This window comes from Rhizorhabdus sp. GW822-FHT03C02, from assembly GCF_058801765.1.
Genome location: NZ_JBXANN010000001.1, coordinates 1 through 226,072, shown reverse-complemented (window position 1 = coordinate 226,072; position 226,072 = coordinate 1). Strand labels below are relative to the sequence as shown.

Annotated in this window: 209 protein-coding genes and 2 tRNA genes (1 of these 211 cut by a window edge); 113 read left to right on the top strand and 98 right to left on the bottom strand. The window is 67.4% G+C overall.

All coding sequences use genetic code 11. The features are described from left to right. Positions 1 to 808, bottom strand: the 5' portion of a protein-coding gene (ubiA, locus tag AC1RM6_RS01055) for a 4-hydroxybenzoate octaprenyltransferase (protein ID WP_493097732.1). It extends 110 nt beyond the left edge of the window; 808 of the gene's 918 nt are visible here — the first part of the coding sequence; it begins with the start codon at positions 806 to 808; its stop codon lies off the left edge, out of view. 76 nt (positions 809 to 884) lie between these two features. Here ubiA and AC1RM6_RS01050 point away from each other — a divergent pair, with 76 nt between their 5' ends. The 3 genes from AC1RM6_RS01050 (at position 885) to AC1RM6_RS01040 (ending at position 4,183) form a co-directional block, all read left to right on the top strand. Beyond that, entirely contained in the window at positions 885 to 1,622 is a 738-nt protein-coding gene (locus AC1RM6_RS01050) for a 16S rRNA (uracil(1498)-N(3))-methyltransferase (RefSeq protein ID WP_493097731.1), read from the top strand. Between the two features lie 64 nt (positions 1,623 to 1,686). Beyond that, positions 1,687 to 3,057, top strand: a complete 1,371-nt coding sequence (locus AC1RM6_RS01045) for a glutamate--cysteine ligase (RefSeq protein ID WP_493097730.1) — start codon at positions 1,687 to 1,689, stop codon at positions 3,055 to 3,057. Between the two features lie 583 nt (positions 3,058 to 3,640). Continuing rightward, entirely contained in the window at positions 3,641 to 4,183 is a 543-nt protein-coding gene (locus AC1RM6_RS01040) for a CAP domain-containing protein (RefSeq protein ID WP_493097729.1), read from the top strand. 179 nt (positions 4,184 to 4,362) lie between these two features. Here the strand turns inward: AC1RM6_RS01040 and AC1RM6_RS01035 are convergent, their stop codons facing one another. Continuing rightward, the gene (locus AC1RM6_RS01035) at positions 4,363 to 4,881 is read right to left on the bottom strand and encodes a PEP-CTERM sorting domain-containing protein (protein ID WP_493097728.1); all 519 of its coding nucleotides are present in this window, start codon (positions 4,879 to 4,881) and stop codon (positions 4,363 to 4,365) included. Between the two features lie 292 nt (positions 4,882 to 5,173). Between AC1RM6_RS01035 and xrtV the strand changes: the two genes are divergently transcribed. Both xrtV and epsI read left to right on the top strand, forming a co-directional pair. Next, positions 5,174 to 6,022 carry an exosortase V gene (gene xrtV, locus AC1RM6_RS01030; protein WP_493097727.1) on the top strand — a complete coding sequence of 283 codons (849 nt, stop codon included), beginning with the start codon at positions 5,174 to 5,176 and terminating at the stop codon, positions 6,020 to 6,022. After that, entirely contained in the window at positions 6,019 to 6,765 is a 747-nt protein-coding gene (epsI, locus tag AC1RM6_RS01025; protein ID WP_493097726.1) for an exosortase-associated protein EpsI, V-type, read from the top strand. The genes xrtV and epsI overlap by 4 nt, the downstream gene beginning before the upstream one ends. A gap of 27 nt (positions 6,766 to 6,792) precedes the next feature. Here epsI and AC1RM6_RS01020 read toward each other — a convergent pair whose 3' ends face one another. Then, on the bottom strand, positions 6,793 to 7,179 hold the full coding sequence (locus AC1RM6_RS01020) for a VOC family protein (RefSeq protein ID WP_493097725.1): 387 nt from the start codon (positions 7,177 to 7,179) through the stop codon (positions 6,793 to 6,795). Positions 7,180 to 7,314: 135 nt separating this feature from the next. On the opposite strand from AC1RM6_RS01020, the gene AC1RM6_RS01015 reads away from it, so the two are divergent. Beyond that, positions 7,315 to 8,079 (top strand): AraC family transcriptional regulator, encoded by a 765-nt coding sequence (locus AC1RM6_RS01015; protein WP_493099490.1) that lies wholly within the window; start codon positions 7,315 to 7,317, stop codon positions 8,077 to 8,079. Here AC1RM6_RS01015 and AC1RM6_RS01010 read toward each other — a convergent pair. After that, positions 8,036 to 8,302, bottom strand: coding sequence for an XrtV sorting system accessory protein (locus tag AC1RM6_RS01010; RefSeq protein WP_493097724.1), 267 nt, complete (start codon positions 8,300 to 8,302; stop codon positions 8,036 to 8,038). The two genes, AC1RM6_RS01015 and AC1RM6_RS01010, sit on opposite strands and share 44 nt — an antisense overlap. Before the next feature lie 121 nt (positions 8,303 to 8,423). On the opposite strand from AC1RM6_RS01010, the gene AC1RM6_RS01005 reads away from it, so the two are divergent. Further along, positions 8,424 to 9,350 (top strand): SurA N-terminal domain-containing protein, encoded by a 927-nt coding sequence (locus AC1RM6_RS01005; RefSeq protein ID WP_493097723.1) that lies wholly within the window; start codon positions 8,424 to 8,426, stop codon positions 9,348 to 9,350. A 33-nt stretch (positions 9,351 to 9,383) separates the two neighbouring features. On the opposite strand, the gene AC1RM6_RS01000 is transcribed toward AC1RM6_RS01005, so the two are convergent. Beyond that, a complete protein-coding gene (locus AC1RM6_RS01000) occupies positions 9,384 to 10,850 on the bottom strand; it encodes an undecaprenyl-phosphate glucose phosphotransferase (RefSeq protein ID WP_493097722.1) in 1,467 nt (488 codons plus the stop codon). Between the two features lie 24 nt (positions 10,851 to 10,874). Beyond that, positions 10,875 to 12,503 (bottom strand): tetratricopeptide repeat protein, encoded by a 1,629-nt coding sequence (locus tag AC1RM6_RS00995; protein WP_493097721.1) that lies wholly within the window; start codon positions 12,501 to 12,503, stop codon positions 10,875 to 10,877. Positions 12,504 to 12,639: 136 nt separating this feature from the next. On the opposite strand from AC1RM6_RS00995, the gene AC1RM6_RS00990 reads away from it, so the two are divergent. Together AC1RM6_RS00990 and AC1RM6_RS00985 are read left to right on the top strand one after the other, a co-directional pair. Then, the gene (locus tag AC1RM6_RS00990; protein WP_493097720.1) at positions 12,640 to 13,659 is read left to right on the top strand and encodes a glycosyltransferase family 2 protein; all 1,020 of its coding nucleotides are present in this window, start codon (positions 12,640 to 12,642) and stop codon (positions 13,657 to 13,659) included. After that, the gene (locus AC1RM6_RS00985; protein WP_493097719.1) at positions 13,656 to 14,774 is read left to right on the top strand and encodes a glycosyltransferase family 2 protein; all 1,119 of its coding nucleotides are present in this window, start codon (positions 13,656 to 13,658) and stop codon (positions 14,772 to 14,774) included. Before AC1RM6_RS00990 ends, AC1RM6_RS00985 begins: the two co-directional genes overlap by 4 nt. 4 nt (positions 14,775 to 14,778) lie before the next feature. Here the strand turns inward: AC1RM6_RS00985 and AC1RM6_RS00980 are convergent, their stop codons facing one another. Next, positions 14,779 to 16,161: an oligosaccharide flippase family protein gene (locus AC1RM6_RS00980; protein ID WP_493097718.1), complete on the bottom strand. Its 1,383-nt coding sequence runs from the start codon at positions 16,159 to 16,161 to the stop codon at positions 14,779 to 14,781. Then, positions 16,158 to 17,666: a hypothetical protein gene (locus AC1RM6_RS00975; protein WP_493097717.1), complete on the bottom strand. Its 1,509-nt coding sequence runs from the start codon at positions 17,664 to 17,666 to the stop codon at positions 16,158 to 16,160. The genes AC1RM6_RS00980 and AC1RM6_RS00975 overlap by 4 nt, the downstream gene beginning before the upstream one ends. A 176-nt stretch (positions 17,667 to 17,842) precedes the next feature. On the opposite strand from AC1RM6_RS00975, the gene AC1RM6_RS00970 reads away from it, so the two are divergent. The 15 genes from AC1RM6_RS00970 (at position 17,843) to AC1RM6_RS00900 (ending at position 30,675) form a co-directional block, all read left to right on the top strand. Continuing rightward, positions 17,843 to 18,418 (top strand): NifU family protein, encoded by a 576-nt coding sequence (locus AC1RM6_RS00970; RefSeq protein WP_493099488.1) that lies wholly within the window; start codon positions 17,843 to 17,845, stop codon positions 18,416 to 18,418. Between the two features lie 14 nt (positions 18,419 to 18,432). After that, complete coding sequence (tsaB, locus tag AC1RM6_RS00965; protein WP_493097716.1) at positions 18,433 to 19,062, top strand: tRNA (adenosine(37)-N6)-threonylcarbamoyltransferase complex dimerization subunit type 1 TsaB; 630 nt, start codon at positions 18,433 to 18,435, stop codon at positions 19,060 to 19,062. Further along, positions 19,059 to 19,547 carry a GNAT family N-acetyltransferase gene (locus AC1RM6_RS00960; protein WP_493097715.1) on the top strand — a complete coding sequence of 163 codons (489 nt, stop codon included), beginning with the start codon at positions 19,059 to 19,061 and terminating at the stop codon, positions 19,545 to 19,547. Before tsaB ends, AC1RM6_RS00960 begins: the two co-directional genes overlap by 4 nt. A 123-nt stretch (positions 19,548 to 19,670) precedes the next feature. Continuing rightward, complete coding sequence (locus AC1RM6_RS00955; protein WP_493097714.1) at positions 19,671 to 20,084, top strand: Ros/MucR family transcriptional regulator; 414 nt, start codon at positions 19,671 to 19,673, stop codon at positions 20,082 to 20,084. 175 nt (positions 20,085 to 20,259) lie between these two features. Next, positions 20,260 to 20,679: a Fur family transcriptional regulator gene (locus tag AC1RM6_RS00950; protein WP_493097713.1), complete on the top strand. Its 420-nt coding sequence runs from the start codon at positions 20,260 to 20,262 to the stop codon at positions 20,677 to 20,679. 10 nt (positions 20,680 to 20,689) lie between these two features. Next, entirely contained in the window at positions 20,690 to 21,421 is a 732-nt protein-coding gene (locus tag AC1RM6_RS00945) for a lysophospholipid acyltransferase family protein (protein WP_493097712.1), read from the top strand. Between the two features lie 26 nt (positions 21,422 to 21,447). Then, positions 21,448 to 22,788, top strand: coding sequence for a tRNA (N6-isopentenyl adenosine(37)-C2)-methylthiotransferase MiaB (miaB, locus tag AC1RM6_RS00940; RefSeq protein ID WP_493097711.1), 1,341 nt, complete (start codon positions 21,448 to 21,450; stop codon positions 22,786 to 22,788). A gap of 76 nt (positions 22,789 to 22,864) precedes the next feature. Continuing rightward, positions 22,865 to 23,341, top strand: coding sequence for a VOC family protein (locus AC1RM6_RS00935; RefSeq protein WP_493097710.1), 477 nt, complete (start codon positions 22,865 to 22,867; stop codon positions 23,339 to 23,341). A gap of 161 nt (positions 23,342 to 23,502) precedes the next feature. After that, complete coding sequence (locus tag AC1RM6_RS00930; protein WP_493097709.1) at positions 23,503 to 24,501, top strand: PhoH family protein; 999 nt, start codon at positions 23,503 to 23,505, stop codon at positions 24,499 to 24,501. Between the two features lie 8 nt (positions 24,502 to 24,509). Beyond that, complete coding sequence (gene ybeY, locus AC1RM6_RS00925; protein ID WP_493097708.1) at positions 24,510 to 25,019, top strand: rRNA maturation RNase YbeY; 510 nt, start codon at positions 24,510 to 24,512, stop codon at positions 25,017 to 25,019. A 119-nt stretch (positions 25,020 to 25,138) separates the two neighbouring features. Further along, entirely contained in the window at positions 25,139 to 26,680 is a 1,542-nt protein-coding gene (locus tag AC1RM6_RS00920) for a PQQ-dependent sugar dehydrogenase (RefSeq protein WP_493097707.1), read from the top strand. Positions 26,681 to 26,751: 71 nt separating this feature from the next. After that, positions 26,752 to 27,648, top strand: a complete 897-nt coding sequence (locus AC1RM6_RS00915) for a hemolysin family protein (protein ID WP_493097706.1) — start codon at positions 26,752 to 26,754, stop codon at positions 27,646 to 27,648. Positions 27,649 to 27,720: 72 nt separating this feature from the next. Further along, positions 27,721 to 29,058 (top strand): PQQ-dependent sugar dehydrogenase, encoded by a 1,338-nt coding sequence (locus tag AC1RM6_RS00910; protein ID WP_493097705.1) that lies wholly within the window; start codon positions 27,721 to 27,723, stop codon positions 29,056 to 29,058. A gap of 172 nt (positions 29,059 to 29,230) precedes the next feature. Beyond that, the gene (locus tag AC1RM6_RS00905; protein WP_493097704.1) at positions 29,231 to 30,253 is read left to right on the top strand and encodes a glycine zipper 2TM domain-containing protein; all 1,023 of its coding nucleotides are present in this window, start codon (positions 29,231 to 29,233) and stop codon (positions 30,251 to 30,253) included. 86 nt (positions 30,254 to 30,339) lie between these two features. Further along, positions 30,340 to 30,675 (top strand): MoaF-related domain-containing protein, encoded by a 336-nt coding sequence (locus AC1RM6_RS00900; protein WP_493097703.1) that lies wholly within the window; start codon positions 30,340 to 30,342, stop codon positions 30,673 to 30,675. Between the two features lie 3 nt (positions 30,676 to 30,678). Here the strand turns inward: AC1RM6_RS00900 and AC1RM6_RS00895 are convergent, their stop codons facing one another. From AC1RM6_RS00895 to AC1RM6_RS00880, 4 genes are all read right to left on the bottom strand, one after another. Then, a complete protein-coding gene (locus AC1RM6_RS00895) occupies positions 30,679 to 31,599 on the bottom strand; it encodes a kinase (protein ID WP_493097702.1) in 921 nt (306 codons plus the stop codon). Positions 31,600 to 31,608: 9 nt separating this feature from the next. Then, on the bottom strand, positions 31,609 to 32,658 hold the full coding sequence (locus AC1RM6_RS00890; RefSeq protein WP_493097701.1) for a ribonucleotide-diphosphate reductase subunit beta: 1,050 nt from the start codon (positions 32,656 to 32,658) through the stop codon (positions 31,609 to 31,611). 20 nt (positions 32,659 to 32,678) lie between these two features. Continuing rightward, the gene (locus tag AC1RM6_RS00885) at positions 32,679 to 32,924 is read right to left on the bottom strand and encodes a hypothetical protein (protein ID WP_493097700.1); all 246 of its coding nucleotides are present in this window, start codon (positions 32,922 to 32,924) and stop codon (positions 32,679 to 32,681) included. Positions 32,925 to 33,156: 232 nt separating this feature from the next. After that, positions 33,157 to 34,047 carry an aminoglycoside phosphotransferase family protein gene (locus AC1RM6_RS00880; RefSeq protein ID WP_493097699.1) on the bottom strand — a complete coding sequence of 297 codons (891 nt, stop codon included), beginning with the start codon at positions 34,045 to 34,047 and terminating at the stop codon, positions 33,157 to 33,159. Positions 34,048 to 34,147: 100 nt separating this feature from the next. On the opposite strand from AC1RM6_RS00880, the gene AC1RM6_RS00875 reads away from it, so the two are divergent. Next, positions 34,148 to 35,113, top strand: coding sequence for a class I SAM-dependent methyltransferase (locus AC1RM6_RS00875; RefSeq protein WP_493097698.1), 966 nt, complete (start codon positions 34,148 to 34,150; stop codon positions 35,111 to 35,113). A 75-nt stretch (positions 35,114 to 35,188) separates the two neighbouring features. Here AC1RM6_RS00875 and AC1RM6_RS00870 read toward each other — a convergent pair whose 3' ends face one another. Then, a complete protein-coding gene (locus tag AC1RM6_RS00870; protein ID WP_493097697.1) occupies positions 35,189 to 37,084 on the bottom strand; it encodes a ribonucleoside-diphosphate reductase subunit alpha in 1,896 nt (631 codons plus the stop codon). A gap of 416 nt (positions 37,085 to 37,500) precedes the next feature. Between AC1RM6_RS00870 and AC1RM6_RS00865 the strand changes: the two genes are divergently transcribed. Next, complete coding sequence (locus AC1RM6_RS00865) at positions 37,501 to 37,986, top strand: glycine zipper 2TM domain-containing protein (RefSeq protein ID WP_493097696.1); 486 nt, start codon at positions 37,501 to 37,503, stop codon at positions 37,984 to 37,986. Between the two features lie 100 nt (positions 37,987 to 38,086). Here the strand turns inward: AC1RM6_RS00865 and AC1RM6_RS00860 are convergent, their stop codons facing one another. After that, a complete protein-coding gene (locus AC1RM6_RS00860; RefSeq protein ID WP_493097695.1) occupies positions 38,087 to 39,556 on the bottom strand; it encodes a DEAD/DEAH box helicase in 1,470 nt (489 codons plus the stop codon). 131 nt (positions 39,557 to 39,687) lie between these two features. Then, positions 39,688 to 40,152: a hypothetical protein gene (locus AC1RM6_RS00855; RefSeq protein ID WP_493097694.1), complete on the bottom strand. Its 465-nt coding sequence runs from the start codon at positions 40,150 to 40,152 to the stop codon at positions 39,688 to 39,690. 124 nt (positions 40,153 to 40,276) lie between these two features. Here AC1RM6_RS00855 and AC1RM6_RS00850 point away from each other — a divergent pair, with 124 nt between their 5' ends. Further along, entirely contained in the window at positions 40,277 to 41,734 is a 1,458-nt protein-coding gene (locus tag AC1RM6_RS00850; RefSeq protein WP_493097693.1) for an FAD-binding oxidoreductase, read from the top strand. Between the two features lie 105 nt (positions 41,735 to 41,839). Continuing rightward, on the top strand, positions 41,840 to 42,616 hold the full coding sequence (locus tag AC1RM6_RS00845) for a SapC family protein (protein ID WP_493097692.1): 777 nt from the start codon (positions 41,840 to 41,842) through the stop codon (positions 42,614 to 42,616). Positions 42,617 to 42,933: 317 nt separating this feature from the next. Here the strand turns inward: AC1RM6_RS00845 and AC1RM6_RS00840 are convergent, their stop codons facing one another. After that, entirely contained in the window at positions 42,934 to 43,818 is an 885-nt protein-coding gene (locus AC1RM6_RS00840) for an N-formylglutamate amidohydrolase (RefSeq protein ID WP_493097691.1), read from the bottom strand. 149 nt (positions 43,819 to 43,967) lie between these two features. Between AC1RM6_RS00840 and cpdR the strand changes: the two genes are divergently transcribed. The 6 genes from cpdR to AC1RM6_RS00810 all read left to right on the top strand — a co-directional run bounded on the left by cpdR (position 43,968) and on the right by AC1RM6_RS00810 (position 50,307). Continuing rightward, entirely contained in the window at positions 43,968 to 44,345 is a 378-nt protein-coding gene (gene cpdR, locus AC1RM6_RS00835; protein ID WP_493097690.1) for a cell cycle two-component system response regulator CpdR, read from the top strand. A gap of 58 nt (positions 44,346 to 44,403) precedes the next feature. Continuing rightward, positions 44,404 to 44,478 (top strand) — tRNA-Val (locus tag AC1RM6_RS00830). Between the two features lie 295 nt (positions 44,479 to 44,773). Beyond that, complete coding sequence (locus AC1RM6_RS00825; RefSeq protein WP_493097689.1) at positions 44,774 to 46,102, top strand: amidohydrolase family protein; 1,329 nt, start codon at positions 44,774 to 44,776, stop codon at positions 46,100 to 46,102. A gap of 140 nt (positions 46,103 to 46,242) precedes the next feature. Further along, on the top strand, positions 46,243 to 47,088 hold the full coding sequence (locus AC1RM6_RS00820) for an LLM class flavin-dependent oxidoreductase (RefSeq protein ID WP_493097688.1): 846 nt from the start codon (positions 46,243 to 46,245) through the stop codon (positions 47,086 to 47,088). A gap of 59 nt (positions 47,089 to 47,147) precedes the next feature. Continuing rightward, complete coding sequence (locus AC1RM6_RS00815; RefSeq protein ID WP_493097687.1) at positions 47,148 to 48,008, top strand: Cof-type HAD-IIB family hydrolase; 861 nt, start codon at positions 47,148 to 47,150, stop codon at positions 48,006 to 48,008. Positions 48,009 to 48,060: 52 nt separating this feature from the next. Next, a complete protein-coding gene (locus AC1RM6_RS00810; protein WP_493097686.1) occupies positions 48,061 to 50,307 on the top strand; it encodes a beta-N-acetylhexosaminidase in 2,247 nt (748 codons plus the stop codon). A 25-nt stretch (positions 50,308 to 50,332) separates the two neighbouring features. On the opposite strand, the gene AC1RM6_RS00805 is transcribed toward AC1RM6_RS00810, so the two are convergent. Continuing rightward, positions 50,333 to 51,457: an NAD(P)/FAD-dependent oxidoreductase gene (locus AC1RM6_RS00805; RefSeq protein WP_493097685.1), complete on the bottom strand. Its 1,125-nt coding sequence runs from the start codon at positions 51,455 to 51,457 to the stop codon at positions 50,333 to 50,335. Between the two features lie 50 nt (positions 51,458 to 51,507). On the opposite strand from AC1RM6_RS00805, the gene AC1RM6_RS00800 reads away from it, so the two are divergent. The 8 genes from AC1RM6_RS00800 to AC1RM6_RS00765 all read left to right on the top strand — a co-directional run bounded on the left by AC1RM6_RS00800 (position 51,508) and on the right by AC1RM6_RS00765 (position 59,187). Beyond that, on the top strand, positions 51,508 to 52,005 hold the full coding sequence (locus AC1RM6_RS00800) for an A24 family peptidase (protein WP_493097684.1): 498 nt from the start codon (positions 51,508 to 51,510) through the stop codon (positions 52,003 to 52,005). Positions 52,006 to 52,047: 42 nt separating this feature from the next. Continuing rightward, positions 52,048 to 53,049: a Flp pilus assembly protein CpaB gene (cpaB, locus tag AC1RM6_RS00795; RefSeq protein ID WP_493097683.1), complete on the top strand. Its 1,002-nt coding sequence runs from the start codon at positions 52,048 to 52,050 to the stop codon at positions 53,047 to 53,049. Between the two features lie 2 nt (positions 53,050 to 53,051). Continuing rightward, on the top strand, positions 53,052 to 54,605 hold the full coding sequence (locus AC1RM6_RS00790; RefSeq protein ID WP_493097682.1) for a type II and III secretion system protein family protein: 1,554 nt from the start codon (positions 53,052 to 53,054) through the stop codon (positions 54,603 to 54,605). Between the two features lie 10 nt (positions 54,606 to 54,615). Further along, on the top strand, positions 54,616 to 55,260 hold the full coding sequence (locus AC1RM6_RS00785; protein WP_493097681.1) for a CpaD family pilus assembly protein: 645 nt from the start codon (positions 54,616 to 54,618) through the stop codon (positions 55,258 to 55,260). Continuing rightward, a complete protein-coding gene (locus AC1RM6_RS00780; protein WP_493097680.1) occupies positions 55,260 to 56,522 on the top strand; it encodes a CpaE/TadZ family protein in 1,263 nt (420 codons plus the stop codon). The genes AC1RM6_RS00785 and AC1RM6_RS00780 overlap by 1 nt, the downstream gene beginning before the upstream one ends. A 19-nt stretch (positions 56,523 to 56,541) precedes the next feature. Continuing rightward, positions 56,542 to 57,510: a type II secretion system F family protein gene (locus tag AC1RM6_RS00775; RefSeq protein ID WP_493099486.1), complete on the top strand. Its 969-nt coding sequence runs from the start codon at positions 56,542 to 56,544 to the stop codon at positions 57,508 to 57,510. 1 nt (position 57,511) lies between these two features. Beyond that, positions 57,512 to 58,507: a type II secretion system F family protein gene (locus AC1RM6_RS00770; protein WP_493097679.1), complete on the top strand. Its 996-nt coding sequence runs from the start codon at positions 57,512 to 57,514 to the stop codon at positions 58,505 to 58,507. A 101-nt stretch (positions 58,508 to 58,608) separates the two neighbouring features. Further along, positions 58,609 to 59,187: a helix-hairpin-helix domain-containing protein gene (locus tag AC1RM6_RS00765; protein ID WP_493097678.1), complete on the top strand. Its 579-nt coding sequence runs from the start codon at positions 58,609 to 58,611 to the stop codon at positions 59,185 to 59,187. Positions 59,188 to 59,192: 5 nt separating this feature from the next. Here the strand turns inward: AC1RM6_RS00765 and AC1RM6_RS00760 are convergent, their stop codons facing one another. The 4 genes from AC1RM6_RS00760 to AC1RM6_RS00745 all read right to left on the bottom strand — a co-directional run bounded on the left by AC1RM6_RS00760 (position 59,193) and on the right by AC1RM6_RS00745 (position 66,295). Next, entirely contained in the window at positions 59,193 to 60,386 is a 1,194-nt protein-coding gene (locus AC1RM6_RS00760) for a DUF418 domain-containing protein (RefSeq protein ID WP_493097677.1), read from the bottom strand. A gap of 37 nt (positions 60,387 to 60,423) precedes the next feature. Further along, the gene (gene ppdK, locus AC1RM6_RS00755) at positions 60,424 to 63,102 is read right to left on the bottom strand and encodes a pyruvate, phosphate dikinase (RefSeq protein WP_493097676.1); all 2,679 of its coding nucleotides are present in this window, start codon (positions 63,100 to 63,102) and stop codon (positions 60,424 to 60,426) included. 57 nt (positions 63,103 to 63,159) lie between these two features. Beyond that, positions 63,160 to 65,214, bottom strand: coding sequence for a glycine--tRNA ligase subunit beta (gene glyS, locus AC1RM6_RS00750; RefSeq protein ID WP_493097675.1), 2,055 nt, complete (start codon positions 65,212 to 65,214; stop codon positions 63,160 to 63,162). 187 nt (positions 65,215 to 65,401) lie between these two features. Next, the gene (locus tag AC1RM6_RS00745) at positions 65,402 to 66,295 is read right to left on the bottom strand and encodes a glycine--tRNA ligase subunit alpha (protein WP_493097674.1); all 894 of its coding nucleotides are present in this window, start codon (positions 66,293 to 66,295) and stop codon (positions 65,402 to 65,404) included. 135 nt (positions 66,296 to 66,430) lie between these two features. On the opposite strand from AC1RM6_RS00745, the gene AC1RM6_RS00740 reads away from it, so the two are divergent. From AC1RM6_RS00740 to AC1RM6_RS00725, 4 genes are all read left to right on the top strand, one after another. Then, the gene (locus AC1RM6_RS00740) at positions 66,431 to 67,327 is read left to right on the top strand and encodes a TraB/GumN family protein (RefSeq protein ID WP_493097673.1); all 897 of its coding nucleotides are present in this window, start codon (positions 66,431 to 66,433) and stop codon (positions 67,325 to 67,327) included. A 95-nt stretch (positions 67,328 to 67,422) separates the two neighbouring features. Beyond that, the gene (locus AC1RM6_RS00735) at positions 67,423 to 68,376 is read left to right on the top strand and encodes a DUF481 domain-containing protein (protein WP_493097672.1); all 954 of its coding nucleotides are present in this window, start codon (positions 67,423 to 67,425) and stop codon (positions 68,374 to 68,376) included. Positions 68,377 to 68,402: 26 nt separating this feature from the next. Continuing rightward, positions 68,403 to 68,639: a hypothetical protein gene (locus tag AC1RM6_RS00730; protein ID WP_493097671.1), complete on the top strand. Its 237-nt coding sequence runs from the start codon at positions 68,403 to 68,405 to the stop codon at positions 68,637 to 68,639. A 111-nt stretch (positions 68,640 to 68,750) separates the two neighbouring features. Then, on the top strand, positions 68,751 to 69,416 hold the full coding sequence (locus AC1RM6_RS00725) for a 50S ribosomal protein L25/general stress protein Ctc (protein ID WP_493097670.1): 666 nt from the start codon (positions 68,751 to 68,753) through the stop codon (positions 69,414 to 69,416). A gap of 190 nt (positions 69,417 to 69,606) precedes the next feature. Here the strand turns inward: AC1RM6_RS00725 and AC1RM6_RS00720 are convergent, their stop codons facing one another. After that, the gene (locus tag AC1RM6_RS00720; protein ID WP_493097669.1) at positions 69,607 to 71,058 is read right to left on the bottom strand and encodes a S41 family peptidase; all 1,452 of its coding nucleotides are present in this window, start codon (positions 71,056 to 71,058) and stop codon (positions 69,607 to 69,609) included. A 131-nt stretch (positions 71,059 to 71,189) separates the two neighbouring features. On the opposite strand from AC1RM6_RS00720, the gene pth reads away from it, so the two are divergent. Next, on the top strand, positions 71,190 to 71,756 hold the full coding sequence (gene pth / locus AC1RM6_RS00715; RefSeq protein WP_493097668.1) for an aminoacyl-tRNA hydrolase: 567 nt from the start codon (positions 71,190 to 71,192) through the stop codon (positions 71,754 to 71,756). A gap of 3 nt (positions 71,757 to 71,759) precedes the next feature. On the opposite strand, the gene AC1RM6_RS00710 is transcribed toward pth, so the two are convergent. Both AC1RM6_RS00710 and AC1RM6_RS00705 read right to left on the bottom strand, forming a co-directional pair. After that, complete coding sequence (locus tag AC1RM6_RS00710; protein ID WP_493097667.1) at positions 71,760 to 72,398, bottom strand: TMEM175 family protein; 639 nt, start codon at positions 72,396 to 72,398, stop codon at positions 71,760 to 71,762. A gap of 79 nt (positions 72,399 to 72,477) precedes the next feature. Continuing rightward, entirely contained in the window at positions 72,478 to 73,038 is a 561-nt protein-coding gene (locus AC1RM6_RS00705) for an alpha-ketoglutarate-dependent dioxygenase AlkB (protein ID WP_493097666.1), read from the bottom strand. A 66-nt stretch (positions 73,039 to 73,104) separates the two neighbouring features. Between AC1RM6_RS00705 and xth the strand changes: the two genes are divergently transcribed. The 10 genes from xth to AC1RM6_RS00655 all read left to right on the top strand — a co-directional run bounded on the left by xth (position 73,105) and on the right by AC1RM6_RS00655 (position 86,097). Next, the gene (xth, locus tag AC1RM6_RS00700; RefSeq protein ID WP_493097665.1) at positions 73,105 to 73,878 is read left to right on the top strand and encodes an exodeoxyribonuclease III; all 774 of its coding nucleotides are present in this window, start codon (positions 73,105 to 73,107) and stop codon (positions 73,876 to 73,878) included. Positions 73,879 to 73,983: 105 nt separating this feature from the next. Further along, a complete protein-coding gene (locus AC1RM6_RS00695; protein ID WP_493097664.1) occupies positions 73,984 to 75,942 on the top strand; it encodes an ATP-binding protein in 1,959 nt (652 codons plus the stop codon). 49 nt (positions 75,943 to 75,991) lie between these two features. Beyond that, positions 75,992 to 76,762, top strand: coding sequence for a TetR/AcrR family transcriptional regulator (locus AC1RM6_RS00690; RefSeq protein WP_493097663.1), 771 nt, complete (start codon positions 75,992 to 75,994; stop codon positions 76,760 to 76,762). A gap of 168 nt (positions 76,763 to 76,930) precedes the next feature. Next, a complete protein-coding gene (locus AC1RM6_RS00685) occupies positions 76,931 to 77,770 on the top strand; it encodes a TauD/TfdA dioxygenase family protein (RefSeq protein WP_493097662.1) in 840 nt (279 codons plus the stop codon). A 45-nt stretch (positions 77,771 to 77,815) separates the two neighbouring features. Continuing rightward, entirely contained in the window at positions 77,816 to 78,874 is a 1,059-nt protein-coding gene (locus AC1RM6_RS00680) for an LLM class flavin-dependent oxidoreductase (protein WP_493097661.1), read from the top strand. Between the two features lie 121 nt (positions 78,875 to 78,995). Beyond that, complete coding sequence (locus tag AC1RM6_RS00675) at positions 78,996 to 81,092, top strand: oxidoreductase (protein WP_493097660.1); 2,097 nt, start codon at positions 78,996 to 78,998, stop codon at positions 81,090 to 81,092. A gap of 89 nt (positions 81,093 to 81,181) precedes the next feature. After that, entirely contained in the window at positions 81,182 to 81,499 is a 318-nt protein-coding gene (locus AC1RM6_RS00670) for an EthD domain-containing protein (RefSeq protein WP_493097659.1), read from the top strand. 14 nt (positions 81,500 to 81,513) lie between these two features. Further along, complete coding sequence (locus tag AC1RM6_RS00665) at positions 81,514 to 82,764, top strand: MFS transporter (RefSeq protein WP_493097658.1); 1,251 nt, start codon at positions 81,514 to 81,516, stop codon at positions 82,762 to 82,764. Between the two features lie 549 nt (positions 82,765 to 83,313). Further along, positions 83,314 to 84,468: a glycosyltransferase gene (locus AC1RM6_RS00660; protein ID WP_493097657.1), complete on the top strand. Its 1,155-nt coding sequence runs from the start codon at positions 83,314 to 83,316 to the stop codon at positions 84,466 to 84,468. A 108-nt stretch (positions 84,469 to 84,576) separates the two neighbouring features. Beyond that, positions 84,577 to 86,097, top strand: a complete 1,521-nt coding sequence (locus AC1RM6_RS00655) for a hypothetical protein (RefSeq protein WP_493097656.1) — start codon at positions 84,577 to 84,579, stop codon at positions 86,095 to 86,097. A 37-nt stretch (positions 86,098 to 86,134) separates the two neighbouring features. On the opposite strand, the gene AC1RM6_RS00650 is transcribed toward AC1RM6_RS00655, so the two are convergent. Further along, a complete protein-coding gene (locus AC1RM6_RS00650; protein ID WP_493097655.1) occupies positions 86,135 to 87,010 on the bottom strand; it encodes an AraC family transcriptional regulator in 876 nt (291 codons plus the stop codon). Between AC1RM6_RS00650 and AC1RM6_RS00645 the strand changes: the two genes are divergently transcribed. Genes AC1RM6_RS00645 through AC1RM6_RS00635 form a run of 3 tightly spaced genes read left to right on the top strand, consistent with a single transcriptional unit; the run spans position 87,009 to position 89,291 of the window. After that, positions 87,009 to 87,890 carry an SDR family NAD(P)-dependent oxidoreductase gene (locus tag AC1RM6_RS00645; protein WP_493097654.1) on the top strand — a complete coding sequence of 294 codons (882 nt, stop codon included), beginning with the start codon at positions 87,009 to 87,011 and terminating at the stop codon, positions 87,888 to 87,890. The two genes, AC1RM6_RS00650 and AC1RM6_RS00645, sit on opposite strands and share 2 nt — an antisense overlap. A 14-nt stretch (positions 87,891 to 87,904) precedes the next feature. Then, positions 87,905 to 88,300, top strand: coding sequence for a VOC family protein (locus AC1RM6_RS00640; RefSeq protein WP_493097653.1), 396 nt, complete (start codon positions 87,905 to 87,907; stop codon positions 88,298 to 88,300). A 1-nt stretch (position 88,301) separates the two neighbouring features. Beyond that, positions 88,302 to 89,291, top strand: a complete 990-nt coding sequence (locus AC1RM6_RS00635) for a saccharopine dehydrogenase family protein (protein ID WP_493097652.1) — start codon at positions 88,302 to 88,304, stop codon at positions 89,289 to 89,291. A gap of 159 nt (positions 89,292 to 89,450) precedes the next feature. On the opposite strand, the gene AC1RM6_RS00630 is transcribed toward AC1RM6_RS00635, so the two are convergent. The 4 genes from AC1RM6_RS00630 to AC1RM6_RS00615 all read right to left on the bottom strand — a co-directional run bounded on the left by AC1RM6_RS00630 (position 89,451) and on the right by AC1RM6_RS00615 (position 95,125). Further along, entirely contained in the window at positions 89,451 to 91,778 is a 2,328-nt protein-coding gene (locus tag AC1RM6_RS00630; protein WP_493097651.1) for a TonB-dependent receptor, read from the bottom strand. 283 nt (positions 91,779 to 92,061) lie between these two features. After that, positions 92,062 to 92,334: an HNH endonuclease gene (locus AC1RM6_RS00625; protein ID WP_493097650.1), complete on the bottom strand. Its 273-nt coding sequence runs from the start codon at positions 92,332 to 92,334 to the stop codon at positions 92,062 to 92,064. A gap of 509 nt (positions 92,335 to 92,843) precedes the next feature. Next, the gene (locus AC1RM6_RS00620; protein ID WP_493097649.1) at positions 92,844 to 93,878 is read right to left on the bottom strand and encodes a LacI family DNA-binding transcriptional regulator; all 1,035 of its coding nucleotides are present in this window, start codon (positions 93,876 to 93,878) and stop codon (positions 92,844 to 92,846) included. Next, a complete protein-coding gene (locus tag AC1RM6_RS00615; protein WP_493097648.1) occupies positions 93,875 to 95,125 on the bottom strand; it encodes an MFS transporter in 1,251 nt (416 codons plus the stop codon). The genes AC1RM6_RS00620 and AC1RM6_RS00615 overlap by 4 nt, the downstream gene beginning before the upstream one ends. A gap of 141 nt (positions 95,126 to 95,266) precedes the next feature. On the opposite strand from AC1RM6_RS00615, the gene AC1RM6_RS00610 reads away from it, so the two are divergent. The 6 genes from AC1RM6_RS00610 (at position 95,267) to AC1RM6_RS00585 (ending at position 104,694) form a co-directional block, all read left to right on the top strand. Next, complete coding sequence (locus AC1RM6_RS00610) at positions 95,267 to 97,702, top strand: TonB-dependent receptor (protein WP_493097647.1); 2,436 nt, start codon at positions 95,267 to 95,269, stop codon at positions 97,700 to 97,702. 229 nt (positions 97,703 to 97,931) lie between these two features. Continuing rightward, positions 97,932 to 100,031, top strand: a complete 2,100-nt coding sequence (locus AC1RM6_RS00605) for a glycoside hydrolase family 3 protein (RefSeq protein WP_493099484.1) — start codon at positions 97,932 to 97,934, stop codon at positions 100,029 to 100,031. Between the two features lie 205 nt (positions 100,032 to 100,236). Beyond that, positions 100,237 to 101,529 carry a sugar MFS transporter gene (locus AC1RM6_RS00600; RefSeq protein WP_493097646.1) on the top strand — a complete coding sequence of 431 codons (1,293 nt, stop codon included), beginning with the start codon at positions 100,237 to 100,239 and terminating at the stop codon, positions 101,527 to 101,529. A 26-nt stretch (positions 101,530 to 101,555) separates the two neighbouring features. Then, entirely contained in the window at positions 101,556 to 104,027 is a 2,472-nt protein-coding gene (locus AC1RM6_RS00595; protein ID WP_493097645.1) for a glycoside hydrolase family 3 protein, read from the top strand. 194 nt (positions 104,028 to 104,221) lie between these two features. Continuing rightward, positions 104,222 to 104,440, top strand: a complete 219-nt coding sequence (locus AC1RM6_RS00590) for a hypothetical protein (protein ID WP_493097644.1) — start codon at positions 104,222 to 104,224, stop codon at positions 104,438 to 104,440. An 11-nt stretch (positions 104,441 to 104,451) separates the two neighbouring features. Next, positions 104,452 to 104,694, top strand: coding sequence for a helix-turn-helix domain-containing protein (locus AC1RM6_RS00585; RefSeq protein WP_493097643.1), 243 nt, complete (start codon positions 104,452 to 104,454; stop codon positions 104,692 to 104,694). Positions 104,695 to 104,762: 68 nt separating this feature from the next. Here AC1RM6_RS00585 and AC1RM6_RS00580 read toward each other — a convergent pair whose 3' ends face one another. Genes AC1RM6_RS00580 through AC1RM6_RS00570 form a run of 3 tightly spaced genes read right to left on the bottom strand, consistent with a single transcriptional unit; the run spans position 104,763 to position 110,241 of the window. Next, a complete protein-coding gene (locus tag AC1RM6_RS00580; RefSeq protein ID WP_493097642.1) occupies positions 104,763 to 106,025 on the bottom strand; it encodes a DUF2264 domain-containing protein in 1,263 nt (420 codons plus the stop codon). A 29-nt stretch (positions 106,026 to 106,054) separates the two neighbouring features. Next, positions 106,055 to 107,002, bottom strand: a complete 948-nt coding sequence (locus tag AC1RM6_RS00575) for a DUF4861 family protein (protein ID WP_493097641.1) — start codon at positions 107,000 to 107,002, stop codon at positions 106,055 to 106,057. Beyond that, positions 106,999 to 110,241: a glycoside hydrolase family 2 TIM barrel-domain containing protein gene (locus AC1RM6_RS00570; RefSeq protein ID WP_493097640.1), complete on the bottom strand. Its 3,243-nt coding sequence runs from the start codon at positions 110,239 to 110,241 to the stop codon at positions 106,999 to 107,001. The genes AC1RM6_RS00575 and AC1RM6_RS00570 overlap by 4 nt, the downstream gene beginning before the upstream one ends. Positions 110,242 to 110,446: 205 nt before the next feature. On the opposite strand from AC1RM6_RS00570, the gene AC1RM6_RS00565 reads away from it, so the two are divergent. From AC1RM6_RS00565 to kduI, 4 genes are all read left to right on the top strand, one after another. Next, positions 110,447 to 111,190, top strand: a complete 744-nt coding sequence (locus tag AC1RM6_RS00565) for a FadR/GntR family transcriptional regulator (protein ID WP_493097639.1) — start codon at positions 110,447 to 110,449, stop codon at positions 111,188 to 111,190. A 139-nt stretch (positions 111,191 to 111,329) separates the two neighbouring features. Continuing rightward, positions 111,330 to 112,646, top strand: coding sequence for an MFS transporter (locus AC1RM6_RS00560; RefSeq protein ID WP_493097638.1), 1,317 nt, complete (start codon positions 111,330 to 111,332; stop codon positions 112,644 to 112,646). Further along, complete coding sequence (locus AC1RM6_RS00555; protein ID WP_493097637.1) at positions 112,643 to 113,794, top strand: glycoside hydrolase family 88/105 protein; 1,152 nt, start codon at positions 112,643 to 112,645, stop codon at positions 113,792 to 113,794. Before AC1RM6_RS00560 ends, AC1RM6_RS00555 begins: the two co-directional genes overlap by 4 nt. Positions 113,795 to 113,856: 62 nt before the next feature. Further along, complete coding sequence (kduI, locus tag AC1RM6_RS00550; RefSeq protein ID WP_493097636.1) at positions 113,857 to 114,693, top strand: 5-dehydro-4-deoxy-D-glucuronate isomerase; 837 nt, start codon at positions 113,857 to 113,859, stop codon at positions 114,691 to 114,693. A 194-nt stretch (positions 114,694 to 114,887) separates the two neighbouring features. Here the strand turns inward: kduI and AC1RM6_RS00545 are convergent, their stop codons facing one another. Then, a complete protein-coding gene (locus AC1RM6_RS00545; RefSeq protein ID WP_493097635.1) occupies positions 114,888 to 117,158 on the bottom strand; it encodes a TonB-dependent receptor in 2,271 nt (756 codons plus the stop codon). Positions 117,159 to 117,493: 335 nt separating this feature from the next. Then, complete coding sequence (locus AC1RM6_RS00540) at positions 117,494 to 118,099, bottom strand: TetR/AcrR family transcriptional regulator (RefSeq protein ID WP_493097634.1); 606 nt, start codon at positions 118,097 to 118,099, stop codon at positions 117,494 to 117,496. A gap of 113 nt (positions 118,100 to 118,212) precedes the next feature. Here AC1RM6_RS00540 and AC1RM6_RS00535 point away from each other — a divergent pair, with 113 nt between their 5' ends. Genes AC1RM6_RS00535 through AC1RM6_RS00525 form a run of 3 tightly spaced genes read left to right on the top strand, consistent with a single transcriptional unit; the run spans position 118,213 to position 123,964 of the window. Then, positions 118,213 to 119,361, top strand: coding sequence for an efflux RND transporter periplasmic adaptor subunit (locus tag AC1RM6_RS00535; RefSeq protein WP_493097633.1), 1,149 nt, complete (start codon positions 118,213 to 118,215; stop codon positions 119,359 to 119,361). Positions 119,362 to 119,367: 6 nt separating this feature from the next. Next, on the top strand, positions 119,368 to 122,520 hold the full coding sequence (locus AC1RM6_RS00530) for an efflux RND transporter permease subunit (protein ID WP_493097632.1): 3,153 nt from the start codon (positions 119,368 to 119,370) through the stop codon (positions 122,518 to 122,520). A 4-nt stretch (positions 122,521 to 122,524) separates the two neighbouring features. Then, complete coding sequence (locus AC1RM6_RS00525) at positions 122,525 to 123,964, top strand: efflux transporter outer membrane subunit (protein WP_493097631.1); 1,440 nt, start codon at positions 122,525 to 122,527, stop codon at positions 123,962 to 123,964. Between the two features lie 187 nt (positions 123,965 to 124,151). Here the strand turns inward: AC1RM6_RS00525 and AC1RM6_RS00520 are convergent, their stop codons facing one another. The 3 genes from AC1RM6_RS00520 to AC1RM6_RS00510 are packed head-to-tail and all read right to left on the bottom strand — an operon-like array spanning position 124,152 to position 126,421. Next, the gene (locus AC1RM6_RS00520) at positions 124,152 to 125,102 is read right to left on the bottom strand and encodes a glutathione S-transferase family protein (RefSeq protein ID WP_493097630.1); all 951 of its coding nucleotides are present in this window, start codon (positions 125,100 to 125,102) and stop codon (positions 124,152 to 124,154) included. Positions 125,103 to 125,134: 32 nt separating this feature from the next. Next, a complete protein-coding gene (locus tag AC1RM6_RS00515) occupies positions 125,135 to 125,470 on the bottom strand; it encodes a hypothetical protein (protein WP_493097629.1) in 336 nt (111 codons plus the stop codon). A gap of 45 nt (positions 125,471 to 125,515) precedes the next feature. Continuing rightward, positions 125,516 to 126,421 (bottom strand): helix-turn-helix transcriptional regulator, encoded by a 906-nt coding sequence (locus AC1RM6_RS00510; protein ID WP_493097628.1) that lies wholly within the window; start codon positions 126,419 to 126,421, stop codon positions 125,516 to 125,518. Between the two features lie 140 nt (positions 126,422 to 126,561). Here AC1RM6_RS00510 and AC1RM6_RS00505 point away from each other — a divergent pair, with 140 nt between their 5' ends. The 5 genes from AC1RM6_RS00505 (at position 126,562) to AC1RM6_RS00485 (ending at position 129,594) form a co-directional block, all read left to right on the top strand. Then, complete coding sequence (locus AC1RM6_RS00505; protein ID WP_493097627.1) at positions 126,562 to 127,200, top strand: response regulator; 639 nt, start codon at positions 126,562 to 126,564, stop codon at positions 127,198 to 127,200. Between the two features lie 420 nt (positions 127,201 to 127,620). After that, positions 127,621 to 128,040, top strand: a complete 420-nt coding sequence (locus AC1RM6_RS00500; RefSeq protein WP_493097626.1) for a cupin domain-containing protein — start codon at positions 127,621 to 127,623, stop codon at positions 128,038 to 128,040. 130 nt (positions 128,041 to 128,170) lie between these two features. Then, positions 128,171 to 128,620: a carboxymuconolactone decarboxylase family protein gene (locus tag AC1RM6_RS00495; RefSeq protein ID WP_493097625.1), complete on the top strand. Its 450-nt coding sequence runs from the start codon at positions 128,171 to 128,173 to the stop codon at positions 128,618 to 128,620. Between the two features lie 54 nt (positions 128,621 to 128,674). Further along, complete coding sequence (locus AC1RM6_RS00490) at positions 128,675 to 129,103, top strand: Ohr family peroxiredoxin (protein WP_493097624.1); 429 nt, start codon at positions 128,675 to 128,677, stop codon at positions 129,101 to 129,103. 53 nt (positions 129,104 to 129,156) lie between these two features. Beyond that, a complete protein-coding gene (locus AC1RM6_RS00485) occupies positions 129,157 to 129,594 on the top strand; it encodes a hypothetical protein (protein WP_493097623.1) in 438 nt (145 codons plus the stop codon). 59 nt (positions 129,595 to 129,653) lie between these two features. Here AC1RM6_RS00485 and AC1RM6_RS00480 read toward each other — a convergent pair whose 3' ends face one another. From AC1RM6_RS00480 to AC1RM6_RS00465, 4 genes are all read right to left on the bottom strand, one after another. Beyond that, positions 129,654 to 130,577, bottom strand: a complete 924-nt coding sequence (locus tag AC1RM6_RS00480) for a LysR family transcriptional regulator (protein ID WP_493097622.1) — start codon at positions 130,575 to 130,577, stop codon at positions 129,654 to 129,656. 208 nt (positions 130,578 to 130,785) lie between these two features. Continuing rightward, entirely contained in the window at positions 130,786 to 133,137 is a 2,352-nt protein-coding gene (locus AC1RM6_RS00475) for a nitric-oxide reductase large subunit (protein WP_493097621.1), read from the bottom strand. Between the two features lie 120 nt (positions 133,138 to 133,257). After that, a complete protein-coding gene (locus AC1RM6_RS00470) occupies positions 133,258 to 133,734 on the bottom strand; it encodes a hypothetical protein (protein ID WP_493097620.1) in 477 nt (158 codons plus the stop codon). 28 nt (positions 133,735 to 133,762) lie between these two features. Beyond that, positions 133,763 to 135,904, bottom strand: coding sequence for a PQQ-dependent dehydrogenase, methanol/ethanol family (locus AC1RM6_RS00465; RefSeq protein ID WP_493097619.1), 2,142 nt, complete (start codon positions 135,902 to 135,904; stop codon positions 133,763 to 133,765). Between the two features lie 248 nt (positions 135,905 to 136,152). Between AC1RM6_RS00465 and AC1RM6_RS00460 the strand changes: the two genes are divergently transcribed. The 8 genes from AC1RM6_RS00460 (at position 136,153) to AC1RM6_RS00425 (ending at position 144,273) form a co-directional block, all read left to right on the top strand. Continuing rightward, a complete protein-coding gene (locus tag AC1RM6_RS00460) occupies positions 136,153 to 137,115 on the top strand; it encodes a LysR substrate-binding domain-containing protein (RefSeq protein WP_493097618.1) in 963 nt (320 codons plus the stop codon). 370 nt (positions 137,116 to 137,485) lie between these two features. After that, positions 137,486 to 138,766 carry a 4-aminobutyrate--2-oxoglutarate transaminase gene (gene gabT / locus AC1RM6_RS00455; RefSeq protein WP_493097617.1) on the top strand — a complete coding sequence of 427 codons (1,281 nt, stop codon included), beginning with the start codon at positions 137,486 to 137,488 and terminating at the stop codon, positions 138,764 to 138,766. Beyond that, positions 138,763 to 140,238 (top strand): NAD-dependent succinate-semialdehyde dehydrogenase, encoded by a 1,476-nt coding sequence (locus tag AC1RM6_RS00450; protein ID WP_493097616.1) that lies wholly within the window; start codon positions 138,763 to 138,765, stop codon positions 140,236 to 140,238. Before gabT ends, AC1RM6_RS00450 begins: the two co-directional genes overlap by 4 nt. Continuing rightward, a complete protein-coding gene (locus AC1RM6_RS00445) occupies positions 140,235 to 140,999 on the top strand; it encodes an ABC transporter substrate-binding protein (protein WP_493097615.1) in 765 nt (254 codons plus the stop codon). Before AC1RM6_RS00450 ends, AC1RM6_RS00445 begins: the two co-directional genes overlap by 4 nt. Further along, positions 140,996 to 141,658 (top strand): amino acid ABC transporter permease, encoded by a 663-nt coding sequence (locus AC1RM6_RS00440; RefSeq protein ID WP_493097614.1) that lies wholly within the window; start codon positions 140,996 to 140,998, stop codon positions 141,656 to 141,658. Before AC1RM6_RS00445 ends, AC1RM6_RS00440 begins: the two co-directional genes overlap by 4 nt. Next, a complete protein-coding gene (locus AC1RM6_RS00435) occupies positions 141,655 to 142,380 on the top strand; it encodes an amino acid ABC transporter ATP-binding protein (protein ID WP_493097613.1) in 726 nt (241 codons plus the stop codon). The genes AC1RM6_RS00440 and AC1RM6_RS00435 overlap by 4 nt, the downstream gene beginning before the upstream one ends. Positions 142,381 to 142,495: 115 nt before the next feature. Next, complete coding sequence (locus tag AC1RM6_RS00430) at positions 142,496 to 142,867, top strand: cupin domain-containing protein (protein WP_493097612.1); 372 nt, start codon at positions 142,496 to 142,498, stop codon at positions 142,865 to 142,867. Then, a complete protein-coding gene (locus AC1RM6_RS00425) occupies positions 142,864 to 144,273 on the top strand; it encodes an NAD(P)/FAD-dependent oxidoreductase (RefSeq protein WP_493097611.1) in 1,410 nt (469 codons plus the stop codon). The genes AC1RM6_RS00430 and AC1RM6_RS00425 overlap by 4 nt, the downstream gene beginning before the upstream one ends. Positions 144,274 to 145,204: 931 nt before the next feature. On the opposite strand, the gene AC1RM6_RS00420 is transcribed toward AC1RM6_RS00425, so the two are convergent. Continuing rightward, positions 145,205 to 147,634 carry a TonB-dependent receptor gene (locus tag AC1RM6_RS00420; protein ID WP_493097610.1) on the bottom strand — a complete coding sequence of 810 codons (2,430 nt, stop codon included), beginning with the start codon at positions 147,632 to 147,634 and terminating at the stop codon, positions 145,205 to 145,207. 181 nt (positions 147,635 to 147,815) lie between these two features. Here AC1RM6_RS00420 and AC1RM6_RS00415 point away from each other — a divergent pair, with 181 nt between their 5' ends. After that, complete coding sequence (locus AC1RM6_RS00415; RefSeq protein WP_493097609.1) at positions 147,816 to 148,778, top strand: 2-hydroxyacid dehydrogenase; 963 nt, start codon at positions 147,816 to 147,818, stop codon at positions 148,776 to 148,778. A 3-nt stretch (positions 148,779 to 148,781) separates the two neighbouring features. Here the strand turns inward: AC1RM6_RS00415 and AC1RM6_RS00410 are convergent, their stop codons facing one another. Then, entirely contained in the window at positions 148,782 to 150,281 is a 1,500-nt protein-coding gene (locus tag AC1RM6_RS00410) for a CoA-acylating methylmalonate-semialdehyde dehydrogenase (protein ID WP_493097608.1), read from the bottom strand. Positions 150,282 to 150,376: 95 nt separating this feature from the next. Between AC1RM6_RS00410 and AC1RM6_RS00405 the strand changes: the two genes are divergently transcribed. Continuing rightward, positions 150,377 to 151,261 carry a LysR family transcriptional regulator gene (locus AC1RM6_RS00405; RefSeq protein WP_493097607.1) on the top strand — a complete coding sequence of 295 codons (885 nt, stop codon included), beginning with the start codon at positions 150,377 to 150,379 and terminating at the stop codon, positions 151,259 to 151,261. 136 nt (positions 151,262 to 151,397) lie between these two features. After that, entirely contained in the window at positions 151,398 to 153,110 is a 1,713-nt protein-coding gene (locus AC1RM6_RS00400) for an amidohydrolase (protein WP_493097606.1), read from the top strand. 28 nt (positions 153,111 to 153,138) lie between these two features. Here the strand turns inward: AC1RM6_RS00400 and AC1RM6_RS00395 are convergent, their stop codons facing one another. The 16 genes from AC1RM6_RS00395 to AC1RM6_RS00320 all read right to left on the bottom strand — a co-directional run bounded on the left by AC1RM6_RS00395 (position 153,139) and on the right by AC1RM6_RS00320 (position 169,082). After that, entirely contained in the window at positions 153,139 to 153,369 is a 231-nt protein-coding gene (locus AC1RM6_RS00395; RefSeq protein ID WP_493097605.1) for a hypothetical protein, read from the bottom strand. 12 nt (positions 153,370 to 153,381) lie between these two features. After that, positions 153,382 to 155,160, bottom strand: coding sequence for an amidohydrolase (locus AC1RM6_RS00390; RefSeq protein ID WP_493097604.1), 1,779 nt, complete (start codon positions 155,158 to 155,160; stop codon positions 153,382 to 153,384). A 102-nt stretch (positions 155,161 to 155,262) separates the two neighbouring features. Then, positions 155,263 to 155,637 carry a c-type cytochrome gene (locus AC1RM6_RS00385; RefSeq protein ID WP_493097603.1) on the bottom strand — a complete coding sequence of 125 codons (375 nt, stop codon included), beginning with the start codon at positions 155,635 to 155,637 and terminating at the stop codon, positions 155,263 to 155,265. Positions 155,638 to 155,673: 36 nt separating this feature from the next. Further along, positions 155,674 to 156,138 carry a cytochrome C gene (locus AC1RM6_RS00380; protein ID WP_493097602.1) on the bottom strand — a complete coding sequence of 155 codons (465 nt, stop codon included), beginning with the start codon at positions 156,136 to 156,138 and terminating at the stop codon, positions 155,674 to 155,676. 4 nt (positions 156,139 to 156,142) lie between these two features. Continuing rightward, the gene (locus AC1RM6_RS00375; protein ID WP_493097601.1) at positions 156,143 to 156,679 is read right to left on the bottom strand and encodes a methylamine dehydrogenase light chain; all 537 of its coding nucleotides are present in this window, start codon (positions 156,677 to 156,679) and stop codon (positions 156,143 to 156,145) included. Next, complete coding sequence (locus tag AC1RM6_RS00370) at positions 156,672 to 157,298, bottom strand: thioredoxin fold domain-containing protein (RefSeq protein ID WP_493097600.1); 627 nt, start codon at positions 157,296 to 157,298, stop codon at positions 156,672 to 156,674. Before AC1RM6_RS00370 ends, AC1RM6_RS00375 begins: the two co-directional genes overlap by 8 nt. Continuing rightward, complete coding sequence (locus AC1RM6_RS00365; RefSeq protein ID WP_493097599.1) at positions 157,295 to 157,849, bottom strand: MauE/DoxX family redox-associated membrane protein; 555 nt, start codon at positions 157,847 to 157,849, stop codon at positions 157,295 to 157,297. Before AC1RM6_RS00365 ends, AC1RM6_RS00370 begins: the two co-directional genes overlap by 4 nt. Further along, the gene (locus tag AC1RM6_RS00360; RefSeq protein WP_493097598.1) at positions 157,846 to 159,015 is read right to left on the bottom strand and encodes an amine dehydrogenase large subunit; all 1,170 of its coding nucleotides are present in this window, start codon (positions 159,013 to 159,015) and stop codon (positions 157,846 to 157,848) included. The genes AC1RM6_RS00365 and AC1RM6_RS00360 overlap by 4 nt, the downstream gene beginning before the upstream one ends. Further along, entirely contained in the window at positions 159,015 to 161,210 is a 2,196-nt protein-coding gene (locus AC1RM6_RS00355; RefSeq protein WP_493097597.1) for a TonB-dependent receptor, read from the bottom strand. The genes AC1RM6_RS00360 and AC1RM6_RS00355 overlap by 1 nt, the downstream gene beginning before the upstream one ends. A gap of 44 nt (positions 161,211 to 161,254) precedes the next feature. After that, complete coding sequence (locus AC1RM6_RS00350; protein ID WP_493097596.1) at positions 161,255 to 162,496, bottom strand: serine hydrolase domain-containing protein; 1,242 nt, start codon at positions 162,494 to 162,496, stop codon at positions 161,255 to 161,257. Between the two features lie 130 nt (positions 162,497 to 162,626). Continuing rightward, positions 162,627 to 163,784, bottom strand: a complete 1,158-nt coding sequence (locus AC1RM6_RS00345) for a helix-turn-helix transcriptional regulator (protein WP_493097595.1) — start codon at positions 163,782 to 163,784, stop codon at positions 162,627 to 162,629. 98 nt (positions 163,785 to 163,882) lie between these two features. Next, positions 163,883 to 164,485, bottom strand: coding sequence for a DUF3237 domain-containing protein (locus tag AC1RM6_RS00340; protein WP_493097594.1), 603 nt, complete (start codon positions 164,483 to 164,485; stop codon positions 163,883 to 163,885). 235 nt (positions 164,486 to 164,720) lie between these two features. After that, positions 164,721 to 164,796: transfer RNA gene (locus AC1RM6_RS00335), tRNA-Glu, on the bottom strand. A 68-nt stretch (positions 164,797 to 164,864) separates the two neighbouring features. Continuing rightward, a complete protein-coding gene (gene recJ, locus AC1RM6_RS00330; protein WP_493097593.1) occupies positions 164,865 to 166,631 on the bottom strand; it encodes a single-stranded-DNA-specific exonuclease RecJ in 1,767 nt (588 codons plus the stop codon). Between the two features lie 102 nt (positions 166,632 to 166,733). Beyond that, positions 166,734 to 167,702, bottom strand: a complete 969-nt coding sequence (glpX, locus tag AC1RM6_RS00325; protein ID WP_493097592.1) for a class II fructose-bisphosphatase — start codon at positions 167,700 to 167,702, stop codon at positions 166,734 to 166,736. 87 nt (positions 167,703 to 167,789) lie between these two features. Continuing rightward, positions 167,790 to 169,082, bottom strand: coding sequence for a homoserine dehydrogenase (locus tag AC1RM6_RS00320; RefSeq protein ID WP_493097591.1), 1,293 nt, complete (start codon positions 169,080 to 169,082; stop codon positions 167,790 to 167,792). 385 nt (positions 169,083 to 169,467) lie between these two features. Here AC1RM6_RS00320 and AC1RM6_RS00315 point away from each other — a divergent pair, with 385 nt between their 5' ends. Then, complete coding sequence (locus AC1RM6_RS00315) at positions 169,468 to 170,340, top strand: alpha/beta hydrolase (RefSeq protein WP_493097590.1); 873 nt, start codon at positions 169,468 to 169,470, stop codon at positions 170,338 to 170,340. Between the two features lie 64 nt (positions 170,341 to 170,404). On the opposite strand, the gene AC1RM6_RS00310 is transcribed toward AC1RM6_RS00315, so the two are convergent. Both AC1RM6_RS00310 and purT read right to left on the bottom strand, forming a co-directional pair. Further along, a complete protein-coding gene (locus AC1RM6_RS00310; protein WP_493097589.1) occupies positions 170,405 to 170,788 on the bottom strand; it encodes a RidA family protein in 384 nt (127 codons plus the stop codon). Between the two features lies 1 nt (position 170,789). Beyond that, positions 170,790 to 171,968 (bottom strand): formate-dependent phosphoribosylglycinamide formyltransferase, encoded by a 1,179-nt coding sequence (gene purT / locus AC1RM6_RS00305; protein ID WP_493097588.1) that lies wholly within the window; start codon positions 171,966 to 171,968, stop codon positions 170,790 to 170,792. 107 nt (positions 171,969 to 172,075) lie between these two features. On the opposite strand from purT, the gene AC1RM6_RS00300 reads away from it, so the two are divergent. Continuing rightward, positions 172,076 to 173,296 carry a GGDEF domain-containing protein gene (locus AC1RM6_RS00300; RefSeq protein ID WP_493097587.1) on the top strand — a complete coding sequence of 407 codons (1,221 nt, stop codon included), beginning with the start codon at positions 172,076 to 172,078 and terminating at the stop codon, positions 173,294 to 173,296. On the opposite strand, the gene AC1RM6_RS00295 is transcribed toward AC1RM6_RS00300, so the two are convergent. The 6 genes from AC1RM6_RS00295 to AC1RM6_RS00270 are packed head-to-tail and all read right to left on the bottom strand — an operon-like array spanning position 173,269 to position 177,831. Continuing rightward, a complete protein-coding gene (locus tag AC1RM6_RS00295) occupies positions 173,269 to 173,622 on the bottom strand; it encodes an ArsC family reductase (protein WP_493097586.1) in 354 nt (117 codons plus the stop codon). The genes AC1RM6_RS00300 and AC1RM6_RS00295 overlap by 28 nt on opposite strands. 36 nt (positions 173,623 to 173,658) lie before the next feature. Next, positions 173,659 to 174,045 carry a VOC family protein gene (locus AC1RM6_RS00290; protein WP_493097585.1) on the bottom strand — a complete coding sequence of 129 codons (387 nt, stop codon included), beginning with the start codon at positions 174,043 to 174,045 and terminating at the stop codon, positions 173,659 to 173,661. Beyond that, entirely contained in the window at positions 174,042 to 174,464 is a 423-nt protein-coding gene (locus tag AC1RM6_RS00285) for a GNAT family acetyltransferase (RefSeq protein ID WP_493097584.1), read from the bottom strand. Before AC1RM6_RS00285 ends, AC1RM6_RS00290 begins: the two co-directional genes overlap by 4 nt. Next, positions 174,464 to 175,138, bottom strand: coding sequence for a DNA alkylation repair protein (locus tag AC1RM6_RS00280; protein WP_493097583.1), 675 nt, complete (start codon positions 175,136 to 175,138; stop codon positions 174,464 to 174,466). The genes AC1RM6_RS00285 and AC1RM6_RS00280 overlap by 1 nt, the downstream gene beginning before the upstream one ends. After that, the gene (locus AC1RM6_RS00275; RefSeq protein WP_493097582.1) at positions 175,138 to 175,518 is read right to left on the bottom strand and encodes a VOC family protein; all 381 of its coding nucleotides are present in this window, start codon (positions 175,516 to 175,518) and stop codon (positions 175,138 to 175,140) included. The genes AC1RM6_RS00280 and AC1RM6_RS00275 overlap by 1 nt, the downstream gene beginning before the upstream one ends. 54 nt (positions 175,519 to 175,572) lie before the next feature. Further along, positions 175,573 to 177,831: a PKD domain-containing protein gene (locus AC1RM6_RS00270; RefSeq protein WP_493097581.1), complete on the bottom strand. Its 2,259-nt coding sequence runs from the start codon at positions 177,829 to 177,831 to the stop codon at positions 175,573 to 175,575. Between the two features lie 103 nt (positions 177,832 to 177,934). Between AC1RM6_RS00270 and AC1RM6_RS00265 the strand changes: the two genes are divergently transcribed. Further along, a complete protein-coding gene (locus AC1RM6_RS00265; protein ID WP_493097580.1) occupies positions 177,935 to 178,501 on the top strand; it encodes a TetR/AcrR family transcriptional regulator in 567 nt (188 codons plus the stop codon). Between the two features lie 12 nt (positions 178,502 to 178,513). Here the strand turns inward: AC1RM6_RS00265 and AC1RM6_RS00260 are convergent, their stop codons facing one another. Further along, positions 178,514 to 179,296, bottom strand: coding sequence for an AraC family transcriptional regulator (locus AC1RM6_RS00260; RefSeq protein WP_493097579.1), 783 nt, complete (start codon positions 179,294 to 179,296; stop codon positions 178,514 to 178,516). Positions 179,297 to 179,393: 97 nt separating this feature from the next. Between AC1RM6_RS00260 and AC1RM6_RS00255 the strand changes: the two genes are divergently transcribed. After that, on the top strand, positions 179,394 to 180,176 hold the full coding sequence (locus AC1RM6_RS00255) for a class I SAM-dependent methyltransferase (protein ID WP_493097578.1): 783 nt from the start codon (positions 179,394 to 179,396) through the stop codon (positions 180,174 to 180,176). A gap of 4 nt (positions 180,177 to 180,180) precedes the next feature. Here AC1RM6_RS00255 and AC1RM6_RS00250 read toward each other — a convergent pair whose 3' ends face one another. Together AC1RM6_RS00250 and AC1RM6_RS00245 are read right to left on the bottom strand one after the other, a co-directional pair. Continuing rightward, the gene (locus AC1RM6_RS00250) at positions 180,181 to 183,501 is read right to left on the bottom strand and encodes a DEAD/DEAH box helicase (RefSeq protein ID WP_493097577.1); all 3,321 of its coding nucleotides are present in this window, start codon (positions 183,499 to 183,501) and stop codon (positions 180,181 to 180,183) included. A gap of 14 nt (positions 183,502 to 183,515) precedes the next feature. After that, a complete protein-coding gene (locus tag AC1RM6_RS00245) occupies positions 183,516 to 183,929 on the bottom strand; it encodes an EVE domain-containing protein (protein WP_493097576.1) in 414 nt (137 codons plus the stop codon). Positions 183,930 to 184,169: 240 nt separating this feature from the next. Here AC1RM6_RS00245 and AC1RM6_RS00240 point away from each other — a divergent pair, with 240 nt between their 5' ends. From AC1RM6_RS00240 to AC1RM6_RS00230, 3 genes are read left to right on the top strand one after another with little or no spacing between them, the layout of a single operon-like run. Further along, positions 184,170 to 184,412: a type II toxin-antitoxin system Phd/YefM family antitoxin gene (locus AC1RM6_RS00240; protein ID WP_493097575.1), complete on the top strand. Its 243-nt coding sequence runs from the start codon at positions 184,170 to 184,172 to the stop codon at positions 184,410 to 184,412. Next, positions 184,412 to 184,837, top strand: coding sequence for a type II toxin-antitoxin system VapC family toxin (locus AC1RM6_RS00235; protein ID WP_493097574.1), 426 nt, complete (start codon positions 184,412 to 184,414; stop codon positions 184,835 to 184,837). Before AC1RM6_RS00240 ends, AC1RM6_RS00235 begins: the two co-directional genes overlap by 1 nt. A 45-nt stretch (positions 184,838 to 184,882) precedes the next feature. After that, positions 184,883 to 185,722: a protein NO VEIN domain-containing protein gene (locus AC1RM6_RS00230; protein ID WP_493097573.1), complete on the top strand. Its 840-nt coding sequence runs from the start codon at positions 184,883 to 184,885 to the stop codon at positions 185,720 to 185,722. A gap of 119 nt (positions 185,723 to 185,841) precedes the next feature. Here the strand turns inward: AC1RM6_RS00230 and guaA are convergent, their stop codons facing one another. From guaA to AC1RM6_RS00175, 11 genes are all read right to left on the bottom strand, one after another. Further along, entirely contained in the window at positions 185,842 to 187,431 is a 1,590-nt protein-coding gene (gene guaA / locus AC1RM6_RS00225; protein ID WP_493097572.1) for a glutamine-hydrolyzing GMP synthase, read from the bottom strand. 113 nt (positions 187,432 to 187,544) lie between these two features. Then, positions 187,545 to 188,012, bottom strand: a complete 468-nt coding sequence (locus tag AC1RM6_RS00220) for a hypothetical protein (RefSeq protein WP_493097571.1) — start codon at positions 188,010 to 188,012, stop codon at positions 187,545 to 187,547. Positions 188,013 to 188,105: 93 nt separating this feature from the next. Further along, entirely contained in the window at positions 188,106 to 190,217 is a 2,112-nt protein-coding gene (locus AC1RM6_RS00215) for a prolyl oligopeptidase family serine peptidase (RefSeq protein ID WP_493097570.1), read from the bottom strand. A gap of 149 nt (positions 190,218 to 190,366) precedes the next feature. Continuing rightward, the gene (gene rplQ / locus AC1RM6_RS00210; RefSeq protein ID WP_493097569.1) at positions 190,367 to 190,786 is read right to left on the bottom strand and encodes a 50S ribosomal protein L17; all 420 of its coding nucleotides are present in this window, start codon (positions 190,784 to 190,786) and stop codon (positions 190,367 to 190,369) included. A 189-nt stretch (positions 190,787 to 190,975) separates the two neighbouring features. Continuing rightward, on the bottom strand, positions 190,976 to 192,037 hold the full coding sequence (locus tag AC1RM6_RS00205) for a DNA-directed RNA polymerase subunit alpha (protein ID WP_493097568.1): 1,062 nt from the start codon (positions 192,035 to 192,037) through the stop codon (positions 190,976 to 190,978). An 82-nt stretch (positions 192,038 to 192,119) separates the two neighbouring features. Continuing rightward, entirely contained in the window at positions 192,120 to 192,509 is a 390-nt protein-coding gene (rpsK, locus tag AC1RM6_RS00200) for a 30S ribosomal protein S11 (RefSeq protein ID WP_493097567.1), read from the bottom strand. Positions 192,510 to 192,565: 56 nt separating this feature from the next. Continuing rightward, a complete protein-coding gene (gene rpsM / locus AC1RM6_RS00195) occupies positions 192,566 to 192,934 on the bottom strand; it encodes a 30S ribosomal protein S13 (RefSeq protein ID WP_493097566.1) in 369 nt (122 codons plus the stop codon). A 261-nt stretch (positions 192,935 to 193,195) separates the two neighbouring features. Then, positions 193,196 to 194,452, bottom strand: a complete 1,257-nt coding sequence (locus AC1RM6_RS00190) for a serine hydrolase domain-containing protein (protein ID WP_493097565.1) — start codon at positions 194,450 to 194,452, stop codon at positions 193,196 to 193,198. A 200-nt stretch (positions 194,453 to 194,652) separates the two neighbouring features. Beyond that, positions 194,653 to 195,303, bottom strand: coding sequence for a 3-oxoacid CoA-transferase subunit B (locus tag AC1RM6_RS00185; RefSeq protein WP_493097563.1), 651 nt, complete (start codon positions 195,301 to 195,303; stop codon positions 194,653 to 194,655). After that, complete coding sequence (locus AC1RM6_RS00180) at positions 195,303 to 196,307, bottom strand: HAD family acid phosphatase (RefSeq protein ID WP_493097561.1); 1,005 nt, start codon at positions 196,305 to 196,307, stop codon at positions 195,303 to 195,305. Before AC1RM6_RS00180 ends, AC1RM6_RS00185 begins: the two co-directional genes overlap by 1 nt. Further along, positions 196,304 to 197,011, bottom strand: a complete 708-nt coding sequence (locus AC1RM6_RS00175) for a CoA transferase subunit A (protein WP_493097559.1) — start codon at positions 197,009 to 197,011, stop codon at positions 196,304 to 196,306. The genes AC1RM6_RS00180 and AC1RM6_RS00175 overlap by 4 nt, the downstream gene beginning before the upstream one ends. Before the next feature lie 268 nt (positions 197,012 to 197,279). Here AC1RM6_RS00175 and AC1RM6_RS00170 point away from each other — a divergent pair, with 268 nt between their 5' ends. The 7 genes from AC1RM6_RS00170 (at position 197,280) to AC1RM6_RS00140 (ending at position 202,333) form a co-directional block, all read left to right on the top strand. Next, positions 197,280 to 197,621 (top strand): antibiotic biosynthesis monooxygenase family protein, encoded by a 342-nt coding sequence (locus AC1RM6_RS00170; protein ID WP_493097557.1) that lies wholly within the window; start codon positions 197,280 to 197,282, stop codon positions 197,619 to 197,621. A gap of 4 nt (positions 197,622 to 197,625) precedes the next feature. Continuing rightward, on the top strand, positions 197,626 to 198,264 hold the full coding sequence (locus tag AC1RM6_RS00165) for a PaaI family thioesterase (RefSeq protein ID WP_493097555.1): 639 nt from the start codon (positions 197,626 to 197,628) through the stop codon (positions 198,262 to 198,264). A gap of 258 nt (positions 198,265 to 198,522) precedes the next feature. Beyond that, the gene (locus tag AC1RM6_RS00160) at positions 198,523 to 199,653 is read left to right on the top strand and encodes a Re/Si-specific NAD(P)(+) transhydrogenase subunit alpha (RefSeq protein WP_493097553.1); all 1,131 of its coding nucleotides are present in this window, start codon (positions 198,523 to 198,525) and stop codon (positions 199,651 to 199,653) included. Positions 199,654 to 199,696: 43 nt separating this feature from the next. Continuing rightward, a complete protein-coding gene (locus tag AC1RM6_RS00155) occupies positions 199,697 to 199,993 on the top strand; it encodes an NAD(P) transhydrogenase subunit alpha part 2 (RefSeq protein ID WP_493097551.1) in 297 nt (98 codons plus the stop codon). A 4-nt stretch (positions 199,994 to 199,997) separates the two neighbouring features. After that, the gene (locus tag AC1RM6_RS00150) at positions 199,998 to 201,389 is read left to right on the top strand and encodes an NAD(P)(+) transhydrogenase (Re/Si-specific) subunit beta (RefSeq protein WP_493097550.1); all 1,392 of its coding nucleotides are present in this window, start codon (positions 199,998 to 200,000) and stop codon (positions 201,387 to 201,389) included. A gap of 180 nt (positions 201,390 to 201,569) precedes the next feature. After that, positions 201,570 to 201,830, top strand: coding sequence for a helix-turn-helix transcriptional regulator (locus tag AC1RM6_RS00145; RefSeq protein WP_493097548.1), 261 nt, complete (start codon positions 201,570 to 201,572; stop codon positions 201,828 to 201,830). Further along, complete coding sequence (locus AC1RM6_RS00140; RefSeq protein ID WP_493097546.1) at positions 201,827 to 202,333, top strand: hypothetical protein; 507 nt, start codon at positions 201,827 to 201,829, stop codon at positions 202,331 to 202,333. Before AC1RM6_RS00145 ends, AC1RM6_RS00140 begins: the two co-directional genes overlap by 4 nt. A 73-nt stretch (positions 202,334 to 202,406) precedes the next feature. On the opposite strand, the gene AC1RM6_RS00135 is transcribed toward AC1RM6_RS00140, so the two are convergent. Both AC1RM6_RS00135 and thiS read right to left on the bottom strand, forming a co-directional pair. After that, entirely contained in the window at positions 202,407 to 203,291 is an 885-nt protein-coding gene (locus AC1RM6_RS00135; protein WP_493097544.1) for an OmpA family protein, read from the bottom strand. A 477-nt stretch (positions 203,292 to 203,768) separates the two neighbouring features. Next, on the bottom strand, positions 203,769 to 204,773 hold the full coding sequence (gene thiS / locus AC1RM6_RS00130; RefSeq protein WP_493097543.1) for a sulfur carrier protein ThiS: 1,005 nt from the start codon (positions 204,771 to 204,773) through the stop codon (positions 203,769 to 203,771). Between the two features lie 133 nt (positions 204,774 to 204,906). Between thiS and aroQ the strand changes: the two genes are divergently transcribed. The 6 genes from aroQ to AC1RM6_RS00100 all read left to right on the top strand — a co-directional run bounded on the left by aroQ (position 204,907) and on the right by AC1RM6_RS00100 (position 209,193). After that, positions 204,907 to 205,347, top strand: a complete 441-nt coding sequence (aroQ, locus tag AC1RM6_RS00125) for a type II 3-dehydroquinate dehydratase (RefSeq protein WP_493097542.1) — start codon at positions 204,907 to 204,909, stop codon at positions 205,345 to 205,347. An 83-nt stretch (positions 205,348 to 205,430) separates the two neighbouring features. Continuing rightward, positions 205,431 to 205,880 carry an acetyl-CoA carboxylase biotin carboxyl carrier protein gene (gene accB / locus AC1RM6_RS00120; protein ID WP_493097540.1) on the top strand — a complete coding sequence of 150 codons (450 nt, stop codon included), beginning with the start codon at positions 205,431 to 205,433 and terminating at the stop codon, positions 205,878 to 205,880. 6 nt (positions 205,881 to 205,886) lie between these two features. Further along, positions 205,887 to 207,248: an acetyl-CoA carboxylase biotin carboxylase subunit gene (gene accC, locus AC1RM6_RS00115; protein ID WP_493097538.1), complete on the top strand. Its 1,362-nt coding sequence runs from the start codon at positions 205,887 to 205,889 to the stop codon at positions 207,246 to 207,248. Continuing rightward, positions 207,245 to 207,652 carry an ACT domain-containing protein gene (locus tag AC1RM6_RS00110; RefSeq protein ID WP_493099482.1) on the top strand — a complete coding sequence of 136 codons (408 nt, stop codon included), beginning with the start codon at positions 207,245 to 207,247 and terminating at the stop codon, positions 207,650 to 207,652. The genes accC and AC1RM6_RS00110 overlap by 4 nt, the downstream gene beginning before the upstream one ends. A 10-nt stretch (positions 207,653 to 207,662) precedes the next feature. Continuing rightward, positions 207,663 to 208,001, top strand: a complete 339-nt coding sequence (arsC, locus tag AC1RM6_RS00105; RefSeq protein ID WP_493097536.1) for an arsenate reductase (glutaredoxin) — start codon at positions 207,663 to 207,665, stop codon at positions 207,999 to 208,001. Positions 208,002 to 208,250: 249 nt separating this feature from the next. Next, positions 208,251 to 209,193 (top strand): IS630 family transposase gene (locus tag AC1RM6_RS00100; protein WP_493097534.1). Its coding sequence is split into 2 segments (ribosomal slippage): positions 208,251 to 208,597 and positions 208,596 to 209,193, totalling 945 coding nucleotides; the frame shifts between segments, so codons are not numbered across the junction. 80 nt (positions 209,194 to 209,273) lie between these two features. Here AC1RM6_RS00100 and AC1RM6_RS00095 read toward each other — a convergent pair. From AC1RM6_RS00095 to AC1RM6_RS00070, 6 genes are all read right to left on the bottom strand, one after another. Continuing rightward, positions 209,274 to 209,729: a hypothetical protein gene (locus AC1RM6_RS00095; RefSeq protein WP_493097532.1), complete on the bottom strand. Its 456-nt coding sequence runs from the start codon at positions 209,727 to 209,729 to the stop codon at positions 209,274 to 209,276. Between the two features lie 16 nt (positions 209,730 to 209,745). Continuing rightward, entirely contained in the window at positions 209,746 to 210,426 is a 681-nt protein-coding gene (locus tag AC1RM6_RS00090; protein WP_493097530.1) for a site-2 protease family protein, read from the bottom strand. Next, positions 210,423 to 211,379 carry a DUF2167 domain-containing protein gene (locus tag AC1RM6_RS00085; RefSeq protein ID WP_493097528.1) on the bottom strand — a complete coding sequence of 319 codons (957 nt, stop codon included), beginning with the start codon at positions 211,377 to 211,379 and terminating at the stop codon, positions 210,423 to 210,425. Before AC1RM6_RS00085 ends, AC1RM6_RS00090 begins: the two co-directional genes overlap by 4 nt. Positions 211,380 to 211,514: 135 nt before the next feature. Next, complete coding sequence (locus AC1RM6_RS00080) at positions 211,515 to 211,946, bottom strand: hypothetical protein (protein WP_493097526.1); 432 nt, start codon at positions 211,944 to 211,946, stop codon at positions 211,515 to 211,517. 58 nt (positions 211,947 to 212,004) lie between these two features. Continuing rightward, positions 212,005 to 212,361: a hypothetical protein gene (locus AC1RM6_RS00075; protein ID WP_493097524.1), complete on the bottom strand. Its 357-nt coding sequence runs from the start codon at positions 212,359 to 212,361 to the stop codon at positions 212,005 to 212,007. Positions 212,362 to 212,415: 54 nt separating this feature from the next. Continuing rightward, positions 212,416 to 213,012, bottom strand: a complete 597-nt coding sequence (locus AC1RM6_RS00070) for a helix-turn-helix domain-containing protein (protein WP_493097522.1) — start codon at positions 213,010 to 213,012, stop codon at positions 212,416 to 212,418. Positions 213,013 to 213,112: 100 nt separating this feature from the next. Here AC1RM6_RS00070 and AC1RM6_RS00065 point away from each other — a divergent pair, with 100 nt between their 5' ends. Continuing rightward, entirely contained in the window at positions 213,113 to 213,880 is a 768-nt protein-coding gene (locus AC1RM6_RS00065; RefSeq protein ID WP_493097519.1) for a class I SAM-dependent methyltransferase, read from the top strand. Here the strand turns inward: AC1RM6_RS00065 and AC1RM6_RS00060 are convergent. From AC1RM6_RS00060 to AC1RM6_RS00040, 5 genes are all read right to left on the bottom strand, one after another. After that, positions 213,859 to 214,491 (bottom strand): class I SAM-dependent methyltransferase, encoded by a 633-nt coding sequence (locus tag AC1RM6_RS00060; protein ID WP_493097517.1) that lies wholly within the window; start codon positions 214,489 to 214,491, stop codon positions 213,859 to 213,861. The two genes, AC1RM6_RS00065 and AC1RM6_RS00060, sit on opposite strands and share 22 nt — an antisense overlap. Before the next feature lie 2 nt (positions 214,492 to 214,493). Then, a complete protein-coding gene (locus AC1RM6_RS00055) occupies positions 214,494 to 217,916 on the bottom strand; it encodes a chromosome segregation SMC family protein (RefSeq protein ID WP_493097515.1) in 3,423 nt (1,140 codons plus the stop codon). A 91-nt stretch (positions 217,917 to 218,007) separates the two neighbouring features. Beyond that, positions 218,008 to 218,769, bottom strand: coding sequence for a thioredoxin domain-containing protein (locus AC1RM6_RS00050; RefSeq protein WP_493097513.1), 762 nt, complete (start codon positions 218,767 to 218,769; stop codon positions 218,008 to 218,010). A gap of 179 nt (positions 218,770 to 218,948) precedes the next feature. After that, entirely contained in the window at positions 218,949 to 219,674 is a 726-nt protein-coding gene (locus AC1RM6_RS00045) for a thioredoxin domain-containing protein (protein ID WP_493097511.1), read from the bottom strand. Then, complete coding sequence (locus AC1RM6_RS00040; RefSeq protein WP_493097509.1) at positions 219,671 to 220,240, bottom strand: DUF721 domain-containing protein; 570 nt, start codon at positions 220,238 to 220,240, stop codon at positions 219,671 to 219,673. The genes AC1RM6_RS00045 and AC1RM6_RS00040 overlap by 4 nt, the downstream gene beginning before the upstream one ends. 25 nt (positions 220,241 to 220,265) lie before the next feature. On the opposite strand from AC1RM6_RS00040, the gene AC1RM6_RS00035 reads away from it, so the two are divergent. Further along, complete coding sequence (locus AC1RM6_RS00035; RefSeq protein WP_493097507.1) at positions 220,266 to 221,330, top strand: A/G-specific adenine glycosylase; 1,065 nt, start codon at positions 220,266 to 220,268, stop codon at positions 221,328 to 221,330. After that, complete coding sequence (gene nudC, locus AC1RM6_RS00030; RefSeq protein ID WP_493097505.1) at positions 221,330 to 222,229, top strand: NAD(+) diphosphatase; 900 nt, start codon at positions 221,330 to 221,332, stop codon at positions 222,227 to 222,229. The genes AC1RM6_RS00035 and nudC overlap by 1 nt, the downstream gene beginning before the upstream one ends. A 6-nt stretch (positions 222,230 to 222,235) precedes the next feature. Here nudC and AC1RM6_RS00025 read toward each other — a convergent pair whose 3' ends face one another. From AC1RM6_RS00025 to AC1RM6_RS00015, 3 genes are all read right to left on the bottom strand, one after another. Then, on the bottom strand, positions 222,236 to 222,682 hold the full coding sequence (locus AC1RM6_RS00025; RefSeq protein WP_493097503.1) for an NfeD family protein: 447 nt from the start codon (positions 222,680 to 222,682) through the stop codon (positions 222,236 to 222,238). Next, positions 222,679 to 223,692: an SPFH domain-containing protein gene (locus tag AC1RM6_RS00020; RefSeq protein WP_493097501.1), complete on the bottom strand. Its 1,014-nt coding sequence runs from the start codon at positions 223,690 to 223,692 to the stop codon at positions 222,679 to 222,681. Before AC1RM6_RS00020 ends, AC1RM6_RS00025 begins: the two co-directional genes overlap by 4 nt. Positions 223,693 to 223,763: 71 nt before the next feature. Then, positions 223,764 to 224,660, bottom strand: a complete 897-nt coding sequence (locus tag AC1RM6_RS00015; RefSeq protein ID WP_493097499.1) for a prephenate dehydratase — start codon at positions 224,658 to 224,660, stop codon at positions 223,764 to 223,766. A gap of 156 nt (positions 224,661 to 224,816) precedes the next feature. On the opposite strand from AC1RM6_RS00015, the gene AC1RM6_RS00010 reads away from it, so the two are divergent. Beyond that, positions 224,817 to 225,449, top strand: coding sequence for a c-type cytochrome (locus AC1RM6_RS00010; RefSeq protein WP_493097495.1), 633 nt, complete (start codon positions 224,817 to 224,819; stop codon positions 225,447 to 225,449). A 198-nt stretch (positions 225,450 to 225,647) separates the two neighbouring features. Here the strand turns inward: AC1RM6_RS00010 and AC1RM6_RS00005 are convergent, their stop codons facing one another. Further along, the gene (locus AC1RM6_RS00005; RefSeq protein ID WP_493099480.1) at positions 225,648 to 225,935 is read right to left on the bottom strand and encodes a GIY-YIG nuclease family protein; all 288 of its coding nucleotides are present in this window, start codon (positions 225,933 to 225,935) and stop codon (positions 225,648 to 225,650) included. Between the last annotated feature and the right edge of the window lie 137 nt (positions 225,936 to 226,072).

The following is a 226,072-nucleotide window of genomic DNA, read 5'->3' as shown; positions in this document are numbered from 1 at the left end:
CGACCTGCCAGGCGAGATGCAGGCCGACCGGCAACAGCGCGGTTATCGCGAGCAGTTGCGGCCGCATTTGCCAGATCGCCGACGCCCAGCAGCCGAAGGCGATCACATAGCACAGCGCGATCCCGCGCCGGGCGTGGCGACCGAGCGCGCGCGCCGAGGATTTGACCCCGGCGAGCGCATCGTCCTCGATATCCTGCAGCGCGTAGATCGTGTCGTAGCCGATCACCCAGAAGATCGCCCCGGCATAGAGGACCCACATCACCGGCGAGAAGCCGCCGGTCACCGCGGGCCAGCCGACGATCAGCGCCCAGGAGAAAACGATGCCCAGCCAGGCCTGCGGCCACCAGGTGATCCGCTTCATGAACGGATAGGCCGCGACCGCGCCGAGGCTGGCGAGCGCGGTGAGCGCCGCGAACAGGTTGAGCTGGAGCAGCACGACGAGGCCGATCAGACAGAGCGCTAACAGCCAGGCCCACGCCGCCTTGAGCGCGACCCGGCCACTGGCGAGCGGACGGCTCGCGGTGCGGGCGACCTTGCGGTCGAGGTCGCGGTCGACGATGTCGTTATAGACGCAGCCCGCGCCGCGCATCGCGATCGCGCCGATCCCGAACCACAGCAGCAGATCCCAGCGCCGCACCGCGCCTCCGGCCAGCGCGATCGCCCAGGCGCCGGGCCAGAACAGCAGCCAGCTGCCGATCGGCCGATCGAAGCGCGCAAGCAGCCAGAAGGGCCGCCAGGATGGCGGCAGGTAAGCCCCGAGACCGCGCAGCTCGCTGTCGGGAACGGTCATGTCGGCGTCGGCGCTCATGATCGGCGGCTAGCGCGATCGCGGCACGGGAGCAATGGCGGCTGACGTGATCGCGCGGAGATGCTAGGCACCCGGCATGCCCGCCACACCCGCCTGGCCGCCGGCAAGCCTGCCGCGCCTCTTCATCGACCAGCCCTTGTCCGCCGCGCAGATCCTGACGATCGACGGCAACCAGGCGCATTATCTGTCCGGGGTCATGCGCCAGAAGCCGGGCGACCGCATCATGGTCTTCGACGATGTCAGCGGCGAATGGCTCGCCGAGATCGAAAGCGTCGGCAAGCGCGCGCTGACGGTGCGGCTGGCCGAGCGGATTCGCGAGCGCGAGGCGGTGCCCGATCTGTGGCTGCTCGCCGCGCCGATCAAGAAGGGCCGGATCGACTGGGTGGCGGAGAAAGCGTCCGAACTGGGAGTCGCGCGCTGGCGTCCGGTGATCACCCGGCGGACGATCGTCGACCGGCTCAACCTCGACCGGCTGCGCGCGCATATGATCGAGGCGGCCGAGCAATGCGAGCGGACCGCGCTTCCGATCCTCGACGAACCGGTCAAGCTCGAGGCCCTGCTCAGGGACTGGCCCGCCGACCGCGCGCTGATCTTCGCCGACGAGGAAGGCGGGGTGCCGATGGCCGAAGCCGTCGGGCCTGGCCCCGCCGCGATCCTGATCGGCCCCGAAGGCGGCTTCACCGTCGAGGAGCGGGCGATGATCCGCGCGGTGCCGCAGGCGATGGGGGTATCGCTGGGTCCCCGCATCCTGCGCGCCGATACCGCGATGGCGGCGGCGGTTTCGGTCTGGATGAGCATCGCCGGCGACTGGTGACGCGTGCGGCGATCGCGCGAAAAGCCGCTAGCCCCGTACCGATCTGTACGCTAAGGGCGCGACCATGAGCACGCGAACGGCCGCCGAGGGCGCGGACCCCCAGATCGAAACCCGCGCCGACCTGATCTCGGTCTTCGCCGACGGCGAAAAGCCCCGCGAGCGCTGGCGGATCGGCACCGAGCACGAGAAATTCGTGTTCTTCGAGGATTCGCACCGTGCCCCCTCCTATGAGGAACGCGGCGGCATCCATGCGCTGCTGATCGGGCTCACCAAATATGGCTGGGAGCCGATCTACGAGGGCGAGAACATCATCGCGCTCAAGGGCGCCGACGGCAATGTCAGCCTCGAGCCCGCCGGCCAGTTCGAGCTGTCGGGCGCGCCGCTCGACAATCTCCACCAGACCTGTTCGGAAACGGCGCGCCATCTCGAGCAGATCAAGGCGATCGGCGAACGGCTGGGGATCGGCTTTCTGAGCCTCGGCATGTGGCCCGACAAGACCCGCGACGAACTGCCGATCATGCCCAAGGGCCGCTACGACATCATGCTGCGGCATATGCCACGGGTGGGCAGCATGGGCCTCGACATGATGCTGCGGACCTGCACCATCCAGACCAACCTCGATTATTCGAGCGAGGCCGACATGGTGAAGAAGTTCCGGGTCAGCCTGGCGCTGCAGCCGCTGGCGACGGCGCTGTTCGCCAATTCGCCCTTTCTCGAGGGCAAGCCCAACGGTTTCCTGAGCTATCGCAGCCATATCTGGACCGACACCGACCCGCACCGCACCGGCATGCTGCCGTTCGTGTTCGAGGACGGCTTCGGTTATGAGCGCTACGCCGACTATATGCTCGACGTGCCGATGTATTTCGTGTTCCGCGACGGCTATATCGACGCGGCGGGGCTGAACTTCCGCGACTTCATCGACGGCAAATTGCCGGTGCTCCCGGGCGAGAAGCCGACGATCGGCGACTGGAACGATCATCTCTCGACCGCCTTTCCCGAAGTCCGCCTGAAAAGCTTCCTCGAGATGCGCGGCGCCGATGGCGGCCCGCATGGCCGGATCTGCGCATTGCCGGCCTTCTGGGTCGGGCTGCTTTACGACCAGGGCGCGCTCGACGCGGCGTGGGACGTCATCAAGCACTGGACGATCGAGGATCATCAGCGCATCCGCGACGAAGTGCCGCGGCTGGGCCTGAAGGCCAGGGGGCCGCGCGGCCGGTCGTTCCAGGAATTGGGCTCGGTCATTCTCGACATCGCCCATGACGGCCTCAAGGCGCGCGCCCGGCTCAACGGCGCCGGCGAAGACGAAACCGGCTTCCTCGCGCCATTGCGCGAGATCGTCGCATCGGGCAAGACACCCGCCGAAGATCTGCTCGACCTCTATCATGGCGAGTGGGCCGGCGATCTTTCGCGAATCTACGACGCCGCCCGATTCTGATCGTACCGGCGGGCAGCTATGGCAAAATGGCCACACCCGCTTAGTCTAGCGCTGCGCTTATAATTAAGTATCGCGATTTTTCCGCAGAATTGCGGGAAATTTCATACAAGTTGTAACCGTCATTATTATGTGGCGGAAAAGTCGGCGCTACCGTATTTACCGCGCACCACGTCGAGCGACAGAACTCCAAAGGAGTCGGCGCAGGAGAGGGATGCACCCGGTGTAAGTCCGGGAGACGCGGCAGGACGTGGCGCTGCGGTAAAATCGGGAACCGACCAATCGGGCCCGAGCCGAATATTCGGCCCGCAGCTGCCTTTTCGGGGCGTCCCCGATGATCCGCGATCGGTTGCATAGCCAGACCATTGGTAAATCCGTTGTAAACTGACGGACTTTTGCTGCCGCCCCGCATCGCGGCATCGACGCCGGTTTCCCGCGAAATCCCGATTTTACAGGCGCGTTGCGATCGGCGCGCGGCGTCGCACACCTCTAAACAATTGCTGAATATCCGGGTCACCAATGTCCCAAACTCCGCCGCAAGGCGCCGCGCCTAATTTCGTCTCATCCGATCGAATGAGGCGAGACCATGCGATTTCAGGCGAAGAAGGCGAATGTTGCGAAGCTGGCGGCGGTGGCCGCGCTCGCGCTGCTGTCCCCGCTGACGCAGGGGGCGACCGACCTCCACGCCAATCTCGACGATCGGCTGCTCGCCGGGCACAATCGCGAGCGCGACGCGCTCGGCATCGCCCCGCTCAAATGGGACAAGAACCTCGCCCGCGACGCGCAGGTCTGGGCTCAGCATCTGATCGACGTCGGTCGGCTCGTCCATTCGCCCGACGAACCCGAGGATCCCAATCCCGAAGGCGAGAATCTGTGGGCGGGGACCAAAGGCTATTATGGTCCCGAGGACATGGTCGGGCTGTGGGTCGCCGAGAAGAAGAATTTCAAGCAGGGGATTTTCCCGGCCAATGCGATCAACGGCAATCTCGACGATGTCGGGCATTACACCCAGCTGACATGGCGCTCGACCAAGGCGGTGGGCTGCGCGGTGGTCCGCGGCCAGCGCGACGATTTCCTGGTCTGCCGCTACAATGAAGGCGGCAATGTGATCGGCGAACGGCCCTTCTGAGAATGTGTTAGTTCAGCCCTGAAATGCCGGGCGGAGCGCGTTAGAGCGATGCCCCGCCATTCCGGCCGACATGCCTGCAACGCCAAGACCCGCAGCCTCCCATCAGAACGACGGTCTGATGGGAGGCTGCGGGTCTTGGCGTAGAAGAAGCTCGGCAGCCGCAGGGGCTGCGAATGATATCAGAAGGAGAGCGGTTCGCCCTGGCGGCGCGGATTGCCCTGGCGGCGATAGCCGACGCGGGCGACGCCGCCGATCAGGCCGAAGCCGAGCACCAGTTGGACCCAGGTCTCGGGTTCGGGCACGCCGCCGCCATTGCCCGTCTGCGATCCGCCGCTGGGCGGCACGAAAATGCGCGGGGTCAGCGGGATCGGGTTGGTGACGTCGGGCGGCGGTGCCTCGGCCAACTGGGTCGGCGGGGTCGCGATCGGGGTGTCGCTGGTGATCGGCAGGTTCGACAGCGCGAACGGGGTCACCGTCGGGCAAGGCGTATCCGCCGACGCGACTTCGGTGCCTTCATCGGCCGCCGGGGTCGCACGGACCCGCGTCTTGGGCTTGGCATATTGCCGAGGCTGGGTCGCCTTGTGGACCGCATCGCGGACCTGCGGAACCCCGAGACTGAGTGCGGTCGTCCCCGCCACGGGGCATACGCAGGTCATCAGCAGCTTGGCCGCCTTCGATGCTACAGCTTCCTTCAACATTTAAGGCTGACCCCGATCCCCACGCAAAACGCCGCGTCGATAGCGAATATATATCACGAATTCGCCATTCCGCAAATTCGACTGGTTAATCGCTGTTCCACATCGGATCGATCGGCTATGTCGGCCCGGGGACCATGATCCAGCCAATAAACACGCTATGGATACGCATCATGATATCCATCATATCGGGGTTAAGGTTGCGTAACCGGTGATGAAAATTCCCGCCGAAAATGTAAACAATGATCAAGCCGCCACGGCGCCCGGACGCTATGGGTTAACCGATCTGGCAAAGGTGGCGCGTGGTCTGAACGGCTATTGGCCGATGATCGTCGGCGCCCTGCTGCTCGCGCTGCCGACGATGTTCGACGTCGCCCGCGAAAACTGGTCGACCGAACAGGGCGCGCACGGTCCGATCGTGCTCGCCACCGCGCTCTGGCTGTTCTGGCGCCGCTGGCCCGAAATCCGCGACCGCCGCAAGCCCGGATCGCCGGGAATCGCCCTGCTCGGCGCACTGATCTTCGCGCCCATCTACATCGTCGCACGGATCATCGCGATCATCGAGATCGAGGGCTTCGCGATGTACGCGCTGATCGTCATCGGCCTCTATTTTCTGTTCGGATTCCAGGTGCTGAGGGCGATGTGGTTTCCGCTGGTCTACACATTGTTCATCTTCCCGCCGCCCGACACGGTGGTGGCGATGATCACCCAGCCGCTCAAGATCGGCATCTCGCAGGCGGCGATCTCGCTGCTCTATGCGCTGGGCTATCCGATCGCGGGGTCGGGGGTGACGATCAACATCGGCCAGTATCAGCTGCTGATCGCCGCCGCCTGCGCCGGCCTCAACTCGCTGATCAGTCTGTCGGCGATCGGCCTGTTCTACATCTATATCCGCCACAATGCGAACTGGCGCTATGCGGTGCTGCTGATGTTCGCGATCGTGCCGGTGGCGGTGCTCGCCAATTTCATCCGGGTGATCGTGCTGATCCTGATCACCTATCATATCGGCGACGGCGCGGCGCAGGGCTTCCTCCACAATTTCTCGGGGATCACCATGTTCCTGTTTTCGGTGCTCGGCATCTTCGCGGTCGATGCGCTGGCATCGCCGCTGCGCCGGCGCCTCGCCCGGAGCGGCCAGCGATGAGCGACGACGCCCTGCCCGCCACCGGCCCCGACGATGCCGCCACCGCGGAGCACCGGCTGATCAGCCGCCGCGCGCTGATCGCCGGCGGGACCTTCGCCACCGCCAGCCTGCTCGCCAATCTGCGCAGGCCCGACAAGCCGCTGCGCATGCTCGACAAGAGCGCGAAGCTCGAGGACATGATCCCGCGCAAGATCGCCGGCTGGGAATTCGAGGGCAAGGGCGGGCTGGTGCTGCCGCCCGAGGATTCGCTGCGCGACCGCATCTACAACCATCTGCTGACGCGCTATTATGCGTCGGCGTTCGACGTTCCGGTGATGCTGCTGATCGCCTATAGCGGGCAGCAGGACGGCATGCTGCAGGTCCACCGCCCCGAAGTCTGCTATCCGGCCGGCGGCTATAATCTGCTCGAAAACCATATCGAGCCGCTCGATGCCGGCGGCGGGCTGATCGTCCCCACCCATTATATCTCGGCGCGCAGCACCAGCCGCTACGAGCAGCTGATCTACTGGACCCGGATCGGCAATGCCTTCCCCGAGCGCTGGTGGCAGCAGCATGTCGCGGTCGCCGAGGAGAATCTGAAAGGCCGGGTGCCCGATGGCGTGCTCGTGCGGATGTCGACCGCGGCGCCGTCGGACAGGGATGCGATCGCGGTGCTGACCCGTTTCGCGCATGCGCTGTTCGCGCAGCTCTCGCCGCAGGCGCGCCGGGTATTGTTCGGCGATGCCGGGGTGCGCCACGGCTGATCCCCACCCCGCCCCTGATACCAGCGATCAGGTGTGCGGCGGCGTCTCATATTGCATCGCACCGATGTCGTTGCCCTCGGTATCGAGGAAACGGATCAGCGTGCCGACGGTCGGGATCGTCGATTTCGGATAGACGATCGTACCGCCATGCGCCTCGACCAGCGCGGCGATCGCATCGACATCGTCGACCGAGAAGCTGGGCTCGACCCCATTGAGACCCGTGCCGGTGCGCGGCTCGTGCCGTTTGTGCATCAGCCCCTGGATTCCCGGCGAAGCCTCGTCGCCGGTGTGGATCAGATAGAAGCCCGGCGGCCCCCACGGTTCGAACACCCAGCCGAACACCGCCTCGTAAAAGGTGCGGGCGCGATCGACATCGTCGACATGGATCGCGAAGGAGGCGAGATTATTGGGCATGATGGGGCTCCCGGTTCGGTGATCGGTCGGCGATGAGCTAATCCGGCTGGACGCACTGTCGCAATCCCTCCATTCTGCCAGACTATGTCGCAAAAGCGTCGCAGCGTCGCGGATGAAGCATATTTCCTCGTGCGGATGGGGGCATCGGACCATCGGCCGGGCACGCTGCTGGGCGAGCATAGCCACGACTGGCACCAGCTCGCGCTCGTCACCCATGGCCTGATGACGGTGTCGACCGAAGCCGGATCCTGGGTCGCGCCGCCGAGCGTGGCGATCTGGATTCCGGGGGGCATCCGCCACGATATCCGCTTCATCGGCGCCAGCCGGCTGCGCACGGCATGGTTCCCGCCCGACCGGCCCGCCACCCGGCCGCTCCAGTGCAGCGCGGTGACGGTCTCGCCGCTGCTCGCCGAACTGATGCAGCGTGCGTCCGAACTGGGCATGCTCGATGAGCGCGTGCCGGTCGAGCATGCGATCGCGACGCTGATCGACGCCGAGTTCGCCCGGTCGGACATTCCGCCCTTCACCCTGCCCCAGCCGCGCGACCGTGCGACGAGCGAGGCCGCCCGGCTCATCGCCGACGGCGTCGCCGCGGCGTGGAGCATCGATCGGCTGGCCAAGGCGGTCGGACTGAGCGGCCGCAGCCTCGAACGGCGCTTTCGCGAGGAGACCGGGATGAGCCCGGGCCGGTGGCGCCGGCAATATGCGATGCTCACCGCGATCGAGCAGTTGGCCGCGGGCGAACCGATCAAGGCGGTCGCGGCGCTGGCCGGCTATGCCGGGCCGAGCGCCTTCGTCGCAGCGTTCCGAAACCAATTCGGGGTCACCCCCGGCCGCTATTTCGGCGGCGGTGCCCCTATTCGGTCGGGCGATCGAGCGGACGAAGCACGATCCAGATGAAGCCGAGGGTCGCGGCGATCACGACGACCCCACCGGCCTGGAGCAGCATGCTTCCTTCGCCCAGGCCGGTATTGCCGAGCCAGTTCGCGACCGCGCAGCCGACCGCCGCGACCAGATATTGCCAGAGCGAGTCGCGCTGAATCCGCTGGGTGGAGCGTTGCATGAACAGCACCACCAGCCCCGCGAAGATCGCAATCGAAACCCAATCGTAAACTGTTTCCAAATGACGGCTCCGGGGCGCGGATGGTTCCTTTATGGTTCCTTATAGGCTTGTCGCGTCACCCGGCAATCATGTAGCACAGCGCACAGTTCGCCGCATGACGCGGCACGACAAGGGGACGATTGTGCGCTTCAAGGCCATATTGCTCGGAACCGCGATCGGCGCCTCGCTGCTGCTGTCGGCGTGCGAAAAAGCCCCCAAGGGCCAGGTCGTCGCCGTGGTCAACGGCGAGGAGATCTCGCTGCAGGAGCTCAACGCCGAACTCGCCGGCATGCGGGTTCCCGACAGCGCCGACCGCAACAAGCTGCGGCGCGAGATCCTCGACCGGCTGGTCGAACGCAAGCTGATCGTCCAGAAGGCGCGCGAGCAGGGGATCGACAAGACCCCCGAATATATCAGCCAGCAGCGCCGGCTCGACGAAAACCTCCTCGTCTCGATGCTGGGCCAGAAGGTCGCGCAGACGGTGCCGATGCCCGACGATCGCGACGTGTCGCAATATATCGCCGACAATCCCACCTTGTTCGCGCAGCGCCAGCGGCTGCTGCTCGACCAGATCCAGTTCGAGGCGCCGAAGGACCTCAACCGGCTGATGGACCTGCGCGACGCGCATAGCCTCGATGCCATGGTCGTCGGCCTGCAGAAGCTCGGCGTCGGCTTCACCCGCGGCAAGGGGGTGATCGACACCGGCCGGCTCGACCCCGAGCTGATGAAGAAGATCAACGAGCTGCCGCCCGGCGAGCCGTTCGTGCTGCCGTCGAACGGCCAGTTCGTCGCCAGCGTCATCGTCGGCCGCGAAACGATCAGCGTCCCGACCCAGGTCGAGAAGCAGACCGCGACCGAACTCGTCCGGCGCAAGGCGCTGGTCCAGGAAAGCCGTGCGCAGATCACCCGCGCCCGCCAGGCCGCCGACATCAAATATCAGCCGGGCTTCGAACCGCTGCCCAAGAAGGCCCCCGCCGCCCCGGCGCCGGCCCCGGCGAAGCCCGCCCCGCCCGCTCCGCCGGCACCGGTCTATGTCCCGGCCGCCAACGGCGTCGCGCCCGCGCAATGACCCATATCGACCAGCTCCCATGGCGGGGGCTGGTCAATAGGCCCGCTTGTCCCAGGGCAGCTTGAAGATCGTCTCGAGGATGATCCGGACGTCGAGCATCAGCGACCAGTTCTCGATATAATAGAGATCGAGTTCGACCCGGCGCTTGGCGCGCTCGATGCTGTCGATCTCGCCCCGTAACCCGCGCACCTGCGCCAGGCCGGTGATGCCGGGCTTGACCCGGTGACGCGCCGCATAGTTGCGGACCGCATCGAAATAATAGCCGTCGCCGACCTTCATCATCGTCGCGTGCGGGCGCGGACCGACGATCGACATCTCGCCGACCAGGACATTGTAGAGCTGCGGCAATTCGTCGATCGAGGTCCGCCGGATGAACCGGCCGACCAGCGTGACCCGCGCATCGCGGGGCACCGTGCGCTGGGCGCCGCTCACATCCTGGCGATCGACATGCATCGACCGGAACTTGATCACCTCGATCTTGACGTTGTTGAAGCCGAAGCGCTGCTGGCGGAACAGCACCGGGCCCTTGCTGGTCAGCTTGATCGCGATCGCGGTCAGCAGGAAGACCGGCGACAGCAGCAGCAGCCCGACCGCCGCCAGCGCGCGGTCCTCGAGCGCCTTCACGATATGGTTCCAGTCGCGGATCGGCCGCTGCCACAGCGCGAACAGCGGCAGCGATCCGATGAAGCGCATGCTGTACTGGGTCGACAGGTCCATCGCCTCGCGCGGCATCAGACAGATGTCGACCGAGATGCGCTGGAGCCGCTCGGTGATCTCGTCGAGCCGCGCCTGGCTGATCATCGGCAGCGCGATGATCACCATGTCGACATCGCCGCGGCTCACCCGTTCGAGCAGCGCGTCCATCCCGCCGATGAAGGGGATGTTCCAGCCCGCAGGCGTCCCCACCCGGCTGCTGCGGCCGTCGGCGATGCCGACGATCGACAGATAGGGCAGCCGTTCGAGATCGAGCAGCCGCATCACCCGTTCGGAGGTCTGCTCCTCGGCGCCGTAGATGATGATGCGCTGGCCAATATAGCCGCCCTGGACGAGATGCCAGACGAGCTGGCGAACGACATAGCGGCTGACGAACAGCAGGGTGATGCAGATCAACGTGTAGAACAGCGCCAGCGGCACCGAGAAGCTCGGCGCCAGCCCCAATTGCCAGACGGTCGCGAACATCAGCAGCGCGGCGATCGTGAATTCGAACACGACCCCCTGGTCGCTGTCCTGGCCGCGTCCCATCGGGTTCGAATAGCTGTCGCGCGACAGCCGGATCAGCAGGAAATTGACCGTGATGATCACCGCGATGGTGACGTGCATCCCCATCAGATAGGCCTTGCCGCCCAGCGCCCGGTAGAGCAGCCCCGCGGCGATCGGTCCGATGCCGAGACAGGCGAGGTCGGCTGCGACCACGATCGAGGCGATCACATTGGCGGTGAAGCGATATTTGCGCGATCGCCGTTCGGCGTCGAGGCCATGGCCGTCGGAGCGTTTCAGCATCGGCGGCTCCCGCGGTCGCGGTGGTCAGGCATCGGCCATCGCCTCCTGCCGCGCGGCGACCGGCCGCGACGGCGGCGCCTTCGGGATCTTGTTCGGGGCCTTGTCGCGCTCGGGGCGGCGCATGGCGATCGCCGCGGTCAGCGCGGCCTTCGCCTTCGCGCCCGAACGCAGCTGCGGCAGCACCGCCAGCACCGTGTCGAGACAGCCCTGGTCCATCGCCTGCAGGCACAGATTGCCGCGCAGGACCCAGCCACCCAGCATCTTCTCGTTGCGGCTGGTGAAGGTGGCCGCGGCATCGATCGCCTGGCGCAGCCGTCCCGATCCCACCAGATAATCGCTATAGGCCCTGAGCAGCACCAGATCGTCCGACAGGTCGGTGGCGGCGCGGGCAAAGGCCGCGTCGGCGAGGATCCGTTCGCCGCGCAACGTGTAGATGCGCGCGATCACGATCGGCGCCTCGGCCATCTCGGGATTGTCGCGCGCGAGCAGTTGCGCGTCGGTCAACGCCTCGGCCAGCTTGCCCTGGTCGATGCCGATATTCACCCGCAGCAACAGCGCCTGCGGGTTGGTCTTGTCGAACGCCAGCAACTTTTCGACCAGTGCGCGCGCCTCGGCCTTGCGGCCCAGCGCGGATATCGCCGCGGCATAGACCACCCTGGCCTGGATATTGTCGGGGCCGATCGTCTCCTTGCCCAGATAGGGGCGCAGCATCGCCATCGCCTCGGCCGGGCGCCGCTGATCGACCGCCAGCTTGGCCAGCGCGATCCGGGTCCGGTCGGTTCCCGCCGCCGCGACATGGCGGATCTGGTCCATCCCGACGACATCGGGACCGAGCGCGGTCCACAGGTCGATCACCTGCTGCTGGGCAGCGTCGTCGCCCGGATGCGACCGCAGGATCGCATCGACCACCTGCAGCGCCCGTTCGGGCCGTTCGAATTCGTACATTTCGCGGGCATGCTCGATGCCGAGTTCGACGCTCTGCGGGTCGTGGATCGCCAGCCGGCCATAGGTCCGGTCGACCCCGTCGGCATCGTTGAGCCCGCGATAGAAGTCGAGCAGCACCACCAGCTTGGGCACGCTCTCGCCCTGTTCGGCGATCGCCTTGCCGATCTGGTCGATCGCCGGCGCGGTCTCGCCCTGCGCGAACCGGGCGCGCGACATCAGGATCGAGCCGCCCTCGTTGCGCCGATCGACCCCGAGCATCGACGCCGCGATCTGCCGGGCCGCGTCATAGTCGCCATGATCGTAATCGACCGACCCCTTGACGAACAGCATCCGCAGGTTGCGCGGTTCGCGCGCCAGCATCTTGTCGGCATATTTGGCGGCATCGTCGGGCTTGCCCCCCGAATAGGACAGCTCGGCGACCGCCTGCAGCGCCTCGGCATTTTCGGGCTCGAGTTCGAGTGCGCGGGTATAGGCCGAATAGGCGGGCAGATAATGCGACGATCCGAGTTCGACCCGGCCGAGCTTGTTCCAATATTCGGCGATATCGTCGCGGATCGCGAGCGCCCGCTTGATCTCGACCCGCGCTCCGTAGAGATCGCGCTGGGCATAGCGGATTTCGAAGCGCGCGACCGCCTTGGCGGCCTTTTCGTCGGGGGAACCACAGGCGGCAAGCGCGACAAGGACGGCAAACCCCGAGGTTCGCGCCACGCCCGGCCATCGTCTTAACAAGCGGTTACTCATCCGAACCAAGCTTAACCAATATTCGGGCGGCATCCAGCGCCAGTTTGTCAAATCGGCGCCCGGCACTCGTCATCATCGGCGCGATCGGCTAGCTGATCGCCCTATGACAGACGAGATCGGACAGCAACGGATCGAGCGGCTGGCGGCGATCGTGATCGGCCGCAACGAAGGCGAGCGCCTCGACCGTGCGCTGCGATCGATCGATGTGCGCCCGCTGATCTACGTCGATTCCGGATCGACCGACGGCAGTGCCGAGCGCGCGGCGGCGCTCGGGGCGATCGTGGTCGCGCTCGACCCCGCCGAAGGCTTCACCGCCGCCCGCGCGCGCAATGCCGGCCTCGCCAGGCTCGCCGAACTGGGCGAACCGCCGCTGTTCGTGCAGTTGATCGACGGCGATTGCGAATTGCAGCCCGGCTGGATCGACGCCGCCTTGGCGGCGATGGCGGCCGATGACGGGCTGGCGGTCGTGTTCGGCCGCCGGCGCGAGCGCTTTCCCGACGCCAGCGCCTATAATTGGATGTGCGATGTCGAATGGGCGGTCCCGCCCGGCCCCGCCGATGCGTTCGGCGGCGACGCGCTGATCCGCCATGCGGCGATCGCCCAGGTTCAGGGCTATCGCGCGACGATGATCGCCGGCGAGGAGCCCGAACTGGCGATAAGGCTGCGCGCGGCCGGCTGGCGGCTCGCGTGCATCGATGCCGAGATGACCCTCCACGACGCGGCGATCACCGGCTTCGGCCAATGGTGGCGCCGCACCGCGCGCGGCGGCCATGCCTTTGCCGAACTGGCATCGCTGCATCCGCGCAGCCGCTATCGGCGCAATGTGCTGCGCGCTTTGTTCTGGGGTGGGTTGCTGCCGCTGGTCTTCGTCGGCGGCCATCTGAGCGGCACCAAGGCGGGCGCGCAGGTCGCCGGGCTGGCGGTGCTGCTGACCATCGCCCAGTTGATCCGGCTGGTCGCGCGCGAGGGGCTGCGCTTCCCGATCGGCCAGGCGATCAACGCCGCGACCTTCCTGCTGATCGGCAAATATGCCGAGACGCTCGGGATCGCCCGCTTCCACTGGCAGCGGCTGACCGGCCGGCGGGCGCGCCTCATCGAATATAAGCGGCCCGATCCGGCATGATCGTCGCCTGGATCGGACTGACCTGCGTCGCGGTTCCGACGCTCGTCTTCGCGATCGAGACGGTGGCCGGACTGCGCCCGCTGCCCGCACCCGACCTTTCCGGCGATCCGGGCGAGGTCGTGGTCGTTGTTCCCGCGCATGACGAGGAAGCGGGCATCGCCGCGACCCTCGCCGGCCTCGCTGGCACGCGCCTGCTCGTCGTCGCCGACAATTGCCGCGATGCCACCGCCGATGTCGCCCGCCTGGCCGGCGCCGAGACGATCGAGCGGATCGACCCGGCCGCCCGCGGCAAGGGCCATGCGCTCGCCTTCGCCCGCGACCATCTCAAGGCCGCGCCGCCGCGAACGGTGATCGTCGTCGATGCCGACTGCAGCGCCACGCGCGACGATATCGGCCGGCTGGCGCGCGCGGCCGCCGCTGCCGGCAAGCCGGTCCAGGCGAGCTATCTGCTGCGCCCGCGCGCCGACGCCGGGGCGATCGCCGAGGTTTCTGGCTTCGCCTTCCTCGTCAAGAATCTGGTCCGGCAGCGCGGTCTCGCGCGGATCGGGGCGCCGGCGATCCTGACCGGATCGGGCATGGCCTTTCCCTGGCCGGTCTTCGCCGCGGCCCCGCTTGCGACCGGCGATACCGTCGAGGATCTGGTGATCGGGATCGCACTCAGCCGGATGGGGCACGCCCCGCGCTTTATCGACCGGGTGACGATCTGGTCGGATCCCAGCAGCAGCGGCGGCACCTTCGAGCAGCGCCGCCGCTGGGAACAGGGATTTCTCGCCACCGCCCGCCGCCAGGCACCGGCGCTGATCGCCGGCGGCCGGCCCGCACAGATCTGGCTCGGGCTGCATCTGCTGGTCCCGCCGCTGGCGTTGCTGGTGCTGATCCAATTGCTAACGATACCGATACTGGCGGTGCTTTCGAAAGCGGCGGCGCTCGCCGCGATCGCACTGACGGGACTGACCGCGGCGGTGGTGCTCGCGGCGTGGCTGGCCGAGGGGCGCGAACAGATGCGGATGCGGACGCTGATCCGCCTGCCCTTCTACATCGCCTGGAAGCTGCCGATCTATATCGGCGCGCTGCTCGGCCGCGAACGGCGCTGGACCCGGACCCGGCGCGATTGAACGATCAATATATCTCGAAGGCGCGGGCGATCACCTGCGGCACCGTCAGGACGCTGACCGCAGCCCCCGCCGCGAAGGTCGCGGCCAGCACCGCATAATAGACCGCCAGCGGCCGGAAGCGCAGCAGATGCGCGCGCTGCAGCAGCACCGCAAAATAGAGCAGGGTGCCGAGTTCGGCGGCGACCAGCGCCACCGGCACCGACAGCACCCCGAGCCGCGCATAGAGTGCGAGCACCAGCCCCGCGAACAGCACCGCGCGCAGGATGTTCGAGTGGAGCATCGTCGCGGTCCGCCCGATCGCGAACAGCGCCTGCGAACTCGCGAAACTGTCGAGATCGAGCGCGTTGCGGACCAGCAGGATCGACAACAGCAGCCAGCCATGTTCGTAACGATGGTCGAACAGCAGCGCGAAGATCAGCGGCGCGAGCCCCGCCGCGAAGCCGAAGGTGGCGAACATCAGCGGATAGATGCGCCGGCGCGCGCCATAATAGACGGCGACGAGCGCGGCAGGGTCTTCGCGCCATGTCCGGGACACCAGCGGGAAGAGATAGCGCTGCACATAGTTGCGACCGAACGGCAGCGTCGCCAGCGCGAAATTGGTCGCGAGCATGTAGATGCCGAACTCGCCGAGCGAAAACAGCCGCGCAAAGACGACCTTGTCCGACTGGGTGATCAGCAGGGTGACGATCGTCGACGCGAGGATCACCCGCGAATAGCCGAAAAATTCGCGCGCGATCGCGCGGTCGAAGCGGATGCGCGAGGGGGTGCGCAGCAATATCATGGTGAGCAGCACCCGCGCGGCGTTGCCGGCATAGAGGCCGATGACGAGCGCCATATAGTCGCGGATGACGAAGGCGAAGCCGATATTGACCGCGATCTGGACGATCAGCGAACCAAGTTCGATCGCGCAACCGATCCGCACCTTGCCCTCGCGCTGCGCCAGCAGCGCCGACATCGGGGTGAGCGCATAGGCCAGGAACAAGGGCGCGCAGACCGCGATCGGCCACGCCATCTCCGGCTTGCCGAGAAAGGCGGCGACCGGCACCGCCGCGGCGAGCATCACCAGCCCCTGCGCGGTCGCCTGCCCCAGACGGATCGTCCAGGCGACGTCGAGGACGCGCGGGTCGCCGCCATCGGGGTGGCCGACGACGAAATTTCCGAATCCCAGGTCGGACAGCATGTTGAGGATCGTCGTCACCGACGCGATCACCGCCATCACCCCGAAGATGCGCGGATCGAGCATATGGGTGAGCACGACATTGCTGCCGAGCCGCAGCACGATCGTCGCGGCGGTGAACGCCATCAGCATCGCTCCGGCCTCGTTGCGCAGCACGCCGCGCAAAAGGCCGCGCGCCCGCGCCGCCGCCGTCGCCGCCGGTCCGGTCATCGAATCGCGGGAAGCGGAAAGGGATCGGCCGGATCGACCGCTGCCGCGACCGGCGCCGCGAACGCCGCGGCGCGGCGATGGCGACGGGCCGCCTGCTCGATCTCGGCCCGGATCGCCACCAGCACCGCCACGCAGATCAGCGACAGCAGCATCGGCATACCCCAGGCGCCGGCGCCGAAACCCTCGACCAGATAGGCGAACTGCATGCAGACGCAGGTCTGGGCGACGATGAGCTGCTCGCGCGACGGCTTCATCCGCACGAGCTTGCGGTAGATGAAGAAGCTGCTGCCGAGAAAAATCAGAAAGGGCACCAGCGAAACCAGTCCGCCGAGCACCGCGATTCCCAGATAGATATTGACCAGGTCGACGATGCCCTGCCCCTGCAGGAACTCGTCGAGTATGCCGAGACTGATCGCCTCGCGATAACCCAGGATGATATGATAGCCGAGCTTGGCCGGCAGTCCGGCCATCAGCGTGAGCCGGTAGGCGGTGGTCGACGATCCGTCGGCGCCCGAGAAATCGCTGAGCGCGACCACCGCCACCACCCCGACCGCGAGCATGCCGAACATCACCGCATAGCGGCCGCGCAGCAACTGCATCAGCACCAGGCCTGCCGCCAGACCGGCGAGCCCGGTGCGCGAAACGGTCGCGATCGTCCCGCCCAGGCAGAGCAGGCCGACGAGGATCACGCTGGTGCGCAGGCCGTAGATCAGCGTCAGCGCATAGGCTGCGATCGAGATCATCCCGAGCATCATGCTCGCCACCAGCGGATGGACATAAGGACCCGATGCACGGACCAGGCCGCTGCGCTGGAGCATCGTGCCGCCATAGTCGACCATCATGAACAGCCCCTTGAGCGGGCCGATACCCGCATAGAGCGGCCAGCCGCGGATCGTCTCGAAGATGCACACCGCGCCGGTCGCCGCACCCGCGAAGACCAGCAGCTTGAGCCAGAGTTCGGGCCGCTCGATCCGGCTGCGCGACACCACGAAATAGGTGAGCGCATAGGCGATGACATAGTTGACGAGATTACGCGCCGATCCGGTGATCGAATCGCGCAGCGACACGCAGATCCAGAAGGCCAGGAAGAACAGGATCAGATAGACGTCGCTGCGGTTCAGCCGGCGCGCCAGCCGGATGTCGGGGTTGAGCAGCCAGCCGGCCAGCATCGCGATCGCCATCGTCAGCGTCGGTCGGACCGGCGCGAAATAGGCGCCGCCGATCGCCAGATGCGGCGCCGCCGCCAGCGTCCAGCAACCGAGGAAGCAATAGGTGCCGACGATCGGCATCCGGCGGTCGACGCACATCAGCAGCAACAGCCCGAACAGCAGCTGCGACAGCATCAGCGACACGAAGCTGAGCGAGATGCAGGTGATCAGTGCCGCCACCATGGCCAGCTTGGCGATCGCCGCACGCTCCCAGTTCGACCGTGCGGTTTCGAGCATGATGACGGTCGTGAACGCCAGCAGGCCCAGCAGGACTATCGCACTCTTCCAGTAGAACATCCGCCGCCGATCGCCCGCCCTCTTCGTCGCATCATGCCAATATCGGCGACGCATTGCCACATAAGTCGCGCCGCACGATCCGGGTCGCGATCGAGCCTCCATGCTCCAAGCCCGGCTTAGGGACGATGAATGAGGATTTCCTTGATAGTGGACGCGCCAGACGCCACATGTCGGCCATGCTGATCGAAACCGAACCCACGCCCAATCCCGCGACCCTGAAATTCGCGCCCGGCCGCATCGTCATGGATACGGGCACGCGCGACTTCGCGGACTATGAAGAGGCCGCCGCCTCGCCGCTCGCCGAGGCGCTGTTCGCGCTCGGCGACGTCGAGGGCGTGTTCTTCGGCCGCGATTTCGTGTCGGTCACCGCGGCGCCCGGCGTCGAGTGGCGCGACCTGAAGCCGCAGGTGCTCGGGGTGCTGCTCGATCATTTCGCCGCGGACGCGCCGCTGTTCAGGGTCGGCAGCGCCGCCGGCATCGCCATCGACGACAGCGACGGCGACTTCGCCGACAATCCCGAGGATGCCGACATCATCGAGCAGATCAAGGATCTGATCGAAACGCGGGTGCGCCCGGCGGTGGCCAAGGATGGCGGCGACATCGTCTATCGCGGCTTCGACAAGGGCACGGTCTATCTGGGCATGCAGGGCGCCTGCTCGGGCTGCCCGTCCTCGTCGGCGACGCTCAAGCAGGGTATCGAGACGCTGCTCAAACATTATGTTCCCGAAGTGACAGAGGTCCGCGCCGCCTGAGCACCGAAGCGCCCATGCCCGTCCGACTGGTGATCGACACCGCGACCGCGGCCTGCTCGGTCGCCCTGATCGACGGCGATCGCATCATCGCCCAGACCCATGAGGTGGTCGGGCGCGGTCATGCCGAACGCCTGATGCCGATGATCGCAGCACTCCCCGACGGCGGCCGCGCCGACGCGATCCTCGTCGATTGCGGGCCGGGCAGCTTCACCGGAGTCAGGGTCGGGATCGCCACCGCCCGCGCGCTCGGCCTCGGCTGGGGGGTTCCGGTGCACGGCTATTCGTCGATGACGCTGATCGCCGCGGATGCCGCACAGCATATCCGGACCGGAGCAGGCGAACCGACGATCGCGGTCGCGCTGACCGGCGGACATGGCGAACTGTTCGTCCAGCGCTTCCGCGGCCGCCCGCTCGAGCCGATCGGCGCGGTGATATCGCTGCCGCCGGACGCCGCAGCGGCGGCGGTCGCCGAGACCGACGTCCACGGATCGGGCGCGGCGGTGCTGGTCGGGGCCCGCGGCCATGGCGAGGCGCACGATGTCCTGCCCCGTGCGGCATCGGCCGGACGCTTGCCGCCCGCCCTCGCCGCCCTGCCCGCCTCGCCGATCTACGGCCGCGACGCCGATGCGAAGCCCGCCGCATGACCTGCCCCGCCGCCCCTGGCCCGATCACGATATGCGAGGCCGGCCCCGAGGCCATCGACGAGATGATGGCGACGATGCGTACGGCGTTCGATCCCGGCTATGGCGAGGCGTGGACCGCGGCCCAGTCGCTGTCGATGATGACCATGCCGGGGGCCTGGCTGTCGCTGGCGAGGGTCGACGGACACCCCGCCGGCTTCGCGCTCAACCGCATGATCGTCGACGAAGCCGAGCTGCTGCTGCTTGCGGTCGACGCCACCTATCGCAGACAAGGCGTCGCAAGACTGTTAATCGACCGTACACGAGAGCTTGCGATCGCCCGTCATGCGACTCGCATTCACTTGGAAGTTCGCCATAACAACCCTGCTTATCATCTTTACGCAAATTGCGGATTCGCGCTGGTCGGCAGAAGAAAGAATTACTACCATGGCGCCGACGGCAGCAGCTATGACGCACTGACCTTGTCTTGTAGCCTGCAACCAGACTGATCTTCGCACGACTTCCCGCAAAGCCGTTGCATTCTGTTTCCAAAAGGAGCAGGGGGCGGACGTCGACACCCCTTGTCGAAGATATTTCATATTATTGCTTATTTGAAATAAAAGGGTTCGCATATGAATGACAATGTTGGCCTGTCGGAGACGCTGATCGCGCTTACGGCAGATATCGTGTCCGCGCATGTCAGCAACAACAGTGTCGCGGTGTCGGATCTTCCACTGCTGATCCAGAATGTTCACAATGCGCTGACGACGCTGGGCGACGAACTGGTCGAACCCGAAGTCAAGCCGGAGCCTGCTGTTTCGGTCCGTGCGTCGATCCGCCCCGATTACATCGTCTGCCTTGAAGACGGCAAGAAGCTGAAGATGCTCAAGCGGCATCTGATGACCCATTATCAGCTGACCCCGGAGCAGTATCGCGCCAAGTGGAACCTGCCCGCCGACTATCCGATGGTCGCACCCAACTATGCCGAGCAGCGGCGCTCGCTCGCCAAGAAGATCGGCCTCGGCACCAAGCGCCGCACGCGCTGACCGGACAAGGTCGATCGGGCATCGATCGGACAATGGGGCGCCGTCCACGCGGACGGCGCCTTTTCTCGCGCAAACCGGCCCCGGCGATTTTTCCGCCGCACTGCGGCTTCCTTTGGCGGCCGAAACCCTCTAGCCTTGGCACGCGCTGAACCATCCACCGCACGACAAGGCTGACATGAACCGCAAGATCGATATCGAGGCGCTGTGCGCCGAGAAAGGCCTCCGCATAACCGAACAGCGCCGCGTCATCGCGCGGGTGCTGTCGGATGCCGAGGATCATCCCGACGTCGAGGTCCTGCACCAGCGGTCCGCCGCGATCGATCCGGGCATCTCGATCGCCACCGTCTATCGCACGGTCCGGCTGTTCGAGGATGCCGGCATCCTCGAACGCCATGATTTCGGCGACGGCCGCGCCCGCTACGAGGCCGCCGCGGAGGCCCATCACGACCATCTGATCAACGTCGAGACCGGCGAAGTGATCGAGTTCGTCGATCCCGAGCTCGAAGAGTTGCAGCGCAAGATTTCCGAGCGGCTGGGTTACCGGCTGGTCGATCACCGCCTCGAACTCTACGGCGTCACCCTCGCCCGCAAGTAACAAGCGGGCGATGCGGATCCGGATGATCGGCCGGGCCGGCTATGGCATCACGGTACTGCTGCTGTGCCTGGCCGGCTATGGCCTGACCTGGCCGCTGCGGCATCGGATCGGCTGGGTCCGCTTCTTCCTGCAATGGTTCGGCGAGGCGATGGGGCTCGACGTCCGCGTCGAAGGCATGCCGGTGCGCGACCATGTCCTCTATGTCGCCAATCATCTGAGCTGGCTCGACATCCTCGCGCTCGGCGGGCTGACCGCGCCGCACTTCGTCTCGAAGGACGATGTCGGCGGCTGGCCGCTGGTCGGCATGCTCGCGCGGATCGGCGGGACGATCTTCATCGATCGCGAGAGCCGGCGCGCCGCGCGCGGCCAGGCGGACCAGCTCGGCGAAGCGCTGCGCAGCGGCCGGCCGGTGACGCTGTTTCCGGAAGGCACCACCAATGACGGGCACGGGCTGTTCCCGTTCCGCGCGGCGCTGTTCGCATCGGTGGCCCCTGCCCCGCCGGGGGTCGTCGTCCAGCCGGTGGCGATCGACTATGGCGACGCCGCCGCCGACATCGCCTGGACCGGCGACGAACCGCTGGGGCCGAACGCCGCACGCGTGCTCGGTCGCCGGCACGGCCTGCCGGTGACCATTCGTTTTCTGGCGCCGCTCGCCCCCTCGTCCGATCGCAAGGCGATCGCGGCGCAGGCGCAGGCGGCGATCGCCGCGGCCATCGCACCGGTGGTGACGCCTTCCGCTTGAGGCCGGTTTCGGCTATGCGCGCGCCGATGAGCAACACCGCGCCCAAGAGCTTCCACGTCAAGTCGTTCGGCTGTCAGATGAACGTCTATGACGGCGACCGCATGGCCGAACTGCTCGAGGCCGACGGGCTGACCGCGGCCGCGAGCGCCGAAGAGGCCGACCTGATCGTCCTCAACACCTGCCATATCCGCGAGAAGGCCGCCGAGAAGGTCTATTCGGACATCGGCCGGATCGAGAAGAGGGCGCGCGGCAAGGCGCGGCCGATGATCGCGGTCGCCGGCTGCGTCGCCCAGGCCGAGGGCGAGGAAATCCCCCGTCGCGCGCCGTCGGTCGACATCGTCGTCGGCCCGCAGGCCTATCACAACCTGCCCGCGCTGGTCGCACAGGCGGTATCGGGCAAGCGCGCGCTCGACACCGACATGCCGGCGGCGTCGAAATTCGACGCACTGCCCAAGCGCCGCCGCCAGGGGCCGATGGCGTTCCTGACGGTCCAGGAAGGCTGCGACAAATTCTGCACCTATTGCGTCGTGCCCTATACGCGCGGCGCCGAGGTCTCGCGCCCGTGGGGCAAGATCCTCGACGAGGCCAAGGCACTGGTCGATGCCGGCGCGAAGGAGATCACCCTGCTCGGCCAGAACGTCAACGCCTGGGAGGGCGAAGACGACACCGGCAGGCTGCAGGGGCTCGACGGGCTGATCCGCGCGCTCGACCGGCTGCCCGAGCTGGCCCGGATTCGCTATATGACCAGCCATCCCAACGATATGCGCGACGGCCTGATCGCCGCGCATGGCGATGTCGAGAAACTGATGCCCTTCCTCCACCTGCCGGTGCAGGCCGGATCGGATCGGATCCTCAAGGCGATGAACCGCAGCCATGACGTGGCGAGCTATCTGAAGCTGATCGAGCGGGTGCGCGCGGTGCGCCCCGACATCGCGATCTCGGGCGATTTCATCGTCGGTTTCCCCGGCGAGACCGACGCCGATTTCATGGGCACGCTCGATACCGTTCGCGCGATCGACCATGCCCAGGCGTTCAGCTTCAAATATTCGCCGCGGCCGGGCACCCCCGCCGCGACGATGGGTGACCAGGTCGCCGCCGCGGTGATGGACGAGCGTCTCCAGGCGCTACAGGCGCTGCTCAACGAACAGCAGCATCGCTTCAACCTGGCGACGGTCGGCCGGCGCTGCGAGGTGCTGATCGAGCGCAACGGCAAGTTCGCCGGCCAGCGGATCGGCAAGTCGCCCTGGCTCCAGTCGGTGATCGTCGAAAATGGTCCGGCGATCGGCGAACTCGTCACCGTCGACATCGTCGCCGCCGGCCCGAACAGCATGACCGGGATGGTGGTCGCGGAGCGCGCCGCCGCCTGACCCGGAAATTTTCCGCGCGGCTGTCGGAACCCACATGTCGGATTCGTCCTTGGAGCAACCACCAAGGAGAGACGCCATGCCGAAGCTCAAGACCTGCCTGTGGTTCGCCAGCGAGGCCGAGGACGCTGCGAATCACTATGCCGCGATCCTGCCCGACACACATGTCGACCGCGTCGTCCGCAATCCGGTCGACGCCCCCGGCGGCAAGGCCGGATCGGTGCTGCTCGTCGAATTCACCCTGCTCGGCACGCCGATGGTCGCGCTCAACGGCGGGGCGGCGTTCGCCTATAATGAATGCATGTCGCTGGTCGTCGACTGCGCCGACCAGGCCGAGGTCGACCTATATTGGGACGCGCTGATCGCGGGCGGCCATGCCGAACAATGCGGCTGGCTGCGCGACCGCTTCGACGTCCCCTGGCAGATCGTGCCGCGTTCGCTTCAGCAGATATTAAGCGAGCCCGATCCCGATCGCGCCGGCCGTGCGATGGCGGCGATGCTGACGATGGTGAAGATCGACATCGCCGCGATCGAGGCGGCGGCCGACGGCGCATAGAGCGGCAAGCCGACTGTGGCCTTTGCGCCACCATAGCGCCCGCCGCGAGACGTCCGCGCTTTTCTCCTTCGCTTGTCATCAAATGCGATTAGACTTGGCTCTGCCCACCGAGTCTCCGCCTCCCGGCGGGGCGGGCTGGAAAAAGGATGTTGCCGCACCTTATGTCGCGCAAACCAGTCCCAGCGCAGGCCGGAGATCGCGCCCGGCTCGAAATCGTCTTCGACAAACCCCAGCTTCTTGGCCGCCTGTTCGGCGAGTTCGACCAGAATCTGGTGGCGATCGAAAACCGGCTCGGGGTCTATATCGCGGCACGCGGTAACAAATTGCAGATCGAGGGCGAGGCCGAGGCCGCCGGCCGCGCGCGCGAGGTGCTCACCGGCCTCTACAACCGGATCGTCCAGGGCCAGGATCTCGACAAGGGTGCGGTCGAGGCGGTGATCGCGATGTCGGCCGAACCGACCCTCGACGGCATCATCCGCAGCGACGTGTCCGATCCGCCCAAGGTGATGATCCGCACCCGCAAGAAGACGATCGTCCCGCGTTCGGCGACCCAGATTCGCTATATGGAAGCGCTCAACCGCTCCGACATCATCTTCGCGCTCGGGCCGGCGGGCACCGGCAAGACCTATGTCGCGGTCGCGCAGGCGGTCCAGCAGCTGATCCAGGGCACGGTCGACCGGCTGATCCTGTCGCGCCCCGCGGTCGAGGCCGGCGAGCGGCTGGGCTTCCTGCCCGGCGACATGAAGGAAAAGGTCGATCCCTATCTGCGCCCGCTCTACGACGCGCTCTACGACATGCTGCCGACCGAGCAGGTCGAGCGGCGGATCGCCAGCGGCGAGATCGAGATCGCGCCGATCGCCTTCATGCGCGGCCGCACCCTGTCCGACGCGTTCGTGATCCTCGACGAGGCACAGAACACCACCCCGGCGCAGATGAAGATGTTCCTCACCCGCTTCGGCCAGAACAGCCGGATGGTGATCTGCGGCGATCCGCGCCAGATCGATTTGCCCGACATCGGCAAGTCGGGTCTCGCCGATGCGGTCAACAAGCTCGAAGGGATCGAAGGGATCGCGACGGTTCGCTTCGGCGCCGCCGACGTCGTCCGCCATCCGGTTGTCGGCCGGATCGTCGAGGCCTATGAGGGCCCCGACAATGGTTGAGATTGCGAATGCTTGAAGTTGCGGTCCAGCGCGAACCCGGCTGGCCTGAGGATATCGACTGGGACGATCTCGGACTGCAGGCGGTCGATGCCGCGCTGAAGGTGACCCCGCATGCCGAGATCTTGGCGGCGGCCTATGTCGCCGAAGTCTCGGTGCGGCTGACCGACGACGACGAGGTCCAGGCGCTCAACCGCCAATATCGGCAGAAGGACAAGCCGACCAACGTGCTGTCCTTTCCGATGGTCCAGGACGATCTGTTCGACGGCCTCGCCAACAGCGACGATGGCGAGGTGCTGCTCGGCGACATCATCCTGGCGCTCGGCGTGTGCGAGCGCGAGGCCGCCGAGAAAGGCGTCACCACCGCCGAACATGCCACCCATCTGATCGTCCACGGCACGCTCCACCTGATGGGCTATGACCATCTCGAAGACGACGAGGCGGAGGCGATGGAGGATCTCGAGCGCGCCGCGCTCAAGACGCTGGGGATCGCCGATCCCTATGTCGTTGCCGAAGACTGACCGCGAGGGGGCCGATTCGGCTGTTCGACCTGGGTATTATTACCTAGTTTGAGGCTGGCCGCTCCACGGCCTAGCCTCTTTGCCAAGGGGGCCCTCCTTCGGGGAATGAGGAGAGCCTGATGTCGGAGAGGTTGCTTAGCTATATCGTCGCCCTGGCTGGCGCCGCCCTGCTCGCGTCGTGTGGCGGAAGCGGGAGCGGCGGCCAGGCGGTTACCCCGGCCCCGGTCGCCAACCGTGCGCCGGTCTTCACCTCCGCCACCAGCACGACCGTTCCGGAAAACAGCAGCGGCGTGATCTACACCGCAGTTGCCACCGATGCCGACGGCAACGCGCTGACCTATTCGCTGAGCGGCGGCACCGATCGCGCCGCCTTCCAGATCAGCCCGTCTGGCGGGCTCTCGTTCGTCGCCAGCCCCGATTTCGAGGCGCCGGCGGACGCCAATGCCGACAATGTCTACCAGGTCGAGATCAGCGTCAGCGACGGCACCACCAGCACGCCGTTGTCACTGGCGGTGACGGTCACCAATGCGGGCCCCGACGCGTTCCGTGTCCGCCGGGTCGCCACCGGCCTGTCGCAGGCGCTGTTCGTCGCGCCGGTGCCCGATTCGTCGGGGCGCATCTTCGTGGTCCTGAAAAGCGGCCAGATCCGGATCGTGACGCCGTCGAGCGGATCGATCGCGACCGCCCCCTTCCTCGACGTGTCGGCACAGCTCAACGCCAGCGGCGAGCGCGGCCTGCTCGGCTTCGCGACCGCACCCGACTTCGCGACCAGCGGCACCTTCTACATCTATATGACCAACAGCAGCGGCACCAACGAGGTTCGCCGCTACAGGACCCAGGCCGGCAATCGCGACCTCGCCGATCCCGCGACCGCCGACGTCATCCTGGCGATCGCACATCCGACCTTCGACAATCATAATGGCGGATGGATCGGCTTCGGTCCTGACGGCCTGCTCTATATCGGGGTCGGCGATGGCGGCGGTGGCGGCGATCCGTCGGGCAACGCCCAGAATCGCAACGTCCTGCTCGGCAAGCTGCTGCGGATCGACGTGCGTGGGGACGACTTCCCGAGCGATTCACAGCGCGATTATGCGATTCCCGCGGGCAATCCGTTCGCCACGTCGGGCGGCGCGCCCGAGATCTGGGCACTCGGCCTGCGCAACCCCTTCCGCAACAGTTTCGATCCGGCGACCGGCAATCTGCTGATCGGCGATGTCGGCCAGGACGCGATCGAGGAGGTCGACCTGATGCGCCCGACCGACGGCGGCGCCAATTTCGGCTGGAACCGCCGCGAAGGTACCCAGCCCTATAATGGCGGGACCGACGACCCCGCCTTCGTGCTGCCGGTCGCCGAATATGGCCATGGCACCAGCCCGACCCAGGGCAATTCGATCACCGGCGGCTATGTCTATCGCGGCCCGGTCGAAAGCCTGCGCGGCCAATATTTCTTTGCCGATTTCGTCAGGCCGAACATCTGGTCGATCCCGGTCGCGAAGCTGGTCCTCGGCCAGACGGTCCCGAGCAGCCAGTTCGCGATACGCAGTCTCACCCCCGATGCCGGCACGATCGGCAATATTTCGAGCTTCGGCGTAGACCAGTCGAGCAATCTCTATATCGTCACGTTCGGAGGCGACATCTTCGTGATCGAGCCCGCACCTTGATCCCAGCTTGATCAAAGTGCGGTATTTCGGATAGCGCATGCCTGTCTCCAGAGGGGTTTCGGAAAACTTGCATGCCCGACGACAGTAGTAGCAGCGCCGCCGATAGCGGCGGACGATTTTGGCGCAGGCTGCGCTCGCTCTTCCTACCGGAGCATGAGCCCAGCCTGCGCGACCAGATCGAAGAAGCGATCGAGGAACATGCGGGCGATACCGCCGAGCAGGAGGATGATCTCTCGCACGCCGAACGCGAGATGCTCCGCAACATCCTCCATTTCGGCGAACGCACCGTCGGCGACATCGGCGTTCCCCGCCGCGACATCGTCGCGGTGCCCGAAACGATCGGCTTCGCCGATCTGGTGGCGCGCTTCGTCGAGGCCGAACATAGCCGGCTGCCGGTCTATCATGAGGATCTCGACCATGTCGTCGGCATGATCCACGTCAAGGACGTGTTCCGGATCATCGCCACCGACACCCCGACCCCGGCGAGCGTCGAGGGACTGATCCGCCAGCCGCGCTACGTGCCGTCATCGATGCGGATCATCGACCTGCTTGCCGAGATGCGCGAGACCCGGACCCATCTGGCGATCGTGCTCAACGAATATAGCGGCACCGACGGCCTCGTGACGATCGAGGATCTGGTCGAGGAGATCGTCGGCAAGATCGAGGACGAGCATGACGAGGCCGAGGAGGAACTGCTGGTCGCGCTCGGCGATTCGATCTGGGCGGCCGATGCCCGCGCCGAACTGCACGACGTCGCCAAGCTGATCGATCCGCGCCTCGCCGAAATCGACGACGATGTCGAGACGCTGGGCGGCCTCGCCTCGGCGCTCGCCGGCCATGTCCCGCAGGCGGGCGAGATCGTCGAACATCCCAGCGGCTGGCGGCTCGAAATCTCCGAGGCCGACGAACGCCGGGTGCGCAGGATATTGCTGCATCCGCCGGTGAGGGAGCCCGAACCCCAGGATTGAACGATCGGCTTTCTGGCAACCGAAGCGCATGCTAACCCACGATAAAAGCCCTGAACGAGAGCGACCGACGCCATGACCACCACCAAGCGGATCATCCTGATCGTCGTCGTGCTGCTGATCGCGGCGGCCGGCGTCTTCTGGTATCTGGCGAGCCATGAGAAGGCGACGATCGATTTCGCCAAGGTCACCGGCGCCGCGCCCGAACTGGTCGAACCCGACAAGACGCTGATCCCCACCGTCCACGTCGCCAAGGCGGTCGGCTGGAAGGCCGGCGAGACGCCGGCGGTGGCCGCGGGCCTGAAGGTCACGCCATTTGCGACCGGGCTCGAGCATCCGCGCTGGCTCTATGTCCTGCCCAATGGCGACATACTGGTCGCCGAAAGCAATTCGCCGCCGCGCGACGAGAAGAATGGCGGCGACGGCTTCATGGGCTGGGCGATGAAGACGGTGATGGGCCGCGCCGGCGCGGGCGTCCCCTCGGCCAACCGCATCACCCTGCTGCGCGACGCCGACGGCGACGGCAAGCCCGAGCTGCGCACGGTGCTGATCGCCGGGCTCAATTCGCCCAGCGGCATGGCCTATGTCGACGGGCAGCTCTATATCGGCAACACCGATGCGCTGGTGAAGGTGCCCTTCACCCCCGGACAGACGAAGATCGATGCGAAACCGACCGTCGTCGTCAAGCTGCCGGGCGGGCAGAATCACTGGGCCCGCAACGTCATCGCTTCGCCCGACGGCAAGCTGCTCTATGTCGCGGTCGGATCGGCGACCAACATCGCCGAGAAGGGCCTGCCGCTCGAGGCACGCCGCGCCGCGATCCTCGAGGTCAACCTCGCCACGGGCAAGGACCGCATCTACGCATCGGGCCTGCGCAACGCCAACGGCATGGCCTATGAGCCCGAGAGCGGCAATTTGTGGACCGTCGTCAACGAGCGCGACATGATCGGATCGGACCTCGTTCCCGATTACCTGACCCATGTCGAATTTGGCGGTTTCTATGGCTGGCCCTGGTATTATTGGGGCGGCATCGTCGACAAGCGCGTGCCCGAACCCGAGGACGATATGTCGGGCTATGTGGTGCGCCCCGATTATGCGCTGGGGCCGCATGTCGCGGCACTCGGCCTGGCCTTCTCGCGCGGAGCGATGCTCGGGACGCGGTATGAATCGGGGGCGTTCATCGCCGAACATGGTTCGTGGAACCGCCGCCCCTTCTCCGGCTACAAGCTCGTCTATGTCCCCTTCGCCAAGGGCCAGCCCAGCGGACGCGCGGTCGATATCCTGACCGGCTTCCTGTCGTCCGACGAGCAGGCGCGCGGGCGGCCGGTGAGCGTGGTCGTCGGCCCCAAGGGCGGCCTGTTGGTCAGCGACGATGTCGGCAACAGCATATGGCGGATCACCGCTGCCAAATAGCCGTCCGCCGAATCGCGTATGCTGGTGGCAATAGGAAGAAACCCCGAACGCTCCTGAAACCAGGCCCCTTCCCTGCCGAGCCGGTGCCGGCACGAGATGAAGGGAACCCTTGGCGGGCTTCGATCGTCTGTGCGGCAACGGAACAGACATCGAATGACTCAGGAGAGTGACCATGCGTAGCTATATTCTCGCGGCCGGCCTTGCCGCCGCCGCCCTCACGACGACCGCGCCCGCCAATGCCCAGCAGCGCGTGGTCTGCAAGACCGACAATAATGGCCGCCTCGCCGCGACCGTGGTCGGCGCCGGCATCGGCGCGATCCTTGGCCGCGTGATCACCGGCCGCCATGGCGGCACCACCGGCGCGATCGTCGGCGGCGTCGGCGGCGGCATCGCCGGCAACCAGCTCGCCAAGCCCGACGCCGACAATTGCCGCCAGGCCTATGGCTATTATGACGACCAGAATCGCTGGCACGCCAACGCCATCGCCGCCAACGAGGCGCGCGGCTTCTACGATCGCGAGGGCAATTGGGTCGATGGTGCGCCCAACGGCTATTATGACAGCAACAACCGCTGGGTCGCGCTGCAGGGTGACAGCAACTATGCGGGCTATCGCGACAAGAATGGTCGCTATGTGCCGGTCACCGCCCGCGGCTATTATGCCAATGACGGCCAGTGGGTCGATGCCGCGGCGCCCGGCTATTATGACCGGAACGGCCGCTGGATCGCAGGTCCCGCCAACGGCTATTATGACGCCAATGGCCGCTGGACGACCGGAACCTCGGTTGCCTATCGCGAGACCCAGCCCGGCTATTGGGACAATGGCCGCTGGGTACGCGGCGATGTCCGCGGCTATTATGACGCCCGCGGCCGCTGGGTTTCGACCGGCGGCACGGTGACGACGGCCAATTACGGCAATGGCAATGGCAGCTACGACAATGGCCGCAACCGCCCGGTTGCCGAGCGCATCGACCGCATGCAGGATCGCATCCAGCGCAACGCCGATCGCGGTACGATCTCGCGCAGCGAGGCGATGGCGGCCCGTGACGAGCTTCGCCAGATCAGCAGGGAAAACAACCGCCTGCGCGCCAATGGCCGGCTGTCGGCGCGCGACGAGGCCTATCTTCAGCAGCGCCTCGACCGGCTGAGCGATTCGGTCCGCGCCGAACGCAATGATGACGATCGTCGTCCGGGCTAACCTCTCTCCCGGATTGACCGATGCGGGGCGGGACGATCACATCGTCCTGCCCCGTTTCCATGTCTTTCATACCCAGGAGGGAAGGAATGCGCATCGATACCCCGATCGACCTGATCGGACGCCATTTCGAAATCGTCTTTCCCGACTTCACCTCGCGCATCCATGTCCTGTCGCGCACCCGGCTGGTCTATGAGATCGTCGTCGGCACCGATGCCGGACGGCGCGAACCCGTCAACTATCAAGGCGCCGAACTGCGGCCAGGGCTGTTCACGATCGGCTGGCAGGAGGCGATCCTGACCAGCGTCCACCATGTCTGGGATGCCGAACGCGGCATCGCCCATAGCGCGATCACCACCCCCGACCATCGTTTCCTGCGACTGACCGGCGACATCCGCGAGGTTTATCCGCCCGCCGCCAACTGACGGTCAATCCCGCAGCGGGCCGCCATCCGCCAGCCTCCGTGTCGTCACCGGCCGCCGCTGCTCGTCGAGCGCAATCACGACATCGGCACGCGCCGGCATCTCATCGGCGATATGCCGGGTCAGCCGCTCATAATGCTGCATGAAGCGCACCAGCGCCGCATCGTCCATCACCGCTCCGCCCGCCCCGCGACGCGCACGCAACTTGTCCTCCTGCTCGGCCCGCCAGCGGGCGACGGTCGCGAAATCGGGTGCGGTCAGCAGGACGAGCAGATCGATCCGGGCGAACAGCGCCTGATAGGGTCCGGCAAGCTGGTCGTTGACGTAGCGCCGCCACCGGCCGTCGGCATCCTCTTCGGCCTCGAGCCGGTTGACCGGCGCGATCAAAGCCGCAGGCGCCTGCGGCCGGGCGCCGACGCACCAGCCCTCGAACAGAACGATGTCGACCGGCGCGTCGATCGTCGGCCAGCGATCCTCGGGAAGCCGGTCGTCGATCGCCTTGTCGAAGGCCGGCAGCGCGACGCGGCCGCTCCGGCCGAGCGCGACGATCGTCGTCGTACCGAGATCGACGTCATGGGTACCCGGCACGCCCCGCGTCGCCAGAAGCGGATGGACATTGTCCGCCAGCGCCCGACGCTCGGCGCGGGTCAGATAAAGATCGTCGATCGACAGGCTTGCGACGCGCAGGCCCTGCCGCCCGAGCAGATGCGCGAGCAGCGCGACCGCCGTCGTCTTGCCCGATCCCTGCGGCCCGCACAGGCCGATCACATGGGGTTTGCGGCCTGTCGCTCGCGAAACCTTGGCGACATGCGCCGCCAACGGCGCATGCACGCTATCGAGACCTGCGGAAAAATCGGCTCCCAGCGCCTGGTCGGCGACGAACTGCGCCAGCCAGGCGGGATCGGGCGCGACCGGATCGCGCCCCATCAGCGCGCCTTACTCCGCCGCGACGCCGTCGCCGAACAGCCCGCGCTCGATCGCGTCCTCGTTCGCGGCCGGCACCGTCTGGGCGGTCTTGCGGCGATCGAACGCGTCCCACACATCGCTCCACTGGCCGCGGGTCGCCGCCTTCGAATATTCGGTGGCGCGGGTCTCGAAGAAATTGGCGTGCTCGACGCCGTTGAGCATTGGCGCGAGCCAGGGCAGCGGATGATCCTCGACCATGTAGATCGGCTTGAGGCCGAGCTGGCCGAGCCGCCAGTCGGCGACATAGCGGACATAGCGCTTGATGTCCTTGGGGGTCATGCCGTTGACCGGCCCCATCTCGAACACCAGGTCGATGAACGCGTCCTCGATCCGCACCGTCTTCTGGCACATGTCGAGAATGTCGTCGCGGACCGTCGGGGTCATGCAGTCGCGTTCCTTCACGAAGGTATGGAACAGCTTGATGATGCCCTCGCAGTGCAGGGTCTCGTCACGGATCGACCAGGTGACGATCTGCCCCATGCCCTTCATCTTGTTGAAGCGCGGGAAGTTCATCAGCATCGCGAACGACGCGAACAGCTGCAGCCCCTCGGTGAAGCCGCCGAACATCGCGAGCGTCTTGGCGATGTCCTCGTCGCTGTCGACCCCGAACTGCGACAGATAGTCGTGTTTGTCCTTCATCTCCTTATACTGCATGAAGGCGCTATATTCGGTCTCGGGCATGCCGATCGTGTCGAGCAGATGGCTGTAGGCGGCGATGTGCACCGTCTCCATATTGCTGAACGCGGTCAGCATCATCTTGATCTCGGTCGGCTTGAACACCCGGCCATATTTGTCGTGGTAGCAATCCTGCACCTCGACATCGGCCTGGGTGAAGAAGCGGAAGATCTGGGTCAGCAGGTTGCGCTCGTGATCGCTGAGCTTCTGCGCCCAGTCGCGGCAATCCTCGCCCAGCGGCACTTCCTCGGGCAGCCAGTGGAGCTGCTGCTGGCGCTTCCAATATTCGAACGCCCACGGATATTCGAAGGGCTTGTAGGTGCGGCTGGCCTGGAGGAGCGACATCGGGCGATCCCTTCCTTGTTTTAGCTGTAGATGAAGATGACGACGGCGAGCGCGAGCATCACCGCCGCCGAAAACATTTGCTTGGCGGCGAAGCTCTGCAGCTCCGCCGGAGTCTCGACCGGCTTGCCCTCGGCGACCACCGCGCCGGCAGGCGCCTTGCCGGCCCTGCGCGCGCGCAGCAGCGCGGTGATCGCGAGGCCGAGGCAAAGCAGTCCGACCAGCGCCGAGGCAGCGGCGATCAGCAGGGTGAGCGGGAGATTCTCCATCACCTCAGACCTGCCGCGTCGCGCGCGGGCAACGCAGGCCGGCACATCCGGGCATGATGAGATGCGAACACCGCACCAAAATTAACATTTCTCTATCCCTAGCGGGGACCCTGCCCCAACGACCACTCGATCTTGTGGCCGAGACTATGCGCTATGGCGCGTCTTGCCTACCCCAAACTATGTCCGGGGTCGGCTTTTTCGGTGGATAATTTGGTGATCGCGACCGCGTGATTCAAGCTGCGGCCAGCGCCCGGCGGTGCAGCGCCAGGCAGTTCCGCGCCATCGCATCAAACCCCGAAACCGGCATTTCGCCGAGATGGCGGGCGTAATGGCCGAGCGCCGCGAGCAGATGCACCTCGGTCCTATCGGCGGCGCAGCCGAGCGCCGCGGCGTGGCGCCGCAACTCGGCCCCCAGCCGCCGCGGCCGGATATGCAGCGAGTCCGCGAGCCGGACCAGATCATAGACCGGATAGCCGTCGACCCGCGATCCGCGCCAGTCGATCAGCGCGAACGGCCAGGCGCTGCCGTCGGCGGCCTTCAATATATTGCCGCGCCACAGGTCGCCGTGCATCGGCACATGCACCGCGATCGCATCGTCCGCCGCCAGCCGCGTCGTGGCGGCGACCGCCGCCTCCTGCAGTTCGTCGCCGATCCCCGGCATCGCGGCCAGCGCGGCGAGATTGGCGGCATAGTCCTCACCCGCGCCGCTATGGCCGAGGCCCGCGAGCATCGCCAGCCAGTCGAGCAGCGCCGGGCCGATCCGCCCACGCTGCCACAGCCACACCAGCCGGCTGTCGCTCAGCGCCTGGTGGAACGGCAGCACCGCATAGCTGCGCTGCTCGACGATCCCCTGCTCGATCGGACGCACCATCGCATGGGCGAGCGCAGGGCCGACCGAATGGGCGAAGGCCGCGGTCCGATCGCAGGCCTCTGCGACGACATCGGGGAAGGCCGGCGGCGACAATTGCACCACCCGGCGCGCGGCACCTTCGGCGGCGAGCAGGATGGCGGCACCGTCGGCCAAGGGCGGCGCGGCGCGCAGCAGCGTGACCTCGGCACCCTCGCCCGCCACCGCCTGCACGATGTCGCAATCCGATCGGTCGTGCGCTTGCGTCTGCGCCATGCTCGTCCGCCTCCAGCGTGACGCTTTTATGACAAATCCGCGACGGACGCCACCGATGCCGCTTGCCCTGCCCCCGCCGCCATGCTCGAAGCTGGAGGCGATGACCGCCTTCCCCCCCTTTCTTGCCGCCCGCACGCCGATCGAGGCCGATGGCGTGCTGCTGCTGCCGAGCGTCTCGACCGCCGAGGACCAGGACTATCGCGCGCGGTTCGACCGCCTCGTCCGGACCGCGCGCGAGATCGGCTGGCGTCCGGCGATCGAACGGGTCTTCGATGCCGATTGGGACATCGACTATATCACCAGCCAGCAAAGGCTCGGCTTTCTGCCGGTGCTGCCGCTCGCCGCCGGCCAGGCGGTGCTCGAGATCGGTGCGAGCCTTGGCCAGATCGCGCTGCCGATCGCGCGGCAGGTCGCGACGCTCGATGCGATGGAGGTGGTCGAAGGCCAGGCGCGCTTCTGCGCCGAACGGCTGCGGCAGGAAGGGCTCGACAATGTTCGGGTCGTCGCCGGCGGCGGCGACTGCCGGCTTCCTTATGCCGATGCGGGCTTCGACGGGGTGGTGCTCAACCTCGTCCTCGAATGGTGCGCCGATCGCGATTCGGGCGATCATGCCAGCGGCCAGCAGCGGCTGCTCGACGAGATAGCGCGGGTACTGAAGCCGGGCGGCTTCTTCTTCGTCCAGACCAAGAATCGTTACGGGCTGCGGCTGCTGCTCGGCGGCCGCGACGAGCATATGTTCAACCGGCGCTTCGGCAGCGCGCTGCCGCGCTGGCTCGGCCGCCTCGTCGCCGGCGCGCGGCCACCCGGCATGCTCCACAGTTTCTCACGGCTGCGATCGATGCTCGCCGCGGCGGGCTTTCGCCGGATCGACGGCTATTGGGCCGCACCCGAGATGCGCCGCCCCGAGGCAATGGTGCCGGTCGACGCCGCCGCGATCCGCGCCTTCCGCCGCGCGGGCAAGGTGCCGCAGGGCGCGTCGCGCAAGACCCGGCTGATCATGGCGCTGCTGCCCGCCTGGGCGGTCAGGCATGTCACCCAGGGGCTGACTTTTCTGGCTTATAAATAGCAACGGCCCCTCCCGGTGGGGAGAGGCCGCGCTGTAGCATCTTTCACGCTCCCCAATGGGGAGCGAGCGATCAACCTACTGGCAGGCGAGGCACTCGTCATAGTCCTTCACTTCGACCTCGATCTGGCGAAGGTCGATCGTGTTGTCGGCCTCGACGCCGCCGGCGAAGCCCGCGCGCTGGACCGACTTGGACCGCAGATAATAAAGCGACTTGATGCCGAGCTCCCAGGCGCGGAAGTGGAGCATCAGCAGGTCCCACTTCTCGACATCGGCCGGGATGAACAGGTTCAGCGACTGGGCCTGGTCGATATAGGGCGTGCGATCGGCGGCAAGCTCGATCAACCAGCGCTGATCGATCTCGAAGCTGGTCTTGTACACGTCCTTCTCTTCCTGGCTCAGGAAGTCGAGATGCTGGACCGAGCCGCCCTTTTCGAGGATCGAGTTCCACACCGCATCGCTGTCCTTCGACTTCTCGCCGAGCAGCTTCTGCAGATAGGGATTCTTGATCGAGAAGCTGCCCGACAGCGTCTTGTGGGTGTAGATGTTCGCCGGGATCGGCTCGATGCAGGCCGAGGTGCCGCCGCAGATGATGCTGATCGACGCGGTCGGCGCGATCGCCATCTTGCAGCTGAATCGCTCCATTGCACCCTGGTCGGCGGCGTCGGGGCACGGGCCCCGTTCGGTCGCCAGCATCATCGACGCTTCCTGCGCGGCGGTCGAGATATGCTTGAACATCTTCAGGTTCCACGACTTCGCCATCGCGCCCTCGAACGGCACGCCCCGCGCCTGGAGGAAGCTGTGGAAGCCCATGACGCCGAGGCCGACCGAGCGCTCGCGGCTCGCCGAATAGCGCGCGCGCGCCATCTCGTCGGGAGCGCGGTCGATATATTCCTGCAGGACATTGTCGAGGAAGCGCATCACATCCTCGATGAAGCGCTTGTCGCCGTTCCACTCGTCCCAGGTCTCGAGGTTGAGCGAGCTCAGGCAGCAGACCGCGGTGCGGTCGTTGCCGAGATGATCGCGACCGGTCGGCAGGGTGATTTCCGAGCAGAGGTTCGAGGTCGACACCTTGAGCCCCAGGTCGCGATGATGCTTGGGCATCGCCCGATTCACCGTGTCGGAGAAGATGATATAGGGTTCGCCGGTCGCCAGCCGGGTCTCGACCAGCTTCTGGAACAGCGCACGGGCGTCGACCGTCGCCCGCTTCGACTGATCCTTGGGGCTCAGCAGCTCCCATTCCTTGCCCGCGCGCACCGCTTCCATGAAGGCATCGGTGAGCAGCACGCCATGGTGGAGGTTGAGCGCCTTGCGGTTGAAGTCGCCCGACGGCTTGCGGATCTCGAGGAACTCTTCGATCTCGGGATGCGAGACGTCGAGATAGACCGCAGCCGAACCACGGCGCAGCGAACCCTGGCTGATCGCCAGCGTCAGCGAATCCATCACCCGGACGAACGGGATGATTCCCGAGGTCTTGCCGTTGAGGCCGACCGGCTCGCCGATGCCGCGCACCGAGCCCCAATAGGTGCCGATGCCGCCGCCGCGCGCCGCGAGCCAGACATTCTCGTTCCAGGTGTTGACGATGCCCTCGAGGCTGTCGTCGACCGAATTGAGATAGCAGCTGATCGGCAGGCCACGACCGGTGCCGCCGTTCGACAGCACCGGGGTCGCCGGCATGAACCAGAGCTTCGAGATATAATCGTAGAGGCGCTGGGCGTGCGCCTGATCGTCGGCATAGGCCGACGCGACCCGCACGAACAGGTCCTGATAGCTTTCACCGGGCAGCAGATAGCGGTCGTTGAGCGTGTCCTTGCCGAAATCGGTGAGGAGCGCGTCACGACTATGGTCGACCTCGACCGGATAGGGCTGTGGCATGATGTCGGTCGAGCCGGGAATGGTCCGGGTCTTCACCTCGGGGGAATCGATAATCGTCGCCACGTCGTTCACGCTTTCGCTGCTGCCAGAAAGATCCACCGGGCCGCCTCCGTTCCGTCCAGGCCGGTTCGAACCGGCTCCGTTCCTGTTACGTTCGACTCAGGGCCACGGAGTCAAAGATAGTGGTTCGATGCCCGCTTACCAGCGACCATTTCACCTTATCCCCAATTTTCCGGCAATCGCAGACGATTCGGCAGAGGCCCCCGCCTCCCCAATCGAACCCCTACAATTTGCGTCAGCCCTGGTTCGCCAACACCACCTATTGTGCCCGATCTGAGTCCCGACGCAAGGGAAAAAATACATTTTGATGAAACGGCCCGTCGCAGAAGGCCCGATTGCGAAGCGGCATAAGGAGTGGCTGACATCCCCCTGAACAGCCTGTAGTTTTGGGTTAACGCAACTTCGCACCGAGCGGGCAGTTGTGCACGTCGGACATCATCTCAGGAGAATTCCCGATGCGTAAATTGATCCTCGCGGCCGCCCTCGCGGCGACCGTGATACCCACGATCGCCATGGTCGAACCTGCCGCCGCCCAGAACTATCGCGACCGCGACGACCATCGTGATGGGCGCCATGACGGCCGGCACGACGACCGCCGCGACGATCGTCGCGATTGGCGCCAGGGTCGCAGCTACGACTGGAATCGTCCCGATCCGCGCTACGGCAACCGCTACGACGCCGCGCGCTATTATCGCGACGACCGCAGCTATCGCGAGCGCCGGCTCGGCCGCAACGACCGCATCTATCGCGGCAATGACGGGCGCTATTATTGCCGCCGCGACGACGGTACCACCGGCCTGATCGTCGGCGCGCTCGCCGGCGGCCTGCTCGGCAACACCATCGCCAACGGCAACAGCTCGACGCTGGGAACGCTGCTCGGCGCGGGTGGCGGCGCGCTGATCGGCCGCTCGATCGATCGCGGCGACGCACGCTGCCGCTGATCCGACCGGCGCATAAAAGCGTCGGCCAATGAAAAGGGCCGGAGATTCGTCCAGCGAATCTCCGGCCCTTTTCCTGTCGGTCACCGATCCGGCAGCGCGGTCAGCTTCCGAACCCGAACTCCAGGAAGCTCGGCACCGGGCCGTTCCAGCCATCGTCGGGACCATCGTCCTGATCGTCGCGGCGTCGCGGCCGGCGGTCGTCGCGGGGTGGGCGGCTGTCGCGTTCTTCGCGCGGAGGCCGGCTGTCGCGCGCCTCGCGGGGTGGACGGCTGTCGCGCTCGGGCCGCGGCTCGCGCGGCGGACGTGCCTCGCGCGCGGCGGGTGCTTCGACCGGCGCCGCCTCGATGGCCTCGACCATGGGCGCCTCGGCCGGCGTTTCGCTGCGCGCCCTGCCCCGCCCGCGGCGCGGCTTGGCCTCGACGGTGGCTTCCTCGGCAACCGGCGCGGCGGCCGGTTTGCGCCCGCCGATCCGCTCGATCGCCCCGCCGGTCAGCTTCTCGATCGCGGCGATCGCTTCGGCATCCTCGGGGGTGACCAGGGTTATCGCCTTGCCGGTCGCGCCGCCGCGGCCGGTACGGCCGATGCGATGGACATAATCGTCGGGGTGCCAGGGCACGTCGAAATTGAAGACATGGCTGACGCCCTTGATGTCGAGCCCGCGGGCGGCGACGTCGGAGGCGACCAGGATGTTGATGTCGCCGCCCTTGAAGCGGTCGAGCTCGCGAAGCCGCTCGGGCTGTTCCATGTCGCCATGGATCTGCCCGACCGCGAAACCCGACCGCGCGAGGTTCTGCGCAAGGTCGCGCACCATCGTCTTGCGGTTCGAGAAGATGATCGCGGTCTTGACGTCCTCGGCCTGGAGCAGTTCGCGCAGCGTATCCTTCTTGTTGCGGCTCGACGTCTCGACCAGCTTCTGGTCGATCGCGAGATTCTTGCTGGCGGGACGCGACACCTCGATCTGCTTCGGATTGGTCAGGAAGCGATCGGCGAGCTTCTTGATCGGGGCCGGCATCGTCGCGGAGAACAAAAGCGTCTGCCGCTGCGCCGGCAGCTTGGTGCAGATCTCCTCGATATCGGGGATGAAGCCCATGTCGAGCATGCGATCGGCCTCGTCGATGACGAGCATCGAGCAGCCGGTCAGCAGGATCTTGCCGCGCTGGAACAGGTCCATCAGCCGGCCCGGCGTCGCGATCAGCACGTCGACGCCCTTTTCGAGCGCCGCGACCTGATCGCCCATGTTCACCCCGCCGATCAGCAGGGCCATCTTGAGCTTGTGATATTTGCCGTATTTCTCGAAATTCTCGGCGACCTGCGCCGCGAGTTCGCGGGTGGGCTCGAGGATCAGCGATCGCGGCATCCGCGCACGGGTGCGGCCATGCGCCAGGATATCGATCATCGGCAGCACGAAACTGGCCGTCTTGCCCGTTCCCGTCTGGGCGATGCCGATCAGATCCTTCATCATCAGGACGGGCGGGATCGCCTGCGCCTGAATCGCGGTCGGCTCGCTATAGCCAGACTCGCTGACTGCGCGCAGGAGTTCGTCGGAAAGGCCGAGGTCGGCAAAGTTCATGCTGTGTCCGGAAAAAGCACGGCCGCAGCGGCCGTTTCAACTGGGCCGCGCTTGGGCTTGGAGCCGAGATTTGTCAAGGCGAATGGGCATTTCGGCCCGTCCGTACGCCGCAAATCGGCCCAACCGCCGCCTCAGGGTGCGACCGGAGTGAGCTTTCGGAAGCGTTCGATCTCGCATTGGGTGCCCGAACGGGTGCGGATCACGTCGCGATCGGCGCAGACCCGGCCGTCTTCGGTCGGCCGCATATAGAAGCCCGAATAATAATCGAGCGCGGGGCAATCGGACGAGAATTCGGCGCGCAGCCGCTGGCCGCCGCGGATCACCAGGTCGATCGCATCGGGGGCGACCACCGCCGCGCCGACGATGCTGTCCATCGCGACGCATTTCGGCCCCTTCTTGCTTTTCCATTTGAGCGGCGCGGGGGCCGGAGCCGTGGCACGGCGCGGCATGCGGATGATGATCGACTGCTGGATGGTCAGTTGCGCCACCGATTCCCCGACCGGCGCCGACGGCACGCCGCTGCCCGCCGCAAGCGCGGCGAGGCCCGCGCCGGGGGCGGCGCACAGCATGAAGATCGGCAACCGTCCCCAATTCACGATTCGCAGCCCATTTCGCCCCTAGCTATCGATCGCCTGCTATGATGCAACGTCTTGAACGGCGGATTAACTGGATAACCGCCCGAGCGCTGGATTAAGTTCCCGCGCCGATTATGTTCGGGCGATGGATCGATCTTCTCCCCCTCCCCCCGGCCTGCTCGCCCGACTGGCCGATCTGCTGGGTCCCAAGGGCTTCGTCACCGAACGCGCCGCGATCGAGCCCTGGCTCACCGACTGGCGCGGCCGCTATCATGGCGAGAGCGCCGCTCTGCTCGCCCCCGCCGACACGAGCGAGGTCCAGGCGATCGTGCGGCTCGCCGCCGAGGCGCGGGTCGCGATCGTGCCGCAGGGGGGCAATACCGGCACCGTCGCCGGCGCGACCCCACCGGCCGACGGTTCGGCGCTGCTGCTGTCGACCCGCCGCATGGACCGGGTCCGGTCGATCTCGGCGACCGACAATGCGGTGATCGCCGAGGCCGGGGTGATCCTGTCCAACCTGCACGACGCCGCCGCCGCGATCGGCCGGCGTTTTCCGCTGTCGCTGGCCGCCAAAGGATCGGCGACGGTCGGCGGGCTGGTGTCGACCAATGCCGGCGGCACCCAGGTGCTGCGGTTCGGGCCGATGCGCGCGCTGCTGCTGGGGATCGAGGCGGTGCTGCCCGACGGATCGCTGTTCGCGGGGCTCGCCACGCTGCGCAAGGACAATCGCGGCTACGACCTGCGGCAATTGCTCGCGGGGGCCGAAGGCACGCTCGGCATCGTCACCGCCGCCAGCCTGCGGCTGGTGCCCGCCGCCGCCGCCCGCGCGGTCGCCTGGATCGGCCTGGCGTCCCCGCAGGATGCGCTGGCCCTGCTGCGGCTGCTCGAGGACGCGACCGGCGAGGCGGTCGAAAGCTTCGAACTGGTGCCCGCCGACGCGCTGGCGCTGGTGCTTTCCAATATCCCCGGCACCCGCGCGCCGCTCGCCGGCGCCCATCGCTGGAACGTCCTGGTCGAGGCGGTCGGCAGCCAGGGCGGCCCCGATCCGATGGGCATGATCGAGGCCGCGCTCGCCAGGGCGATCGACGACGGGCTGGTCGAGGATGCGACGATCGCCGCGAACGAGGCCCAGGCCGAGGCGCTGTGGGCGCTGCGCGAATCGATCTCCGAGGCCGAACGGATCGACGGCCCCTCGCTCAAGCATGATATCTCGGTGCCGGTGCCGGCGATGCCCGACTATCTGGTCGACGAACGCCGGGCGGTCGAGGCGCGGTTCCCGGGGGTGCGGATCATCGCCTTCGGCCATCTCGGCGACGGCAATATCCATTTCAACCTGATGCCCCCGGCCGGCGCCGATCGCGAGGCGTGGATGGCCGAAAATGGCGATAAAGCCAGCGCATTCGTCCACGACCTGGTGGTCGCGCGCGGAGGATCGCTGTCGGCCGAACATGGCATCGGCCAGGCCAAGCTCGCCGAGTTCGCGCGGCTCGCCGATCCGGTGCGGCTGGCGGCGATCCGTGCGATCAAGGATGCGCTCGATCCGCTGGGGATCATGAATCCCGGCAAGCTGGTGCCTCTTGCGCCAAACCGGCGCGCGCCATAGACGGCTGCTTCGCTTCATTGCTTCATTGCTTCACGGCAGATGGTTCATCGAGCGACCATTTCGCTCTTTTCGTTCACTTGTTCGCGTTTTCAGGAGAATTTCGCCATGGCAAGCGCCCCGGCCAACGACCTTCCGCTGTTTTACAAGGAGCTGCAGCCGCTCTCCAGCCAGTTGCACAGGAACTGGAAGGCCCGCAACAGCGCGTCCGCCGCGTTCTTCGCGCAGAGCCATGTCGTGCCGCTGACGGTCGACGAGTTCGCCAACGCCCAGCGCCATTATCCGATCGTGTTCTCGGTCGGCCCCAATCCGGTGCCGCTGGCGCTGCTCGGCCTCAACGAGGGCGTCAACGTCTTCACCGACGACGAGGGCGTGCCGCGCGGCAACATGTATGTGCCGGCCTATGTGCGCCGCTACCCCTTCATGCTCGCCAAGCTGAACCCGCAGGCGCAGGAATTGTCGCTCTGCTTCGATCCGACCGCCGACGTGATCGGCGAATATGAGGATGGCGAGCCGCTGTTCGACGGCGACCAGCCGGGCCCCGCGGTCAAGGCGACCCTCGATTTCTGCGAAAAGTTCGAGGAAGCCGGCGCCCGCACCGGATTCTTCGTCAACGAACTCGTCCAGAACAAGCTGCTGATCGACGGCGAATTCACGATCCAGCCCAATGATGGCGGCCAGCCCTTCATCTATCGCGGTTTCCAGATCATCGCCGAGGAGCGGCTGCACGAGCTGCGCGGCGACGTGCTGCGCAAGTTCATGCAGAACGGCGTGCTGCCGCTGGCCTTCGCGCACATCTTCTCGCTGCAGGCGATCACCGAGATTTTCTCGATGCAGATGCAGCAGGGCAAGGTGCCGATGCCCAATCTCGTCCTGCCTGCCTGAGGGGGTTCGTGAGGAACAAGTGACGGTGAGATAGGGAATTTACCGGGGTCCTCGACAGCATGTCTTGAAACCCGAAAGCAATCCCCCTATCTTGCTGCTGTGCGGTGGTCGTGCCCCCCTTTCGCGACCGCCCACTGCGCATCCTTCGGGATGCGTTCCTCCCTGAACCTTGGCCACCTCGTGCGAAAGCACGGGGTGGTTTTTTCTTGGAGGCGCCTTTTTTTCCGCGGCATTGCCGCTTTTCGCCCACCCGCCTCTCATCCGACCGCCCATCTTCGGTCCGCCCGGCGCAGCCCGGACAGCCCCGATCGACTGAGTCACTCGGCGGCGATCGGCAGACCCGAATCGTCGCCCGCCCGCCCGGCCAACGCGCTGGCCAGTGTCGCCGCAAGATCGGCCAGCAGGGCCCGGCAGCGGCCGATCCCGTCATGGACTTCGCCCGGGCTGCCCGCGAGATAGAGGCCGCGGTCATATTCGACCTGCAGCGCATGGATGCCGCGACGCGGTGCGCCGTGCCGGTCGAGCGTGTAGCCGCCCGCATAAGGCGCGTTGCGCGCGACTCGCAGCCCGCTCGCGGCGACGATTCGTCCCGCCAGATCGGTGAGCCCCGGATCCGCGGAGGCGCCGAACCGGTCGCCCAGCACGATCTGCGCCGGCGCGCGGCCGCGATCGGCGCCGAGCGGCGGCATCGAATGACAATCGATCAGCAGCGCATGGCCGAACGCCGCCCTGGCCCGGCGCAGGCGATCGGCGATCGCGGCATGATAGGGTTCGTGCAGGTCCGACAGCCGCTCGGCGACATCGTCGGGGCTCAACCGGCGGGTCCACAGCTCGCCGATCGAGCCGAGCCGGCGCGGCAGCAGGCCGAGCCCGGCGCGCAACTTGGCGCTCTGCACCAGCCGCGCCTGATCGGGCGGCGGCGATATCATCGCCGGATCGATCTCGCGGGGATCGCGGTTGAGGTCGATCCAGGCGCGTGCCCGGTGCGCGACGACGATCGTGGCGCCGTCGCGCGCCGCATCGCTGCACAGCATGTCGGCGAAGCGATCCTCGAGCGCGGCGAGGCGCTCGACGCCGACTCTGGCGATCGCACGCAGGGCCGGCGGATAGTCGCGGCCGGCATGGGGCACGGCGACGACGACCGGGCTCGCCGGGTGGCGCGGCCCGATCACCGAAAACAGCCCCTCCTGCGCGGACGTCACCTCGTCCGATCCTCCGATGTCCGATGCCCGCCCATGAAGCCGTGGTAGCTTTTTTTGCGGGCTGCTGGAAATTGTTAAACTCTTGCCGCATAAATAGTCGCCCAGCGCGGCGTCCGGAAGACACGCGCGATGGATAGCGGACAAGAACGATGATCCGGATACTTCTGGCCGAAGACGATGATTCGATGCGCGATTATCTCGCGCGCGCGCTCGAACGCACCGGCTATGCCGTTACCGCGGTCGATCGCGGGACCGAGGCGCTGCCGCTGCTCGAACGCGAAAGCTTCGATCTGCTGCTGACCGACATCGTCATGCCCGAGATGGACGGCATCGAGCTCGCCCAGCGCGCCAGCGTGATCGCGCCCGGCATGCGGGTGATGTTCATCACCGGATTCGCCGCGGTGACGCTCAAGAGCGGGGCGACCCCGCCCGACGCCAAGGTGCTGTCGAAGCCGTTCCACCTGCGCGATCTGGTGCTCGAGGTCGATCGGATGTTCCAGGTCGGCAGCGCCTCGGGCGGCCTGTAACAAAAATACCATGGCGGGGTTGCGCGGGGGCACACCCTCCGCTAGTGAGCCCGGCGTTGGGCGCGTAGCTCAGTGGTAGAGCACTGTGTTGACATCGCAGGGGTCGCAAGTTCAATCCTTGCCGCGCCCACCATATAAAGCCCGCCAGGTCATTGATCTGGCGGGCTTTTTATTTGCCCGCCCACCTCCCACGCGCTCGATTTTCCAACGGAATTCAGCTCGGATTCGCCGCCGCGGGCGATAGCGGATGGCTGCGACGTCATCGCCGCCTCCCCTGCCCATGCCGGGATCGAAGGCAGCGTATCGCGCCGCTATTCGCGCGGCCGGGCAGGCGGATCGGTTGCCGCCATCGGCACATTGCAATAGGGGCCGACGGCATGACCCCCCCGGCGGATGACTCCATCGCGAGGCGGCGTGACGCCGGCCCCATGCTGGTGCGCAACGCCGAGGTCGATGGCCTGCGCAGGGATATCCTCCTCCGCGACGGCCTGATCGAGGCGATCGCGCCGTCGCTGGCGCCGGCCGAATCGATGACGATATTCGACGCGCGCGGCCATGCGCTGCTGCCGGGGCTGCACGACCATCATATCCATCTCAACGCCACCGCGGCGGCGCTGGGTTCGCTGTCCTGCGGCCCGCCTGCGGTCGACGATGCGGCGGAACTGGCTTCGGCGCTCCACGGCGCCGTCGGCGAAGGCTGGCTGCGGGGTATCGGCTATCACGACTCGGTCGCGGGTCCGCTCGATCGCGCCTGGCTCGACCGCCATGGCCCGGCGCGGCCGATCCGCATCCAGCATCGGTCCGGCCGGCTCTGGATCCTGAATGGCCGGGCGCTGGCCGAGATCGGCGTCGATCCGGGGCATGATGGTCGCTTCCTCGATCGAGACGCCTGGCTGCGGAGCCGGCTTCCGGCGGTCGCCCCCGATCTGGCGCCGGTGGGCCGCGATCTGGCGGCTTATGGGGTGACCGGACTGACCGAGGTCACGCCGCGCAACGGCCTCGCCGACTATCGCCGCTACGCGCTCGCCGGGCTGCCCCAGCGGCTGCTGGTGCTGGGAGGCGCCGAACTGGATGATGCGCCGCCGGTGGCGATGGCGCGGCGCGGTGCAGTGAAGCTCCATTATCACGACCATGATCTGCCGGCGCTCGACCGCCTCGTCGCTGAGGTCGCCCGCGCTCATGACGCCGGACGCCCGGTCGCATCGCATTGCGTGACGACCGCCGAGCTGATCCTGACCCTCGCCGCGATCGAGGAAGCCGGGCCGATCGCGGGCGACCGGATCGAACATGGCGCGATCGTCGGCCCCGACATGCTCGACTGGATGGCCCGGCTCGGCGTCTGCGTCGTGTCGCAGCCGCATTTTCTCGCCGAACGCGCGACCGCCTACCGCCGCGACGTCGATCGCGACGACCGGCCCCATCTCTATCGCCTCGCGGGCCTGCGCCGCGCCGGCATCCCGCTGGCGGCCGGCAGCGACGCACCGTTCGGCGGCCTCGATCCCTGGGCGTCGATGGCCGCGGCGGTCGATCGGCCGGAGGGTTTCGGCGCGGACGAGGCCCTCAGTCCCGAGGAGGCGCTCGCCCTCTATATCGGCGCTGCCGACGCCCCGGGCACCGTGATGCGCCGGGTCGCGGTGGGGGAGCCCGCCGACCTGTGCCTGCTCGATCGCGACTGGGCATCGGCCCGCGCCGCGCTGGCGGCCGTCCGGGTGCGGCTGACGCTGGTCGACGGAAAGATCGTCCACCATAGCGAATGAAGGCGGGGCCGGGGCGATCGGAAAACGGTTGACCGCATCGCCCGCATGATCGATCTCAAAGATAGTTTGCACATATGAATGCAATATATTCTGCGCGATCATGAGGGGATTTGCACATGCGCTTTCACTATGCGGAATCCATGACCGCACCGGCTCACTATATCCCGCTGGCGCGGGCGGCCGAGGAGGCCGGCTATTTCGGCTTCGTGATCCCCGACAGCCTGATCTACCCCAAGGGCTCTTCGACCGCTTATGCCTATACCGACGATGGCGGGCGCGAATTTCTCGAGAACAAGCCGTTCGTCGAATCCTTCATCCTCGCAATGGCGATGGGGGCGGCGACCGAAACCCTGCACTTCACCACCAACGTCCTCAAGCTCCCGGTCAGGCCGCCGCTCTACACCGCCAAGCTCGCCGCCTCGGTCGCGGCGATGACGAACAACCGCTTCACGCTGGGCGCCGGCCTCAGCGTATGGCCCGAGGATTATGCCGTGATGGGCGTGCCCTGGGCGAATCGGGGCAAGCGCTTCGACGAGTGCATCGACATCGTCCGCGGGCTGATCGCCGGCGGCTATTTCGAATATCATGGCGAATATTTCGACATCGAACCGGTCAAGCTCAACCCGGTCCCGACCGAACCGGTCGACATATTGATCGGCGGCCATTCGGATGCGGCGCTCGCGCGCGCCGCGCGCAACGACGGCTGGATGTATGCCGGCGGCGGCATCGAGATGCTCGCGCCGATGCTCGACAAGCTCGCCGAACAGCGCCGTTCGCAGCCGCCGCGCGACCGGCCGTTCAGGATCTTCGCGACCGACATGGGCCAGATCGATCGCGACACGATCTGCCGCTATCGCGACCTCGGCGTCACCGACCTCCCGGTCGCCTTCCGCAACCTCTACGCGGTCGAGGAAGACACCCAGCCGCTCCAGGACAAGCTCGATGCGCTGCGGCGTTTCGCCGACGAGGTGATTTCGCGCTTCTGACGCGGACCGGCTCGACCATCGGCGGGCAACTGCGGTAGAGGCCGGGGGAAGGCCGGCAAATGCCCTTGGGGCATGATCCGGCCGATTCCACATCGAGGATTCCCGCTCTGCTCCCCCAGCCCATCCGCCTGCTCGTCAGCGACGTCGACGGCACCCTCGTGCGCCGCGACAAGAGCCTCGCCGAGGCGACGATCGCCGCCGCCCGCAAACTCGCCGATCATGGGATCGCGATGAGCCTGATCAGCGCCCGGCCGATGTCGGGGATCATCGGCCTCGCCGAAAAGCTCGACCTTGCCGGGCCGTTCGGCGCGTTCAACGGCGGCACCCGGTTCGACCGCAACGGGGTGATCGGCACTCCGGTGCGGCTCGCCCCCGATGTCGCCCGCCGGCTGCTCGGCCTGCTCGATCGTCCCGGGGTCGACATCTGGCTGTTCGCCGAGGGGCATTGGTATGCGCGCGCCGCCGACAATCCCCGTGTCCCGCGCGAGATCCTGTCGGCCGCGGTCGATCCCACCCTGTGCGCCGATCTCGCCGCTTATTGCGGCGCCGCCGACAAGATCGTCGGGGTCAGCGAGGACGCCGCCCTGCTCGCCGAGATCGAGACGGCGGCGAAGGCCGCCACCGCCGGCGAGGCGACCGTCGCCCGCTCGCAACCTTATTTCCTCGATGCGACCGCGCCAGCCGCCAACAAGGGCGACGGCGTCGCCGCGCTCGCCGCCGCTTATGGCGTGCCGCTCGATCAGGTTGCGGTGATCGGCGACATGGCGAACGACCTGCCGATGTTCGCGCGCGCCGGCCTGGCGATCGCGATGGGTCAGGCCCCCGAACAGGTGCGCGCCGCGGCGCACTGGGTCACCGCGTCGAACGAGGAAGACGGCGTCGCCCGGGCGATCGACCGGATCCTGGCGGAGCGGCGCTGAGCCGCACCGGCCAGCTGGGATTGAAGTCGAGCGGCGTCCGGAAAGGAAGCGCGTGACCGGACGATATTGTCTCCTGCCGCTGATCGCCCTTGCCGCCGGCGCCGCGGCCGCGGCGCCGCCCCTGCTGCTGCCTCAGCCCAACGTCGTCCGCGAACAGCCGGGCACGATGGCGCTCGATGCGACCACGCCGATCGTCGTGCCCGCCGGCGACAGGGGCGCGCGCAACGCCGCCGAGAGGCTTGCCGAGCTGATCCATGGCGCGCGCGGCTTCCGCCCGGCGATCGTCGTCGCCGACCGCCTGGGCGCGATCCGCTTCGTCCGCGTGCCCGGCTTGCCCGCCGAGGCCTATCGGCTCGACATCGCCTCGGATGGCGCGACCATCCGCGCCACCGACGATGCCGGGCTGCTCTATGGCGCTGTCACCCTGTGGCAGCTCGCGACCCAGCCCGGCGCCACCAGCCTGCCCGCACTGTCGATCGAGGACGCGCCGCGCTTCGGCTGGCGCGGGCTGATGCTCGACAGCGCCCGCCATTTCCAGTCGCCGGCCTATGTCCGGTCGCTGATCGACTGGATGGCGGTCAACAAGCTCAACCGGCTCCACTGGCATCTGGTCGACGACCAGGGCTGGCGGATCCAGATCCGCAAATATCCAAAGCTGACCGCCACATCGGCCTGGCGCATCCCCGCCGGCGCGCCCGGTGCCCCGCCGCTGCCGAAGACCGGCGGCTTCTACACTCAGCGCGAGATCCACGCGATCGTCGCCTACGCCGCTGCGCGCGGGATCGAGATCGTCCCCGAGATCGAGATGCCGGGCCATGCCGTCTCGGCGATCCGTGCCTATCCCAGGCTCGGCATGGGCGTGAAGCTGCCCGACCGGGTCTGGTCCGAATGGGGGATATTCCCCTGGCTCTACAATGCCGACGAGCCGACCTTCGCCTTTCTCGAGGATGTGCTCGACGAGGTGATGGCGCTGTTCCCGTCGCGCTTCGTCCATATCGGCGGCGACGAGGCGGTGAAGGACCAGTGGAAGGCCTCCCCGGCGATCCAGGCGAAGATCCGCGCGCTCGGCCTGCAGGACGAGACCGCGCTGCAGGGCTGGTTCATGGCGCGGCTCGGCCGCTATCTCGACGCGCATGGCCGGCGGATGATCGGCTGGGACGAGATATTGGAAGGCGGCGTCCCCGGCGACGCGGTGGTGATGTCGTGGCGCGGGATCGACGGCGCGATCGCCGCCGCCCAGGCGGGCCACGACACCGTGCTGAGCCCGGCGCCCGATCTCTATCTCGACCATCGCCAGGGCGGTGGTCCCGACGAGCCGCCCGGCCGCGGCGCGATCGAAAGCCTCCGGCGGGTCTATGCGTTCGATCCGGCGCCGGCGCGGCTGACCGACGCCCAGCAGCACCATGTCCTCGGCCTCCAGGGCAATATGTGGACCGAACATATCCGCACCGAGGCGCGCGCCGCCTGGATGAGCTTTCCGCGGGCGATCGCGATCGCCGAGATCGGCTGGAGCGGACACCGCCAGGCGGCGAACAGCGACCGCGACTATCGCGACTTCCTCACCCGGCTGGTGCCCCAGCTCGACCGCATGAAACCGCTCGGCCTGGTCGCCGCCGACAGCGCCTTCGCGGTCCGGCTCGGCGCGCGCGGCGGCCGGTTGCGGCTCGACAATCAGAGCGAGCTGCCGATCCGCTACACGCTCGACGACAGCGCGCCGACCGCCGCCGCACCGCTCTACCAGGATCCGATCGGCTATGACCGGCCGGTCCGGCTGCGCGCCGCCGCCTTTCTCGGCGATCGCGCGCTGCCCGGCGCGCTCGACCGGGCCGTCGATGCCACGACGTTCCGGATCCGCACCAGCCAGCAGCTCGGCGCCTGCAACGACGCCGGGGTCGCGCTCGATCTCGAGGATGATTATCCGGCGACGGGACCGCGCCCGCATTTCCTCGTCAACATCCTCCAGCCCTGCTGGATCTGGCGCGGCGCGCCGCTCGACGGGATCGCGACGATCGCGGTGTCGGTCGGGCAATTGCCGTTCAATTTCCAGCTCGGCAAGGACCGCGATGCCATCCGCTTCCGCCCGCCGGCGACCCCGGTCGGCGAGGTCGAGATCCGCGCCGGCTGCGACGGCCCACTCCTCGCGACCCTCGCGCTCGCCCCCGCTTCCGCCAACCCCGGCATCACCCGGCTGGCCGCGCCGATCGCCGCGGCGGGCGCCACCGACCTGTGCATCACCTATACTGCGACCGGCCCCGATCCGCTCTGGGCGATCGACAAGGTCGAACTGCTCACCGAATGACGGCGCTCGTCCGGGGCGTCGCTGCCTATTCGGGCAGGTCGAACCGCCGCGGATCGTAACGGTCGACGTCGATCCCGCGCACCGCCGCGGGCAGGTCGCGGCCGAGCAGCAGCGCCGCCCCGATCATCGCCGCGGCGGGCGCGGTCTGGATGCCGAAGCCCCCCTGCCCCGCAAACCAGAAGAAGCCCGGCACCCGGCTATCATAACCATAGACCGGCGCGCGGTCGGGGGCGAAGCTGCGCAGCCCTGCCCAGGCATGTTCGCGCCGGACGATCCGCCAGTCGACGACCTTCTCGAGCCGGTCGATCGCGATCGCGACGTCGATCTCCTCGGGCGCGGCGTCGCATGGATCGACCCGGGTCTCGTCATGCGGCGACAGCCAGATCCGGCCGCCCGCCTCGGGCTTGAAATAATAGGTCTCGGCGATGTCCATCACCAGCGGCAGATCGGCCGGTGCCGGCGGATCGACGATCAGCTGGACCACTGTGCGCCGATAGGGGGTGATCGCGATCGGCGCCGCCCCCGCCATGGCCGCGACCGGGCTCGCCCAGGCGCCGGCGGCATCGACGATCCGCGCGGCATGGATCGCCCCCTGCCGGGTGGCCACCCGCCAGCAGTCGCCGTCGCGCGCGATCGCCTCGACCTGGGCGTCGCACAGCAGCTCGGCCCCGGCCTTGCGCGCCCGGCTCAGATAATGGGCGTGCAGCCCGGCGACGTCGATATCCGTACAGCTCGGCTCGATGAGTCCGACATCGAGCCCCGCGCGAATCCCCGGGACGATCGCCTCGATCCGGTCGCGACCGACGGGTTCGAGCACGACGTCGCTGCCGGCGAACTCGGCGATGAGCGCATCGAGCGCGCCGCGGGTTTCGGCATCGGCGAGGTGGAGCCCGCCGCGCGGCGACAGGAAACCGCCATCCTGCAGATAGGCCTCGGATGCGGTGGTCAGCGGCTGGATCGCCGGCCCGCCATAGGTTTCGGACCAGAAGGCCGCCGAACGCCCGGTGCTGTGATAGCCGGGCCGTTCCTCGCCCTCGACGATCAGCACCCGCGCATCGCTACCGATCTCGGCCGCCAGGCTCGCGCCCGCCATGCCCGCCCCGATGATCAGGATATCGACATGACGGAGGGGCGCGGGGGCGGAGGACATCGCGGACCGTTTAAGTTTTGGTAAGCCCGTTCGTCTAGGGCTGCTTTACCATGCCAGGCCTACTTCCTCACTTTTCGGCCCAACTTCCCGATATTTTCGGCATATTGCTCGCGGTGCTGCTGCTGATCGCAGCCTGGGGCGACTTCAAGAGCCGGACCATCGCCAATGAGATCAACGCCGCGATCGCGCTGCTCGCGATCGGCTGGTGGTGGGTGAGCGGCGAGACCCTCTATCCGGACATCGCGCTCAGGGTCGGGGTCGCGCTCGGCCTGTTCGCGATCTTCGCCGGGCTGTTCATGCTGGGAATGATGGGCGGCGGCGACGTCAAGATGATCGCCGCGCTCGCGCTGTGGCTGCCCTTTCCCGCGCTGCTGACGATGCTGGCGGTGATGGCGATCGCCGGCGGCGCGATCACCCTGTTCCTGATGATCCGCCGCCGTTTCCGCCCGAACGAGGAGGGGCCGATCGAGGTGCCGTACGGCATCGCGATCGCGACCGGCGGGCTGTGGATCATCGCAAACGGCTTGTTAACCACAACCAGCGCATAAGCGCAGTCCGGTCGCGAGGCCGGTCGCAGGGAAGGCATCCGAATGGACGCGAGAAAGTTGCTGTTGCTCATCGTCGCGCTGGTGATGGCCGGAATATCGGCCTTCATGGCGCGCGGCCTGTTCGGCGGCGAACCCGAAGCGCAGGCGATGCCGGCGATGATCGCCGCCGCCCCCGCCCCGTCCGGTCCCGAGATCCTCGTCGCGGTCCGCCCGCTGCCGGTCGGTGCGATCGTCGGCCCGGAAAGCTTCCGCTATCAGCGCTGGCCCGCCGAATTGATCAACAATAGCTATTATCAGAAGGGCAGCAGCGAGGCCGCCGCGCTCAACGGCACCGTCGTGCGCGTGCCGCTCACCGCCGGCCAGCCGCTCACCCAGGGTTCGGTGGTCAAGCCCGGCGACCGCGGCTTCCTCGCCGCGGCGCTCGGCCCCGGCATGCGCGCGGTCACCGTCGCGATCTCGATGAATTCGGGCGTCGCGGGCTTCGTCTTCCCCGGCGACCGCATCGACCTCGTGCTCACCCAGGAGGTCGCCGGCGGCGGCGAAGGCGCCCCGCTCAAGGCGGCCGAGACCATCGTCCGCAACCTGCGCGTGCTCGCCACCGACCAGCGCACCGACAAGAATGTCGACGACGAGGGCAAGACCGTCGTCGCCACCTATTCGAACGTCACCCTCGAGGCGACGCCGAAGATCGCCGAGAAGATCGCGGTCGCACAGACGATCGGCAATCTCTCGCTGTCGCTGCGCTCGATCGCCGACAACAAGGCCGAGCTCGAGGACGCGATCGCCAGCGGCGAGGTCAAGCTGCCCGCCGCCGCCGATCCGCGCGCCGAACGGCAGATGCTGCTCGATATCGCCTCGCGCCCGACCGACGCCAACCCGACCTACACCGTCGGTGCCGACGTCTCGCGCTTCCAGCGCGGGTCGGTGCCCGCCAAGCCATTCGTTCCAGCCAATAACGGCGTCGCCGTCGCCCAGGCAGGCGGCCCGACGATCCGCGTCGCCCGCGGCAACGCCATCACCGACACGCCGGTCGGAGGGAAATGAGTATGCGTAACCGCCACAGCGGCCGGAGCATCGGGGTCAGCGGCATGGCGCTCGCCGCCGCGATCCTGTTCGGCCTGACGATCAATCCGTCTAACGGGGCAATAGCCGCGACGCCCGGGCCGGTTCCCAACCGCACCGCGGCGCTCAGCAAACCCGACAACACCACGACATTGTCGACCGGATCGGGCCAGCTCGTCCGCCTCGGCGCACCGATGAGCGATCTGTTCGTCGCCAATCCCGATATCGCCGACGTCCAGGTCCGCTCGCAGCAGCAGCTCTATATCTTCGGCAAGGGTGCGGGCGAGACCGCGGTCTATGCCACCGACAAGGCCGGCAAGGTGCTGTGGTCGTCGATCGTCCGGGTCGACCGCAACATCGCCAGCGTCGACACGATGCTCAAGCTCGCCATGCCCGACGCCGCGATCACCGCGACGACGATGAACGGTATCGTCCTGCTGACCGGCACCGTCGCCAGCCCGAACGATGTCGACGAGGCCGAGAAACTCGTCCAGAAATTCGTCGGCGACACCGCCCAGGTGGTCAACCGGCTCAAGTCCGCGACCCCGCTCCAGGTCAATCTGCGGGTGCGGATCGCCGAGGTCAGCCGCGATTTCGCCAAGTCGATCGGGGTCAATCTGCTCAGCCGCGACACCACCGGCGGCTTCCTGTTCGGGGTCGGCCAGGGCGATCCCGGCACGATCAAATATCCGGTCGATCCCAACAGCGGCGCCACCCTGCCGGGGGCGGCCTACACCATCAACAACGCCACTGGCGCGACCACGCTGGGCCTCGCCAAGCATATGCTGGGCCTCGACCTGCTCGCGACGATCGACCTTGCCGAAAGCGACGGCCTGGCGACCACCCTCGCCGAACCCAATCTGACCGCGCTGTCGGGCGAGACCGCCAGCTTCCTGGCCGGCGGCGAGATCCCGATCCCGCTGTCGACCGGGCTCGGCGCGGTCTCGGTCGAATTCAAGCAATATGGCGTCAGCCTGTCCTTCACCCCGACCGTGCTGTCCGATGGACGCATCTCGCTCCGGGTGCGCCCCGAAGTGTCCGAGCTGTCGTCGGCGGGCGCGGTCAAGGTCGGCACGATCGAGATTCCCGGCATCGTCACCCGGCGCGCCGAAACCACGGTCGAACTCGGCTCGGGCCAGGCGTTCATGATCGGCGGGCTGCTGTCGAACACCCAGAACACCACCCTCGACAAGGCGCCGTTCCTCGGCGACCTGCCGGTGCTCGGCGCGCTGTTCCGCTCCAACGGCTTCAAGCGCCGCGAGACCGAGCTGATGATCATCGTCACGCCCTATCTCGTGCGGCCGGTGTCGCCGCAGCAGATCGCGATGCCCACCGACGGGCTGCGCGCCGCGACCGACGGCGAGCGGTTCATTGCCGGGCAGACCTTCTCGGGCCGTTCGGGCGCGACCGGCGCAAGGCCCGTCGCGGCACCGCCGGTCACCCTGCCCGCGCCGACCGGTCCGGTCTCGCAGGCCCGCAGTTCGAAGAAAACCAAAACCGCCCAGGCCGTGCCCGACGCCGGCTTCGCGTTCAACTGAGGAGAGAGCGATGACCCGGCTTCCCCTGCTCCTCGGCCCGGCCGCCGGCCTGGCCTTCGCGATCGCCGCGCTGCTGCCGGCGCCCGCCGCCGCCGACCGCTATAACCGCGAGGTCGGATCGGTCCACCAGCCGGTCGTCCAGCGCAGCGACTATGTTCTCGACGTCGCCGCCGCACCGCTGTCGGCCGGCGCCCAGGCGAAGGTCCTCGGCTGGTTCGACGCGATCGGCCTCGGCTATGGCGACCGCATCAGCATCGACACCACCGCCGCCGGGTCCGAGGCCGGATCATCAGACGTCACTGCGCTGGTCGCGCGCTACGGGCTGCTCGTGGCGAACGGCGCGCCGGTCACCGAAGGCGCCATCCCCCCCGGCTATCTGCGCATCGTCGTCAGCCGCTCGACCGCGTCGGTGCCCGGCTGTCCCGATTTCAGCCAGCCGTCGCAGCCCAATTTCACCGCCTCGACCTCGTCCAATTTCGGCTGTGCGATGAATTCGACGCTGGCGGCGATGGTCGCCAATCCCGAGGATCTGGTGCGCGGCGCCGAAGCCCGCGGCAGCGATGCCCGGGTCGCCACCAAGGCGATCAAGGCGTGGCGCGAGGCCGAACCGACCGCCAAGAGCGGCCTCAAGAACGAGAGCACGAAAGGCAACTGATGAACGCGCCCTTCAACCCTCGCGCCGGCGTCCGCCATCCGTTCGCGGCCTATGTCTGCGACGATATGAGCGCCGAACTGCTCAAGCCTTTGGTCTACGAGCTCGGCTGGCCGGTCGAGGCGGTCGCCAAGGGCGGGATGCGCAACGCGATCCAGTCGCTGTCGGTCTCGGCAAGCCCGACGATCCTGTTCGTCGACCTCGCCGACAGCGGCGATCCGATCGGCGACATCAACGCGCTCGCCGAGGTCTGCGAACCCGGCACGGTCGTGATCGCGACCGGCACCGTCAACGACGTCCGCATGTATCGCGACCTGCTCCACAGCGGCATCCAGGATTATCTGCTCAAACCCTTCACCGCCGATCAGGTCCGCGACAGCCTCGCGCAGGCGCAGATGATGCTGATGGGCGCGCGCGCCGCCGACGCCCACGATGAAAAGCCGCATCTGATGACCGCGGTGGTCGGCGCGCGCGGCGGCGTCGGCGCCTCGACGATCGCGACCTCGATCGCCTGGCTGATGGGCGAGAATGGCGGCCACAGCACCGCGCTGCTCGACCTCGACGTCCATTTCGGCACCGGCGCGCTGTCGCTCGACCTCGAGCCCGGCCGCGGCCTGACCGACGCGATCGACAACCCCGCGCGCATCGACGGGCTGTTCCTCGAACGCGCGCTGGTCAAGGCCAATGACCGGCTGTCGGTGCTGTCGGCGGAGGCGCCGATCAACGCCCCCGTGCTCACTGACGGCGAGGCCTATTTCAAACTGCAGGAAGAGATGAAATCCGCGTTCGAGTCGACCGTCGTCGACGTGCCGCGGCATATGCTCGTTCAATATCCCAGCCTGTTCCATGACGTGCAGTCGGTGATCCTGGTGGTCGACATGACCCTGGCCGCGACCCGCGACACGATCCGGCTGCTCGCCTGGCTGCGGAACAATGCGCCCCAGGCTGGGGTGCTGGTGGTCGCCAACCAGGTCCACCCGTCGCTGACCGAGATCAGCCGCAAGGATTTCGAATCCTCGATCGAGCGGCCGATCGACTATATGCTGCCGCTCGATCTGAAACAGGCGGTCAACGCCGCCAAGCTCGGCAAGACGATCGCCGAAGCCGGTAAATCGGCCAAGATCGGCCAGGCGCTGGCCGAGATCGCCCAGAAGCTGATCGACCTCGTCGCCGAAACCCCGGGCGAGACCAAGAAAGCCAAGCCGTCGCTGGTCGACGAACTCGCCGCGATCTTCAAACCGAAGTCGCGGATCGCCAGGAAGTGAGCCGGCACGTCCCGTGACGATGCTGATCCTCTTCGCCACCCTGCTGGGCGGCATGCTGCTGATGGCGTGGCTGCTGGTGCAGCCGCAGGCGCAGCGCGCCAAGGCGCGGCGGCTGGCGGCGGTGCGCGGACGCCACAATGTCTCGGGCGAGGCGGTGGTCAGCGAGCAGGTCCGCAAGCTGCTGATGAGCCGCGCGGCGATCGCCAAGGGCAAGCCGACATTGATGATGCGGCTGGTGCTCGATCCGCACGAGATACAGCGCCGGATCGAAGCCGCCGGCAAGCATTGGCCGGTCCAGCATTATTATGTCGGATCGGGGCTCGCCGCCGGCCTCCCCTTCTTCGCGCTGCTGATCGCCGGCCTCCCCTTCTGGATGGCGCTGGTCTTCGCCGCCGCCTGCGGGCTCGGCCTGCCGCGGATGGTGCTCGGCATCGTCGCCAGAAGGCGGCTCGCCGCCTTCATCGCGCGTTTTCCCGACGCGATCGAACTGCTGGTCCGCGGCCTGCGCGCCGGCCTGCCGATCGCCGAGACGATGGGCGCGGTCGCCGGCGAGATCGAAGGCCCGGTCGGCAGCGAATTCCAGGCGGTGTCCGATCGCATGAAGATCGGCCGCACCCTCGAAGGCGCGCTCCAGGAAACCGCCGACCGGCTCGGCACCGCCGAGTTCCAGTTCTTCGTGATCACCCTGGCGATCCAGCGCGAGACCGGCGGCAACCTCGCCGAGACCCTGTCGAACCTGTCCGACGTGCTGCGCAAGCGGATGCAGATGAAGCTCAAGATCGCGGCGATGTCGTCCGAATCCAAGGCCTCGGCCTGGATCATCGGCGTGCTGCCGTTCATGGTGTTCGGCATCATCAGCTTCATCAGCCCGGCCTATATGGGCGGCTTCTTCACCGACATGCGGCTGATGATCGCCGGCATGGTGGGCATGGTCTGGATGGCGATCGGCGCCTTCATCATGCGCCAGATGATCAATTTCGAGATCTGACATGCCCCCACATCCCGTCGACGCCCATTTCTACCGCACCCTGATCTCGATCGCGATGGCACTCGCCACCGCGGTGGTGATGCTGATCCTCGGCCATTCGGTGATCAGGACGATGGGCCGCGATCCGATGGCGCGCCGGGTGCGCGCGCTCAACGACCGCCGCGAACAGTTGAAGGCCGGCGTCGCCGCCTCGAAGACCCGCCGCCGCGCCAAGCTCGAACAGAAGAACAGCGTCTCGGTCGACCGGATGAAGAAATTCCTGTCGTCGGCCAAGATGCTCCAGGATTCGCAGCTCAAGGCGGCATCGCTCAACCTCGCCCGCGCCGGCATCCGTACCAAGGACGCCGCGATCACCGTGATCTTCTTCCGGCTGGTGGCGCCGGTGCTGATCGGCGGGACCGCGGTAATCGGCGTCTATGTGCTCCACTGGTTTCCCGAATGGAGCGCGTTCAAACATTATATGCTCGTCGCCGGCGCGCTGATCGGCAGCTACAAGGCGCCCGACATCTATGTGAAGAATCTGATGACCAAGCGTCAGACCGCGATCCGCAAGGCGCTGCCCGACGCGCTCGACCTGATGGTGATCTGCGCCGAGGCGGGCCTGACCGTCGACATGGCCTTCAACCGCGTCTCGCGCGAACTCGCCAAGGCCTATCCCGAACTCGGCGACGAATTCGCGCTGACCGCGATCGAACTCGGCTTCCTGACCGACCGCCGCATGGCGCTCGAAAATCTCGCCCAGCGCGTCAATCTCGATGCGATCCGCGGCGTCGTCACGACGATGATCCAGACCGAGAAATATGGCACCCCGCTGGCAGGCGCGCTCCGCGTGCTGTCGGCCGAATTCCGCCACGAACGGATGATGCGCGCCGAAGAAAAGGCCGCCCGGCTGCCGGCGATCATGACGGTGCCGCTCATCCTGTTCATCCTGCCGGTGCTGTTCATCGTCATCCTCGGACCGGCGGCCTGCTCGATCTCCGACAACATGATGCACTAGGTTGATCGTCACTGTGCCGTTTTGGTGCAGTGCGACCAAGCGTACGGAACGCTACTCCCCCGAAACGGTTATCGCCGCCAGAAATGGGAGAGCTTCAGCTAATGTTCGACTTCACCACCAACCAATGGGCGATCGTCGGGCTCGTGTTCGTGCTCGGCTGGCTGCTCGGCCTGTTCATGCTCGCCGGTGGCCGCAAGTGGCGCAAGGCGTACGAGGCCGAACGCGCGGCGCGGATCGAGGCCGAACGCGCGCGCGACGAACGTGAGGCACGGATCGTCGAACTCGCCGGCGAACGCGACCGGCGCATCGCGCTGGAGAAGGATATCGAGGCGCATGGCGCGCGCAGCGCCGCCGCCAATGCCCGGATCGCCGAACTCGAACGCCGCGACATCGGCAGCCCGGTGACCGGCTCGACCGCCGGATCGATCGCCGCGGCAGCGGCGGGTAATCGCGACGACCTCGCCCGCATCTACGGCGTCGGCCGCAATGGCGAGGTTCGGCTCAACGATGTCGGCATCCACCGCTACAAGGATATCGTCGCGCTCAGCGCCGCCGACGAAGCCGCGCTCGAGGGCCGGCTCGCCTTGCCCGCCGGCACGATCGCCGACCAGCGCTGGCGCGAGCAGGCCGAATTGCTGGCCAGCGGCAAGACCGACGAGCACGCCCGGCTGTTCGCCTGAAAGCATCATTTTCGTCGCCCCGATCCGGGGGCCGGGGCGACGATGTGTGGCCGCACCCCATAGGTCCCCCAGCGCCACAGCCATTCGACCGGCCCATAAGCAAACCAGCGCAGCCAGATCGCCGCCATCATCATCTGGCCGCCGACGATCAGGCCGGCGATGCCCCAGGCCGACCAGCCGCCGACGCTGCCCCATAGCCCGAGCCCGAAGCCCGAGAAGACCCACGCGCCGATCAGGTTCTGCATCAGGTAGAAGGTCAGCGCCATCCGGCCGAACCGCGCCCATGGCCGGCTCCAGGCGCGGAAGCCGGCGCCGCGCCACAGCAGCAGGAACAGGCCGAGATGGCCCAGCGTCATCGCCAGCCGCCCCGGCTGGTCGAGCAGGTCCGACAGCGCCGACGCCTCGCCGCCCGCGCGCCACACCAGCATCACATGCGCGATCCGCACCGGCAGGCCGATGCCATAGCCGAACAGCGCCAGCCGGCCGGGCAGCGCGCTGTCGCGGTCGAACGCCCCGCTGCGATAGAGGACGATCCCGATCAGCATCGGTCCGGCGGCATCTCCGACCCAGCGCAGGCTGCCGGCATTGACCGTCCATGCCCAGCTCACCGCAGCCATATAGGCCAAAGTATCGCCATAGCCGCCGAGCCGCGCCGCCTCCTCGCGGTCCCACATCGCGGTGGTGTAGACATCCGCGCCCGGCGGCATCAGCGCGGCGTCGCCCGCCTGCCACAAGGCGACGAAGACGAGGATCACCAGCGCCGCGACGATCATATGGCTGCGCGGCAGCCCGCGCATCGCGAAGACGAGGATCCCGGTCAGCGCATAGGTCGTCAATATGTCGCCGGGCCACAGCAACAGGGTCGCGTCGATCACCCCGAACAGGAACAGCAGGCCGAGCCGCCGCGCATAGAGCCGCGCGCGCTCCGCCTCGTCGCCATGATCGAGGAAGATCAGCAGTCCGACCCCGAACAGCATCGAGAACAGCCCGCGCATCGCCCCGTGCACGAACATCTGCGCGAGCAGCCAGACCTGCCAGTCGCCGTCGGCCAATAGCGGCGGGCCTATCGGCCGGTCCATCGCCACCGGACCCGCCATGCCGAGGATGTTGATCAGCAATATCCCCGCCAGCGCGATCCCGCGCAGCGTGTCGAGCGCGACGATCCGGGCACCTGGGGCGGTTGGGCGGATGTCGCTCATCCGCCCTTATTGCCGCGCCGGTACCGCGCTGGGAAGATCAGCCCCGATTCTTGAGCGCCGCCTGCGCCGCCGCCAGCCGGGCGATCGGCACGCGATAGGGCGAGGCCGAGACATAATCGAGCCCGATCGTCTCGCAGAAGGCGATCGAGGCGGGGTCGCCGCCATGTTCGCCGCAGATGCCGAGCTTGATGTTCGGGCGGGTCTTGCGACCGCGCTCGGCGGCGATCTCGATCAGTTCGCCGACGCCCTCGACATCGAGGGTGACGAACGGATCGCGCGCATAGATGCCCTTGTCGACATAGGTCGTCAGGAAGCGGCCGGCATCGTCGCGCGAGACGCCGAGCGTGGTCTGGGTGAGATCGTTGGTGCCGAACGAGAAGAACTCGCCGACTTCGGCGATCTCGCCGGCCTTGAGCGCCGCGCGCGGCAGTTCGATCATCGTGCCGACCAGATATTCGAGGGTGACCCCGCGTTCGGCGAACACCGCCTTGGCCGCCTTGTCGATCACCGCCTTCATCAGCTCGAGCTCGCGCTTGGTCGCGACCAGCGGCACCATCACCTCGGGGATCGGCGGCGCGATGCCGCCGTCCTTGGCGGCGACGTCGCACGCCGCCTCGAAGATCGCCCGCGCCTGCATCTCGTAGATCTCGGGATAGGTCACGCCGAGACGGCAGCCGCGATGGCCGAGCATCGGATTATATTCGTGCAGTTCGGTCGCGCGGCGGCGCAGCGCCTCGACCCCGATCCCGGTCGCGGTGGCGACCTCGACGAAATCGGCCTCCTCGTGCGGCAGGAATTCGTGGAGCGGCGGATCGAGCAGGCGGATCGTCACCGGCAGGCCCGACATGATCTCGAAGATCGCGGTGAAGTCGGCGCGCTGCTCGGGCAGCAGCTTGTCGAGCGCGACGCGGCGGCCCTTCTCGTCCTCGGCGAGGATCATCTGGCGAACCAGCGTGATCCGCGCGGCATCGAAGAACATATGCTCGGTGCGGCAGAGACCGACGCCCTCGGCGCCGAAGATCCGCGCGGTCTTGCAGTCGAGCGGGGTCTCGGCATTGGCGCGAACCTTCAGACGCCGGACCTTGTCGGCCCAGCCCATCAACGTGCCGAAATCGCCGGCCAGCTCGGGCTGCACCGTCGGCACCGCGCCGAGCATCACCTCGCCGGTGGCGCCGTCGATGGTGATGATGTCGCCCTCGCGGACCTCGCGGCCGGCGACGCGGAAGCTCTTCGCCTTGACGTCGATCGCGAGACTGCCGACCCCCGACACGCACGGGCGGCCCATGCCGCGGGCGACGACCGCCGCATGGCTGGTCATCCCGCCGCGCGCGGTAAGGATGCCCTTGGCGGCGTGCATGCCGTGGATGTCCTCGGGGCTCGTCTCGGTGCGCACCAGGATCACCGCGTCGCCCAGTTCGGCGCGCTTCTCGGCGGTGTCGGCGTCGAACACGACCTGGCCCGAGGCCGCACCCGGCGATGCCGGCAGGCCCTTGGCGATGACGTCGCGATGCGCCTTGGGATCGAGTGTCGGGTGGAGCAGCTGGTCGAGCGCCGCCGGGTCGACACGGGCGACCGCCTCTTCCTCGGTGATCAGCCCTTCATTGGCCATGTCGACCGCGATCTTGAGCGCGGCCTGCGCGGTGCGCTTGCCGCTACGCGTCTGCAGCATCCACAGCTTGCCCTGCTGCACCGTGAACTCGATGTCCTGCATGTCGCGATAATGGACTTCGAGCAGGTCGAACACCTTGGCGAGCTCGCCATAGACGGTCGGCAGCGCCTCTTCCATCGACGCCGGCTTGGCACCGGCATTTTCGCGGGCCTGCTTGGTCAGATATTGCGGGGTGCGGATGCCGGCAACGACGTCCTCGCCCTGCGCGTTGATCAGGAACTCCCCATAATAAGCGCGGTCGCCCTTCGACGGATCGCGGGTGAACGCGACCCCGGTCGCCGAGGTGTCGCCCATATTGCCGAACACCATCGCCTGGACATTGACCGCGGTGCCCCATTCGCCGGGGATGTCGTTGAGCCGGCGATAGATCTTGGCGCGCTCGCACTGCCATGACCCGAACACCGCGCCGATCGCGCCCCACAGCTGCTCGTGGACGTCCTGCGGGAAGGGCTTGCCGTCCCACAGCTCGACCACCAGCTCCTTGTAGCGGCCGACCAGCTTCTGCCAGTCGTCGGCGGTCAGCTCGGTGTCGAGATTATAGCCCTTGTCTTCCTTGGCGATCTCGAGCGCTTCCTCGAAGGCGCTGTGATCGAGCTCGAGGACGACGTCCGAATACATCTGGATGAAGCGGCGATAGCTGTCCCAGGCGAAGCGCGCATCGCCCGACGTGGCGACCAGCCCTTCGACGGTCTGGTCGTTCAGGCCGAGGTTGAGGACGGTGTCCATCATCCCCGGCATCGAGATCCGCGCGCCCGAGCGCACCGACACCAGCAGCGGGTCGGACGCGTCGCCGAACTTCTTGTTGGTGATCGCCTCGATATGGGCGATGCCGTTGGCGACTTCGTCCTTCAGGCTGGCGGGAAAGGCCTCGCCTTCCTCATAATAGCGCGCGCACATCTCGGTCGAGATGGTGAAGCCCGGGGGAACCGGCAGGCCGATCGACGCCATCTCCGCGAGATTCGCGCCTTTGCCGCCGAGCAGATTCTTGTCGCCCTTGCCGCCGTCGGACACGCCGCCGCCGAAACGATAGACATAATGCGCCGTCATACGCCGTCACTTCCTCCTGCACGGCCCCTCCCCTTTCATGGGGTTTGGGCAATCGAATCAGCCTTCTATTTTCGAGAAGTCGGCAACATTGTGCACCGCAGCACGAAATTTATCAAGAATGGCCAGACGCGTGTTTCTTTTGTTCGTATTAGCGTCGTTGACGATAACATCGGTAAAGAATGCGTCGATCGGTCCCCTGAGCGAGGCCAGCGCCGACATCGCGCCGGCAAAATCCTCGGCCTCGACCGCGGCCTGCGCCTGCGGCTCGGCCGCCGCGAGAGCGGCCACCAGCGCCGCTTCAGCCGCTTCCGGATCATAGTCCGGCACGGACGACGCGCCCTCGGGCACCCCGCCTTCCTTCTTCAGGATATTGGCGGCGCGCTTGTAGCCGGCGAGCAGGTTGGTGCCATCCTCGGTCCCGACGAACGCCTGCAACGCCTGAACCCGCGCGAGCAGCCGGACGAGATCGTCCTCGCCGCCGAGCGCCAGCACCGCGTCGATCAGGTCGTGGCGAATGCCCGCCTCGCGCTGCTGGACCTTGAGGCGGTCGGCGAAGAAGTCGAGCAGTTCGCCGCTGTCGAGGCCGCTGCCGCCCTCGCCCAGCCCGGCCTTCGCCTGCTCGAACGCCACGAGCAGCCGGATGCGGGTGCCGTTGACCAGGATCGTCTGGATCGTCTGCAGCGCGGCGCGGCGAAGCGCGAACGGATCCTTCGACCCGGTCGGCTTGATGCCGCGTGCAAAGAAAGCCGCGAGCGTGTCGATCCGGTCGGCGAGCGCGACGCAGGCCGGGATGCAGCCTTCGACCGCGGCGACATATTGCTGCTGCAACGCCGACACCGTCCCCGGCTTCTCGCCGGCGCGGTCGGCATAATAGCCGCCCATCACGCCCTGCAGTTCGGGGAACTCGCCGACCATCGCGGTGGCCAGATCGGCCTTGGCGAGCAGCCCCGCACGCGCCGCGGTTTCGGGGTCCCGCTCGGGAAAATAGGCGTTCGCGATCCAGGCCGACAGCGCGGCGATCCGGTCGGCCTTCGCGCGCAACGTCCCCATGCCCTCGTAGAAGAGCATGGCTTCGAGCTTGGGCAGATAGGCGTCGAGCGGAATCTTGAGATCCTGCTCCCAGAAGAATTTGGCGTCCGACAGCCGGGCCGCCAGCACCTTGCCATTGCCCGCGACGATCGCCGCGCCGCCATCCTTCGCCTCGATATTGGCGGTGCAGATGAACGCCGGCGCGAGCTTGCCGTCGGCGCCGTTGAGCACGAAATATTTCTGGTTGGTGCGCAGGGTGAGCTGGATCACCTCGCGCGGCACGTCGAGGAAGGCCGGATCGAAATGACCGAGCAGCGGCACCGGCCATTCGGTGAGCCCGGCATTTTCGGCGACGAGGCCCTCGTCGGGGATCACGGTCAGCCCGGCGCCGTCGGCGGCGATCGCGGCGGCGTCGCGGATGATCGTGCGGCGCTCCTCGGAATCGACGATGACATGGCAGGCGCGCAGCTTGGCGGCATAGTCGCCGGCATTGCCGATCGTGATCGGCCCGCTGTGGTGGAAGCGGTGGCCGACGGTCGCGGCGCCGCTGGCGACGCCGTCGATCTCGAACGGGACGACATCGTCGCCGAGCAGTGCGACGATCCCCTGGAGCGGACGCACCCAGCGCAGCGCGCTGGTCGAGATCGAGGCCGTGCCCGACCGCATCGACTTGGGCCAGGGAAAGGCGCGCACGATCGCCGGGATCGCCTCGGCGAGCACCGTCGCGGTCGCCCGGCCCGGCTTGTCGATCACCGCGAACAGCACCGTGTTGCCCTTGGCATCGGTACGCTCGACGAGCTGGTCGCGGCTGAGCCCGGTCTTGCCGAGGAAGCCGGCGAGCGCCTGCTCGGGCGCATCGGCGCGCGGCCCCTTGATCTCCTCCGACACCGAGGCGGTCTCGAGCGGCAGGCCGGTCGCGATCAGCGCGAGCCGGCGCGGGGTGACGTAGCTGATCAAACTGTCGGGCTTGAGCCCGGCCTTGGCGAGTTCGTCGCCGAACAGCCGCGCGAGATCGGCCGACGCCTTCTCCTGCATCCGCGCGGGGATTTCCTCGGAGAGGAGTTCGAGCAGGAAATCGGTCATCGGGCGATCTCCAGCATTCCCTCTCCCTGCAGGGGAGAGGGAGGGGCCCGCCGCGCAGCGGTGGGAGGGTGAGGGCACGAGGCAAGCGGCAGCGCATAAGGCAAGCGCGTGCCCTCACCCTCCCAAGCCTGCGGCTTGGGCCCCTCCCTCTCCCCAAGTGGGAGAGGGGAAAATTGCATGGCCATCGTCACGCCTCCCACCCGTTGTGGCGCATCCAGGCGGCACAGGCCCCCTTCGCCAGTTCGCGGACGCGGCCGATATAGGCCTGGCGCTCGGCGACCGAGATCACCCCGCGCGCCTGGAGCGTGTTGAAGATATGGCTGGCCTTGATCGCCTGGTCATAGGCCGGCAGCGGCAGCGGCGTGTCGCGGTCGAGCAGCGCGCGGCATTCGTCGGCGGCCAGGGTGAACTGGGTGAACAGCGTCTCGGTGTTCGCCGCCTCGAAATTATAGGCGCTGAACTGGCGCTCATTCTCGAGGAAGATGTCGCCATAGCTGACCGCGCGGTTCTTGCCCGGCACCGGATCGTTGAAGGCGAGGTCGTAGACATTGTCGACGCCCTGGATGTACATCGCCAGCCGTTCGAGGCCGTAGGTCAGCTCGCCCGCGACCGGCTTGCAGTCATAGCCGCCGACCTGCTGGAAATAGGTGAACTGCGACACTTCCATGCCGTCGCACCAGACCTCCCAGCCCAGCCCCCAGGCGCCCAGCGTCGGGCTCTCCCAGTCGTCCTCGACGAAGCGGATGTCGTGGAGCAGCGGGTCGATGCCGATCCGCGCGAGCGAGCCGAGATAGAGTTCCTGCAGGTTCGACGGGTTGGGCTTCAGGATCACCTGATACTGATAATAATGGCCGAGCCGGTTGGGGTTCTCGCCATAGCGGCCGTCGGTCGGCCGGCGGCACGGCTGGACATAGGCGGCGTTCCATTCGTCGGGGCCGAGCGCACGTAGAGTCGTCGCCGGATGGAAGGTGCCCGCGCCCATTTCCATGTCGTAGGGCTGGAGGATCGCGCAGCCCTGTTCGGCCCAATAATCGTGGAGGGTCAGGATCAGGCGCTGGAACGAGAGCGGCTTGCTGGCCAAGGGACTGCCTTCATCACGGGTGGCGGAAACGGAAACGCCCTTTGCGTCATGGGCCCGGCAGGGTCAACAAGGCTGGCGGAGGATAAGCGGCAGCCCGCACTTATAATCGACCGCCGGCCGTCCTACTCTAGAGCCATGAAGCTCTTCCGCCGCGCGCTCGCCGCCGTCATCGCCCTGGCCTCCCCGCTGCTGGCCGCCACCCCGCTCTCGGCCGGTTCGCTCCAGGCGCCGTCGCCGGCGATGTGGAAGTTCGGCGACGCCGACACCACCATCTATCTCTACGGCACGATCCACGCGCTGCCCGCCGGCTTCCAGTGGCGCGACCCCAGGCTCGAGGCGGCGATCGCCTCCGCCGACACGCTGGTGATCGAGACGCTGATCGACAAGGATCCGGGCGCGATCTACCGGCTGATGCCGCCGCCCGATCCCAGCCTGCCGCCGATCGCCGAGCGGGTGCCGGCCAAGAGCCGCAAGCCGTTGCTCGCGTTGCTCCAGCAGTCGGGGCTGCAGGAGCAGACGCTCGATCGCATGCCGACCTGGCAGGCGGCGTTCATGCTGATGGGGGCGATGATGCGCGACGTCGGTGCCGAACGCGGCGCCGGTGTCGAGCAGAGCCTGGTGCCGTCGTTCGAGAACCCCACCGCGCCGAAGAAGATCGAGGCGCTGGAGACCGCGTCGCAGCAGCTCAAATTGTTCGCCGACCTGTCCGAGGCCGACCAGCGCGAGCTGCTGACCTCGATGGTCGACGGGCGCGGCAATGCCAGGTCGGACTATGCCAAGATGCTCAAGAGCTGGTCGCGCGGCGACGAACGCGCGATCGCCAAGGCGTTCGAGAGCGACGAGGATCTGACCCCGCATCTGCGCGACGTGCTGCTCAAGCAGCGCAACGCCGCCTGGGCGAAATGGCTCAAGAACCGGCTCGCCACCCCCGGCACGGTGTTCGTCGCGGTCGGCGCGGGCCATCTCGCCGGGCCGCTGTCGGTCCAGACGATGCTCGCCGAGGAAGGCGTCAAGGTTGAGCGGATAAGATAAAACTGCGGGAACCCGCGCTTTCCGGTCGTCGTTCAAGCTGGGTACAGGCATGCCCGGCCAATCGGGCCTGCCCTTTGCCAAGCTGAAAGGACAAGATGAGCCGCGCCCTCATCCGCTCCGCCATCGCCCTGTCCGGAACGGTCGCCGTTCCCGCGCTGGCGGTGCCGATCCCGCCGCCGATCCGCGCGATGATCGACACCGCGATCGCCTCGAAGGACGCCGTCACGATCGCGGCGGTGACCTCGGTCGCGAAGAAGACCGCACCCGACAGCGCCGCCGAGATCGAGGCGATCTTCGACGACTATCAGAACCAGCAGCGGACGGCGCAGGCCGAAAAGCTCGAGGCCGAGCGCGAGCGGCTGGCGAGCGCGAGCCTGTTCTCGCTGTGGAAGGGCCAGGTCGAGGTCGGCGGCAGCCGCACCACCGGCAATACCGACACGCTTGGCCTCTACGGGTCGGTCAAAGGCGAACGCAAGGGGCTGCACTGGACCCATTCGCTCACCGCGCGGATCGACTATCAGCAGACCGATGGCCAGCCGACCACCGAACGCATCCTCGCCGCTTATCAGCCGCGCTATCTGCTCAGCCCGGGCTTCTACACTTATGGGCTGACCCAATATGAGCATGACCGCTCGCTCGGCTATCGCGAGCGCCTCACCGCCGGTGCCGGCCTCGGCGTGACGCTGGTCGACAGGCCCGATCTCAAGATCGACGTCGATGTCGGCCCCGCCTTCCGCTACACCCAATTCTACGAGGAACCGCGCGAGAGCCGCATCGCCGGGCGCGGATCGCTCGCGGTGCGCTGGAAGCCGGTCGACCGCATCACCCTGACCGAGGAAGCTTCGGTCTATGGCCAGCGCGGCGGCACCACCGCCGGATCGACCACCGCGATCGACACGGTGCTGTTCGGGCCGGTCAAGGGACGGCTGTCTTATGCGGTCCAATATGAAAGCGACCAGCCCGACGGCCAGAAGCCGCTCGACACGAACGGATTGGATGAAGCGTCGCCCGTGCGCCGCATCACAGCGCACGCCTCGCGAATCGGCTAATCATCCCGGCGAAGGATGGGTATTCGATGGGCAGCAGCACGATCAGTCTCGACAGCATCGCCAGCCAGATGGCGGCCAAAGCCGGCATCGTCTGGGAGCGGCTCAGCGACCATCCGGGCTATCTCAAGAATATCTGGCGCGAGGAGGCCCGGCGCGCAGTGCTCGACGTCGAGCCCGCGGCGAAGATCCAGCCCTGGTCGGTACGCCGCTTCGGCCGGCTGAGCGGTGGCCAGATTCTCAACACCCGCCGCAAGGTCTTCTAACCCTTCCGGCCTTGCGTTTCCGTCCCCATTCCCCTATGCGCGCCCATCCCGTCTGGTCATCCCTGGAGGCAGTCGGGTTTTGGAAACACTTAAGCGAACTGGAGACAGACTATGAGCGATGTGCTCGACCTGTCGGCTGAGACGCGTGATCGGGCAGGCAAGGGAGCCTCCCGTGCCATGCGTCGTGAAGGCCGCGTCCCCGCCGTTATCTACGGCAACAAGCAGGAGCCGACCTCGGTTCACCTCGAAGAAAAGGCGCTGATGAAGCTGCTCCACACCGGGCATTTCTTCAACAGCGTCATCATGCTCGACGTGGCCGGCAAGAAGATCCGCGCGCTGCCCAAGGACGTTCAGTTCCACCCGGTCACCGACCGTCCGCTCCACGCCGACTTCCTGCGCATCGGCGAGCATTCGCAGGTCACCGTCGACGTCCCCGTCCACTTCACCGACGAAGAGCTGTCGCCCGGCATCAAGCGCGGCGGCGTGCTCAACATCGTCGTCCATGACCTCGGCCTGACCGTCGATGCCGCCGAGATCCCCAGCGAGATCAGCATCTCGCTCAAGGGCCTCGACGTCGGCGATGCCATCCATCTCTCGTCGGTCAAGCTGCCCAAGGGCGCCAAGGCCGTCGACGATGGCGAGCTGACGATCGCAACGATCGTCGCGCCGTCGGCGCTGAAGTCCGAGGAAGCCGAAGCCGCTGAAGAAGCCGCCGAAGCGACCGAGGAAGAGGCTCCGGCCGCCGAAGAAGGTTCGGAAGAGAGCAGCGAAGGCTGATCCTTTCGATCCCATAAGACAGAGAGGCCCCGGCGAGCGATCGCCGGGGCCTTTTTGTTTTTGCCCGACATTGTCGGGCGCCCTCAAACGCCGGGCGGGACGCATCCGCGTCCCTTGGCTTCCTCGCAATAAGCTCGGGCGGCCGGTCGGCCTTGCGGAGCCTTCGGCTCCGTTGAATCCTCGTTGGGCCTCAATACAGCCCCGGCACCTCGCGCTGGGCGGGGGTCGGCTTGTCGGCGGTCAGCAGCTCGCGGGTGCCGGTCGATCGCAGCGCCTGCGAGGTCTGGCCGGTGCTGGCGGCGATCGCGGTGCAGCTGCGGCCGGCGAGAAAGTCGAGCGCCTGGCGGGTCGATCCCTCCTGCGCCGAGCCCATCGGATTGGCGAGATCGTCGGTCGCCTGGCAGCTCGCTTCGACCTTGCCGGCGAGGCCGCTATAGTAATCGCCCTGCCGCGACGCGTTCTGCAGCGCGAAGGCGATCACCCGCAGCCGATCGTCGCAGGCCGACCGGTCGAGCGCGATCTGGCCGACCGGCTTGCCATAGGTGTTGGTGCCGATCAGCGCCGAATTGGCGTGGAGATAGGGGGTGAAGGCGTTGATGACGAGTTCGCTGGCCGAGGCCGTCCCCGCCAGACCGATGAAGGCGATCTTGGTCGCGGCGATCGACTGGGTCTTCGGCGCGAAGGTCCGCGTCTCGTTGTTCGAGGATTTTTCCGAGCGGTAGGTGGTGTAGTTGTAGACGTCCGAGGTCGACCGTCCCCCGCCGAGCAGATCGCCCATCAACTGTGCGATCGAGATCAGCCCGCCGCCGTTATAGCGGAAATCGACGATCACCTCGGTGATGCCCTGCGCGCGGAAGCTCGCGAACGCATCGCGCAACGGGGTGTCGGCGCTGGTGATGAAGGTGCGCAGATTGACATAGCCGACCTTGCGCCCGCCATCGTCGATCACCTTGGCGCCATAGCGGCTCGACACCGGGGTGAGATTGTAATCGGCCTTGGCGATGCTGATGTCGCGGGTGACGCCGCCGATGCTGACCCGCAGCAGCCGGCTGACCCCGGCGGTCGCCGGCCCGAGCGCATTGTTGACCCCGGTCGATCCTTCGGCGGCGATGATCGCCCCGACCGTCCTGAGATCGGATGCACTGGTGCCGATCGCCAATATCTCGGTGCCGCGGTCGATCCCGGCGGCAAGCGCCGGCGCACCCTCGAACGCCTCGGTGACGAACACCCGCCGCGCGCTGCTGTCGATCGACAGGCGGATGCCGAAGCCCGCGCTCGACCCCGAGGAGAAGAAGGCATTCTCCTCGGCGATCGATGTCAGATAGGTGAAATAGCGGTCGCGCCCCTGTGCGCGGGCATTGGCGGTCAGCGCGTCGATATAGGCATCGACGGTCGCATAAGACGACGGGTCGAGCGTCGCCGGCAACGTCTCGGGAAACAGATACCATTCGCGCAGTTGCGCCGCCGCCCAGTCCTGCCGGTCGCGCAGCGAGCAGGTGGTGCCGGTCGGCGTGGGAGTCGGCGTCGGCGTCGGCGTTACGGTGCCGCCGGTAGAACCGCCGCTGCTCCCCCCGCCGCCTCCGCCGCAGGACGCCAGCATCGCGGCCAGTCCGATCGTCGCCGCCAGCCGCCGAGCTTTCATCACGCAAACTCCCACCGATGTCGACGCAGGCTAGCCCTGCACCTCGCCTGCGGCAACGGGGGGACGCAACCATATCGGTCTTAGATCGGTACGGCTTGCCGTCCCCCCTCGCCTTCCCTTAAGGCGCGGCGATGCAGATCTGGGTCGGCCTCGGCAATCCTGGCGCACAATATGCGCTCAACCGGCACAATGTCGGCTTCATGGCGGTCGACGCGATCGCCGAGGTCCATGGTTTCGATCCATGGAAGAAGCAGTATCAGGGCTGGACGAGCGCCGGTCGGATCGGGACCGAGCGGATCCTGCTGGTCAAGCCGGCGACCTTCATGAACGAGAGCGGACGCGCGGTCGGCGAGGCGCTGCGCTTCTTCAAGGGCGAGGTCGGCGACGTCACCGTCTTCCACGACGAACTCGACCTCGCGCCGTTCAAGATCAAGGTGAAGACCGGCGGTGGCACCGCCGGGCATAACGGCCTGCGATCGACCGAGGCGCATGTCGGCAATGCCTATCGCCGGGTGCGGATCGGCATCGGCCATCCCGGCCACAAGGACCGGGTGTCGCCTTATGTGCTCGGCAATTACGCCAAGGCCGAGATGGACGATCTCACGCAGATGCTCGGCGCGATCGCCCGGGAGGCACCCTGGCTGGCGGAGGGCAACGACGCCCGCTTCATGAGCGAGATCGCGCTCCGGATGGCGTAAACGCTAGGCTCGTTCGGGCGGCAGCCTGAACCCGGGCAACCGTCGCACCACCATGATCAGTGCCATCCCCAGCATCGCCCAATAATGGGTGAAGAAGGTCAGGCCGACCGTGAGCACCGCCGCCGCCGGCATGATCCAGGCGCGGCGCCGTTCGACCGCGATCCGTGCGGGATCGACGCCGGGCGCGATCAGGTCGGGCCGCAGCGCGACCAGCGTCAGCCAGGTCTTGAACAGTGCCGCAACCAGCAGCGATACCGCGTAGAAGCTGTAGGGAATCTGCGCATCGGCACCGGTCGCGAGCAACGCCGTCGAGAAGGGCAGGAACGCGATCGCCATCAGCATCAGCAGGTTCGGCCAGAGCAGCCGCGCATTGTAGCGGGCCAGATAAGCCATCATCTGGTGGTGGTTCGCCCAGATCGATCCGATCACGAGGAAGCTCAAGGCGAAGGCGCCGAAACTCGGGGTGAGGCCGGCCAGCGCCTCCAGCCATTCGCCATTGCCCGCGTCCGCATGAAGGTGCGGGACATGAACCTCGATGATCAGCAGGGTGATCGCGATCGCGAACACCGCGTCGGAGAAAAATATCATCCGCTCGAGCCCATGCTCGGGCCCATGCCCCTGATGCCCGCCTTCGACCGCCATGCCACTCCCCCAGCCTTGCGCGCGCAGGATGGCGCGACCATCGGCCAGGCGCAACCGTGCGCCCGCACTTATCCGCGCTTTATCGCAGCGTCCGGAAGGTGATCGACCAGCGCGGCACCGCCATCGGCGCGATGCCATGTTCCCAGTCGGTGCGCGCCTCGCCGCGCAGATGATAGATCGAGCGCGGCGCCACCGGCAGCGCGACGCGGTCGAACCCGCCCGGCGTGCGCCGGCGCAGCCGCAGGATCGCCGGGTTGCCGAGCGAGATGCCGACGACATGCTCAAACACCGGCCGGTCGCGGTGCCAGCCGATCCCCGCGCCCGGATCGTAGCGGATCAGCAGCATCTGGACGAGCGTCTCGGCCGCCAGCCCGGCGAACGCCGCCGCCTTCGCGCGCAGCGGCAGCATCGCGTCGGGGATCGGATCGACCTCGCCGAAGCTGCGATCGTCGAAGTCATAGCGCCAGCCGAACGACGCGGTCAGTCGCTTGCCGGTCCAGCCCTGGAAGCGGAAGGGTTCGAGATCGACCGCATCGATCGCGTCGATCAGCGCCTGCTCCTCGGCGGGAGAAATGATGTCCTCGGCAAAGGTCAGGCCGGGGATCAGCGGCGCGGCGAACAGGTCGGGTTGGGTGGCCATCGCCCCGATATGGGGGCGGGCCGCCCGGAACGGAACAGCCCTGTGCTGCGCGATGTTGAAGCGGGCATGAAGATCGCGACCTATAATGTGAACGGGGTCAACGGCCGGCTGCCGGTGCTGTTGCGCTGGCTCGCCGAGGCCGAGCCCGACATCGTCTGCCTCCAGGAATTGAAGGCGCCGCAGGAGAAATTCCCCGAGGCGGCGATCCGCGCCGCGGGTTACAGTCCGATCTGGCACGGGCAGAAGAGCTGGAACGGGGTCGCGATCCTCAGCCGGATCGGCGATCCGGTCGAGACCCGGCGCGGCCTGCCCGACTTCGACGATGCGAGCAGCCGCTATATCGAGGCCGCGGTCAACGGCATCCTGATCGGCGGGCTCTATCTGCCCAACGGCAATCCGCGGCCGGGACCCAGGTTCGACTATAAGCTCGCCTGGTTCGAGCGGCTGATCGACCATGCCGCCGATCTGATCGCCGCGGGCGTGCCGGCGATCCTGGCGGGCGACTACAACGTCATGCCGACCGAGCGCGACGTCTACAAACCCGAACGCTGGACCGACGACGCACTGTTCGCGCCCGAGGTCCGTGCCGCCTATGCGCGGCTGATCGGCCAAGGCTGGACCGATGCGCTGCGCACGCGCCATCCCGACGAGACGATCTACACCTTCTGGGACTATTTCCGGAATGCCTATGCCCGCAATGCCGGGCTGCGGATCGATCATCTGCTGCTGAGCCCGGCGATCGCCGGGCGGCTGGCCGCGGCCGAGGTCGATCGCCATGTCCGGGGATGGGAGAAAAGCAGCGATCATGCGCCGGTCTGGATCGAGCTCGGCCCACCATAACCAACCCAAGTGCGAAATTCGGCATATTTCAGACATTTTAGAGCGTTGGCATCGGCACCGTGCTGGCTTTAGGGTGCGCCACGGCCAAAGGGGAATGATCCGGACGTGCGTCGCTCGCTTGCGCTTCTCGGCATTGCCGGCCTGCTTCCGATCGTCATTCTCGGCGGGACCTATGGCGTGCTGAGCTTCCGGGCGCAGCGCGATACGGTGCGCGCGGTCGCGACGATCGATGCGCGCTTCGCGGCCGCGCTGCTCGCCGAGAAGCTCGAGGCCAGCCAGCGCGCGATCGCGATGATCGCCCAGTCACCCGCCTTCGATCACGGGCTCGACGCCGACCGCCTGCGGACGCTGGGCGCCCGGGTCGCGGCGATCCAGTCCGACTGGCGCACGATCTCGATCGCCGACATATCCGGACAGCGGCTGATCGATGTCCCGCATCCGGTCGGCGGCCCGTCCAACGGACGGGTGATCGAGCCCGCCAGCCTCGCCCGGGTGGTGCGGACCGCGCGGCCGGCGGTCGGCGACGTCGTCCCCGGGCCGCATGGCGATCTCGGCTTCGCGGTGCGCGCGCCGGTCGTTCGCGACGGCCGGGTGATCTATGTCGCGTCGGCGGTGATCCTGGGCGAGCGGCTGACCGAATTGCTGCACTTTCAACGCCTTGCACCAGGCTGGAGCGCGGCGATCCTCGATCGCAAGCGCCGCGAGGTCGCGACGACCCGCCCCGAAGGCCCGCGCGCCTTCGCCCCCTCGACCGTCGGCGACGGCCGGATCGATGCCTGCGCGCCGGTGACCGACACCGGCTGGACGGTCTGCGTGCGCACCTCGGCCGACGCGGTGTCGGCGCCGCAACGCAACGCCCTGCTGGTGCTGATCGCGGCGGCGCTGCTCTGCCTGCCCCTGCTCGCCTTGCTCGCGCGGCTGCTGCAGGCACAGCTGCGTGCGATGCACGCCCGCGAGGCGGCGGCGCTCCACGCCCAGCGGATGGAGGCGCTCGGCCGGCTGACCGGTGGGGTCGCGCACGACCTCAACAATCTGCTGACCCCGATCGTCGGCGGAATCGACCTGATCCGCCGCCGCGCCGCCGACGACCGCACCAAGCGGATCGCCGACGCCGCGCTGACCAGCGCCGAGCGCGCCCGCGACCTGGTGGCGCGGCTGCTCGGCTTCGCGCGGCGCCAGCCGCTCGCACCCGAACCGGTCGCCCCCGCCCGGCTGCTCGAGGCGACCGCCGAGCTGATCCGCCGCTCGCTGCCGCCGTCGATCCTGCTGCGGATCGACGCGCCGACGGAGCTGCCGATGATCGATGCCGATCCCGCCCAGCTCGAGCTGGTGATCCTCAACCTCGCCTTCAACGCCCGCGACGCGATGCCCGACGGCGGGACGCTGACGATCGGCGCGATGCCCGCCACGACGACACAAGCAGCGGGACTGCCACCCGGCAACTATGTCGCGATCGCCATCGCCGACACCGGCGGCGGGATGGACGCGGCCACGCTCAAGCGGGCGATCGAGCCCTTCTTCACCACCAAGCCCAATGGCGAGGCCAGCGGCCTCGGCCTGTCGATGGCTCACGGCTTTGCCGGGCAGTCGGGCGGCGCGCTGCGGCTCGAGAGCGTCGTCGGCGCCGGCACCACCACGACCCTGCTGCTGCCGTGCAGCCGCGCGCTGCCCGAACCGGCGGCCAGCCCGGCCGCCGCGATCCTGCCTCCCGGCCGCCGCATCCTGCTGGTCGACGACAATATGGCGGTGCGGCGGACCACCGCCGAGATGCTGCGCGAGGGCGGGCATCAGGTGGTCGAGGCCGGCGGGGTCGACGAGGCGCTGGCGATCCTCGCCGGCGACACCGGCTTCGACGCGCTGGTGACCGACTATGTCATGCCCGGGCGCTCGGGCGGCGAGCTGATCCGCGCAGCCCGGGCAATCGCCCCCGGGCTGCCGGTGCTGCTGGTCACCGGATATGTCACCGCACCCGACGATATTCCCGCCGAGATACCGCAGCTGATGAAGCCGTTCCGCGCCGACGACCTGTTCCGCGCGCTCGCGGGACTGCTGACGGCCGCCTGAACGGGGGTATTTGTAGACCCCGGGGTGCGAAAGTGCCTAGATACGACCCATGAACCACGCGACGACGAAGCCCGTCCCCAAGCGCCGCCCCGGCCGGCCGACGCTGAGCAACGAGCAACTGCTCGACAAGGCGCTCGACCTGTTCCTCGAACAGGGGTTCGAGCGCACCAGCATCGAGGCGATCACCGCCGCGGCGGGGATGGCCAAGCGCACCGTCTATCTGCGCTATGGCGACAAGGAGACGCTGTTCAAGGCGGCGCTCGAGCGCGCGATCGAGGAGTGGATCATCCCGCTCGAACGGCTGCAGGCGGCCGAGACCGACGATCTCGAGGAGACGCTGCAGAGCGTCGGCCGGATCCTGGTCGACAATATCATGACCCCCGCCGGGCTGCGGCTGATGCGGATCACCAACGCCGAATCGGGCCGCCGCCCCGACATCGGCGTGTTCACCTACCGCCACGGCACCGCGCGCACGATCGACTATCTCGCCGACCTGTTCCACCGCCGGATCGCCCCCGACGGCAGCGGTCCCACCGCGTGGAACGAGGCCGCGATCGCCTTTCTCTACCTGGTCGTGTGCGGCCCACCGACGATGACCGCCTGGGGGCTGACGCTGTCCGACGCCGAGATCGAGCACCATACGCGCTATTGCGTCGGCCTGTTCCTCCACGGATTGCTGGCGCCTGCGGCCGGAGCAAGCGAGGCGCCTCCGTCCGCCGACGCCGCCGCGCTCGAGGCCGAGAACCGGCGGCTGAAGAAGCTGCTGCTCGCGGCGATGCTCGAGACCGCGACGCTCAAGGAACAGCTCGAAAGCCGCTGACCCGCCGGTTTCCGTCGCAACTGCCGAAAAATCGGACCGGCCCGCGCGCGCCCTCTTGATATTTGAAACGGTAAAGGCAACAAATATGCCCATGACGAATCGCCGGCCGCCCGGCGGAGCCTGAAACCAGGCGGGGCGGATCGGCGATGCTGGAGAGGATCCGAACCGATGGCGCTGCCGACGATCGCACTGGAACCGCGGATCGCGTCCGAACTGGCGATCGACGCCGCCGGCCTGACAAGCGGCGACCATGCCGCGACAATCCGCGCGCTGCTGGTCGAACGCGGCGTGCTGGTGGTGCGCGACGCCGGTCTCGACGACGACGGGCTGCGCACGCTGGCGCGCAGCATGGGCGATCTGCGCCTCGGCGCGGTCAAGAAGGAGGGCGACGAGGGGCTGCTCAAGGTCACGATGGATAAGAGCCAGAACCCCGAATATGCGCAGTTCTTCTTCGGCAGCCAGCTCTGGCACATGGACGGCACCTATGAGGAGCGCCCGCCCTTCGCGTCGATGCTGAGCCCGCGCGTCCTCTCGGCCGAGGGGGGCGACACCGAATTCGCCAATAATTACGCCGCCTATGACGATCTGTCCAACGACGACAAGGCGCGGCTCGACGGGCTGGAGGTGGTCCATACGATGCAGGCGGCGCTGTTTCCCGCCAAGCGCGACTGCAGCCCCGAAGAGTTCGCCTTGTGGTGCAGCTATCCGGCACGGGTCCATCCGCTGGTGTGGCGACACAAATCGGGGCGCAAGTCGCTGGTGCTGAGCACCTCGGCGTCGCACATTGTCGGTCTCCACCCGGCCGAGAGCCACGACCTGCTCCAGCGGCTGATGCGGCACGCGACCCAGCCATCCTATGTCTATCGCCACCGGTGGCGGATGGGTGATCTGCTGATCTGGGACAATACCGGGACGATGCACCGGGTGCTGCCGTTCGACGAGGCCAGCGGCCGCCGGCTGCACCGCTGCACGCTCAACGGCGAAGAACCGATCCTGGCCGCCGCCTGAGGCCGCCCCCCAACCTTCCCCCGATCAGCGAAGAGAGACTGTGCGATGCAAGTAGGTGTCCATCTGGGCTTCCAGAATCTCCATGGCATGTCCGACGGCGAGTTCTTCCGGCGGGAGACGCAGATCGCGATCGAGGCCGAGGCGATGGGGTTCGATTTCGCCGCGGCGGTCGAGCATCATTTCACCGATTATGCCGCCTGCCCCGATCCGCTGCAGTTGCTGACCTATGTCGCGGCGAAGACCCGCACGATCAAGCTGATGCCAGCGGCGGTGATCCTGCCGTGGAACGACCCGCTGCGGGTGGTCGAGAAGACGGTGATGCTCGATCATCTGAGCGAGGGCCGGGTGATCCTCGGCATGGGCCGGGGGGCCGCCCGCCGCGAGTTCAAGGGCTTCCGATCCGACCTCGCCGACTCGCGCGCGATGTTCGACGAAGCGGCGCTGATCATCATGGAGGGGCTCGAGACCGGCATCGTCCAGGCCGACGGCACATGGTACAAGCAGCCTCCGGTCGAGGTCCGTCCGCGGCCCGAGGGCTCGTTCCGGGACCGCACCGTGATGGTCAGCATGTCGCCCTCCTCGGCCGAGGTCGCGGCGCGCTACGGGCTCAAGGCGCTGCGCTTCTCGCAGGGCGACTGGAGCCATGCGCTGCCCGAGATCGAGACCTATCGCAGCACCTTCGAGGCACTCCACCACCGCGCGGCCCCGCCGTTCATCATCAGCGATTTCATCATCTGCTTCGACAGCGAGGCGAAGGTGATCGACCACACCGACGCCTATTTCGCGGCGCAGTTCGCGCAGGTCGCCGGCCATTACGAGTTCGGCGGCGAGCATTTCAAATCACTCCCCTCCTATTCGACCTATGTCACGCTCGGCGAGATGGCGGCCGCGGCCGGCGGCCCGACCAAGGCCTATAAGGACTATATCAGCGGTAACCTGATCGGCACCCCCGAACAGATCTGGGAAAAGCATCTCATCCGCCGCGAAATGGTCGGCGACTATGAAATCATCGCCAATTTCAGCTTCGGGGGCATGCCGTACGAGCTGGTCTACGAACAGATGAAGCTGTTTGCCGACAAGGTGATGCCGCGGCTGAAGGGGTAACGACCTCCTTTCTTCGTCATCCCGGACTTGATCCGGGATCTCCCTGCCGAAGAAGAAGTGAGATCCCGGATCAAGTCCGGGATGACGAGACAGGGAAAGAAAACGCGATGGGGAGACGGCGGTGCATCCGAAATATCCGAACATCTTCTCGCCGATCCGGCTCGGTCCGGTCGAGATCCCGAACCGTTTCTTCTTCGCGCCGCACGGCAGTGCGCTGAGCGCCGGAACCAAGCCGTCGGACGATCTCGTCGCCTATAGCGCCGAGCGGGTGAAGGACGGCGGGTGCGGGCTGGTGATCGTGGCGCTGGTCGCGCACGAGCGCGGGCGCACCCGGCAGCCGTCGCCGCATCCGCCCGAGAATATCGCCGCCTTCCGGGTGATGGCCGATGCGATCCACGCGGCCGGCGGCAAGATCTTCGGCGAGGTCTTCTACTGGTGGGGCGGCTGTGGCCAGTGGCAGCCGCTGAGCCCGCCGGCACCGTCGCTCGGCCCCTCGGTGCGCCAATATGGCATCGCCGACCGGACCGTATCGACCCATGAAATGAGCGTCGACGAGATCGTGGCGATGCACGACGCGATGCGCCAGTCGGCGGCGCATCTGCGCGAGGCGGGCTTCGACGGGATCATGCTCCACGGCTCGCATGCCGGGCTGATCGAGCAGTTCCTCTCGCCCTATTTCAACCAGCGCGACGACGATTATGGCGGCAGCCTCGACAACCGCATGCGCTTCCTAGTCGAAACGCTTCAGGCCGCGCGCGCGGGCGTCGGCGACGACCTCGCGGTCGGCATCCGCTTCAACTGCGACGAGATGATGGCGGGCGGCTATGGCATCGACACCGCCCGCGACGTGGTCAAGGCGATCTGCGACCGCGGCCTCGTCGACTATGTCGATCTCGACGTCGGGCTCGAACCCCAGCAATTCCACCACGGCATCCCGTCGGGGTTCAATGTGCCGCAATATTATCGCCCGTTCGTCGAGGCGGTGCGCGGCGCGGCGGGCGATATCCCGGTGCTGAGCGTGCTCGGCCGGATCACCGCGATGGCCGACGCCGAGGCGGCGATCGCGGCGGGGGTGATCGACATGGCCGGCGCCGCGCGGCAGCTGATCGCCGAGCCCGAATTCGTCCGCAATGCGCGCGAAGGCCGCGAGGCCCACAGCCGAATCTGCATCGCCTGCAACTGGTGTACCGCCGCCGGCAGCGAAGGCGCGCAAGGCTGCGCGATCAACCCCGCCAGCTATCGCGAACGGCTATGGGGCGTCGACAGTTTCGCGCCCGCCATCCGGCGCTCGCGGGTGGTGATCGTCGGCGGCGGCCCGGGCGGACTCGAGGCGGCGCGCACCGCCGCGCGCAAGGGGCACGACGTGGTGCTGTTCGAGGCACGCGAACGGCTCGGCGGCGCGCTCGCGCTGTGGGCCGACCTGCCGGGGCGCGAGCATTATCGCGATGCCACGGGCTGGTGGGAGGCCGAGTTGGCGCGGCTGGGGGTCGATATCCGCCGCGGAGTCGAGGCCGATGCCGCGGTTGTGCTTGCCGAGCGGTCCGACGCGGTGATCGTCGCCACCGGCGCGCGCTACAGCAAGGGTGGACGCAGCATCGGCTTCGACGCCGACATCCCCGGCCATGGCCAGGGCTTCGTCTATCGCCCCGAGACAATCTTGCTCGGCGGCGCGCGGCCGACCGGCCGGGTGGTGCTGATCGACGGCGAGGGGCTGCACGCCAGCGCCGGCATCGCCGAGATCCTCGCCTGTGGTGGCGCCGAAGTCCATTATGTCACCGCGGGCTTCGCGCCGCTGTCGGCGCGGCTGACCGACAGTTTCGAGGCGCGATTCGTGCTGCAGCGGCTCAAGCGCGCCGGCGTCAGCTTCGTGCCCGCGCATTGGGTGCGGCGCATCGGCCAGCGCAGCGTCACCCTCTACGATGTCCACACCGACGTGGAGGAGGTCGTCGTCGGGGTCGATGCGGTGGTCCTCGCGACCGGCCGGGTGCCGATCGACGGGCTGGCGCGCGCACTCGACGGGCGGGTGCCGCAGCTGTTCACGATCGGCGACGCGCTCGCCGTGCGGCCGTTCGCGACCGCGCCCTATGAAGGGCAGAAATTCGCTCGGCTGATCGGCGAGCCCGGCGCGCCGGCATCGGTGCGCGAGGCCTATTTCCGGCCGGACGATCCCGAGACCATGCCCTATCCGGCCGATGTCGCGCGACGGATCCCCGCCTGATGGCGCGCCAGCACAGCGACATGGCATGCAGGGACATTCGCTCCGGTTCCGAACCATGCTCCCCCGATCGACGATAAGGAGAGATAGAGATGGCGCGCTATGTGATGATCGCCCAGTCCCGTCCGCTGCCCGGCCGCGAGGACGCGTTCAACCGCTGGTATGACGAGGTCCATGTGCCGACCGCGCTCGCCGTGCCCGGCTTCGCCGGGTGCCGGCGCTTCGAGGCCGGGGTGCCGGTCACGCCGGGCCAGGAGCAGCTTCCCTATCTCACCATCTACGAGATCGACGCCGACGATCCGTTCGCGGTGATCGGCGAATTCGGCCGGCGATCGGCCGACCCGGCGACCGAGCAGACCGACGCGATCGATTCGCCGGCGAACCGCGTCGCGCTCTACCGCCTGCGCTGAAGGAGAGGATCGCCATGCACGGGATCGAACGACGCGCGACGGGAACCCCGAGCGAATGGCGGAACTGGCCGATGCTGGTCGCCTGCCTCGCCGGGGTGACGCTGTCGAGCTTCCAGACCTATTCGCTCGGGGTGATGATCGGTCCGCTCGAGCAGCAATATGGCTGGAGCCGCGCGCAGATCTCGTCGGGGCCGCTGATCCTGGCGATGCTCGCCCTGTTCGTGGTGCCGATGATCGGCGCCGGCATCGACCGGATCGGGCCGCGGCGGATCGCCCTGTTCGGGGTGACCTTCTTCTGCGCGTCGCTCGCGGCGCTGTCGCTCGCCGGCCCGTCGATCCTGTCGTGGTGGCTGTTGTGGATTCCGATGGCGTTCGGGGCGATGGCGGTGCTGCCGACGCTGTGGACCGCCGCGGTCAACAGCTTCTTCGACCGCAATCGCGGGCTCGCGCTGGCGATCGCGCTGTGCGGCAGCGGCGTGGGGGGCGCGATCGTGCCGATGCTCACCAACAGGCTGGTCGAAGCCTATGGCTGGCGCGGCGGCTATATCGGTATCGCGGCGATCGGCTTCGTGGTGGTGTTTCCGCTGGTGCTGCTGCTGTTCACCAGCGCGACCGACCGGCGCCGCGCGGTCGATCCGCATGCGGCCCCGGCGCGGTCGCTGGCGGGGGTGTCGGCGCGCGACGGGTTCCGCTCGGCGCGCTATGCCAAGCTCGCCGGTGCCGCGGTGCTGCTGTCGGTGGCGGCGGCGGCACTGGTCGCCAATGCGGTGCCGATCCTGGTCTCGCACGGCTTCGCCCGCGGCAGCGCGGCGGGGATCGCCGGGCTGGTCGGGATCGGCGCGATCGTCGGACGCCTGGGCGGCGGCTATCTGCTCGACCGGCTCGACGCCAACCGCGTCGCCGGCATCGCGGTGCTGGCGCCGGTCGCCACCGCCGCGCTGCTGATCGCCCTGCCCGGCTCGGCGACGGCGGCGAGCGCCGGTTTCCTGGTGATGGGGCTGGCGATCGGCACCGAGGTCGACGCCTGCGCCTATCTGGCAGTGCGCCATTTCGGGCTGCGCAGCTTCGGCGCGCTGTTCGGGGCGATCAACGGCTTCATGATCTTCGGCAACGGCCTCGCGCCGATGCTCGCCAACCATGTCTATGACGTCACCAGATCCTACACGCCGATGCTGTGGGCGCTGATCCCGGCCTTCCTGCTGGCGAGCCTGCTGTTCTTTCTGCTGGGGGCTTATCCGGTGTTCGCGGAGGTGGAGGAAGGCTGACACCTCTCGATCCTCGCTGAACCGCGACTTGGAAAGGCTCCGCCCGCAGCGGCGCGGGTTCTTCGCGCGCCAAGCGCAGGAAGGAACCGCTCCACCATCTTGCACCAGGCGCAGGATGAACGGACGCGGTGGATACATCAGGCAGCCCGGCACAGAATTTTATTATCCCCAATATGGATGATTATGCCGGATAATCCACGATATCTCTATTGACCCGTGCCCGCATGATCGCGTCTCATTGCCGCGATAACGCTGATTTACCAACTAAAGACAGCGGAGCTCGGCTCTGGGAAACATGGCATCTTGCTGCACCGATCATATTGGCAATCCCGTGACGTCACCTGGCATCGTCATGTTTGACGCTGCTTACAAAGGCAGCGCCGCGACATGAGCAAAAACGCCAGGAAGAACTGGCAAGGGCGGACATACCGGAACCGGCTGGTTCGCCGACCCCAACCGAGCCTCCAGCCGGCGCCGGGCACCAACGAAAGCTGAACGCCGGTCTGGACACCGGATGCCTGCCGCGCAATGCGCGCCTGGGAAGAGTACATGGCTGGAGGATTTGGATTGAGCGAGCGGATTGCAACCGATCGCCGCGACGAGCGGGCAACGCGGGCGCGGCCGTTGGAGCTGGCGATCGTGGTGCCGACGCTCAACGAGCGCGACAATGTCCGCACGTTGATCGGGCTGATCGGGGAGGCGCTGCCCGGGATCGCGTGGGAGGTCGTCTTCGTCGACGACAATTCGAGCGACGGCACCGCCGATCTGCTGCGCGAGATCGGGCGGGTCGATCCGCGGGTGCGGGTGCTCCAGCGGATCGACCGGCGCGGGCTGTCGTCGGCGGTGGTCGAAGGCATGCTGGCGACCCCGGCGCCGGTGTTCGCGGTGATGGACGCCGATCTCCAGCATGACGAGACGATCCTGCCGCAGCTGTTCGCGGCGATCACCGAACGCGGCGCCGACCTGGCGGTCGCCAGCCGTTATGTCGCGGGCGGGTCGTCGGGCGACTGGTCGGCCGAGCGGCTGCAGATGAGCCGGCTCGCCACCCGGCTGTGCAACATGGTGATCAAGACCGAGATCAGCGATCCGATGAGCGGCTTTTTCGCGATCCGGCGCGAGGTGCTGGTCGATGCGCTGCCGCGGCTGTCGAACATCGGGTTCAAGATATTGATGGATCTCGTCGCCTCGACCAGCGCACCGCTCAAGGTCGAGGAAATTCCCTATACGTTCAAATCGCGGGTCGCCGGCGAGAGCAAGCTCGACGCCAAGGTGACCCAGGAATTCGCGGTGCTGCTGCTCGAAAAGATGTTCGGGCACATCATTCCGGTGCGGTTCCTGATGTTCGCGGCGGTCGGTTCGCTCGGCGTGATCGTCCATCTGACGACGCTCAGGATCATGACCTCGGTGCTCGGGCTCGAGTTCCTTTATGGTCAGGCGATCGCGACGGTGGTGGCGATGACGTCGAACTTCGTGCTCAACAACAGCACGACCTACCGCGACATGCGGCTCAAAGGGGTCGACTTCATCCGCGGGTTGTTCCTGTTCTACGCGGTGAGTTCGGTCGGCGCGGTCGCCAATGTCGGTATCGGCGAGATGGTGTTCCAGTCGAACCATATCTGGTGGCTGAGCGGCCTCGCCGGTTCGGCGGTCGCCGTCGTGTGGAACTATGCGGCCTCGTCCTTCGTCACCTGGAAGCGAAAATAGCGGCGATGTCTGTCGAGCGGGTCGGGCTGGACGACACGCGCCGGCGCTCGTCCGCGTTGCCCGGCGCGCCGGGGCTGTGCGCCTCGCGCAATGTTCATGGAATCCCGAATGGACGATAGAAAAACATGGTGGTCGAGCGGCTATTACGCGGCACTGATGTGCGCGCTGATGGCGGTGCCGCTGCTATGGCCGGACTTTCCCCCGCTGAGCGACCTTCCGACCCATATGGGGCGCTACCGCATCCAGGCGGGAATGGCCGACGCGCCGACGCTGGCCGGGATATTCTCGATCCACTGGCTGCCGATCGGAAATCTCGGGGTCGATATTCTCGTCTTCCTGATACAGCCGTTCTTCGGCGTCGAGATGGCGACCAAGATCGTCGTGACGGCGATCCCGGTGATAGCGGCTGCGGGCATGTTCCTGACCGCCCGCGAGGCGCATGGCCGCATCCCGCCCACCGCGGCTTTCGCGCTGCCCTTCGCCTATGGCTATCCGTTCCAGTTCGGCTTCGTGAACTTCTCGCTGGGCATGGCCCTCGCGCTGCTCGCCTTCGGCGTGCTGCTGCGGCTGCGCCGGACGGCATCGTGGCGCATCCAGTCGGTTTTCCTGCTGCTGGCGGGGATCATGATCTATTTCGCCCATATCATGGGCTGGATGCTGTTCGGCCTGTTCTGCACCGCCGAAGCCCTCGCCCGCAGATCGTCCGAGAATGCGCCGCTGTCGACCCGGCTGATCAAGGCGGTGCTCGACTGCCTCCCGCTGCTCGCACCGCTGGTGTTCATTCTCGCCTGGCGCAGCGGCGACAATGGCGGGGAGACGTCGGCCTTTTTCGACCTTTCCACCAAATGGGGATGGATCGAGAGCGCGCTGCGCGAACGCTGGAAACAATGGGACGGCAACAGCGTCTACGCCGTCGTCGCTGTGATTATCGGCGGGCTGGCATTCGGTTTCCGCTGGAACCGGACGGTCGGCGCGGTCGCCGCGCTGCTCGGCCTCTTCTACCTGTTCATACCTTATGCCTTTTTCGGCCTGATCTATGCGGACATGCGGATTGCGCCGCTGCTGCTGGCGATGGCGGTATTGGCCATGGTGCCCCCGCCGCGCTGGAGCGCCTCGGCGCTCAGCCTGGTGGCCGTCGTCGCAACCGGATTCGCGGTCGCCCGACTGTCCGCGACCACCGCCAGCATGGTCCGTTACGCCCAGGAGCAGCAGCCCTATCTCGACAGTTTGAACGCGGTACCGCGCGGGGCCAGGGTGGTGGCGCTCGTCAACCTGCCCTGCCCCCGCGGCTGGGCCGGGCCGCGGATGCCGACCAGCATGGCGATCGTCCGGCGCGATGCGTTCGTCAACGATCAGTTCGAGATGCCGGGCTCGCAATTGCTGGTGGTCGGACCGTCGATTCCCGAATATTTCGCTTATGGCGACACCGAATGGGTTCGCCTTCCCGGCTGCGAGCGCAAGGATCCGCTGCTGGGCGAGGCGATCGCGATGATCCCGCCGGCGTCGTTCGATCATCTGTGGCTGCTCGGCGTGCCGGCGACACAGCTTCCGCGCGATCCTTCGCTGCAGTTGATCCGCCGGGATGGCGACAGCACGCTTTACAGGATCGTACGCCGACCGGCTGCGTGAGGTAACGCCGTGACACGCAAGGCGAGCAGCTGATCCATCAGCGCGCGCCGCGCAGGGTCAGGCCGTCGCGGGCCGGGGGCCTGCCGAAGAAGCGCACATATTCCCGGCTGAACTGCGACGCGCTTTCATAGCCGACCTCGAACGCGACCGCTGCCGCGCTCTGCCCGCCGCCGATCAGCAGCATCCGCGCCTGGAGCAGGCGGATGCGCTTCTGGAACTGGAGCGGGCTCATCGCGGTCGCCGCCTTGAAATGGCGATGGAAGGCCGAAGCGCTCATCGCGGCGATGTCGGCGAGCGCCTCGACGCGCAGCGGACTGGTAAAGTTGTTGCGAATCCACTGGATTGCAAGCCGGATCCGCGACAGCGCGGTATCGGGTGTGGCGATATCGCGCAGCATCGCGCCATGCGGCCCCTGCAGGACCCGATAGAGGATCTCGCGCTCATAGGCCGGCGCGAGCATCGCGATATCGGTCGGCCGCTCGATCAGCCGCAGCATCCGCACCCAGGCATCGAGCAGTTCGGGAGTAACCGCCGCGACCGAAAAGCCGTCCGGCCTCGCTATCGAGGTCGCCGGCCCGGCATCGGCGAGCATCATGCCGACGACCTGCGGGTCGATCGTCAGGCTGACCGCGAGATAGGGTTCGCCGGTGGAGGCGGGATGGATCGTGCCGACCGCGGGCAAGTCGATCGACATCACGAAATAGGTGGCGGGGTCATAGTGCAGCGTGCGGTCGCCGATCGTCATCGACTTGGATCCGCGCAGGATCAGATTGACCATCGGATCGTAGACCGCGGCCAACTGGTGCTCGGGGATCGCCCCCTGGACCATCGCGACACGCGGGATGCCGGTCTCGGTCCGCCGATTTTGGGCATGCGACGCGAGCCGGCGCAGTTCGTCGAGGGGGTTTTCCATGGCCATGCTTGTGACCGCGGAAACCCCGCGGGGCAATCCACCAGGCAGGAATAGGCAAGATCGCGGCAGGATCGGGCGCAGCAGCAGGCCGCCCGCGGCCGTAGAAAGACGGCACAGCAGCAACGGAGACGCCCCCATGACCATCGCCCTCATCACCGGCGGCAGCCGCGGCCTCGGCCGAAGCGCGGCACTGCACAGCGCGGCGCGCGGAAGCGGTGTGATCCTGACCTACAACAACCATCCCGAAGGCGCCGAAGAGACAGTCCGCACGATCGAGGCGAACGGCGGCAAGGCGGTGGCGCTGCAACTCGACGTCTCGAATATGGCGTCGTTTGCAGCGTTCCGGGACATGGTCGCAGCGGTTCTCGCGTCGAGCTGGGGCCGTAGCGACTTCGATCATCTCGTCAACAATGCCGGTCACGGCCTGTTCAATCCGATCGCAACGGTCTCCGAGGCCGAGTTCGATGGCCTGTTCGCGGTCCACCTGAAAGGTCCGTTCTTCCTCACCCAGACGCTGCTGCCGCTGATCGCCGACGGCGGCGCGATCGTGAACCTGACCAGCGCCACGACGCGTGTCGCCACCCCGGGCGTCGCACCGTACGCCGCATTCAAGGGCGGGCTCGAAGTGCTTACCCGTTATATGGCCAAGGAATTCGGAGATCGCCGGATTCGCGCCAATGCCGTGTCACCGGGCGCGATCCGCACCGAGCTCGGCGGCGGGCTCAACGACGCATTCGAAGCGCTGCTCGCCAGCCAGACCGCGCTCGGCCGGGTCGGCGAGCCCGAGGATATCGGCCGCGTCATCGCGGGCCTGCTGTCCGATGACGGCGGCTGGATCAACGCGCAGACGATCGAGGTCGCCGGCGGCTATTTCATCTGAACCGGAGGTTCCCCATGCTCGACCATGTCTTCTTTTCGGTCAGCGATCTCGATCGCTCGATCGCCTTCTATACCGCCGCGCTGGCACCGCTCGGGATCACCGACCGCGTCGATTACGACGGCAAGGACGGCCCGCCCGGCCACCCCGACCTGAAGGGTTTCGGCCATCGCGGCCGGATCATCTTCTGGCTGCGGACCGGCGTGGTCGAGGGCCGCGCCGCGCATGTCGGCTTCGTCGCGGGGTCGAGGGCCCAAGTCGACGCCGCCTATGCCGCGGCGATAGCGGCGGGCGCCACCGACAACGGCCCACCTGGCGCACGGCTCCATTACGACCCGCGTTATTACGCCGGCAGCGTGTTCGATCCCGACGGTTACAGCCTCGAATTCACCTACAAGGACTGGCAGCACTGACATGGCGAAACTGATGATCTACGGTGCCGCCGGCTATACCGGGCGCGTTGCCGCCGCCCATGCCAAGGCCGCCGGGGTTGACCTCGTGGTCGCCGGACGCGCGAAGAGCGAGGCGAAGCTGGCCGCGCTCGCGTCCGAACTCGGCGCGGAATATCGCCTGTTCGCGCTCGAAGCCCCCGCGGTGATCGCCGCCGCGATCGGCGACATCGCAGTTCTCCTGAACTGCGCCGGGCCATATCTGCGGACCGCCGAGCCGCTGATGCAGGCGTGCCTGGCCGCGGGCGTGCACTATCTCGACATCGCCGCCGAACTCGACGGCTATCGGCTTGCCGAAACGCTCGACGAGGAGGCCAGGGCCGCCGGCGTGATGCTGCTGCCCGGCAGTGGCGGCAGCGTCGCGATGCTGGGGCCGCTGGCCGGCCATGCCGCCCAGCGTGTCACGGCCCCCGTCAAGCTCAGCATCGCGCTGCATGTCGCAGGCGGTTTCTCGCGCGGCTCGGCGATCAGCGCCAGCGAGAATATCACGACGGGAACGCTCCACCGTGTCGATGCCGCTCTGGTCGACCGCAGCCCGGAGGAGGTGCGCAGCTTCGATTTCGGCGACGGGCCGGTGACGTCGTTTCCGGTAACCCTGCCCGACCTGATCACGATCTGGCGCACCACCGGCATCCCGAACATCGAGACCTTCGTGCACGTCAGCGAAGGCGCATTCCCGACGGGCGATCTCGAGGCGATGTCCGACGGCCCCAGCCCCGCTCAGCGCGACGCCAATCGCTATCATGCGGCGGTCGAGGTGACCGGCGCCGACGGCAGCGTCGCGCGATCGGTGATGAGCAGCGTCAACGGCTACAGCTTCACGATGCTCGCCGCCGCCGAAGCCGCGCGCCGCGTCCTGGCCGGGGAAATGCGCCCCGGCTTCCAGACCCCGGCCGGGCTGTTCGGCGACGGGTTCGCGGAGACGATCGCCGACACCTTCATCCTCGACCTGTGATGCCTCGCGAAGGCTCGGTAAAATCGGGGATTTTGAGCGTCGACCATATACCGCCTGTTGCCCGATCGAGCCCGAAGCAAGTCCAGGGTAACGGGCTGAAGTCGGGGATCAAGGTCTGGAGGCCGGCGATGATCTTTTCGTCGGCCCCAGTCCCAACCCTCAATAATCGAACTTCACGGTGAGGCCGTAGGTGCGCGGGGCGCCGAGGGTGGCGACGGTGCCGGTGGCGGTGGTGAGTTTCTGGACCGCATATTCGGTGTCGGTGAGGTTGCGACCCCAGATCATCAGGCCGACCGCCTCGGTCGGGCGATATTCGACCGAGGCGTTGAGCAGGCTGTAGTCGCCCTGCTTGGCGCGGTTGTCGGGTTCGAAAACATAGCCGCTATTGTAGCTGTAGAGCGCCGCCAGCCGCAGTTCGCCGCGCTCGCCGACCGGGATGGCATAGCTCGCGCCGAAGCTGCCGGTGAAGGTCGGGGCGTTGGGGGTGCGGTTGCCCGAGACGTCGCCGAAGCAGGTGGTGAAACCGCCGGTGATCGGCCCGGTGCCGACCACGCCGGGATTGGCGGTGCCGAGTTGGGCGGCCGGGCAGCGGGTGCGCATCGTCGGGTCGGTGCTCGAATTGGCGTTGGGGTAGACGATCGGCGCCTGGTTGGCCGCCCCCGGTCCGCCGAAGGTGTCGAAGCGCGAATGGAGGTAGGTGAAGCCGCCGAACAGCCGCAGCTTGTCGGCGGGGGCGGCCTCGAACTCGACGTCGGCGCCGTTGACCTTGACCGTCGCGGCGTTGAGGATCAGCGAGGCGCCCGGATTGGCGACCGCCGCCGAACGCACCTGATAATTGTCGATGTCGTAATGATAGGCCGACAGGTTGAGCCGCAGCCGGCGATCGAACCATTCGGATTTCAGCCCGACCTCATAGGCGTTGATATATTGCGGCAGATAAGGCGCATTGAGCGGGCTCTGCAGGCTGTACGAACCCGATTTGAAGCCGCGGTTGAACGAGGCATAGGCGCTGACGTCGGCGGTGATCTCCTGGCGCAGCGCGACGCGGTAGGTCCAGGCGCTGTAGCGCAGCTTGGGGATCGCGTTGCGGCCCGGGGTCAGTTCGACCCCGGCCAGCGTGACATTGGCCTGGGTGCCGACGAAATCACGCTTGTCCTTGGTGTAGCGGGCGCCGCCGGTCAGCTTGGTGGTCGGGGTGATCGCATAGGTCGCCTCGGCGAAGGCGGCATAGCTGTCGGTGTCGAGATCGGCGACGATATGCTGGCCGCGGATCGGCGCGAACGCCGCGCCGGTGAAGTTGGAATCGTTCGACGCCTTGGCGTTGAGGTAGAAGGCGCCGACCTGCCAGGAGAAGACACTCCGGTCATTCGAGGCCAGCCGCAATTCCTGCTGGGTCGATTTGGCGCCCGAGGTGAAGGCGATCCGGATCAGCGGCAGCGGCCCGCCATCGACGTCGAAGTCGCTATGGTTCTTGCTGCGGCGGATCGCCGAGATGCTGGTGAGGGTCGCGAAGCCGAGATCGGCCGATCCGGTCAGGCTGCCGCCATAGATTTTCTGCTGGGTCAGCGGATAGTCGTTGAGGTTGGTGTCCTGGCCGGTCGGACCGGTGATCCCGCCGGTGCCGATCACCCCCTTGTCGAGCCGGTAACCGAGCCCGAGATTGTCGCGATTCCTGTAATAGTCGCCGGCGAGCACGAACTTGACCGCATCGCTGGCGCGCAGCACCAGCTTCGATCGCGCACCCCAATTGTCCTGGATCTTGTTCTTGCGGTTGAGCGTGAGGTTGCGGCCCCAGCCGTCATTCTGATGGGTCTTGGTGACCGCGAGATCGGCGCTGATGCCGTCGGTGATCGGCGAGGCGAGATAGAGCCGGCTGCCGATGGTCTCGTAATTGCCATAGCCGACCTCGCCATTGACGACGAGCTTGTCGCCGGGCTCGCGGGTGATGATGTGGATCAGGCCGCCGGTGGCGTTGCGCCCGAACAGCGTGCCCTGGGGCCCCTTGAGCACCTCGATCCGCTCGATATTGTTGAAATTGTTGATCGCCTGAGCGAGGTCGACCAGATAGACGCCGTCGACATAGACCGCGTTGCTGCTCTCCTCGCCGACCGCGGCATTGGTGGTGCCGACGCCGCGAATGAAGATCAGCCCGCTCGCGCCCGAGCGGGTGAACTGCACGCTGGGCACGAGCTGCGGCAGATCGCGGGTGGAATCGACCCCGGTTTCCCGGAGCGCCTGCGCGGTCACCGCCGCGACCGCGATCGGCACCGACTGGAGATTTTCCGAACGGCGCTGCGCGGTGACGATGATCTCTTCGAGGCCGACGCTGTCCTGCGGCGCGGCAGCGGCGTCTGCCGGCTTCGGGGCGGTTTGCGCCGCATCGGCCTGGCCGGCGGCGGCCGGGCCGGCCGCCAGCGCCGACGCGAACGTCAGCAGCGCCGCGCTCGCGCGCAGCTTCGATCGGGACGCATTTCGGGCGTGAGTCATGTCGCTGTTTCCCCTCTCCGTTTCGAAGCCCATTTTGGGTCTTCGCCATCTTGTGCTGCGCGGGCTGCCGGCGATCCGGTCGGTGCCGCGCGATATCCGGCTCTTCGGCCTGGCTGTCGGACTCAGACTGTGGCCGCACCCCGGGGGCGTCAAGGAACAAAACGGGCGAGGTGTTATATATTCGATCCAGGTCAACTATAATTGCGTACCTGGAGTATTAAAAATTCACGCCGGGACATTTTATTGCCGGTCGAGGCAACCAATCGACAGCCCGCCATCGTGGCTATCGTCGGCCGCTCCGGGTCGGCGCGTGGAAATCGGGCGGCTTGCCGGCGATCCAGGCGAGAAAGCCGATAATCGCCGGCGCTGCGACCAGCCCGGCGCGGTCGATTCGCGCCAGTTCGGCATTGGTGAAATTCGCATGGATCGTGCGATGGCAGATCGGATGGAGCGGCACCGTCTCGCGCCCGCCACGGCTTTTGGGCAGCGGATGATGCCATTCGACCCGCCCGCCGAGCGCGCGTCCGCACAGCCAGCAGGTCGACGGCGTTTCCATAGGGCCATGCTAGCGCGGAGAGCGTTGAAGCGAAGCCAGTTTCGTTACCCGGCAACAGGCCTGTCGAGTGCGCATATCGGATTGAGCCCTGCAAATCCTCCCTAAAGCGCAGCTTTGGGGAGGGGGACCACCGAAGGTGGTGGAGGGGTCGGCGCAACATCGACAGCACGGAAGACCCCTCCACCATCCTGCGGATGGTCCCCCTCCCCACGCTTCGCGCAGGGAGGATCTGCAGGGCTCAACCCAATGGATTAAGCTGGCAGTTTACGGTGCGAGGTGAGAGGTGGCCAAGGCTTGTGATTGATCGACCTACCCGATCACTCTCACATGAATCGATCGAGAGACTGAACAAGCGGCCGCGCCTAGAAGGAGCGCGAAAGGACCCTTCTCCATGACCACCATCGGATCGCATATCGGCGTCCCGCTCGACCGCTTCACCAACAACCGCCGCGTCCTGATCGGCGTCGCGCTGCTCGCCGCGGGCTCGCTCGCCGCCTTGCTGCAATAAGCTATTCGCCCAGTCGCGCGGCGCTGTCGCGCAGGACGAGCCGATATTGCAGCGCCTTCTTGAAGCGCGGATCGGCGGCGCCGGCGCGGTAATGCGGGTCGACGAGGATGTCGACCGCGGCGGCGGCCATTTCGGCCTTGGGCTGGCGGATCGTCGTCAGCAGCGGCCAGGCGGCACGCGCGCTCGGCGCGTCGTCGAAGCCGACGATCGACAGGCTGTCGGGCACCGCCACCCCGTGTTTCATCGCCGCGATCAGGACGCCGAGCGCCATGTCGTCGTTGCTGGCGAAGATCGCGGTGGGCCGCTCGCCGCCCTGGCCGCTCCCGCCGAGCAGGTCGTTGCCCAGCGCCATCCCCGAGCGGAACGAGAAGTCGCCGGTGACGACGAAGCGCTCGGGCACCGCCACCCCCGCCGCCGCCATCGCCGCGCGATAGCCGTCCTCGCGCAGCTGCGAGACGCTGTGGTTGGGATCGCCGCGGACGAAGCCGATATCGCGATGGCCGAGGCCGAGCAGATGCTCGGTCATCTCACGCGCCGCGGCGGCGTCGTCCATCCGCACCAGCCCCGACCGGTCGACGTCGCCGCGCGGCGAGATACGGACATAGGGCAGCCCTTCGGCCTCGAGCAGGTCGAGCACCGCCTGGTTGTCGCAGACCGGCGGGGTGAGGATCGCCCCGTCGAGCTTGAGCGCGCGCACGCTCGCCGACAATTCGGACGCCCAGCCGGACGAGGCGGTGTCGATCGGCTCGACGACGAGATGATAGCTTTTGGCGCGGCAGCGCATCAGCGCGCCGAGCTGGACGTCGGCGGCATAGCCCGAGGCCGGATCGTCGAGCAGCAGCGCGAGCAGATAGGAGCGCGAGCTCGACAGGCTGCGCGCGAAGGCGTTAGGGCGGTAATCGAGCTCGGCGACGACCCGCTGGACGACGTCGCGCACCTCGGGCCGGACATGGGGTTCGCCGTTGATCACCCGCGACACGGTCTTGGGTGACACCCCGGCGCGTGCCGCGACGTCCTTGATCGTGACGGTGGTCATGGCTCCACCGCCCGTGGCACCGCGCAGCTCCGCGCGAACCAGGCGATGCCGAGATAGCAGAGCGCCGGGATGGCGAGCGCGGCGCCGAGGCTGGTCGCATCTGCGGCGGCGCCGGTGACGACGGGCACCACCGCGCCGCCGACCACCGCCATGCACAGCAGCATCGACGCGACCGGCGCCTCGCTTTCGGCGGCGGGCATCGCCAGCGCGAAGATCGTCGGGTACATGATCGCGTTGCACAGCCCGACCGCGAGCAGCGCGACCGCACCGATCACGCCGCCGGCGACGCAGCCGACCAGCACCAGCACGGCAGCGCCGACCGCGACCCCGGCGAGCAGCCGTGCCGGCGCGATCCGGCCGAGCGCGAAGGCGCCGGCGAAGCGCCCGACCATCGCCCCGCCCCAATAGAGGCTGACCATCCGTCCGGCCGCGACCGGCGCCGCGCCCAGCGTGCCGCTCTGCATCAGATAGTTGGTCAGCAGCGTGCCGATCGTCACCTCGGCGCCGACATAGGCGAACATCGCCAGCGTGCCCGTCCGCAGCCGCGGGTCGGCGAGCACCAGCCGCAAACGCTTCAGACTGGGCGGCGCGCCGGCCTCCGGTTCGACCCGGGCGAGCAGGTCGCGACGCAGCACATAGGCCAGCGACAGGATGACGAGCACGACCGCCGACAGCAGGAACGGCACCAGCACCGCCGACCGCCCGCCGCCACTCAATCCGCCTCCGATCGCGGGCCCGACATCGGCGAGCAGGAACTGTGCACCGAGCAGCGGCCCGAGCACCGTCCCCAGCGAGTTGAAGCCCTGGAGCAGGGTCAGCCGCGCCGCGGCGTTGCGACTCGGGCCGATCACCGTCACCACGGTGTTGGCGGCGATCTGGAGGAAGGTGATGCCGACCGACAGCAGCAGCAGCGCGGCGAGCACAGCCACGAAGCTGCGCGCTTCATGCGCGAAGGCGAAGCCGAGGCAGCCGGCGACCATCACCGCGAGGCCGGTCGCGATCGCGCGCATATAGCCGCTGCGCAGGATGAAGAGCGTCACCGGCATCGCGAACAGCAGATAGCTCGAATGGAAAGCGAGCTGGATCAGCATCGCCTGGGCATAATCGAGCCCGAGGGTCAGCCGCAGCCGCGGGACGAGCAAAGCGACCATCGACGTGAGGAAGCCACCGATGAAGAACACGCCGATCGACATGTTGAACAACGGTCTGGCGACATCGTCCTGGGGGTGGGCGGAAACTGACGGCACCCCGCTTTCTTATGGGGTCGCATAGCCATTGGATAGCCCGGTCACAAAATTTGACATCGATGTCAGACTCGGATTGACATCGATGTCAGACTCTGGCTTTTTAAGATCAAGCCCATTCACAGGGCATACAGGGAGGATCGTATGACGAGGCAATTTCTCGTCGCGAGCAGCGCGCTCGCGACTTCGCTTTTCTGCAGCAGCGCCGCCTTCGCACAGGCCGACACGCAGCCTGCCGCGGCCGATGTCCCGCAGGAGATCATCGTCACCGCCACGCGGCGCGAGACCACCCTGCAGAAGACCCCGATCGCGGTCTCGGCGTTCAGCCAGGCAACCCTCGACAAGCAGCAGGTCGGCAATGTCACCGATCTCGCGCGCTTCGTCCCCAGCCTGCAGTTCACCCAGCAGGGCGACCAGTCGGCGGTGCTGCTGACGCTGCGCGGCATCGGCAACGACAGCGCCTATACCGAGGTCGCCGATCCCGAAGTCGCGATCTATGTCGACGGCATCTATTCGCCGCGTTCGCAGGGTGCGTCGACCCTGTTCTACGATCTCGAGCGCGCCGAAGTGCTGCGCGGCCCGCAGGGCACGCTGTTCGGCCGCAACGCCACCGTCGGCGCGCTGAGCCTGGTGTCGGCCAAGCCGACCTTCGACAGCGTCCACGGCAATATCGAGGCGGTCGCCGGCAATTACAGCCGGTTCGGCGCGCGCGGCGCGATCAACCTGCCGGTCAGCGACACGCTCGCCTTCCGCGTCGCCTTCGTCACCGACCGCCATGACGGCTATGCCGATTTCCAGCCGGCCCCGGTCGTGCCGAACGTCGACAAGTCGGCCTATGTCACCAGCGGCAAGAAATATTATGCGCAGGACCAGCAGTCGGCGCGCGTTTCCATGCTGTTCAAGCCGAGCGAGAAGTTCCGCTGGTTCCTGAGCGCCGAGGGCTTCCTCGACCAGGGCGCGCCGGTGATCGCGCTGCTGCAGACCCCGCGCGCGGGCACCAAGCGCTGGTCGACGCTCAGCGACACCGCCCCCGACACCGATCGCTACTCGGTCGCGCTGCGCAGCACGATGGACTACAACATCACCGACAACGCACAGGTCAGCTATATCGCCGGCTTCTCGCGGATCGGCGGCAGCACCCAGACCGATGCCGATGCCGGCGCCCTGCCCCCGACCGGCGGCTTCGATCCGGTGACCGGGCTGCAGCTCTATCTCGGGGCGTTCGGCGAGAACCGCACGGTCAATTCGCGCTACGACTTCCAGAGCCACGAACTGCAGCTCAAGTCGACCGGCGACAACAAGATCGACTATATCCTCGGCGCCTATTATTCGCACGAGGTCAACAAGATCCGCTTCGACGTCGACCAGCGCGACGGCTATCGCGACGGTGCGACCCGCGCCTTCGTCGGCAGCTTCATCCAGGCGCATCGCCAGATCGACTCGCTCGCGGCGTTCGGCCAGGCGACCTATCATGTCAGCGATGCGATCCGCGTCACCGGCGGCCTGCGCTACACCAAGGACAAGAAGAAGGATGTCGGCGGCCGCAACGTCACCGCCTTCGGCTGCCCGACCCCGACCTCGCCGTCGTGCCGGGTCAACATCTTCGGCCAGTTCCCCCACGCGACCGCGGCCGAGCTGGTCGCCCTGCTCAACGCCCAGGGCGGCAATTTCTCGATCTCGAACAACGATGTGAAGGGCGACTGGGGCAAGCTCACCTATCTCGCCCGGGTCGACGCCGATCTCGCCGAAGGGCTGCTCGGCTATGCCAGCGTCAGCAGCGGCTTCAAGTCGGGCAACATCCAGGACGGCGGCCAGACCACCGATCCCGAATCGATCACCAATTTCGAGGCCGGCCTGAAGGCGCGCTTCCTCGATCGCCGGGTCACCCTGAACGTCGCGGGCTATTATTCGGACTTCAAGGGCTATCAGGTGAACCAGGTGGTCGCGACCCGCGATTCCGCCGGCAACACCATCGCCAGCCAGGTCGTCACCCAGAACGCCAAGGGCGCGACGGCTTATGGTCTCGAGGCCGAACTGGTCGCCAATCCGACCCCGGTCGACCATATCCAGCTGTCGGGCACGCTGCAGAAGACCAAGCTGAAGACGCTGCTGAGCATCGACGCGCGATTCGATGATTCGGCCAATGTCAGCGCGATCCGCGACCTCAAGGGCAACGAGCTGGCGCATGCCCCGCGCTTCTCGGGCACCGCGAGCTACGAGCATGATTTCGAGCTCGCCAATGGCGGCAAGATCTCGCCGCGCGCCGCGGTCCATTACGAGACCCACAGCTATTTGTCGTTCTTCAACGGCGATCGCACCAACCGCACCAACGCGGCGGGCCAGTCGGTCTATTATGGCAAGGGCTTCGACATGCAGAAGTCCTACACCCGCACCGACCTGGCGCTGCGCTACACCGCGCCCGAGGATCGCTACAGCGTCGAGGGCTTCGTCCAGAATGTCGAGAACGGGCATATCCGCACCAATGCCTCGACCTTCGGTCCGACCCGCTATGCGCCGGTGTTCCTGTCGAACCTCCAGCCGCCGCGCACCTGGGGCGTCCGGGTGAAGGCGAACTTCTAAACTCCCTCATCCAAGGAACCAGAGCATGGCGCGCATCGCCTCCCTCCTTTCGCGCCATGCTTTCTGTGCGACAGCGCGGTCCCCTCATCGCCTGTCGCACCTTTTCTTCGGCGCCCTGCTGGCCGGCTCGTCGCTCGCGACGGCCCGGCCGGCAGCCGCGCAGCAGGCTTCGGCTTCGAAAGCCGATGATGCCGCGGTGAAGCGGCGGGTCGACGCGCTGGTCAAGGCGATGACGCTTCAGGAGAAGCTCGGCCTCGTCCATGGCTATTTCCCGCCCAAGGCGAAGGTCGCGGCACAGCTCAAGATGATCCCGTCGGCGGGCCATGTCCCCGGCATAAGCCGGCTCGGCATCCCGACGCTGCGCGAGAGCGATGCGAGCCTCGGCGTCGCCAACCAGATCGAGCAGCGCAAGGGCGACGTCGCCACCGCCTTGCCCGCGGGGCTGGCGATCGCGGCGACCTTCGATCCCGGCCTCGCCTATCGCGGGGGGGCGATGATCGGATCGGAGGCGCGCGCCAAGACCTTCAACGTGCTGCTCGCCGGCGGGGTCAACCTGACCCGCGATCCGTGGAACGGGCGCAATTTCGAATATTTCGGCGAGGACCCGCTGCTGTCCGGGATCATGGCCGGCGAGGCGATCCGCGGGGTCGAGAGCAACCATATCGTCTCGACGGTCAAGCATTTCGCGCTCAATGCGCAGGAAACCGGGCGGATGGTGCTCGACGCGCGGATCGATCCCGTGGCCCTGCGCGAAAGCGACCTGCTCGCCTTCGAGATCGCGATCGAGCGCGGCCGGCCCGGGTCGGTGATGTGCGCCTACAACAAGGTCAATGGCGACTGGGCGTGCGAGAACGACCATCTGCTCAACCAGGTGCTCAAGCGCGACTGGGGCTATAAGGGCTGGGTAATGTCCGACTGGGGCGCGGTCCATTCGACCGAGAAGGCCGCGCTCGCCGGGCTCGACCAGCAATCGGGCCAGGAGCTCGACAGCGCCTTGTTCTTCGACGAGCCGTTCGCCAAGGCGGTCGCCGCGGGCAAGATCCCGCCGGCGCGGCTCGACGACATGGTCCGCCGCATCCTGCACGGCGTGGTCGCGAGCGGGCTGATCGACGATCCGGTCCCCGCCAGTCCGCAACCGATCGACTATGCCGCGCATGCCCGGGTCGCGCAGCAGACCGCCGAAGCCGGCATGGTGCTGCTCAAGAATGACGGCGGGCTGCTGCCGGTCGCGAAGACGGCCCGCAAGATCGTGCTGATCGGCGCGCATGCCGATGTCGGGGTGCTGTCGGGCGGCGGATCGTCACAGGTCCGCTCGGTCGGCGGCGCGCCGGTCGAGATCCCGCTGACCAAAGGCGCCGCCGCCTCGTTCGCGCGGGTGACCTGGCATGCCTCGTCCCCGCTCGCGGCGCTGCGCGCGGCGCTGCCCGGGGCGACGATATCCTATGTCGATGGCAGCGATCCCATAGCAGCAGCGACGGCGGCGCGCGACGCCGATCTGGCGATCGTCTTCGCCTGGCAGTGGCAGACCGAGGCGCAGGATGCCGAGACGCTGGCGCTGCCCGACCGGCAGGACGCACTGATCGACGCGGTCGCCGCCGCCAACAGGCGGACCCTGGTGGTGCTCGAGACCGGCGGCCCGGTGGCGATGCCATGGATCGGGCGGGTGCCGGCGGTGCTGCAGGCCTGGTATCCGGGCCAGCGCGGCGGCGAGGCGATCGCCAACATCCTGACCGGCGCGGTCAACCCGTCGGGCCGGCTGCCGATCAGCTTCCCGGTTCGCGCCGACCAGGCGCCGCGCCCGGCCCCGCTGGGGCTCGCCGCGCTGAAGGCGGTCGAGGCGCGCGAGGCCGCCGGCGACAAGAGCGCGAAGCTCGCCTCCTTCCCGGTAGATTATCCCGAAGGCGCCAATGTCGGCTATCGCTGGTACCAGGCGACCGATCGCAAGCCGCTGTTCGCGTTCGGCCATGGCCTGTCCTACACCGGCTTTCGCTACGCCAATCTGCAGGTGACGGGCGGCGCGACGCTGTCGGTCAGTTTCGACGTCACCAATGACGGCCGGGTCGCGGGCGACGATGTGCCGCAGCTCTATGTCCAGCCGGCGGGGCGCGCGCAGACCTATCGGCTCGCCGGCTGGTCGCGGCTGCATCTGGCACCCGGCGAGACGAAGCGGGTGACGATCGCCGCCGAACCGCGGACGATCGCGCGCTTCGATCCGGCGAGCGGGTGGCGGCGCGATGCCGGCGCCTATGCGGTCGCGATCGGCCATTCGGCCGAGGATCGGCCGCTGACCGGACAGGCGACGCTCGACGCGGCGCGGATGGCGCCGTGATGTTCATAAAACGCAGCCCGTCGCCCCGGCCTTGTGCCGGGGTCCATGGCTGGTGCGTCAGGCGGGACGTTTTCCGAATGATGCGGCGCCAAGCCATCCACGGCGGCTCCTGTGGCGAGAGCCATGGACCCCGCAACAAGTGCGGGGCGACGAAAGGGGCGGATCTTACAAGGAGCGCCGCGCCCGCATCCAGGAAGGCCACCGCATGCCGCTGACGTCGCCGCCGCCGCCCTCCCCCGACACGCGCGCGACCGGCCCCGTCGCCGATCTGCGCTGGTTCGTGTTCGCGCTGTTCTTCATCTTCGGCGGGATCACCAGCCTCAACGACGTGCTGATCCCCAAGCTCAAGCAGCTGTTCGAACTCTCCTATGCCGAGGCGATGCTGGTGCAGTCGGCGTTCTTCGTCGCCTATTTCCTGGTGTCGCTGCCGGCCGCCGCACTGGTCCAGCGGCTCGGCTATATGCGGACCGCGGTGGTCGGGCTGCTGACGATGACCGCGGGCTGCCTGTTGTTCATCCCGGCCTCGGCATCGGGACTGTTCGTCACCTTCCTCGCGGCGCTGTTCGTGCTCGCCGCCGGGATCACGATCGTCCAGGTCGTCGCCAATCCGCTGATCTCGATGCTCGGATCGCCCGACAGCGCGCATAGCCGGCTGACCTTCGCGCAGGCGTTCAATTCGCTGGGCACCACCATCTTCCCCTATGTCGGGGCGATCCTGATCCTCGGCGCGATCCCGGCGATCGAGGCGGGCCTGTCCGATGCGGCGCGCGCGGCGCTGCGTGCGCAGGAGACGCGGGTGATCGACCACACCTATCTCGGCCTCGCGCTCGCGCTGCTGCTGGTCGCGGCGATGGTGTGGCTGCGGCGCGACCGGCTGCGCGAGGAACGCGGGCCGTCGGTCCCCCTGCTCGGCTCGTTCGACCTGTTCCGGCGCCCGCGCTTCGCCTTCGGCACGCTCGGCATCTTCCTCTATGTCGGTGCCGAGGTCGCGATCGGCAGCATGCTGGTCGCCTGGCTGATGCAGGCCGACACGATGGGCCTCGCCGCCACCGCCGCCGGTCAGCGGGTCGCGCTCTATTGGGGCGGGGCGATGGTCGGTCGCTTCGTCGGCGCCTGGCTGCTGCGCCGTTACCCGCCGAGCCTGGTGCTCGCGGCCGCGGCGCTGACCGCGATCGCGCTGCTCGCGGTCGCCGGCCTCACTGCCGGGACGATCGCCGGGATCGCGCTGGTCGCAGTCGGGCTGTTCAACTCGATCATGTTCCCGACGATCTTCTCGCTCGCCAGCGAAGGGCTCGGCCGGCGCGCCTCGGAAGGGTCGGGGCTGATCTGCATGGCGATCGTCGGCGGCGCGATCGTGCCGCTGCTCGCCGGGGCGATCGCCGATGCCGCGAGCCTGCGCGCTGCGCTGATCGCGCCTGCTCTATGCTATGCCGGGATCGCGCTGTTCGGCCGCTATTGCCGCGCGCACCCGGTGCTTGCCGAACCCCTTATCCCCTAGACGCCAGACGGCGACCGGAGACCAACATGACCCGCTTCCTCCCGCGCGCGGCGCTCGGCACCCTCGCCATTTGCCTGCTGGCGAACGGGCTCAGCGCCCAATCGGCGGACCTGTCGCCGGTCGCGCATCCCGAACTCTGGCCGGCGGTGAAGGCCGGGCCGCCGCGCGATCCGGCGATCGAGAAAAGGATCGACGCGCTGATGGCGCGGATGTCGCTGCGCGACAAGGTCGGCCAGATCATCCAGGTCGACATCGGCAGCATCACCCCCACCGACGTCGTCGACTGGAAGATCGGATCGGTGCTCAACGGCGGCAATTCGGGGCCCTATGGCGACGAGCTGGCGCCGCCAGCGAAATGGCTCAAGCTCGCCGACGAATATTATGATGCGTCGATGAAGCGCACCGACGACGCCCCGCGCATCCCGATCATCTGGGGGACGGATTCGGTCCACGGCAACAACAACATCGTCGGCGCGACGCTGTTTCCGCACAATATCGGGCTGGGCGCGATGCGCGACCCCGACCTGGTCCGCAAGATCGGCGAGGTGACCGCCGCCGAGACCGCCGCCGCCGGGCTCGACTGGACCTTCGCGCCGACGCTGGCGGTGGTGCAGGACGATCGCTGGGGCCGCACCTATGAAAGCTATTCGGAGGAGCCCGAGATCGGGGTCGGCTATGCGACCGCGATGATCGAGGGGGTGCAGGGCAAGCTCGGCACCAAGGCGTTCCTCGCCCCCGACCATCTGATCGCGACCACCAAGCATTTCCTGGGCGACGGCGGCACCGGCGGCCGCGACCAGGGCGACACGCGGGTGCCCGAGACGGTGCTGCGCGACGTCCATCTCGGCGGCTATCCGGCCGCGCTCGAGGCGGGCACCCAGTCGGTGATGGCGTCCTTTTCGAGCTGGAACGGGGTCAAGATGAGCGGCAACAAGAGCCTGCTCACCGATGTGCTCAAGGGCCGGATGGGGTTCGACGGCTTCGTGATCGGCGACTGGAACAGCCATGGCCAGGTGCCGGGCTGCACCAACGAGAGCTGCGCCGCGGCGATCGACGCGGGCATGGACATGTTCATGTATTCGGGACCCGACTGGAAGAAGCTCTACGAGAACACGCTGGCGCAGGTGCAGTCGGGCGCGATCCCGGCGGCGCGGCTCGACGATGCGGTGCGCCGGATCCTGCGGGTCAAGCTGCGCGCGGGGACGTTCGACCGCGGCCGCCCGTCGTCGCGGATGCTGGCGGGCAAGATGGAGCTGGTCGGCGCCCCCGATCATCGCGCGATCGCCCGCCAGGCGGTGCGCGAGTCGCTGGTGCTGCTCAAGAATGAGGGCGGGATATTGCCGCTCAAGCCGCAGGCGAACATCCTCGTCGCCGGCGAGGGCGCCGACAGCATCAGCCAGCAGGCCGGCGGCTGGACGATCACCTGGCAGGGCACCGGGGTCACCAACAAGGATTTCCCGCACGCCCAGTCGATCTGGTCGGGGATCGACGAGGCGGTGCGCGCCGCCGGCGGCACCGCCACCCTCTCGCCCGACGGATCGTTCGCGAAGAAACCCGATGCCGCGATCGTGATATTCGGCGAACAGCCTTATGCCGAGTTCAAGGGCGACCGCCCCAATCTCGAATATAGTCCCGAGGACAAGTCCGACCTCGCGCTGCTGCGCAAGCTCAAGGCTGCGGGCGTCCCCGTGGTCGCGGTCTTCCTGTCGGGCCGGCCGCTGTGGGTGAATGCCGAGCTCAACGCCTCGGACGCGTTCGTCGCCGCCTTCCTGCCCGGCAGCGAGGGCGGCGGGGTCGCCGACATGCTGTTCCGCAAGCCCGACGGCGGCATCGCCCAGGATTTCCGCGGCACGCTGAGCTTCAGCTGGCCCAGGCGCCCCGACCAATATGCGCTCAACCGGCGCGATCCCGGTTATGACCCGCTGTTCGCTTATGGCTATGGGCTGAGCTATGCCAAACCCGGCCATGTCGCGACGCTCGACGAGGCGCGGCCGGCCGGCATGGCGCGCGCGGCGATCGACAAATTCTTCGCGCGCGGGCGGCTGCCCGACGGCTGGACGATGACGTTCGGCGGCGGCGTCACCGCCAAGGGCACCGATCGCCGGGCGCAGGAGGATGCGCGCGCGCTGAGTTGGACCGGCGCCGGCGAGGTGCGGATCGCGCCCGGAGCGGCGGTCGATTTCGATCGCGAGACCAATGGCGAACTCAGCCTGGTGATGGAATATCGGGTCGACCAGCCGGCGGCGGGCTCCACCGCGCTGGGCGTCGCGACCGCGAAGGGCGTCACCACCGTTCCCATTACCCGCACGATCGCCGCCGCTGCGCCGGGCCAGTGGACCAGCATCGCGGTGCCGCTCAAATGCTTCGCGGCGCGCGGTGCCGCGATGAAGGCGCTGACCGCGCCGTTCCTGCTGTCGTCGACCGGCCGGCTGGGGCTGTCGGTCTCGGACGTCCGGCTCGATTATGTGTCGATGCCGATGGACCAATGCGGCGATTGAGGCGGCGGTCTTGAATCATACGCGCATTGAGCGTATATGAATTCCCGTCGGCATCAGGCCGGCACGGGCGCCTCGCCGATATGGGGGCGGAGACAGATATGACGATCGCCCGCAGCGCATCCGCGCGCGCCATCGCCGGGACAGGGCCGGCCATCCTCGCTTCTTGTGCGGGGGAGCGCTGAACGATGGCCGATATGAACAATCTTCCCACCGCTGCCGATCCGCTGCGTCATACCGAGATCATCGGCATGGCGCTGACCGTGCGCCCCGATGCCGGCGCGAACCGCCAGCGGCTCCATGCGCTGCTCGACAGCGTCGATGGCTGCCAGAGCGCCCATGCCGATCCGTTCATTCTTGCCCGCGATATCGCCGAGCTGCTCACCGATCTGGCGCGCGGGGTTTCCCCGCGTTAGTGCTGGGGGCGATGGCAAATCACCCCAATCGTTCCAGCGCCGCTCCCTCGGCCGCCCGCAACCCCAGCCCGGACGAGATCCGCGCGCTGCGCGAAGCATCGGGGCTGACCCAGAGCGAGGCCGCCGAGCTGGTGCACAGCAATTTGCGGAGCTGGCAGCAATGGGAGGCCGAGCCCGACACCCCGGGCCACCGCCGGATGCACCCCGCCTTCTGGGAATTGTTCCGGATCAAGCTTACGCTCATTGCGCGTTGAGCTTTCCCGGGATCGGTCGGCTTAATCCTTCGTCATGCTGAACGTGTTTCAGCATGACGAAGAAGAGGTCAGTAGGTCACATAATAATCCTTGGGGAAATCCTCACCCGCGAAGGCCTTTTTCGAGGTCCAGGGCAAAGGCGCGCTGGTCCAGTAGCTGTCCTGCGCGGGCAGGCCGAGCGCGAGCAGGCTTTCGGCGGCGAGATACATGCTGCCGGCGTTCGAATACCAGTCGGCGAGCTTCGGCTGGTGGCCGGTGAAGCCGATCGTCAGATAGCCCTTGGCGTCGAAGTTCGACGGGAAGCGGAACACCGCCCTTTGCGCGGCGACGGTCGCGGCGCGGATCTGGCCTTCGGGCAGGGTCTTGGGCAGCAGCTTGCGCAGCGCGAGCAACCCCAGCGGCTGGAACACCGCGGTGCGATAGGTGAGCGAACGGCCGATCGGGGCATAGCTGCCGTCGGGGGCGACCAGCCGTTCGAGATGCTCGCCCATGCGCTGCATCCGCTTGTTGGCCTGGTCGAGCAGCTCGGCGGCATTGAGGCTGTTGAACGACGCCTTGGTCGCGACCAGCACTTCGAGGATCTCGACCAGCATGGTGTGGATCACATAGGAGCCATAATGGTCGAAGTGGAAGCGCGGCCCGTCGGCATACCAGCCGTCGCCGACATACCATTCGTTGACCTTGCGCACCGCCAGATCGATGCGGACCGGATCCCATTGCTCGCCGATCGACAGCAGGAACGCCTCGTTCATCGCCGCGAACAGCAGCCAGTTGGTGTAGGGCGGCGACACCCGGCGCAGCCCTTTCAGCTCCTCGATCACCCGCTGCCTGGTCTTGGCGTCGAGCGGCTCCCAGAGCTGTTTGGGCGCGCGCAGGAACGCGTTGCTGTAATAGGCCGAGTCGACCAGCGCCTGCGCCTCGCTGCGCCACAGCAGATAATCGGGGCTCGCCGGGTCGACCGAATGGGCGAAGCTGGCGAGCGCCTGCTGGCGCAGCGTCGCCCGCGCACGGCCCTCGGGCGTCGCATCGTCGGGCAGCGCCAGCCAGGGGGCGATCCCCGACATCAGCCGGCCGAACGCCTCGAGATAGGCGACCTTGGGGTTGCGGCCGTCCCAGGTCGGGCTGAGCTCAGGCGCGAACGTCGCCTGGAGCCGGCCCTCGGCCATCGGCGCGAGCACCGGCGTCGCCATTCGGATCAGCAGGTCGAGCATATAGGCGCGGTCGTTGCCGGGGGCGGGCGCGGCGCGCGGCGCCGCGTCGGCCTCGCGCGCGGTCGAGAGGGCCAAGGCGCCGGCGCCGACGGCCCCGGCGAGGAAATGACGACGTTCCATGCGAATGTCCTGTTCAGAAGCTGTTGAGGTCAGCGCGCCTGCTTGGCCGCCGCGTTGAAATCGACCGGTTCGGCCGCCGCGGCGCGATCCCAGTCGGCGCGGGTACGGATGCCGCCGATGCCGCGGCTCCAGGCCGAGCCCGAATAATAGACGAACGGCTTGCCGGGCATGACCCGGAGCACGACCAGATGATTGTCATAATCGTCGCGGACATCGGCGATCATCGCCGGATCGACCCGGAGCGCGATCCCCATCGTGCCGTGGGCGGGATCCTCGGCACCCCAGAAGGACAGCACGCCCTTGGCGCGATCGACGGTGAGCTGGCCGCCCTCCCCGGTCGCGCGCTTGCCGATGCCGATGCCGATCAGCAGCGGCCCCGGTCTGTCCGAGCGGATCGTCGAGATCATCCGGGTGAAGCTGGTGCCCATCGGCAGGCGGAAATGGCGGGTCTCCCACACCTTGCGGTCGACCCCGACCGGCCAGGGGGCATAGTCGACCTCGAACTCGGCGGCGTCGGGGCCGTTCTTGAGGATGCGGTGGGCGACGAAGTTGCGCGAGGTCCACAGCTTGTTGTCCTGCCAGACCCCGAGCCCGCCATCGCCGCGGCCGGTGCCGACATTGTAGAAGTCCATGCCCTCGCCGTGAAAGGCGTGCTGGTCGCCGCTGCGCAGCTGGCGGTCGGCGAACGGCCAGGGGACGGTCTTGCCCCAGGCGTCGATGCCCGATCCCGACGGCGGCTCATAAGCCTCGAGCGCATGGCCGTAGATGCGGTGCGCGGTGCGGTCATTCTCCCACAGCAGGTCGTCATAGCGATAGTCGGCGAGCAGCGCCGCGGCGCGCGGGGTCTTGTCGGCGGCGGGCGGCAGCGGCTTTTCGACCTTGGGCAGCACGACCTGCTGCTCCTGGGCGATCGCGACCCCGCCGACCAGCGCCGCCATGGCGCCGGCGGCGACGAGGCCGGTCCGGGCGCGGCTCATCGCAGCGCCTCCGCGGCGGCGGGGCTCGCCTGGGCGATGTCGGTGCCGGCGCCGGCGAAGGGCACCAGCGTGAAGCTATAGCTGAGGGGTTTGAGCGGGATGCGATAGGCGGGCAAGGGCCGCCCGCCCGCATCCCAGTTGTTGTCGCCGCCGACCCCGGCCTGAACCGCGTCAATCATAAGGGATACCTCGTCATGGGGAATGATGTCGCTGCTCCGCCGCGTACCCGGCGGGCGGCGCGACAGATCGGCATAGGGAAAGGCGAGCGCATTGACCGACAGCGGAGCGTCGCCGACGATGCGCACCCCGCCCTGCTCGCCGCGGGCAAGCTCCATCCAGCGGACGTCGACCTTGTTGCCGCTTTCCTGGGGCCGCATATAATCATGATATTGATCGGCGATCCGGCCGCGCCACAGCCCTATCGCGGCGCCGGTCTTGCGGTCCTGATAGCTTTCGTGCGGGCCGCGCCCATACCATTCGACCATGTCGAACGCCGACGGGCCGCTGAAAGCGAGGCCGATGCGCAGCGGATCGGGCAGATCCGCCCTGAGCGGGGTGAAACTGCCCGCGACCGCGACGCTGCCGTCGGCGGCCATGACATAGCGGGTGACGAAGCGCGCGGCGCCCGATCCGACCGCATAGCGGATCGTCACCTCGGCGCGGCCCTCGGCGAGCCGCCTCGTCTCGATGCCTTCGACGACGCGTTCGGCCGATGCCGCCTTCCACACGCCATGGTTCGCCTCGACCCCGGTGCCGATGTCGTTGTCGATCAAAGCCCGGTAGAAATTCGGCGCGCCGCCCCTGAGCAGCAGCCGGCCGCCCGACGCATAGGAATCGACCAGTCCGGTCTTGCGGTCGAGCCGCAGTTCGGCGGTGCCCGCGCTCAGCCGGACGACGTCGCCGCGGCTTTCCAGCGCGACCGTACCGGCGACCGCGACCTTCGTCGGGCCGGGCTCGCGGCCGAGCACGAACTGCTCCCAGCCGATAACGCTGCCCGCCTCGACCGCCGCTATGGTCCCCGCCTTCGCGCGCGCCGCGATCGTCAGCACATATTCGGCGCCCGGCTTGCGCGGCATCGACGGCAGCGCGACCCGGACGCTGCCTTGGCCATGTGCCGGCACGTCGGCGACCTGAAGCGCGCCGCTCGCGACCTTCACCCCGTCCTCGAGCAGGTCGAAGCCGAAATCATAGCCGTCGAGCCCGGCGAAATCCTGGCGGTTGATCACCCGCACCGTCCCGCTCGCCGGGTCGTAGCCCTCGAACTGGATCGGCGCATAGACCTTGCGCAGTTCGAACAGCTGCGGATTGGGGGTGCGGTCGGACTGGTTCAGGCCGTCGCCGAATTCGATGTCACCCCCGGGATTGGGGCCATATTCGCCGCCGGTGCCCCAATAACGCTTGCCGTCGGCGGTGGTGCGGAACATCGACTGGTCGACCCAGTCCCAGACGAAGCCGCCCTGCAGCCTGTTCGGATGGGCGTAGATCGCGTCCCAATAATCCTTGAGATTGCCGCCCGAATTGCCCTGCATATGGGCATATTCGCACTGGATCATCGGCTGCCTGAACGACCCGTTGGTCGCATAATCGACCATCTTGGCGACGCTGTCGTACATCGGAGCATAGATGTCGGCATAGTCGTTGGGGCGGTGATCGGAGACGCCCGGCCAGGTGCCCCAGCCGAGATAGGAGACCAGCCGGTCGGGATCGCGCGCCTTAACCGCCGCGGCAGCATGGGCGAAGGTCGGGCCGATCCCGGCCTCGTTGCCGAGCGACCAGAAGATGATCGACGGATGATTCTTGTCGCGCTCGACCATGTTGGTCACCCGCGACACATGCGCCGCCTCCCAGGCCGGGTCGAAGCCGAGCTGGTACTGGCCGCGCAGCTCGGGATGCTTGTTCGACCAGTCCATATATTCATGGCTCTCGATATTGGCCTCGTCCATCACATAGAGGCCATAGCGATCGGCAAGTTCGTAGAGACGCGGGTCGTTCGGATAATGCGAGGTGCGCAGCGCGTTGATATTGGCGCGCTTCATCAGCTGGATGTCGCGCTCCATCGATTCGAGCGAGATGACATGGAAGGTCTCGGGATCATGTTCGTGGCGGTTGACCCCGCGGATCGTGATCGGCCGGCCGTTGACCGTGACGAGCCCGTCCTGGATCGCGACGGTGCGGAAGCCGATCCGGCTCCAGGTCGACTGGATGATCGCGCCCCTGGCGTCGTAGAGTTCGACCAGCAGCATGTAGAGGTACGGGGTCTCGGCGGTCCAGGGCTTCACCCCGGGCAGCGTCCCCTTGAGGGTGACGCTCCGTTCGGCGCTGCCCGCCACGACCGGCTGCGACAGTTCGAGCACCGGCCGGTCGCCGTCGAGCAGCACCGCGCGGGCGGTGGTCGCGGCGGTCGACGGGGTCACCGCCATGTCGACCGCGAGGGTGCCGTCGCGATAGCGCGCATCGAGCCCGGCATGGACGAAGAAGTCGCGGACCCGGGTCGGCGGGGCCGCCATCAGGAAGACCTCGCGCTCGATCCCCGACACCCGCCAGAAATCCTGGTCCTCGAGATAGGAGCCGTCGGACCAGCGATAGACCTGGATCGCGACGACGTTGCGTCCGGCATGCATCCAGCGGGTGACGTCGAACTCGGACGGCAGCTTGCTGTCCTCCGAATAGCCGACCTTCTGGCCGTTGACCCAGACATTATAGGCCGAGCCCGCGGCGCCGATGTGGAGGATGATGTCCTGTCCCTGCCACGAAGCGGGCAGATCGACGTCGCGGCGATAGGAGCCGACCGGGTTGGTTGCGTGGGGGATCAGCGGGCGGTTCGCCGGAAACGGATAGATGATGTTGTTGTAGCGCGGCTGGTCATAGCCTTCGGTCTGCCAGTCGGCGGGCACCTTGATCGGCTTCCAGCCCGACACGTCATAATCGGGTTTCTCGAAGCCGACCGGAAGCCTGTCGGCGTCGGGCGAGAAGGCGAAGCTCCAGGTGCCGCTCAGCAGCATGAAGCGATCGGATTTGGTGCGGTGGCCGGCGATCGCCCTGGCGCGGCTTTCGAACGGGAAGCCGGTCGCGCGCGCCGGTTCCTTGCCGCGCGCGAAAATAGCAGGATTCTCCCAGTCGGGGCGATCGACCGAGACCTGCGGCTGGATCGGCGCGACCGGCGCGAAATCGGCGGCCGGCGCGGCGGAAGCGAGGCTCGCGACGAGCGCAGTGGCGACCATCAGCCGGGACGAAACCATCGGGATCCCCAAAATTGCCGGCCAGCGGCGCGGAAGAAAACCGAGCGAAGGCGGCGCCCATGGCGCGATACCGTTGCTGACCCTCTCCCGTCCCAAAGGGCCGGATCGACCTGTTTGGCCGTTCATGATACACCGAGACTATATTTTGGAGATTCGTATGACAAGTGGCCTTCGTATGTCGGCCGAATCGTCGAAGCGGGATGAGATGGGGGAAGAGCCGAAGCCGGCGCGCGGACCGTCGCTGACCGACGATCTGTTCGCGAAGCTCGAACAGCGGATCGTGTCGGGCGCGATGGCGCCGGGGTCGCGCCTGCCCACCCAGAAGGATATCGCCCAGACCGAGAATGTCAGCCGCACCGTGGTGCGCGAGGCGGTCGCGCGGCTCGAGGCCAAGGGGCTGACCACGTCGCGCCAGGGATCGGGGGTGTTCGTCGCCGAAAACGCGCCCTACCAGGCGTTCCAGGTCACCCGCGACGAGCTCGCCGAGCTGGCCGACGTGATCAAGCTGCTCGAGATGCGACTCGCCGTCGAGACCGAGATGGCGGCGCTGGCCGCGGCGCGGCGCACCACCGCGGATATCGGCGATATCCAGGAGGCGCTGCAGCGGATCAGCGACGTCAGCAAGGATCCGATCCAGGCGGCGCGCGCCGACGGCGCCTTCCACCTGGCGATCGCCCGCGCGACCCAGAATGATTATTATGCGCGGCTGATCGACTTTCTCGGCGTCCGGCTGGTGCCGCCGCGCAACCTCTATCTGCGCGACCAGCCCGAAGAAGCTCATGACAGCTATTCCGACCTGGTCCGCCAGGAACATTATGCGATCGTCGACGCGATCATCCGCATGGACCCGACCCGCGCCCGCGAGGCGGCGCGCCACCATATGCAGGAAAGCCTCAGCCGCCACTCGCAACTGAGCGCGACCGCACGGCTGCGCGACCGGGCCGGCTGACCCGCGCTTCGCGGATTGACCCAAGCCGCCAGATTTGTATGATAACCTGACCGCGACCGGCTAAAGCCTCCGCGGCCAGGGAGAGGATGATGGACGATCGGTTGCGCCGGCGGCGCCGGACCATAAGGCCCATGCCGCGATGACCGCCGACGATCGGCTGATCGCCGGGGCTGCGCGCCGCGCCGGCCGCTATCGCTGGACGATCTGCGGGCTGTTGTTCGCGGCCACCGCGATCAACTATATCGACCGCCAGATGATCGGGGTGCTCAAGCCCGTGCTCCAGGCCGATCTCGGCTGGCGCGAGAGCGAATATGCCGACATCGTCTTCTGGTTCCAGGCGGCCTATGCGGTCGGCTATCTCGGCATCGGCCGGTTCATGGACGTCGCCGGCGCCCGCTTCGGCTATGCCGCCGCCTTCGCCTTCTGGACGCTCGCGCATATGGCGCATGGGCTGGTCCACAGCGTCACCCAGTTCGCGATGGTCCGCTTCGCGCTCGGCATCGGCGAGTCCGGCAATTTCCCCGCCGGCCTGAAGGCGGTCGCCGACTGGTTCCCGCAGCGCGAGCGCGCGCTGGCGGTCGGCATCTTCAACGCCGGCGCCAATATCGGCGCGATCGTCACCCCGCTGCTCGTCCCCGCGATCGCGCTGTCCTATGGCTGGCGCGCCGCCTTCGTCGCAACCGGCGCGTTCAGCATCCTCTGGCTGATCGCCTGGCTGGCGATCTATCGCCGCCCCGAGGAACAGAAGCGGGTCGGCCCCGAGGAGTTGGCGCTGATCCGCAGCGATCCGGTCCAGCCCGCCGGGCATCTGCCGTGGCGGCGGCTGTTTTCGGTGCGCGAGACCTGGGCCTATGCGGTCCCCAAATTCCTGACCGATCCGATCTGGTGGATGTTCCTGTTCTGGCTGCCCGACTTCCTCGGCAAGCGCTACGGGCTCGACCTCAAGAGCTTCGGGCCGCCGCTGGTGGCGATCTACATATTGTCCGACGCGGGCAGCGTGATCGGCGGCTGGGTGTCGTCGCGGATGCTGCGCGCCGGCCGCACCGCCAACGCCGCGCGCAAGCTGACGATGCTCGGTTGCGCGATCGCGGTGCTGCCGATCGTCACCGTCCAATATATCGATTCGCTATGGGTGGCGGTGCTGCTGATCGGCCTCGCCACCGCCGGCCACCAGGCCTTTTCGGCCAATCTGCTGACGCTGCCGTCCGACCTGTTCCCGCGTGCGGCAGTGGGGTCGGTGGTCGGGATCGGCGGCACCGCCGGCGCGATCGGCGGCATGCTGATCGCCAAGTTCGTCGGCTATGTGCTCGACCTGTCGGGCAGCTACGCGCCGATCTTCGCGGTCGCCGGCGGCGCCTATCTGGTCGCGCTGCTCGCGCTCCATCTGCTCAGCCCGACCTTGTCGCCCACCACATCGGGGCTCGACCCGTCCCAACCTGCCGGGGAACCATCATGAAGCTCATCTCTGCCGCGCTGCTTGCCACCGCATCGTTCGCGGCCATGCCCGCGATCGCAGCCCCCGCCCCCAGGGCCGCCAGCGCCGAGGCGCGCGATGCGATCACGCTCGCGACCCGGCTCGCCCAATGGCAGCTCGCCCGACTGACCGACGGCCAGCACGTCTCGCGGGTGACCACCGAGACCAAGAACCCGCGCGCCTGGGAACAGGCGGTGTTCTGGGTCGGAATGACCGCGCTCGCCGATGCCGGCGCGCCGCCGGCGATCGCCGATGCGGTGACGGCGATGGGCCGGTCGAACCAGTGGCTGCCGGCGCGCCGCCCCTTCCATGCCGACGACCTGGTGATCACCCAATCCTATCTGTGGTCCGCCAAACATGGCGCCGGGGCCGAGGCGGCGGCGCCCACCCGCAAGGCGTTCGACTATATCCTCGCCAACCCGCCGCGGGTCGGGCTCGCCTTCTACCAGCCACCCGAGGGCTATGACGGCACCGAATGCCTGACCCGGTGGTGCTGGTGCGACGCGCTGTTCATGGCGCCGCCGGCGATGATCGAGCTGTCGCGCCAGACCGGCGACCGCCGCTACCGCGATTATGCGATGAAGGAATATTGGGCGACCACCGACTTCCTGTTCGACCCCGCCGAGCATCTTTTCTACCGCGACAGCCGCTTTTTCGAGCGGCGCGACGAGCAGAAGCGCAAGCAATTCTGGAGCCGCGGCAATGGCTGGGTGTTCGCCAGCATGGCGCGGATCATCCCGCTGCTCGAAAAGGGCAGCGCCGACCGCCGCCGGATGGAGGCGCTGTTCGTCGAGATGGCGACGAAGCTGAAGACGCTGCAAAAGCCCGACGGCTATTGGTCGCCCTCGCTGCTCGCGCCCGAGGATTCGCCGCCGGAATCGAGCGGCACCGGCTTCTACACCTATGGCATGGCCTGGGGCATCGAGGCCGGGCTGCTCGACCGCGCCGCCTATCGGCCGGTGGTCGACCGCGGCTGGGCCGCGCTCAAGCGCTCGATCCAGCCCGACGGCCGGCTCGGCTGGGTCCAGCAGGTCAGCGACCAGCCCGAGAAGGTCGAGCCGACCGACACCCAATATTATGGCGTGGGGGCGTTCCTGCTCGCCGCGACCGCGGTCGCCAGGCTCGACTGAGCCGTTCCCGCCCCGCGGCGACCTCCCCCCTGAAGCAGCCGAACGTCCCATCGGAGAAGCGCGTGTTCGAAAAAACCTATTATGCCACCCATCCGACGATGATGGACGGCGCCTCCAACGAGGATCTGCGCGACCGCCACCTCGTCGGCGGGCTGTTCCGCCCCGGCGAGATCGTGCTCAACTACTCGCATGGCGAGCGCTTCATCATCGGCGGCGCGGTGCCCGCAGGCGCGCCGCTCGCGCTGCCGCGCCAGAGCGAGCCGGCAAGCGCGGCGGGCCATTCGCTGCTCGAACGGCGCGAGCTCGGCATCGTCAATATCGGCGCCGGCGAAGGCCGGGTCGTCGTCGACGGAGAGACGATCGTCCTCGCCAAATATGAATCGCTCTATGTGCCGATGGGATCAGTCGAGGTCAGCTTCGCCGGCGACGGCGCGCGCTTCTATCTGCTGAGCGTTCCCGCCCACAAGGCATTCCCGCTGCGCAAGCTGACGCTCGCCGACGCCAATCCGATGCAGCGCGGCAGCCTCGAACAGTCGAACGAGCGCAACATCTACCAGCTGATCCTGCCGCACACCTGTGCCAGCGCCTCGCTGTGCCTCGGCATGACCCTGCTCAAGCCGGGCAGCGTCTGGAACACGATGCCACCGCACGTCCATGAGCGCCGCTCGGAGATCTATCTCTATTTCGACCTCGAGGAGAGCGACCGCGTCTTCCATTATATGGGCCAGCCCGACGCGCTGCGGCACATCGTCATGAAGAATGAGGAGGTGGTGATCTCGCCGCCCTGGTCGGTCCATATGGGATCGGGGACCCGCGCCTACAGCTTCATCTGGGCGATGGCGGGCGAGAATCTCGATTATGAGGATATGGATGTGCTGGATATCTGCCAGCTGTGCTGACTTAGGCGGGCGCCTTCCCTTTCGGCGTCCGATCGGGCGCGGGCTTCGGTCCGCGCCCTTTTTGTGTCTGCTCCCCGTCGCTCCGGCCTCCGCCGGAGCGACGGGTGGGGTTATGCCTGCGCCCAAACAAAAAGGGGCGCGTCCCGAAGGACGCGCCCCAGTAAGGAGAGGGGGAGAACCCCTGGGGATGTGGATCAGAAGCTGTAGCTGGCGCGCACCCCGCCATAGCGGAAGAAGTCGCGGGGCAGATAGCTCTGGGTGGCGATGGCGTTACCCTGATTGCCCGCCGAGTTCGCCAGGTTCGAATAATATTGCTTGTCGAACACATTGTTGAGGAAGGCGACCAGTTCCCAGCGGCGATCGGCGTCGCGGATGCCGGCCGACAGGTTGAGGATGCCATAGCCCTTCTGGGCCTTCTCCGGATCCTGGTTGATGTCGAAGTTGAACTTGCTCTGATAATTATAGGCGGCCTGGAGCACGCCATCGAGCGCGGTGGTCAGCGACGGGGTATATTCGGCATTGGCCGACAGCTTCCACTTCGGGGCCTGCGCCGGGTGATAGCCCTTCAGATTCTGACGCGCCGGGGTGCCGGTACAGCCCTGCGCCGCGGTCTGCAGCGGATAGCATTGCCCGAACGGGAAGGAGGTGATCGTCGCGTCGGCATAGGTCACGCCGCCCGACAGGTTGAAGTCGGACGTCGCGCGGACGCTGCCTTCGACCTCGACGCCGCGGGTCTTCAGCCGGCCGACATTGGCGAGGCGGAAGTTGATCGTGCCGTCGGCCAGCGTCTCGATGCCCTGCGCCTGGAAATTCTTGAAGCGGGTGTCGAACAGGGTGACGTTGAGAGTCACACGGCGGTCGAGGAACTGCGACTTGATGCCGACCTGCCAGTCCTTCGAAGTCTCGGGCCGCACCGGACCCGAATTCTGGCGGACGAGGTTGAAGCCGGTGCCGATGTCATAGGCCTGGCCCTTGTGCCCGGTCGCGAAAGTCAGGAAGGCCATCAGGTCGCGGCTGAACTTCTGCTGCACGCCGGCCTTGTAGGTCTCGTAATTCTCGGAATCATTGCCGGCGAACTTGGCATTGGCGTTGGCGATATCGAGGAAGGTGTAATCGATCTTGCCCTTGCCGGCGCGGGCGCCGCCGATCAGCGTGGTGTTTTCGAGCAGGTCATATTCGAGCTGCCCGAACGCGGCATATTGCTTGGTGCCGTTGGTCGCATACCAGCGCGCGATCGAGAAGAACGGCCCGCGGGTGAAGTCGCGGGTCAGGTTGAGGTTCGAATAGAACAAGCCGAGCGTGTAACGCAGCTTGTTGGCGCTCGGCGAGACCAGCCGGAACTCCTGCGAGAAGGCATGGGTGTCGAAGGTGCCGAACTGGCGGTTGTCGAGCGCCGCGATCGCCGATTCATCCTGGTCGAGGATGTCATACTGCTTGAAATGGTCCCAGGCGGTGATCGACATCAACGTCGCCGGCCCGAGATCGAGCGAGGCGCGCAGCGATTGCGAGAAGTCCGAATAATCGGTGCCCGAATTGATGTTGTTGACGACGTCGTTGTTGTCCGAGGTGAAGCTGACCCCCGGCGCATAGACCGCGGGGGTGTAGGCGGCGACGCCGCGCAGCCGCGAGGCGGGCGACACCCGGATCCACGGGCGGCCGATCGTGGTCTTGCCGTCGATATAGCTGGCCTGCGCGGTGATGTTGAGGCTGTCGGTCGGATCCCAGACCAGCTTGCCGCGCGCCGAAAAGATGCGGCGGCCGTTGATCTTGTCGCCGTTGAACAGGTTGTTCACATTGCCGTCGAACTTGTCGTAGTTCGCGCTGACCCGGAAACCGAGCGTGTCGGTCAGCGGACCCGAGAGCGATCCGGCGAGCTGATATTCCTTGTCGGTGGTGACGAGGCCGTTGACCCGGCCCGACAGCTTGTCGCTCGGCCCCTGGGTGATGATGTTGATCAGGCCCGCCGACGCCGAACGGCCATAGAGCGTGCTCTGCGGCCCGCGCAGCACCTCGATCCGCTCGATGTCGGACAGGTCGGCGAAGGCGCGGGCGAGGAACTGCACCGGCACGTCGTCGATCTGCACCGCGACGCTGGGTTCGACGCTCGGCGAGAAGGCGAAGGTGCCGATGCCGCGGATCGAGATCGAGGCGTTGACCGGCTGTTCGGCAGGACGGATGACCAGCGACGGGGTCGCCTTGGTCAGGTCGGAAAAATCGCGAACCCCCTGGCTTTCGAGCGCGGCGCCGCTGAGCACCTGCACCGCCAGCGGAATGTCCTGGACGCGTTCCGCACGCTTCTGCGCGGTGACGACGATCTCGGCATCGCTGTTGGCGGTCGCGGCATCCTCGGCCGGCGCCGGCTGGGCCGCCGCGGTCTGTGCGAGCGCCGGAGCGGACGAGGCGGCGGCGATCGCGGCGGCGACCATCACCTGCGAGAGCGCGGTTGAGTGAAACGGCTTCATCATGATCCCTCCCAAATGTCGGCTTGCGTCCGACTTGATGCCGCCTTTACCAAGCCCGCGAACCGCTCGCAAGTCTTGTATGACAAATTTTGAGCTCTACTCGCAGTCGCTGGCGATGGCGTGGGCCCGGCGCGGGTCCGTGACAGCCGCCCATTTACGGATATCACATCATCATATTGTAATTATTTGCTAAAATTGATGGCCGATGGCCGCCTATGTGGACCGTTCGCGCTGCGCACGCCCGGCATTGCGCCATTTCTGGATTAAACCGTCCCTCGCCCGATCTCGTGATCGACGAACTTGTCTTATAAGTTTGAGCCGATTTCTCCTGGGCTTTGTCAGCCCGCGTGGGGCGGCCTGTCGGTGCCCAGCGCGCGCAGGATGAAGCAGGTCGCGAGCCGGGCAGCGGCCTGGTCGTCGAGCCGGGGGCGCGAGAGCCCGCGATGGGCGAGGCCGAACATATACGCGAGCAGCAGTTCCTCGGCCGCGTCGAGATCCTCGTCCGACAGGCGGGCATTGGCAAAGCGCGCCAGCTCGCGAAAGGCGGCGCGATACTGGACGAAGAAGTCGGCGATCGCCTCCGCCACGTCGGGATTGCGATGCCCTTCGGCGAGGATATCGTGCGCCAGCGCCTCGTCGCCCCGGCAGAGCTGGTGCAGGATGATCTGGTCGATCGCGGCATCGACCGCGAGTTGCCCGCTCCGCACGCGATCGAGCAGTTCGTGAATCTCGACGAGCATCTCGCGCGTGTCGCGCACGACGATCGCGCGGATGATCGCCGCCTTGCCGTCGAACGAGCGGTAGATCGCACCGACGCTGACCTGCGCCTCCTGTGCGAGATCGGCCATCGCCGTCTGGTGGAAGCCACGGGTCGCGAACAGGGTGCGGGCCGCGGCGATGATCCTCGCCTGCGCTCCGCCTTCATGCTGCACTGCAGTTCCCACGCGCCCCGATCCTCCCTTTTTTTCTTGACCCATGCATGACACGACGCCTAGGGCCCCGCAAGCGGAATGAACGTTCATTCCGAAATATCCCTGTTTCTCGATCGATGGTCGCCATGTCCTTTCACGCCCATATCCTGCCCCTGATCGCGCTCGTCCTGCTGGCGGGCTGCGGCACCCCGGCGCCGCCCCCGCCCGCCCCGCCCGCGGTCGGGGTGGTGACGCTCAGGCAGGAAAATGTCGTCCTGACCAACGAGCTGCCGGGCCGGGTCGCGGCGGTCGAAACCTCCGAAGTCCGCCCCCAGATCAGTGGCGTCATCCGCCGGCGGCTGTTCGCCGAAGGCGGCCTCGTGCATGCCGGACAGCTGCTCTACGAGATCGAGGACGCCCCCTATCGCGCCGCGCTCGGCACCGCGCAGGGCAATCTCGCCCGGGCGAAAGCGGCGATCAATTCGACCCGGCTGCAGGCCGAGCGCTATCGCGGGCTGGTCGGCATCAACGCGGTCAGCCGGCAGGAGCTCGACAATGCCGAAGCCACCGCGCAGCAGGCATCGGCCGATGTTGCGGCGCAAAAAGCATCGGTACAGGCCGCCGAGGTCAATCTGGGGTTCACCCGCATTCGCGCGCCGATTTCGGGCCGGATCGGACGATCGCTGTTCACCCCCGGCGCGCTGGTCCAGGCCGGCCAGGCCGGCGCGCTCGCGACGATCCAGCGCACCGACAGCGTCTATGTCGACGTCAACCAGTCGGCGGCGCAGCTGCTCGACCTCAAATCGGCGCTGGCCGAGGGCAGCATCCAGCAGGACCGGGCCGGCGGCGCGCGGGTGAAGCTGCTGCTGCCGAACGGCAAGACCTATCAGATCGACGGGCGGCTGCAATTTTCCGAGGTGTCGGTCGATCCGCAATCGGGCAGCGTCACCCTGCGCGCGACCTTCGCCAATCCGGGCGGGCTGCTCCTGCCCGGCATGTATGTCCGCGCCCAGCTGGTCGAGGGGGTGCGCCGGCATGCGATCCTCGCCCCCCAGCAGGGCATCGCCCGCGACCCGCGCGGTCGCGCCACCGCACTGGTCGTCGGCGCCGGCAACAAGGTCGAGGAGCGCAAGCTCGTCACCGACCGCGTCGTCGGCGACAAATGGATCGTCACCAGCGGCCTGAAGCCCGGCGACCGGCTGATCGTCGAAGGGTTGATCGGGCTGGCGCCGGGAACCCTGGTGAAAGCGGGCGCGCCGCAGCAGGTGACCGTCGCCGCCGCCGGCGCGAACTGAGCCGCCATGTCGCGTTTCTTCATCGACCGGCCGATCTTCGCGATCGTCATCGCCGTCATCCTGATGCTCGCCGGCGGCCTGGCCCTGCGCGTGCTGCCGATCGCGCAATTCCCCGAGATCGCGGCGCCCGCGGTCTCGATCACCACCCTCTATCCGGGGGCCGACGCCCAGACGCTCGAGAACACCACCACCCAGGTGATCGAGCAGCAGATGAAGGGCATCGACCATCTGCGCTATTTCTCGTCGACCAGCGATTCCGCCGGCAACCTCACCGTCACCCTGACCTTCGACCAGGGCACCGACCCCGACATCGCCCAGGTCCAGGTCCAGAACAAGCTGGCCCAGGCGACCCCGCTGCTCCCGCAGGAGGTGCAGCAGGCCGGACTTCGGGTGGCCAAGGCGACCGCGAATTTCCTGCTGGTCGTCGCGCTCTATTCGCAGGACGGTTCGCACGATCAGGTCGATCTCGGCGACTATGTCGCGTCCAACCTCCAGGACCCGATCAGCCGCATCACCGGGGTCGGCGACACGATGGTGCTCGGCGCGCAATATGCGATGCGGGTCTGGATCGACCCGTACAAGATGGCCAATCTGGGGATCACCGTCGCCGACATCCGATCGGCGATCCAGGCGCAGAACGCCCAGGTATCGGCGGGCCAGGTCGGCAGCACCCCGACGGTGAAGGGCCAGGCGCTCAACGTCACCGTCACCGCCCAGGCGCGGCTGCGCACCCCCGAGGAGTTCCGCAAGATCATCCTGCGGTCGACCGCCGACGGTTCGATCGTCACCCTGGCCGATGTCGCCCGGGTCGACATGGGGTCGGAGAATTACAGCTTCGCGGCGCGGTTCAACGGCAAGCAGGCATCGGGGATCGCGATCAAGCTGGCGCCGGGCGCCAACGCCCTCGACACGGTGACCGCGGTCAAGGCCAAGGTCGAGCAGCTTTCGAAGCGCTTCCCCGCCGACGTCAGGGTCGACTTCCCGATCGACAATTCGACCTTCATCCGGCTGTCGGTCGAACAGGTCGTCCACACCCTGTTCGAAGCGGTGATCCTGGTCTTCGTGGTGATGTTCCTGTTCCTGCAGAACTGGCGGGCGACCTTGATCCCGACGATCGCGGTGCCGATCGTGCTGCTGGGATCGCTGGCGATCCTGCTGGTGGCGGGCTTCACGATCAACACGCTCACCTTGTTCGGCATGGTGCTCGCGATCGGCCTGCTGGTCGACGATGCGATCGTCGTCGTCGAGAATGTCGAACGGCTGATCCAGACCGAGGGCCTCAGCCCCAAGGAGGCGGCGAAGAAGTCGATGGACGAGATCAGCGGCGCGCTGGTCGGCATCGGCCTGGTGCTGTCGGCGGTGTTCCTGCCGATGGCGTTCTTCGGCGGATCTACGGGCGTGATCTTCCGCCAGTTCTCGATCACGATCGTCTCATCGATGGTGCTGTCGGTGTTCGTCGCGCTGATCCTGACCCCGGCGCTGTGCGCGACGATCCTCAAGCCCGCCGATCATGGCCATGGCGAGAAGACCGGCTTCTTCGGCTGGTTCAACCGGACCTTCGATCGCGGCGTGACCCGCTATGCCAATGGCCTCGGCCGCGTCGAGCGCAACTGGCGCCGGTCGCTGGCGGTCTATGCGCTGATCGTGGTCGGCATGGGGCTGTTGTTCCTGCGGCTGCCGGGCGGCTTCCTGCCCGACGAGGACCAGGGGGTGATGTTCAGCCAGGTGTCGCTGCCGTCGGGCAGCTCGATGGAGGAGACCGAGCGGACGATGGCGCAGGTCCGCCGCCATTATCTGGTCGACGAGAAGGCCAATGTCGAATCGACCTTCACGATCAGCGGCTTCGGCTTCGTCGGCCAGGGCCAGAATGTCGGCATCGCCTTCGTCAAGCTGCGCCCCTGGGAAGACCGCAAACATGCCGGCGGCGACATCGCCTCGATCGTCCACCGCGCGAACGAGGCCTTCGCCAGGCTGAGCGCGGGCCAGGCGATCGCCTTCGCGCCGCCGGCGGTCCAGGAATTGGGCAATGCGACCGGCTTCGACTTCCAGCTCAAGGACGAGGGCAATCTCGGCCATGACCAGCTGCTCGCCGCGCGCAACCAGCTGCTCGGCATGGCGCGGCAGGACAAGAGGCTCGCGCAGGTCCGCCCCAACGGCATCGAGGACACCCCCCAGCTCAAGCTCAAGGTCGACCAGGCGGCAGCCGGCGCGATCGGGCTGAGCCAGGCCGACATCAACGACACCGTCAGCACCGCGTTCGGCGGATCCTATATCAACGACTTCATCGACCGTGGCCGGGTCAAGAAGGTCTATATGCAGGCCGACGCGGCGTTCCGCACCAGCCCGGCCTCGCTCGGCGACTTCCATGTCCGCGGGTCGAGCGGAACGATGGCGCCCTTCTCGGCCTTCGCCACCACCGACTGGGCTTATGGCCCGGCGAAGCTCGAGCGCTATAACGGCGTCTCGTCGATGGAGATCATGGGCGCGCCCGCCCCCGGCTACAGCACCGGCGCGGCGATGGCGGCGATGGCCGAACATGCCGCGAAGCTGCCCGCCGGCGTCGGCTTCGAATGGACGGGTCTCTCCTATGAGGAGCAGCTCTCGGGCGGACAGGCCCCCGCGCTCTATGCGCTGTCGCTGCTGATCGTGTTCCTGTGCCTCGCCGCGCTCTATGAAAGCTGGTCGGTGCCGATCGCGGTGATGCTGGTGGTGCCGCTCGGCGTGCTCGGGGCGGTCCTCGCCGCGACCATCGCCGGGCTCAACAACGACATCTACCTGCAGGTCGGGCTGATCACGACGATCGGGGTGTCGGCGAAGAACGCGATCCTGATCGTCGAATTCGCCGAGGAGAAGATGCGCGAGGGGCTCGACGCCGCCCATGCCGCGCTCGAGGCGGCGAAGCTGCGGTTGCGGCCGATCCTGATGACGTCGTTCGCCTTCATCTTCGGCGTGCTGCCGCTGGCGCTGGCGAACGGCGCCGGGGCGGGTGGGCAGAAGGCGATCGGCTGGGCGGTGGTCGGCGGGATGCTGTCGGCGACGGTGCTGGCGATCTTCTTCGTGCCCTTGTTCTTCTTCGTGGTGAAGCGGCTGTTCCGGCAGGACCGCGCAGCCCAGCCCGACCACGCCCTCCCTCATGGCCAGCGGCCACAGGAAGCCTGATCCGATGATATCCCATCCCACGCGCGCGCTGCTGGTGGCGGCGATGGCCGCCGGCCTGGCCGGCTGCGACATGGCGCCGCGCTATGCCCGGCCGGCCTTGCCGGTTCCGCCGACCATGCCGACCGGTCCCGCCTATCGCGTCGACGTAGCGCCCGCCGGCACGATCGTTCCCGCCGACACCGCCTGGGCGGACTTCTTCACCGATCCGCGGCTGCGCGACGTCATCCGCCTCGCGCTCGCCAATAATCGCGACCTCCGGGTGGCGCTCGCCAATGTCGAGCAGGCGCGCGCCCAATATCGCGTCCAGCGCGCCGACATATTCCCGACACTGGGCGCGAATGGCGGCGCGACCTACCAGAAGTCGCCGTTCGCGGTGGCAGGCGGCAGCGGCGGGGCGACCGCTGTGGGATCGGGGCGGACCGACATCTATTCGGCGTCGGTCGGCATCTCGGCGTGGGAGATCGACCTGTTCGGGCGCACCCGCAACCTGACCAGGGCCGCGCAGGAGCAGTATTTCGCGGCGGGCGAGAACCGCAACGCCGCCCAGACCGCACTGGTCGCGGAAATCGCCACCGCCTGGCTGACGATGGCCGCCGACCAGGAGCGGCTGCGGATCGCGCGCGACACCGAAGCCGCCTTTCGCCAGACGCTCGACATCACCATCGGCCGCTTCAAGGCCGGGATCGCCTCCGAGGTCGAGGTGCGGCAGGCCGGCACCAGCCATGACCAGGCGCGCTCGGACATCGCCGATGCGACGACGCTGGTGGCGCAGGATCGCAATGCGCTGAACCTGCTCGCGGGCACCACGCTCGACGCCGCGATGCTGCCCGAGGCGCTGGCGGCGCAGGGCGCCACGATCGACCGGCTGCCTGCCGACCTGTCGTCGGAGCTGCTGCTGCGCCGCCCCGACATCGCCGCGGCCGAGCATCAGCTGATCGCCGCCAATGCCGATATCGGCGCGGCGCGCGCCGCCTTCTTCCCGACGATCTCGCTGACCGCGGCGCTCGGCACGACCAGCCTCGGCCTGTCCAACCTGTTCGCCGGATCGAGCAAGACCTGGTCGGTGGCGCCGACCGCGAGCCTGCCGATCTTCGATTTCGGCCGCAATGCCGGCAATCTGCGCTATGCCAAGGCGACCCGCGACGCGATGGTCGGGCAATATGAGCGGACCGTCCAGACCGGGTTCCGCGAAGTCGCCGACGCGCTGGCGCGGCGCGGCACGATCGATGCGCAGATCGCAGCGCAGACCTCGCTCGAAGACAATGCGCGCGGCGCCTTTCGCCTGTCGGAAGCCCGCTTCAAGGCCGGGATCGAACCTTTCCTCACCACGCTCGATTCGCAGCGCAGCTATTATGCGGCCCAGCAAAGCCTGCTCGCGACCCGGCTGGTGCGCGAGGCCAATGCGGTCGAACTCTATCGTGCGCTGGGCGGCGGGTTGCGCTGAGCGGAGATCACCGCAGCAGATGCCAATAGACTATATAGAAAAGGCCGATCGCCGACAGCGCCCAGCAGCATCGATCACCCACCCAGTCGAGGCGTGACATGACAGCATCTCTCCACGCGGTCTGAAGCCGCTGGAGCGAGCATATGCTTTTGCCGGGGGCGGGTCCAGCGGCACGCGGACCGCCCGATCAATACGCCGGCAGCGGCCCGACCGGCACGATCCCGGACGGGTTGATCGTCCGGTGGCTCTGATAATAATGGCCCTTGATATGGTCGAAATCGACCGTCGCGGCGACGCCGGGCAGCGCTATCATCCGGCGCGTGAACCCCGACAGCGCGGGATAGTCGGCGATCCGGCGGATATTGCATTTGAAATGGCCGACATAGACCGCGTCGAACCGGATCAGCGTGGTGAACAGCCGGATATCGGCCTCGGTCACGCCGTCGCCGGTCAGATAGGGCCTGTCGGCGAGCATCGCCTCGAGCCAGTCGAGCGTGTCGAACAGCGGCCCGATCGCCTCTTCATAAGCCGCCTGGGTGGTCGCGAAGCCGGCCTTGTACACGCCGTTGTTGAGGCTGTCGTAGACGCGGGCGTTGATCCGGTCGATCTCGGCGCGCAGCGGTGCGGGATAATAGTCGCCGGGGGTGGCGCCGATGCCGTCGAAAGCGCTGCCCAGCATCCGCAGCAGTTCGGACGATTCGTTGTTGACGATCGTCGCGCGCTGCCGGTCCCACAGCACGGGCACCGTTACCCGCCCGGTGAAGTCGGGCACCGCCGCCGCATAGACCTGATGAAGATAATCGGCGCCGTGGATCGGATCGGGCACGACGCCCGGGCCGTCGGCGAAGGTCCAGCCATGCTCCAGCATCAGCCAGTTGACCACCGAGACCGAAATCGCCTCGTCCAGCCCCTTGAGCGCGCGCATGATCAGCACCCGGTGCGCCCACGGGCAGGCCAGGCTGACATAGAGATGATAGCGCCCCGGCTCGGCGGCGAAACCGCCCTGCCCGCTCGGCCCGGCCGCGCCGTCGGCGGTCACCCAGTTGCGGAACACCGCATCCTTGCGCACGAACCGCCCGCCCGACGCCGACGTGTCGTACCAGGCGTCGCGCCATTTGCCTTCGACCAGCAGTCCCATATCGCCTCCATGCGCGCTTCGGCTTCCCGCGATCAGGCCGAGAGCATCGCCGCGGCCTGAAGTTGCGCCCGGCTATAGCCGAGGTCGAGCAGCTCGGGGACCAGTTCTTCGGCGATCGCCCGGCGCCGCCGGGTCGCGCAGACGAAATGGCGCAGCCGCTCGAGCCGGCGATTGGCCAAGGGTCGACGCGGCTGATGCCCGGTGAACAGGCGGTAAAGCCCGACGAAAGCGCCGATCACCATGCCGTCGGCGCTATCGAAGGCACCATTATCCTGGGCGTCGGCCAGCGCGATCCGGACCGCCTGCCACTCGGCATCGGTCAATTCGAGATTCGATCCAGGATCGTCGATCGTCCGAAGCGGCATCATCGCCTCCATCGTTCGCCCGGGCGGCGCGGAACATGCGCGCCGCGATCAGTGCTGGCAGTTGCGCCGCCACAGCCCGGGGCTGACCCCGATCGCGCGGGTGAAGACCCGGGTGAAATGGCTCTGGTCGGCGAAGCCGCAGCTCAGCGCGACGTCGGAAAGACTTTCGCTGCCGCGGCGGAGCAGGTCCTTGGCGGTGTCGAGCCGCTGCTGGGTCAGCCAGCCGTGCGGGGTGGTGCCCAGCGACCGTTTGAAGGCGCGGCAGAAATGGCTGACCGACAGGCCGCATTCCTGCGCAACGTCCTTGAGCCCGATGCCGCCGTCGAGATGCGCCGCGATCACCTCGCGCGCGCGCCGTTCCTGCCAGGGCGCGAGCCCGCCGCGAACCGCGACCGGCGCCGATCGCCAGCGCGCATAGCGTTTGGCGACATGTCCGACGAGCGCGAACATCACATGGTCGACGAACAGCGACGACGCCGGCGCGGGACGGCGCAGCTCGGGCAGCAGCACCTCGCCGAGATTGCGGATGACCTCGTCGTCGACGCTCTCGCCGGGGCGATAATCGAGACCGTCGACCACCGCCGACGGCGAGTCCGCCCCGATCTCGTTGAGCGCCGCGGCCGGGATATGGAAGGCGAGATGGTGGAGCGGCCGGTCGATCGCCATCCGCGGATTGCGCTTGAGATCCTGGATGACGATGCCGCCGGCCTTGAGATCGGCGACCACGGGCGCTCCACCATCCTCCCAAGATCGATAGCCGCGAACGTCGCGGAGCTGCAGGCTGATCAGCAATGAGGCCTCGGGCAGGATCGGCTTGCTGACCGCCGCGCACGGCCGCCGGACGTCGAGTTCGGCCAGCGAGACCGGGGTGCCCGCCGCGGTTCGCACCGACAGTCGCGGCGCATCCTTCAAATGAAGATGATCGCCCAGATACTGCCCGAAAAGGCCGTGCATGACATTCCCCTTCCCTTTGCGCACAGTATAGCCGCGACGTTTCTGGGACGTAATCTTCCGACGGGGGGCATCCTCGTCACTCGATCGGGTAGCGCCCGAAGGGTGGTCGCGGGACCGCCGCCGCGCTACGCTGCACGATCATGGCGGCCCCCTCTCCCGAGCATCCGATCCGGATTTTGATCGCCGACGATCATCCGATGCTGCGCGAGGGGATTGCCGCGGTGATCGAACTGCAGCCCGACATGATCGTCGCCGGCGAAGCCCAGGACGGCGCCCGGGCGATCGAACGCCACGCCGCGCTGAAACCCGACATCGTGCTGATGGACCTGCAGATGCCCGGCGTCGACGGGATGGCGGCGATCGCGGCGATCCGGCAGGCGGATCCCGATGCGCGGATCATCGTGCTCACCACCTATGCCGGCGACATCCAGGCGATGCGCGCGCTGCGCGCCGGCGCGAGCGGCTATCTGCTCAAGGGCAGCGTGCGCAAGGAACTGCTCGACGCGATCCGCAGCGTCCATGACGGCCGCCGCTATCTGTGCGCCGAAATCTCGCGCGAGATCGCGCTCCACGCGATCGACGACGGGCTGAGCGAGCGCGAGATCGCGGTGCTGCGGCTGGTCGCCGAAGGCAAGGCGAACAAGCAGATCGCCTGGGAATGCTCGATCTCCGAAGATACGGTCAAGGCGCATATGAAGAGCATCTTCGCCAAGCTGCGGGTGATGGACCGCACCCATGCGGTGACGGTCGCGATCCGGCGCGGCATCATCGACCTTTGAGGATCGTCGCGGCGCGGGAGCGTGGGGATACATCCCCCGTCGCTCCCGCGAAGGCGCATGGGCGCTGACCTATATCTTCTGAAGCCTTCTCCCGCTCGCGGGAGAAGGTTTGGATGAGGGTCTTCTTCTGGCTACTGCTCGGCTGGAAGGTAAATTAGAAGAAGAGCCCTCTCCCTACCCTCTCCCAAGAAGTGGGAGAGGGGCCCTCGCGCCCATGTCGGCGCTTTCGGGACATGTGCCGGGGGCCACCGGATCACCAACGCAATAACCGGGAAGCTCGGCACCACCGGCACAGTCGTCACCGAACAACCCGACACGCCCGAACCCGACAAAAGCGGACGCGAACGTTCAATCTCCCCGCCGGCCATCGGGCTATCCCCCCGGCAAGAGGCGATGGCCTCGCCCGATGAGGAGAATGACATGAAGACCATGATGATCGCGGCGCTCGCCGTCTGCACCGCCGCGCTGCCGGCGATGGCGCAGGAGCGACCCGTGGAGACGGTCACGCCGGCGTTCGACCACGCCATCCCCAACATTCCGGGCAAGTCGCTCAAGGCGGCGGTGGTAACCTATCCGCCGCGTGGCGCCTCGCCCGCCCACACGCACGCAAAATCCGCATTCATCTTCGCCTATGTTCTCGACGGCGAGATCCGCAGTTCGGTCGACGGGTCGCCGCCGCGGATCTACCACCCGGGCGAGAGCTGGTACGAGGCGCCCGGCGCGCATCATGGCGTCAGCGAGAATGTCAGCGACACACAGCCAGCGCGGCTGCTCGCGGTGTTCGTGGTCGACAGCGACGACACGGCGCTGGTGACGCCGGATCATGGCCCCGCCCATTAAGGCCGGCCGGTCGATTATGCACCGATACGGCATGATAGAAATGACGATCCGGTTCTAATCGCCGCCCCCGAACAGGCTTATTGAAGATCCAGCCGGCGAAAGCCGGACCACAAGATCCAAGGAAACGACCATGTCCATCCGTATCGATCACAATGCCGCCGCCCCCGCCGGGATGAAGGCGCTCGGCCAGCTTTACGGCTATATCATGCAGTCGGGGCTCGACGCCCGGCTGGTCGATCTCGTCTATCTGCGGGTCAGCCAGATCAACGGCTGCGCCTATTGCATCGACATGCACAGCCGCGACCTGCTGAAGAAGGATGTGAGCGTCGACAAGCTGGTGCTGGTGCCCGCTTGGCGCGAAGCCGGCAAATTGTTCGACGCCACCGAGCGCGCCGCGCTCGCCTGGGCCGAAAGCGTCACGCTGGTCGCGTCGACCGGTATCCCCGACGCCGATTATGCCGCGGCGCGCACGGTGTTCGACGAGAAGCAGATCGCCGACCTCACCCTCGCGATCGGGCTGATGAACACGTATAACCGAATGGCGATCGCGTTCCGCGCGACCCCGGCCGCCGCCGCCTGATCCCTTCTCGCCCATCCGCCGCGATCGGCGGCGGATCCGGGCAGGAGCTGCACCATGACACCGCTGTATCAGACCGCGGCCACCGCCATCGGCGGCCGCGCCGGATCGGCCGCGAGCGCCGATGGCCGGCTCCGCATCCGCCTCGCCACGCCACCCGAACTCGGTGGCGCGGGCGGCGACGGCACCAACCCCGAGCAGCTGTTCGCGGCCGGCTATGCCGCCAGCCTGCTCTCGGCGATCCGGCTGGTCGCCGGCCGGGCGGAGATCGCCGTCGCCGACGACGCCAATGTCACCGCGACGGTCGGCATCGGCCCCGCCGGCGAAGGCCACGACCAGAGGCTTGTGCTGGCGATCGACATCGACGCCGACCTGCCGGGGATCGCCGCCGAGACCGGGCGGGCACTGGTCGAGCGAGCGCTCGCGATCTGCCCTTATGCCAACGCGACCCGCAGCAACATCGCGGTCCGCATCACGATCGCCTGAACCTCATTTGCCCGGTGGCACGTCGCCATGCGGGATCGGAAAGGAGATATGAGATGAACATCCAGCACGCTTTCGACATCGTCACGGCACGCGAAATCGTACCGCCCGTCGATATCGCTGCCCCCCGCGCCCCGGTGATGGGCGAAGCCGCGGTGCCCGACGTCCCCGCGCGGGTCGGCGCGATGATCGTCGGCGCCTATGCCGCGATCATGGGCGGCCTGGTCGCCGGCTTCGCGCACAGCCCCGAAGCGATCATGATGGTGACGATCAGCATCCTCTACACGATCGTCTATCTGGCGGTGCCCACGGCCTTTCTGCGGGTCGAGGCGACGTCGGGCCGGATCGGCTTCGCGGCGTTCCTGCGCAAGGGCCTCGACACCTGGACCGGCCATCTCAGCGGCCGCGAGGCGATCGTCCAGATGCTGACGATCCCGGTCAGCGTCGCCTTCGCGGTGTGGGGAATCGCGCTGATCGCGCTGCTGAATCGTTAGGAAAATGCGCGGAAGAGCGCATTTTCGGAGCGGCACCGAAGGCGCATCCAAACGCATTTTCAACGCTCGACGCCATGCGCCCAGGGCTGGGTCGCGAAATGGCGGCGGAGGAAGTCGAGCAGCACCCGTACCCGGGCCGGGCGCGCCCGGCCCGGCGGGGTGACGACATAGAAGGGACCGGGCGGCAGCGACCAGTCGGGCAGGAGTTCGACGAGCCGGCCATCGGCGATCTGCCGCCACACGAACAGTTCGGGCAGCGGCGCGATGCCGAGGCCCGCGACCAGCGCCGGGATGATCGCCCCGACATTGTTGGCGCGCAGCCGGCTGGCGACGGCGATCGAGACCGGTTCCTCGCCCGGCCGTGCGAACTCCCACACCGATCCCCACGGGACATGGGTCGGGGTGATCGTCGGATAACGGGCCAGGTCGCCGGGGTGCGACGGCAGTCCATGGCGTTCGATCAGTGCCGGTGCGGCGACCAGCGGCCGCCGCAGCGAGAACAGCCGGCTGATCCGCAGCGACGAATCCATCGAGCCGCCGATCTGCACCGCGACGTCGAAGCCGTCGGCGACGATGTCGACCTTGTTCTCGGTCAGGCAGAGGTCGACCTCGATCTCGGGATAAGCGAACATGAACTGCGGCAGCAGCGGTGCCAGCGCCTCGACCCCGAAAGCCGTGCTGGCGGCGAAGCGGATCAGCCCGCGCGGGATCGCCGCCTCCTCCAATATGTCGGCCTCGATCGCGGCGCCATCGGACAGGATACGCAGCGCGCGGTCGAGCGACAGCCGTCCGCTTTCGGTCAGCGACAGCTTGCGCGTGGTCCGGTGCAACAAGGTGGTGCGCATCCGGTCCTCGAGCCGCGACACCGCTTTCGACACGGTGGTCTTGGCGAGGCCCAGTTCCTCGGCGGCTTGGGCGAACGATCCCTTCTCGGCGACCTTGGCGAAGATCGCCCAGGCTTCGAAATCGGGCAGATGCGGCATCGTCGTTTCTCCTGGCCGGCATATGCCAGCCCGTCGCATTTCATAACCACTTCGCGGCGCTCCCCGAAAGAAGGGCCGCCTGCCGGGTGGCAGGCGGCCCAGGATCGGGGCGCGGCGTTTCCGGGATGGGGGGCGGGAAACGCCGGAGAAGAGCTGCCCCGCTGACAGGACCTCGACGGCACAGGGCAAGCCGCCGGGTCTTGTTCGATCAGGCCATCGCCGGGATGGCCACAGCCTCCTGCGCCGGGGTGCGATCCCACAGGCCGATCCAGGCCTTGCAGGCGGCGACCGTGATCGGCAGCGCGCCGAACAGGATGAAGACCATGTCGCCGGGCATGCGCAGCCATTCGATGAAGCGCGACCGGTCGCTGCCGGTGAAGGCGAGCGAGCGCGCATGCCAATAGCCCGACTGGGTGACGTCCCAGACCTGGAGCAGGCCGGCCGGGAACAGGCTGAGCAGGATCATCAGCGCCAGCCCGCCATTGCTGCCCCAGAAGGCGACCCGCACCCAGGGCTCGATCCCCGCCCAGCGCGCGGCGTCGCTGACCTGGCGCAGGACGAACACCATCAGCGCGATCGCGAGCATCCCGAACACGCCCATCATCGCGGCATGGCCGTGATTGGGGGTCAGGATCGTGCCGACCTCATAATAGCTGACGATCGGCAGGTTGATCAGGAAACCGAAGACGCCGGCGCCGACGAAGTTCCAGAAGCCGACCGCCATCAGGAAATAGAAGGTCCATTTGTGCGGTAGCTCGACCCGTTCGCCGCAGATGTCGCACGCGCCGCGGGTGGTGCGGACGAAGTGCCAGGCGTCGAGGGTCAGCAGCGTCAGCGGCACCACCTCGAGCGCCGAGACCATCGCCGACGCGGCCATGTTGATGTTGGTGTGACCGGTGAAATACCAGTGATGGCCGGTCCCGACGAGCCCGCCGAGGAAATAGAGGATCGCGTCGAGATAGATCACCCTGAGCGCGGTGTTGCGCGCGGTGAGGCCGAGCTGGAAGAACAGCAGCGCCACCACCGTCGTCGCGAAGAATTCGAAGAAGCCCTCGACCCACAGATGGATGATCCAGAAGCGCCAGGTATCGACCACGGTGTAGTTGGACTTCGCGCCGATGAAGAGCGCCGGGATATAGAAGACCGGGATCGCCAGCGCCGCGAGCAGGAACAGCCGGGCGAGCGGGCGCGCCTCCACCCGCGCGACCTGCGACGGCCGGGCGAGATGGACGAGCAGCGCGAACCAGGCACCCAGCCCGACCACCAGCAGATATTGCCAGAAACGCCCGATCTCGAGAAACTCCCAGCCCTGGTTGCCGAACCAGAACCAATATCGGCCGAGCAGCCCCGATATGCCGGCCCATTCGCCGAGCAGGCTGCAGCCGATCACCAGCGCGAAGGCGGCGAACAGCAGGTTGATGCAGGCGACCAGCGCTTTGGGTTCGTCGCTGCGCAGCGAGCGGCCGAGGAACAGCGCGGCGGCGACATAGGCGGTGGCGATCCAGAAGATCGCGGTCTGCAGATGCCAGATCCGCATCAGGTTGCTGGGGAAGATCTCCTCGAGCCGGATCCCGTAGAAATTGCCGGGATCGGCGCGGTAATGGGCGGTGGCGCCACCGACCAGCGTCTGCATCAGGAACAGCAGGCCGACGACGACGAAGAACTTGACCAGCGCGCGCTGGCCGGGGCTGGCGACGCCCGGCAGCAGCTGCGGATGGACATGGCTGCGCTCGTCGATCCAGCCGAGAAATTCGAAGCGCCCGAACGCGACCAGCACGACGCCGATCCCGCCGAGCAGCATGATCAGGCTTAGCCCGCTCCACAGCAGCGCGTCGGCGGTCGCGACATTGCCGACCAGCGGGTCATACGGAAAATTGTTGGTGTAGGAATAATTGCTCCCCGGCCGGGTCGCGACCGACGCCCAGGCCGCCCAGGTCACGAAGCTGGCGAAGCGCTGCAATTCCTGCGGATCGCGGATCAGATCGGGCGCCAGCCCGCCGTTGCGCGCGGGGTCGTGGAAATAGGCCGCCCAGTAGAGCGGCTGGCGGCGCCAGGAGTCGGCCTGCGCGGCGGTGAAGCCGAGGGTGCGCGACGCCGGATCGTAGCGATTGACCTTGAGCGTGGTCGCGACCATCGCGTCGACCGCCGAACGCCGCAGCGGATCGAGCGCGGCATAGGGGGTACCGATCCCGTCCGCGAAATCGGCGCCGACGTCGAGCCCGATCTGGTGGAGCGCCGAGGCGGCATAATCGGGGCCGAGATAGGCGCCATGACCCCAGATCGAGCCATTGGCCATCAGCCCGTGGCGCAGGAAGACCGCCTGGCCCTCGCGGATATCGTCGCCGGTGAACAGCAACTGCCCCCGCGCATCGACCACCCGATCGGGAATCGGCGGCGCGTTGCGATAGGCGAGCATCGTGATCCCGATCAGCGCGGCGAAGCCGACCACCATGATCGCGATCACCGTGCGCACCCACCAGCGCGACAGCGGCGGATCGGCGATGTCGATCGTCGCGATACCCGCGCCGTGAATCGGCCCCGCCTGACTGCCATCGATCATCATCGCCCCCGCTGCCGTTCGACATGTTGGGCGCGACCCTAGTCACATGGCGCAAGTTCGGGCTTGTACGCATCGGGCGTCGTTGAACGATCCGCGCGCAAATGCGGCGGCGGAGCCGGCTTATTTCTCGTAGACGAGCACGTCCTTGACCGCGCCGTCCTTGTCGAGCAGCAGCGAGGTGAACGACCGCGCATCGTTGCTCAGCCAATGCTCGATATAGCTGACCGGCGCCCCCGGCTGCGCGCTCTGCATCGTCATCCGGACCACCCCGGGCGCCTTTTCGGCCAGGGTCACCATTCCCCTTTTCTCGCCGGTGACGAGATCGAAGAAAGGATGCGGCTGGCCGTCATAGGCCGCCTGGTAGCGCATGCCCGACCGTTTCCCCTCGAAAATCACCTCGGTGCTGTAATCCTCGACGCCCGCGGCATGGCCGATCGTCACGACCTGCGCGATCGTGCGGTGCGGACCCGAGCGCGCCATCGAAATATGCCAGGCGCCGTCGAACCGGGCGGCGGTCTCTCCGGGCGCCTCGGCCAGGGCGGCACCTCCGGCGAACAGCAGTGCGAGGGTCGGGAGAGCGAGGCGGACAAGTCGCATATCGGGTCCTTTACAGATGGCGATGATCTTAACTCGAATGGCCCGCCTCGGCCGGGGCTTTAGGGTGGTCGCGCGCCTCCATCTTTTCGTGGGCGAGCGCGATCAGATAGGCGCGGATCGCGGCGGCATCGTCATGGTCCAGCGCTTTGGCGAAACCCGCCATGCCGGCGTCCTTGAGCGCGCCGCCGAGCACGACGTCGAACCAGACATCGTCGCCGAGCAGCGGGCTGTAACGCAGGTCCGGCTGGTTGCCGAGGCTGGTCCCGCCGAAGCCGTGGCAGACCGCGCAAAACTGGGCATAGGTCCGGCGCCCCCGCGCGACGACCTCGGGGCCCGCGGTCGATGGCGGCGGCGCCAGCGACAGCGGCTGCGCCAGCGCCGGGGCCGGCAGCGTCGCCTTGCCGTCGAGCGCGAACACCAGCAGCCGGTCGGCATTGGGCCTACGCTCATGGTCGCCGACCAGCCTGCAGGCCGAACCATAGACCCCGCCGCACCCCGCCATGACCGCGACATATTGGCGCCCGCGCACCGCATAGCTGATCGGCGCCGCGAGCACCCCGGTCTGCAGCCAGCGCGACCAGAGCTCGCGGCCGGTGCTCGCGTTCATGATCTTGAGGAAGCCGGTACCGGTCCCCTGCACCACCAGGTCGCCAGCGGTCGCCAGCACCCCACCATTGCCGAACGTATCGCGCGGCGCCCGCCAGACCGCGCGCTGGGTGCGCGGATCCCAGGCGAGCAGATAGCCTTTGGGTTCGGCGACCGGCGATGCCATCTCGCCAGGTTCGGCCCCCGCGCCCAGATCGATGCCGGTATTGTAGCCGAGCGGCGCGAAGCGGAAATCGCGCTTGGCGGCGTAGCGCGTCGCCAGCTCCTGGGTGGGAATATAGACCAGCCCGCTGCGTGGACTATAGGCCATGGGCGGCCAGTTATGTCCGCCGAGCGACCCCGGGGTCCCGAACCACGGCTGGCCGGTCTCGCTGTAGCGCGCCGCCGGGTTTTCGACCGGACGGCCGGTGGCGGGATCGATCCGGTCGGCCCAGTTGACGGGCACATATTTCTCGGCCGAGATCAGCTTTCCGGTCGCGCGGTCCAGCACATAGAAGAAACCGTTCTTGGGCGCCTGCATCAGCACCTGGCGCACCACCCCGCCGATCGGCAGGTCGGCCAGGACGATATGCTGGGTCGCGGTATAATCCCATTCGTCGCCCGGCGTGGTCTGATAGTGCCAGACATAGGCACCGGTGTCGGGCCGCAGCGCGACGATCGACGACAGATAGAGATTGTCGCCCTTGCCCTCGCTGCGCGCGCCGCGGCTCCAGGGGCTGCCATTGCCGGTGCCGATATAGAGAAGATCGAGCTTGGGATCATAGGCCATCGCGTCCCAGGCGGTGCCGCCGCCCGCCCCCGCCTTCCACCATGCGCTGCCCGACCAGCTCGACGCCGCGCGCGCGAGCGGTTGGTCGGATATCTCGCCGTCGGGCTTTCCGGGCTCGCCGGGCACCGTGTAGAAGCGCCAGGCCTTCCTGCCCGTCACGGCGTCATAGGCGGTGACATAGCCGCGCACGCCGAGTTCGGCGCCGCCATTGCCGATGATCACCTTGTCGCGGACGACCCGCGGCGCGCCGGTGATGGTATAGGGTTTCGCCGGGTCGACCGTCACCACGCTCCAGACCGGCTTGCCGGTGCGGGCGTCGAGCGCGACCAGCCGGCCGTCGAGCGTCCCGACGAAGATTCTCCCCTTCCACGCCGCCACCCCGCGATTGACCGCGTCGCAGCAGGCGGCGACCAGCCGCTCGCGCGGCACCTGCGGGTCGTAGGACCATAGCGGCCGCCCGGTGGCGGCATCGAACGCGCGCACCATGCTCCAGGCGGTCGAGACATAGAGGATGCCGTCGACGACCAGCGGCGTCGCCTCCTCGCCGCGCGCCAGATCGAGATCGGCATACCAGTCGAGCCCCAGCCGGCCGACATTGGCGGCATCGATCTGGTCGAGCGGACTGAAACGCTGCTCGTCATAGCTGCGGCCATGGCTCATCCAGTTGCCGGGTTCGGCATCGGCGCCGACGATCCGCGCGGTATCGACCGCGGCGGGTCCACGCCCGTCGAGCGACCAGGCCGCGCTGCCGAGGACGAGCGCGAGGCAGGCGATCGCCGCGGGGATCGGCTTCATGGTCGATGGCGCCTTGCCCGGCATGGGACCTCCTGTCGCTGGCCGATGGCCGGCCCGGCCACCGTCACGATAGACGCGACCGGGACGCCCGGCTTCAAGGTGAGATCGGGCGCGGCGTCGGTGTCCGCCGGTCACCGACGGCGATCGCCGCGCCGGAACGCCGCTTGCCGATTGACAAGCGGGCGCGCCGGGCGATCATGCCGCATGCACGAACCCGCCGACCTGCGCGCGACCCGCGCGATCCCCGCATGACCGCACCCGATGGGGCCCATCCGCCCCGCAAGGGCCTGACCCGCGAACAGCGCCTGAGCCTGCCGCCGTTCGCCGCGATCCGCGCGTTCGAGGCGATCGGCACCTGCGGCGGCATCCGCCGCGCCGCGCTCGAACTGTCGATCGATCATGCCGCGGTCAGCCGCCATCTGCGCGCGCTCGAGACATGGGCCGGGGTCGCGCTGGTCGATCGCGCCGGCGGCGGCGCCTTGCTCACCGAAAGCGGCCTCAAATTCCACCGCGCGATCACCCAGGGGCTGGCCGGGATCGCCGCGGCCAGCCTCGAGCTGACCCGCCGCGCCGACGACGCGCATCTGTCGCTGTGGTGCTCGCCCGGGCTCGCCTCCGAATGGCTGACCGGCCGGCTCGGCAGTTTCGCCGCGATCCTCCCCGACGTCGCGATCGAGATCCAGCCGTCCGAACTGCCCCCCGACGCGGCGCAGGACGTCGACGCGCATCTCCATTATGTCATCGACGCGATCCCCTGGGCAGGCGACGCGGCGCTGCGGTCGGTCGAGATCGCGCGCCCGCCGATCCTCGCGGTGGCGAGCCCGGCCTATCTCGAAACCGCGCGGCCGTTCGGCGCCCCCGCCGACCTGCTCGACGCCGCGCTGCTGCACGAGGCGAATTTCGACCAGTGGCGCCGATGGTTCGAGGCGCATGGGGTCGAGACCGCGAACCGGCTGTCGGGCAGCAAATTGTGGCAGGGCCATCTCACCCTCGCCGCCGCCCGGCGCGGCCAGGGCATCGCGCTGGCCAATGCGCTGCTGGTCGGCGACTATCTGCGCAGCGGCGAGCTGGTCGCGATCGGCGACTGGAAGCCGGTCCATCTCGGCGGCTATATGTTCACCGCCCGCCGCAACCACTGGCGCGACCGCACCGTCATGGGGTTTCGGCGGTGGCTCGAAAATTCGATCGCCGCGGAGTCGTGGAGCCGCTGAGGCTTTTTGGGTCACGCATCGGGTTGCGGCCTGCAGATCCTCCCTGAAGCGCAGCTTTGGGGAGGGGGACCGCCCGCAGGGCGGTGGAGGGGTCCGCGCAACATTGATAGCGTAGAAGACCCCTCCACCATCCTGCGGATGGTCCCCCTCCCCATCTGCGATGGGGAGGATCCTAGCGGCGTCGCCGTCGGCACCACACCTATGAATGCCGCGGCGCCCGGACGCGAGAACGAACAGGTACCGCATGCGAAGGCCCATTCCCAAAGCCCCTCCGGTGACTTTTCGGCAACGCTGCGTCGCTGCAAGTCATCTTCCCGCCGCGTCGGGCGCAACTAGGTTCGGAGGCTCCAAGCAACAAGCGAGAGTGCCCGTGACCTCCAATGCCGATCTGCGTGCCCGCCGTATCGCCGCCGTACCCCATGGCGTCGGAACCGCGACATCGATCTTCGCCGCGCGGGCGGACAATGCCGAATTGTGGGACGAGGACGGCCGGCGCTTCGTCGATTTCGCCGGCGGCATCGGCGTGCTCAACGTCGGCCACCGCCATCCGCAGGTGATCGACGCGGTCGACCGCCAGCTCGCCGCCTTCACCCATACCTCGTTCCAGGTCGTCGCCTATCGCGCCTATGTCGAGCTGGCCGAACGGCTGAACGCGATCGCGCCGATCGCCGGGCCGGCCAAGACGATCCTGTTCACCACCGGCGCCGAAGCCGTCGAGAATGCGGTCAAGATCGCCCGCGCGGCGACCGGGCGCACCGGGGTGATCGCCTTCACCGGCGGCTTCCACGGCCGCACCACGCTGACGATGGCGCTGACCGGCAAGGTCGCCCCCTATAAGCGCTCGTTCGGCGCGCCGGTCGCCGGGATCTTCCACCTGCCCTTCCCGATCGCCCATTATGACGTGTCGGTCGACGACTGCCTCAAGGCGCTGCGCTTCCTGTTCGCCGCCGACCTCGCCCCCAGCCAGACCGCGGCGATCATCATCGAGCCGGTCCAGGGCGAAGGCGGCTTCCATGTCGCGCCGCCCGCGCTGCTGGCGGCGCTGCGCCAGGTCTGCGACGAACATGGCATCCTGCTGATCGTCGACGAGGTTCAGTCGGGCTTCGGCCGGACCGGGCGGATGTTCGCGATCGAACATGCCGGCATCGCGCCCGACCTGATCACCGTCGCCAAGTCGATGGCGGGCGGCTTCCCGCTCTCGGGGGTGATCGGCCGCGCGGTGCTGATGGACAGCGTCGAACCCGGCGGCCTGGGCGGAACCTATGGCGGCTCGCCAGTCGCCTGCGCCGCCGCGCTGGCGGTGCTCGACATTTTCGAGGATGGCGCACTGCTCGCCCGGTCGGATGCGATCGGCGCGCGGATCATCGCCGCGCTGCACGGCTTCGCCGACCGCAACGACCTGCTGCCGATCGCCCATATCCGCGGGCTCGGGGCGATGGTCGCCTTCGATCTGGTCGAGGGGCGCAGTTCGGACAGCCCCGATGGCGCCGCGGCGAAGCGGGTGACGAACCGCGCGCTCGACGAAGGGCTGATCCTGCTCGGCTGCGGCAGCCATGGCGAGACCATCCGCATCCTGGTGCCGCTCACCGCCTCCGACGCGGTGATCGACGAAGGCCTGGCGGCGATCGAGCGGGCGCTCGCGGCGATATGAGCGAACCGCTGCTCGCCTGTCCCGACCTGCTCGGCCGCGGCGCCTGGATCGACGGTCGCTGGGTCGCCGGCGGGGACCAAAGCTTCACGGTCACCAATCCCGCGACCGGCGAGGCCGTCGCGACCCTGCCGGTGTTCGGGGCCGACGACACCCGCGCCGCGGTCGCCGCCGCGCGCCGCGCCCAGCCGGCCTGGGCGGCGACCACCGCCAAGGCGCGCGGCGCGATCCTGCGCCGCTGGCAGGCGCTGATGCTCGAGCATCAGGAGGATCTCGCGCGGTTGCTGACCACCGAACAGGGCAAACCGATCGCCGAGGCGCGCGCCGAGATCGGCTATGCGGCGTCGTTCTTCGAATGGTTCGCCGAGGAGGCCCGCCGCGCTTATGGCACGATCATCCCGGGGCATCTCCCCGACAAGCGCCTCCAGGTCGTGCGCCAGCCGATCGGGGTCGCCGCGGCGATCACCCCGTGGAATTTCCCGGCGGCGATGATCGCGCGCAAGGTCGCGCCGGCGCTCGCGGTCGGATGCAGCTTCGTCCTCAAGCCGTCCGAGCTCACCCCGTTGTCGGCGCTGGCGCTCGCCTGGCTGAGCAAACAGGCCGGGCTGCCCGACGGGGTATTCAATGTCGTGATGGGCGACGCGCCGGCGATCGGCGAAGTGCTCACCGGCGATCCGCGCATCGGCAAGTTCAGCTTCACCGGGTCGACCCCGGTCGGGAAGATGCTGGCGGCGGCGTGCATGGCGACGGTCAAGCGGGTCTCGCTCGAACTCGGCGGCAACGCCCCGTTCATCGTATTCGACGATGCCGATCTCGACGCCGCGGTGGCGGGCGCGATGGCGTCGAAATTCCGCAACACCGGCCAGACCTGCGTCTGCGCGAACCGGCTGCTCGTCCAGGACGGGATCTACGACCGGTTCGCGGCCCGGCTGGCGGACAAGGTGCGCGCGCTCCACGCCGGCGACGGCCTGGCCGGGGAGACCGACCAGGGTCCGCTGATCAACGCCGCCGCGGTCGCCAAGGCCGAACGCCATCTCGGCGATGCGATCGATCGCGGCGCCACCGTCATCGCGCGCGGCACCGTCGCCGGCGGTAGCGGTGGTGCGGGCCCGAACTTCTTCGCCGCCGCGCTGCTGCGCGACGTCCCCGCCGACGCGCTGCTCACCCGCGAGGAAAGCTTCGCGCCGGTCGCCGGGCTGATCCGCTTCGCCGACGAGGCCGAGGCAATCGCGATGGCCAACGATACCCGCGCCGGGCTCGCCGCCTATGTCTATACCAAGGACGGCGCACGCCAGGTGCGCATGGCGGAGTCGCTAGACTATGGCATGGTCGGCATGAACACCGGGCTGATTTCGACCGAGGTCGCGCCGTTCGGCGGGATGAAGGAATCGGGCTTCGGGCGCGAGGGATCGCGCTTCGGGATCGACGACTATCTCGAGCACAAGCTGATCGTCACCGAAGTGCCGCCGGCATGAGCGGCCCCGCCCCCGACCGGCGCGCGCTGATCGGCATGCTGCTCGCCTCGGCCTGCCTGGGCGGATGCGAACGCAGCGTCCGCGCGCCCGGCGACATCGTCATCGGCTCGTCGCCGACCGGGGTGCCGTTCAGCTTCGTCGATCCGTGGACCAACCGCCTGACCGGGTCGATGGTCGACACCTCCGACGCGATCGCCAGGCTGCTCGGACTCAAGCCCGATTTCCGGATCACGCCGTTCGCCGCGCTGATCCCGTCGCTGACCGCGGGCAAGATCGACATGATCGCCGCCGCCATGCTGCGCACCCCCGAGCGCGAGGCGATCGTCGCGTTCAGCGATCCGGTATTCGCCTATTCGGGCGCGCTGGTGGTGCGCGCCGACGATCGCCGCCGCTATCCCGATCTTTCGGCGGCGCGGGGGCTGCGGGTCGGCGCGCAGGTCGGCACCCGCTTCACCGACCAGTTGCACGCTGCGGGGATCGCCGACATCGCGACCTACGACAATCTCAGCGACATATTGCGCGATCTCGGGCTCGGCCGGATCGACGCCGGCTATGGCGACGCGCCGATCCTCGACTATCAGCTGCGGGTCGGCCCGCACCGCGCGGTCCGCCTGGTCCGCGAGTTCCAGGCCCCGGCCGGCGAAGCGCTCTGCCTGATCCTGCGCCGCGGCGATCCGCTGCTGCCGCGGATCAACCGCGCGATCGCCCGGCTGCGCGGCACCCGGCTGCCGGCCATCAATCGCCATTGGGGAATCGCATGACCGACCTGAGTTCGTTCCTCGCCGACGCGATCCTGTTCCTGCCGGTGCTGCTGCGCGGGCTGGGGATGACGTTGCTGCTGACGCTCGCGGCGCTGGCGATCAGCATCATGCTCGGGCTTATCCTCGCGCTGCTGGGCCTGTCGAAAAGCCGCCTGCCCCGCCTGTTCGCCGCGACGGTGATCAACATCGTGCGCGGCATTCCGATCATCGTCCAGCTGTTCTGCGTCTATTTCGTCCTGCCCGAATTCGGCGTCAGCCTCACCCCGTTCGCCGCCGGGGTGATCGGCCTCGCGGTCGCCTATTCGGTCTACCAGGCCGAGAATTTCCGCGCGGGCTTCCAGTCGGTCGACCCGCATCTGATCGAGGCGGGGCGGTCGCTGGGGATGGACGAACGGCTGATCTTCCTGCGGATCGTGCTGCCGCTCGGGCTGCGCACCGCGCTGCCGGCGTTCGGCAACACCACGGTGATGCTGCTCAAGGATTCGTCGATCGCCTCGACGATCACGATCGCCGAACTCACCCGCGCCGGACAGCTGCTGGCGATCTCCACCTTCAAGAACGGGACGGTCTATGTGTTGATCGCGCTTCTCTATCTCGCCGCGAGCCTGCCGCTGGCGGCGGGCGTGCGTGCCCTCGAGCGCCGGCTGGCGCGGCGATGATCCGGCTCTCGCACGTCGCCAAGGCGTTCGGCAGCCGGCAGGTGCTGCGCGACGTCGGCTTCACCGTCGCCGCGGGCCAGGTCACCTGCCTGCTCGGCCCGTCGGGGTCGGGCAAGTCGACCGTACTTCGCTGCATCAACGGCCTCGAACGCCATGATGCCGGCGAGATCGTCGTCGACGGCAGCCCGGTCGATGCCGCCAGCCTGCCCGCCATCCGCCGGCGGGTGTCGATGGTGTTCCAGCGCTTCAACCTGTTCCCGCACCGCACCGTGCTCGAAAATATCCTCGAAGGCCCGCTGCGGGTGCTGCGCATCCCGGCCGCCGAGGCGCATGACGAGGCGATGGCGCTGCTCGACAAGGTCGGGCTCGCCGATCGCGCCGCCAGCTATCCCGCCAGCCTGTCGGGCGGGCAGCAGCAGCGCGTCGGCATCGCCCGCGCGCTGGCGATGCGTCCCAAGGCGATCCTGTTCGACGAGCCGACCTCCGCGCTCGACCCCGAACGGGTCGGCGAGGTGCTCCAGCTGATGCGTGCGCTCGCCGACGAGGGGATGACGATGATCGTCGTCACCCATGAGATCGCCTTCGCCCGCGACGTCGCCGACCAGGCGATCTTCATGGACGACGGCGTGATCGTCGAGGCCGGCCCCGCCCGCGAGGTGCTGACCCGCCCCAGCGCCGACCGGACCCGGCTGTTCCTCGACCGCGTGCTCAATCCGCTCTGAACCGACGCGCGAGTGGTGATCGGATTGCACCGCTTGCGCCCTGCTTCTCAACTCGTGCCGGGGCAGACCGCCTCGCATGATCGGCCCATCTAAAGCCCTCAGCCGAAAGCGCTTCATGCCTGCCATGATATTCCGTCTCGACGATTTCACCGCCCGCCTGGGGCCTGCGCAGCCGGTGGCGGTTCCGCTGGGCGATCCGGTCGCGGCGGTCCGGACCTGTTCGATCGTCAATCCCGATCCGGCGCTGAACAGCAAGATCGGGGTGTGGGAATGCAGCCCAGGCCGTTGGGTCCGCCAGGTCGTCCAGGCCGAATATTGCCATTTCCTCAGCGGATCGGCGACCTTCACCCCCGATGACGGCGGCGCGCCGATGACGATCGGCGCCGGCGACGTCGTCTATTTCCCCGAACGCAGCGGCGGGGTCTGGGACATCCATGTCACCAGCCGCAAGCTCTACATCGTCTTCGACGAAAGGCCGGTGGCGTGAACGCCGCCTCCGGACTTTCGCCCGCGCCGCACGATTATGCCGCGACCAGCTTCTGGCTGTCGACCGCGGGCGACCTGACCCCGCGCCCCAGCCTGACGCGCGACATCGCGTGCGACGTCGCGATATTGGGCGGCGGCTATTCGGGATTGTGGACCGCCTATCATCTGCTGCGCGATCATCCCGATCTCGATGTCGTCATCATCGAGCGCGACATTTGCGGCTATGGCGCCTCGGGGCGCAACGGCGGCTGGTGCTCGCCGCGCTTTCCGGTCGACGCCCATGCGCTGATCCGCCGCTTCGGCGTCGCCAAGGCGCGCGAGACCCTGCTCGCGCTGCAGGGGGCGGTCGAGGATATCGGCGAGGTCTGTCGCCATGAGGCGATCGATGCCCATTACCGCGCCAACGGCCTGCTGAGCATAGCCCGCGGTGCCCATCAGATGCCGGGGCTGGTCGACGCCAAGGCGACCTACGACCGGCTCGGCATCGACGGCAACCGGCTGCTCGGCGCCGAGGAGACCTTCGAACGGGTCCATGCCACCGGCATCGCCGGCGCGTTGCAGACCCGGGCGGGCGCCACCGTCCACCCCGCGCGGCTGGCCCGCGGGCTCGCCCGCGCGGTCGAGAAGCACGGCGCGATGATCTTCGAGCGGACCGAGGCGACCGCGATCGTCGAGGGCGCGCATGCCGGCATCGTCACCGCCCAGGGCCGGGTGCTGGCGCGCCGCGCGGTGGTCGCCGCGGGCGAAGCCTATCTGACCGGGCTGGCGCCGTTCCGGCGCGCGCTGCTGCCGATGTCGTCGATGATCGTGCTCACCGAGCCGCTGAGCGACGCGAAATGGCGCGAGATCGGCTGGGCCGATGGCGAGAGCCTGAGCTCGCAGGTCCACACCAAGAATTACCTCACCCGCACCGCCGACGGCCGCATCCTCTATGGCAGCCGCGGCGCCCCCTATCTCTATGGCTCGGCGATGCCCGAGGAGGCCAATCGCGACGAGGCGATGTTCGCCTGGATGCGCGATCGCGTGCGGCAATGGTGGCCGGCGCTGTCCGACGTCGCCTTCACCCATAGCTGGGGCGGCTATCTCGGCGTCCCGCGCGACTGGATGCCGACGGTCGGGTTCGATCCCGAGCGCAAGCTCGGCCAGCTCCACGGCTATACCGGCCGCGGCGTCTCGACCAGCGCGCTGTCGGGACGGCTGCTCGCGGGGCTGATCGGCGGCACCACCACCGGGCTGGAATCGCTGCCGCTCCACCGCCGGTCGACGCCGCGCTGGGAACCCGAACCGCTGCGCTGGGCCGGGGTGCGCTATGTCCAGAACGCGTTCGGACGGATCGACGACGCCGAGGAGGCCGGCCGGCACCGGCCGCTCGACGCCGCGCTGGCCGAGGCGTTCGGCGAGCAGTGAAAAGGGGCGCGCGCCGGGTCTCGTCCCGGCGCCGATGCTACGTCTGGTCCGCCAGCCTCACCGTGTCGAAATTGTTGTTGCCGCATTAGTCCACGTGGCAACCGATCAGTCGCAATCCTGCTTTTTCAAGATAATGCCGATAGGCGCACTCGCCCAGCGAGCGCGACCGGCGACTGCCCCTCGGCAGCCAACCATCGTCGCGCGACAGAGCAGACCTGAGTCTCATGGCGCCCATTGTCGGCTTCCGCCCAATTGCGGACATTCACATATGATGCGATCAAGCCTGATGAATGAAGCTATATATGGGCCTATCATCACCTTTGTGTGCACGGGATTGTTTGGCTGGCTGCTCGTGCGTGGGTTCACTTCGGGCAAGATGACTTTCGAACAGCCAGCAGTCACCTTTTCGGGACGGCGTAAGGATCAGCCGGTTCGATTTTGGACGGTAGCGGCTTTGCTTGCGTTTCTAACATTAGGCAGTGCCCTTGCGACAATCGGTCAGGTTTTCTTTCCGCATGGCATCGGCGGTTAGCGCCCAGTTGCGGACATCCCGCGGATGACGCAGTCTGCGTCTAAGCAGTGAGGATAAGCCACGTGAGCACGGACGTACGGAACTCCATTAACTTATGGATCGGAGGTCTGGCATTCTTCGGCCTGTTCTGGGCGGGTCTGCATTTCGACGTATTTAGAGGCGTTTCAGACACGTGGCTTTGGCCGCTGCTCGGCGTTGTGACGTTCATCAACCTATCGTGGTCACTCTGGGGTTTGTGGAAGCGTCGCGCGTCGCACGCTGACAATCCCAACAACCGCTAACGTCCGCTTCCCACCCATCTCGGACATTCATGGTTTTCGAGTTCACGACCAAACAAAAAAGAGATGGACAGGGAAGCGGCCGTCCGCTCCCCTGTCCATCTCTTCCAGGCGTCCCCGATCAGTAGCGCGCGATCAGCTGCAGGCCGATCGTGCGCGGGCGCAGCGTGCTGCCCTTCCACAGCGGCCCGCTCGCATAGGTCGGAGCGTTGGCGATATAGCCGACATTGTTCAGGACATTCTCGGCATAGACCGACACGTTGTAGTGGCCGAGATCGATGCCCGCACGCAGATCGAGCGTGTCGGCGTCGTCGGGATAGACGCGGGTCGGATCATAGGTCGTCGCCGTGCGGACCTGGTAGAGATAGCGCCCCTTGTTGGCGGTGCGGAAATTATACTGGGCGCGGACATAGGTGTCGTGGTCGGCGACGTCGAAATGATATTCGCCGTTGAGGTTGATCGTCCACGGGGTCGCACCGAGCGTCTGGCCGGCGACGACGACCGGCGCGGTGCCGATCTGGATCGTCTTGTCATAGGTCGCGTCGACATAGCCGACCGCGGCGCCGAACGTCAGCTTGTCGGTGGGGCGCAGCGTGATGTTGGCGTCGAAGCCCTTGCTCGTCGCCGAGGCGGTGTTGGCGACCAGGCTGAACGCGCATTGCAGGCGAAGCTGCTGCTGGATGTTCTTCCATTTCACGACATAGCCGCTGATCTCATATTGGAGGGCGCCGCCCGCCACACGGTTCTTGGTGCCGACCTCGTAGCTCTTGGTGCGATCGGGCTCGAAGGTCGCCGGGCTGATCCCCAGCGACGCCGCCTCGGTGGCGCAGGTGCTGGGCAGGGTCTTGTTGACGCCGCCGGTGCGATAGCCTTCCGAATAGGTCGCATAATAGAGCGCGGTCGGGGTCGCCTGGAAGGCGAGATTGGCCTTGGGCAGGAACGGCTTGCTCTTCTGCACCCCGGTCGCGGTGGCGACCCCGGTCGGCGGATAGGACACGCCGCGCTCGACGACGTCGAACTTGAGCTTGTTGCGCGAATAGCGCCCGCCGAGCGACAGCGTCAGCCGGTCGACCAGCTTGATGTCGACATTGGCGAAGGCCGCGAGTTCGGTCTCGGTGGTATGCTCGATGCCATAATAGATGCGGTCGGTCTGGATCGATGGGATGCCCGCGGCCGCCGGGGTGCGGCCGAAGCGATAGAGATAGAGCGCATCGTAATTGCCGAGATAGATCGGCACGTCGGCATCGACCTTGCTGCGCGAATAATAAGCGCCGAGCGTGTAGCGGATCGGCGCGTCGGCCTCGCCGCCGGTCAGCCGCAGTTCCTGCGAGAACAGCTTCTGGTGGATGTCCGGATTCTGATAGCCGATCGTCAGCGGCGTGGTCGGGGTGATCGGGAACAGATAGGCATTGCCGAAATAGATGCGGGCATTGTTCTGGGTGGCGTCGATCGTATCTTCGACATGGCGGCGGAAATAGGAGGTGATCGAGGTCAGCGACGTCGCCCCCCTCGTTCCCACCATCTTGAGCGCCGGCAGGATGAACCTGTCGTGGCTCGGCTCCTCGATCGGCGCGTAGCTCAGAAATTTGCCGTTCGACGGGTCGGAGGCGCCGTTCGGGCACGGGTTGAGCGTGCCGGTGGTGCCGGGCGAGCCCGTGGTCGCCGGGCAGCGCGTCCACAGGTCGAGCCGGTCCTTGATCTTCAGATCCTGATAATAGACGCTCGGCGTCGCCGCGAACCAGTCATTGGGCTCCCAGTGCAGCGCCGCGCGGCCGACGATCGTCCGGTCGCTGTTGGCGTTCTTGGTCTTGCTGGTCGGATCCTCCCAGCTCTGCCGGTCGATCCAGCCGGCATTCTCGCGATAATAGCCGCTGATCCGGAAGCCGAGATGGTCGGCGACGATCGGGCCGCCGAGCGCCAGGCCGCCTTCATAGCCGATCCCGCCATCCTTGACCGAATTGACCGCGGCGCGGCCATAAGCGCTATATTTGGTCAGGCTGGGCGTCGGGGTGATGAAGCGGATCGCGCCGCCCTGCGAGCTGGCGCCGAACAGCGTTCCCTGCGGGCCGCGCAGCACCTCGACCCGGTCGACGTCGAAGATGAACGGGATGGTGCTGCCATTATAGTTGAGCGACGAGTTGCGCGCCTGGATCGGGGTGTCGTCGATATAGACCGCCGAGGTCGCCGCGCCTGCGGTGGAATCGATGCCGCGGATGACGATGCGGGTCTGGCCGGTGCCGCCGGCGGGACGGGTGATGTCGACACCCGGGGTCTGGTTGACGACGTCGCGGATGTCGCGCACGCCGCGGGAATCGAGGCTCTGCTGGCTGAAGGCGGCGATCGACAGCGGCACCTTCGAGATGCTTTCGGAGCGCTTGGTCGCGGTGACGACGATCTCGCCTTCGTCGCTCGCCTGCTCGGCATCGGCGGCGGCGGGCTTGGCGACGGGCGCGGTCTCCTGCGCGGCGGACGGCGCGGCGATGGTCAGGGCAAGCAGCGACACCGCCGCCAGCATGGATCCGCGAATATGTTCGGTCGGCAAAGTCATCATGTTCGGCCCCTTATTTTCGCGGCATTTTTTGCCGCACGCGAAAGTTTCTCTCCCTGAGATCCCTGCGTTTTATCGAGACCAAGGTGTCGCGGTCCGTATGGAGCGTGAAGGTGCGAAACAACCCTGAAGCGGTGACTTCACGACACCTTCCGGCGGCGGCCCGACAGGATAGGGTCGCATGATGACGACATCATTCCGTGCCATCGCCTTCGTCTCGCGCCAGGATCGCCCGCGGGTCGATCGCTGGCTCGGCCTGCTACGCGCGGCGATGCCCGGCGAGACGGTCCTCCTCGGCCCGCCCCATGCCGACTGGGGCGCCGACGCCGCCGCAATCGACGTCGCGATCGCTGGCGATCCGCCGCCCGGCGCGCTGGCGGCGCTGCCACGCCTCGCCTTCATCCACAGCACATGGGCAGGGGTCGACGGGCTGCTCGCCGATCGCACCATCCCGCCGGCGATCCCGCTGGCGCGGCTGATCGATCCGGCGCTCGCCGACGACATGGCCGAATATGTCATGGCCAGCCTGTTATGGCTCCACCGCCAGATGCCCGCCTATCGCCAGCAGCAGCAGAGCGGCGCGTGGATGCCGCGCCCCCAGCCCGCCGCGCGCGACCGGCAGATCGGCATATTGGGGATGGGCGAGATGGGGCAGGCGGTCGCACGGCATGCGCGCCGCTTCGGCTTTCCGGTCGTGGGCTGGTCGCGCAGCGGCCGGCCGGTCGACGACATCGTCATGACCAGCGGCGACGAGGGGCTGCGCGCGACGCTGGCGGAGGCCGACATCCTGATCAACCTGCTGCCGCTGACCACCGAGACGCGCGGCATCCTCGACGCCGCGCGGCTGCGGACGATGCGCCGCGGCGCGTCGCTGATCAATGTCGGCCGCGGAGGGCATGTCGTGCTCGACGATCTGGTCGCCGCGCTCGATACGGGCCAGATCGACCATGCCGTGCTCGACGTGTTCGCCGACGAGCCGCTCGCGGCCGGCAATCCGCTCTGGCATCATCCGCGGATCACTATCACCCCGCATGTCGCGGCGACCACCACCCCGGCGACCGCCGCGCTGGTGATCGCCGCCAACATCGCCCGCTTCCGTGCAGGTGCGCGCGTCACTGGACTGGTGACGCGCGCTACCGGCTATTGAGACCTATCCCATCGTCGGGATGACGAAGCTCTGGTCGACGACCGCGCCGCCGCTCGGCCAGCGCTGGGTCACGGTCTTGGTGCGGGTGTAGAAGCGGATGCCGTCGATGCCGTACTGGTTGAGATCGCCGAACCCCGACCGCTTCCATCCGCCGAAGCTGTGATAGGCGACCGGCACCGGGATCGGCACGTTGATCCCGACCATACCGACCTCGACCGAGCTGGCGAAGCGACGCGCCATGTCGCCGTTGCGGGTGAAGATCGCGACGCCATTGCCATATTGATGTTCGCTGGCGAAACCGATCGCCTCCTCCAGGCTCGATGCCCGGACGATCTGGAGCACCGGCCCGAAAATCTCGTCGCGATAGCTCTGCATGGCCGGGGTGACATGGTCGAGCAGGGTCGGCGCGAGGAAAAACCCGTCCTCATGCCCCTGCAGCACCAGCCCGCGGCCGTCGATCACCAGTTCGGAGCCTTCGTCGACCGCCATCCGGATATAGTCCTCGATCCGCGCCTTGTGCTGGGCGCTGACGACCGGGCCATAATGGGCGTCGGGATCGGTCGGGACGCCGACGCGCAGCTGGGCGATCTCGGCGACGAGCTTGTCGCGCAGCCGCTCGGCGGTCGCCTCGCCGACCGGCACCACCACCGGCAGCGCCATGCAGCGCTCGCCGGCCGAGCCATAAGCCGCGCCGATGATGTCGGCGACCGCCTGGTCGAGATCGGCGTCGGGCATGACGATGCCATGATTCTTGGCGCCGCCCATGCACTGCATGCGCTTGCCGTTCGCCGCGCCCCGGCCATAGACATATTGGGCGATGTCCGACGACCCGACGAAGCTCACCGCCTTGATCTGGGGGTGATCGAGGATCGCGTCGACCATCGACTTGTCGCCATGGACGACATTGAGGATGCCGCGCGGCAGCCCCGCCTCGAGCGCGAGTTCGGCCAGCCGCACCGGCACCGACGGGTCGCGTTCGGACGGCTTGAGGATGAAGGCATTGCCGCAGGCGATCGCCGGCGCCAGCATCCACAGCGGGATCATCGCCGGGAAGTTGAACGGGGTGATCCCGGCGACCACGCCGAGCGGCTGGCGCAGCGAGAAGACGTCGATGCCGGGCCCCGCCCCTTCGCTATGCTCGCCCTTGAGCAGATGGGGGATGCCGCAGACGAATTCGATCACGTCGAGCCCGCGCTGGATGTCGCCCTTGGCGTCGTCGACCACCTTGCCATGTTCGGACGACAGCAGGTGCGCCAACTCGTCGATATGCGCCTCGATCAGCGCCTTGAAGCGGAACATCACCCGCGCCCGGCGCTGCGGGTTGAGCGCCGCCCAGCCCGGCTGTGCCGCCTTCGCGTCGGCGACCGCCTCGGCGAGCAGATCGGCGTCGCCCAGCCCGACATGCGCCTGCACCCGGCCGCTCGCCGGATCGAAGATCTCGCCGTGGCGGGCGCCGTCGGCGGGACGCGGAACACCGCCGATGAAATGGGGGACGTGGCGCATGACGAAACTCCTGTTCTGGGTGACAGGCGCTCGATAATCTGTGTATGAAACACCATATATAATCGATTCTGCGCTTTGGATGTGCAAAAATCCCCATGCTCGACTGGGACGATCTCAAGCTGTTTCTGGCGATCGCGCGCGATCGCAGTCTCGTCGGCGCCGCGCGCCGGCTGGCGGTCGACCACACCACGGTCGCGCGCCGGCTGACCAGCCTGGAGGAGGCGATCGGCGCGCGACTGTTCGACCGATCGCCGCGCGGCGTGGTGCCGACGCCGGCGGGCCTCGAACTGGTCGGCCATGCCGAGCGGATCGAGGCCGAGGTCGATGCCGCCACCACCGGCATCGCCGCGCGCGACGAGCGGGTGTCGGGGGTCGTCAAGCTGGCGACCCCGGAGGCGTTCGGCACCTTCCTGGTCGCGCCGAACGCGCACCGGCTCTACGCGCAGCACCCCGGCATCGAGCTCGAGCTGGCGCCCGAAGCGCGCAGCTTCAGCCTGTCGAAGCGCGAGGCCGACATCGCCATCGGCCTGCGCCGCGCCCCGCGCGGGCGGCTGGTGGCGCAGCGGCTGACCGACTATCGCGTCGGCCTCTATGCCTCGCGCGCCTATCTCGAACGCCATGGCCCGATCGACGATATCGGCGCGCTCGGGGCGCATCCGCTGGTCTGGTATATCGAGGAGATGATCGACATCCCCGAGATGCTGTTCCTCGACCAGATCGCCGCCGGCGCCACCTCGGCCTTCCGGTCGAGCTCGAGCGCGGCGCAGCAAATGGCGGTCGCCAACGGCTTCGGCCTCGGCCTGCTCCATGTCTTCGCCGCCGAACAGGATCCGCGGCTGGTGCGGGTGCTCGCCGCCGAGGTCGAGATATTGCGCAGCTACTGGCTGATCCTGCACGCCGACCAGCAGAGACTGCCCCGGGTCAGGGCGGTGATCGATTTCCTGCGGGACATCGTCGCCGCGAACAAGGCGGCGTTCTGAAAGCGATCGGCACGGTGTCGCGATGGTGATCGCTCCACACCATGGCGGCCCTGCTTGTCGCCTTTCCGGCGGGCGAAACAGCACCGAGTCATGGGATGCGGGAAACCGCAAAGCGCGATGGCACGAGGACCCGATCATGAACCGCAGACTCTACGCTTCGATGGCCATGCTGCCGCTGCTCGCAGCCATGCCGTCCGCGGGCCATGCCGCGGATGCGCCCGCCTGCACGGCGGATCTGCTGATCAAGGGCGCCAAGATCATCACCGTGGACGGCGACCGGATCGCGCAGGCCGTGGCGGTGCGCGGCGACCGCATCGTCCGGGTCGGCAGCCTGGCCGAGGTGAGCGGCTGCCAGGGGCCGCGCACCACGGTCATGACGCTTGCCGGCAAGACGATATTGCCCGGCTTCATCGATGCCCATTCGCACGTCCAGGGCATGTCCGAAGTCGAGCGTACCATGATCAACATCCAGGTGCCGCCGCTCAAGGACGCGAACGCCATCATCGCCGCGCTCAAGGACGCACAGGCCAGGAAGCCGGCCGGCGCCTGGCTGATCGGCCAGGGCACCTATAATCAGCCGATGCCGACGCGCGCGCAGCTCGACGAAGCCTTCCCCGACAATCCGGTCGATCTCCAGTGGAGCGTGCACGACCATCTGATCAACCATCGCGCGGCGATCGCGATGGGCATGACGAAGGATTATCCCGACCCGCCCAAGGGCACCACCGGCCGTTATGAGCGCACCGCCGATGGCGAGGTCATGCTCGTCCGCGACGCCACCATCCCGCTGCCGCCGATCAAGACCAGCTATGCCGAAATGAAGGAGGGTGTGCGCACCATCCTCGAGGATTTCTATCTGAAGCGCGGGGTGACGACGGTGTCCGACATGTCGGAACCCGATGCCTACCGCGCCTATCAGGAGCTCGAGGCGGAGGGCCGCCTGCCGACCCGCGTGCGGGCGAACTACTTCATCCGTTATCCGGACAAGGCGGCGGCGCTGACCGACATGGCCAGCCTGATGGGCGTCCACACCGGGTTCGGCGACGAGCGCCTCCAGCTCGGCGCGGTCAAGATCCTGCTCGACGGCGTGTGGGGGACGACCGCAGCGGTCTACAAGCCCTTCTGGGAAGGATCGGGCACGAGCTGGATGCCGAACAATCGCGGCGGCACCAATTTCGATGCCAGGACATTGAACGACATGGTCGGCCGGCTGTTCGCCGCCGGCTGGCAGATCCAGATCCACGCCAATGGAGATCGCGCCCAGGACATGAGCCTCGATGCGTTCGAAGCCGCGCAGGCGGCGACGCCACGGCAGGATCCACGCTTCCGGATCGAGCATTTCGGCAACTTCCTCGTCCAGGATCCCGCGCGGACGACGCAGCGGCTGGACCGCATGCACCGGCTCGGCGTCATCCCGTCGATCCAGCCGGCCTTTCTGTGGCGGCTGACCGCCACCAACGCCCAGGAACCGGGGGTGAAATTCTTTCCGCTCAAGACGCTGATCGCGCAGGGCTTCCATCCCGCCGGTGGGGTCGACACCGTCGGCACCCAGAATTTCGCCACCTATCCGCTGTTCTCGATCGCGCGGGCGGTGCTCCGGCGCAGCAAATATGGCGTTTCGGTCCAGCCCGAAGAGGCGATCAGCGTGATGGATGCCGTGCGCATGTTCACCATCTGGAGCGCGGAAGCCAATTTCATGGAGGGCTCGCGCGGGTCGATCGTACCCGGCAAGCTGGCCGATTTCGTCGTCCTCGACCAGGATCCGCTCAGCGTCGCCCCCGAGAAGCTGGATCAGATCGCGGTCGCCATGACGATCATCGGCGGCAAGGTGGCCTATAGCAGGAAATGACGGCGCTCGGCCCCGGCCGTCGCCAGGCTTAGCGCAGCCGCCGTCCGGGGCCAGGCCAATCGGCCTCGCTCTCGCTCGCCAGGATAGCCCCGTCCTCGATCGTTCCGAGCAGCCGGTCGTCCATCCACAGCTGATGACGGCCGGCGCCCGCGAGCACGGGGATCATCTCCCACGCCTCCCACTCGTCGGCCGCATCGACATAGGCGCGCGACAGGATGGCGTCGCGGCCGGCATCGGTACGGCAAAGCCAGAAGGTCATCGCCGGCCGCCCCTAGTTCGCGGCGGTCTTCTGGTAGAGGACCCGGCCGTCGACGATCGTCATGTCGACGCCGATCTGGCCCAGCTTCGGCTTGGCGGCGGTCAGCGGATCGGTGTCGAGCACGACGATGTCGGCGAGCTTGCCGACCTCGATGCTGCCGCGCGACGCCTCGAGATGCCCCGAATAGGCCGCCCAGATCGTCTGCATCCTGATCGCGTCCATCACCGAGATCGCCTGCTCGGGCTGGACGACGGTGCCGAACTTGGTGTTGCGGTTGACCGCGCGATCGATCGAGAAGAACGGGTTGGTGGCATAATTCTGGGTGCCGAGCGTGTCCGATCCGAGCGGCGGGTGGAAGCCGGCGTCGAGCAGGGTCTTCATCGGGAAGAAGCCGACATCGGGCTCGCCGACATTGACGTTGGTCAGCCGCCACAGCATCGCCACCTGCGGCGACGGGATGACGCCATCACGCTTCAGCCGCGCGAGCCGCTCGGCGGTGCGCTGCGGATCCTGCACGAGGAAATGCCCGAAATGCTCGATGCGGTGCCGGGCATCGTCGACCGGTGCGATCTTCTGCGCGGCCTCGACCGCGGTGAGCACCATGTCCTGCGCGCGATCGCCATTGGCGTGGACCCAGACGCTCCAGCCATTTTGCTGGGCGAGCAGGAATTGCCGGTTGAGGACCTCCTGGGTCCGGCTGACCCCGCCGACATTGTTCGCGATCCAGGTCGTGCCCGAGCCCTTCCAGGCGGGGCGGTAGGTGGCGGCGGTCGTCCCCCACACCCCGTCGAGCGGGATCTTGATCGCGCCGACCCGCAGCCAGTCGTCGCCGAAGCCGGTGTGGAGCCCGCTGCGGATCAGCGCATCGAACTCGCCGTCCCATCCGCGGCCGCCGACCGGGCTCGCGCCGACCGCGCCGATGCCATGATCATGGTCGTCGCCGTCGGTCGGGCCGATGAAATAGTTGAGCAGCAGCCGCGTCGACAATTTTCCTTCGGCGCGCAGTTCCTGATAGGCGCGATAGGCGGTGCCCGGATCGGACATGTCGTAGACGGTGGTGACGCCCTTCTTCAGATAGAAGCTCTCGAGCGTCTGGCGGATCGCCTCCTTGCTCTGGACATAGGTCGTCACCGGTTCGGGCAGCGAGACCCCGGCGTCGCGCAGGATCATCACCTCGCCGTCGGCGGTGCGTTCGAACCGCCCCGTCCCCTTGGGATCGGGCGCATCCTTGGTCAGCCCGGCGAGCATCGCCGCCTTATGGTTGATCAGACTGTCATGCGCGCTCCAGCGCAGGTCGACCGGATTGTCCGGAAATGCGGCGTCGAGCTGTTCGCGGGTCGGCATGACCTGGTTGTAGGTGCCCTGCCCGACCAGCCAGGCGCCCGGCGGAAGCTGTTTCTGGCGCTGCCGGAGCGCATCGATGATCGCATCGGCGCCGGCCAGCGGCGGCGCCTGGATCGGGATGCGGACATATTCGGATTCGGCGAGCCCCTGGACATGGGCATGCGCGTCGATGAAGCCCGGCAGCACCGTCCGGCCCTTGAGGTCGATCGTCCGGGTCGCGGGGCCGGCCCAGGCCTTCATGTCGGCCGCGCTGCCGACCGCGACGATGCGCCCCCGCTGGATCGCGACCGCCGAGACGATATGGTCCTGGCTGTCGACGGTCACCACCTTGCCGTTCTGCAGGATGATGTCGGCGGTGCGGGCGTCGGTCGCGGCGAGCGCCGAACCGGACAGCAGCATGGCGCCGAGGCTGAGCGCGACGGTGCGGAGGTTGAAAATTGGGACCATGCGACCTTCCGTTGAGAGAGCGTCATCGTGGCACAGACGCCGGTCGTTGCAATGGTGCCGACCGCATCGCCGGCGTTGACGTTCGGTCACCGCGGACCGCGGCTATTTCCGGTCGAGCGTCATCAGATAGGCGACCAGATCGGCGCGCTTCGCATCGTCGGGGACCGAGACGATCATCCGCGTCCCCGGCACCAGCCTGTTCGGCGATGTAAGGAAGCTGCCGAGGGTCGCGGCGTTCCAGACGAGGCCGGATTTCTTCAGTGCGGGCGAATACGCGAAATCGGTCGAGGCCGCCAGACGGCCAGCGAGATTCGACAGATTGGGCGCCATCATCGCCTTGGTGCCGGGAGTGATCTGATGGCACATCATGCATTTCTGCCGGAACAGCGCCGCGCCCGCGGCGGGATCGGCGGCGTGGGCCGCGGGGGCCAGGCCGGCGATGGCCGCCGCCGTTGCGAATGCGATGAGCTTGGACATGATCGAACCTTTGTTGCGTGGTGATGAAAAGGACGGTCAGCCGCCGGTGCGCGCGGCGCAGCGGCCGGCATCGGCCAATATCGTGCGGCGCATCTGCGCGAGCGGCTGGTTCTTGAGCGGCGCGCGGCGCAGCGCGCCGACCTCGCGCGCGTCATAGGGCCGCGCCCCGGCCGGCACGCTGTCGCCGCCGAGCCCGAAGACGATGAAGTTCATGGTCGCGGCGAGCGCGCGGTCGTCCATGCCGGCAAAGGCGACATTGGGAAGCCGCACGATATAGCGCCGGCCCTCGCCGATGCACAGGAAGGCGCCGACCGCCCCGCGCAGCACCGGGATCGTCCGGCGCGAAGACACGCCGTCGAGCCCGTGGCAGCCGCCGCAGGATTCGAGATAATGCGCCTGCCCGGCCGGGATCGGCACCGGTGGTTCGGACGCCCCCGCCCCACCCTTCGCGGCGATCAGCGCCAGCGCCGCCGTCGCCGATCCGATGAGCCAGCGGCGCACCGTCTCATTCCGCCAGGCCGACCAGCGCGGCCGTCGAGCAATGATAGGCCATCGACGTGTCGCCGAAGCACCAGATGATGTCGTTGTTCGATTGCGGGCGGTAGACCGGCAGTTCGCGATCGGTGCCGGTGCACTCGCAATCCTTGGCGGTCGGCTGGCAGGCGCCCTTCCCGCAGCAGTCGCGATAGGCGATCAGATAGGACCGGCCGTCGTCGGGGTTCAGGCAGGTGCCGACCCAGGCGGTCGGCGACGGCTGCGATCCCGGCGGGCAGGTGTGCAGGCCGCCGCCGCAGCAGCCGCAGATCGTGCCGTCGATCGCACAGTGCCGCCAATAGTCGCAGCGCAGCGGGTCGGTCGACTGGGCATTGCGTTCGAAATCGCTGAGCGTCTTCGCCGACGCTCGCGACACCGGCAGCAGCGGGAAGAAGGGGGCGGCGACCAGCGCCGTGCCGAGCTTCGTCAGGAAACCGCGCCGCGAACTGCGCCGGGCGATCCGGCGGGTGAGGCGTTCGCTGAAATTGTCGATGCGGCGGTCAGCCATGCGTGCACACTTTCTCATGATCGGCGGCGGCGCGCGCAGGCACGCCCCGCAGATAGTCCTGGACATGGGCGAAGCCGGTCTCGCGCGGCGCCATCAGGCTTTCGAGATGCTCGCGGGTGTTGACGAGCCCCTGCGAGACGATCGTCCCGCTGCCGTCGACCAGCACCGCATAGGGCAGCTTGCCGACGCGGTAGCCGCGCGCCACCTCGCCATCGACGACGAAATCGGCGGGATCGACCCCGAAGCGCGTCGCCATCGCGCGATGGTCGCCCTCGTCGCCGTCGCCGACCAGCAGCAGGTCGACCGCCTCCGCCTCGGCGAAGCGCTGCGCGGTCGGCAGCAACTGCTTGCAGACCGGGCAGGTCGGCGAGACGAAGAAGATCATCGTGTCGCGCCGGTCGGCGCGGGGGGCGCCGATCGCGACCGCGCTGCCCGCGAGCGAGCGCGCGGCGAAGCGCGGCGCCTGCTCGCCCGGCTGGGGGCCCTGGCCGAGCGCGAGCGCGCCGACCGGGGATATACGTTCGTGGAGGACGCCGATCTGGCGGGCGAGCGCGACCACGGTCGCCGCCAGGATCAACACGGTCGTCCACAGCATCGCCTGCGACAGGATGAGCATCATGAGAATCTCCGCTGGAGCGCCGCCGCCGGCCCGCGCAGCGAGACCAGGGTGGCGATGACGATATTGAGGAGCGCGCAGGCGAGCGCCGCGCCGATGGCGTCGACATAGACGATCGCCGAGCCGATCGGCGGCTGCGCCAGCAGCGCCGGCGCGATCAGCGCGCCGAGCAGCAGGTTGCGCACCACCAGCACCGGTTCGAGCGGCTCGGGCAAGGCCGACAGCGAACAGCCGCAGTCGATGTCGCGTACGCCACGCACCAGGTTGATCGCGATCGCGGCCGCGAACAGCAGCAGCAGGCCGATCGTGATCGCCGCGCCGGTCGCCTGCCATCGGCCGGTCGCCAGCGCGAGCATCGCCGCCGCCTCGGCGGCGATCAGCGTCGCCGCGATCGGCCCGGCGGCCGGCGGGGGAACGAGCCGATAGCCTTCGACCGCCGCCACGAAGCGCGGCCGGTCCCGCACCTTCGCGACCAGCGCGCCGCCGAACAGCAGCACCCCGAACGCCCGCGCGAACAGCACGATCGCCGCCGGAAGCTGCACGGCGATGCTCACAGTCCGGGCACCATGCCGAGGAAACCGCTCGCCTCGCGCTCGCGCAGCTTGGCGCCGCTCGTCGCGTCATAGACCGCCAGATTGCGGCCGCGGTCGCCGGCAAAGGCGAACAGCACCGGATGGGCGTCCTGGGTGACGGCGATGCCGGCGGCGGGGCGATCGAGCCTGATCCGGCGGATCAGCGCGTGGCGATCGGCATCGAACACCCAGACTTCGGTGCCGTCGGCCTTGTGGGTCCAGTAATTGCCGGTGTGCATGAGCACGAACAGCCGCTTGGTCGCACGGTGGACGCCGAGCATCTGCGCCCCGCCCGGCCGCCAGGCGAGATCCTGGACGCCGAGCCCGGCGGCGGGCAGGCCCGCCGCGACGGTGAGCGACCAGGGCTGGCCGACGCTGGCGGTGCTTCCCAGCTTCACCGGATAGATCCTGCCGCCGAACGACAGCAGCCAGCCCTCGCCGGTGGTCCGGTCGACGATGCTGTTTTCGAACAGCGGGTCGTGATCGGGATCGAAGAAGGGCTTGGTGAACCTCGCCTTGCCGGTGCCGTCGGCGGCGACCGCGACCGTCCCGATCGTGCCGTCGCCGCACAGCGTCGCGAAGCTGCGCGGGCCGTAGGGAAAGGCCAGCGCGCAACCGGGTATGTCGACCGAGCCGATCAGCTTGCCGCCCTCGAGATCGACGACATGGATCGCCGAGGACGGGATCATGTCATAGACATAAGCGAGCTTGCCGTCGTCGCTGGTCGCGACCTGCTGCGCCTTGGGCACCACCAGCAGCCGGCCGGGCAGCGGGATCTCCCTGGCGATCGCCAGTGTCGCCCCGTCATAGACGGTGAGCAGATCCTGGCGGTCGCCGCGGTCGCCGCGGCTCCAATAGGTTTCGGCGACATAGATGCGGCTCGCGTCGCGCGACAGGCTCATCGCGCCGTTGCGGGCGGCCGGCACCAGCCCCATCGACTTCATCGCCGGATCGTCACCCTCGATCACGGTCGCGCCGGCATAGCCATAAGCGTCGAACAGATAGAGCCGGTGCGGCCCCGCCGGCGCGAGCACCGCGGTGTCGCTTTCCTCGACCGGCAGCACCGGCGCGGGCACGCCGGGCGCCGCGGCATGCGCCGCCGCGGCGAACCCGGCGAGCGCCAGCATGATCGTCCCGCGGCGCCGCATCAGAAGGTCAGCCCGGCGCGCACGCCATATTCGCGCGGCGCGCCGTAGAATTCGTTGAGGCCATATTGGCCGGCGACATATTTCTTGCCGGCCAGGTTGGTGCCGTAGACGTCGACATGCCAGTTGCCGCGGCGCAGGCTGATCTGGCCGGTCAGCAGCCCATAAGCGGCGATCCGGTCGGATATCGGCGAATAGGCCAGATAGGTGAAGCGCCTGCCGACATAGGCATAGTTGAGCCGCGGCGTCAGCGTCATCTCCCCGCCCAGCGGCAGCGCATATTCGGCCCCGACATTATAGGTCCATTTGGGCGAATAGAGATTGGGTCCGCCGTCGGTGGTGACCGTCGCGCCGCTATAGTCGAAGCAGATCGGCGGCATCGACGGTACCCCCGGCGGGCATTGCGGGCCGAGCGTCCCCGACGGAATCTGCCGTTCGTCGATGAAGCTCAGCCCCGACAGATGCGAGTGGACATAAGCGGCGCTGGCATCGAAGCCGAAACCGCCGAACTTGCCCTGGACCTGCGCCTCGACCCCGGTGATCGTGCCGTTGGAGATGTTCCTGACCCCACTCAGCCCGGTCGACGGCTCGACCAGGTCGAACTGGAAGTTCGAATAATCGTTGCGGAACCCGTCGACCTGCATCCGGACATGGCGATCGAGGATGCTGCCCTTCCAGCCGATCTCATAATTCCACACCGTCTCGGGCGCGAATTCGGAGGTGCGCGAGTTGAACCCGCCCGGCTTGTAGCCGCGCGCGACGAAGGCATAGAGGAGGTGGTCGGGGGCGACCGTCCAGTTGAGTGCCAGCTTGCCGGTCGCGCGCCCGTCGGCATGCGCGCCCGACAGGTCGGAGACGACGAGACCGGTCGCGGGGAAGCCCGGAATGCCCGCGCCGATCCGCACGTCGCCGACCCCGGTCGCCTTGTAATGCGACCAGCGCGCGCCGAGCTGAACCTGCAGCGTCTCGGTCAGCCGGACCCCGCCCTGCGCGAAGACACCGGTGGTGGTGCGCTGGTTGTCGGGGCGGATGTCGGTCGGAAAGCCCGCCTGTCGATCGTAGATCTGGACGCTGATGTCGTTGCGCTGGAAATAGCCGCCGACGATCCAGTCGATCGTGCCGCCGGTCGGCGAGATCAGGTTGATCTCCTCGCTATATTGGCGTTCGCCGGCATGATAATCCTGGCTCAGGTCGCCGCCGGCCGCCAGAGGCGCCTGCGATCCGTCGACATCGACCAGCGCGTCGATCCGCTTGTTCTGATAGCCGCTGAGCGACCGCAGCACGGTGCCGCCGGCGAATTCCTTGCGCAGTTCGAGGCTGGCGATGAACGCATGCTCGTGCAGCGCGGTCGGGGTGTCGAAGCTCAATGTCCTGATGTCGCCGACGCGAAACGGCGCGAACTGGGTGCCCTCGATCGGCCGATAGGCATAGCCGCCGGTCTTGCGATCGTTGAGCTGCAGCTTGAGCAGCGCGCGGAAACTGTCCGGCTGCCAGACGATCCCGAGCCGCCCGCCTTTCTCGTCGAGCCGCCCGGCCTTGCTGTCATCGGGGCCGGCATCGTCATAATAGCTGTCGTGCCGCCGGTAGAACCCCGCCGCGCGCACCGCCAGGTCGCTCGCGACCGGCAGGTTGAGCGCGCCCTCGGCCGCGACATTGCCGCGATTGCCGCCGCCGATCTCGCCATAGCCGCCGATCGCCTTGGTGTCGGGGTTGCGCGAGTTGATGAAGATCGCGCCGCCGGTCGAATTGCTCCCGACCAGCGTCCCCTGCGGCCCGCGCAGCACCTCGACGCTCGCCAGGTCGTAGAAGCTGTTGGCCTGGACGATCGCCGGCTGGAACAGCCCGTCGACATAGGTGGCGACCCCGGCGGTGACGTTGGGCGAGTTGCTCGCCAGGCCGATGCCGCGGATGTTGACCGCCTGGGTGATGCCGGCGTCGGTCACCGACAGCGACGGCGACGCCGCCTGGATATCGGCCAGCCGGGCGATCCCCTTGGCGGCGAGTTCCTCGCTGGTGAGCGCGGTCGCGGCGATCGGCACCTTCTGGAGATTTTCGGTGCGGCGCTGCGCGGTGACGACGATCTCGGCGAGGCTCTCGCCATCGGGGGCGGCAGCTTCATCCTGCCCGGCGAACGCCGCGCCGTGCGGCACCGCGACCAGCATGGCGGACGACAACAATAGCGACAGCGTCTTCTTCATATTGCCCCCAATTTCGACTGACGATGATGATTTGCGCGATGCGCTCAGCGCGGCGTCCACGCCGATGCCGCCGCCGCGAAGGCCAGCGTCTCGCCGGTGGCGCGCTGTTCGGCGGGCGGGAAATAGCTGAGCTTGACGACCACGGTGCGGGTCGCGGGATCGACGAAGATGAACTGCCCTTGCAGCCCGATCGCGGTGTAGGCGCCGCCGCGGCCGACGGTCCACCACTGCATGCCGTAGCCGAGCGGGGTCTTGTCGTCGCTGACGGTGGGCGCGGTCGACGCCTTGACCCAGTCCGCGGGCACGATGCGGTGGCCGTTGGCGACGCCGCCGTCGAGCATCATCTGGCCGATCCGGGCATAGTCGCGCAGGGTCGCGTTGAAACCGGCGCCGGTGAATTCGCGCCCGACCCCGGGCTGGCCATCCATGATGAAGAAGCCGTCGGCCTCGGCGCCGAGCGGTTCCCACAGATGCTGGGCGGCATAGGCGGCGACGTTGCTGCCGCCGCTGACGCGCTCGACCAGCCAGCCGAGCACCGCGGTGTCGATCGTCTTGTACTGGAAGACCTCGCCCGGCTTGTGGACCCGCTTGATCGTCCGCGCGACGTCGGCGAAGCGCGCGACATTCTTCACCAGCGCGGCGATATGGTTGCGCGCCGCGACCCCGGGATGGTCGAAGTCGTAGCGCTCCTCATAATCGACCCCCGAGCGCATCTGCAGGATCTGGCGGATGGTGACCCCGGCATAGCCGCCGTCCTTGAGTTCGGGCAGATAGGTCTCGATGCGGTCGTCGAGCGAGCGGATCCGCCCCTCGGACAGCGCGCAGCCGACCAGCAGCGAGGTGATCGACTTGGTCATCGACCAGCCCATGAAGCGGGTGCGCTCATTGCTGTGGTTGCGGTAGATCTCCGAGACGATCCGCCCGTCCTTCATCACCAGCAGCGCATTGGTATAGGTACGGTCGAGAAACTGCTCGGGGGTGTAGGACCCGCCTTCGAACTGGTAGGAAAAATCGAGCGCATGATCGGCGCGCGGCAATTGCCACACCGCCCCCGAGCGGGCGACGGTGCGCGTGGTGAACAGCGTGTCCATCGACCGGAAGGTCAGGCTGCTGACGTCCGAATTGAGCATCGACCAGCGCAGCAGCTGGATCGCGACCGGCACGTCCGAGGCAGGCCCCTCGGTCAGCACCGGCGGCAGCACCTGCTGTGCACCGGAAACCGCAGGCAGCATCAGGCTCAACGCGGCCGCGATCGTGCGCGCCACGCCGGAAAAACCAGCTCTCATCTATCACCCCATCCGAACCATGCCGGGTGGACCGCGTCTCACCCTCCTCTTGGCTTAGGGTCGGCGGATCAGCGGGGAGACTCCCATATAGGATATGCCGGACATAAAAATGTCATCTCCGGCCTAACCGCTATCCGTCGCGCGAGGACGAAGCCTGCGCGCTGACCGACAGGCTCAGCTGCCGCACCAGATCGGACTGGCGCCGGCTGCGGGTCTTGGCGAGGACATGCTTGAGCTGGATGCGCGCGGTGCCGACGGTGATGCCGCGCTGCGCCGCATATTCGTTGACCGACAGCCCCCGGTACAGCGCGGTCGCCAGCCGCGATTCGGCCGGCGAGAGCCCGAACAGCGCCGCGACGTCCTGGACGTCGACGCTGAACCCCTGTTCGGGCGACGACAGCAGCAGGCAGACCATCTCGCGATCGATGCCCGAGGGCCCGCCGGGCATCTGCCCGGGCCGCACCGCGAAGGCGAGCAGTTGGACCGCATCCTCGCCATGCCGGTCGACCGCGGCGATCGCGTCGCCGTCGCGGCGCGCGGCGGCGACGAGCGCCGCGAGCGCCTGCTCGACCGCCCGATCCGACCCGGTGAGCAGGCCGCGGCGGAGCGCGAGCGGCGACGCCCCTGTGCCCGTCCCCCCGACCATCGCCTGCGCGGCATCGTTGAGCCAGTCGACCCGCAGCCCGTCGCCGAGCAGCATCACACCCGTCCGCAGCCGCGCGAGAATGGTCACCAGCGCCTCGCGGCCGGCCTCGGCACGCGCCAGCCGATCGGAAATCTGCATGACCCGGGCGAGATGCGGGGCGAGCGCGCCGAGCGCGCCTTCCTCGTCGCCGTCGAACGGCCGGCCATTGTCGACCGAGCGGTGGAGCATCAGCGAGAAATAGCGCTCGCCGGGCAGGTCGATGCCGAGCCCGATCGAGCGGCCGAGCCCGATATCGGCCAGCCGGCCGCCGAGCGCCGCGAGATGCGGGCAGCCCTCGTTGAAATAGTCGGTGTCGCGAAACACCGGCCGCGCCGCCAGCGGGCGGGTCAGCCGCAGATCGAGTCGCGGGTTGTTGGCGTTGTTGACCAGCGCGTCATGGCGCGCGGCGTTCGCGGTCGAGAAGCTGTCGCGCACGCCCCAGGTCGACCGCAGCCGATGCTCGTCGCGCCGCAGGATCTGGACGACCGCGCTGCGCGCGTCGAACTGGCGGCAGATCTCGTCGAGCGCCCCGGTCCACCGGCCATGATCGTCCGAACAGTCGTACAGCCGCCCCAGCAGCGTTCCGGTCAATCGCTCCATCATCCCGATTGCCTCCCCTGGCGAGACGGAGCACCTCCCCGCATCGTCGTCAACCGCAAAGCATTGCGCACGGCCGCCCGCGACGGTGTGGCCCCGGTCCCTCAATCCACCCGATAGACGCGGATCAGCCGCTGATTCTCGCCGGGCGCCGTCGGCAGCGCCTTGTCGGCCGGAACCGGCACGATCAGGGTCGCCACGAACATCGCCTTGTTGAGCCAGTCATGGCGCCCCGCCGGCACGGTGAAATCGGGCATCAGCCGGTAACGCCGCGGGCCCCCGTCGACGAGCGGGTAAGCCAGACCCTTGTTGTGGATGATGATCGTGGTGCCGTCGTCGGTGCGCAGGCGGTAGAGTGCGTCGATCACCATCACCCCGTCGGGCCGGATCACCGGAAAATCGCCGCCGCCCGGCACCACGCTGCCGCGAAGCCCGGGCCCCTCGAACCGGCCGCCGACGATCGGCCAGATCACGTCGCGCTGCCCGTCCTTGCCCGCGCTGCCGGCCTTGTCGGCACCGGGAAAAGGCGGCTCCGGCGCCGAGCACAGGACGACGATGTCCATGACATGGGCGAGACGGGGCTCGTCGTCGGCAGGCGCCGCCGGTGCGGCCTTCGCTCCGGCCGATGCCGCGGCGCCGACCGCGCCGAGCAGCGCCGACGCCAGAACGGTCCGGCGGCTGCCGACCATCTTGCCCATCTCCGCCATGATTCCGTCCCCTCGCCCATGCGCTCTGCGCCATGATGAGGATCGCCGGGCGCAGCGCCTGTCACAAGTTGTGAAAGAGCGATCGAAAGGTGACCGGCGGACACCATGTCGGCGCGAGGCCGTGGCTCGGCCGCGCGTGCGCGTCGGCGCGCGGCATGCTCATTGCGAGAAAATCGTGGGAAAGGCGCATGATATGCGCCGGACTTTTCAAGCTATCGCCTTGATAAACAAGGAATGGTGACCCCAACGGGACTCGAACCCGTGTTTTCGCCGTGAAAGGGCGACGTCCTAGACCGCTAGACGATGGGGCCATCGCTTGGGCAGGCGCGCCGATTAGGGCAGGTGGCCGATGGGGTCAAGCGCCTGCGTGACAATATTCTCAATCGGCCCAGGCGGCGTCCTCGATATGGATTTCGGCGGCGGGGCGGGCGCCCCAGTCGTCGATCTTCGGCCGGCCCGCGATCCACAGGCTGCGGTCGCGCCCGGCCCCCAGCAAGGCCTGTCCCAGCTCGCTGTCGGCGGCGCGGAAGGCGATGCCCTTGATCGACTTGCCGTCGCGGCCGGAGATGATCGCCCGGACATGGCCCTGGCCGACGATGTCGGCCTTGATGATCTTCACCGGCCCGGCGACGATCCGCGGCGCCGGCCAGCCGGCGCCATAGGGCCCACCGGCCTCGAGCGCCTCGACCAGCATCGGGTTGACCCCGCCGGGGGCGACGACGGCGTCGAGCAGCAGCGCGCGATCGTCGCGCGACCGCGCGACATCGGCCGCCAGCCGCGCGTCGAGAAACTCGGCGAGCGCATCGACTCCGCCGGGCCCGACGGTCAGCCCGGCCGCCATCGCATGGCCGCCACCGGCGACCAGCAACCCCATATCCTTGGCGGCGAGCACGGCGGCGCCGAGGTCGACCCCCGAGATCGACCGGCCCGATCCCTTGCCGACGCCGTCGCCGTCGAGCGCGATCACGATCACCGGCTTGCCGAGCTTCTCCTTGAGCCGGCCGGCGACGATGCCGATCACCCCGGGATGCCAGCCGCCGCCCGCGACCACCGCGACCGCGCGGTTGCCCTGGGTCTGCGAGGCGATCTCCGCGGCCTCCTGGACGTCGCGCTCGATCGCGCGGCGTTCCTCGTTCAGCCGGTCGAGTTCGGCGGCGATCGTCCGCGCCTCGTCGCGATCCTCGGTGATGAGCAGCCGCACCCCGAGATCCGATTTGCCGACCCGCCCGCCGGCGTTGATCCGCGGCCCGAGCGCGAAGCCGAGATCGCTGCAGGTCGGCGCGCGATCGAGCCGCGACGCCTCGATCAGCGCGGCGATGCCGATATTGCGCCGCCCGGCCATCACCTTGAGCCCCTGCGCGACGAACGCCCGGTTGAGCCCGCGGAGCGAGGCGACGTCGGCGACGGTCCCCAGCGCGACGATGTCGAGCAACTCCATCAGCTTGGGCTCGGGCCGGCCGGCGAACCAGCCGCGCGTGCGCAGCAGGCGTACCAGCGCCGCACCGAGCAGGAAGGCGACCCCGACCGCGGCGAGATGGCCGTGGACCGCGCCCTCATCCTCGTCGAGCCGGTTGGGGTTGACCAGCGCATAGGCGTCGGGAAGCGCCACCGCGCATTGATGATGGTCGACGACGACGACGTCGATGCCGGCGGCACGCGCCTGTGCCAGCGCCTCGAACGCCTGGGCGCCGCAATCGACGGTGATGATCAGCCGGCTGCCCTGCCCGCCCAGCCGCACCAGCGCCTCGCCCGAGGGGCCATAGCCCTCCATCAGCCGGTCGGGGATATAATAGCCGGCATGCGCGCCGAGATCGCGAAACAGGCGGATCAGCAAGGCCGCCGAGGTCGCGCCGTCGACATCGTAATCGCCGAACACCGTCATTGTCTCGCCGGCCATCACCGCGTCGGCGATCCGTTCGGCGGCGCGGTCCATGTCGCGGAAGATCGATGGGTCGGGCATGAACGCGCGGATCGTCGGCGTCCGGTGGGCATCGAGCGCCTCGCGGCTGCAGCCGCGCGCCATCAGCAACTGGGTGACGAGGCCGTCGGGTTCGAACCCGGCATCGCGCGGATCGGCCGACGCCCCGCGCCAATGCCAGGGCTGGCCGAGAATCGACCGGGTGATGTTGAGGACGGAGGAACGCATGGCCTCGCGTCTAGCGGGCAATCGCGGTCAGGGGAAACGGGTTGCGGCGAAAGCCGCGATCGGGGGCGGGACCGCAACGCGATCTCCGCCCCCGATATCGGATCAGCCCTTGCGGTGTTCGCCCTTCACATAGCGCACGGTGCCGCTGGACGCGCGCATCACGACGCTGTGGGTGCTGAGACAGCCCTTGCGCAGCTTGACGCCGTCGAGGAAGCTGCCGTCGGTGACGCCGGTCGCCGCGAAGATCGCGTCGCCCTTCACCAGATCGTCGAGATCGTAGATCCGGTCGAGATCGGTCACGCCCCATTTGCGGGCGCGACCCTTCTCGTCGTCGTTGCGGAACAGCAGCCGGCCCTGGAACTGGCCGCCGACGCACTTCAGCGCCGCCGCGGCGAGCACGCCCTCGGGGGCGCCGCCCGAACCCATATAGATGTCGATGGTGGTGTCGGGGTTGGTCACCGCGATCACCCCAGCGACGTCGCCGTCGGGAATCAGGACGATGCCGCAGCCCAGCCCGCGCAGTTCGGCGATCAGCTTGTCGTGGCGGGGCCGGTCGAGCACGCAGGCGATGATCTCGTCGGGCTGCACGCCCTTGGCCGCCGCGAGTGCCTTGACGTTCTCGGTCGGCGTCTTCGACAGGCTGACGAGGCCCTTTTCGAAGCCCGGCCCGATCGCCAGCTTGTCCATATAGACGTCGGGGGCGTTGAGCAGGCCGCCTTCCTCGGCGATCGCCAGCACCGCGAGCGCGTTCGGCCACGCCTTGGCGGTCAGCGTCGTGCCCTCGAGCGGATCGAGCGCGATGTCGATCTTCGGACCGGTGCCCGGTGCGTTGCCGACCTTCTCGCCGATATAGAGCATCGGCGCCTCGTCGCGCTCGCCCTCGCCGATCACCACGGTGCCGTCGAACTCGAGTTCGTTGAAGGCCTTGCGCATCGCTTCGACGGCGGCATGGTCGGCCGCCTTCTCGTCGCCACGGCCGATCAGCTTCGACGCGGCGATGGCCGCAGCCTCGGTCACGCGTACCATTTCGAGAACCAGGACGCGGTCGAGTGCGCTGCTTGCCTTCGTCATTCGCAAAGCCCTTCTATTCGTTGGATCGGGACAGCGATTAGGCGACGCCCTTTACAATGTCGAGAAGGCCGAGCGCCAATCGCGAGACTATTCGTCCAGTATGTGCATCAACATCGGCTGACCGGTCAGACTCTGCGATCCTTCGAGCCGGTCGAGCGCGTCGGCGACCGCGCGTTCGGGGCCGACATGGGTGACGATGACGATCAGGACATTGCCGTCGGCGGCGGCGCCGCGCTGGATCAGGCTCTCGATCGAGACCCCGGCATCGCGCATCGCCGCGGTGATCTCGGCGAGGACGCCCGGGCGATCGGCGACGGTGAAGCGCAGATAGGCGCGGCCACGGCGGTCCCCGGTTATGGCGGGGGCGGCGCGGGTGAGCGCCGCGACCGGCATCGCGAAGGCCGGGCCCGTCTCGCCGCGGGCGATGTCGATCAGGTCGGCGACCACCGCCGATGCGGTCGGCCCCTCGCCGGCGCCGCGGCCCTGGAAGAACAGCCGGCCGACGAAATTGCCCTGCGCGACCACCGCGTTGAGCGATCCCGAGACATGGGCGAGCGGATGGGCGAGCGGCACCAGGCAGGGGTGGACGCGCTGGAACAGGCCCTTGGCGCCCGCCTCGCCCTGCCCGACCAGCCGGATGCGGAAGCCGAGTGCGGCCGCCTCGGCGATGTCGGCGGCGATGACATGGCGGATGCCGGTGATCGCGACCGCGCCGAAATCGACCGCGGTGCCGAAGGCGAGGCTGGCGAGGATCGCCAGCTTGTGCGCGGCGTCGACCCCGTCGATGTCGAAGCTGGGATCGGCTTCGGCATAGCCCAGCCGCTGCGCCTCGCCGAGCACCTCGGCGAAGTCGCTGCCCTTGGTCTCCATCTCGGAGAGGATATAGTTGCAGGTGCCGTTGAGGATGCCGAACACCTGCTCGATCTCGTTGGCGGCAGCGCCTTCGCGCAGGCCCTTGATCACCGGGATGCCGCCCGCGACCGCGGCTTCATATTTGAGCGGGACGCCCTGCTGCTCGGCGATGCCGGCCAGTTCGAGCCCGTGATGCGCGATCATCGCCTTGTTCGCGGTGACGAAGGGCTTGCCGCCGGCCAGCGTGTTGCGCGCGAGAGTCAGTGCCGGGCCGTCGGCGCCGCCGATCAGTTCGACGATCACATCGACGTCATGCGCGATCGACAGCGTCGTCGCATCGTCGACCCAGGCGAAGCGGCCGAGATCGACCCCGCGGTCGCGCGAACGGTCGCGCGCCGACACCGCGACGATCTCGATCGGCCGGCCCGCGCGACGCTCGATCAGCGCGCGATTGGCATCGAGCAGCTTGATGACGCCTGCGCCCACCGTTCCCAGACCTGCCAGCGCGACCTTCAGCGGCTGCGACATTCACTTTTCTCCCGATGCCAACGGCGCCTCCCTAGAGCGATGTCGGGTCGAATGCCACCTTCGAGCGGCGCAACCGTCGTTCCGCCTGCAGAATATCCTGTTTTCAATCACCTGGCCGCAACCGGCCGGAACGCCACCGGGCTCGAACGGTTCTCCGACACGACCCGACCACGGGCCAGGAGATGATGCCAGGCGAGAATCGCCCGCGGCGACAGCCGCTATCAGGACAAAGAGACCGACAGGGGTGGGGATCGCATGGTGCGGTTCCCATTTTTATGAGCTCGTGATGTGCGACACATTATCGGCGCCGCAACCGCTTCAAGAGATGACCGGCGGCCGATTTCTCGGCTATCGACGACATATGGGATCCGGGGCGGGCATGGGCATGAAGGTTGCTTTACTGGGCGTCGGCCTGCTGGTCGCCGCGACGCTGACCGCCGGGGCATGCGCGCCGCTCAGAACCTTCGACACGCTGATGCCCAAGGATGCGGCGAGCGTCGAAACCGCGCGCGGCCTCGCTTATGGCGCCGGCCCGCGCCGGATGCTCGACATCTATGCGCCCAAGGGCACCAAGGCCGACGCCCGCACCCCGGTGATCGTCTTCATCTATGGCGGGTCCTGGGCGAACGGTTCGCGCGAAGGCTATGGCTTTGCCGGTCGCGCGCTGGCGGCGGCGGGGTTCGTGACGGTGATTGCCGACTACAGGCTGGTGCCCGAGGTCCATTTCCCGGGCTTCGTCGAGGATTGCGCCGCCGCGGTCAAATGGACCCGCGGCCATATCGCGGCCTATGGCGGCGACCCCGACCGGATCGTGCTCGTCGGCCATTCGGCGGGTGCCTACAACGCCGCGATGCTCGCGCTCGACCCGCAATGGCTGGGCCCCGACCGCGCCGCGATCAAGGGCTTCGCGGGACTGGCCGGCCCATATGACTTCCTGCCGTTCGACGGCCCGATCCCGGTCCGCACCTTCAGCAACTGGCCCCGGCCCGACGAAACCCAGCCGATCCACTATGCCGACGCCTCGGCCCCGCCGACGCTGCTGCTGCACGGCGGCGAGGACGACACGGTATGGCCGAAAAACTCGATCAATCTCGCGGCGAAGCTGACCAGGGCGGGTGCGGCGTCCGAGCTCAAAGTCTATCCCGAGCTCGGCCATGTCGGCATCGTCACCGCGCTCGCCCGGCCGTTCCGCGGCCGGGCGCCGGTGCTCGCCGACGTCGCCGCCTTCGCGCACCGGGTGACCGATGCAAAGCGTTGACGCGCTCTTCCTGTCCTTCATCATGCTGAAACGCGTTCAGCATGATGATGAAGACGTTCGGTAATCAGCCGCGCCGGAGCGCGGTCACCTCGATCTCGACCTTCATCTCGGGCTTGACCAGGCCGACCACCAAAGCGGTCGCGGCCGGGCGGATGTCGCCGAAGGCGGCGCCGAGCACCGGGCCGACCTCGTCCCAATAGGCGCCGTCGGTGAAATAATAGGTCGCGCGCACGACGTCGGTCAGCGCGAAGCCGCCTTCGGCGAGGGCGCGTTCGATCACGACCAGCGCATTCTTCGCCTGATCGGCGGCGCTGTCGGGCATCACCCGGGTCTCGGGGTCATAGCCGGTGGTGCCCGCGACGAAGCACCAGTCGCCGTCGACCACCGCGCGGCTGTAGCCGACCTGCTTTTCGAAAGGCGATCCGGACGAGATCAGGCTGCGCGTCATCTTATTCTCCATAGTCGATCGAAATGGCATTGGCCGCTACGAGCGCGGCGGCGCGCGCCTGGTCGGTGGTGCCGTCGCGCACCAGCGCGAGCGCCACCCCCATGCGGCGGTTGGGCCGGGTCACCGGCTTGCCGAACAGGCGGATGTCGGTCTCGACACCCGCCCCGGCGGCGAGCCCGGCGGCGAGCCCCGCGAAGCCGAAATTGGCGGCATCGCGGTCGGCGAGGATCACCGCCGACGCCGCCGCGCCATGACTGCGGATATGCGGGATCGGCAGGCCGAGGATCGCCCGGGCATGGAGATCGAACTCGGTCAGGTTCTGCGAGATCAGGGTGACCATCCCGGTGTCGTGCGGGCGCGGCGACAGTTCGGAGAAGATCACATCCTCGCCCGCGACGAAGAACTCGACCCCGAACAGGCCGTAACCGCCGAGATCGTCGACGACCTTGCGCGCCATGTCCTGCGCATCGGCGAGCGCTCTCGCCGACATCGCGGCGGGCTGCCAGCTTTCCTGATAGTCGCCGCGCTCCTGGCGATGGCCGATCGGATCGCAGAAGAGCACGCCCTCGCGGGTGCGGATGGTGAGCAGGGTGATCTCATAGTCGAAGGCGATGAACCCCTCGACGATCACCCGCTGGCGATCGCCGCGCATGCCCGCGACCGCATAGTCCCAGGCGGCATCGACCGCGCCCGCATCCCGAACCGTGCTCTGGCCCTTGCCCGACGACGACATCACCGGCTTGATCACGCAGGGCAGCCCGACCCGCTCGACCGCCGCGCGCATCTCGTCGAGGCTTTCGGCATAAAGGAAATGCGAGGTGCGCAGGCCGAGTTCGCTGGCGGCGACGTCGCGGATGCGGTCGCGGTTCATCGTCAGCATCGTCGCGCGTGCCGACGGCACGATCGACAGGCCGCGCCCCTCGAAATCGGCGAGGATCTCGGTGCGGATCGCCTCGACCTCGGGCACGACATGATCGGGGGCGTGGCGCGCGATGACCTCGGCGAGCGCCGCGCCGTCGAGCATCGAGAATATCTCGGCCTCGTCGGCGACCTGCATCGCCGGCGCGCCGGCATAGCTGTCGCAGGCGACGACATGGCAACCGAGCCGCTTGGCGGCGATCGTGAACTCACGCCCCAGTTCGCCCGATCCGAGCAGCAGGATTTTCGCGGTCGGCGTCATCGGCGGTTCCCCTTTGCCGCGCGCCGATAGACCGGCCCGGCGCCCAAGGGAAGCCGCCGGGACGGCATCGCTACATTATCGCCATTGCACCGCCGCACACGTGGCCTATGAAGCTCGGGGGTCGAGGGCAGAACACATTGTCGTCCGAACAATATTTCATCGTCGCGATATTGCTGCTGATCAACTCGCTGCTGGCCGTGGCGATGCTCCTGGCCGCGCGCACGCTGGGCCAGCCGGTGCTCGCCCGGCTATGGGCGGCCGCCTTCGTCTGCAACGTGCTGATCTATATACTGAATATCGTCTATCTTCTCTATTTTCGCGACAATGGCTGGTTCTATGCGGGGATGAGCCTGGTCGCGATGACGGGGCCGGTGCTCGCTACTACGGCCTTTCGATACCGCACATGCCTTCCGCTCCGGCCCGAACGTTTCATCGCCGTTCTGATCCTCGCGACCGGGGTGATTCTCTATTATGCGATGATCGATCCCAACAAGGGCTGGCGATCGGCGGTGGTGCCGATCGTCGCCGCGGGCACGCTGCTGGTCGGCGCATTCACGATGTGGCGGCCGGGCCGGACCCCGGCGATGGGCGAACGGCCGATCTTCGTGACCATCGTATCGATGGCGCTGATCGAATTCGTCGGCGGGGTCTGCCTGGTGCTGCGCGGCAATACGCCCGATCCGCTGCTCGACGGCGCCTATCAGGCGATCATATTCCTGGGTCTGCCGGCGATGACGGTCGCCGCCGGGGTGTTCACCCTCTATCTGATGGGCGGCGACCTTGCCGAGCGGCTGCGCCGCATGGCCGACACCGATCCGCTCACCGGCGCGCCCAACCGGCGCGCGATCGAGGCGATCGGCACCCATCTGATCGACCAGGCACGCCTGCAGGGCGAGCCGCTGGCGCTGGCGCTGTGCGACCTCGACCATTTCAAGGACATCAACGACCGCTTCGGCCACGGACTGGGCGACGATGTGCTGCGCGGGCTGACCCGGGTGTTCGACGACAATCTGGGGGTGCTCGGCGCGCATGGCCGCTATGGCGGCGAGGAATTCGTGCTGATCTTCCCCGCATCGGACATCGGCACCGCGTGCATCAGCGTCGAGCGCATGCGCCAGCAGATCATGGCGTTGCGGATTTCCGGCCTGCCGATGGCGGTCACCGCCAGCTTCGGGCTCGCGGCGATGGAGGCCGGCGACACGCTGGCATCGCTGATCCAGCGCGCCGACCAGGCGCTTTATCTGTCGAAAGAGGCCGGCCGCAACCGGACGACGACCGCCCGGCCCGACGCGGTTCCGGTTCAGGAAATGGCGATCTCGCGCGCATAGAGGTCGGGCTTGAACCCGACCAGCAGCTTGCCATCGACATCGAGCACCGGCCGCTTGATCATCGAGGGCTGCGCGACCATCAGCGCGATCGCCTTGGCCTGGTCGATATCGGCCTTGTCGGCGTCGGGCAGCTTTTTGAAGGTCGTGCCCGCCCGGTTGAGCAGCACCGGCCAGCCGACCACCCCCGCCCAATGTTCGAGCGTCGCCGCATCGATGCCGACCGCCTTGTAATCGTGGAAGTCATAGCCGAGGCCATGATCGGCCAGCCAGTCGCGCGCCTTCTTGATCGTGTCGCAATTCTTGATGCCGTACATAGTGATGGACACGGTCTATAGTCTCCCGTCGCGGTTTTGAGGTCGGCCTCAGGGTGGCCCATCACCATAAGGCCGGGTGATGATTTCGAGCAGATGGCCGTTCGGGTCCTCGAAATAAACCCCCTTCCCGCCATAATGGCGGTTGGTCTCGCCGGGCCGGGTGCGCGCCGGATCGGCCCAATAGGCGATCCCGCCGGCCTCGATCCGCGCGAAGGCGGCGTCCCACGCCACCTCGTCGATCAGGAAGGCATAATGCTGGAGCGCGATCGGTCCATCCTTCGCCATGAAGTCGAGCGACACATGATTGTCGAGATCGACCACCATGAAATGGAGGAAGGCGCGCGGCGCCGGCCGGCCGAGAATATCGGCGAGGAACGCCGCCGACGCCCCGGCGTCATGGCACCAGACGATGCTGTGGTTGAGTTCGACGGTCATGGCCGATCCTTTCCGAGGAAGCGGCCCAGCGTCACCACCTTCTGCCGCTCGAAACCGAGCGCCTCGTAGAAGGCCAGCGTCGGCAGATTGTCCTCGCGGACCATCAGTTGGATCTTGGGAGCGCCCTGCCCCTGCAGCCAGTCCTCGGCCGCGCGCATCATCGCGGCGCCATGGCCTTCGCGGCGGCGATCGGGCGCCACCGCGAGATAATAGACCCAGCCGCGATGCCCCTCGAAGCCGACCATCACGCTCGCCACGATATGCTCCGCGTCCCATCCCGCGAGGATCGTCGAGGTCGGGGTTTCGAGCGCGAGCGCATAGTCGCGCGCCGGGTCGTTCCACGGTCGGGTCAGCCCGCACGCTTCCCACAGGGCGACGATCGCCGCCTGGTCGTCCGGTCGGGCGGCCAGGATCCGCATCACCCGTCGGCCTTGGCGAAGGCACGCAACGCATCCTTGCCGTTCCACCGCGCGGTCGGATCCGGCGACAGCGCCAGCCGCCCGGCCAGGGCCCGCGCCGCCTCGCGCGGCGCCGGGCTCGCCTTGAGGCCGATCGCGCGCAGCGCCCAGTTCACCCCCTTCTTCACGAAATTGCGGTCATCGGTCGACGCCGCCTCGATCAGGTCGAGCCCGCGCAGCAACAACGCATCCTCGGCACGCCCATGGAGCGCCATCGACGCCAGCAGCGCGAAGGCGGCGCGGCGCCCGAACTCGTCGCCGAGCGCCGCCCAGCGCGGGATCATCGCACCCGCACCGGGCACCCGGTCGAACAGTTTGAAACAGACCGTGTCGACGATCCCCCAATTGTCGAAATCGGCGCGCCAGTCATCCATCTGCACCGACGTCACCCGGGCGGGATCGTCGATCAGGCAGGCGAGCGTCCGCGCCTCGTACCAACCGGTAGCCCACAGCGCGAGCGCCAGGTCATGATCGCCCTTCAGCGGCTTGGCGATGGCGAGGGTCCTGACCATCGGCACCCCCATCGCCTTGGCCGTGACGATGCCATAACGCGGTTCCAGCTCATCGCGCGCCTTCGCTGAAGATGCCGCCTCGAGCGCGGCGATGGCGGCATCGACCCGCGCCCGCACGTCCATCAGTGCGCCGCCCGCTCCTCGGCGGTCTTGAGCTGGTGGAGAAGGATGCTGTTGCCCTCGCTGTCGATGCACACCGCCATTCGGCACACCGGGCTGTGGATCAGGTCGGACCCGAACGCGACGCCCTTCGCCTTCAACTCGGCGATCACCGCGTCGAGATCGTCGACCTCGAAGGCGACGGTGCCGCCGGCGGCTGTGCTCGGCTCGGCGCCCGAATGGCGGGTGATCGCGAAGCAGCCGCCGCCCGGCAGATCGAATTCGACCCAGCCATGCTCGATCGAGCCGCTGCTGGCGCCAAGCCCCAGCGTCTCGCGATAGAAGGCCTCGGCGCGCACCATGTCGAGCGCCGGATACATGGTGAAGGCGACTTTGGCGAACATCGGCGATCCTCCCTGGCATATTGCCTTGGGAGGATCATAACCCGGATCGCGAGATCAGCCCACCACCACTCTGGCGCTGCCCAGATTCTGGATGCGGCCATAGGGCGTCCACGCATCGCCTGCCCGCTGCGAGGTCGCGCGCAACGTCGCGAAATAGGTGCCGGGCTTCGCGAAACGATGGGTCGCGTCGAGCACCACCCTGCGCTGCGGGGTTCCGATCTCGCCGGCGACCGGATAATCGCCGACGCCTTCGAAATCCCATTCGGCGGCGACCACCGCGCCGGCCCCCGGCGGCACCTCGATCGTCGCGGTGAAGCGAACGGGCTCGCCGACCGCGACCTCGGTGCGGACCGCGCCATCGGCACGCACCGTCACCACCGGCTGGACGCCGCCGCGTTCGACCGCATCGGCGGGAAGCTCGACCTGCATGTCGGCCATGCGATAGCGGGTCTCGGACGGCCGCACGCCCTGTTCGACCCAGGCGCTGACGTCGCGCAGCGCCTGCTGGAGCGCGCCGGCAAAGCTCACCACATGGAGATTGGCGCGGGTCGTCAGCGGATTGTCGTGCTGGGCATGGTCGATGAACCAGAGCGCGAAATTCTCCGCATAGCCGTCGCCGAGCTGCGCCTTCACCTGCGACCGGTACCAGTCGGCCTGCCAGGGCAGCGCATCGATATCGATCAGCGATTCGAGGATCAGCATCTTGCCGTGGATCCGCCCGTTCGGGACCGAACCGGCGGTGCCGGCGGCGGCGATCGGACCGAGCAATATCTCGCGCTGCGGATAGAGCGGCGCGCCGTCGGCATCGCGATACTGGTTCCAGCCCTCCATGTCGGGGGTCGGCAGCTGGTGGCGATGATAGGTCAGCAGCGCCAGCGGCCAGGCATTGTCGATCCGCACCGCGTCGCCCGCCCTTATCCCGGCCAGCACCGCGTGATCGGCAGCGAGCGCAAAGCCGATCCGCCGACCGTCGATCGCCGCGATCGGCACGCTGTTGCCGGCCGAAGCGCCATCGAGGATCACCAGATGCGCGTCGGCGAAATCGCGCGCGGGCACCTCCGCCAGGTCGAGTTCGATCGGGAAGCCGTCGATCACGCCGGCGACCTGGGTGTCGAAGGTGAAGCGCTCGGCGCGGACCGGCGCGTCGGGGTCGGCACCGGCATAGCCGGGCTTGCTCCAGAAATCGTCGACATAGGTCGGATCGAGCATCGGGATCATCGGCGCGACATTGTAGAAATAGCCGCTGGTCAGCCGTTCATGGTCCCACCAACCACGCAGCGGATAGCCGAGCAGGCTCGCCTCTCGCAGCGCCGCCGCCTCTAGCGCATCGAGGCCGGCATAGGGATCGCCGCTGCCGCCGGGCCGGATCGCATCGACGATTCCCGCGAGGACATCGCGCTTGCGCAGTGCCCACAGCGCATGCATGCGGATCGTGAACATGCTGGGGATCGCATTGGGTGTCGCCATCACGAACGGCACGAAGCCGTCCCAGATTCCGACCGTGTTCTCGGCGCTGCCGATCGTCTGATACGAACCGCCGCTGCCCCCGAACAAATAGCCATAGGGCCGGTGCTCGCCGTAAAGTTCGGCGGCGATCGCCCGCGAATATCGGGCGGCGGCGGCGTTGACCCGATAGGCGGCGATCGCGGGATCGGCGGGCGGGGCGCGATCGGCGCCGCCGAGGTTGGTCTGGACATAATAGGCGCCGCTGTCGACCGTGAAGCCGAGGTCGCCGATCGCGACGTCGAACTGGATCGGGAACGGGCCGATGTCCGATGTCATCGCCATCGGATAGGTGTTGTGGAAGAAGCGGCCCTGATATTGCTCCGCCGGCGGGAAGTAGAAGGAGAAGCGGGCGTCGGTCCCTTCGAAACCGCCATGGACATAATGGTGCGGCACCGGGGTCTCGCGCCATTCGCGCAACGCGACATAGGGCCGGTTGAAGATCGGATCGACCGCGCCCCCGGTCAGCAGATCGCCCGCCGGATCGTCGCGTGCGATGGCATCGGGCGCCGCGGTCGCGATCCGTTCGCCGGTGAGTTCGGCCTTGCCGAAGATGCCGAGCTTCGCGGTGCCGTGCAGCCGGTCGCCATCGATCGCGACCTCACAGGTCAGTTTGATCGGCAGCGGCTTGCGGACGTCCATGGTCCAGCTCAGCCGGTTGCCGGCGACGGTGCCGGCAATGTCCATATTGCCCATCGCGCTTTCCATCACCCCGGTGAAGCCGTCGTCCTGGGTGAGGATGTGGAGCTGCATGTCCTGCGCCCCGACCTTGGCCGTCATCGTCACCGCCCAGCTGCCCACCGCCCGCATCGCCCGCTCCTCAGCTCATACTGAACCATTGTTCTGAACAATCGTTCATTTATGTTTCGGTCCGAAGCTTGTCAACGCGCGAACAGTCGGGACAATGGGCGGCATGACCGGATCCGACACCACCGCCCTGCCCGCGCGCCGACGGCGCAACGCCGCAGAAACCAAGGCGCGCATCCTCGAATCCGCGCAGATATTGTTCGCCGCGCAGGGCTATGCCCAGGCCGGTATCCGCGAGATCGCCCGCCATGCCGGGGTCGCGCTGTCGCTGGTGCCACAGCATTTCGGATCGAAGGCCGAGCTGTTCGAGGCGGCGCTGCTCGACGCAATGGCGGGCAGCGGCGCGCTCGACGGACCGCGCGCCGAGCTCGGCCGGTCGATGATCGACTATGCGCTGAACGAGGAGAATGTCCGGTTGCCGGCGATGGTGGTGCTGTCGACCGGCGACCCCGATGCCCGCGAGATCACCGCCCGCGTGACCCGCGAGAAGATCGTCCCCGCCCTCGCCGCCTATCTGGGTCCGCCCAACGCCGATGATCGGGCGATGGAGATCACCATGATCAGCACCGGCTTCCTGATCTATGCGCGGCAGCTGCCGATCGGCGCGGTCGGCGAGCGGACCCGGAAGCGGTTCGCGACGATGCTGCAGGCGATCGTCGACGAGCGCGAATGACCGCCGATCGCCTCAGGGCGAATGCCGCTGCCGGCGATAGTCGCTGGGCGACACGCCGATGATCGATCGGAAGCTTTTCGCGAAGGCCGCCGGATTGTCATAGCCGATGTCGGCGGCGATCAGCCCGATCGGCCGCACGGTCCGGTCGAGCGCGTCGATCGCCAGGCACATACGAAGCCGCTGGCGATACTCCTCCCAGGGCAGGCCGACCGCGGCGCCGAAATGGCGCCGCAGCGAGCGTTCGGACATCGCCACCTCGCGACATAGCTCGCCCAGGCCGATCGTGGCGATGCGCGCCCGGGTCAGCGCCATGATCCGTTCGATCCGCGGATCGCGACTCGACGGCAGGACGAGTTTGACCTCATCGGCGATCCATTCGGTGCAGAGCGCCGCGAAACAGGCGAAGAAGACTTCGCTGACGGTGTCGCCGGAGCGATCGAGCGGCCAGCGCATCGCGTGCATCACCATCTCGCGCATCAGCACCGGTGCCGCGATCACCCGCGGTTGGTCCGCCGTGCCGGCGACCATGGCGGGGTTGAGGAAGATCGATCCCGACTGGACCTGCTGGATCGTCGTCCGGTGAACCGCGCCCGCCGGTATCCAGACCGCGAACTGGCGCGGGATCTTGTAGCGGCCCGACAGCCCTTCGACTTCGACCGATCCTTCGAACGCATAGAGAAGCTGGTGCATGTCGTGGCGATGCCAGGGCGAGTCGACCGTCCAGCCGTCGCTGCAATGCGCGCCGGCGCCGAGATTGCTGTGCGCGTCGCGCATCGGAACCAGCCGGACCTCCACGCACCCCCTCATCTTTGGCCGTCGGGACATGAAATATCGCCGACGAACGCGCGCAGGCCAAGCCCGGTCCGGTCCAGATTGCGCGAGGAGGTGGATCATGGACCAAAAGACCGATCACAACAGCCAGGTCGTCGGACAATTCTCGCTGCAGGCCGAAAGCTATGCCGGGTTGACCCAGGCGATGCCGAGCGACCGCGCCGCCGCGCTGCGCGCGACGATCCAACCGATGCCGACGGATCGCGCGCTCGACATCGCCTGCGGCCCGGGATCGCTGACGCTCGAAATGGCGCCTCATGTCGGTCATATCACCGGCATCGACCTGACCCCGGCGATGCTCGACCAGGCCCGCGCCGCGCAGGTGCGCAGTGGGATCGCCAATGTCGACTGGCGGCTCGGCGACAGCGGTTCGCTGCCGTTCGGCGATGCGAGTTTCTCGCTGGTGATGTGCCGCGCCGCCTTCCACCATTTCGAGGAGCCTCGGCGCAATTTCGCCGAGATGCTGCGGGTCTGTACGCCGGGCGGCCGCATCGTCGTCATCGACGTCACCCCCGCGCCGGAGAAGTCGGAGGCTTATGACGCCATCGAGTTGCTCCGCGATCCCTCGCACACCCATGCGCTGACCGTCGACGAACTGCGCGCACTGGGGGATGGCCATCCGCTCTCCGCCCCGGTCATCAGCACCAGCATCGCCGCCGACATCCCCCTCGACGCGGTGCTGGCGACCTCCTTTCCCGAAGCCTGTTCGGTCGAGGATCTGGCGGCGATGTTCCGCGACGATGCGCTGTCGGGCGAGGACCGCTACGGCTTCGCCGCGCGGATGGTCGACGGCCGGGTGCACCTGTCCTATCCGATGACGATGGCGCTGTGGGTGAAGCGTTAGGCTATCAATCGGCGAACAGCGCCGCGACATCCTCTTCGGTGAGCGCCGCGCCGATCTGCCCGTCGCGATCGAACAGGCTGTCGGCCAGCGCGCGTTTGCGCGCCTTGAGTTCGTCCATCTTCTCCTCGATCGTACCGGCGGCGACCAGCCGGTAGACGAACACCGCCTTGTCTTGGCCGATGCGATAGGCTCGGTCGATCGCCTGTTCCTCGACCGCCGGATTCCACCAGGGGTCGAAGATCACCACCGTGTCCGCCATCGTCAGGTTGAGCCCGACCCCGCCGGCCTTCAGGCTGATCAGGAAGACGTCGCTCGCGCCGCTCTGGAATCGGTCGATGGCACCGGGACGATCCTTCGTCTTGCCCGTGAGCAGGCTGTAGCGAATCTGCGCCTCGTCGAAGCGTGCACGGACCAGATCGAGCATCGAGGTGAATTGCGAAAAGACGATGATCTTGCGTCCTTCGCTGAGCAATTCGCTTACCATCTCGAGCAGCCGTTCGAGCTTGGCCGAAGGCCGCTCGATGCCATCGCCGAGCTTGAGCAGCCGCGGATCGCAGCAGGCTTGACGCAGCTTCAGCAGCGCCTCGAGCACGATGATATGGCTTTTGCCGAGCCCGCGCTCGCTGATCGCCTCGCGCACCTTCTGCGACATCGCGAGACGGACCGAATCATAGAGGTCGCGCTGCTTGCCCTCGAGCAGGATCGTCTCGACGATCTCGGTCTTGGGCGGCAATTCGGTCGCCACTTCGGCCTTGGTCCGGCGCAGCAGGAAAGGCCTGATCCGGTGCGCCAATGCCGCCGAGCGCGCGGCCTCTCCGCGCTTCTCGATCGGCGTCCGCCAGTTGCGGGCGAACGCGGTCTTGTCGCCGAGATAGCCAGGATTGACGAAGCTCATCAGCGACCAGAGCTCGCCCAGATGATTCTCCATCGGCGTCCCGGTCAGGCAGAAACGATGCTTCGCCTTGATCCCCGACAACCAGCGGGTGGTGGCGGCGTTCGGGTTCTTGATCGTCTGCGCCTCGTCGAGGATCGCCATATGCCAGTCGCGGGCGAGCAGCACCGCATGGTCGCGCGCGATCAACGGATAGGTGGTCAGGACGACGTCATGATCGCCGATCGTGCCGAACGCCTCCTTGCGGGCGCTGCCGTGCAGCAACAATATCTTCAATCCGGGCGCGAACTTGCGGGCCTCATTGAGCCAGTTGCCCATCAGGCTGGTCGGGGCGACGATCAGCACCGGGTCGACACGATCGCTCCGCGCCTTTTCCAGCGCCAGCAACGCCAGGATCTGAACGGTCTTCCCCAGCCCCATATCGTCGGCCAAGATGCCGCCCAACCCGCTTTCGCGCAGCAGATCGAGCCAGGCGACGCCCTGCGCCTGGTACCGCCTGAGCACGGCGCCGAAACCCTCGGGCAATAGCGGCTCGGCCATTCCGCGACTGTGCAGCAGGTCGGCGAGGCGGCGCAGGCTGTCGGCCCCCCTGACACCGAAATCCTCCATCTCCGGGCCGAGCAGCGGCATGATCTCGGCGCGGGACAGCCTGATCTTGCCGGCCGTCGTGAACGATATCCCGTTCAGATTGATCGTGTGGAGTGCCAGCAGCAGCGGCACGAAGCGGGCGGCGACCACTGGCAGCAAGCGGCCATCGTGAAGAGGGAGATAGATATGATCCTCGCCCTCGGCGAGGCTTTCGATCTGCACGGGATCGAAACCCGGCGACCGCACCATCGGCGCCAGTGCGGGGGCGAGATCGTGGCGCTCGCCGTCGATCTCGATACCCAGGCCGAGTTCGAACCAGTCGATGCCGCTGCTGTCGATCTCGGCATCGAACACCCCGTCCGATTTCGCCAGCCGGTACGGGAAATTGGTGGCGATCTGAATTTCGAAACCCTGATCGGTCAAAAGCGCCGCATCGACATGCAGAAAATCGAGCCAGTCCTCGGAATCGGCAAAACCGAAATCGTGCAGGTTGGCGGCTGCGAGATGAGGATAGATATGCGTGGCCTCGACGAGGCCGCATGCCGCAAGTTGCTGAAACGCCTCCTTCTCGCGCGCCGGGCGGCGCTCGATGACGTAGAGACGGCCATCATGAAACGCGTCGATCTGCGTCTGTTTTTCGAAGGGTCCGAGTTCGGCCGGACCATAGCGAAAGCTGAGCTGCGCGGTCGGCACCAGATCGGGCAGGCTCCACTGATAGATCGCGCTCCGCGCCAGGCCGAGACGGAGCACCGGCACCGGATTTTCGGCGATCCTGCGCGCCGGCTCCGGTGGAACCGGCAGGAGATCGGGGCGAATGCCCGGCAATACCATGCCGAGCCGGCCCGCCACCATCGCCACCTGGCCCGGGGCGATCGCGGGCGCGGCGAGCAGTTGATGGGCCGATCGTGCCGGCAGACCGGCATCGACCGGACCGATCACACCGGCGGTCTCGTCGACATAGACCGGCGGCTCGGCGTTCAGCGCCTGCATGCCGTCGACGATGAGGAAGGGGCGGACCTCGGCCTTGCCGACGAGCCGCCATTCAACGCGCCCGTCGCGTGGCTCGCCCCATTGCAGCGGAGCGCCTTCGCGGTCGAGCCAATGGGCGCGCCCGGTGGCGACCATTTGTTGCACGACATCGATCGCACGGATCGAAGGGCCGCCATGGCTTTCGAAAGCGGAGCGTTGCCCGATCAGCGCGAGGATGATTTCGATATCCGCATCGCGATAGTATTTCGGCGCCCTGTCGGGGTGGAAGTTCTGAAGGTTGACCGTCGAATCGACGTCCGAAAAGACACCGCTCTTGAGCAGCCGCACCGATAACAGGGTCAGCGACAGATATGGCATGCGCTGCCCCGCGACGCCGGGCTTGAGCAGATAGATCAGCCGCTGGTTGACGTCGGGCGGATAGTCGTCGCCCCGCGCGGTCTTGCCGATCCGGTCGAGCCAGGCGCTTATCTCCGGGGGCAGGCCGGCCGGCGCAGGATCGGCGGCCATCGGCGGCGGGGGTAGCCGCCCGGGCAGCGCCGGCACCGCGACCGCTTTCCCCGCTTCGATGGCGAGCACTTCGAGCAATGTCGCCGCGATATGCTTGCAATTATAACCGACCGGGCAGCTGCAGGCGCCTTCGATATTGAACAGGGTCGAGCCCTTGCGGAACAGCTCGATATGGACCGCGTAGATTTCACGCCCCGACCCACGCACCGCCGCGCTGATCGTGGTGAAGTCCGCGCTGATCTTGATGCCGGAGACCCGCCCCTGTCGATGATAGGCCAGCGCCTTGGTGAACGCATTGTGCGAAACGAAATCCTGAATGTCGTCGATCGACACTATGTCGGAGAGCATTCGCTATGCCTCGCTCAGCCCTCGGCCATCATCAGGATCGTCGTCCATTCGTCGTCGCTGACGGGCGAAACCGACAGCCGGCTCTGGCGCAGCATCGCCATGCCGGCGAGCGCCGGTGCCGCCTTCATCTCGGCCAGCGTCACCGGCCGGGCGAGCGGACGGACCGGGGCGAGTTCGACCGCGACGAAGCGGCCGGCGGGATCGGTCTTGTCAGGGAACGCCGTGCGGACGACCTTGGCGACGCCGACCACCGCCAGCCCTTCCTGGCTATGGTAGAACAGCACCTCGTCGCCTTCCTGCATCGTCTTGAGATGCAGCGCGGCGGCGTTGTTGCGGACGCCGTCCCAGACGGTGCGACCATCGCGTTCGAGATCGGCGAAGGAATAGCTGTTGGGTTCCGATTTCACCAGCCAGTGGGATGCCGCCATCGTCCTTCGCCTTTGTCTGTCTATCGCGTGCGCAACGGCGACCATGCCGCCGAGCGACCTTTACACGATGTCCCTCGGACGTCACGTGAAGGTCGACCGGTAATCAGGACGTGCCGTCCGAACGTTCCATCTGGAGGCTTGAAGCGATCCGTCGGCGGGGCAAACGGTGACATAGGGAGCCATGCTGGAATTGTTGAGCCCCATATACTATATGACCATCTAGATGGTCAGGAGCGCTAAATGGATGCAGTCAATCTGGCGGATGCCAAAGCCCATCTGAGCGAACTGGTCGACAGGGTCGAGGCCGGCGATTCGATCGATATCACCCGCCGCGGCAAGCCGGTTGCGCGCCTTACCGCCGTGGCCCGGCCGCGCAAGCCGATCGATGTTGCGCTGCTCCAATCGCTGACCGCTGCGATGCCGCCACAGTCCCAGGACGCCACCGATTTCGTGCGCTCGATGCGGGATGGCGATCGCTACTGATGCAGTATCTCGATACGTCGCTGATCGTTGCGGCGCTCTTCAACGAAGCGATGACGCCGCGCATTCAGGATTGGCTGGCGGAGCAGGACCCCGCGCAATTGCTGATCAGCGACTGGACCGTCACCGAGATGTCATCGGCCATGGCGATCAAGCTGCGGACCGGACAGATCGGCTTGGAACAGCGGGCCGCCGCACTCGCCATGTTCAACAAGCTTGTCGCCGAGAGCTTTACCGTGCTGCCCGTGACGGGCAGGCAGTTCCGGGTGGCGGCGAGATTTACCGATCAGCATGCCCTCGGGCTCCGCGCCGGCGATGCCCTACATCTCGCCGTCGCGTCGGAGCACGGTGCTACGGTATATACACTCGACCGGCGGCTCGCCGAGGCTGGACCAGCGCTTGGTGTCCCGGCGCTGTTGCTGGCATGATCGGGGCCATTTTTTCGATCTTGGCCGGCCCGCTCGAGAGCCTCCATGGCCGCTGACTGGTCCGACGAGCAGAACGACGCGATCGTCACGGACTATTTCGCGATGCTTGCGGACGATATCGTCGGGCGGCGCTACAGCAAAGCCAGGCACAACCGCCTGCTGCAGTCGACGATCGATCGTCCGCGCGGATCGATCGAATACAAGCATCAGAACATCAGCGCCGTGCTCAAAGGCCTCGGTGAAGCCTGGATCCCGGGCTACAAACCGGCCTTCAATTTCCAGGCTTCACTCGTCGATGCGGTGGTGCGCTGGCTCGCGCGCCATCCGAATTGGCTCGCACCGTCCGCGCGGACGGCAATGGAGCCATCGCCATCAGGCCTTCTGGAGGAAGCGATGCTGTGGATCGGCCCGCCACCGACGCACAGCAATGCACCGCCGCCCGGCGAACTCGAACAGATGACGGCCATCGCCCGGAAGTACGACGTGGCGGAGCGCGATGCCCGCAACCGCGCGCTGGGTCGCGCCGGCGAGGAACGCGTCCTCGCCCATGAGCGCGCCAGCCTGCTCACCGCCGGCCGGACCGACCTTGCCGAACGCATCCGCTGGGTGTCGCATATCGACGGCGATGGCGCCGGCTATGACATATCGAGCTTCGACCCCGATGGCCACGACCGGCTGATCGAGGTGAAGACCACCAATGGCTGGGAACGCACGCCCTTTCATATCACGCGCAATGAACTGGCCGTCGCCGATGAGCGACGCACCGACTGGAGATTGGTGCGGCTGTGGAATTTTTCGCGGGAGCCGCGGGCGTTTGAATTGCGACCGCCGCTGGAGGCGCATGTCTCGCTCATGGCGACCAGCTATCAGGCGAATCTTTTATGATCCGCCTGCAGGTGGTCGGTTCTCAACGCGATGAATAACGGACGCCCGTACTTCCTCACCCACGGCAGCTACGCCGCCGAATGACATTTACACGATGTCCTCCGGACATCGTGTAAATGTCATTCCCACTCGATCGTCCCCGGCGGCTTCGACGTATAGTCGTAGGTCACCCGGTTGATACCCTGGACCTCGTTGACGATCCGCGTCGCGACCCGGCTGAGGAAGGCGGCGTCGAACGGGTAGACGTCGGCGGTCATGCCGTCGGTCGAAGTGACCGCGCGCAGTGCGCAGACCGACTCATAGGTGCGGCCGTCGCCCATCACCCCGACGGTGCGGACTGGGAGCAGCACCGCGAAGGCCTGCCAGATCGCGTCGTAGAGCCCCGCGCGGCGGATTTCGTCGAGATAGATCGCGTCGGCCTTGCGCAATATGTCGCAGCGTTCCTTGGTGACCTCGCCCGGGATGCGGATCGCCAGGCCCGGCCCCGGGAAGGGGTGGCGGCCGACGAAGCTGTCGGGCAGGCCGAGCTCGCGGCCGAGATCGCGGACCTCGTCCTTGAACAGCTCGCGCAGCGGCTCGACGAGCTTCATGTTCATCCGCTCGGGCAGGCCGCCGACATTATGATGGCTCTTGATCGTCACCGACGGACCGCCGGTGAAGCTGACGCTTTCGATCACGTCGGGATAGAGCGTGCCCTGGGCGAGGAAATCGGCGCCGCCGACCTTCTTCGCCTCGGTCTCGAACACCTCGATGAAGGTCTTGCCGATGAACTTGCGCTTGACCTCGGGGTCGGTGACGCCCGCGAGACCGTTCAGGAACAGCGTCTCGACGTTCACATGGACCAGCGGGATGTTGTAGCTGTTGCGGAACAGGCTGACGACCTGCTCGGCCTCGCCCATCCGCATCAGGCCATGGTCGACGAAGACGCAGGTCAGCTGGTCGCCGATCGCCTCGTGGATCAGCACCGCCGCGACCGCGCTGTCGACCCCGCCCGACAGGCCGCAGATCACCCGGCCCTTGCCGACCTGCTGGCGGATCTCGGCGATCTTGGTCGCGCGGAACTCGGCCATCGTCCAGTCGCCCGCCAGCCCGCAGACATGGCGCGCGAAATTGGCGATCAGCTTGGCGCCGTCGGGGGTGTGGACAACCTCGGGATGGAACATCATCGAATAGAAGCGGCGGGCCTCGTCGGTCGCGACCGCGAACGGCGCGCCCTCCGAATGGGCGACGACCTTGAAGCCTTCGGGCAGCGCCTCGACCCGGTCGCCATGGCTCATCCACACCTGGTGGGTCTCGCCGACCTGCCATAGCCCGTCGAACAGCGCCGAGCGATCGATCACCTCGATGAAGGCCCGGCCGAACTCGCGGCTGTCGGAGGGGGCGACGGTGCCGCCGAGCTGGTGCGCCATGGTCTGCTGGCCATAGCAGATCGCCATGATCGGGATGCCGGCTTCGAAGAAATGCTGCGGCGCGCGCGGGCTGTCGTCCCACATCACCGAGGACGGCCCGCCCGACAGGATGATGCCCTTGGGCTTCAACCGCTCATAGGCTTCGGCCGCGGCGTTGAACGGAGCGATCTCGCTATAGACGCCGGCCTCGCGGACCCGTCGGGCGATGAGCTGGGTGACCTGGCTGCCGAAGTCGACGATCAGGATCGATTCATGCGGCTGGCCGGTGGCGGCGATCACGGCGGGGAGCTGGGCTGTCATGGGGAGCCGATAATAGGACATGCCCGAATAGTCCAGCCGAGTCGGGATCGCTGAACGACAAAGCCCCGCGCCGGCGGGTGCCGGCACGGGGCCTGTCATCTTACCTTGTCGGTTCAGCGCGAGGCGAAGTCGCCGAGCTTGAGGAAATCGACCCGGCCCTCGCGCGCGCCGCACGAGAAATAGCGGTCGCCACGATCGGCCTCGACCGTGCCTTCGACCCGCCAGCCATCGCCGTCGCGGCCGACCGAATCGACCCCGAGCACCTTGCCGTGCGCCATGCTCTCGGCCGCGTCCGAGCAGATCGAGGCGACCGCGCGGGCATCCTCGCCGGCGCCGCGGACATCGTCGATGCCGCGCGACGGGATCGCCCGGTTGCCGCTGTTCTTGCCGACATTGCTCGCGATCGCGACCGCGCCGCCGGCGACGATCGCACCGAGCAGGAAGTTGCCGAAAGCATCGCCGCCGCCATGACGGTGACCGCCATAATAGCCACCACCCCAATAAGGCCGCGCTGCCGCCGGCGAGACCGCGCCCGCCACCATCGCCAACGCCGCCACCGAACCGATCATGAACTTGTTCATCGCCAAAACCCCGAAGGACGCATGCCACATCTTACGCACCAAATGCGTCTAGTCGCCAGCGGCTTGCGACAAGCTGAATGAGCGCGTCGCGACTTAAGGATTCTTGTCGGTGACCAGGCCTGTCCAGTAGCCCATGAACGACCATAGATCGGCATATTCTTCGATGATCTTGTCGGTCGGCTTGCCCGACCCGTGCCCCGCCCGGGTCTCGACGCGGATCAGGTGCGGCTTCGCACCGATGTCGGCCGCCTGCAGCGCCGCGGTATATTTGAAGCTGTGGCCCGGCACGACGCGGTCGTCGGTGTCGGCGGTGGTGACGATGATCGCCGGATAGTCCGCGCCGGCATGGATGTTGTGATAGGGCGAATAGGCACGCAACACCTTGAAGTCGGCCTCGACCGACGGATCGCCATAATCGTCGATCCAGTAGCGGCCGGCGGTGAAGCGATCGAAGCGCAGCATGTCCATCACCCCGACCCCGGGATTGGCCACCGCGAACAGGTCGGGGCGCTGGTTGACCACCGCGCCGACCAGCAGCCCGCCGTTCGACCGGCCCATCGCCGCGAGTTTGCCCTTGGCGCTGACGCCGCTCGCGATCAGATATTCGCCGGCGGCGATGAAGTCGTCGAAGACGTTCTGCTTGTTGGCGAGCCGGCCGCCATCGTGCCACGCCTTGCCATATTCGCCGCCGCCGCGCAGGTTCGCCGCGGCATAGACCCCGCCCATTTCCAGCCATTGCAGCACCGCCGGCGAGAAGCCCGGGGTGACCGAGATGTTGAAGCCGCCATAGCCGTAGAGGATCGCCGGCGCGCCCGGCCCGGTCGTCACCTTCTTCGTCACGAAGATCGGGACCCTGGTGCCGTCCTTCGAAGTGTAGAAATGCTGCTCGACCTTATAATCGGCTGGATCGAAGGCGAGCTTGGGCGCGATAAACCGGTCGGTCTTGCCGGTCGAGGTGTTGAGCCGGTAGATCGTCGCCGGGGTCGCGTAGCTCGAGAAGCTGTAGAAGGTCTCGGGGTCGCCGACCTTGCCGCCGAAGCCGACCGCGGTGCCGATATCGGGCAGGTTGATCGGCCCGACATAGCGCCCGTCGAGCTCGTATAGCCGCGCCTCGGTCTTGGCGTCGCCGAGATAGGCGAGGATAAAGCGGCTGCCGATCAGCGAGACGCCGATCAGCGTGTCGCCCTTGCGCTCGGCGACGATCTCGACCGGCTTGGGGTTCCGCAACGCGACGTCGATCATCACCAGCCGCTGCCGCGGCGCGCTCAGATTTGTGCGGAAGTAGAAGCGGGTGCCGATGCTGCCCGCGAGCGCCCAGTCGTTGGCGAAGCCCTTGACCAGCCGCATCGGCTTCATCTTCGGGTCGGACAGGTCGAACAGGGTCAGCTCATAGCGCTCGTCGGTGCCCTGCGACGAGCGCACCAGGGCGAAGCGGCCATCCTCGGTGGTCTGGACGCCATGGTTGAGCTTCGGCCGGTCGGGGGTCGCATAGACCAGCCGGTCGGCCGACTGCTCGGTGCCGACGACATGATAATAGACCATATGATCGGCGTTGAGCTGATGATGCGCCTCGCCCGACACCGGCTCGGGAAAACGCGAATAGAAGAAGCCGCGGCCGTCGCTGTCCCAGGCGAGCGTCGAATATTTGACCCAGCGTATCTCGTCGGGGAGCAGCTTGCCGGTGGCGACGTCGATCAGATGCAGCGTCCGCCAGTCGGTGCCGCCGTCCTGCATGCTGTAGAGCAGCAGCGCGCCATCGCGCGACGGCAGCCAGCCGTCGAGCGCGGTCGCACCGTCGCGCGCCCAGCGATTGGGATCGAGCAGCACCCGCTCCTTGCCGTCGGCGCCCTCGCGCACCAGCAGCTCGGACTGGTTCTGCAGCCCGCTATTGTGGGTGTAGAAATAGCGGCTGCCATATTTGCGCGGATTGCCGAACCGCTCGTAGTTCCACAGCTGGCGCATCCGCGCCTCGATCGCCCCGCGCCCGGGCAGCGTGCCGATATAGGCACGGGTGACGTCGTTCTCGGCCTCGACCCATTTCTCGACCGCGGGATCGGTGCGGACATCGGCCTCGAGCCAGCGATAGGGATCGGCGACCGCCTCGCCGAACTGAGTGTCGACGATGTCGCCGCGTGCGGTCGGCGGATAGGCGATCGGCTCGGCGGCCAGGCTAGCGGAGGACAATCCGGAAAACATGGTCGTCATGACAAGACTCGTCATCAGGCCGCGAGACAAGGCGGCGCACCCTTTGCGGGTCATCGATCATCCTCTCCGGCTGTATCTTCAGGACAATAAAAAAGAGCCGCGACCGTAGCGGCCGCGGCTCTCTTTGCAATTCCGCCGATGGCGAAGGATCAGGCCGCTTCGGCCTCATCCTCGTTCTGCACCGGGCCCGAATCCTGGCCCTTGGCGCTGACGTCGCGATCGACGAACTCGATGATCGCCATCGAGGCCGCGTCCGACATGCGGATACCGGCCTTGACGACGCGGGTGTAGCCGCCGTTGCGGTCCTTGTAGCGCTCGGCCAGGACGTCGAACAGCTTCTTGAGCTGGGTCTCGTCGAGCAGGCGCGCATGCGCGAGGCGACGGTTGGCGAGACCACCCTTCTTCGCGAGCGTGATCAGCTTCTCGACATAGGGGCGAAGCTCCTTCGCCTTGGCGACCGTGGTCAGGATCTGCTCATGCTTGATGAGCGCCGCCGACTGGTTGCGGAACAGGGCGGTACGATGGGAAGCGGTCCGCTGAAGCTTACGACCGCCAACGCGATGACGCATGGGTATTTCCTTCGTTTGTCAGGGGGCCGTTTCAGGTACCCCAAGCCAGGCGGTGATGAGGGCCACCGCCCATAGCCCATTCTTAAAGCCGTCATCCCGGCGGAGGCCGGGATCTCAGGAGTTTGAAGCGTTCCCCCTGACGCCCGAGACCCCGGCCTGCGCCGGGGTGACGCGCGCCGGGAGCGCGCGTCAAAATTCCTGTTCGAGCTTCTTGGCCATTTCCTCGATATTCTCAGGCGGCCAGCCCGGGATTTCCATGCCCAGGCGCAGCCCCATCGAAGCGAGCACTTCCTTGATTTCGTTCAAGGACTTGCGGCCGAAGTTCGGGGTACGCAGCATCTCGGCTTCGGTCTTCTGAACCAGGTCGCCGATATAGATGATGTTGTCGTTCTTGAGGCAGTTCGCCGAACGCACCGACAGTTCGAGCTCGTCGACCTTCTTGAGAAGGTAGCGGTTGAGCTGGTTGCTGTCGCCTTCCGGCTCCGCACCGCCGGTGACCGGCGAGGACGAACCCGTGCTCGGCGCCGAAACCGCCATGCCGTCGTCGAAGTGGACGAACAGCTGGAGCTGGTCCTGCAGGATGCGCGCCGAATAAGCGAGCGCATCCTCGGGGGTGACGGTGCCGTCGGTCTCGATCGTCAGCGTGAGCTTGTCGTAATCGAGCTCCTGGCCGACGCGGGTGTTCTCGACCTTGTACGCGACCTGGCGAACCGGCGAGTAGAGCGCATCGACCGGGATCAGACCGATCGGCGCATCGGCCGGACGGTTCGACGCCGCGGTGACATAGCCCTTACCGATGTCGGCGGTCAGCTCCATGTTGAGCGTCGCGCCCTCGTCGAGATGGCAGATCACCAGATCGGCGTTCATCACCTCGATGTCGCCGGTCGCGGCGATCATGCCCGCGGTGACTTCGGCCGGACCGGTCGCCGAGAGCTGGAGCCGCTTGGGGCCTTCGCCCTGCATGCGCAGCGCGATCTGCTTGACGTTGAGAACGATGTCGGTGACGTCCTCGCGGACGCCCGCCAGGCTCGAGAACTCGTGCAGCACATTCTCGATCTTGATCGCGGTAACCGCCGCCCCCTGCAGCGAGGAGAGCAGCACCCGGCGCAGCGAGTTGCCGAGCGTCAGGCCGAAGCCACGCTCGAGCGGCTCGGCAACGAAAGTCGCCTTGCGCTTGCTGTCGCCGCCCGCCTTCTTTTCGAGGCCGTTCGGCTTCTTGAGTTCCTGCCAGTTCTTGGGATTGACAGCCACTTTGTTCCCCTTGGGGTAGGCCGGAAAGGGTCCGGCCGGAAACGGATAGAGCGAACGGGGTCACGAAGACCCCGTAGCCTGATCAGACGCGGCGACGCTTCGACGGGCGGACGCCGTTGTGCGGGATCGGCGTCACGTCGCGGATCGACGTGATGTGGAAACCGACCGCCTGCAGCGCGCGCAGCGCCGACTCGCGGCCCGACCCGGGGCCCTTGACCTCGACTTCGAGCGTACGGACGCCATGCTCGGCGGCCTTCTTGCCCGCGTCCTCGGCGGCAACCTGGGCGGCATAAGGGGTCGACTTGCGCGAACCCTTGAAGCCCATCATGCCCGCCGACGACCAGGCAATCGCATTGCCCTGCGCGTCGGTGATCGTGATCATCGTGTTGTTGAAGCTGGCGTTCACATGCGCGACGCCGGCGGTGATGTTCTTGCGCTCGCGCCGCTTAATGCGCTGAGGTTCGCGTGCCATATCTCTCTAATCCTACCTGAAAGGCCAGACATCCGGGCGACCAAGCCCGGACGGGCTCACTTCTTCTTGCCGGCGATCGGCTTGGCCTTGCCCTTGCGGGTGCGCGCATTGGTGTGCGTGCGCTGGCCACGGACGGGGAGCCCCTTGCGATGACGCAGGCCGCGATAGCAGGCCAGGTCCATCAGGCGCTTGATGTTCATCGCCACCTGGCGGCGAAGATCGCCCTCCACGGTGTAGCCGGCGTCGATCGCTTCGCGAATCTGCAGGACTTCCTGGTCGGACAGGTCCTGGACGCGGCGCGCGGGCGCGATGCCGAGCTTGCCGGTGATTTCCTTGGCCTTGGCCGGGCCGATGCCGTGAATGTAGGTCAGCGCGATTTCGACGCGCTTGTTGGTCGGGATGTTGACACCCGCGATACGAGCCACTGTGCTTTTCTCCTGCTCCACAGGGCGGCTGGCGACCACCCTATCTCGACGCTCGCCCCACTATTGGGGCACCCCATCACGCACAAACACGGCACGCGCAAAGAGCGGCACCGGTTCGGGCTGTTGGGAACGAGAGGCACTAGTGGCGCGCGACAAGGCTGTCAAGCGCGTGGACGCCCGAATAACGCACAAAATCGCATGATGCGCAAGGTCGGCGACCACATCCTGCCCCGCCGGGCCTTCGACGTGGCGCCGGATAGGCTATTTATCGAGCTCCATCCAGTCCTTGAACGGCTGACGGTAGAGCATGTCGAACACTTCGAGCTGCATGCCGGTGGGCTCGACCGCGTTCGAATTCCACAACATGCCGACCCCGGCCTTGAGCAGCGGATCGAACAGGATCAGCGAGCGATAGCCCTCGACCGCGCCGCGATGGCCGATCACCCGGCGCCCGGCATAGGAATAGACCCGCCAGCCCAGCCCGTAGGACGCATCCTTGAGCACTCGGTCATAGTCGCGCTGGCGGTGGATCGAGAAGGTGCGGATGCGCGGGCTGTGCAGCGTTTCGAGCACCGCCGGCGACAGCACCCGCGGCATCTCGCCCATCTGCGCGCGGATCCAGATGCCGAGATCGATGATCGACGAATTGACCCCGCCCGCCGCCGGCACCCGATAATAGGCCTCGGCGACCTTCTTTTCGCTGCGCCCCTGGTGCGGGCGCGCCCAGCTCGGCGACGACATCAGCCCGTCGCGGGTGGTGGTGGCCGACTGCATGCCGAGCGGACCGAATATCTGCTCCTGCACCAGCCGGCCATAAGGTTCGTGGCCGGCATGCTCGGCGGTCTCGCTGGCCGCATCATAGGCGATATTCTGGTAGGAATAGCATTTGCCGGGCGGGCATAGCAGCGGGATCTGGTTCAGCCGGCTGCGGATCTCCTTGGGGTCGTTGCCGTCCTCCAGATCCTTGTCATAGGCATTTTTCCAGATGCCGAGACTCTGCGACAGGAGATTGTCGATCGTCGCGACATTCTGCGCGTCCTTGGCGAGCCTGAGCGACGGCGCCCATTTCGAAACCGGATCGCCGAGCGACAGCGTCTTCTGCTCGGCCATCTTGGCGAGCAGGGTCGCCGCGACCCCCTTCGAGCAGGAAGCCCAACGAAACACGGTATGCGCATCGACCGGCTTGCCCTCGGGCCCGTCGGTGGTGACGCCATAGCCCTTGGCGAAGCTGATCTGGCCATTCTCGATCGTCACGATCGCGACGCCGACCACCGCCTTCTTGGCGGCGAGCTGCTGCATCCGCCGGTCGAGCCGGGCATAGTCGATCCGGGTCGGCCCGGGGCGCGAGATGCCGATCCGGCTGAGATCGATCGACAGCCGCGACTGGCCGGGCGTCGCCGGCGCGGTGCGCGCCGAGCGCCAATAGACACCGCCGACCGCGACGAAGGCGAGCAACAGCACGAGCACGACCACCGCACCGACGACGAGCCCGCGCTCGATCGACACGACGGTGGACACGGGAGCGTCGGGATCAGGTGAAACGGATTTGGTTTTCTTGAAATCGGGCATGGAAATCGAACGGGCGCCCCAGCAGGATGAACCCCCGGCATAGCAGCTTGGTCGCCGAGGTCAGCCCCAAAAGCTCGGCGACTCGTCGCGATGGCCGCACGGTGCGACGACGCACCGAATACGGCCTGTCGCGCGGGCGCTCCGAAAGATCAGGAAATATAATGCGCCGTGGTCTTCGCCGCGACCTCGTCCGCAGTCACGCCGGGCGCCAGTTCGATCAGCTTGAACGGGCTGGCATGGTCGGGGCGCTGGAAGACGCACAGATCGGTGACGATCATGTCGACGACATTGGTGCCGGTCAGCGGAAGGGTGCAGGCGGGGATGAATTTCGCGCTGCCGTCCTTGGCGTTGTGCTCCATCACGACAATGATCTTCTTGACGCCGGCGACGAGATCCATCGCGCCGCCCATCCCCTTGACCATCTTGCCGGGGATCATCCAGTTGGCAATGTCGCCATTTTCGGCGACCTCCATCGCCCCGAGCACGGTCAGGTCGATATGGCCGCCGCGAATCATCGCGAAGCTGTCGGCGCTCGAGAAATAGCTCGACGAGGCGAGCTCGGAGATCGTCTGCTTGCCGGCGTTGATCAGGTCGGCATCCTCCTCGCCCTCATAAGGGAAGGGGCCGATGCCGAGCATGCCGTTTTCGGACTGGAGGGTGACCGTCATCCCGTCGGGGATGTTGTTCGCCACCAGCGTCGGGATGCCGATGCCGAGATTGACGTAGAAGCCGTCCTGCAGCTCCCGGGCGGCGCGCGCCGCCATCTGGTTGCGGTCCCAACCCTTTGCCTGCGTCGCCATCACTTGCCTCCCTCACCCGAACCCATATGCGCCGATCCGGCCTGCGCGCCCGCGCCTGCAGGATCGCTCCAGCGCTTGTCCGCCGGAAAAACCTCGTCCCAGCCGCCCGCCAGACCGGCCCCATAGACCGGATTGGGCAGGATGAACCAGAAACGTCCGAAAAATCCCTGCACCGCCGGCTGCTGGACCGCCGCGCGGCGGACGCCCGGCGCACCCGCGAACAGATCGCTGAAGTCGCCGAGCTGGTCGCCGCCCATCGCGATCACGCAATAGCGCCCCGCGATCGCGGCACGGCGGCCATCCTTGCCCGACCCGGCCTTGCCCGACTGGCCGTCGGCGTCGCCGCGCAGGAACAGGGTCTCGCCATGTCGGAAATCGCCGAGCCCGGCCGCCGCGAGCGCGGCCTCGGTCTCGGTCGCAGAGGCGGCGTTGCGGTTGGTGTTGACGACCACCGTCACCCCCAGCGCCCGCAAGGCGGTAAAAGCGCGGACCGCGCCCGGGGCCGCGACCAGCGTGCCGCCGCCAGTCTTTTCGAACCGTGCCCAGCGCGCCGCATCATAGCCGGCGCCGCTGCGGGCATCGCCATATTCGTAACCGAGGTTGAGGACCGCGGTCTCGTCCATGTCAAACACCGCCGCGAGCGGCAGCTTGGCATCGCAGCCGATCGTCGCCGGCTGGTCGAGGGTCGCGGCCGCAGTCAGCACCACCGAGGTGAAGGGGCCGGGCTTCGTCTTGCGCGCCTCGACCGCCAGCCGGGCATGATCGACGAGCAGATTATAGGCCTGCTCGCTCAGCGCCGCGGCCTCGCCCGATCCGTAGAGATATTGGAACGGCGCCGGCGGCGTTTCGCGCACCGTTGAGGCGGTCAGCGAGGCGGCACGGGGGGCCGCCGTCCACGCGGCCGGCGTGGTGCATCCCGACAGGCAGGACAACCAGAGCGGCAGCGATGCGGCGGCGGCGAGCGACCGCGCGCCAGGCCACCGCGCGCCGAGTCCTGGCCTCACGCCGCCTCGCGCGCCCGCGTCGTGCGGAATTCGATCTGCTTGTCATAAGGCGCGCCGAGCACGAGCCGCTTCACATAGATGCCCGGCAGGTGGATGGCGTCGGGATCGAGCGAACCGACGGGCACGATCTCCTCGACCTCGGCGACGCATATATTGGCCGCGGTCGCCGCCGGCTGGTTGAAGTTGCGCGCGGTCTTGCGGAAGATCAGGTTGCCGCTCTCGTCGGCCTTCCAGCCCTTGACGATCGCCAGGTCGGCGCGGATGCCGCGTTCGAGGACATAGGTCTCGCCGTCGAACTCCTTGGTCTCCTTGCCCTCGGCGACCAGCGTGCCGACCCCGGTCTTGGTGTAGAAGCCCGGAATGCCGGCGCCGCCCGCGCGCATCCGCTCGGCGAGCGTGCCCTGCGGGCAGAATTCGACCTCGAGCTCGCCCGCCAGATATTGCCGCTCGAACTCCTTGTTCTCGCCGACATAGGAGGAGATCATCTTGCGGATCTGGCGGGTGCGCAGCAGCTTGCCGAGGCCGACGCCGTCGATCCCGGCATTGTTCGAGGCGACGGTGATGTCCTTGGTCCCCGCGGCCTGGATCGCGTCGATCAGCCGCTCGGGGATGCCGCACAGCCCGAATCCGCCGGCGCAGATCGTCATCCCGTCGAACAGCAGCCCGTCGAGCGCCTCTTCCGCAGATGCATAAATCCTGGTCATCGCGGCGTCCCTCCTGCTGCTGCCTGTCGGAGCCGATCTACCGCGCGACCGCCGCGCCGGTCAACGCACCCGCAGCAATCGGCGGGGCGGATGATCGGGAGGTGCGGAATTCCGCATATTTTCGCATGACCGCAATCGATTTCAAAATGCTGCAACGCACAATAAGTCTCGCAAATCCGGGCTTTTTTGTCACAGGGAACCGAAATTTGGCCTATTCGCTTGACCCCGCGGGGAGCTTGGCCAAACAAGGCCCCGACAGGAGATCGGAATGATCAAGGAATTGGCCGAAATCGATATCAAGCCTGGCCATGAGGAGGCGTTCGAGACGGCCGCGCGCACCGCGATGAAGCTGTTCCTCGGATCCAAGGGCTGCCATGCCTTCCGCCTCCACCGATCGATGGAACAGCCGAGCCGCTATCGCATGTTCGTCGAGTGGGACACGATCGAGGACCATATGGTCGAGTTCCGCAACTCCGACGCCTTCCTCGAATGGCGCAAGCTGGTCTCGCTGCATTTTCAGAGCCCGCCGCGGGTCGAGCATCTCGAGGTGATCGTCGAGGGCCGCGACGACGAATATGATGAGGCCGATACGCTCGTCACCAGCGCCTGATCCGATGACCGACCAGCCCGACACGCCGCCGGCCGCCTTCGCATGGCCGGGTGAGGACGGGCTGCCGTTCGATCCCGCGACGAAAGGCGGCGACGCCTATCGCGACATGATCGAGGGCATGCGCGAATTTCTCGACACGCTCGCCGCCGCCGCCCCCGACCAGGCGACGATCGACGCGCTGGCGATCGACATCGACCGGTGGAAGGCGCGGCTGGCGGCGCAGGCGGTTCCCGAAAGCGAGCAGTTCTTCGGACGGCGGATCGATCTGCCCGGTCGCGGCCAGACGATGCTGCCGGCCTGGACGATCGTGCGCGGCGATGCCCATGAGACGATCGCGCAGGTCCGCTTCGGACGTTATCATATGGGCACCAACCAGGCCGCGCATGGCGGCGCGATCGCGCTGCTGTTCGACGACCTGCTCGGCAAATTGTCGAACAGCCATGACCGCGGCCCGGCGCGCACCGCCTATCTCAAGGTCGATTTCCGCGCGATCGCCCCGATCGGGCGGACGCTCGACGTCCATGGCTGGTTCGTCAGCCAGGAGGGTCGCAAAAGGCTGATCCGCGGCGAGCTTCGCGACGGCGACCGGCTATGCGCCGAAGCCGAGGGCCTGTTCGTGGCCCTGAAACCGGGACAGCCCTGAAGATCGATCCGATCGCCCGATCGACGGGGAAAGGCGCGCTTTCATGCACTTTTCCAACACATTCCCCCCTCCCCTATCCCACAGGTGCGAATAACTTTCGCGTCGGCGATATTTCTGCAACATTGCTCGCTTGCGGGCCGTAGTTTTGCACGTGCAATAAAAACTTTATTGCCGAAAGCGGGGTTGAGGCTAACCGGCAGCCGCGCATAGGCACGAAAAATCATCGAAATGTTGCCGGGCTGTTAGGGGGATAACATAGTGAGCAGGATCGCCGTCCTTCGGGAAACCGCGCCCCATGAGCGCCGCGTCGCGGCGACGCCGGATACCGTCGCCAGGTTCGTCAAAATGGGGTTCGAGGTCGTCGTCGAGGCGGGGGCCGGCGACAGCGCCAGCGTCCGCGACAGTGCCTTCGCCGAAGCCGGCGCCACCGTCACCAGCCGCGCGGACGCGGTCAAAGGCGCGAACGTCATCCTGGCGGTCCAGGCGCCCGATCCGGCGACGCTGGCGGGGGCCGCCGCCGACGCCGCGCTGATCGGCATGCTCAATCCCTACGCCAATCCCGACGTCGCCCGGTCCTATGGCCCGGCCGGATTGACCGCGTTCAGCATGGAATTCATGCCCCGCATCACCCGCGCCCAGTCGATGGACGTGCTGTCGTCGCAGGCCAACCTCGCCGGCTACAAGGCGGTGCTCGACGCCGCCGCCGAATATGATCGCATCCTGCCGATGATGATGACCGCGGCGGGCACCGTCGCCGCCGCCCGTGTGTTCGTGATGGGGGTCGGCGTCGCCGGGCTCCAGGCGATCGCCACCGCGCGCCGCCTCGGCGCATCGGTGTCGGCGACCGACATCCGCGCCGCGGTCAAGGAACAGATCGCCTCGCTCGGCGCCAAGCCGATCTTCGTCGAGAATGTCGCGGGCCAGGACGACGCCGCCTCGGGCGGCTATGCGACCGAAGCCTCGCCCGAATATCAGGCGGCGCAGGCGGCTCTGGTGTCGGCGCATATCGCCAAGCAGGACATCGTCATCACCACCGCGCTGATCCCCGGGCGCCCGGCGCCGCGGCTGATCAGCGACGCCCAGATCGCAACGATGCGCCCCGGATCGGTGATCGTCGACCTCGCGGTCGAACAGGGCGGCAATGTCGAAGGCAGCGTCGCCGGCGAGGTCGTCGAGAAGCATGGCGTCAAGATCGTCGGCCATCGCAACGTGCCGTCGCGGGTCGCCGCCGACACCTCGGCGCTCTACGCGCGCAACCTTCACACCTTCATCAACAGCTTCTTCGATTCGAAGGCGAAAATCCTCGCCTGGCCGGCCGAGGACGAGATCATCAAGGCGGTGACGCTGACGCGCGGCGGCAACATCCTCCATCCGTCGCTGACGGGCTGAGGCAGGGGCAGATCGACCCCCAATCTTTCAAGGATTCCAGATCATGCACCAGCCTTCTTCCTTCACCGACCTGCTCTTCGTCTTCATGCTCGCGGGCTTTCTGGGCTTCCAGCTCATCAAGCGCGTGTCGCCGCTGCTCCATTCGCCGCTGATGTCGCTCACCAACGCGATCGCCGCGGTGGTGCTGGTCGGCGCGATCCTGATCACCGGCGAGGGCGACGCCACCCCGCTCGCCAAGACCCTCGGCTTCATCGCGATCGTCGCGGCGACGGTGAACGTCGTCAGCGGCTTCATGATCACCGACCGCATGCTCAAGATGTTCAAGAAGAAGGGAGGCTGAGGCCATGGAAATCGTGACCCAACTCGCCTATCTGATCGCGTCGGCGCTGTTCGTGCTGGCGCTGATGTGGATGAGCCACCCCTCGACCGCGCGCCGCGGCGTGCGCGCCGGCGAACTCGGCATGCTGATCGCGGTGATCGGCACCCTGCTCCACTGGCAGGTCGTCAGCTACGAACTGATCTTCGTCGCCTTCCTGATCGGCGCCGCCGCCGGCGTGCCGCTCGCCTATTTCATGCCGATGACCGCGATCCCGCAGCGGACCGCGATCAGCCATGCCTTCGGCGCGCTCGCGGTCGGCCTGATCGGCGTCGCCGAATATTATAAATATGCGCCGACGGTCGAATCGAACAGCTTCACCATGTACGCCCTGATGTTCGAGATGCTGCTCGGCTTCCTGACCTGCACCGCCAGCCTGATCGCGTTCGGCAAGCTCCAGGAAATCCTGCCAACCCGCCCGATCATGTTTCCGGGCCAGCAGTTGCTCAACCTGCTGGTGTTCGTCGCGTCGCTGGCGATCGCCGGCGTGCTGATCGTCACCCCGTCGATGAGCTGGCTGTTCCCGTTCTTCATCGCGCTGTCGCTGCTGTTCGGGATTCTGCTGGTGATCCCGATCGGCGGCGCCGACATGCCGACGGTGATCGCGCTGCTCAACAGCTATGCCGGCCTGGCCGCCAGCGCGATGGGCTTCGCGCTCGACAACAAGCTGCTGATCGTCACCGGCGCGCTCGACGGCACCTCGGGCCTGATCCTGGCGATCATCATGTGCCGGGCGATGAACCGCTCGTTCGCCAACGTCATGTTCGGCGGCTTCGGCCAGCTCGCCCCCTCGGCGGGTGGCGCGGCCGAAGAGCGTCCGGTCCGCTCGGCGGCGCCCGAAGAGGCGGCGATGCGGCTGGAGATGGCCAGCTCGGTCGTCATCGTTCCGGGCTACGGCATGGCGGTCGCCCAGGCGCAGCACAAGGTCAGCGAGCTCTACAAGTCGCTCGAAGCCAAGGGCGTCGACGTCAAGTTCGCGATCCATCCGGTCGCGGGCCGCATGCCCGGCCATATGAACGTGCTGCTCGCCGAAGCCGACGTGCCCTATGACAAGCTGGTCGAGCTCGACGAGATCAACCCCGAGATGCCGCAGACCGACGTCGCGCTGATCATCGGCGCCAACGACACGGTCAATCCGAGCGCGCGCGACGACCCCAACAGCCCGATCGCCGGCATGCCGATCATCGAGGCCGATCGCGCCAAGTCGGTGATGGTGATCAAGCGCAGCCTCAACCCGGGCTTCGCCGGCATCGAGAACCCGATCTACTATAACGAGAACACCCAGATGCTGTTCGGCGACGCCAAGGCGTTCACCGCCGACATCGCCAAGGAATTGGGCGAGAAGAGCGGCGGGCACTGACACCGCCTCCCTCCGAACAAAAGCAAGGGCGCCGTTCCGAAGGGGACGGCGCCCTTTTCTTTTGCACGCTGGCAGCGGGAAACAGCCCGCCGGAACCAGCTGCTGCTGCGAAGGCCATATTGACGAACCGTAAAATCATTGTGTAAACACAACATATCATATCCGATATGCGATGATTCGATGCAGATTTTATATAACCGCATTGCCGTGTTCCGAGCCGAGCGCGGAGTTTCCCGCCGCGCGCTCGCCGAAGCGGTCGACGTCAACAACCAGACGATCGGCTATCTCGAACGCGGCGACTACAAGCCGAGCCTCGAACTCGCGATGAAGATCGCCGCCTATTTCGGCGTGCCGATCGAAATGCTCTTTTCGTTCAAACCTTTCGAATCGGTCGCCGATTCCTTGCGGCGCGCCCAGGCGGCGGGAGAAGCAACGCCATGACCATGCTCGAGAAAATGGACCGCCTCGTCTACGCGACGCGGCTCGATCGCATCCTCTTCCTGAAGATCCGGCCGCGTGCCTTTCGCTGGGCGCCGCTGCCGGTGACCGCCGCGCTGATCCTCGGCTATGGGCTGATGGCCAGGACGGGCATCGCGGTCGCCGCCGACTTCCTGATCGGGTGGCTGATCTTCTACGGCGCGATCCTCGCCGCGGCCGTTCTTCGCACCCTGGGGCCGCGATTCACGGCAACCGAGAACCAGCCGCTGGATGAGCGCCAGCTGATGGTGAAGGCGCGCGCCCATGCCATCTCCGGCACCGTGATCGCGATGATCTTCAGCCTCGGCTGCTTCTACATGGCGAGCGCGGGCGTTCCATGGCTTTGGCACCCGCAGTTCATGGACTGGTTCAATCTCGGATTCGGGATTCAGGGGGTCAGCACCCTCCTGCCCACCTGGATCGCCAGCTGGCTCGAACCACGGCCGGCAGCGGACGACGAAGACTGAGCTACGGGCCGGGAGCGGACTGCCCACTCCCGGCCAGAGTGCGAAGACGGGCTGCAATGCCCGCCGGGAGCCATCACATAGTGTCGACGCTCTTGCTGACCAGGACATTCACCGCGACGCGGCGATTCTGCGCCTTGCCCTCGGCGGTGTCGTTGCTGGCCAGCGGATCGGCCTTGGCCATCCCGGTCGGGGTCAGCATGCGATAGGGTTTCCAGCCGCAGGCCTGCTGGAGATAGTTGATGACGCGGCTGGCGCGCTTTTCGCTGAGCTGCTGGTTGAGCTCGTCGCCTCCGGTCGAGTCGGTGTAGCCGACGACCAGCATCAGCGCGTTCTCCGTCGCCCCAGCCGAGCTTGCGGTGGTGCAAAGATTGGCCTTGTCCTCGGCGGACAGCTCGGCCTTGCCGGTGTCGAAGTGCACGTTGATCGTGTTCTTGATATTATATTTGTCGATATCGCCCATCCGGCCGCGCAACGCCTCGGTCGCCGCGGTCTGCTCCTCGAAGCGCTGCTCGGTCGCGTTGCGGATCATCGTCGCGGTCTTGAGGTCGGTGTTGCGGAAAGCGATCTGGCTCGCCACCAGGCCGCCCGACGACCCGTCGCCCGGCTGCAGCGTCTTGATGGTGACCGGCAGCCCGTTGAGAAGCGAGTCGGCGCCCAGCTTGCCACGATTGCCGCCGAACAAGCCGCTGGCGGCCTTGATCCGGGTCGCATCGTTGAAGGCGATCACCGTGCTGCCGCCGTCGGGGGTCGTGACCTTGATCCGGTCGCCATTGCGCGCCGAGATCACGCCCTTGACCTCGGGTCCCGCAGTCATAACGGCCGGATCGGGCGCGCGGACGCCATCGACGACAATATTGGGATCGGGATTTTGCGGCTGCGCAGACAAGCCCACCGAAACAGGCAGGGCGAGCACCGCAAGCATGACACGAACTCTTGGCCTCTTGGAAATGATACGCATCGAGCGACTCCTTCATTCCTACTCCAACTGCCCCTGCCTGTTCAGATCGACCTGTCTGGCAGATGAACATTGCCGGCAGGGGCGGCTGCCGAGCGGGTAATAGGAGCGCTTCATGCGGCGAACCGATGCGAAGCGCGGCGATGAGGGGGGCGTGCCAGGGCAGATTCGTGGAAGTTGAATATCCGTCGGTCCGGACTCGATCGGGAATCGGTCGGCACGCGGCAATGAGATCCCGAGGCGGGTACCATAGGCGCTAACCTAACCCGTCGCCCCGCACTTGTTGCGGGGTCCATGGCTGGTGCGTCAGGCGCTATCGCGGGAGGGATGAGTCGGGAAGGCTGCGCCTGATCCTCAGCGACAGCCTACGCGGTGATAGCCATGGACCCCGCAACGAGTGCGGGGCGACGAAATGGTCGGGACAGCGGCGACCGCCCCGCCCCGTCGATCAGGCGCGCAGGCGTTCACGGCGAAGAAGCGTCAGATCAGCCCCGCCAGCGGGCTCGACGGGTCGGCATACATGCGCCGGCCCATGCGGCCGGCGCGATAGGCGAGGCGGCCGGCTTCGACTCCGGCCTTCATCGCCGCCGCCATCATCAGCGGGTTCTTCGCCTCGGCGATCGCGGTGTTCATCAGCACGCCCGCACAGCCCAGTTCCATAGCCACCGCGGCCTCGGAGGCGGTGCCGACTCCGGCGTCGACCAGCACCGGCAGGGTGGTGCCTTCGACGATCAGCCGGATCGTCACCCGGTTCTGGATACCGAGCCCCGAGCCGATCGGCGCGCCGAGCGGCATGATCGCGACCGCGCCGGCATTTTCGAGGCGCTTGGCGGCGATCGGATCGTCGACGCAATAGACCATCGGCTCGAAGCCCTCCTTGGCAAGGATCTCGGTCGCGCGCAGCGTCTCGAGCATGTCGGGATAGAGGGTCTTGGCCTCGCCGAGCACCTCGAGCTTGACCAGATTCCAGCCGCCCGCCTCGCGCGCCAGCCGCAGCGTGCGGATCGCGTCCTCGGCGGTGAAGCAGCCGGCGGTGTTGGGCAGATAGGTGATCTTCTTGGGATCGATATAATCGGTCAGCATCGGCGCCTTGGGGTCCGAGATGTTGACCCGGCGGACCGCGACGGTGACGATCTCGGCCCCGCTCGCCTCGACCGCCGCCGCATTCTGGGCAAGGTCCTTATATTTGCCGGTGCCGACGATCAGCCGCGAGCGATAGGTGCGGCCCGCCACCGTCCAGCTGTCGTCGTCGACCGTCGCGGCATGATCGCCGCCGCCGACGAAATGGACGATCTCATAATCGTCGCCATCCTCGACCCGGACATCGGCGAGCGTCGAGCGCGGCACCACCTCGAGATTGCGTTCGACCGCGACCTTGGCGGGTTCGAGCCCGAGTTCGAGCGCGAGATCGGCGATGCTGATGCCGGCGATGACCCGGCGATGCTCGCCATTGACCCTGATCTGGATCGTCCCGTCCGCGTTCATGCTCGCTCCATTCCTTCGCTCTCGTGGCGGGGCTGTCGCCACTGGCGTTGCCGGGGCCCGTTGCGTTGCCCTGCCTCGTTCCGCGCCATATAGGGGGCGGCGAACGACAACCGCAACGGAAAGGGAGCCGCATATGACGGATCGCCCGGTCATCTTCGTCCTCAACGGCCCCAATCTGAACATGCTCGGCATTCGCGAGCCCGATATCTACGGCCATGAGACGCTCGACGACATCGCCGGCCGGCTCGAGGACCGCGGCCAGGAGCTCGGGCTGACCGTCGACCTGCGCCAGTCGAACCATGAGGGCCATCTGGTCGACTGGATCCAGGAGGCGCACGCATCGGGCGCCAAGGCGATCCTGCTCAATGCCGGCGCCTATACCCACACGTCGGTGGCGATCCACGACGCGATCAAATCGGTGAAGGTGCCGGTGATCGAGGTGCATCTGTCGAACCCGCACAATCGCGAGGCCTTTCGCCACAAAAGCTATGTCGGACTGGCGGCAAAGGCGGTAATCGCGGGGTTCGGTTCGGAGTCGTACATGCTTGCGCTGGACGCCGCGTCGCGCTTCTGACAAAGCGCTCCGCCATATGTCGCACACATCCGTCACAAAATAATCAGAGAGTGACCATGTCCGAAGAAAAACAAGGGAGCGCTATGCAGGTCGATGCCGAACTGGTGCGCCAGCTTGCCGTACTCCTCGACGATACCAGCCTGACCGAGATCGAGGTCCAGGACGGCGAACGTCGCATCCGTGTCGCCCGCAACATCACCGTCGCCGCCGCGGCGCCGGCCTATGCGCCGGCTCCGGTCGCTGCCGTAGCAGCACCCGCCGCCGCCCAGGCTGCGCCCGAAACGCCTGCCGCGGACCATCCCGGCACGGTCAAGTCGCCGATGGTCGGCACCGTCTATCTGGCGGCCGAACCCGGCGCCAAGCCGTTCGCATCGGCCGGCGACAAGGTCAGCGCGGGACAGACGCTGCTGATCGTCGAGGCGATGAAGGTGATGAACGCGATCGCGGCACCGCGCGCCGGCACCGTCAAGCAGGTCCTGGTCGACAACGGCCAGCCCGTCGAGTTCGACCAGCCTTTGATCATCGTCGAGTAATCGGCCATGGCGATAAGCAAGGTCCTGATCGCCAACCGAGGCGAGATCGCGCTCCGCATCCACCGCGCCTGCCATGAAATGGGCATCCAGACGGTCGCGGTCCATTCGACCGCCGATGCCGACGCGATGCATGTCCGGCTGGCCGACCAGTCGGTGTGCATCGGCCCGCCGCCGGCCGGCGAATCCTATCTCAACATCCCCAACATCATCGCCGCGGCGGAGATTTCGGGCGCCGATGCGATCCATCCCGGCTATGGCTTCCTGTCGGAAAATGCCCGTTTCGCCGAGATCGTCGAGAGCCATAACCTGATCTGGATCGGGCCCAAGCCCGAGCATATCCGCACGATGGGCGACAAGATCGAGGCCAAGGCGACCGCGGCCAAGCTCGGCCTGCCGCTGGTGCCCGGCTCGGACGGCCCGCTGACCTCGATCGAGCAGGCCAAGCAGGTCGCCGCCGAGATCGGCTATCCGGTGCTGATCAAGGCCGCCTCGGGCGGCGGCGGGCGCGGCATGAAGGTCGTGCCCGAGGAAAGCCAGCTCGAGACGCTGATCCAGCAGGCGGGGTCGGAGGCCAAGTCGGCATTCGGCGACGCGACCGTCTACATGGAAAAATATCTCGGCGATCCGCGCCATATCGAGTTCCAGGTGTTCGGCGACGGCAAGGGCAACGCGATCCATGTCGGCGAGCGCGACTGCTCGCTGCAGCGCCGCCACCAGAAGGTGCTCGAAGAGGCGCCCTCGCCGATCATCACCCATGCCCAGCGCAGCGAAATGGGGGCGATCGTCGCCAAGGCGATGGCCGACATGAGCTATCGCGGCGCGGGAACGATCGAGTTCCTGTACGAGAATGGCGAATTCTACTTCATCGAGATGAACACCCGGCTGCAGGTCGAACATCCGGTGACCGAAGCGATCACCGGGCTCGACCTGGTCCGCGAGCAGATCCGCATCGCCGAGGGCCGGCCGCTGTCGGTCGCGCAGGAGGATATCGAGTTTCGCGGCCATGCGATCGAATGCCGGATCAACGCCGAGGACCCGCGCACCTTCGCCCCATCGCCGGGCACGGTGAAGGCGTTCCACGCCCCCGGCGGGATGCATGTCCGCGTCGATAGCGGCATCTACACCGGCTATCGGATCCCGCCTTATTACGACTCGATGATCGCCAAGCTGATCGTCTACGGCCGCGACCGCGAAGGCTGTCTGCGCCGCCTGCGCCGCGCGCTCGAAGAGTTCGTGATCGAAGGCGTCAAGACGACGATCCCGCTCCACCGCGCGCTGCTCGACGACCCGGACTTTCAGAAGGGCGACTATACGATCAAGTGGCTCGAGGAGTGGCTGGCGCGCCAGGACGCCGAGGATCAGGCCTGAGCGGCACCGGTACGGGCGGCGGCGCTAGCACCGCTTCCGGCGGCGAGACCGATCTGGCGCGGCTGATCGCCGATATGGCGCCGCGCCTGATCGACCGCCCGTTCGCCTTCCGCATGCTCGAACCCGGCGAAGTGCCGCCAGACGACGTCTTCGCGCTGGTCCGCGAGGATGAGGCGACCACGGTCGTGGTCGCGGACGACCGCGGCGCATGGGCGCGGATCAGCCTGACCGTGCATTCGAGCCTCGAGGCGGTCGGACTCACCGCCGCCTTCGCCCGCGCGCTGGCCGAAGCCGGGATCAGCGCCAATGTGATCGCCGGCTGGCATCACGACCATATCCTCGTGCCCTGGGCGCGCCGCCATGACGCGCTCGCGGCACTCGAACGCATGAAGCCAAAGATATGAGGAACACCGCATGAAGGCGACGATCTGGCACAATCCGCGCTGCTCGAAATCGCGCGAGACGCTGGCGATCCTCGAGGCGGCGCCCGGCGTCGAGGTCGAGATCGTCGAATATCTCAAAGTCCCGCCGACCCGCGATCGGCTGGCCGCGCTCTATGCCAGGGGCGGGATGACCCCGCGCGAAGGCCTACGCAAGGCCGAGGACGGCGCCAAGGCGCTCAAGGACGCGACCGACGACCAGATCCTCGACGCGATGGCCGCCGACCCGATCCTGATCGAACGTCCGCTTGTCGAGACGCCCAAGGGCGTGCGGCTGGGGCGGCCTCCGGAAGCGGTGCGCGAAATCCTTTAGAGCATGCCCTGATCAGGTTGATCAGGATATGCTCAAAATTGTCTTTGTTTGCCGCATTTTCCGAGCTGTCAGGTGTTTCCACCTGACTTGAAAATGCTCTAGGTTTCCCGTGTTTTCCGAGCTGTCAGGTGTTTCCACCTGGCTTGAAAATGCTCTAGAGTCTGTCCTGATTAAGCTGAGGGGATAGGGGGATTCCCAAGGGACCGCGGTTGTGATTCAAGCTGCAGGCTGGGTAGGAGGCCAGCAGCGATGGCAGGAGCCTATTCTGACGATCTTCGGGAGCGGGTTGCGGCAGCGGTCCTATCGGGGCGAACGGGACGAGAAGTCGGGGCGGCTTTCGGCGTGAGCGCTGCGAGCGCGTTGAAGTGGGCGCAGCGGTTGCGCGAGACGGGCAGTGCAGCGGCCCGGCCGATGGGTGGCCACAAGCGGCGGGTGCTGACGGATGAGCAGGGCTGGATGCTGCTTCGGCTTGAGGAATGCCCGCATCTGACCGTGCGGGGCTTGGCGGCAGAGTTGGCCGAGCGCGGCCACAAGGTTAGCCCCAACACGGTGTGGTCGCTGCTGCGCAAGGCCGGCCACAGCTTCAAAAAAAAGCCTGTTCGCCAGCGAGCAGGATCGCCCGAAAATCGCGCGGCGACGGGCACAATGGAGAAAATATCAGAGCCGGCTTGATCCGCGCAGGCTGGTTTTCATCGACGAGACTTGGGCCAAGACCAATATGACCCCGCTCAGGGGCTGGTCGAAGCGGGGCAGCAAACTCGTCGCCAAGGTCCCCTTCGGCCAGTGGAAGACGCTCACCTTCGTCGCGGCATTGCGCTGCGACCGGATCGACGCGCCCTGCGTGCTCGATGGGCCGGTCAATGGCCAGATCTTCACCGCCTGGGTCGAGCAGTTCCTCGTGCCGACCCTCGCACCGGGCGATATCGTCGTCATGGACAATCTTGGCAGCCACAAGGGCCAGGCCGTACGCAAGGCGATCAGGGCAGCTGGTGGAAAGCTCCTGTTCCTGCCGCCCTACAGCCCTGACCTCAATCCCATCGAGCAGGTCTTCGCCAAACTTAAACTCCTCCTGCGCAAGGCTGCAGAACGCTCCGTCGAGGCAACCTGGCAGCGCATCGGCATCCTCCTCGACGCATTCCCTTCTCGAGAATGCGCCAACTACCTCAGGAATAGCGGATATGCCTCAATCTAATCAGGACACACTCTAGGTTTCCCGCATTTTCCGAGCCGTCAGGTGGTTCTACCTGACTTGAGAATACTCAAGCGCCCCACCTATCCGCGGACCATCGAAAGCCGATAGCCCTCGTAGACCGCGATCGCCAGGAAGACGAGATCCATCACGTCGGCCGCCGCGAGCGCCAGCGAGGCGGTACTCGACAGGTCCATCAGCGGCAGCACCTCGAGAAAGGGCCGTCCGGCGTTCTGCGCGAGAAAGGCGATATCGCACAGGATCGTGCCGAGCGCCCAGCCGAACGCCGCGCAGGCACCGCCCAATATGCCGAAGGCGCGGTCGCCGCCCCTGCCGACGGCCCGGATCGCCACTCCGACCAATGCGCCGACACCGACCGCGAACAGGCCGAGCGCAAATTCGGTCAGGTAAACGACCGTCGCCCACAGCAACGCGCCGACAATAGCCGCGCCGATCCCCGCCGGTACCGCCAACATGAAGCGCGGCGGCAGCCCCGTCGGCGAGGCCACCGGCCGATCTTCGTAAACGCTCTCGGTCATATTTCCCCCTTTTCGATCAACCGCCGAGTCCGCCTGCCACCATCTGGTGGACGGCATCGGTCATCACCGCCAGAAATGCCGCCAGCCCGAGATAGAAGGCGCCGTAGCGGACCTTCAACGCCGTCGGCGCGGCGTAATAGGCTTGGCCAGCCTCGTCCTGTCCGCCATGGTTCCATGCCCTGATCAACGATGGAATGGCCGCGATCGCGATCATCAGCGGCACTCCGAGGAACCAGATCCGCGGCGACAGGATCGCGGTCATCCGTCCGCCATCGAGCGGCGGCAGCGGGATCAGGTTGAAGAAGTTCAGGAAGAAGCCGCCATAGGCGACCGCAAGCAGCAGGCTGCTCTGTTCGTGCCGTCCCCAGAAATAGACGATCGTCGCGGCGACCGTGCCGACCAGCGGCCCGGCCGCCGCGACATAGGCCTCGGTCTCGACATCGACCGGCTGTTCCTTGAGTTCGATCCAGGCGCCGACGAACGGGATGAAGGTCGGCGCGCCGACCGCGAGCCCGCGTTCGCGCGCGGCGAGATAATGACCCATTTCATGTGCGAGCAGCAGCGCGACGAAACCCGCCGCATAGCGCCAGCCGAAGATCATCGCATAGGCGCCCAGCGACACCAGCATGGTGAGCCCGGTCGCCCCGACCTTGCCCAGCTTGAACAGCCCCAGCAGCAGCAGCAGCGCTTTGGTCATGGCACCTCGTCGCCGGGCGTCGAGGCATCGACCGGCGCATCGCCAGCCTCGTCGACCGCGTCGCGGCGCCGCGCGAACAGCTTGCGCACCCCCGCGGCCACCGCGATCAGCCCGATCACCGCCAGTTTCCACAATTTGAGCAGGAACACCCCGGCCAGTGCGAGCAGGCCGAGCTTCTTGACCGCGACCCCGCCGACCAGCGCCGCAAGGCCATAAGCCGCGATCTTGTCGGTCGACTCGTCGAAATCCTCGTAGCGCTTGCCTTGGGCATATTGGAGGCTGCCCAGCAGGTCATGAACGACGGGCTTGTTCGCCGCGATCGTGTCCGCCCCGGAGATCAGGTTGAGGCTGAAATAGCCATCCCGGCCGAGCGCATAGGTATTGTAGTTGATCGTCCGCGGCGTGCCGGCGGGCGCACCGCGATCGGCCAGCGACATCGACCATATCAACCGATGGGTCTTCGCCTCGTAGAGCGGCGGCTGCACCCAGCCGAGCACGTCGATCGCCGGCAGGCCGCGCGCGGTCCGTTCGGGATTATGGGCTTCGGTGCCTTCGCGCAGGCTGTTCAGCAGATCGTCGGCCTGCCACTCCTTGGCATCGCCGTCGCGGACATAGCCTTCCTTGGTCCAGGTCACGTCGACGAGCCAGTCGCTCTGCGCATCGGTTCCCACGATCAGCCCGAAACGATCGCTGCTCTTGCTGTTGCCCAGCGCATCCATTAGCTGGTTGGCCTGTTCGGCGGGCACGAACGCCTCGCCCTTGGCGATCGCGATCTGGCCCTGATCGAGCAGCTTGACGGTGCTCGGCCCCATGATCGCCGCATCGGACGCCGCCTTCCACGCGGCGTCGAGACGGGTCTTCTGGTCGGCAGCCGCCGACGGTGCGGCGACTGCGTGAGCCGTCGACAAAGCGGCGATGGCGACCAGCGCCAGCCGCACGAAAGCGCGGATCATCCTTGAATTTCCCCCTTCGGCCCGGCCGCCCCCGGCCGGACTTTGCGCAAATGCTATCGCGCTTTTGCGTCGAGCGAAATCGTCAGCCGATCGCAAGAGACAGGAGAATGCACGGTATCGGACCAAATTCGCGCATCACCAGCCGGCCCGGCCGATCGGGCCGATCGACTGCTGCCGGTGCGCCCATGTCGCATAAGCGAGCAGGCCCAGCATCGGCCACGCCCAGAGCTGGACGGCGTTCGAATAGGCCCAGGCGATCACCCCCGGCATCAGCGGGGTGAGGTGGCCGAGCAGCGACACGCCTTCCATCCCGGCCATCCACAGCGGCCAATATTTGCTCGATCGCATCGCCAGCACGAACAGCAGCGCGAACAGGGTCAGATCGACCATCAGCACCGCGGTTTCGACATTGTGATAGCGCAACTGCATCGGGCGCATCACCACCGCTGAGATAATCGCGTCCGCGAGAATCCCGACCCCGGCGACGCGCTCCGAGCGCCCGCCCCGCAGGACCGCCCAGCCGCAGACGGCCCATAGCAGGATCGCATAAAGGAGATGCCGACTCATCCCATCCATCCATCAGGGCTCGCATCATGATGGTCAAGGATGAGCCGGCGCCGATCGGTCACGCCACCCGCAATGGACGCGCCCTTTCGGTTTCTTCGCCGATGGCCTTGGGCGGCGGCGTGTCGGTCTTGTCGCCCCCTGCCACCACCGGCAATCTGAATTTGCGGCCGACCACGGCCAGCTCGCGATGGCCGTCGATCATCCGGCCCCGTGCCGCGGCGAGGTCGCCGAGCGATCCGACGAGGTGGACGAAGGCGCCCTGCCCCACCTCGGCGGCGAACTTCGCGTCGAGCCGCGCCTGGGGCAGCTCGGCGAGCAGCTTCGCACCGCTGATCGACGCCTGATCGAGGTCGCGTTCGAACTGGTCGAGGGCCGCGAAGATACGATGCGTGGCGTCATCACGTTCTTTGGACATGATTCTTCTCCTGGCGCCCGACGGCGCATTGCGACGTTCAGTTTTTGTGATTGATCAGTGCGACAGGGATCGAGCGACCGCCGAGATCCCCGAAAGGCTGCTCAGCAGGAAGCCGGTGGCCAGCGCCAGGCCGATGACGATCGCGAAGGTCCACCCCACGCGCTGCCACATCGTCAGGTCGTTGATCCGCCGGCCCTTGCGCGGGAACGGAAGCGGAAAGCGCATGTCCGGTGGAGCGAAGCTCGAATGGAATGGGAGCTGATGCTCCCGCATGCTGACCATCACGTCGGTTTCTCCGCGCCTGTCGAAAGCCTCTGCACCAGTAGCGTCCCCCCCGAACGGAGCACCGGCATCGGTGTCGTTCGGTGGCGCCATTGTCGGCGTTCGGCCGTCGTCCGCAACCGTCTGCGGATACGTGCGTAGATTATACGTGCTGTGATCCTGGCCCTGATTCCGGGGGTTTTCGAGTTCGCCGAGCATCCGCACGGCCTCGATCCGGCTGCCCGCCCCCAGCAGCTGGACCGCCTTGTCGAGATGACCCTCGACGGTACGCGGCGAGATAGCGAGCTCACGCGCGATCTCCTTGGACGTCATCGGACGTGCGGCCAGCCTCAGACATTCGAGCTGGCGTCCTGTGAGCCGATCAAGCACGACATTCCCCATGAGCCGAAATTAGCGCATCCGGTTGCGGAGTCGAACGAGAAATGAACCATGACTGGTCATATCGCCGTCGCATCGATGGCCTGAGGCGATGAACCACGTTCATCATGCCGCCGATCGCGGCTTCTCGGTTGCCGCCGATGCCTATGCCCGCGGCCGCCCCGACTATCCGCCGGCGCTGGCGGAATGGCTGTCCGATCGGCTGGGGCTGACCGAGGGCCGGCGCGTGCTCGACCTCGGCGCGGGCACCGGCAAGTTCGCTCCCAATCTCCTGGCGACCGGCGCCGACATCGTTGCCGTCGAGCCGGTCGCAGCAATGCGTGACGCGCTGAGTCGCGGCTTCCCTCGCATCGCGGTGCACGCCGGCACCGCCGAATCGATCCCGCTCGCCGACGCTTCGATCGACGCGGTGGTCTGCGCACAGGCATTTCATTGGTTCGCCAACGAAGCGGCGCTCGCCGAGATCCATCGCGTGCTGCGGCCCGGCGGCATGCTCGGGCTGGTGTGGAATGTCCGCGACGAGGATGTCGACTGGGTCGCCGCGCTGACCGACATCATCGCCCCGCACGAAGGCGACGCGCCACGCTATTATAAAGGCGACTGGCGCCGGCCGTTCCCGGCGCCCGGCTTCGGCCCGCTCGACGAAAGCCTTTTCGGCCATGCGCATGCCGGCCCGCCCGAGGCGGTGATCGTCGATCGCTTCCTGTCGGTCAGCTTCATCGCGGCGCTGCCCGACGGCGCGCGCAGCGAGGTCGAGGCGCAGCTCCGCGCGCTGATCGCCGCCACGCCGGCGCTCGCCGGCAAGGCGGAGATATGTTTCCCCTATCGGACCGCAGCCTATGCTTGCCGGAAGGCATAGACGGTCGCGGTCCGCGCCTCGCCGGTCTCCTGGACGACATGGTCGGCGATCGGCCGCAGCCTGGCCTCCGGCAGAAAGGCCCGCCCCGGATCACCGACCATGATCTGCCGGCCCAGCGCCGCCGCGCGATCGAGGAAGCCGGTCAGGCGCACCGCGGTCGGACGCTCGTAGAACAGGTCGCCGACCAGGATGATCTCCTGTTCGGGCGGCTGCCCGTCGAGCAGGTCGACCTGCCGCGCCGCGATCGTCACGCCATTGGCCGCCGCGTTGATCGCGAGCATCGCCACCGCATACGCATCGACGTCGACCGCCACGACCTGTGCCCCCGCCAGGGTGGCGGCGATCGCGACGAGGCCCGAGCCGGCGCCGAGATCGAGCACGGTCCGCCCCGCCACCAGATCGGGATGGTCGAGGATATGGCGGGCGAGCACCAGCCCCCCGCTCCAGCGATAGGCCCAGTAAGGCGTGCCGAAGCCGTCGGGATCCTCCTCGCCGAGGCCGCGCAGGCCGCTCGACGGCACCGCCTGATGGAGGCGGATCTCGGGCAGCAGCGGCACCGGCAACAGCGGCATGCGCGCGCGAACGAACGCCGCGAAGTCGGCGGGAACCAAGCCTACTCCGCCGCGAGCAGCCGCTCGGCGCCGCCAAGATCGACCGAGACCAGCCGGCTGACCCCGCGTTCGATCATCGTCACGCCGAACAGCCGGTGCATGCGGCTCATCGTCACCGCATTGTGGGTGACGATCAGATAGCGCGTGTCGGTTTCCTGGGTCATCTGCACCAGCAGGTCGCAGAAACGCTCGATATTGGCGTCGTCGAGCGGGGCGTCGACCTCGTCGAGCACGCAGATCGGCGCGGGATTGGTCAGGAACAGCGCGAAGATCAGCGCGACCGCGGTCAGCGCCTGTTCGCCGCCGGACAACAGGGTCAGCGAGCCGAGCCGCTTGCCGGGCGGCTGGGCCATGATCTCGAGCCCCGCTTCGAGCGGATCCTCGCTGTCGATCAGTTCGAGATGCGCCTCGCCGCCCGCGAACAGGGTCATGAACAGCCGGCGGAAATGCTGGTCGACCGCCTCGAACGCGGCGAGCAGCCGGGTGCGGCCCTCGCGGTTGAGGCTGCCGATCGATCCGCGCAGCCGGTTGACCGCCTGGATCAGCTCGTCGCGTTCGGCGGCGCTGTTGGTCTGCGCCGCCTCGATCTCGCGCAACTCGGTCTCGGCGACGAGATTGACCGGCCCCAGCCGCTCGCGGTCGACGGTCAGCCGCTCGAGCCGGGTCGATTCGTCGCCGGCATCGCCGACTTCGGCGCCGACGAACCCGATCCGTTCGGGCAGCACCGCCGCCGGGCATTCGAACCGCTCGCCGGCAATCCGCCCCATCTCGATCCGGCGCAACTCCTGATTTTCGTGCCGCGCCTGGGCGCCGGCGCGCTTCTCGCGTGCCGCCGCCAGGGCTTCGCCGGCCTGGGCGCCGCGGGTCTCGCAGCCGCGCAGGTCGGCCTCGGCGAGCCGCTCGGCCTCGCGGGTGGTTTCGGCGGCGGTCTCGGCGGCGCGGCTGTCCGCGCCGACGCTGGCGATCAGCGCCGCGAGTTCCTCGGGCCGCCCCGCCATCGCCTTGGCCTCGACCTCGTTGGCGGCGGCGCGCGCATCCATTTCGGCGATGCGGTTGGCAGCGTCGCCGGCGCGGGTCCGCCAGCCCTTCGCCTCGCCGCGCGCCGACTGCAGCCGCTGGGTGTCCGCCGAGGCGGCCTGGGCATTGGTCATCGCCTGGCCGCGCGCCTCGACCAAAGTAGTGCGGATCGCCTCGCTCGCACGGCGCAGCCGGTCGGCCTCGGCACGCGACGCCTCGCCGTCGGGAAGCGCCAGCATCACCGCCATCGCCGCCTCGACCGCCGCCGACGCCTCGCCGACCTCGCCTTTGGCGCGGCCCTCGCGCTCGACCATCGCGCTCTTCTGCGCCGCCAGCCGCTCGATCGCAGTGGTCGCCTGATCCTCGTCGCGGATCGCGGTGCGCTGGGCATTTTCGGCCCGGGCCTGTTCGCCGCGCGCCGCATCGATCGCCGCGCGGGCGGTCGCCAGCGCGCCGTTCGCCTCGGCCAGCGCCGCCTGCGCCGCCGCCAGCGCGGCCTGGGCGGTGGGCAAGGCCGCCTGCAGTTCGCTCAGCCGGTTGACCCGCGCAAGCCGTTCGGCGGCGGCGGCGCCGACATCGACCGCGACGAAGCCATCCCAGCGGCGCATCCGGCCGTCGCGGGTGACCAGCCGCTGCCCGGCCGCCAGCGCGATCGTGCCGTCGTCGCTGTCGACCACCGCGACCTGCGCCAGCCGGCGCGCCAGTTCGGACGGTGCCGCAACATGGCCGGCGAGCGGTTCGCAGCCCGCCGGCAGCGCCGGATCGCCGGCGGCGGTCGCCCCGGTCCAGCGCAGCGGCCCGCTGCCGCCGACCGCCGCCTCGAGATCGTCGCCGAGCGCCGCCGCCAGCGCATGTTCATAGCCGGCGTCGACCCGCAACTGGTCGATCGCGCGGTTGCCGCCACGATTGCCGCCGAGCGCGCGCTCGATCGCCTTCGCCTCGGACTCAATCGTCGCGAGGCCGGCGCGCGCCGATCCGCTTGCCGATTCGGCCTCGTCGCGCCGGGCCGACGCCGCGGTGCGCGCCTCCTCGCCACGGGCGATCGCGGCCAGCGCCTCGGCGATCGCGCGTTCGGCGGCTTCGCGCGCGGCCCCCGCCGCGGCACGGCGCGCGAGCAAAACGGCATCGTCGCCGAGCGCCGCCATCTCGCGCAGGATGCGCTGCACCTCGCCCTGCGCGCGGTCGAGCCGCTGGCGCGCGCCGGCGATATTGGCCTGCGCGACCCGCAATTCGGCCTGTTCGGCGGCATGCGCAGCCTGGGCACGCGCGACCGCGAGTTCGGCCTCGCGGCTTTCGGCCTCGGCATCGCGCACCCGCGCGTCGATCATTGCCTGGCGCTCGCCCGACTGGGCGATGCGCAGCGCCAGCTCCTTGTCCTCGGCCGCCAGCGCCGCGAGCGCCGCCGCGGCGTCGATCGCCAGCCGGTCCTCGCGGGCGCGGTCGCGGGCGAGGGTGTCGCGCGCCTGGCCGATCTCGGATATCCGCCGCCGCACCGATTCGATCTCGCCTTGCAAGCTCGCCAGCCGATGTGCCAGCCCGGTCGATCGCTCGCGGGCGGTCTGGGCCGCGGCGCGGCTGTCGCCGACCTTGCGGGTGGCGAGCGCCTGCGCCTCGGCAGCGGCGGCCTGGACCGTCGCGGCTTCGGTCACCGCAGCTTCCGCGGCGGTCGCCTCGCGTTGCGCCACCTCGGCGGCCCGCGCGGCATCGCGCCAGCGCGCGTAGATCAGCCGCGCCTCGGCCAGCCTTATCTGTTCGCTGAGCGTGCGATAGCGCTCGGCGGCGCGCGCCTGCCGCCGCAGCGAGGCGGTACGCGATTCCATGTCGGTCAATATGACGTCGAGGCGGGCCAGATTGGCCTCGGTCGCGCGCAGCTTCGCTTCGGCGTCGCGGCGCCGGACGTGAAGCCCGGCGATCCCCGCCGCCTCCTCGAGCATCTGCCGCCGCTCCTGCGGCTTGGCGGCGATCACCGCGGCGATCTTGCCCTGGCTGACCAGCGCCGGCGAATGGGCGCCGGTCGCGGCGTCGGCGAACATCAGCCCGACATCCTTGGCGCGGACGTCGCGGCCGTTCATCAGATAGGCCGAGCCGGCGCCGCGCTCGATCCGGCGGGTGACCTCGACCTCGCGGTCCTCGTCGGCGCCGGCATCGGGGCGCTCGGTGAACAGGGTGACCTCGGCGAAGTCGCGCGCCGGCCGGGTGCTGGTCCCGGCGAAGATGACATCCTCCATCCCGCCGCCGCGCATCGACTTGGCGCTGCTCTCGCCCATCACCCAGCGGATCGCCTCGAGCAGGTTCGACTTGCCGCAACCGTTCGGGCCGACGATGCCGGTCAGCCCGCGTTCGATGATCAGTTCGGCGGGTTCGACGAAGCTCTTGAAGCCCGACAGGCGGAGCTTGCGAAAGCGCATGGGTTATTCGGCGCCGAAGCGGCGACGAACGGCACCGACCCGCTCGTTCACCCGATCTCCGGGGAAAGCGGGTCGGTGCCGTCGCATCAAATCAGCGCACGACCGCGCGCAGCTTGCTCTCGAGCGTCGGCCAGTCATAGACCTGATCCTGCTTCTGCCCGTTGATGAAGAAGCTGGGGGTGCCGTCGATCTTGTCGGTGTTGGTGGCGTAGTCGCGGATCTTGAGCAGTTCGTCGAGCCCGGCCTTGTCGGACAGGCAGGCCTTGATCCGCTCGGCGGGCACACCGCGGGTCTTGAAGAAATCCTCGAGACCGGTGAGCGAGATCAGCTGGATGAACTGCTGTTCCTGCGGCAGCGTCCCCATCGACTGGAGGGTCTTTTCGTCGACCGAGTTGAACTTGCCGATCCACTGGGTCTGGCTGGCGTAGAGCTGTTCGGCGAGCGGGAAGAAGGGTTCGGGCCCCTGGCAACGCGCGACCAGGGTGGCGGCGACGTCGAGCGGGTTCATCACGAAGTTGCGGAATTCCCAGCTGACCTTGCCGGTCTTCACATAGGTTTCGCGCAGCGGCTCGGCGGCCGACTTGGTGAAGTCGCGGCAATGCGGGCAGGTGATCGACGCATATTCGACCAGCTTCACCGGCGCATCGGGATTGCCCATGCGAAAGCCGCCCTCGGGGGTCTTGGCGGTGACCTCGGTCCAGTCCTTGCCGGTATAGGGCACCGCCGGCGATGCCGGCGAGGTCGACGCGGTGGCGGCGTTCGTCACCGGCGCACCCGCCTCATCCTTCTTGCCGCAACCCGCGACCGTCAGCGCCATCGTCGCCACCGTGGCCGCAGCCCAGAACTTCTTCATCGCGTCACAATCTCCTGTCGGCCGCTGCCGGCCCTGTACTGAACGATACCGGCGCTTCGGCCGCGCGCAAGAGCGTCATACGCGATCTCGAAGATGCTGACGCATCCTCGATCGATTTGCTCAAGCGCCGCACGGGCTGATACCCTATTCCGGTGAGCCAAGCTCACCGGAATAGGGTATCAGCCGAGCGCCGCCTTGATCTTCGCCTCGAGCTCGGCCCAGCTGCCGAGGGTGCCGACCATCTCGCCGTTGATCCGGAAGGCCGGGGTGCCGGGGATCTTGTCGGCGTTCCACGACTTGTCGGTCATCGCCTCGAGCTGGGCGATCGCCGCCTTGTCGGCCATGCACTGGCTGTAGCGCTGCGCGGTCATCCCGCGCTTGGCGAAGAAGGCGTCGAAGCCGGCGCCATGCGAGACGAACGCCATCTTCTCCTGCGGCGACTTGCTGTCGAAGTCGCCGGCCGCGCTGACCGCCATCGCCTTGTCCATCCATTGCTGCTGGCTGGCGAACAGGGTCTCGATCGAATCGAGATAGGCACGGCGCGGCGCGCAGCGGCTGAGCAGAGAACCGACGAAATCATAGCCGTCGCGCACCGCGTGGCGAACCTCGAGACTGACCAGCCCCCTGGCGATATAGTCGCGCTTGAGCGGGGTCAGCGCCTCGCCGGCGAGATGCGCGCAATGCGGACAGGTCAGCGACAGATATTCGACCAGCTTCACCTTGGCGTTGGGATTGCCGATCACCACCGCGCCGTCGGCGGTCTGGCCAAAGGTCTGGAGCCAGTCGGCCGCGGCAGCCGCCTTCGCCGGCGCCTTGGCGACCGTTTTGACGGGCGCCTTGACCGCCGCCCCCGATGCGACCGGTACCGACGCGATCAGCAGGACCGGCAACAGGCGGTGGATCATTTCACGTCATCTCCCTTGTCGACGAGCGGGGCGCCGGTGGTGCCGGCGAGCGCGCCGGCGAGCGAGGCGAGGCAGGCGCGCAGTTCGGGATCGCCGACGGTGCGCAGGCTTTCGCCGAGATCGATCGACGCCGGGCGGACCGACGGCGGCGCGACCCGCTTGGGCGGTGCCGGCGGGGCGCTCGCCATCTGGCGGATCACGACGCGGGCGACCGCGGGATAGCCGAAGAAGCGATTGACCCGCTCGATGATCTCGGGGGCGACATGCTGCATCATCGTGCCATGGGCGCCGGCGACCTCGAGCGTCAGCACGCCCTCGGCGCGGCGACCCAGCGGAAAGCGGATCGATTCGGGGGTCGAGACCCCGGCATAGCGGGTGCCGACGATCTCCGACCAGCGACTCACCACCGAACTCTGGACGAACCCGAAGCGGCGAAACGCCGCGCGGCCGACATCGGGCAGCATGTCGGCGACCGATTTCGCGGCCCCGCCGCGCGGGCGTTCGGACTTCGGCGCTTCGACTTTCTTCGACCGCGTCCGCGGCTTGGGGCTACCGGTTTCACTCATCGCCGCGTCATGGCACAAGCGGGCCATGCCCGTCGACAGTCCTGCGATGATTCCCGTCCATTTGCTCGACTGGTACGACCGGCACCACCGATCGCTCCCCTGGCGCGCCGAACCCGGCGCACCGCCGCCCGATCCCTATGCGGTGTGGCTGTCGGAGATCATGCTCCAGCAGACCACGGTCGCGGCGGTGAAGCCCTATTTCGCCAAGTTCGTCACCGCCTGGCCACGGGTCGAGGCGCTGGCCGGAGCCGACGAGGCCGACGTCATGGCCGCCTGGGCAGGGCTTGGCTATTATGCGCGGGCGCGCAACCTGATCGCCTGTGCCAGGGCGGTGACGCAAGACCATGGCGGCCATTTCCCGGGCACCGAAGCCGAATTGCGCGCGCTGCCGGGGATCGGCGACTATACCGCCGCCGCGGTCGCGGCGATCGCGTTCGGCGAGCGCGCAGTGGTAATCGACGCCAATGTCGAACGGGTGGTCGCACGGCTGTTCACCTATGACCCGCCGCTGCCCGCCGGCCGGCCCGGGTTGCGCCTGCTCGCCGACAGCATCACCCCGGACGCACGCGCCGGCGATTTCGCCCAGGCGATGATGGACCTGGGCGCGACGATCTGCACCGCGCGATCGCCCAATTGCCTGATCTGCCCGCTGTCGGCGCCATGCGCGGCGCGGGCATCGGGCCAGCCCGACGCCTGGCCGGTCAAGGCGCCGAAAAAGGCGAAGCCGCACCGTCGAGGCACCGCCTTCTGGATCGAGCATGACGGCGCGGTGCTGCTGGTGCGCCGGCCCGACAAGGGCATGCTCGGCGGGATGCGCGCGCTGCCGACCGGGCCATGGACCGACGCCGACCCGGGACTCGACGAGGCTCCGCTTACGGCGCGATGGCGGCCGCAGGGCCATGTCGCGCATGTCTTCACCCATTTTTCGCTCGACCTTGCGGTGGTGACCGCGCGCTGCGCCGTCCGCCCCGAACTCGACGGCACATGGTGGCCGATCGAGCGGATCGACGAGGCGGGATTGCCGACGCTCTTCGCACGCGCCGCCGAGCGCGCTATCGCCGCGCGACAAGAGGTCGATCAGGAGTCGTGATGCCGCGCTTTGCTCCCCCGGGTTTCACCGGCTCCCCGCTCGTCCGCGTCGACCATGAGCGCGACAATCGCAGCTGGTTCGACGAACAGGCGGCCAGTCCGGCGGCGCGGCTGCTGCGGCTGAACGGGCTCACCCCCGAGGTTTCGGACGACGGTCTGCTCGGCTGGGGAACGCTCGACGAGGCCGAGGGCGAGGGCGACGCCGAGCTGGCCTTGCTCGGGCTGATCGACGGCACCCCGCGCTTCGTCCGGCTGTGCCGCGATCTCGAGGATCCGAGCCAGCGCAGCGCGGCGATGAACGCCGCGCTCACCCTGCTCCAGCCCGACGAGGCGGCGACCTATGCGATCGCGCGCTGCCTGGTCGACTGGCATGCCCGCCATCATTATTGCCCGCGCTGTTCGAAGCCGACCCGCCCGTTCCGATCGGGCTGGGGCCGGCTGTGCGACAAGGCGACCGGCGGCTGCGGCGCCGAGCATTTCCCGCGCACCGACCCGGTGGTGATCATGCTCGCCCAGCATGGCGACCGGGTGCTGGTCGGCCGGCAGCACCGCTTTCCGCCGGGCAATTATTCGGCGCTGGCGGGGTTCGTCGAGGTCGGCGAGTCGATCGAGGAAGCGGTCGCCCGCGAGCTTCACGAAGAGGCGGGCGTGGTCGCGACCTCGGTCCGCTATCTGGTCAGCCAGCCTTGGCCGTTCCCGTCGCAGCTGATGATCGCCTGCATCGCCGAGGTCGAGAGCGACGCCATCAACCTCGACGCGAACGAGCTCGAGGATGCGATGTGGGTAACCCGCGAGGAGGCCGAGGCCGCGCTGCGCCGCGACGGCAGCGGCCGGTTCAACGCGCCGCCGCCCTTCGCGATCGCCAACAGCCTGCTCCAGCGCTGGGTCGCCGGCGCCTGAGGGACTTCACTCGGCTCGAATGACGACCAGGGTATTGCCGTCGACGCCGGTGACGATCGCCGTCTGCCCCTCTTCCATGTCGGGGCCGCTCGCCGGCCAGGAGCCGTCGCCGACCCGCGCCCGGCCGATGCCGCCCACCAGCGCCTCGCAAATGACGACGCGGGTGCCGATCAGCCGCGCCGCACGATCGTTGAGCAGCGGATCCGACGGTTTCGCCTCGCGCCGGTAGAGCGTGCGCCCGGCATAGATCGACAGGATCGCCACCACCGCGAAGATCGCGAAATCGGCGGCGAGCGGCAGGCCGAAGCCGAGTGCGACGACGAAGGTGACCGCCGCCGCCAGCGCCAGCCAGATCAGGAACACCCCGGGCACGACGATCTCGGCCGCGGCGAGCAGCACCGCGGCGACGCCCCACGCCCAGGGCGAATGGAGCAGGGGTTCGAGCGCGGTCATGCCGGATCGGACGGGGTGGTGGGCACGCCCGAGGCGGCGAACGGCCCCGGCGAGCCGGCCGCCCTGCCCCGCGCGAGCGGCGGCGATACCGGGGTCGAGTCATCGAGCGCCGCCTTCGCGAGCGAGCCGATCCCGCTCAGCGTTCCGATCAACTGGGTCGCCTCGACCGGGAACAGGATCGTCTTGGCATTGGGCGAGGTCGCGAAGCGGCCGATCGCCTCGACATATTTCTGGGCGATGAAATAGTTGATTGCGAGCGCCTCGCCGCTGGCGATCGCGTCGGACACCAGCTTGGTCGCGGTCGCCTCGGCCTGGGCGGCGCGCTCGCGCGCCTCGGCGTCGCGGAACGCGCTCTCGCGGCGGCCCTCGGCCTGGAGGATCTGGCTCTGCTTCTGGCCCTCGGCCTTCAGGATCTCGGAAGCGCGCTGGCCTTCGGATTCGAGGATCAGCGCGCGCTTCTCGCGCTCGGCCTTCATCTGCCGGCCCATCGCATTGACGATGTCGACCGGCGGGCGGATGTCCTTGAGCTCGACCCGGGTCAGCTTGACGCCCCAGGCGACGGTCGCATGGTCGACGACGCTGAGCAGCCGGGCGTTGATCTCGTCGCGCTTCGACAGGGTCTCGTCGAGGTCCATCGACCCCATCACGGTGCGCAGGTTGGTGGTGGTGAGCTGGAGCAGCGCCCGGTAGAGGTCCGACACCTCATAGGCCGCCTTGACCGGATCGAGCACCTGGAAGAACACGACCCCGTCGACCGAGACCATCGCATTGTCCTTGGTGATGATCTCCTGGCCCGGGATGTCGAGCACCTGCTCCATCATGTTGACCTTGCGGCCCACCCGGTCGACGAACGGCATGATCAGGGTAAAGCCGGGCCGCGCGGTCGAGACATAGCGGCCGAAACGCTCGATCGTATATTCATAGCCCTGGCGGACGACGATCACCGCCGAGAAGACGAACATGACCGCAAGCAGGGCCGCGCCCCCGAACAGGATCGCCGCGAACGTCATGATCTTCTCTCCCGATATGTGGCCGCATGATAGCCGCTCGGGAGGGGCGAGGGTAGCGAAAGCGCGTTCGCTCAGAGCGCGCGCGAGCGCCCCTGCGGATAGGTGCCGAGCAGCCGCACCCATTTGGTATGGAACATCAGTTCCTCGAGCGCGCGGCGGACCGGCGGGTCGTCGGGGTGGCCCTCGATATCGGTATAGAATTCGGTCGCCGCGAAGCTGGCCCCGCTCTGATAGCTTTCGAGCTTGGTCATGTTGACGCCGTTGGTCGCGAAGCCGCCCAGCGCCTTGTAGAGCGCGGCGGGCACATTCTTCACCTCGAAGATGAAGGTGGTCATCACCGGACCGGCGTCGGCGGGCACCTCTTCTGCCTCGAGCGCGAGCACCACGAAGCGGGTCATATTGTCGTCGGAGTCGGCGAGATCCTCGCCGATCACCTCGAGCCCGTAAAGTTCGGCGGCGATCCGCGGCGCGAGTGCCGCGACCCCGGGATCGCCCTGTTCAACGACCATCGCCGCAGCGCCGGCGGTATCGGGATAGGTCAAAGGCTGGATGCCGTTCGCACGCAGCCAGTGCCGGCACTGGCCGAGCGCCTGCGGGTGACTCATCGCCTGGACGATCGGGCCGTGGCCGGGCAGCGCCATCAACGTGTGGCGGATCGGCAGAAAATGTTCGCCGATGATCACCAGCCCCGATTCGGGCAGCAGGAAATGCATGTCGGCGACGCGGCCGTTGAGCGAGTTCTCGATCGGGATCACCGCGCAGCCGGCGCGCCCCTCGCGCACCGCATCGATCGCGTCCTCGAAATCGAAGCAGGGCAGCGCGAGCCCGTCGGGAAAGCATTGCTGGACCGCGAGGTGCGAATTGGCGCCGGGCGCCCCCTGGAAGGCGACCGCGCGGCCGGGATCGAGCGCGGCGGCTTCGGTCATCTCGGCGACGAGCGCCTGGGCGGGGGCGGGATAGGTCTGCATATCGGCGTCAGGCGCTTAGGCAGGTGTGCGGACTATCGCAAGCCGGCTCTCCCTTATTCGCGCCGCGGCGCTTGCGAAGGGGGATAAGCGATTCTAAAGGGATCGCAGATATGCCGCGCCAGCGAAGGCGCGCGCCACGGGAGTTTCGAGGGGCACATGGACGATCGCGCGAACACGATTGCCGGCTGGGCGCTGGCTGGCGGCATTGCCGCCCTTGGCCTCTCGATCCTCAGCGGTGAATATTTTCACGCCGAACGTCCTGAAAAAATGGGCTATACCGTCGAAGGCGTCGAGGCCGAAGGCGGCGACACCGCCGCGGTCGCCGAGAAGCCGATCGAGTTCTATCTCGCCTCGGCCGACCCCGCCAAGGGCGCCGACGTCTTCAAGAAGTGCGGCGCCTGCCACAATGCCGACAATGGCGGCCCCAACGCGCTCGGCCCGAATCTGTGGGGCGTGCTCGGCGAGGCGATCGGCCAGGGCGCGCACGGCTTCGCCTTCTCCGATGCGCTCAAGAGCAAGGGCGGCACCTGGAACTGGGACAATCTCAGCCAGTGGCTGAAGAGCCCGAAGGCGTTCGCGCCCGGCACCAAGATGACCTTCGCGGGCCTCTCCAAGCCCGAGGATCGCGCCAATGTGATCGCCTTCCTCAACAAGCAGTCGAACAGCCCGCTGCCGATGCCGGCGGTCCCCGCCGAAGCCGCCGCGGCGCCGGCCGCTGGGGCCGAGGCTCCGGCCGCGGAGAATGCCGCGGCGCCGGCCGAGGGCAATGCGGCCGCTCCGGCGAAGTAAGCACGCCCCTCTCGAAATATGAAAAAGCCCCGGGAAACCGGGGCTTTTTTGTTTGGCGGAATGGCGCTTGCGGCAGCGTTGGCGTGCTGACGACCGAGGTCCCGGCCTCCGCCGGGATGACGATTGTAGAGCGGGGTCATACCACAAGCGTCATCCCGGCGGAGGCCGGGATCTCGGGAGAGGCTCGCGACGGCCACCTCAGGCGATGATGACCTCCCAAAGATCGTCCCAGCCTGGATTCTGCTCCGCGATCAATCGGAGCTTCCAGGCGCGCGGCCAGTTCTTGAGCGCCTTCTCGCGCGCGATCGCCTCCTCGATCGTCGCATGCGGTTCGGCCAGGACGAGCATCGTACAGTTGAAGCGCCGCACGAAGCTGGCGCCCCTCCCCTCGCGATGCGCGGCCACCCTAGCCACAATGTCAGCGGTCACGCCGACGTAGAGCACGCCCATCGGCTTGTTGGTCATGATGTAGGTCCAGCCTCCCATCATGAGCGAGGCTACTCCTGCGGTACCGTCGGCGTGCTGACGACCGAGATCCCGGCCTCCGCCCTAGGAGATTCACACATTTTTCAGGGCCCAGCCCTGAGCGATGGATTTGAAGGACTGGAGGCCATGTCGGAAGG

Excerpts from the sequence above, each read along its gene's own strand:
- AC1RM6_RS01050 (WP_493097731.1), top strand. The coding sequence starts at position 885 with ATGCCCGCCACACCCGCCTGGCCGCCGGCAAGCCTGCCGCGCCTCTTC.
- AC1RM6_RS01045 (WP_493097730.1), top strand. The coding sequence starts at position 1,687 with ATGAGCACGCGAACGGCCGCCGAGGGCGCGGACCCCCAGATCGAAACC.
- AC1RM6_RS01040 (WP_493097729.1), top strand. The coding sequence starts at position 3,641 with ATGCGATTTCAGGCGAAGAAGGCGAATGTTGCGAAGCTGGCGGCGGTG.
- AC1RM6_RS01035 (WP_493097728.1), bottom strand. The coding sequence starts at position 4,881 with ATGTTGAAGGAAGCTGTAGCATCGAAGGCGGCCAAGCTGCTGATGACC.
- epsI (WP_493097726.1), top strand. The coding sequence starts at position 6,019 with ATGAGCGACGACGCCCTGCCCGCCACCGGCCCCGACGATGCCGCCACC.
- AC1RM6_RS01020 (WP_493097725.1), bottom strand. The coding sequence starts at position 7,179 with ATGCCCAATAATCTCGCCTCCTTCGCGATCCATGTCGACGATGTCGAT.
- AC1RM6_RS01015 (WP_493099490.1), top strand. The coding sequence starts at position 7,315 with ATGGGGGCATCGGACCATCGGCCGGGCACGCTGCTGGGCGAGCATAGC.
- AC1RM6_RS01000 (WP_493097722.1), bottom strand. The coding sequence starts at position 10,850 with ATGCTGAAACGCTCCGACGGCCATGGCCTCGACGCCGAACGGCGATCG.
- AC1RM6_RS00990 (WP_493097720.1), top strand. The coding sequence starts at position 12,640 with ATGACAGACGAGATCGGACAGCAACGGATCGAGCGGCTGGCGGCGATC.
- AC1RM6_RS00985 (WP_493097719.1), top strand. The coding sequence starts at position 13,656 with ATGATCGTCGCCTGGATCGGACTGACCTGCGTCGCGGTTCCGACGCTC.
- AC1RM6_RS00980 (WP_493097718.1), bottom strand. The coding sequence starts at position 16,161 with ATGACCGGACCGGCGGCGACGGCGGCGGCGCGGGCGCGCGGCCTTTTG.
- AC1RM6_RS00975 (WP_493097717.1), bottom strand. The coding sequence starts at position 17,666 with ATGTTCTACTGGAAGAGTGCGATAGTCCTGCTGGGCCTGCTGGCGTTC.
- AC1RM6_RS00970 (WP_493099488.1), top strand. The coding sequence starts at position 17,843 with ATGCTGATCGAAACCGAACCCACGCCCAATCCCGCGACCCTGAAATTC.
- tsaB (WP_493097716.1), top strand. The coding sequence starts at position 18,433 with ATGCCCGTCCGACTGGTGATCGACACCGCGACCGCGGCCTGCTCGGTC.
- AC1RM6_RS00960 (WP_493097715.1), top strand. The coding sequence starts at position 19,059 with ATGACCTGCCCCGCCGCCCCTGGCCCGATCACGATATGCGAGGCCGGC.
- AC1RM6_RS00955 (WP_493097714.1), top strand. The coding sequence starts at position 19,671 with ATGAATGACAATGTTGGCCTGTCGGAGACGCTGATCGCGCTTACGGCA.
- AC1RM6_RS00950 (WP_493097713.1), top strand. The coding sequence starts at position 20,260 with ATGAACCGCAAGATCGATATCGAGGCGCTGTGCGCCGAGAAAGGCCTC.
- AC1RM6_RS00945 (WP_493097712.1), top strand. The coding sequence starts at position 20,690 with ATGCGGATCCGGATGATCGGCCGGGCCGGCTATGGCATCACGGTACTG.
- miaB (WP_493097711.1), top strand. The coding sequence starts at position 21,448 with ATGAGCAACACCGCGCCCAAGAGCTTCCACGTCAAGTCGTTCGGCTGT.
- AC1RM6_RS00935 (WP_493097710.1), top strand. The coding sequence starts at position 22,865 with ATGCCGAAGCTCAAGACCTGCCTGTGGTTCGCCAGCGAGGCCGAGGAC.
- AC1RM6_RS00930 (WP_493097709.1), top strand. The coding sequence starts at position 23,503 with ATGTCGCGCAAACCAGTCCCAGCGCAGGCCGGAGATCGCGCCCGGCTC.
- ybeY (WP_493097708.1), top strand. The coding sequence starts at position 24,510 with ATGCTTGAAGTTGCGGTCCAGCGCGAACCCGGCTGGCCTGAGGATATC.
- AC1RM6_RS00920 (WP_493097707.1), top strand. The coding sequence starts at position 25,139 with ATGTCGGAGAGGTTGCTTAGCTATATCGTCGCCCTGGCTGGCGCCGCC.
- AC1RM6_RS00915 (WP_493097706.1), top strand. The coding sequence starts at position 26,752 with ATGCCCGACGACAGTAGTAGCAGCGCCGCCGATAGCGGCGGACGATTT.
- AC1RM6_RS00910 (WP_493097705.1), top strand. The coding sequence starts at position 27,721 with ATGACCACCACCAAGCGGATCATCCTGATCGTCGTCGTGCTGCTGATC.
- AC1RM6_RS00905 (WP_493097704.1), top strand. The coding sequence starts at position 29,231 with ATGCGTAGCTATATTCTCGCGGCCGGCCTTGCCGCCGCCGCCCTCACG.
- AC1RM6_RS00900 (WP_493097703.1), top strand. The coding sequence starts at position 30,340 with ATGCGCATCGATACCCCGATCGACCTGATCGGACGCCATTTCGAAATC.
- AC1RM6_RS00895 (WP_493097702.1), bottom strand. The coding sequence starts at position 31,599 with ATGGGGCGCGATCCGGTCGCGCCCGATCCCGCCTGGCTGGCGCAGTTC.
- AC1RM6_RS00890 (WP_493097701.1), bottom strand. The coding sequence starts at position 32,658 with ATGTCGCTCCTCCAGGCCAGCCGCACCTACAAGCCCTTCGAATATCCG.
- AC1RM6_RS00885 (WP_493097700.1), bottom strand. The coding sequence starts at position 32,924 with ATGGAGAATCTCCCGCTCACCCTGCTGATCGCCGCTGCCTCGGCGCTG.
- AC1RM6_RS00880 (WP_493097699.1), bottom strand. The coding sequence starts at position 34,047 with ATGGCGCAGACGCAAGCGCACGACCGATCGGATTGCGACATCGTGCAG.
- AC1RM6_RS00875 (WP_493097698.1), top strand. The coding sequence starts at position 34,148 with ATGACCGCCTTCCCCCCCTTTCTTGCCGCCCGCACGCCGATCGAGGCC.
- AC1RM6_RS00865 (WP_493097696.1), top strand. The coding sequence starts at position 37,501 with ATGCGTAAATTGATCCTCGCGGCCGCCCTCGCGGCGACCGTGATACCC.
- AC1RM6_RS00860 (WP_493097695.1), bottom strand. The coding sequence starts at position 39,556 with ATGAACTTTGCCGACCTCGGCCTTTCCGACGAACTCCTGCGCGCAGTC.
- AC1RM6_RS00850 (WP_493097693.1), top strand. The coding sequence starts at position 40,277 with ATGGATCGATCTTCTCCCCCTCCCCCCGGCCTGCTCGCCCGACTGGCC.
- AC1RM6_RS00845 (WP_493097692.1), top strand. The coding sequence starts at position 41,840 with ATGGCAAGCGCCCCGGCCAACGACCTTCCGCTGTTTTACAAGGAGCTG.
- cpdR (WP_493097690.1), top strand. The coding sequence starts at position 43,968 with ATGATCCGGATACTTCTGGCCGAAGACGATGATTCGATGCGCGATTAT.
- AC1RM6_RS00825 (WP_493097689.1), top strand. The coding sequence starts at position 44,774 with ATGCTGGTGCGCAACGCCGAGGTCGATGGCCTGCGCAGGGATATCCTC.
- AC1RM6_RS00820 (WP_493097688.1), top strand. The coding sequence starts at position 46,243 with ATGACCGCACCGGCTCACTATATCCCGCTGGCGCGGGCGGCCGAGGAG.
- AC1RM6_RS00815 (WP_493097687.1), top strand. The coding sequence starts at position 47,148 with ATGCCCTTGGGGCATGATCCGGCCGATTCCACATCGAGGATTCCCGCT.
- AC1RM6_RS00805 (WP_493097685.1), bottom strand. The coding sequence starts at position 51,457 with ATGTCCTCCGCCCCCGCGCCCCTCCGTCATGTCGATATCCTGATCATC.
- AC1RM6_RS00800 (WP_493097684.1), top strand. The coding sequence starts at position 51,508 with ATGCCAGGCCTACTTCCTCACTTTTCGGCCCAACTTCCCGATATTTTC.
- cpaB (WP_493097683.1), top strand. The coding sequence starts at position 52,048 with ATGGACGCGAGAAAGTTGCTGTTGCTCATCGTCGCGCTGGTGATGGCC.
- AC1RM6_RS00790 (WP_493097682.1), top strand. The coding sequence starts at position 53,052 with ATGCGTAACCGCCACAGCGGCCGGAGCATCGGGGTCAGCGGCATGGCG.
- AC1RM6_RS00785 (WP_493097681.1), top strand. The coding sequence starts at position 54,616 with ATGACCCGGCTTCCCCTGCTCCTCGGCCCGGCCGCCGGCCTGGCCTTC.
- AC1RM6_RS00780 (WP_493097680.1), top strand. The coding sequence starts at position 55,260 with ATGAACGCGCCCTTCAACCCTCGCGCCGGCGTCCGCCATCCGTTCGCG.
- AC1RM6_RS00775 (WP_493099486.1), top strand. The coding sequence starts at position 56,542 with ATGCTGATCCTCTTCGCCACCCTGCTGGGCGGCATGCTGCTGATGGCG.
- AC1RM6_RS00770 (WP_493097679.1), top strand. The coding sequence starts at position 57,512 with ATGCCCCCACATCCCGTCGACGCCCATTTCTACCGCACCCTGATCTCG.
- AC1RM6_RS00765 (WP_493097678.1), top strand. The coding sequence starts at position 58,609 with ATGTTCGACTTCACCACCAACCAATGGGCGATCGTCGGGCTCGTGTTC.
- AC1RM6_RS00760 (WP_493097677.1), bottom strand. The coding sequence starts at position 60,386 with ATGAGCGACATCCGCCCAACCGCCCCAGGTGCCCGGATCGTCGCGCTC.
- ppdK (WP_493097676.1), bottom strand. The coding sequence starts at position 63,102 with ATGACGGCGCATTATGTCTATCGTTTCGGCGGCGGCGTGTCCGACGGC.
- glyS (WP_493097675.1), bottom strand. The coding sequence starts at position 65,214 with ATGACCGATTTCCTGCTCGAACTCCTCTCCGAGGAAATCCCCGCGCGG.
- AC1RM6_RS00740 (WP_493097673.1), top strand. The coding sequence starts at position 66,431 with ATGAAGCTCTTCCGCCGCGCGCTCGCCGCCGTCATCGCCCTGGCCTCC.
- AC1RM6_RS00735 (WP_493097672.1), top strand. The coding sequence starts at position 67,423 with ATGAGCCGCGCCCTCATCCGCTCCGCCATCGCCCTGTCCGGAACGGTC.
- AC1RM6_RS00730 (WP_493097671.1), top strand. The coding sequence starts at position 68,403 with ATGGGCAGCAGCACGATCAGTCTCGACAGCATCGCCAGCCAGATGGCG.
- AC1RM6_RS00725 (WP_493097670.1), top strand. The coding sequence starts at position 68,751 with ATGAGCGATGTGCTCGACCTGTCGGCTGAGACGCGTGATCGGGCAGGC.
- AC1RM6_RS00720 (WP_493097669.1), bottom strand. The coding sequence starts at position 71,058 with ATGAAAGCTCGGCGGCTGGCGGCGACGATCGGACTGGCCGCGATGCTG.
- pth (WP_493097668.1), top strand. The coding sequence starts at position 71,190 with ATGCAGATCTGGGTCGGCCTCGGCAATCCTGGCGCACAATATGCGCTC.
- AC1RM6_RS00710 (WP_493097667.1), bottom strand. The coding sequence starts at position 72,398 with ATGGCGGTCGAAGGCGGGCATCAGGGGCATGGGCCCGAGCATGGGCTC.
- AC1RM6_RS00705 (WP_493097666.1), bottom strand. The coding sequence starts at position 73,038 with ATGGCCACCCAACCCGACCTGTTCGCCGCGCCGCTGATCCCCGGCCTG.
- xth (WP_493097665.1), top strand. The coding sequence starts at position 73,105 with ATGAAGATCGCGACCTATAATGTGAACGGGGTCAACGGCCGGCTGCCG.
- AC1RM6_RS00690 (WP_493097663.1), top strand. The coding sequence starts at position 75,992 with ATGAACCACGCGACGACGAAGCCCGTCCCCAAGCGCCGCCCCGGCCGG.
- AC1RM6_RS00685 (WP_493097662.1), top strand. The coding sequence starts at position 76,931 with ATGGCGCTGCCGACGATCGCACTGGAACCGCGGATCGCGTCCGAACTG.
- AC1RM6_RS00680 (WP_493097661.1), top strand. The coding sequence starts at position 77,816 with ATGCAAGTAGGTGTCCATCTGGGCTTCCAGAATCTCCATGGCATGTCC.
- AC1RM6_RS00670 (WP_493097659.1), top strand. The coding sequence starts at position 81,182 with ATGGCGCGCTATGTGATGATCGCCCAGTCCCGTCCGCTGCCCGGCCGC.
- AC1RM6_RS00665 (WP_493097658.1), top strand. The coding sequence starts at position 81,514 with ATGCACGGGATCGAACGACGCGCGACGGGAACCCCGAGCGAATGGCGG.
- AC1RM6_RS00660 (WP_493097657.1), top strand. The coding sequence starts at position 83,314 with ATGGCTGGAGGATTTGGATTGAGCGAGCGGATTGCAACCGATCGCCGC.
- AC1RM6_RS00655 (WP_493097656.1), top strand. The coding sequence starts at position 84,577 with ATGGACGATAGAAAAACATGGTGGTCGAGCGGCTATTACGCGGCACTG.
- AC1RM6_RS00645 (WP_493097654.1), top strand. The coding sequence starts at position 87,009 with ATGGCCATGCTTGTGACCGCGGAAACCCCGCGGGGCAATCCACCAGGC.
- AC1RM6_RS00650 (WP_493097655.1), bottom strand. The coding sequence starts at position 87,010 with ATGGAAAACCCCCTCGACGAACTGCGCCGGCTCGCGTCGCATGCCCAA.
- AC1RM6_RS00640 (WP_493097653.1), top strand. The coding sequence starts at position 87,905 with ATGCTCGACCATGTCTTCTTTTCGGTCAGCGATCTCGATCGCTCGATC.
- AC1RM6_RS00635 (WP_493097652.1), top strand. The coding sequence starts at position 88,302 with ATGGCGAAACTGATGATCTACGGTGCCGCCGGCTATACCGGGCGCGTT.
- AC1RM6_RS00630 (WP_493097651.1), bottom strand. The coding sequence starts at position 91,778 with ATGACTCACGCCCGAAATGCGTCCCGATCGAAGCTGCGCGCGAGCGCG.
- AC1RM6_RS00625 (WP_493097650.1), bottom strand. The coding sequence starts at position 92,334 with ATGGAAACGCCGTCGACCTGCTGGCTGTGCGGACGCGCGCTCGGCGGG.
- AC1RM6_RS00620 (WP_493097649.1), bottom strand. The coding sequence starts at position 93,878 with ATGACCACCGTCACGATCAAGGACGTCGCGGCACGCGCCGGGGTGTCA.
- AC1RM6_RS00610 (WP_493097647.1), top strand. The coding sequence starts at position 95,267 with ATGACGAGGCAATTTCTCGTCGCGAGCAGCGCGCTCGCGACTTCGCTT.
- AC1RM6_RS00605 (WP_493099484.1), top strand. The coding sequence starts at position 97,932 with ATGACGCTTCAGGAGAAGCTCGGCCTCGTCCATGGCTATTTCCCGCCC.
- AC1RM6_RS00600 (WP_493097646.1), top strand. The coding sequence starts at position 100,237 with ATGCCGCTGACGTCGCCGCCGCCGCCCTCCCCCGACACGCGCGCGACC.
- AC1RM6_RS00595 (WP_493097645.1), top strand. The coding sequence starts at position 101,556 with ATGACCCGCTTCCTCCCGCGCGCGGCGCTCGGCACCCTCGCCATTTGC.
- AC1RM6_RS00590 (WP_493097644.1), top strand. The coding sequence starts at position 104,222 with ATGAACAATCTTCCCACCGCTGCCGATCCGCTGCGTCATACCGAGATC.
- AC1RM6_RS00585 (WP_493097643.1), top strand. The coding sequence starts at position 104,452 with ATGGCAAATCACCCCAATCGTTCCAGCGCCGCTCCCTCGGCCGCCCGC.
- AC1RM6_RS00580 (WP_493097642.1), bottom strand. The coding sequence starts at position 106,025 with ATGGAACGTCGTCATTTCCTCGCCGGGGCCGTCGGCGCCGGCGCCTTG.
- AC1RM6_RS00575 (WP_493097641.1), bottom strand. The coding sequence starts at position 107,002 with ATGAGCCGCGCCCGGACCGGCCTCGTCGCCGCCGGCGCCATGGCGGCG.
- AC1RM6_RS00570 (WP_493097640.1), bottom strand. The coding sequence starts at position 110,241 with ATGGTTTCGTCCCGGCTGATGGTCGCCACTGCGCTCGTCGCGAGCCTC.
- AC1RM6_RS00565 (WP_493097639.1), top strand. The coding sequence starts at position 110,447 with ATGGGGGAAGAGCCGAAGCCGGCGCGCGGACCGTCGCTGACCGACGAT.
- AC1RM6_RS00560 (WP_493097638.1), top strand. The coding sequence starts at position 111,330 with ATGACCGCCGACGATCGGCTGATCGCCGGGGCTGCGCGCCGCGCCGGC.
- AC1RM6_RS00555 (WP_493097637.1), top strand. The coding sequence starts at position 112,643 with ATGAAGCTCATCTCTGCCGCGCTGCTTGCCACCGCATCGTTCGCGGCC.
- AC1RM6_RS00545 (WP_493097635.1), bottom strand. The coding sequence starts at position 117,158 with ATGATGAAGCCGTTTCACTCAACCGCGCTCTCGCAGGTGATGGTCGCC.
- AC1RM6_RS00535 (WP_493097633.1), top strand. The coding sequence starts at position 118,213 with ATGTCCTTTCACGCCCATATCCTGCCCCTGATCGCGCTCGTCCTGCTG.
- AC1RM6_RS00530 (WP_493097632.1), top strand. The coding sequence starts at position 119,368 with ATGTCGCGTTTCTTCATCGACCGGCCGATCTTCGCGATCGTCATCGCC.
- AC1RM6_RS00525 (WP_493097631.1), top strand. The coding sequence starts at position 122,525 with ATGATATCCCATCCCACGCGCGCGCTGCTGGTGGCGGCGATGGCCGCC.
- AC1RM6_RS00520 (WP_493097630.1), bottom strand. The coding sequence starts at position 125,102 with ATGGGACTGCTGGTCGAAGGCAAATGGCGCGACGCCTGGTACGACACG.
- AC1RM6_RS00515 (WP_493097629.1), bottom strand. The coding sequence starts at position 125,470 with ATGATGCCGCTTCGGACGATCGACGATCCTGGATCGAATCTCGAATTG.
- AC1RM6_RS00510 (WP_493097628.1), bottom strand. The coding sequence starts at position 126,421 with ATGCACGGCCTTTTCGGGCAGTATCTGGGCGATCATCTTCATTTGAAG.
- AC1RM6_RS00505 (WP_493097627.1), top strand. The coding sequence starts at position 126,562 with ATGGCGGCCCCCTCTCCCGAGCATCCGATCCGGATTTTGATCGCCGAC.
- AC1RM6_RS00500 (WP_493097626.1), top strand. The coding sequence starts at position 127,621 with ATGAAGACCATGATGATCGCGGCGCTCGCCGTCTGCACCGCCGCGCTG.
- AC1RM6_RS00495 (WP_493097625.1), top strand. The coding sequence starts at position 128,171 with ATGTCCATCCGTATCGATCACAATGCCGCCGCCCCCGCCGGGATGAAG.
- AC1RM6_RS00490 (WP_493097624.1), top strand. The coding sequence starts at position 128,675 with ATGACACCGCTGTATCAGACCGCGGCCACCGCCATCGGCGGCCGCGCC.
- AC1RM6_RS00485 (WP_493097623.1), top strand. The coding sequence starts at position 129,157 with ATGAACATCCAGCACGCTTTCGACATCGTCACGGCACGCGAAATCGTA.
- AC1RM6_RS00480 (WP_493097622.1), bottom strand. The coding sequence starts at position 130,577 with ATGCCGCATCTGCCCGATTTCGAAGCCTGGGCGATCTTCGCCAAGGTC.
- AC1RM6_RS00475 (WP_493097621.1), bottom strand. The coding sequence starts at position 133,137 with ATGATCGATGGCAGTCAGGCGGGGCCGATTCACGGCGCGGGTATCGCG.
- AC1RM6_RS00470 (WP_493097620.1), bottom strand. The coding sequence starts at position 133,734 with ATGCGACTTGTCCGCCTCGCTCTCCCGACCCTCGCACTGCTGTTCGCC.
- AC1RM6_RS00465 (WP_493097619.1), bottom strand. The coding sequence starts at position 135,904 with ATGAAGCCGATCCCCGCGGCGATCGCCTGCCTCGCGCTCGTCCTCGGC.
- AC1RM6_RS00460 (WP_493097618.1), top strand. The coding sequence starts at position 136,153 with ATGACCGCACCCGATGGGGCCCATCCGCCCCGCAAGGGCCTGACCCGC.
- AC1RM6_RS00450 (WP_493097616.1), top strand. The coding sequence starts at position 138,763 with ATGAGCGAACCGCTGCTCGCCTGTCCCGACCTGCTCGGCCGCGGCGCC.
- AC1RM6_RS00445 (WP_493097615.1), top strand. The coding sequence starts at position 140,235 with ATGAGCGGCCCCGCCCCCGACCGGCGCGCGCTGATCGGCATGCTGCTC.
- AC1RM6_RS00440 (WP_493097614.1), top strand. The coding sequence starts at position 140,996 with ATGACCGACCTGAGTTCGTTCCTCGCCGACGCGATCCTGTTCCTGCCG.
- AC1RM6_RS00435 (WP_493097613.1), top strand. The coding sequence starts at position 141,655 with ATGATCCGGCTCTCGCACGTCGCCAAGGCGTTCGGCAGCCGGCAGGTG.
- AC1RM6_RS00430 (WP_493097612.1), top strand. The coding sequence starts at position 142,496 with ATGCCTGCCATGATATTCCGTCTCGACGATTTCACCGCCCGCCTGGGG.
- AC1RM6_RS00420 (WP_493097610.1), bottom strand. The coding sequence starts at position 147,634 with ATGATGACTTTGCCGACCGAACATATTCGCGGATCCATGCTGGCGGCG.
- AC1RM6_RS00415 (WP_493097609.1), top strand. The coding sequence starts at position 147,816 with ATGACGACATCATTCCGTGCCATCGCCTTCGTCTCGCGCCAGGATCGC.
- AC1RM6_RS00410 (WP_493097608.1), bottom strand. The coding sequence starts at position 150,281 with ATGCGCCACGTCCCCCATTTCATCGGCGGTGTTCCGCGTCCCGCCGAC.
- AC1RM6_RS00405 (WP_493097607.1), top strand. The coding sequence starts at position 150,377 with ATGCTCGACTGGGACGATCTCAAGCTGTTTCTGGCGATCGCGCGCGAT.
- AC1RM6_RS00400 (WP_493097606.1), top strand. The coding sequence starts at position 151,398 with ATGAACCGCAGACTCTACGCTTCGATGGCCATGCTGCCGCTGCTCGCA.
- AC1RM6_RS00395 (WP_493097605.1), bottom strand. The coding sequence starts at position 153,369 with ATGACCTTCTGGCTTTGCCGTACCGATGCCGGCCGCGACGCCATCCTG.
- AC1RM6_RS00390 (WP_493097604.1), bottom strand. The coding sequence starts at position 155,160 with ATGGTCCCAATTTTCAACCTCCGCACCGTCGCGCTCAGCCTCGGCGCC.
- AC1RM6_RS00385 (WP_493097603.1), bottom strand. The coding sequence starts at position 155,637 with ATGTCCAAGCTCATCGCATTCGCAACGGCGGCGGCCATCGCCGGCCTG.
- AC1RM6_RS00375 (WP_493097601.1), bottom strand. The coding sequence starts at position 156,679 with ATGGCTGACCGCCGCATCGACAATTTCAGCGAACGCCTCACCCGCCGG.
- AC1RM6_RS00370 (WP_493097600.1), bottom strand. The coding sequence starts at position 157,298 with ATGATGCTCATCCTGTCGCAGGCGATGCTGTGGACGACCGTGTTGATC.
- AC1RM6_RS00360 (WP_493097598.1), bottom strand. The coding sequence starts at position 159,015 with ATGCGGCGCCGCGGGACGATCATGCTGGCGCTCGCCGGGTTCGCCGCG.
- AC1RM6_RS00355 (WP_493097597.1), bottom strand. The coding sequence starts at position 161,210 with ATGAAGAAGACGCTGTCGCTATTGTTGTCGTCCGCCATGCTGGTCGCG.
- AC1RM6_RS00350 (WP_493097596.1), bottom strand. The coding sequence starts at position 162,496 with ATGAGAGCTGGTTTTTCCGGCGTGGCGCGCACGATCGCGGCCGCGTTG.
- AC1RM6_RS00345 (WP_493097595.1), bottom strand. The coding sequence starts at position 163,784 with ATGATGGAGCGATTGACCGGAACGCTGCTGGGGCGGCTGTACGACTGT.
- AC1RM6_RS00340 (WP_493097594.1), bottom strand. The coding sequence starts at position 164,485 with ATGGCGGAGATGGGCAAGATGGTCGGCAGCCGCCGGACCGTTCTGGCG.
- recJ (WP_493097593.1), bottom strand. The coding sequence starts at position 166,631 with ATGCGTTCCTCCGTCCTCAACATCACCCGGTCGATTCTCGGCCAGCCC.
- glpX (WP_493097592.1), bottom strand. The coding sequence starts at position 167,702 with ATGACGAAGGCAAGCAGCGCACTCGACCGCGTCCTGGTTCTCGAAATG.
- AC1RM6_RS00320 (WP_493097591.1), bottom strand. The coding sequence starts at position 169,082 with ATGTCGCAGCCGCTGAAGGTCGCGCTGGCAGGTCTGGGAACGGTGGGC.
- AC1RM6_RS00315 (WP_493097590.1), top strand. The coding sequence starts at position 169,468 with ATGAAGGTTGCTTTACTGGGCGTCGGCCTGCTGGTCGCCGCGACGCTG.
- AC1RM6_RS00310 (WP_493097589.1), bottom strand. The coding sequence starts at position 170,788 with ATGACGCGCAGCCTGATCTCGTCCGGATCGCCTTTCGAAAAGCAGGTC.
- purT (WP_493097588.1), bottom strand. The coding sequence starts at position 171,968 with ATGACGCCGACCGCGAAAATCCTGCTGCTCGGATCGGGCGAACTGGGG.
- AC1RM6_RS00300 (WP_493097587.1), top strand. The coding sequence starts at position 172,076 with ATGAAGCTCGGGGGTCGAGGGCAGAACACATTGTCGTCCGAACAATAT.
- AC1RM6_RS00290 (WP_493097585.1), bottom strand. The coding sequence starts at position 174,045 with ATGACCGTCGAACTCAACCACAGCATCGTCTGGTGCCATGACGCCGGG.
- AC1RM6_RS00285 (WP_493097584.1), bottom strand. The coding sequence starts at position 174,464 with ATGCGGATCCTGGCCGCCCGACCGGACGACCAGGCGGCGATCGTCGCC.
- AC1RM6_RS00280 (WP_493097583.1), bottom strand. The coding sequence starts at position 175,138 with ATGGACGTGCGGGCGCGGGTCGATGCCGCCATCGCCGCGCTCGAGGCG.
- AC1RM6_RS00275 (WP_493097582.1), bottom strand. The coding sequence starts at position 175,518 with ATGTTCGCCAAAGTCGCCTTCACCATGTATCCGGCGCTCGACATGGTG.
- AC1RM6_RS00270 (WP_493097581.1), bottom strand. The coding sequence starts at position 177,831 with ATGCGGGCGGTGGGCAGCTGGGCGGTGACGATGACGGCCAAGGTCGGG.
- AC1RM6_RS00265 (WP_493097580.1), top strand. The coding sequence starts at position 177,935 with ATGACCGGATCCGACACCACCGCCCTGCCCGCGCGCCGACGGCGCAAC.
- AC1RM6_RS00255 (WP_493097578.1), top strand. The coding sequence starts at position 179,394 with ATGGACCAAAAGACCGATCACAACAGCCAGGTCGTCGGACAATTCTCG.
- AC1RM6_RS00250 (WP_493097577.1), bottom strand. The coding sequence starts at position 183,501 with ATGCTCTCCGACATAGTGTCGATCGACGACATTCAGGATTTCGTTTCG.
- AC1RM6_RS00245 (WP_493097576.1), bottom strand. The coding sequence starts at position 183,929 with ATGGCGGCATCCCACTGGCTGGTGAAATCGGAACCCAACAGCTATTCC.
- AC1RM6_RS00240 (WP_493097575.1), top strand. The coding sequence starts at position 184,170 with ATGGATGCAGTCAATCTGGCGGATGCCAAAGCCCATCTGAGCGAACTG.
- AC1RM6_RS00235 (WP_493097574.1), top strand. The coding sequence starts at position 184,412 with ATGCAGTATCTCGATACGTCGCTGATCGTTGCGGCGCTCTTCAACGAA.
- AC1RM6_RS00230 (WP_493097573.1), top strand. The coding sequence starts at position 184,883 with ATGGCCGCTGACTGGTCCGACGAGCAGAACGACGCGATCGTCACGGAC.
- guaA (WP_493097572.1), bottom strand. The coding sequence starts at position 187,431 with ATGACAGCCCAGCTCCCCGCCGTGATCGCCGCCACCGGCCAGCCGCAT.
- AC1RM6_RS00220 (WP_493097571.1), bottom strand. The coding sequence starts at position 188,012 with ATGAACAAGTTCATGATCGGTTCGGTGGCGGCGTTGGCGATGGTGGCG.
- AC1RM6_RS00215 (WP_493097570.1), bottom strand. The coding sequence starts at position 190,217 with ATGACGACCATGTTTTCCGGATTGTCCTCCGCTAGCCTGGCCGCCGAG.
- rplQ (WP_493097569.1), bottom strand. The coding sequence starts at position 190,786 with ATGCGTCATCGCGTTGGCGGTCGTAAGCTTCAGCGGACCGCTTCCCAT.
- rpsK (WP_493097567.1), bottom strand. The coding sequence starts at position 192,509 with ATGGCACGCGAACCTCAGCGCATTAAGCGGCGCGAGCGCAAGAACATC.
- AC1RM6_RS00185 (WP_493097563.1), bottom strand. The coding sequence starts at position 195,303 with ATGGCGACGCAGGCAAAGGGTTGGGACCGCAACCAGATGGCGGCGCGC.
- AC1RM6_RS00175 (WP_493097559.1), bottom strand. The coding sequence starts at position 197,011 with ATGACCAGGATTTATGCATCTGCGGAAGAGGCGCTCGACGGGCTGCTG.
- AC1RM6_RS00170 (WP_493097557.1), top strand. The coding sequence starts at position 197,280 with ATGATCAAGGAATTGGCCGAAATCGATATCAAGCCTGGCCATGAGGAG.
- AC1RM6_RS00165 (WP_493097555.1), top strand. The coding sequence starts at position 197,626 with ATGACCGACCAGCCCGACACGCCGCCGGCCGCCTTCGCATGGCCGGGT.
- AC1RM6_RS00155 (WP_493097551.1), top strand. The coding sequence starts at position 199,697 with ATGCACCAGCCTTCTTCCTTCACCGACCTGCTCTTCGTCTTCATGCTC.
- AC1RM6_RS00150 (WP_493097550.1), top strand. The coding sequence starts at position 199,998 with ATGGAAATCGTGACCCAACTCGCCTATCTGATCGCGTCGGCGCTGTTC.
- AC1RM6_RS00145 (WP_493097548.1), top strand. The coding sequence starts at position 201,570 with ATGCAGATTTTATATAACCGCATTGCCGTGTTCCGAGCCGAGCGCGGA.
- AC1RM6_RS00140 (WP_493097546.1), top strand. The coding sequence starts at position 201,827 with ATGACCATGCTCGAGAAAATGGACCGCCTCGTCTACGCGACGCGGCTC.
- AC1RM6_RS00135 (WP_493097544.1), bottom strand. The coding sequence starts at position 203,291 with ATGCGTATCATTTCCAAGAGGCCAAGAGTTCGTGTCATGCTTGCGGTG.
- thiS (WP_493097543.1), bottom strand. The coding sequence starts at position 204,773 with ATGAACGCGGACGGGACGATCCAGATCAGGGTCAATGGCGAGCATCGC.
- aroQ (WP_493097542.1), top strand. The coding sequence starts at position 204,907 with ATGACGGATCGCCCGGTCATCTTCGTCCTCAACGGCCCCAATCTGAAC.
- accB (WP_493097540.1), top strand. The coding sequence starts at position 205,431 with ATGCAGGTCGATGCCGAACTGGTGCGCCAGCTTGCCGTACTCCTCGAC.
- accC (WP_493097538.1), top strand. The coding sequence starts at position 205,887 with ATGGCGATAAGCAAGGTCCTGATCGCCAACCGAGGCGAGATCGCGCTC.
- arsC (WP_493097536.1), top strand. The coding sequence starts at position 207,663 with ATGAAGGCGACGATCTGGCACAATCCGCGCTGCTCGAAATCGCGCGAG.
- AC1RM6_RS00095 (WP_493097532.1), bottom strand. The coding sequence starts at position 209,729 with ATGACCGAGAGCGTTTACGAAGATCGGCCGGTGGCCTCGCCGACGGGG.
- AC1RM6_RS00090 (WP_493097530.1), bottom strand. The coding sequence starts at position 210,426 with ATGACCAAAGCGCTGCTGCTGCTGCTGGGGCTGTTCAAGCTGGGCAAG.
- AC1RM6_RS00085 (WP_493097528.1), bottom strand. The coding sequence starts at position 211,379 with ATGATCCGCGCTTTCGTGCGGCTGGCGCTGGTCGCCATCGCCGCTTTG.
- AC1RM6_RS00080 (WP_493097526.1), bottom strand. The coding sequence starts at position 211,946 with ATGAGTCGGCATCTCCTTTATGCGATCCTGCTATGGGCCGTCTGCGGC.
- AC1RM6_RS00075 (WP_493097524.1), bottom strand. The coding sequence starts at position 212,361 with ATGTCCAAAGAACGTGATGACGCCACGCATCGTATCTTCGCGGCCCTC.
- AC1RM6_RS00065 (WP_493097519.1), top strand. The coding sequence starts at position 213,113 with ATGAACCACGTTCATCATGCCGCCGATCGCGGCTTCTCGGTTGCCGCC.
- AC1RM6_RS00055 (WP_493097515.1), bottom strand. The coding sequence starts at position 217,916 with ATGCGCTTTCGCAAGCTCCGCCTGTCGGGCTTCAAGAGCTTCGTCGAA.
- AC1RM6_RS00050 (WP_493097513.1), bottom strand. The coding sequence starts at position 218,769 with ATGAAGAAGTTCTGGGCTGCGGCCACGGTGGCGACGATGGCGCTGACG.
- AC1RM6_RS00045 (WP_493097511.1), bottom strand. The coding sequence starts at position 219,674 with ATGATCCACCGCCTGTTGCCGGTCCTGCTGATCGCGTCGGTACCGGTC.
- AC1RM6_RS00040 (WP_493097509.1), bottom strand. The coding sequence starts at position 220,240 with ATGAGTGAAACCGGTAGCCCCAAGCCGCGGACGCGGTCGAAGAAAGTC.
- AC1RM6_RS00035 (WP_493097507.1), top strand. The coding sequence starts at position 220,266 with ATGCCCGTCGACAGTCCTGCGATGATTCCCGTCCATTTGCTCGACTGG.
- nudC (WP_493097505.1), top strand. The coding sequence starts at position 221,330 with ATGCCGCGCTTTGCTCCCCCGGGTTTCACCGGCTCCCCGCTCGTCCGC.
- AC1RM6_RS00025 (WP_493097503.1), bottom strand. The coding sequence starts at position 222,682 with ATGACCGCGCTCGAACCCCTGCTCCATTCGCCCTGGGCGTGGGGCGTC.
- AC1RM6_RS00020 (WP_493097501.1), bottom strand. The coding sequence starts at position 223,692 with ATGACGTTCGCGGCGATCCTGTTCGGGGGCGCGGCCCTGCTTGCGGTC.
- AC1RM6_RS00015 (WP_493097499.1), bottom strand. The coding sequence starts at position 224,660 with ATGCAGACCTATCCCGCCCCCGCCCAGGCGCTCGTCGCCGAGATGACC.
- AC1RM6_RS00010 (WP_493097495.1), top strand. The coding sequence starts at position 224,817 with ATGGACGATCGCGCGAACACGATTGCCGGCTGGGCGCTGGCTGGCGGC.
- AC1RM6_RS00005 (WP_493099480.1), bottom strand. The coding sequence starts at position 225,935 with ATGGGAGGCTGGACCTACATCATGACCAACAAGCCGATGGGCGTGCTC.